The following is a 230,686-nucleotide window of genomic DNA, read 5'->3' as shown; positions in this document are numbered from 1 at the left end:
GCAGCGGGTAGCCTAAGCCTGGGTGATGCAGTCAAACTGGTCAACCTGCGCGGTAAACTGATGCAGACGGCTGTACCTCAGGGTGTCGGTGCAATGGCTGCTATTTTAGGTCTGGATGATGCCAAAGTGATTGAGCTGTGTGCACAGGCAACTGCAGCAGGTGAAGGTTCTGTTGAAGCGGCAAACTACAATGCCCAAGGGCAGGTTGTGGTTGCAGGCAATAAAGATCGCGTTGAAGCAGTGATGGCACTGGCCAAAGAAAATAGCGCTAAGGCGATTGCATTGCCGGTATCGGTTCCATCGCATTGTTCACTGATGAAACCTGCGGCAGAACAGTTTGCGCCTGCATTGGAACAAACCGCCATTGAGCTGCCATGCATTCCTGTATTACAAAATGTAGGCGCTGAAGCTGCGGCTGATGTCCCTGCATTGCGTCAGGCTTTAACAGCGCAACTTTATGAATCAGTACAATGGACCAAAACCCTGCAATTCCTTCAAGATGAAGGCATTCAGTACATCGTTGAATGTGGTCCGGGCAATGTATTGAGTAACTTGGCGAAACGCCTACCGAATATCGAAAAAGCACTTCCACTGGATAGCAAATCTCGTCTGGAAGATGCATTGAACACCGTATTGACGGCAGAAGGGAAAATTGCATGACACAGGAACCGAAAGTTGCCTTGGTAACAGGTGCAAGTCGTGGTATTGGTGCTGCGATCGCACAACAGTTGATTCAGGATGGTTATTTTGTCGTGGGTACTGCGACCTCTGAAGCGGGCGCTGAAAAATTATCTGCACAGTTTGCTGAAAATGGTGCGGGCAAAGTTTTAGATGTACGTGATGGTGCTGCGATTGATGCACTGGTGACGGAGATCGAACAGAACTATGGTCCAGTGCTGGCGTTGGTTAATAATGCCGGTATTACCAAAGACAACTTATTGCTTCGCATGTCTGAAGATGACTGGGATGATATTTTAAATATTCACCTGAAAGCCGTTTACCGTCTGTCTAAACGTGTGCTGAAAGGCATGACCAAGGCACGTTTCGGACGCATCATCAACATCAGCTCTGTGGTGGCACACTTTGCCAACCCGGGGCAGGCCAACTATTCTGCTGCCAAAGCCGGAATTGAAGCCTTCAGTCGTAGTTTGGCCAAAGAAATGGGTAGCCGTCAGATTACGGTTAACTCGGTCGCACCAGGCTTTATTGCAACTGAAATGACGGAACAGTTAAGCGAAGAAATTCGTAAAAAAATGACTGAGCAAGTGGCGTTAAACCGTTTGGGTGACCCACAAGATATCGCCAATGCCGTAAGTTTCCTGGCTTCAGACAAAGCCAGTTACATTACTGGTACAGTTATGCATGTAAATGGGGGCTTATACATGAGCTAAGCTCAAGTATAAACTTTCCAAATTTTTTAGATTCAATTAAACTAACGGCATTAAAAACGCCACAAGCAATGAGGAGAATTCCTGTGAGCGATATCGAACAACGTGTTAAGCAAGCAGTTGCAGAACAACTTGGTATCAAAATCGAAGAGATTAAAAACGAAGCGTCTTTCATGGATGACTTAGGTGCAGATTCTCTAGATCTAGTTGAACTGGTTATGTCTTTCGAAAATGATTTCGACATCACGATTCCTGATGAAGATTCTAACGAAATCACAACTGTTCAATCTGCAATTGACTATGTTTCTAAGAAACTGGGTTAATCGCCGATTTCAGCTTTGCTGAGCATAAAGACCACCCTCTCGGTGGTTTTTTTGTGTCTGCTTTTCACCTAAATGGAAATTTTACAATCGATTACCTTTCTGTCACCAATGACTAACTATGCCTTGGCTATTTTCATTATAAAAATAAGAGTGATATGACATTAACGACAAGAATGGAGCTCCATATGGGTCTTTTTGATTTTGTAAAAGGTATCGGTAAGAAAAATACAGCTGCCGCAGAGCCGCAGGCCGCACCAGCAAATACTACTCCAGCCGCAGCAGCACAGCCCGCAGAGCCTTCTGCCCAAGAAGTCGCAAATAAATTACTTGGTCATGTAAAAGGTCTGGGTCTTCCGATCACTGGTTTATCCATCAGTTATAATTCAACCTCGGATCTGGCCACGGTCAGAGGTCAGGTGCAAAGTCAGGCCGATCGTGAAAAAATTATTCTGGCGGTGGGGAATATTGATCATGTGGCCAAAGTGGATGATCAGCTTACGGTCAGCAGCCCTGAACCGGAAAGCAAATTCTATACGGTAAAATCGGGGGATAGCTTGTCAAAAATCTCGAAAGAATTTTATGGTGATGCCAATCAGTACAATAAGATCTTTGAGGCCAATCGCCCATTGCTCAAAGATGCTGATGATATTTTCCCGGGACAGGTATTGCGTATTCCGGCCTGATTTTTAAGTCGAAAATAAATATCTAAATATCTTGTTCACCATAATGCCCCATTTGGGGCATTATTTTTTTGGAAACAGCTTGAGCGCTGAATGTTGAAAGATAAAAATAATTACCCGCCAAGATCCAGATAGAGACTTTCTTTTACTTCCTCCATGACCACATAACTATGTGAGGAGGCAGAAGCAGGTAATTTTTTTAGCAAATCGCCTAACAGACGCCGATAGGCACTCATCTCTTTGAGACGTGCCTTGACCAGATAATCAAAGTCACCGGAAATCAAATGACACTCCAGTACTTCTGGAATTTCGGTCAGATTACGCGCCACCTGATCAAATACATCACCCGATTTTGCAGAAAGCTTAATCTCCAGAAAGACTAGCAAATTGCGTTCTAGCAGTTCCGGATTTAAGCGCGCGTAATAACCCATGATAATGCCTTCGCGCTCCAGCCGTTTTACCCGTTCTGAACAGGGTGTGGTTGACAGGTTCACACGTGCTGCCAGCTCACTAATGGCAATCCGGCCATCGCGTTGCAAGATATCCAGAATCATGCGATCAATGCGGTCTAATTTACGCATCAATATTTCCCTCTTTTTTTTAATTCTGCCCGAAAAAAATGTTTATTTCACTAAATATATCGTCTCAATATAGTTAAATTCACTATTGATCCAAAAATATACTAGTTAAATCAACTAGAAAAATTTGAGGGTAGTAAGATGCGCGTTTTGGTCTTAGGCAGTGGTGTAATCGGTGTGGCGAGTGCCTATTATCTGGCGCAGCAGGGTGTAGAAGTTACAGTGCTCGACCGTCAAACCGGGCCGGCTGAAGAAACCAGTTTTGGCAATGCCGGACAAATTTCTCCGGGCTATTCGACGCCATGGGCAGCACCGGGCATTCCATTTAAAGCAGTGAAATGGATGTTCCAGCATCATGCACCTTTAGCCATTAATTTAGATGGCAGTATGTGGCAGTTGAACTGGATGGCACAAATGCTGAAAAACTGTAATCCAGCCAGCTATGCGATTAACAAAGAACGTATGACCCGTGTGGCTGAATATAGCCGTGACTGTTTACGTGAATTGCGTAAAGAAACCGGGATCAGTTATGAACACCGTTCTAAAGGTACTTTGCAAGTCTTTCGTAACGAAGCGCAATTAGAGATGGTGCAACGTGATATTGCGGTATTGCGAGAATGCGGCGTACCGCATGAATTGTTGTTGGGCGCTGATCTGGCCAAAGTTGAGCCAGCCCTGGCGCATGCCCAGGATAAACTGGTGGGCGGCTTGCATTTACCCAATGATGAGACAGGCGACTGTTATTTATTTACCAATGCCTTAGCCAATGTTGCCAAAGAATTGGGCGTGCAGTTTAAATTTAACCAAAATGTTGAGCGTTTGGTGATTGAAGGCGATGAAATTAAGGGGGTGGTGGTCAATGGTGAAGTGCTGACGGCTGATAAATATGTATTGGCATTCGGTAGTTATTCGCGTGATTTCTTAAAACCTTTGAATCTGGATTTGCCGGTTTATCCAGTCAAAGGCTATTCACTGACCATTCCAATTATTGATGCCAACTTTGCACCACAATCTACGGTGCTGGATGAAACCTATAAAATTGCCATCACGCGTTTTGACCAGCGGATCCGTGTTGGCGGTATGGCCGAACTAAGTGGATTTAACCACAATTTGAAAGACAATCGCCGTGCCACTCTGGAAATGGTCACTCAGGAATTATTCCCAGGCGGGGATCTGGCAGAAGCGAGTTTCTGGACCGGTTTACGTCCAATGACCCCAGACAGTACCCCGATTATTGGTGTAACGCGTTTTAAAAATCTGTTCCTGAATACTGGACATGGCACCCTGGGTTGGACCATGGCCTGTGGTTCGGGCAAGTTAATCAGTGACATTGTGTTGAATCATAAAACCGAAATCAGCACTGAAGGACTTTCACTCGGACGTTATTCACACGCGGCCTAAATTGCTGTTTCAAGGAAGAAGCTATGCCACGCCCAATTCAAGCTGTAGTGCACTTAGATGCATTGCAGCATAACCTGAAGATCGCCAAAGCCGCAGCGCCAAATGCAGAAGTCTATGCTGTGGTTAAAGCCAATGCCTATGGTCATGGTATTGAGCGAGTCTATTCAGTATTTCAATCAGCCGATGGTTTTGCCTTGCTGGATTTGGCTGAAGCGCAGCGTCTGCGTGCGCTCGGTTGGCAGGGCAAAATTTTACTGCTCGAAGGAATTTTTGCTGTAGACGATTTAGACGTCTGTGCTGCATTAGATTTAAGTTTTAGTCTACATAGCCAGCATCAAATCACCTGGTTAACGCAGTTTCAGCAGATCAATCCAGACGCAAAATTTGATGTGTACTTAAAACTTAACAGCGGTATGAACCGTTTGGGTTTTCAGGCCCACGAATATACGGATATTTTTAAGCAAGTCCAGGCACTGGGCAATGTGCGCTCAATTAGCCATATGACGCATTTTTCCGATGCAGATGGTCAGCGCTTTGGCCAGAACGGCATTGATTATCAATATTCAATGTTCACGCAAATCATTGAACCCTTAGCAGGGAAAACTTCTGTCAGTAATAGTGCAGCCATCCTGCGCCATCATCACCATATTCAATCCGACATTGTGCGTAGTGGCATCATGCTGTATGGCAGTTCGCCTGACTATCCTGACCATACTATTGATGACTGGAATTTGCAGCCCGGCATGAGCCTGCGCAGTGAAATCATTGCGATTCAGTATATTCAGGCTGATGAAAGTGTGGGTTATGGTTCTAACTTCGTTGCGGAGCAGGCGATGCGCATTGGTGTAGTGGCGTGTGGATATGCCGATGGGTATCAGCGCATTTCAGCCACAGGTACACCAGTTCTGGTGGATTCAGTGCGAACTCAAGTTCTTGGTCGGGTCAGTATGGATATGCTTACCGTCGATCTGACCGCTGTCCCTCAGGCGACTGTGGGGAGTGAAGTGGTACTTTGGGGGAAATCTTCGCAAGGTGAAATTTTATCAATTGATGAGGTCGCGGCCGGTTCAGGAACCGTAGGCTATGAATTGATGTGTGCGATTACGGCTCGTGTACCGGTTCGGATTGAAAGCTAAAACTAAATATTGACCAAATAACGGAAGAAATTGAGAGGACATATGATGATGGAACACACCGATATCCAGCGTATTAACAGCAATCAGGTCATGAGTGCTGTCACCATTCACAACCAGACCGTGTATGTATCAGGGCAGGTGCCGGATAGCACCCGTCAGGATATTAGCGGTCAAACGCAGGAAGTGCTGACGAAAATTGATCAGCTGCTCAAGCTGGCAGGAACAGACAAAAGCCGACTGCTGTCGGCACAACTATTTGTGAAAAATCTGGAAGATTTTCAAACCGTGAACCAGATCTGGATTCACTGGTTGCAAGGACAGGGAACTCCGGCACGTGCCACCATTCAGGCAGATCTGGTCAATCCTGACTGGCTGATTGAAATTGCAGTGATTGCAGCACAGGCTTGAGTTGTTTTGATTTTTATATCTCCCAACTCAATTTTGTAAGGACATCAGCTCCGGTCATTTAGCTTTTTAAATGGAACTTCATCTGCATTCAGGATTTCAGGAAGAAATCCGATCAGATGGGCAAGGGTCTGATGCGAAAAAGGAACTAAACATGAATACAACATCCGCTAAAGATGACGCAGCGCCGTCGCAACATGAGCTACAACGCAAGCTATCCAATCGGCATCTGCAGTTAATTGCCATTGGTGGTGCAATTGGTACCGGTTTATTTATGGGATCGGGTAAAACTATCTCTTTGGCCGGCCCTTCAATTTTATTTATTTATATGATTATTGGCTTTATGTTTTTCTTCCTGATGCGCGCATTGGGTGAGATATTGTTGGCTAATTTACATTACAAATCATTTATTGATATGGCACGCGACCTGATTGGTCCGGGCGCGGCCTATTATATTGGCTGGTCTTATTGGCTCGGTTGGGTTCTGGTCGGGATTGCTGATTTAGCAGCGATTATTAATTATCTGAGTTTCTGGTTGCCTGAGGGTGTGGCCTTTACCCCCATCGGGCAGGCACTGATCAGTGTCGGCTGTGTATTGCTGGTTCTAGGTTTGAACTTGCTGACGGTCAAACTGTTTGGTGAAATTGAATTCTGGTTTGCCCTGATTAAGATTTTAGCCATTTTAGGCCTGATCTTTATTGGCGGCTTTATGGTGTTGAACCAGTTTCAGGCACCAGATGGCAGTACTGCAAGCTTTAGCCATGTCTGGTCGGGTGGTATGTTCCCCAAAGGTGCGGATGGCTTTCTGGCAGGCTTCCAGATTGCCTTATTCGCCTTTGTCGGTGTGGAATTGCTCGGTACGATGGCAGCTGAAACCAAAGATCCTGAGAAAAATTTACCCAAAGCCGTCAATGCGATTCCAACGCGTATTATCTTGTTCTATGTGTTGTCATTGTTTGTAGTGATGTCAGTGACTCCATGGGCTAAAATTCCTGCGGATCAAAGTCCTTTTGTCAGCTTATTCATGCATGCCGGTATTGGTGCGGCGGCGATCATCATGAATCTGGTGGTCTTGTCATCCGTCATGTCTTCCATGAATAGTGGTGTATTCTCCACCAGTCGTATGCTTTTCGGATTGGCGCGTGGCCAACAGGCACCTGCCGCTTTGGCGCATCTATCGAAACGTTCTGTACCAGCCAAGGGTTTAATGTTCTCATGTGCCTTTATTATGGCTGGTGCAGCTTTGCAGTACTTTGTGCCCAATACCTTGGAAGCTTTTACTTTAGCGACGTCGCTGTGCGTGATTTTGTTTATTAGTATTTGGAGCTTAATTATGGTGTGTTATCTACGCTACCGTAAATTACGCCCTGAACAGCATGCCAACTCCACCTTTAAAATGCCGGGTGGGGTATGGATGAGCTATATCGTACTAACTTTTCTGGCTTTCGCTCTGGTCATTTTAAGTTTGGAGCCAGATACATTTAATGCATTAAAAATCAGTCCATTATGGTTGATTATTTTGGCAGTGACTTATTATGTACTGTATCGGCCGCGTGTCGCAGCCGCGAGAAAAGCGGCATTAGAAACACAATAAAATAGCTTAAAAAATCCCCGCCTGATCGGGGATTTTTTTATGGTGTGATGAATCATTTGTGAACTTTGTCCTGTGCCCTTAGAATTGAAGAAAAATTTATAATTAAAAATAAGGATCTATATGAGGGGATGGAGTAAAAACAGGCTGTGGTTATGGTCGCTTGGCATTCTTGTGGGAATAGCCATTCTGTTGGTATTCACTGCAAAATGGCTGCGTACAGATCAGCCTTTAACGGATACGGCAAAAAAGTTTATTCAGCCAGATTTAATCTATAGGGCGAATGTTCAGCAACACTCATATTTTTACTTACTGGGAATTACTGCCAAAGATGAGGTTCATCCTCAGGCACTGGGTCGTTATCGTTACCATCGGGAATGGGCAAACTATATTCAAGATCAGAATGCTGCTGAAAATCTGCAGATTGACTCAGGATTAAGCCGAAAGCTGAGCCGAGCTGGTTTTTCTGAACAGGAAAAAGAACTTCTTGAAAATCTGCAAATGCGTTTGGCTAATTCAGCTGAGCAGTTTTCTGCATTGGTGCTAGAACATAAAAAATCGTTACACGCTTTACTGGAGCGTGAGCGTATTCCTTTACAACGGTTTTCAGATTTATTGGAACACCAGGATTATATTTCATTGGTGATTCCGCCGCAGGCAGTCGGGCCTGATTATCGCTATATTCAAAATTTACAGTTGCTGAAACTGGCTCACATCCAGCTTGATTCAGGCTCTAAAGTGCAGGATTATGCACAGCAGTTTCATCAGGTTTTAGATTTTAGCCGGAACCGCTTGTCTTTGGTTGAAAAAATGCTGCTACAGAATTGGCTCAGTCAAATGATTGATCTGATTCGGATCGAGCAAAAAAATGAAAGCAATCCAGTCATGCTTAACAATCTGGATTCAGATCAATTGGGTTTAAAAGCAAGTCTGCAAAATGAATTAATGGGACATTATTTGCTGACGCAATATCTGGCACATGCCTCTGAAATCAGTCCTGTACAGCTAAAATGGCTGTATTTACCCAATACCACCTTTAATGCAATTGCAGCACAATATGAGGTGTACTGGATGCTTTCGGAAACACCGTATGTTGAACTGCAAGAGCGGTTTACGACAAGTGAGCCTTCTTCACTGTCTAAATGGCGACTAAAAAATGCGATTGGACATGTTCTAGCGCAGATCAGTAAGCCCAACTTTGAAAAATATATTGTGATGAATCATGTCTTAAGCAATAAAATTATGACTTTTAATGCAGTCAATTCAGGCAGTATAGAGATAGAGCTATTGAATCAAAATGCAGCAGGGCGACGTTATTTTCAGCAAGATGGAAAGTTATGTATAGCACTGCCATTTTCTCAACAGAAATTGTCTGAACTGAATCTGAAGCAGGATAGCTGTGTAAAAATCTAGAAGGCCAAAATAAAAAATCCCCGACGAATCAGGGATTTTTTATTTTTGCTCTATGCGTTAGAAGGTCGGTTTTACCACGACCAAAATTACCACAGCAAATAAGATCAGGGTTGGCATTTCATTAAAATAACGCCAGAACTTGTGTGACTTGTAATGGGCATTTTCCATCAGTTTTTTGCGGTAATGGCCACATACCAGATGATAAATCACCAATAAACCCACCAGACCCACTTTCAGGTAAAACCATAAAGCTTCATGATAGTGACGTGTTGCATCACCCCAATCGACCAGAAAGTGCGCTGTAATGAGGGTGGCCAGCATGGCAGGCCACATGATGCCACGATACAGCTTGCGTTCCATCACCTGAAAACGCGCGTGGCTTACGGCATCTTCGCTCATGGCATGGTAAACATATAGCCGTGGCAAGTAGAACAACGCAGCAAACCAGCACACCACAGCAATAATATGTAATGCTTTTACCCAAAGGAAAGCATCAGAAGGAGCATCCATCAAGTCACCCTAAAATGGGCGGCTTAGCCTTCCCATTTTTTGAAGATGAGACAAGCATTTACGCCGCCGAAACCGAAACTGTTACTCATCACAGTATTCAATTTTGCGTCACGTTTTTCAAGCACGATATCAAATGGTTTTGCGCCTTCATCCAGCTCGGTCACGTTAATGTTTGGAGCAATAAAGTCATTTTGCATCATCAGGATCGAGTAAATTGCTTCCTGAACGCCAGCAGCACCCAGGCTGTGACCAGTCATAGACTTGGTTGAGCTCAGTGGTGGAACTTTATCTTCACCAAATGCACGTGCCATTGCTTGAAGCTCGGTCACGTCACCAGCAGGTGTAGATGTACCATGAGTATTCACATAATCAATCGATTCAACACCATGTTGTTTGGCTTCTTCAAGTGCCATCAGGATACAGCGTGTAGCCCCTTCGCCACTTGGTGCAACCATATCTGCACCATCCGAGTTGGCCGCATAGCCCACCACTTCAGCCAAGATGTTTGCACCACGTGCTTGTGCATGCTCAAGTGACTCAAGCACCACAAAACCGCCACCACCGGCAATCACGAAGCCGTCACGGTCAGCAGAGTACGGACGAGATGCAGTTTCAGGCGTGTCGTTGTATTTAGAGCAAAGCGCACCCATCGCATCAAACAATAAGCTTTGTGACCAGTGATCCTCTTCACCGCCACCAGCCAGCATCAAATCTTGTTTGCCCAGTTGGATCAGGTTATAAGCATAACCAATGGCATCGGCAGAGGTTGCACATGCACTGGTAATGGTATGTGCTACGCCTTGTAGTTTAAAAGCGACACCGACGTTTGCAGTAATGGTGTTGGTCATATTGCGTGGTACAAAGAAAGGACCAATTTTACGCGCACCTTTGGTATCTAGAAGTTCTTTCATTTCAACCACTGAGGCAGTTGAACCACCACCTGAACCACCGGCAATACCATAGCGTGGATTATTTGCCAGATCTTCTTGTTTTAAACCGGCATGTTCAACTGCAGCAAGTGCCGAATTGTAGGCATACATTGCGCATACGCCCATAAAGCGTTTGAGTTTACGGTCAATACCGTCGAAATCCTGTTCGGCCGCAGCACTCACATGGCTTTTGAAATTGAGTTCAGCATAAGTCGGATTAAAACGTGTTCCTGAAATCCCGTTTTGTAAAGAATGGTTTACATCCTCTAATGTATTACCAATACACGAGTTAATACCCATGCCAGTGATGACAACACGTTTCATCTACAGATCCTTATAGTTTAGCTCTACGTCCAGTGGCAGAAAATGGGCTATATAAAATCGCCAAATCCGGCCTCTAGCCTTATTTCATGATGGAGAACATGATAGCAGAAAGACTTTTGAAATCTTATGGCAAATGTTATGCCGTGTGACAGTCGGTTGGGTTTGTGAGTCGGCATGTAGGGATTTTACTAAATGACACAGAATAAAGTTGAGATAAATGCTGACTACACCTAGTATTTATATCAAATACAAGCACGTGAATGCTGAGGTAAAAAATGGTAAATGCTAATAATAAACAATCTAATGGTCTGATTTCGAATGCCTTTGGAGTGGCGAAAAAGTTCAGTTCAACCGGATTGGATTTATTGAATCATGTTGCACCAGACTCGGTGACGAAAGCACTTAAGCCGTCAAATTCCGGTCAGGTGATTGACGGTTCGGCGAAGACAAAAAGCGTTTTTTCGGCTAAAAAATATGATAATCCACAGCAAATGCTTCGTGAACATCTGCCAAATGTATCTCGCCAACTTCTAGGACACCGTTTTAATACCGTCAATAACGTGGCACATTTTGTTTCTCCTGAACTGACGGAGAAAGTATCAGACTATTTTTATGACCGCCTTAACCAGTTTAGTAACCAGAGCAGTTCGGTCGATGCCATTCTGAATGAAGCGGGAGCAAAAGACTTGGAAGAGTTGACTCAGGATGTCAATCGTTCTAAACGAATTTCACAGGCTTTGGGTGAGCAAAACAAATGGATTGCAACGGTACAGGGTGCAATCAGCGGTGCTTCTGGGGTGCTTGGTACAGCGATTGATATTCCGGCTTCTTTGTTAATGGCGCTACGTACCATTTATCAGGTCGGTCGCTCTTATGGTTTTGACCTGAGCAAAGAAGATGATCAGGAAATCGTACAACATATTTTTAGACAGCTAGACCTTGGCCTGATTGCTGAAAAGCAGACCTTATTATTGGGCTTAAAAGCGCTGAGTAATACGATTAAAACCCACGATATTTCCCAGCTTCAGACCATGCTAGGTTCTGATAATGATATGACTGCCATAAAGCAATGGTTAAACAACCATGAAGGCGAGGCGAAATGGGAATGGGTGAACAATCTGCCAAAAATTTCTATTTTAGAAAAATTAACGAAATTGACACCATTGGCAAGTGCTGGAATCGGAGCAGTTTATAGTCACCGTTTTGTTGATGATGTAAATCAGAAAGCTCAAGAAGCTTTCTCACATGCTCGACAATATCTGATTCAGCATCAAGATTCGCAATTGTCTCCCTATGCGGCCTATGAAAAAGCAGTCAATTTATTGCAACAGGCTGCACCTAAATTATTAGACAGTTCATCTCAGTCGATCGAGGCGCCAAAAGACGAGCCAATTCTGGATCAGGATATTGCAATTGAAGGCAATGATACAATTACTCAGGTCAAACTGGTTAAGAAAGAAAAGAATGATCTCAGTTCTGAAGAAGCTGAAGTGAAAAAAGATGAAAAAGTCAGTGAAGGTCTAGATGCCCTCAGTGATGAATTGGTTGAACCTGTGGCAGATAAACAATCGCAACAGCCTGCTTTAACCAAAACTTCTTTTGATCCTGACGTGGAAGCAGAGATACAAGCAGATAATACTGCTGAAAATGAATCGGAGACCGTGGAAAATGAGGGGCTAGAGGGGCAGGAGGATCCAGATTCTGCATCTGAAACAGCCTCAACAACATCTAAAGCTCAAGATGTTACAAAAAAAACTGCGAAGAATCCGAAAAAGTAAATGAATTCTGAGAGAAAATAGCAGCATAGCGTATAGTTGTTATTATATTTGGTCGACCTGAGCAGGTTGACCAATTTTACATCTTGAATTACAATTGCATGCCCTCAAAAAGCAGTATGTTTTTGGGGCTTTTTATTAACGGGAGAATTGCCAAATGGCAACAACAAATCAGTTGATCCGTAAGGGTCGTACGACTTTAGTTGAAAAATCTAAAGTTCCTGCGTTGAAGGCTTGTCCACAGCGCCGTGGTGTTTGTACACGTGTTTACACAACTACACCTAAAAAACCTAACTCAGCAATGCGTAAAGTTTGCCGTGTTCGCTTAACTTCAGGTTTTGAAGTTTCTAGCTACATCGGTGGTGAAGGCCATAACCTGCAAGAGCACAGTGTTGTTCTTATCCGTGGTGGTCGTGTTAAAGACTTACCAGGTGTACGTTACCATACCGTTCGTGGTTCTTTAGACTGTGCTGGTGTTAAAGATCGTAACCAGTCTCGTTCTAAATACGGTACTAAACGTCCTAAGAAATAATTCGTCGAGAATTAAATTTTAAGAACGTAGAACCGCAATCCTTTATCGTCTCGCTTGTCTGATTTCTGCATTTAATTTTGTGAAATTCAAGCGACGTGTAGTAAGGCCAGCGAATGCACATGACACTTTGTGCTCATGCTGGATAAACCTGAAGTGTCATCTTTATAGGTAGTTTAAAATGCCAAGACGTCGCGTAGTCGCTGCTCGTGAAATCCTTCCGGATCCTAAGTTCAGCAGCCAAACAATCGCTAAATTCATGAACCACGTAATGCAAGATGGTAAAAAATCTATTGCTGAAAGTATCGTTTACGGTGCTTTAGACCGCGTTCAAGAAAAATCTAAAGTAGACCCAGTTGAATTTTTCGAGACTACTCTTGAAAAAGTTCGTCCTATGGTCGAAGTAAAAGCACGCCGTGTTGGTGGTGCTACATACCAAGTACCTATGGAAGTACGCCCATCCCGTCGTACTGCCCTAGCTATGCGTTGGTTAGTAGATGCTGCTGCTAAGCGTTCTGAAAAAACTATGGCTTTACGTCTTGCTGGCGAGTTGCTTGATGCATCTGAAGGCAAAGGCGCTGCGGTTAAGAAACGTGAAGATGTGCACCGTATGGCTGAAGCCAACAAAGCATTCTCTCACTACCGTTTCTAAGCAGATAAAACAGGCCCTATTCAGGAAAGTGCTAAAACCGTCATGGTTTTGTCACCAAAGCGCTTTAAGTTGCTATGCAGCTTAAAGCGTCCTGTTTTAAACAACAAAATTTAGGAATGCTAGAAATCATGGCACGTCAAACCCCAATTTCTCGTTACCGTAACATTGGTATTTCTGCGCACATTGACGCAGGTAAGACAACCACTTCTGAACGTATTTTGTTCTACACAGGTGAGAGCCATAAACTTGGTGAAACTCACGAAGGTTCGGCAACTACGGACTGGATGGAACAAGAGCAAGAACGCGGTATTACCATTACCTCAGCAGCTGTAACATGCTTCTGGAAAGGTATGGCGAACCAGTTCGAACAACACCGTATTAACGTAATTGACACCCCGGGACACGTTGACTTCACGATTGAAGTTGAGCGTTCTATGCGTGTTCTTGACGGTGCGTGCATGGTTTACTGTGCTGTAGGTGGTGTTCAGCCTCAGTCAGAAACGGTATGGCGTCAAGCAAATAAATATAAAGTTCCACGTATTGCGTTCGTTAACAAAATGGACCGTACTGGCGCGAACTTCTTCCGTGCAGTTGAACAAGTTAAAACACGTCTTGGCGGTAATCCAGTGCCAATCGTTGTTCCAATCGGCGCAGAAGAAAACTTCCAGGGTGTTGTTGACCTAATCGAAATGAAAGCAATCATTTGGGATGAAGCATCTCAAGGTATGCAATTCGAATATGGCGACATCCCTGCTGACTTAGTTGCTACTGCTGAAGAATGGCGTACTAACATGGTTGAAGCTGCTGCGGAAGCATCAGAAGAACTCATGGACAAGTACCTAGAAGGCGAAGAGCTGACTAAAGAAGAAATCGTTGCTGGTATCCGTAAGCGTACATTGGCAAACGAAATTCAACCGATGCTTTGTGGTTCGGCATTCAAAAATAAAGGTGTTCAACGTATGTTGGATGCTGTAATTGAATTCTTGCCAGCACCGACTGACGTTGAAGCGATCAAGGGTATCCTTGACGACAAAGACGAATCTGAAGGTTCTCGTGAAGCGTCTGACGAAGCTCCGTTCTCTGCACTTGCATTCAAAATTATGAATGACAAATTCGTAGGTAACTTGACTTTCGTTCGTGTTTACTCAGGTGTTCTTAAAGCGGGTAGCCCGTGTTATAACCCAGTAAAAATGAAGCGTGAGCGTGTTGGCCGTATCGTACAGATGCATGCGAATGACCGTAAAGATATCGAAGAAATTCGTGCGGGCGACATCGCGGCATGTGTAGGTCTTAAAGACACAACGACTGGTGATACATTATGTGATGAAAACCACGTAATTACACTAGAGCGTATGGAATTCCCTGAGCCAGTAATTGCACTTGCAGTTGAGCCTAAAACTAAAGCTGACCAAGAAAAAATGTCAGTTGCTTTAGGTCGTTTGGCGAAAGAAGATCCATCATTCCGCGTACGTACTGATGAAGAATCAGGTCAAACCATTATTGCTGGTATGGGTGAACTTCACCTTGACATCATTGTTGACCGTATGAAGCGTGAATTCGGTGTTGAAGCCAACATTGGTAAACCAATGGTTTCTTACCGTGAAACGATCAAAAAGTCAGTTGAACAAGAAGGTAAATTCGTACGTCAAACTGGTGGTAAAGGTAAGTTCGGTCACGTATACGTACGTCTAGAACCGCTTGCTGAAGACGCTGGTAAAGACTACGAATTCGTTGAAGAAGTTGTAGGTGGTGTAGTACCTAAAGAATTCTTCGGCGCGGTTGACAAGGGTATCCAAGAACGTATGAAGAATGGTGTACTTGCTGGTTATCCAGTAGTGGGCATCAAAGCGACATTGTTCGACGGTTCTTACCATGATGTCGATTCTGACGAATTATCATTCAAAATGGCGGGTTCTTATGCCTTCCGTGATGGTTTCATGAAAGCAGATCCAATCTTGCTTGAACCAATCATGAAAGTTGAAGTAGAAACTCCAGAAGACTACATGGGCGATATCATGGGTGACTTAAACCGTCGTCGTGGTATGGTTCAGGGTATGGACGATTTACCTGGTGGTACTAAAGCCATTCGTGCTGAAGTTCCATTGGCTGAGATGTTTGGTTACGCAACTCATATGCGTTCTATGTCTCAAGGTCGTGCGACTTACTCTATGGAATTTGCTAAATATGCTGAAACTCCACGTAACGTGGCTGAAGGCATCATTTCTAAGTTCCAGTCTGGCGGTAAAAAAGGTGACGACGAGTAATCTTTCGATTACTATAAGCCCAAACTAATTCATAGTTAAACCCAAGTGCTCATGCAGTGATCCTGCATGAGTAGTTTAAAAAGGAAGATCTCATGGCTAAGGCTAAGTTTGAACGTAATAAGCCACACGTTAACGTGGGCACAATTGGTCACGTCGACCATGGTAAAACAACTTTAACAGCTGCGATTGCAACTGTATGTGCGAAGAAATTCGGTGGCGAAGCGCGTGATTACGCTGCAATCGACTCTGCACCAGAAGAAAAAGCACGTGGTATTACAATTAATACTTCACACGTAGAATACGATTCTCCAACTCGTCACTACGCTCACGTAGACTGCCCGGGCCACGCCGATTATGTTAAAAACATGATTACTGGTGCTGCTCAGATGGACGGCGCGATCCTTGTATGTGCTGCGACTGATGGTCCTATGCCACAGACTCGTGAACACATCCTGCTTTCTCGTCAGGTAGGTGTACCTTACATCGTTGTATTCTTGAATAAATGCGACCTTGTAGACGACGAAGAGCTTCTTGAGCTGGTTGAAATGGAAGTTCGTGAACTTCTTTCTACTTATGACTTCCCGGGCGATGACACTCCAGTAATCCGCGGTTCTGCACTTGCTGCACTTAACGGTGAAGCTGGTCAGTATGGCGAAGACGCTGTTGTTGCACTGGTTGAAGCACTTGACTCTTACATTCCAGAGCCAGAACGTGCAATCGACCTTCCATTCCTTATGCCAATTGAAGACGTATTCTCAATCTCTGGTCGTGGTACAGTAGTAACTGGCCGTGTAGAGACTGGTATTGTTAAAGTAGGCGAATCAGTTGAAATCGTTGGTATCCGTGATACTCAAGTAACTACAGTTACTGGCGTTGAAATGTTCCGTAAATTGCTTGACGAAGGTCGTGCAGGCGAGAACTGTGGTGTTCTTCTACGTGGTACTAAGCGTGAAGACGTACAACGTGGTCAAGTATTGACTAAACCAGGTGCGATCAAGCCACATACTAAATTCGATGCGGAAGTATACGTACTTTCTAAAGAAGAAGGTGGTCGTCACACTCCATTCCTTAACGGTTACCGTCCACAGTTCTACTTCCGTACTACGGACGTAACTGGTGCGATCGCGCTTAAAGAAGGTGTGGAAATGGTTATGCCTGGTGACAACGTTGAGATGTCAGTAGAGCTAATCCACCCAATCGCAATGGACCCAGGTCTACGTTTTGCGATCCGTGAAGGCGGTCGTACAGTGGGTGCTGGTGTAGTTGCTAAAGTAACTGCATAATCATAGAATAAGATAAACGGGTTGGGGTTTCGGCTCCAACTTGTTATTTTGCAGGTCAGTAGTTCAATTGGTAGAGCGTCGGTCTCCAAAACCGAATGTTGGGGGTTCGAGTCCCTCCTGGCCTGCCAAGTTTTGAAAAAGACGCTTGATGTCGGCAAAATTGGTCATATAATAAGTCGCGAAACCTACGACGAGTACAAAAATGTCGAATGAAAAATCACGCGACGCATTAGGCGAAGCGGCAATTCCTCAAAGAAATAATCCTGCAGTAGATGTAAGTTCTGGTTCTCCATTAGACATGGTTCTATGGGTTATCGCCTTGATTTTATTGGTTGGTGCAATGATGGTAAACCAATATTTACCAGCATACTGGGCCCCTGCGAATGATATTTGGGTGCGTGTTGGGGTGATTTTGGCTTGTATCGTTGCAGCATTCGGTTTATTATACGCCACCCATCAAGGCAAAGGCTTTATTCGTCTGCTGAAAGATGCACGAATCGAGCTCCGTCGAGTGACCTGGCCTACCAAGCAAGAGACTGTGTCCACATCTTGGCAAGTTCTTGTTGTAGTCGTAATTACCTCCATTGTTTTATGGTGTTTCGATTATATTTTAGGCTGGTTAATCAAGTTTATTATCGGGTAAGAGAGCTATGAAACGTTGGTACATTATTCATGCCTATTCAGGTTATGAAAAACAAGTAATGCGTTCGCTTAATGATCGAATCCAGCGTAGCGCTGTTGCCGATAGCTTTGGTGAAGTCCTGGTTCCTACCGAAGAAGTGGTAGAAATGAAGGATGGCAAGAAACGTAAATCAGAGCGCAAGTTCTTTCCTGGCTATGTTCTAGTCGAAATGGAAATGAACGATGATACTTGGCACATTGTTAAAGAATGTCCGAAAGTTTTAGGCTTTATTGGTGGTACGGCGGAAAAACCGGCGCCAATTACGCAAAAAGAAGCCGATGCGATTCTTGCGCGTGTACGCAATACTGGTGAAGCACCTCGTCCTAAGACGATGTTTGAACCAGGCGAAGAATTACTCGTAGTTGACGGTCCATTCACAGACTTTAAAGGTGTGGTGGAAGAAGTTCAGTACGAAAAGTCACGTTTAACGCTGACCATTAATGTATTTAACCGTCCAACTCAAGTTGAACTGGAATTTCGTCAAGTCGAAAAATCAGTTTAATTGGTTTGGGTTGAAAACGCCTGATTTGCGTGCAAATCAGGCATTGTTGTTGTAACGGTATCGTTACTTGAAATCATTGGGGAGCCTTCACCGGCGTTTGCACCCAGAGGTAATTTGAAATGGCTAAGAAGATTGACGGCTATATCAAGCTGCAAGTTCCAGCTGGTAAAGCGAATCCATCTCCACCGATTGGTCCTGCACTAGGTCAACGTGGTGTGAACATCATGGCATTCTGTAAAGAATTCAATGCTGCGACACAAAAAGTTGAAGCTGGTCTACCAATTCCAGTCGTGATCACTGTGTACAACGACAAGTCGTTCACATTCATCATGAAAACTCCACCTGCTGCTGTTCTTCTTAAGAAAGCTGCTGGTATCCAGAAGGGTTCAGCTGTACCTAACAAAACTAAAGTTGGTAAGTTGACTCGTGCTCAAATCGAAGAAATCGCGACTACTAAAGAACCAGATTTGACTGGTGCTGATTTAGACGCACGTGTACGTACCATTGCTGGTTCTGCGCGTTCTATGGGCTTGGAAGTGGAGCTTTAAGACATGGCTAAATTAACTAAACGTCAAAAAGCGATCGTAGCTGCTGTAGAAGCGCACAAAGTTTACACGCTAGAAGAAGCTGTTGCAGTTTTAGAGAGCCTTCCAGCTCCTAAATTCAAAGAATCTTTGGATATCGCGGTAAACCTAGGTGTTGATCCTCGTAAATCTGACCAAGTTGTTCGTGGCGCGACTACACTTCCTGCAGGTACGGGTAAAACTGTACGTGTAGCTGTATTCGCTCAAGGCGCTGCTGCTGAAGCTGCTAAAGCTGAAGGCGCAGACGTTGTTGGTTTCGATGATCTTGCTGAAAGCATCCAAGCGGGTAACCTTGACTTTGACGTTGTAATTGCTGCTCCAGATGCAATGCGCGTTGTAGGTAAACTTGGTACGATCCTTGGTCCACGTGGCTTAATGCCAAACCCTAAAGTGGGTACGGTAACTCCTGACGTAGCAACTGCAGTTAAAAATGCAAAAGCTGGTCAAGCACGTTATCGCGTAGACAAAGCGGGTATTATCCACGCTGCGATCGGTCAAGTAGGTTTCACTGCTGAAGCTGTTCGTTCAAACGTTGAAGCACTCGTTGCTGACTTGAAACGTTTGAAACCTGCGACTTCTAAAGGCGTATACATTCAAAAGATCACTTTGAGCTCAACTATGGGTCCTGGTTTGATCGTTGATGTAGCAAACGTTTCTAAATAAGTCTCGACTTATACAGAATTTTAAAGCCCTGAGTAAGTTTTAAAGCACTGCTTTAAAACTTACGCAAGAAACGCTCCGTCGTATTTTGCAAACTTAGGCAAACTTTGAATTGATAAATGAAAATTTATCAGCGTCAAAGACCGCGGGCGAGGGGAGTTTTATGCTTCGCTCTTAATCGTCCAGCCTGCGTAGACGCGGTGGTGTGATTTGTTCATCCTCCGCGTGTTAGTCCAGTGATGGATTAACGAATTGGGAGTGTACTTCGCGTAAGTACATAAATCACCGTTAGGAGGTTTTACAATGGCTCTTCTTATCGAAGGCAAAAAACAGATCGTAGCTGAAGTAACTGAAGTTGCTTCTACTGCATTTGCCGCTGTTGTTGCTGACTATCAAGGTTTAACTGTTGAGCAATTAACTGCTCTTCGCGTTGAAGCTCGTAAACTAGGTGTTCACACACGTATCGTGCGTAACACTTTGGCTAAACGCGCTCTTCAAGATACTCAATTCAATATCTTGAACGACAACCTTGTTGGCCCAACAATCTTAGCTTTCTCGACTTCTGAAGACGACATGGGTGCTGCTGCACGTTTGTTCGAAGAATTCGCTAAAACTAATAAAGCATTTGAACTTAAAGCTGCTGCATTTGATGGCAAACTTTATCAAGGCGAAGAAGTTAGCGTTATCGCGAATCTTCCGAACCAAGAAAAAGCGCTTACTATGCTTGCAAACGTTCTTCAAGCTCCTATTTCGAAATTGGGCCGCTTACTTACAGCGCTTCAAGAGAAAAACGAGTCAGAAGCTGCTTAAGCTCAAACTTACACACACATCATTCAATACCCATTTGGAGTTAATCTCATGGCTTTAACAAACGAAGAAATCCTAAACGCAGTTGCTGAAAAAACTGTTCTTGAACTTGTTGAACTTATTTCTGCTTTCGAAGAGAAATTCAACGTTTCTGCTGCTGCTGTAGCTGTTGCTGCTGGTCCTGCTGCTGCTGCTGCTGAAGAGCAATCTGAATTCAATGTTGAATTGACTTCTTTTGGCGCAAACAAAGTTGCTGTAATTAAAGCAGTTCGTGAAGCAACTGGCCTTGGCTTGAAAGAAGCTAAAGACATGGTTGAAAGCGCTCCTACAGTTCTTAAAGAAGGCGTTTCTAAAGAAGAAGGCGAAGAACTTAAGAAGAAACTTGAAGAAGCTGGTGCTACAGTTACTCTTAAGTAATAGCTTAAGGGAGCCGGTTTTTTTATAATCAGCTCCAAAAATTGGCTGATGGCTCTTGGGTCATCAGCCTTTTTGCGTTACAATAATCGGCTCGATTTTTGTTTGCATGATATAAAAATCATACAAATTAAAAATAAACATAATGAACAAACGTTTACCAATATTTTTCAGTAAAAAAATATTGATAAGCGTTTTAATACCACTAAAAATTGCAGCATTTGTAAAGAGTGGTGGCCATATCGGCCAGCGTAATTCCTTCTGAGCCCGTTCTGCAGGCGGGCTTGGTTTACACTTTCCGAGGACTCCAGATGGCATACTCATATACCGAAAAGAAACGGATCCGTAAGAATTTTGGTAAATTGCCTAGCGTTATGGATGCTCCGTACCTGCTCGCGATTCAAGTCGACTCGTACAGAACGTTCTTACAAGATGGCAAATCACCAAAAAACCGCGAAGATATCGGTCTCCAAGCCGCATTTCGTTCAGTTTTTCCTATAGAAAGTTATTCTGGCAATGCTGCTTTAGAATTTGTTGAGTATAGTCTTGGTAAGCCTGAGTTTGATGTACGCGAATGTATTCTTCGTGGCTCAACTTATGCAGCACCAATGCGTGTAAAAATTCGTTTGATCCTGAAAGATCGTGAAACGAAGTCAATTAAAGACGTACGTGAACAAGAAGTCTATATGGGCGAAATGCCATTGATGACGGATAACGGTACCTTTGTAATTAATGGTACCGAGCGTGTAATCGTATCTCAATTACACCGTTCACCAGGCGTATTCTTTGACCACGATAAAGGTAAGACTCACTCAAGTGGTAAAGTCCTTTATTCAGCGCGTATCATTCCTTACCGTGGTTCATGGTTGGATTTTGAATTCGATGCCAAAGACCTGGTCTATGTACGTATTGACCGTCGTCGTAAATTACTTGCGACTGTGGTGCTGCGTGCGCTGGGTTATAGCAACGAAAACATTCTCAACATGTTCTACGAGAAAGTCCCTGTATATCTTGACATGGGTAGCTATCAAATTGACTTGGTGCCGGAACGTCTGCGCGGCGAAATGGCACAATTTGACATCTTGGATAAAGATGGCAAGGCAATCGTTGAACAAGGTAAACGTATTAACGCGCGTCATGTACGTCAGATGGAAGCTTCAGGTCTTGAAAAACTTGCAGTGCCTGATGAGTATTTGTATGAGCGTATCACGGCTGAAGACATCGCATTAAAAGATGGCGACGTGATTGCTGCAAATACCGTATTGAGCCATGAAGTCATGGTGAAAATTGCAGAAGGCGGCGTGAAGCAGTTTAATGTTCTGTTCACCAATGATATCGACCGTGGTTCATTCGTTGCAGATTCTCTACGTGCAGATACTACGACCACTCGTGAAGAAGCATTGGTCGAAATCTACAAAGTCATGCGTCCGGGCGAGCCACCAACCAAAGAAGCAGCTGAGAACCTGTTCAATAACCTGTTCTTCTCTTCTGAGCGTTACGACTTGTCTCCAGTCGGTCGTATGAAGTTCAACCGTCGTTTGGGTCGTCCTTATGAAGTGGGTACAGACCAGAAGTCGCGTGAAGTTGAAGGTATTCTCTCGAACGAAGATATCACTGATGTATTGAAAACATTAGTTGAAATCCGTAACGGTAAAGGTGAAGTCGACGATATCGATCACTTGGGTAACCGTCGTGTTCGTTCTGTGGGCGAAATGACAGAAAACCAATTCCGTGTCGGTCTGGTTCGTGTAGAACGTGCTGTTAAAGAACGTTTATCTCAAGCTGAAACAGACAACCTGTCTCCGCAAGATCTAATCAATGCGAAGCCTGTTGCTGCTGCAATCAAAGAATTCTTTGGTTCAAGCCAGTTGTCTCAGTTCATGGATCAAAACAACCCGTTGTCTGAAATCACGCACAAGCGTCGTGTATCAGCACTTGGTCCCGGTGGTTTGACGCGTGAACGTGCGGGCTTTGAAGTACGTGACGTACATCAAACGCATTACGGTCGTGTATGTCCAATTGAAACGCCGGAAGGTCCAAACATTGGTTTGATCAACTCGCTTTCTGTATATGCTAAAGCGAACAACTTCGGTTTCCTGGAAACACCTTACCGTAAAGTAGTTGATGGCCGTGTAACCATGGACATTGAATACCTGTCTGCGATTGAAGAAGTGGGTACTGTGATTGCACAGGCCGATTCTGCAGTAGATGCTGATGGTAATTTATTAGAAGAAGTTGTATCTGTACGTCACCAAGGTGACTTTGTACGCATGCCGCCGGAAAAAGTAACGCATATGGATGTATCTGCTCAGCAGGTTGTATCTGTGGCTGCGTCACTGATTCCGTTCCTTGAACACGATGATGCCAACCGTGCATTGATGGGTTCAAACATGCAACGTCAGGCTGTTCCTACGTTAATCGCTGACAAACCACTCGTAGGTACGGGTATGGAAGCGAACGTAGCACATGACTCTGGTGTATGTGTGATCGCTCAGCGTGGTGGTCGTATCGAGTTTGTTGATGCATCTCGTGTCGTGATTCGTGTGAACGAAGAAGAGATGATCGCAGGTGAGGCAGGTGTAGATATCTATAACCTGATCAAATACACCCGTTCAAACCAAAACACCTGTATCAACCAGAAAGTTCTGGTGAACCTGGGTGATAAAGTGGGTCGTGGTGACGTATTAGCTGATGGTCCATCGACTGATGGCGGTGAGCTAGCGCTTGGTCAAAACATGCGCGTCGCATTCATGACCTGGAACGGTTACAACTACGAAGACTCGATCTTACTTTCAGAGCGTGTACTTCAAGAAGACCGTTTAACCTCGATTCATATCCAGGAATTGTCATGTGTCGCACGTGATACTAAGCTTGGTGCTGAAGAAATCACGGCCGATATCCCGAATGTGGGTGAAGCAGCGCTTTCTAAACTTGATGAATCAGGTATTGTTTACATCGGTGCTGAAGTAACAGCAGGTGATATTCTTGTTGGTAAAGTGACGCCTAAAGGTGAAACGCAGCTAACGCCGGAAGAAAAATTGCTTCGTGCAATCTTCGGTGAAAAAGCAGCTGACGTTAAAGATTCATCTTTACGCGTTCCATCTGGTACCAAAGGTACTGTGATTGATGTTCAAGTGTTTACACGTGATGGTCTTGAAAAAGACGAACGTGCTCAAGCAATTGAAAAAGCTCAGCTTGATGCTTACCGTAAAGACTTGAAAGAAGAGTTCAAGATCTTTGAAGAAGCAGCACGTGAACGTGTAATTCGTTTGTTGAACGGTCAAGAGTCGAATGGTGGCGGTACCACTAAACGTGGCGACAAACTGTCTGAAGACGTGTTGTCTGGTTTAGAGCTTGTTGATCTTCTTGAAATTCAACCGGTTGATGAAGCAATCGCTGAACGTCTAACGCAAATTCAAGTGTTCTTGAAAGAGAAGAGCTTCGAAATTGACGAGAAATTTGCTGAGAAAAAACGCAAATTGTCTACAGGCGATGAGCTGACCACTGGCGTATTGAAAGTAGTTAAAGTTTATCTTGCGGTAAAACGTCGCATCCAGCCGGGTGATAAGATGGCCGGTCGTCACGGTAACAAGGGTGTTGTATCAAACATCTTGCCGGTAGAAGACATGCCACACGATGCCAATGGTGTACCTGTTGATATCGTACTGAACCCGCTGGGCGTACCATCGCGTATGAACGTGGGTCAGATTCTTGAAACTCACTTAGGTATGGCTGCCAAAGGTCTTGGCGATCAAATCGACAAGATGATGAAAGAACAGCGTACTGTACTTGAGCTTCGTGATTTCCTGGACAAGATTTATAACAAAGTTGGTGGCGAGCAAGAAGATCTTGACAGCTTGACTGATGAAGAAATCTTGAAACTTTCTGGTAACTTGCGTGCTGGTGTGCCTTTGGCAACACCTGTATTCGATGGTGCTGAAGAAGGTCAGATCAAAGAATTGTTACAACTTGCAGGTCTATCAAGTACTGGTCAGACAGTATTATATGATGGTCGTACTGGTGAGCGTTTCGACCGTCCAGTAACTGTAGGTTATATGTACATGCTGAAACTGAACCACTTGGTTGATGACAAGATGCATGCGCGTTCAACTGGTTCTTATTCTCTAGTCACGCAACAGCCGCTGGGTGGTAAAGCACAATTCGGTGGTCAGCGTTTCGGTGAGATGGAAGTCTGGGCACTAGAAGCTTACGGTGCAGCATATACGCTACAAGAAATGCTGACTGTGAAATCGGATGACGTTGAAGGTCGTACCCGTATCTACAAGAATATTGTAGATGGTAACCATTATATGGACCCGGGTATGCCTGAATCGTTCAACGTATTGACCAAAGAGATCCGTTCTTTAGGTATCAACATTGAACTGAAAAATGGTGACTAATTAGTTCCATTGAATCTCCCTTGCGAAGCAGTGCTTCTCACCTCTTTAAAAAAGAGGGGGAAGTCCCCCTTTGTAAAGGGGGATTTAGGGGGATTCTTGGGATTCCCAATTCAGTTAAAAAACAATATTTGTGACCCAGTCGAGAAGTGAAAATCTTCTCGACACACGGAGAAAAAAATTGAAAGACTTGCTCGATATCATGCGCAAAAAGACGGATTCAGACGGTCATGCTCCTGTAGAGTTTGACCGCATCCGTATTGGTCTTGCGTCACCAGAAATGATTAAGTCATGGTCTCACGGTGAAGTTAAAAAGCCAGAAACCATTAACTATCGTACGTTCAAACCGGAACGTGATGGTTTGTTCTGTGCCAAAATCTTTGGTCCAGTAAAAGATTACGAATGCTTGTGTGGTAAATACAAGCGTATGAAATACAAAGGCGTCATTTGTGAAAAATGTGGCGTTGAAGTAACAACTGCGAAAGTTCGTCGTGAACGTATGGGTCACATCGAGCTAGCTTCTCCAGTTGCGCACATCTGGTTCTTGAAATCATTACCGAGCCGTATCGGTCTTCTTTTAGACATGACGCTACGTGATATCGAACGCGTATTGTATTTCGAATCTTATGTGGTTACCGATCCCGGTATGACCCCATTTGAGAAATACCAGCTTCTAAACGATGAAGAATACTTCAATGCGTTGGAAGAGCATGGTGATGAATTCACAGCGAAAATGGGTGCAGAAGCGGTTCAAGACTTGTTGAAAGACATCGATCTTGAAGCTGAAATTGCGCGTCTTCGTGAAGAAATTCCTGTGACAACTTCAGAAACCAAGCTGAAAAAAGCCTCTAAGCGTTTGAAGTTGATGGAAGCATTCAACGATTCGAACAACAAGCCAGAATGGATGGTGTTGACTGTACTTCCAGTTCTGCCACCAGACCTTCGTCCGTTGGTACCACTTGAAGGTGGTCGTTTCGCGACTTCTGACTTGAACGATCTTTACCGTCGTGTGATTAACCGTAACAACCGTTTGAAGCGTCTTCTTGACCTTGCGGCGCCAGACATCATCGTACGTAACGAAAAACGTATGTTGCAAGAGTCTGTCGATGCATTGTTGGACAACGGTCGTCGTGGTCGTGCAATTACCGGTTCAAACAAGCGTCCGCTTAAATCTTTGGCAGATATGATCAAAGGTAAGCAAGGTCGTTTCCGTCAGAACTTATTGGGTAAACGTGTCGATTACTCAGGTCGTTCGGTCATTACCGTTGGTCCAAACCTGCGTTTGCACCAATGTGGTCTTCCGAAGAAAATGGCACTTGAACTGTTCAAGCCATTCATTTTCGCGAAACTACAAGCATCTGGTCAAGCAACCACCATTAAAGCTGCGAAGAAAATGGTTGAGCGCGAGACGCCAGAAGTTTGGGACGTTCTTGCTCACGTGATCCGTCAACATCCAGTGATGTTGAACCGTGCGCCAACACTTCACCGTCTAGGTCTTCAAGCATTTGAACCGATCCTGATTGAAGGTAAGGCGATCCGTCTACACCCACTCGTGTGTGCTGCGTTTAACGCCGACTTCGATGGTGACCAAATGGCGGTACACGTACCATTAACACTTGAAGCGCAGTTAGAAGCGCGTGCGTTAATGATGTCGACCAACAACATCTTGTCTCCAGCGAACGGTGAGCCAATCATCGTGCCGTCTCAGGACGTTGTCTTGGGCTTGTATTACATCACGCGTGATGCAATCAATGCCAAAGGTGAGGGCATGGTGTTCGCGGATACTCACGAAGTAAACCGTGCACTGGCAACAGGTCAGGTTGATCTACACGCTCGCGTTAAAGCACGTGTACACCAGACTGTCATCGATGAAGATGGCAACCGTGAACATCAAACCATTATTGTAGATACCACACCTGGTCGCTGCCTACTTTGGGAAGTTGTGCCTGAAGGTATGGATTTCCAGCAAATTAACGTTGAGATGACCAAGAAAAACATCTCTAAGTTAATTAACTCTTGCTACCGTAAATTGGGTCTGAAAGATACTGTTATCTTCGCTGACCAATTGATGTACCTAGGCTTCCGTCAGGCGACGCGTTCAGGTGTATCTGTCGGTATGGAAGACATGGTTATTCCACCGCAAAAACAAGTCATTATTGGTAAAGCGGAAGCTGAAGTTCGTGAAATCGAACAACAGTTCGAACAAGGTTTCGTAACTGCCGGCGAACGTTATAACAAAGTGGTCGATATTTGGGCGCGTACCAATGACCAGGTTGCTAAAGCGATGATGGACAACTTGTCTTTCACGACTGTTAAAAACAAACAGGGTGAAGACGAGAAGCAAAAATCATTCAACTCGATCTACATGATGTCTGACTCGGGTGCCCGTGGTTCGGCAGCTCAGATTCGTCAGTTGGCGGGTATGCGTGGTTTGATGGCGAAGCCGGATGGCTCGATCATTGAAACGCCTATTAAAGCGAACTTCCGTGAAGGTTTGACTGTACTACAGTACTTCATCTCGACACACGGTGCGCGTAAAGGTTTGGCCGATACAGCACTGAAAACTGCGAACTCTGGTTACTTGACGCGTCGTCTGGTAGACGTTGCGCAAGACTTGGTGATTACCGAGCCAGATTGTGGCACCTTCGACGGTCTAGTAATGACACCATTCATTCAAGGTGGCGATGTCATCGAGAACTTGGGTGCACGAGTATTGGGTCGTGTGGTTGCTGAAGATGTGAAACGTGTCGGTACAGACGAAGTTCTGCTTCCACGTAATACTTTAATTGACGAGAAACTGGCGACGTTTATCGAAAGCCAAGGTGTCGACGAAATTAAAGTACGTTCGGTTGTAAACTGTGCGTCTACTTTCGGTGTATGTGCGAAATGTTACGGCCGTGACTTGGCGCGTGGTCATCAGGTGAACCCGGGTGAGTCTGTTGGTGTCATGGCAGCTCAATCAATTGGTGAACCAGGTACACAGTTAACTATGCGTACCTTCCACGTGGGTGGTGCTGCAAGCCGAACGTCTGCTGCAAACAGCGTACAAGTTCGTAACCAAGGTACAGTGCGTTTCCACAACGTGAAAACAGTACAACATGCCAAAGGTCACTTGGTATCGACTTCACGTTCAGGTGAGATCGGTATTGCGGATGATTTAGGTCGTGAGCGCGAGCGCTATAAACTGCCTTACGGTGCATCTATCTTGCTAAAAGATGGCGAAGTTGTAGAAGCAGGCGGTATCGTGGCGACTTGGGATCCGCATACACATCCATTGGTAACAGAAGTTGCAGGTAAAGTGCGTTTCAGCCAGATCGCTGATGGCGTGACCGTGACTTCGAAAACTGATGATGCAACAGGTATGTCAACCATCGAAATCTTGCCAGTGACTTCACGTCCTGCGTCAGGTAAAGATTTGCGTCCTGCTGTAGTGTTAGACACAGTTGAAGGCACTGAACAGTTCTACTTCTTGCCACAAAACACCATTCTTTCTGTCCGTGATGGCGAAACGATTGGTGTCGGTGACGTTATTGGTCGTGTACCACAAGAATCTTCACGTACCCGTGATATTACCGGTGGTCTACCGCGTGTAGCTGACTTGTTCGAAGCACGTAAGCCGAAAGAGCATGCAATCCTTGCAGAAGTATCGGGTGTTGTAAGCTTTGGTAAAGAGACCAAAGGTAAGAACCGTCTGGTGATTACGCCGGATGATGGCTCTGAGATTTATGAAGAGTTGATTCCGAAATGGCGTACCATTAACGTGTTCGAAGGCGAACATGTGAACCGTGGTGAAACTATTTCTGATGGTCCACAGAACCCGCACGATATCTTACGTTTGAAAGGCGAAGTTGCGCTTACAAACTACATCGTGAACGAAGTTCAGGACGTATACCGTCTGCAAGGTGTAAAAATCAACGACAAGCATATTGAAGTCATCGTACGTCAAATGCTGCGTAAAGTTGATATCACTGATGGCGGCGATACCAGCTTCATCAAAGGCGAACAAGTGGATTACATCCGTGTTGTACAAGAAAACCAAGCAGTTCTTGCACAAAACAAGTTCCCTGCGAAGTTTGAACGTCAATTGATGGGTATTACCAAAGCATCGCTTTCTACTGACTCGTTCATCTCTGCTGCATCGTTCCAGGAAACCACGCGTGTGTTAACTGAAGCGGCTGTAACAGGTAAAGAAGATGATTTACGCGGTTTGAAAGAGAATGTGGTTGTAGGTCGTCTGATCCCAGCGGGTACAGGTTTGGCTTACCACCTGGAGCGTCGTCGTCAAGAAGCAGAAGCTGCAGAATTTGAACTGCACAATGACTTCTCTGATGTAGACCAAGCTCTAAGCCAAGCATTTAACGAAGAATTCTAATTCGAGTTAAAGTTGAGAAAAGAGACGCCTTCGGGCGTCTTTTTTTTTGTCTGAAATTTATAAATAGGACATCTTGAACAGAAGAATAATCCATTGATATTTACAAAACTCAGCAGGAATACCGAGAGAAGTAACACGCTACAGATTTTAGTTTCATAAAATGAAGATAAGCTTAATTAAAGCAAGAACAGGAAGGCCAAGGTCATGAAAAAATTAATGGGTGTTATGGCAGTTGCCACTCTCTCCACCTTTATGCTGGCAGGTTGTGAAAGTATGTCTGCCAATGAGCAGCGTATCGGTGCTGCCGCCTTAGGTGGTGCAGTCGGTGGTGGTGTGGGTAATAGTGTCGGGGGTGGTCTTGGTTCTGCAGTCGGTGGTGGTGCAGGCGCAGCCGTGGGAAGTAAGTCCCAAGGTGGCTCAAACCGTAATGCGACCTATAGTGGTGTCGGCGGTGCTGTAGGCTCAGCTGTAGGTAAAAGCATATTCGGTGGGAATGCTGGTGCTGCGATTGGTGGTGCAATCGGTGGTGGCGCAGGTGCTGCGATCGAACAGGATAACCGCCGTCGTTAAGTCTACACTGACTTTAAATCGATTCAGATCTAAAAGCGCCCATGTGGCGCTTTTACCTTATCCAGTTTTTTGAATTTTTCCTTTGCTTTGTTTGCGCCGGATATAAACCGTTTTTTGTACTTCGGCAATTCGAACGCCAGCCTCATCATAGATATTGAGCTGGTAATGGCGATATACCGGTGCATAGTCAGCAGCCAGGTCAATAATAGTACTGACTTCTTCAGCAGAGATGCGCACATCAGCAAAGACGGTGCCGCGACCCGGTGCTAAAAACTGGATACTCGCGCCCTTATCCCAGACGATATATTTCGGCCCTAAATGATGCATCAGTAAGAGCATATAAAATGGATCGACCATTGAATATAAGCTGCCACCAAAATGGACGCCGACAATATTCTGGTTTTTACGGGTCAGTGGCATTTTGACCCGAATGTGATAATGATTAAAATCAATTTTATCAATTTCGATGCCTGCACCACGATAGGGGGCATAGCGGTTCAGAATAAATTTTGAAACCAAGGGCAGTTTTTGAATTTTCTGGAATAGGCTCATGCTGACATTCTTTTTTCTTGTGTAGTTATGCATACTAGAGCAACAAAAATGCGCTGGCATTGATAAATTATTCCGATTTATAAACTATGCGGTCAATAACAACAACAGGATCAAAACATGGAAATGCAATGGGTCGATACCACGGATCAGCAGCGTCTTTGCGTTAAAACTTACGGACAGCCCACACGGCCGGCATTGGTACTGGTTCATGGCTACCCCGATCATCAAGCAGTTTGGGAGCCAGTCATTGCTTATTTGAGTCAGGATTATTTTGTTGTGAGCTATGATGTGCGCGGCGCAGGTGAGTCCAGTATTCCTCAAAAAATTTCGGATTACCGCCTGGCACGCTTAAGTCAGGATCTGGAAGAGGTAGTGAGCAAGGTATTGCCGAATCGTGGTTTTCATCTGGCAGCGCATGACTGGGGTTCAATTCAGTCTTGGGAATCTGTCACAGATTTAAGATTCAAAGGCCGAATTCTGTCTTATAGCACGCTGTCTGGCCCTTGTCTGGATCATGCTGCTTTCTGGATGCGCGAGCAGTTCAATCAAGACAAAGCAAAATTTTTAAAGCAAATGAGCAAGTCCTGGTATATCGCGGTATTTCAGTTACCTTTACTAGCCCCCTTGGCCTGGAATTTTTTTAATCCGCAGCGCTGGGCCAAGATTGTCCGGCAATTAGAAAGACGGGACGATCTGCCGCTGAACCCGAAGATCGTCAAAGATGGCAAGTATGGGGTAAACCTGTATCGGGCCAATTTTTTACCGCGTTTGGCCCGACCACGGCAGCGCTTTGCCATCTGTCCGGTACAAGCGATTGTACTGAAATATGACCAGTTTGTCGGGCCTGATCTGGTCGATGAGATGGCAAAATGGGTCGATAATTTATCTAAAGTGGAACTGGACGCCAATCACTGGGCAATTCTGAGCCAGCCAGAACAAGTGGCTCAATTAATTGATCACTTTATTCAGCGTCAATCTGCTGAAGTCGTTTAATCAGCCCCAGCACTGAACATGACTGCTGAAAGGAAAAGTGGCGGAATTTTTATCCGAATTTTCTGATAAAATAGCCGCTTTCTCTCTATTCCGATTCATTATGTTCGCAATTCTTGCTGCTATTGGAGTCATGTTCGGACTCTCATTGGCACGTGTACCTGTGGTTTTTGCCCTGGTCATTGGTGCTGTTACAGGTGGTTTACTGGCAGGTCTTGGCCTCCAGGGAACCTTGGACGCGTTTAACAATGGCTTGGGCGGCGGTGCCAAAATTGCCTTGGCTTACGGTATTTTAGGTGCATTTGCTTTGGCGTTGGCACGTTCAGGTTTGCCGGATTTGTTGGCGTATAAAATGATCAACACCTTAAAAGGTGAGGCTGATTTTAAAGCACAAAACCGGGTGAAATATCTGATCTTTTTTACAGTAGCCATTGCTGCGGTATTTTCCCAGAACGTGATTCCGGTACATATCGCCTTTATTCCAGTCCTGATTCCACCATTATTGACTGTATTTAACCATTTAAAGCTCGACCGTCGTTTGATTGCCTGTTTGCTGACCTTTGGTCTGGTAGGCACCTATATGCTGATTCCGGTCGGTTTTGGTGCCATCTTCCTGAATGACATTTTGGGTCATAACATCAATACTTTTGGTAAGCCATATGGATTTGAAATTAGCTATGACCAGATTCCATCTGCGATGGCAATTCCAGTATTCGGTATGTTTGTGGGCTTATTGGTGGCGATCTTTATTAGCTATCGCAAACCACGTCAATATCAAGATATTCATGTCCAGGAACAGCAAAGTATTTCCGCTGAATTGGGTGTGGCTGAGCAGGTTAAACCGCAGATTGCCAAATTTACCATCTGGATGGCCGGCCTTGCAGTTATTGCCACATTGGCGGTACAGCTTTATTCAGACTCGATGATTCTGGCCGGTCTGGTCGGTGTCGCAATCCTGAGTTGTGCCGGGATCTTTAAATGGAAAGAAGCGGATGATGTGATCATTACCGGTATGCGCATGATGGCGCTAGTTGGCTTTATCATGATTGCGGCACAAGGCTTTGCCGCGGTGATTGAAGCGACTAATCAGGTACCAACCTTGGTTGAAGCATCAGTAAACTGGATTGGTAATAGTCAGGCACTGGCCGCATTTCTGATGCTGTTGATTGGTTTGCTGATCACATTGGGCATTGGTTCGTCTTTCTCGACCATTCCCATTCTGGCGATTATTTATGTTCCGCTGTGTATCCAGTTTGGTTTTAGTCCGGCTGCGACCATTGCCATTATCGGGACTGCGGCGGCTTTAGGCGATGCCGGCTCTCCAGCGTCAGATTCAACTCTAGGCCCAACTTCGGGTTTAAATATGGATGGTCAGCATGACCATATGAAGGACAGTGTGGTTCCAACCTTCATTCACTTTAATATTCCGTTGATGATTTTTGGCTGGATTGCAGCCATGGTTTTGTAAGTCAATTTCAATCTGCTCTGATATCTATTGGAGCAGATTTATCTGAATTTAAAATAAATAATAAGATGTATTTAAAATATATGTTTAAATAAAAATTAATATAAACCTGATTATTTTAGTCTGAATAAATTCATGTTTATCTGATTAATATACCTGGTATTTAAAACCAACCAATCTAGTCAATTTAAAATAAATTACTTTTTAAATCAGTATGTTAAATAATAATTAAAAATTAGTTTTATAATCCTTATTGCATATTATTTTTCCTCGTGTTTATTATTAATTAAGATTTATTTTCTTAATAATTATTCTTCCTGTGGGGTATTTTAAAATGTTAAAGCAAGCTGCTCTAATTGCATTAATGGGTCTTTCTGCATCGGCAATGGCTGGCCAATGGCAAGTGAAGATGGGTGCCAGTTCTTTAGCACCATCAAGTGACACTGAAATTGCACCAGGTTTAGTCGTAGAAGCAGATCAAGAATATGGTTTTACGCCTTCGGTCGAATACTTCTTTAATGACAATATCTCGGCAGAATTATTATTGGCTACCCCGTTTAACCATGACATTTCTGCTCAGGGTCTAGGGAAAATTGCCAAGATTAAACATCTCCCACCCACAATTACTGCTAAATATCACTTTAAAAACTCTACACGTTTTACTCCATACGTAGGTTTGGGTGGAACAGCTTTTATTGCTTGGGATGAAGAAGGTGCAGCAAAAGACGTCAAAGAGGAATTTGGTGTTGCTGGACAAGTCGGTTTTAACTATCAACCGGCAGATGCTAAAAACTGGGGGGTATTTGCTGACGTGCGCTATGCAGATTTGAGTCCTGAAGTGACTTTAGATGATGCAACAGCTGCAGCAGTTGGAAAATCTAAATTTAATTTAGATATTGATCCGGTTGTTTATACATTGGGTTATAGCTACAAGTTCTAAATTCTAGTTTTGCTCAACAAAAAAGCCTCATCTTGAATGAGGCTTTTTTTCAAAATAACAACGATTTATAACCTATTGAAATTGAGCAGATTGGCAATGTTCAAATATATTAAAACGAATAAAGTAAATATTAATTGAATACGACTTAATAATTGAATAATAAGGAAGATCAGCATGAGATTTTTAATGAAGAGTATTGTGATCTTCTGCGGCCTGTTGGTCGCACCTGCCTATGCCGCAAGTTTTGATTGTCAGAAAGCTGAAACCGTGACCGAAAAAGCCATTTGTGAACATCGTCTGCTTAATGATGCCGATGTCAAAATGAGTACCAGCTATCATATCTTACGGCGTATGGTTCCCATGGGCACGCGTTCAGTGATACAGCGCGATCAGGTCAAATGGTTGCAGTTTCGCGACCAGTGTCTGGAATCGGTCTCTTGCCTGAACCAAGTCTATAATATGCGTCAACAGCAACTGGACTTGCAGTTTCAGCGCATTTATAAGCTTGGGCCTTATTAAGTCTGACAGTCGGTCTGGCAAAGATTAAAACCCTGCCAGATCAAGTGCTCAAAAATATCTTGTGAAAAAATATACCACTGACTATTGAAAATTGAGGAACTCACTCCATTCATATAGGCAACAGTATTGACCTGTATTTAAAATAAAAGGAGTGATTAATGAGCGAGTCTAACGCACAAAAACATAGTTTCCAGGCTGAAGTGGCTCAGTTACTACATCTCGTGACCCATTCGCTTTATTCAAACCCTGAAATTTTTCTGCGCGAACTGATTTCGAATGCCTCGGATGCTTGTGACAAATTGCGTTTTGAAGGGATCAATCATCCCGAATTTTATGAAAATGATCCGGATTTACGTGTTCGTGTCAGCCTTGATGCAGAGAATAAGACCATTACCATTTCAGATAACGGAATTGGTCTAAGCGAACAGGAAGCTATTGATAATTTAGGCACCATTGCCAAATCGGGCACCAAAGACTTTATGTCTAAACTGACCGGTGACCAGAAGGCCGATGCCCAGCTGATTGGCCAGTTTGGGGTCGGTTTCTATTCCGGTTTTATTGTGGCAGACAAGATCACGGTAGAATCACGTCGTGCCGGTGCAGATGCATCTGAAGGCGTACGCTGGATTAGTGGCGGTACTGGTGAATTTGAAGTTGAACAAATTCAAAAAGCAGGTCGTGGTACCGATATTATTCTGCATCTGCGTGACGATGCGCTGGACTATTTGCAAAGCCATAAAGTCAAACAGATCATCAATAAATACTCAGACCACATCAGCCTGCCAATCCAGATGCAAAAAGAAGTCTGGCAGGAAGAAGAAGCAGCTGAAGGGGAAACACCGAAAGGTGGCCAGTATGTCAAGACTGATGAGTGGGAAGCGATTAACTCGGCCAGCGCACTCTGGACACGGAGCAAGTCTGAAATTACTGAAGAACAATATGTCGAGTTCTACAAAAACTTAAGCCATGATTTCACGGCGCCATTGGCCTGGGCGCATAACCGGGTGGAAGGCAGTACTGAATATACCCAGTTATTGTATATTCCAAGCAAAGCCCCACATGACATTTTCACCCGCGAATCCAAAGCTGGTATCAAGCTGTATGTGAAACGCGTCTTTATTATGGATGATGCGGATAACCTGATTCCGAATTACCTGCGTTTTGTACAAGGCGTGGTAGACAGTGCGGATTTACCACTGAACGTCAGCCGTGAGTTGCTGCAAGAAAGCCGCGATGTAAAAACCATTCGTGACGGGAATGCCCGCCGTATCCTGACGATTCTGGATCATCTGGCCAAATCTGAAGATGAAAAAGATCAGGAAAAATTCAAGACTTTCCATCAGGAATTTGCTTCAGTGTTGAAAGAGGGCCTAGGCGAAGATTTTGCCAACCGTGAACGTATTTTGAAACTGCTGCGTTATGCAACCTCGAACAATGATGAAGTCAGCACGTCATTGGCAGACTATAAAGCAGGCATGAAAGATGGCCAGAAAGCCATCTATTATGTGACTGCAGACAGCCTGAATGCTGCAAAGAATTCACCGCAGCTGGAACTGTTCAAGAAGAAAGGCATTGAAGTTCTGCTCATGACCGAACGCGTAGATGAATGGGCGATGAACTTTGTGAATGAGTTCGATGGCACGCCGTTGCAAAACGTGTCTAAGGGTGCAGTTGATTTGGGCGATCTTCAGGATGCTGAAGAGAAAAAAGCACTTGAAGAAGCCGCAGCCCAGTTTAAACCGGTGGTCGAGAAGCTGACTGATTCACTCAAAGACAAGACCAAAGAAGTGCGCGTGACTACGCGTCTGGTCGATTCACCGGCCTGTCTGGTGACTGGAGAAGGGGAACTATCTCCACAATTAATCCGTATGCTGAAAGATGCAGGTCAGCCTGTACCGGATATGAAGCCGATTCTGGAAATCAACCCGGAACATCCTTTGGTGAAAAAACTGGATGGCTCAGCGCAGTTTGACGATCTGGCCAATGTGATCTTTGATCAGGCGGTGATTGCAGAAGGTGGATTACCAGAAAATCCTGCTGAGTATGTGAAGCGTATCAATAGCTTGTTGCTTGCTTGACACATGATGCTCTAAGCTAAAAAATCCCTCTACGGAGTAATGCCAGTCAGTTAAGGAATTGACTGGCATTTTCTTTTTCAAATTCATGATTATATCTGATAGATAGAAAAGTCATCCGCAACTGTTTGAGGCATGAGGTGTATTGCACCACAAGATTTAAAAATGATTGTTTCTGCGACAAATTTACTAATCGATGGTGGCTGACGAGTTTTGCGGTGAGGAGTGTTGCTCCGCAAGATGCCTTCCTTGCGAAGCTTCGCTTCTCATTTGGGCGAAACCAAAGTAACAAATAATTTACAAGAATTTGATTTATGACATTAATACTCCGCCGTGAATGACTAAAAAATTAAAGAGTCTATTTCTAAACTCTTTAACTGGTCAGCATTACCTCTACGGAGGGATTTTTTAGCTTTGCACAGCGCTTGAGTTTAAAACAATGCCTCTAAACGCACCAAAGCACCAACATAATGATCACGATCTTCGCGATGGTCATTCAGATAGTTGAGGTCGGTCTGGACAAAAAACCATTCACGTAAAAAAGGCTGTCTCCAGGACACATACGGTCCCCAGCGATTGAGGCGTAGATCCTTGTCATTTAGATAACCGCCAGTATAAATACCATAGCTAAAACGGTTGTCCTGAAAAAACTGATGTTGCCTAAAGGTATAATTGTCCCAGGTCAGATCGTCATCTTGATCATCTGCATAGGTCAGACTGAGCTGATTGGAAAAAAATGCCTGATTGGGACGGGCATGGATCAGTTCCAGATTGGTACGCAAATAGTTTTCACTTTGAATCCCGTAGCGATAAATCTGTTCGGCATGAAAAAAGTAGTCATTTTCCAGTGTCCAATCTTTACTGGCTTTGACGCGCAGGTAGATATCATCTCCGGAGCGTAAACCCAGATCCAGATCGGTTTCAAAAGGAATCCGGTCTGACCATTCCGACCAGCGTAAGGCGAATGAGCTGTTATCCTGGCGTGCGCGCTTGGTATCGAGACGCTTATCTCCAGATGTTGCCGGATTTTCATTGGTAATCGCGACATTACTGTCTAATTCATTGTCCAGACTGTCATCACCGAAGACCAGACTCAGCTTTTGTTCTAAGGTGGGAAGTTTGATTCTGCCACGGATACGGGGCTTAATCTCATAACCCTCATATTCATCCCAGCGATTATCCAAAATGACACGCAGTGTGGCGGCAGCCGGCTGATCCGGATCAGTTTCACCGAACCAGTTGTCAATTTTATGCGCAGTACGATCTGCCCATTCTCGGATGCCTTTCTGTTTCTGATCGGCCCATGAATGATTTTCCGTTTCTAGCGTTGGCGGGACGATGGCGGTATTCGACTGCTCTGGAAGAATGGTTGGTGTTGCATCAATCAAACGCGGAATTTGATCCAGCAGTCCTGAACGTACCGGCTCAACATTCTCCGAGCTTTTTTCCTGGTCTGAAGAAGCATCTTTTACTGAATTTGCCCAAGACATGCTACTGCTGATTCCCACGCCAAGAGAGAGCAGGAATATCTGAGTAATTCGATTTATTTGCATGAGATATTTATTACTCTTGTATTCTTTTATTCAGCTGTAGTTTTCTTAAATATAGCGATAAAAAGCAAGTTAAAGCTACAAAATAACAGCAATTATTCAATGATTTGAGTCTGAATTGCCTGATAAAGCTCCATGACCTGAATGGGTTGCGACATCATTAAAATAATCGTGTGAATTTTTTGCCAGTTTAGCTGTTGATCACGTTGCAGCAAGATAGATGGATAGGCCAGTTCATCCTCTGCGAGAGACAGGCGTTTTTCACCATGAATCACGCGTATTCGCTGATGTTCTTGCAATAAGAGTATCGGTGTAGAGAAATCCGCAAGGGCTTCCTCAAATGAGATAAATTTTTGTTTCTGAATCGAATCTGCCGGAATATAAGGATAATAATCGGGTTGTGTCCAGACTATTTCTGCTTGTTGCAAATAGGCTTTTGACAACAGATGCAATTGCGTGAAACCTGTACTTAATTGAGGCCACGACAGCGATTTAATCGCAGCAGCCTGATACTGATGCTGACTCAACCAATGCTCAATACAATAGTGCGCCTGTAATTGACTTGATGCACCCAAAAGCATCAGATATTTAATAAACTGGCCTTGCAGATTCAGCTGCTCCACCAAATAAACTTGGCGTGCCTGCCAGTGATCTTCTGCGGCATAATACAGCACAATATCCAGATAGGCTGGATGCCCGACATCAGGTTCCAATTCTAAAGCACAAAGCCGCTGGAGATTGGTATCTTCCGGAGTCAAAGGCTGAACCTGCGCAATCACGTCTCCCAGTTGAATCTCGGTGGGAAAATCGATCACTTCTGGGACAATAATTTTTTCCTGCACAATCGCAGTTTCAGTGGGTAATGGATGATCTAGATACTCAGACGTGGCCTGTATCTGAATGTGTGGTTCATCTGAATGATTTAAGCTTAATGAGTTGATTTTTGCTTTTTGTCGGCCACGATGATATCGAGTCGTTGCCGCCGCTTTTAAGCTGGCTTCTGCTTCATTCAGGGATAAGGCCGGTACAGTCAATGGAGGAGCCGCTTGCAGACCGGTTGTCAATTGTTGCTGTGACAGCCAGATAGAACATTGTTGTAACTCATTCCATTCACTGTTTAGTGCAGGATGCTTCGGTGCCGGAATTAGCCAGACCTGCCAGCCACGCTCAGGATGATGTAGAATTGCCCAGCCTATATCTGGCTGGGTATACAGTGCCTTTTCCAGAGCTGGAATCTCGGTGAAATAACCACGAAAACTTAGATGATAGGGGGTACTGGCGGAAAATTGATAGGCAGCAAGTTCAGGCTGGGTCTGGGCTTTAAACGCTAAAATCTGATTTTTAAAAATAGGTTCATCACAAAGATTAAAGATATCACGAATTCTTTTTTTGAAACGGGCCACGTCGTACAGAGGTAGAGCCTGACGCTCCAGTTGCTGGATCAATTCATGTAATTCCTTGACTAAGTGTGCTTTTTTTAAAGCGTTCATTTTATATCTCTAGATATGTTTTAGCGCTTTATCCAAAGTTTGGGCCAGCACCATATTCAGCGCCAACTCGATTAATTTGTATTCAGCAGAATGAGGATCTGTATGGCGTTCTGCCATTTCAATCAGAAAATCAATAGAAATGGACTGAGGTGGAATTTTGCCCTGCACCAATGCCTGAAGTCTGTTCATAACAATGCTTTTGTATTATCAGTATTTTTATATTGCTAAAATTATATGCGTAGATCACATGAAATAGTGATTTATTTTAACTGTTTTATATTTATAAACTAGTAAATTTAATGACAAAAAAGCGATCAATATCAATGGAAAATAACAAAATATGAAATGATCGATAATTTTTAAAATACAGATTTTCTTCAGAGAGCAGCTAAATTAAATCGATATAAAAAAACAGGCTGAATCAATCAGCCTGTTTGCATAAAAACTTGTTGGGTATTAAGCAGTTTTTTCAGTTGCCGGCGTTACAGTTTCTGTATTTACAGTTTCAGCAGGTGCTTTGCTTGCCGGAAAGTCTGGCAGATAAACCACTTGTGCCATTTGCGCTGATGCTTGAACAGAAAAAGCCATAACAGTTGCTGCGAAAGCAAATTTAAGAGCATTCATGGGACGACCTTTAATATCAGGGTGCTCAATAACTTGAGCAGAGGGGAGAGTATTTAAACTTGATTTGGGTGAAATCATAACAAATAAGGCTGAATAGAAAATGATAGATTCGGCAAAAGCAGCACCTAAAAAATTAGAAAAATTATTCTACAAAACAATATATTAGTGTATTTGCTCTAGTCTGGGTTTCAGCTGTTTATGGGGCTTTTATGGTTGTTAGTCACAATGGAAATTTGAATACCATGAACTGCCAAAATAAGGTCAACAGATTTTCATCTGCTCAGATGAAAGCTTTGTTCAATCCATGTAAGTTTTTGCTGTCGCTTGTTTACGCGCTGCTGCAATCCTGTGGGAATGAACTAAGATGGATTTTCATTCATGTTTACAATGAGAGTTTCATTATGGCAATTGCAAAAGTGGTGGAAGTTAATTCAAGCAGTACGAAAAGCTTTGAAGATGCGATTCAAACCGGTATTCAAAAAGTCACAGAAACCATCAAAAATGTACAAGGTGCCTGGATCAATGAACAGAAGGTGGTCATCAAAGAAAATAAAATCACGGAATATCGTGTAAATTTAAAAATTAGTTTTCTGGTCGACTAAGTCAATGAGTGTAAATGACAGGCAAAAAACATCCCCATCTGAAATGGGGATGTTTTTATAAATTTTCTGAGTTCGATTGCCTAGGCGTATTGCAACTCTCTGTTGAGTATTATTCAGCCGGATTTTCTGCTGCAGTCTCCAGCGCTTTCTCAAAAACCTGCAAGAACACGTCTTTAGGCTGCGCGCCTGCCAAGGCCACACGTTGATCAAAAACAAAGAAAGGTACACCAGTCACTTTGAGCTGATCCTGTGCCACTTCCTGATCAAATTTGACAAAATCAGAAAATTCATCAGAGTCCAGTAAGTCATCGACCTCGACCGGATTCAGGCCAATACGTGCTGCGACATCTTCCAGTGTTTCACGCTCTCCAATGGCCAAGCCTTGCGTCATATAGCTATAGAAGAAAGCTTCCTGTGCATCAGTACCCAAACCTTTGCTTTGCGCCAGATGAATAATACGATGCGCATTGAAAGTATTGCCTGAGTTGGCACCTTCCCAGTTAAATTCAATGCCTTCAGCTTTGGCCATCTCGGCAATATTACGCTGCATTTCTTCGACTTCAGCTACGCTACGACCATATTTTTGTGCCAGACGCTCAGAATTGGACACTTCCTGGCGCACTGGTGCTTCAGGGTCGAGCTGGTAACTGTGCCAATGCACTTCAAGTTCAATGCCTGCTTCTTGTGCAGCTGCTTCTAAACGTTTTTTACCAATATAGCAGAAGGGGCAAACCACATCTGACCAGATATCTACGCGCATGTCATGTCTCTAATTTACTCTTGTGTTTAAGTATGAGGGTGAAGAATCAGAATTTAAAGTCCTTGAGCATCAGAAGGGGATTTCTACAGCATATTGGCAGCATGAAGATTGGACGAGAATATGAATGATAGCCTGATGATTTTGTCCAGAGAGTCTACTTATGGCTATTCAACAAAGATAAAAATCCCATAAAAAAACGCCCCGTAGGGCGTTTTTCGAATGCAGTCAATTATGCAGTTTTTACTGCAGCTTCAACAGCCAGCATGTGACCATTTTCTTCGAAGTTTGAATGCCAAGACAGCGCTTCACGAAGCAGATGAGGTGTATGGCCGCCTTTTGCAGAAGCACGGTCAAAGTAATCATTCAGGGCATCACGATACATTGGGTGTGCACAGTGATCAATCACTGCACGGGCACGCTCACGTGGCGCTAAACCACGAAGATCTGCCAGACCTTGTTCAGTTACTAGAATGTCTACATCGTGTTCTGCATGGTCGATATGTGAAGCAAACGGTACTACAGAAGAGATGTCGCCACCTTTCGCAATAGATTTGGTCACGAAGATCGCCAGGTGTGCATTACGTGCGAAGTCACCTGAACCACCAATACCGTTCATCATTTTGGTACCGCAGACGTGAGTCGAGTTCACATTACCGTAAATATCAAACTCAAGTGCCGTGTTGATACCGATAATACCTAAACGACGTACCAGTTCAGGATGGTTCGAAATTTCCTGTGGACGTAATACCAGTTTGTCTTTGTATTGTTCCAGGTTGTTAAATACTTTCTCGCCATATTTAGCAGACAGGGTAATCGAAGAACCTGAAGCAAACTTCATTTTGCCTGCATCAATCAATTCAAAGGTACAGTCTTGTAGTACTTCTGAGTACATGATCAAGTCTTCGAAGTTCGAATCTTTCAGACCGGTCAATACTGCGTTGGCAATTGAGCCAATCCCCGCCTGTAATGGACCTAAGTTTTTCGGTAGACGCTCTTCAGCCACTTCTTTTTCAAAGAAAGCGATCAAATGATTGGCGATGCTTTGCGTCTCATCATCTGGTGCAGTCACTGTAGATGGTGAGTCGTGCAAGTCATTGTTGAATACGATACCGACAATTTTTGCTGGATCAATATTGATCGCATGTGTCCCGATACGCTCATCCACTTGAGTCAAAGGAATCGCTTGACGCGTTGGACGGTATGACGGGATATAGATATCGTGTAAGCCTTCAAATGCCGGGCTTAAGTTGGTATTGATTTCTACAATTACTTTTTCAGCAAAGATTGCAAAGCTTGCAGAGTTACCTACAGATGTGGTTGGAATGATGCCGCCATCTTCAGTGATTGCAACCGCTTCAATGATCGCAACATCTGGTTTTTTCAGCTGTTGGTTACGCATTTGTTCAACAGTTTCAGACAAATGCTGGTCGATGAACATCACTTCGCCGTTGTTGATCGCCTTACGTAAAGTGTTGTCGACCTGGAACGGTAAACGACGTGCCAGTACGCCAGCTTCAGTCAGTTGTTTGTCTAGATCGTTTCCTAGTGATGCACCAGTAATTAACGTGATCTTTAATGGATTTGCTTTTGCTTGTTGAACTAAAGCTAAAGGAACCGCCTTCGCTTCACCCGCGCGAGTAAAGCCACTCATACCCACAGTCATGCCATCTTTGATGAATTCAGCCGCTTGTTCTGGACTGATGACTTTGTTGTGTAGGGAGGCTAAACGGATACGATCTAAAGACATTTTAACTCTCATTAATTCTTAAACTATGAGACGGATTGTACCGCTCAAAAAATGTATTGTGCATAGGTGTTAGGCTAAGGTCTAATTTTTTAGCTAAATGTAGGTATAATAAAAAATGATGATTTTTAAGTGATTGAATTAATGAAATATAAAATGAATTGTATAGAAAAACTACAAAATCATTTGCTCACTGACTGATCGTTTCTTAAAAGCGATCAGTCAGTGTTTGGCGGATTTTATCAAGTGTGGTGGCTGGGGGAGGCGTCTCTGGGTTAAGCTGATTCAAGGGGAGTGAGATGATGGCTTCAAGTCCACCTTCAGGGCGATTATGAATGCGTAATTGACCTTGATGAATATCGACAATCCGTTTCACAATAGCCAGTCCCAAGCCACTGCCTTGGACGGTTCGTGCTGAATTTCCCCGTACAAAAGGCTGCATCAGCGCTTCAATCTGATCTTCCGGAATGCCTTCGCCATGATCTGCAACACAAATTAACAGCTGGTTTTCCTCGACATGTGCAGAGATTTCAATCGGTTCTGAACCATAGCGTTTTGAGTTATTGATCAGGTTGCCAATCAGTCTTTTTAGCGACATGCTGCGCGCCTGAATCATCGGTATTTCTTGCGGACTGAAACGGATATCGAGCGGTTTAAACTGCTTGACCAGTTCCTGAAGCAATACATTGACATTGGTGTCCTGTGGTTCTTCATCGGAACCATCACGCATATAGGAAATGAACTGATCCAGAATCGCGTCCATATCTTCCACATCATAAATCAGACCTTCTTTGAGAAAGTCTTCATCGGGCATCATTTCGGCACTGAGACGAATCCGCGTTAAAGGCGTGCGCAAGTCATGTGAAATACCGGCCAGCATGATGCGGCGTTCCCGCTCGGTCTGGTCCAGGGTATAAATCATCTGGTTAAAGGCATGATTGACCTGACGGATTTCCAGTGGGCCATGATTGGTGTCCAGATAAGGTGCTGAACCAATGCGGCTATAACTGTTGGCGGCATTCTGCAAGCGGCGTAAAGGACGGTTGAGCTGACGCACCAGGGTCAGGATAATAATGCCGACAATAATCGGCGTGCCCAGTAACCAGCCCAGAATCAGCTCATTACTATAATTGGCATAGGTTTTTAAAGGCTCTTGCACCCAGTGACCATTCATTTCAGGGGTCTGGATCCAGATGCGCGGGCTTGGTTTAAACTGGAAATAGACCGTGGCCTCTTCAATACGTAGTTCTTTGGCCAGCTTGGTTTCGATCTGCCGGGTAAAAAATTCTGCAATCACTTTTTCCCGAACAGTGGGATACTCTGCCGGATTGGTCACATATTCAATACCAACGCGGTTTTTTAACCAGGTATCAATATCGACTTCCTGCTGTTTATGATACAGGCGTAGATCGGGATTATTGAGAATTTCCAGTTCCATGGCCAGATAGCGCGCATGTTGCTGGATTTCAGGTAAAAATAAGGTACGCCAGAAGAACCACAAAGACATGAACAGGCTGAAACAGACCACAAAGACCACCAGAACTGTGGTACGCATGGCGGCAGAACGCGGTTTGATCTTGTCCAGAAAGCGTTCCCCACGGGTGCGTTTTTTTTCTGAGTAGGTAACAAAATCGGTAAATTTTTGTGGGTCGATGGGGTCGAGTTTCACACTGCGTCCTTTTGCTCAAAAGGGGAGGCTTCCCCCCGTAGTTGGATACACGTTAAGGTCATCCGCAACTGTTTGAGGCAGGACTCAAGATGGTCAATGATGTTTCTGCGAGAGAATTGCTTGAATGACGGAGGTTGTCGAGTTTTGCGGATGACAATGGTTTTGCTTACTTTTGTCGAAACAAAAGTAAGGCGAACCGCAGGTTAAACCCTATAAATGAGCTTAAACCATAAGACTCCGTCATGAATCAAGGTATTAATTTACTCCGCACCATCTGGAACAAACACATAACCCACACCCCAAACGGTCTGGATATAACGCGCACGCGCCGGATTTTCTTCAACCAGACGGCGTAAACGTGACACCTGAACATCAATCGAACGTTCCATGGCACCCCATTCACGACCACGCGCCAGATTCATCAGCTTGTCACGGGTGAGCGGTTCGCGTGGATGCTGAACCAGAGCTTTCAATACCGCAAACTCACCTGTGGTTAAAGTCACGACTTGACCTTCACGGGTCAATGTACGGGTTGATAAATCCAGTGACCAGGGGCCAAATGAGACCACTTCCATTTGCTGGCTCGGTGCGCCCGGTACTTCACGCACTTGACGACGCAATACCGCACGAATACGCGCCAGCAATTCATTCGGATTAAACGGTTTAGGCAGGTAATCGTCCGCACCGGCTTCAAGCCCTGCAATACGGTCAGAATCGCTGCCGCGCGCGGTGAGCATGATGATTGGTGTGTCGATATTGGACTGGCGTAAACGACGACAGATACTTAAACCGTCTTCAACCGGAAGCATAAAGTCGAGCACGATCAGAGAAAACAGTTCCCGCTGTAAAAGTCGATCCATCTGCGTGGCATCGTGTGCAGTTTTCACCACAAAGCCTTTATCTTCGAGGAAACGTTGCAATAGGGTACGCAGACGAACATCATCATCAACAACCAAGATGCGTTCGACTCGGTCTGTTTCGGTATGTACGGCATCGGCTTTTTCAGCAGGTACAACTAAACTCATGAGATGCTCCTTTATTCTTTATTGTCGTCATAAACAAAAAATGAAATATGCTTTGAGTATACGATTCATTGATATTAATTGACTATGCTCTAAAGCACCAAATATTGCAGTTAAAATCAAGACATAGATACCAAATATATACATCTAAATGGACAAAAAATATGATTTGGAGCAACATAAAAAGCAAAGTTCATGCAAACTATATTCAGAAAAGCTGAAAACTGTCGCACTTCATAATATAAAGTTGAGACAAATTAATAAAAACAATGGTGGATTTTATAGGCCCGGTCTTTATAATCATGCCATTTAGTACTTATCCTTGTGGGATCAAACACGATGACTGACTTAGTTCAGCAGTTGGCAAAAGAACTTGCCGTACGTCCAAACCAAGTTGAAGCTGCCATCAAGCTTATTGATGAGGGTGCCAGTGTTCCTTTTATTGCACGTTACCGTAAAGAAGTAACGCAAGGCTTAGACGATACGCAATTACGTCAACTCGATACGCGTCTATCATACTTGCGTGATTTGTATGAGCGCCGTGACAAGGTGATTGAATCACTCAAAGAACAAGATAAATTGTCTGATGATTTATTGGCGCGCGTGAATGCAGCGGAAACCAAAAATGCATTGGAAGAAATTTACGCGCCGTACCGTCCAAAACGTACCAGCAAATCATTCAAGGCCAAAGAAGCCGGTTTAGGCCCGATTGCCGAGAAAATCTTTGCCGAAGCGGTAGATCCAGCAGAAGCGCTGGCCGGTTTCAGCCATGAAGATTATCCAGATACAGAAAGCCAGCTTGATGCGATCCAGCACATCCTGATTGATGACTGGGCACAAAATATCGCGCTGACCACTGAACTGAAAGCCACTTTTGCCAAAACTGCAGTGCTGAAAAGTCTGGTTGCGAGTGAAGAGAAAAAAGAAGTTGGCAAAAAATTTCGTGATTATTTCGATTTCTCTGAAAACCTGAGCAAAGTGCCTTCACATCGTTTACTGGCGATGCTGCGTGGCCGTCAAGAAAACGTCCTGGGCCTGAAAGTGGATGGCGAAGATGCTGCACCATTGGCACGCATTGAGACTGAATACAATTTAGAAACGATTCAGCCGCAAGCACGTCAGGATTTCCTGAAGCAAACTGCAAAACTGTTCTGGCTCGGCAAAGTGCGTCCAAGCATTGAACATTCATTGCTGACTGAAAAACGTCTGGCTGCTGAAACAGAAGCCATGAACGTATTTGCTGAAAACTTGCGTCATTTACTGCTTTCTGCTCCTGCAGGCGCGCGCACCACTCTGGGCGTTGACCCGGGTATCCGTACCGGTGTGAAACTGGCTGTGGTGAATGCATCGGGTGATGTGCTGGCACACAGCACGATTTATCCATTTGCACCCAAAGATGATAAAGCAGGTTCATTGGCTGAACTGGCACGTTTATGCCGCGAGTTCAATGTTGACCTGATTGCAGTGGGTAATGGGACGGCAAGCCGTGAAACTGAAGCTTTAGTGGCTGAAATGATGGCGGCGAACAGCGATCTTAACCTGACCCGTGTATCTGTGTCTGAAGCAGGTGCGTCGGTGTATTCAGCATCAGAACTGGCTTCTCAAGAACTGCCAGAGCTGGATGTGTCGATTCGTGGTGCAGTTTCAATTGCACGCCGTTTGCAGGATCCATTGGCTGAACTGGTGAAAATTGATCCGAAATCGATTGGTGTGGGTCAGTATCAACATGATGTAAACCAGACCGGTTTAGCGAAAACCCTTGAAGCAGTGGTAGAAGATTGTGTGAACTCGGTCGGTGTCGATGTCAACACGGCATCTGCGGCGATTTTGGGTTATATCGCAGGTCTGAATAAATCGATTGCACAGCAAATTGTGGAATTCCGTAAGGAAAATGGCCGTTTTGATAATCGCCAGTCCTTGAAGAAAGTGCCACGTTTAGGCGAGCGTACTTTTGAACAAGCCGCGGGCTTCTTGCGTATTCAAGATGGTTCTGAGCCACTCGATGCTTCTGCAGTGCATCCAGAATCTTATGCACTTGTATCTAAAATTGTTGAAGCGAAAGCGACGACAGTGAAAGATATCATTGGCAATACTGAAATCATTCGTCAGGTCAATGCTGAAGAATTTGCAGATGAGAAGTTCGGTCTGCCAACTATCAAAGATGTTTTAAGCGAACTGGAAAAACCGGGTCGTGACCCGCGTCCAGAATTCCGTACCGCGAAGTTCCGTGATGACATTACTGAAGTTGCGCAATTGTCTGAAGGCATGCAGCTAGAAGGCGTAGTAACCAATGTCACTAACTTCGGTGCATTTGTCGATGTCGGTGTGCATCAAGATGGTTTGGTGCATATTTCTGAACTTGCCAATGAATTTGTCGCGGATCCGCATAAAGTGGTGAAACCGGGTCAAATCGTGCAAGTGCGGGTCTTGAATGTGGATGCTGAACGTAATCGTGTGAACTTATCGATGCGTCCTGAAGGTTCTGAAGCGCCGGCAAAAGCACCACGTCAGCCACGTCGTGAGAATGAACAGCGCGGTGAGCGTAAGCCTCAAGGCAAACGTCCACAACAAGCACGTCCGCAAGGTGAGCGTCCTCAGGGCAAGAAACCGCAAGCGGCTAAACCACAAGAGCAAAAAATTGGTGGTTTGGGTGCGTTGCTACTTCAAGCAGGCATTAAAGGTTCAAAGTAATCTTTAATTGCTAAAAGAAAACCTCCCGATCGGGAGGTTTTTTATATGTGATTTTTATGAATTGATCATCGGTACAATCCAGCTGGTAATAATCAGCAAAATACCCAGATGCCCCATTTTTCGTGTCACATAGACCAGTTTCGACGGTGGCTGTTCCAGTCGTTTGGCATATTCTTCCATGCTAATGCCTGCTTTGGTTTTACTGCTAAATAAAAACACGCCCAAGTCAATACAGATCAGAATCGTACCAATATCAGCGACCAGCTCCATCAGGACAAAATCTTGGTTATACAGCGACATGCTCACGCTATAAGTCAGATAGACGGCAAAGGCCAGACACAGGTATTGCAGGACCACTAAAAACTTCTGCATAAATCTCAACAGTTCACAAAATGAAGGCAATTATACAAATAATCGGGCACTCTCGGTCAATTACAAGCCTTTCATGACCTCAGCAAAATTTTGCTTCTCGACCAGTTCCAGAAATTCATCGCCTAAACGCTGACTTTCAGCAATACAGGCTTTCCATAATTTGATCCGCTCTGCCTGATCTAGGCCCTTCAGGGTAAAATCCTTACGATCCGGTAAGCGGCCTAAAGGCAAACTTTGCAGATAGTCCTGCGATGGAGAAAGCAACAAGGTGCGTGCCTGATTTTCCGGATTTGAGGTACGTTTAAATAACTTGTCAAACCAGCCGGGGGTAATGCTGTCAGTAAAATGTGGATAGAGCACAATGCCTTTGCTCTGAAAGGGCAGGTCAATGTGATAGTCAATCAGACCACCATCGCGGTAATAACCCTGCGGTGCATCTGGAATATTGTTCACCGCTGCCATTACCCCGGGAATCGACGCCGAGGCCATCAGCCAGGACAATACACTCTGCTCGGTCAGGGCATGATAATGTGTAGTAAATCCATCTTCCGCGATTTGAAATTGTTCCCCCATATTCGGCTGGCTAATCACACGTTGCATAAAATGACGGCTGTGTTTACGTGCAACAGCAGTCGTTCCGACAATTCCGGCTACAGAGGCCAGCAAAGGCAGCACTTTGTCACTCTGGAAAATGTGCTGGGCTTTAATTGAAATGACTGCGAGATGATAATCCGGATGATTGACCAGATCATTTTCCTTGCCTTGTACCAGGTCGAGTAGCATGCCGCGGCAAACTTCGCTGACCTCCTGGCGGGTCATTTTTTTATGGAAATAAAGGTTGGTATACAGCTCAGCTAAACGCTCGGTTCCCTGTTGAGCCCCATGTGCAGCCATACTGGCAAAACGCCAGCTACCAATCGAGGAACCAACGAGAGTACGCCGTTGTGGGGCACGTGGGAAAAACTCGCCAAAAATCGCCTGATCCAGACCCTGAATCCCGATTCCTTTTGGGCCACCCGCAGCACCGGGGATAATATCGACCTGTTCAGGTTGTAATCCTTGTTGCAGAATCAGCTCACGTGCCAGATGGCCAGCACGAATCGTCAGCGCAGGCGCCCGTTTTTGTAAAATCTGTACCATGATTCAACCCATACCAGCCAAGTGTGTGCTTATTTTAATCGATGCGTCTTTAGACCCAATGGCAAGATATGTCCTAAGGTGACTTGAGAGTCATGGCATCGGGTTGATGTAAGTGTGCATGAGTTCTTTATTGCGTAAATTTAAAAAAGGTAGATTAAATGAAATAATCAAAAGCGTGGTTATAGGATAGCTTGGCCAGTAAAAAGCATGAATTAGAAACAAACTACCTGCAATACCTATCCATATTTTTAAAGCTAGTATTAGCTGTGTTTGTCGTAGACAGAATAGAAATAACAACGGAAGCAGGTTAAAGCTGACAATGAGCCAGAAATAGTCACTATGAATCAGGCGGTAGAATGTGGTATTGGCAGCAGGGGACCATGCAAGCCAATGGGCTGTTTGGTTGATATAGAAAAAAATATCTATCCATGTTGGGAAGCTGTAAAGTAGTGCAGTGAGAAAGGTTTTTTGTCTATTCTGGCGATACAGTGCGCATAAAAAACTATATTTCATTTGGATATTCTTGTTTTATTTTTTCAATAATTTAAGCATAAAAAAGCCTGACGAATCAGGCTATTTAAAAAATTATTTCGAAATTCGCCAGACTGCCAGAACGCTCACCAGCACAATCAGAAGCACCGACACAAACCATGGTGAAATAATCGCAATCGACAGCAGAATGGCCATGATACTGCCAAACATCCAGCTACGTTTTTGCTGAAGTTCCATTTGCAGGCGCATGCTTTGCAGTTCATTGAGCTGTTTGGCATGCCAGGCTGACTGGTTTTTCAGACCGTTCAGGCTATCAATCATCAAGGTTGGTAGATCCTGTGCCCCTAATAGCAGATCCGGAATTTTTTGTCCCAGTTCTTTCAGGTTCTTTTGCGGATTCATCTGCGCCTTGATCCAGTCCGTCAGGATCGGTTTGGCCAGACTCCAGATATCCAGTTCCGGATACAGGTCGGTTCCCAAGCCTTCGACATGCACTAGTGTTTTGAGTAGCAGCATCAGTTGCGGTGGAATTTCCAGATGGAAACGACGGGCAATGTCCATCACTTCAATCAGAATACCGGCGAAATCCAGTTCATGCATTGGTTTAGAGACCATCGGCCCGACACTGCGGCGCATTTCACGAGCCAAAGCATCCTGATCGGTACCCGGTGGAATCCAGCCAGCTTGATGCACCACCTGAATCAGTTGCATGAAGTCGCTGTTCATGACAGCCAGCAGCATGCGTGCTACGGTCATCTGGTCATGCTTAGACAGCTCGCCCATAATCGCGCAGTCCAGCGCAATAAAACGCGGATTACTCGGATTGATGGTTTCGACAAAAACATTGCCCGGATGCATGTCGGCATGGAAAAAGTTATCGCGAAAGACCTGGGTAAAGAAAATAGTCAGGCCTTTACGTGCCAGATCAGCACGATCCATGCCGAGTCGGTCAAAGGTCGCGATATCTGAAATTGGCACTCCGGTAATGCGCTCGGCCACCAGCACATCTTTGCTGTCCATATACACTTCCGGCACGTACATCATGCTGGAGCCGGTAAAGTGATGGCGCATACGGCGGGTATTGTCCGCTTCCAGGGTCAGGTCCAGTTCATTCAAAATGATCTGACGATAATCCTGAATAATTTCAGACAAATGTAAAGCACGTGCAGCTTCGAGACGTTTTTCCAAAAAGTCCCCCAGCCATTGCAGAATTTCAAAATCCTGCAAAATCTGCTGGCGAATATTCGGACGGGTCACCTTGACCACCACTTCACGACCATCGTGCAGGGCTGCGGTATGCACCTGTGCAATCGAGGCTGCTGCGAGTGGTTGCACATCAAAACGGGCAAACAGGGTATTTACATCGGCTTTCAGCGATTCCTGAATGCGCATCCGCGCCACGTCATTGTCAAAGGGCTTGACCTGATCTTGCAGCAAAACCAGTTGCTGTAACAGTTCAGGTGCAATCAGGTCGCGACGAGTGGAGAGCAGCTGGCCCATTTTGATGGCCAGCGGTCCCATTTCCTCTAGCGCCAGTTTCAGCTTGAGTGGATTCTTACGTTCACGACTGGACCAGGCGGCCGGATGCATACGGATCAAAGACAGAATATGCCGGGCCTTTTCTGGTAATTCTTCCGCAGGAAACAACGTATCGAGTCGATAGTGCGCGGCGATGCGCCAAAGTTCGAGTAAACGTGAAACATGCGGAATCATAAAGCAGCGTACCTAGTCTTGAGTAGAATTGTTTGAGGTATCGATCTGGGCCTGAAGCTGCTGGATTTTCGCTTCAACCCGATCTAGATTTTGATTCAGGATACGGGTGTCCTGATTCAGGTCATCCATTTGCCAGCGTGGGGCAAACAGACCACTGTCTTCTTTTAAGGCATCTTCGGCAAAGAATAGCTGACTTTGCAGGGTACGTTTCAGCTGTTTGGGTAATAGCTGAAATTTACCAATTTCATGTGCCAGTGCCGGGCCAATCCAGGGACTTAAGTGCGCCGCCAGATCCAGCTCTGCCTGTTGCATGATGCGCTGGATTTCCTGCAATAACTTGTAGTCACCTTGCAGTGGAATATTGCCGACTTCATCGGACAGCAGCAGCTTGAGTAATTCCACCACATTGCTGACCTGCAAGGTTGCAGTCGCTTCGGTGACTGTAGATGAGCCAGCATCAAATGGACGCTGTTCAAAGATTGAAGATGCTTCACTATGACCAGTCGCGGTCGGCTCCAGACGAAGCTTGTCTTTATCAAAAAACACATCGACCGAAAGCTGCGGCGAAGCAATCACCACCCGCAGCATTTTACCAGACAAAGCATTTAGCTGGATGCGGGTAATCGCATCCAGATCAATCACATGGTGAATCACGCGTTCAACAGCACCGAGTGCCAGAATTGACCACATAGGGAGTGAACCTTAAAGTTTAAAACCGCGGTGAACTGCAACAATCCCGCCAGTCAGGTTGTGATAGTCACAATTCTGGAAGCCGGCATTTTCCATCATGCCTTTTAAGGTGCGCTGGTCTGGATGCATACGAATCGATTCAGCCAGATATTTATAGCTTTCAGAATCATTGGCAATGATTTTACCCATGATTGGCAAGGCTGTGAATGAGTACAGATCGTAAAGCTTAGAGAATGGCTCAAACACCGGTTTAGAGAATTCCAGCACCAGTAAACGACCACCTGGCTTGAGTACGCGATACATCGATGCAAGTGCGGCATCTTTATCGGTCACGTTACGCAGACCGAAAGAAATCGTCAAAAGATCAAAACTGTTGTCTGCAAATGGTTCTAAGGTTTCAGCATTGGCCAGTACGAAATCGACATTGGTACAGCCGGCATCGATCAGACGGTCACGACCGACATTCAGCATCGATTCGTTAATATCAGACAGCACCACATGACCGGTCGGGCCCACTTCACGGCTAAACACTTTGGCCAGGTCACCGGTACCGCCGGCAATATCCAGCACCTGCTGGCCACGGCGTACACCGGACATATTGATTGCAAAACGTTTCCACAGACGGTGAATCCCGAAAGACATCAGGTCATTCATGATGTCGTATTTGCTGGCCACCGAATGGAACACTTCAGCCACTTTCTGGGCCTTTTCTTCGCTGTTTACGGTTTGATAACCAAAATGTGTGGTTGAACCCACGTTGCCGGTATTGGCACCGCGTGGCAGGTTATATTTCGGCACCGAGCCTGTGACTGGCGTATCAGTCAGGCGTTGTTCGAGGGATTGTTGCTGACCTTGCGGCGTACCTTGTGGAAGAGGTTCAGTTAAGAATGGGCTCACTTTGTCTGTCTGTTGTGCCGACTCAGGGGTAGGGGTAGGCGTTGTATTTTCATTCGACATTGGAGTCACTCCTAACATATCAATCGGGTTAATCTTGCATTGTCTGCATCATGACAGATTCTAAAGGCTTATTCAGCAATCATGATGCAATTGTTATGAATAATATACAGAAAAATGTGCGCTTGGCAGAAATACTGCACTACTATTTATTGAAATGGCAACGCATCGCCAGAATGCACTTTCTCAATAATCTGGCGTTCGGTTGCGGTAAATTCACGGACAAATTTTTCTGCCGATTTGAGCGGCTTCATCGCCAGAAAACCATCCTGCATAAATTCATACATCACCTGAAAGTTATATTTATTCGCCGCGCCCTTACACATTTTAAAAGCGGTATAGACCACAAAGGAACGCATATATTTATCCAGACTCATGCCGAGCTGATCCAGCAGAGCCAACTGTTTCAAGCGTGCTTCACCCTGATCCAGTTTGAGATAGGTCAGGCGCATCATCTCGTCAGTCAGCGGTTCATGTGGATGATAATCCTCTAATAACTGAATCGCGACCTGTTCATCCAGCTGTACCGCCAGAATAGCCAGCTCTACGCCTGAGGTGCCGGTTTTAATGGCATTTTCCGGAATAACTTTTTCTGCTTTATGCGCATATTTCATCAGCCGGGCAATCTGTTCTGCCAGCGCATCAAAGTCAGCGCCGCCGTAGAGACGGTTCAGGAAATACTCGGACATCAGTTGGTTTTGTTTTTCAGCAAAATGGACGCGATGGGTACGCTGCATGCGGACTTTCTGCCAGGCCTGCACATCCTGTAAACGGCTTAAAATGTCAGGCCGGGTATGATAAGCCAGTTGATAATAATGCGCTAACAGATCGTCGAGTACGGCAAGTTTGGACATGAGGCTTCAATTATCATTGGAGGATGCAAGAATCTTAGAGGCTGCCGGACAATCCTGCTATGACAAATTGAACAGAGATCGGGCATTTGTATGTCAATCTGTTGTTTAAATAGCCAATTTAATCGTGTGAAAAACGTTGCCAGAACTATTTTTGCGCTGAAACTCCTCGCTATACTGCAAACAGAATAAAAGATCAGGGTTGAAGATGCGTATGGAACAACCACAATTTCAGTTAATGGATGAAGATCAGCTGTCTGTCGAGCTGATTGATGCTCAATATAATTTAAAAAAGACCCGGGGCCAGAAAAATGCCAAAAGTCTGGTGATTCTGGTGAATGGCATTGAGCTAGCCGGCAAGGGTGAAGCGGTTAAACAGTTACGTGAATGGGTCGATCCGCGCTATTTGCGTGTGAAAGCCGATAAGCCTCAGCTAGCCGGCCCGAAGCAGACCTTGTGGCAACCTTATGCACGTTTTATTCCAGCCGAAGGACAGATCATGGTCTTGTTTGGCAACTGGTACAGCGACCTGCTGAGCAGCGCCATGCAAGCTTCAGATCCGATCACTAATGCACAGTTCAATCATTATCTGCAAGAGATGCAAGCCTTTGAACAGGACCTAAAAAATAATCATGTCGATGTGGTCAAGGTCTGGTTTGACCTGTCCTGGAAAGCCCTGCAAAAACGGCTGGATGCCATGGATCCGAGTGAAGCGCACTGGCATCAGCTGCATGGTCTGGACTGGCGCAACAGAAAACAGTACGACACCTTGCAGCACTTGCGTCAGCATTTTACCGAAGACTGGTTCATTATTGAGGGTGAAGATGAACAGCAGCGTGACCAGCAATTTGCCCAGCATATTCTGGGTGCTCTCAAGCATTGCCCCAATCATCCGGCCAGAGCCAGTGGACGATGGAAACAGGCCAAGACTCCCAAACTGTTAAAACATCCTGCCAAAACTCGAGCCAAGGCAGAGGATTACAAGCCGGAGCTGAAAAAATTAACGGCTAAGGTGGCCAAGGCGATGCGGTCCGATCCGCGGAATGTGGTGATTCTGTTTGAGGGCATGGATGCGGCTGGAAAGGGCGGCGCGATCAAGCGCATTGTGAAAAAACTGGATCCGCGTGAATATGAAATTCATACCATTGCCGCACCAGAGAAATATGAGCTGAGCCGTCCCTATTTATGGCGCTTCTGGACCAAACTGCAAAGCGATGATGATATCTGTATTTTTGACCGTTCCTGGTATGGGCGGGTACTGGTAGAGCGGATAGAAGGTTTTGCCAGTGCCGCAGAATGGCAACGTGCGTATGCGGAAATTAACCGTTTTGAGCAAAGTCTGGTCAAGCATCAAACCGTGGTGATCAAGCTGTGGCTGGCCATTTCCAAAGATGAACAGGCTGCACGTTTCAAGGCACGCGAAGATACACCGCATAAGCGTTTTAAAATTACTGAGGATGACTGGCGTAACCGGGAACGTTGGGATGATTATCTGAAAGCAGCAGCCGACATGTTTGAACGTAGCTCGACCGATTATGCACCTTGGCATATCATTGCGACCGATGATAAAAATACCGCACGGGTCGAGGTGTTAAAGGCCATTTTAAAACAGCTTCAGGCAGAATAATCTGCCTGAAGTAGCACGGGCTCAGCTGTTTAAAATATTGAGCTCAAATGTGCTTAACCTTGAGCGACCTGTTTTTGCTGGATATTTTTAGCCGCACGGTAGCATTCCTCGACATGGGCTTCGGCAATTTTTTTCATGACAAAATAGCCCAGACTGGCGGCAATCAATTGACCACCCAGGGGAATGAATTTTGTCACTTGCTTTGTGATCACTTTCGCTGCAACATTGTTCAAAGATTTTTTGACAGCAGTTCGCGCGACCACCAGACCAGAAAATTCTACGCCGCGTTTACGCAGCTCATTCCAGTGCACCTGACGGGTTTTGGGATCATAGACACTGATCTGATCAGGCGCCAGTCCGAAGCGGGCATTGATCTCGGGAATCAATTGCGACAAGATGCCGATGTCAATGACGACATCCATAAACGGCACTGGAATAATGGCGGCACCCGCAGAATAGTAGGCACGTTTTTTGGTGAGTTCCAGGCACTCGGCACGAATTTTTTCCAAATCTAAGCTTGGATCGATACGTTCAGGAATTTTATCTAATTTCATGGGCACTACCTAAGCTCTATGTTGTTTTTTTCTATGCAAGCATCATTAAGATGCTTTTTTCAAAGAAATTTTTCGACTGAAGTGTGGTTTTAAAGTGTCATACAGCGCTCGAGATGTATAGTAAGTAATCTTTATCATTTTGTAGTAAAACTAGTTCAGCAGTTCAGGGGAAACGATGGCAATCCATGTTATTCAGAGTCAACGCATTGATGTGCTTTTGGATAGTATGCTGCGTATTGTCAATCAAACTGCCCGGCATCCGTTTGAAGTGTTACAGCCCCGGCATTTTATTGTGCCGTCTCCGGCCGTAGAAAGCTGGTTGACTCAAAAAATTGCCGAGAAGAAAGGCATCAGTGCCAATAGCCAGTTCCATCACCGAATTCGTGCGTTTCAGTGGACGTCTTATCAGTGGGTGCTGAATGCGCCTAAAGAAGTCGAACAGGTTCGAGAAGCCAATATTCCGCGTATTATCATCAAATGGCGCGTGTTTCAGGCACTGCGCAAATGTATTCTGCCAGAACAGATTCCCTTAGACGTCGATCATCCGCTGTATTCAATTGTAAAGCGGATTTACGACAGTGCCGACCGGCTGGAACAGGGCACAGAAAAACAGCTGAAAAAACAGAGCATGCTGTACTGGGTGGCCGAACAGGTATCGCGCTTGTTCAGCCATTATATGGATTATCGCGGCTATTGTGCACGTAACTGTCCACCGCAAAGCTGCAGCTGCCCGACCAACTGGCTAGAGGCCTGGGGACAGGATGTTGCGTTGGATACCGAGCAGATGATCTATAGTCCCAAAGATGAAAATGGTCACGAAATGCAGGTGGCCGATTTCGTCAAAATTCAGGCGCGTGAGCTGGAAGCCTGGCAACGCTGGTTGTGGCAGCATGTATTTCAGGAGGATTATGCCAAAATTCTGGAGATTGAGCGCCTGTATTGGGAACGGCTGGAGAATCCGGAAACACGAAGCGAAGCCCTGAAACGCTTGCCGGCACAGATAGTGGTATTTAGCCTGCTGGAACTTCCGCCCAGCCAGCTGGACTTTTTACGCCGGCTGGGGCAATACATAGACATTTATATCTTTCATTTTAACCCCTCGCAGGAATACTGGGCCGACAGTGTCGATCCGGACTGGAAAGCCAAATTTGATCTGCAACGGGAAGAGCGCTTTATTCAGCGCTTTGAAAAAACTCGCCAACGTAAACCGAATGATGCTGAACTGAAAGAATTTCGAATCAAGCAGCTTAACTTTAATGCCGAAGATCGTGAATCGCGGCATCCGCTGTTGACCCGATTTGGCAAGCAGGCGCGGGATCATTTCTCTTTACTCTCCAAACTGTCTTCTGGAGAAGAAGGTCTCTGGGCCGATGTTTTTGTCGATGACTATCAGGACAAGCTGCTGGCAAAAATCCAGTCAGATATTTTATATTTACTCGAACCTGAACAGCATCAATATGCTTTAAGTCCGGCCGATGATTCGGTGCAGATTCATGTCTGTCATTCCTCGTTGCGTCAGCTGGAAGTACTCAAAGAACAGCTCATTCACTGGCTGGCACAAGGCACGGAACAGCAGCCACGGCAACCGAGCGACATTCTGGTGCTGAGTCCGAATCTGAAAGAACTGGAACCGGCGATTCGCAGTGTCTTTGCCCCGCCACCACGTGAGCGTGAGATCGGCAGCCAACGGTTGCAGAAAGATAACCTGTATTTACCGATCCAGATTGCCGGGGTGTCGCGTCTGGATGTTAGCAATGCCTGGCGCGCGGTACTGGGCCGGATCCAGTGGGTACGTCGCCGTTTCAGTATTGAGGACTTTGCCGACTGGCTCAGCCTGAATGCCACCCAGCAACGTTATGCTCTGGACTATAGTCAGGTAGAACGGATGTTGCAGTTGCTGACGGAGGCTGGCTTCAAGCGCGGTCTGGACCAGCAGCATTTACAGCAAAGCCTGAGCGCAGGCGATGATGATTACCGTTTTAGTTTTAAATTCGCGCTAGACCGTCTGGCTTTGGGCCTGGCCATTCCTGAACATACAATGTTTGAGGATACCTTGAGTTATGCCAAGGTTCTGACCAGTGATTTCCCGTTGATTTCAACCCTGATCCAGATTTATCAGGATCTGGTGCAGCGCCGTGACTGGCTGACTTTGCATGAGACCGGACAGCGCACGCCGGTGAAAACCTGGCTGGAATATTTGCGCGCCGATCTGAATGAATTTCGTGATGCCGGGGTGGAATCGCTCAAAACTGTGGCCGAGATTATCGACAAGCAGATGCGGATGCTGACCCTGGCCGATTATCATGAGCAGGATGATTCACATGCCAGTCAGGAGCTGGTGGCACTGAGTTTGCCTTTGCCTTATGTGCTGGAAGAAATTCAGAATACGCTAGAAATGCAGCTGGATCAGGCCGAACCAACCGGACAGATCACTTTTAGCCAGATTGGCCAGATCCGGCCACTCCCTTATCAGCTGGTGGTGATGCTGAATCTGGATAGCGGTAAGTTTCCGAGCCGGAATCAGCAGGTGCCGTTTGATCTGATGCGCAGCCTGAAGCCGCAACTCGGCGATCGTTCGCGTCTGGATGATGAGCAGGGTGCTTTTCTGGATGCCTTACTATTGGCGCAGGATAATTTATGGCTGTTTTATAATGGCTTTGATCTGGACGATGGCGAGGCCCGAGATCCATCCACTGCCTTGCAGGAACTGATTCAGCATATCGCATTCATCTGTCAGTCGGAACAGCCGGATGCCGAAGTCGATCCTGTGGTGGAAATCAATGGTCTGTCAGTCGCCCAACATATCCAGCAGCTTTATCATGTACATCCCTTGCAGCCTTTTGATCCAGCCGGATTTGCAGATGCGCAAACACCGCGTTATCGGGATCAGTGGTTTGCGGTGGCAGAATATATCCGAAGTGCCGAAGGCAAGCGCAGCAGCTGGATCAATGCGCATTATCCGGCAGTTGAACAAAAAGAACTACGGGTGCTGAAAGGGGATGAGTGGATTCGGGACATGATTTTCCCGGCACGTTTATTTCTGAAAAGTGTCGGAATTTCCACAATTCGCTATGCAGATTTGCCGAGTTCCCGTGAGCCCTTGTTATTAAACAAGCTGGAACAATATCAGGTGCGGGATTTTCTATTACAACAAGATCAGCAGATTGAGCCGAGCTTGATGCTAGACTGTTTGCCAGTAGGCAAAACCCAGCAAGCCACCTGGCTCAGCAGTCAGCAGGAACAGCAGTTGTTGCAAGAACGTTTGCTACAGCTCGGCAAAGAACTGACGCCGGTGACCCAGCAATCCTTGCAATTTAGTCCTGAACTGATCATTCATATCAGCGTACCACAAGCCTCGCACAGCAGTTACTGGTTAAGTCTGCAATCTTCTTCGGCCTCGGAAAAACGCCGTGCCCAGATCTGGCTGGAATATCTGTTATGGCTGGCTTATCTGAATGATGATGCACGCTCACCAGAACTGGAACGTATTGTGATTTTCAGTAATAAGACCCTGAAATTTTCCGGCTTGAGTTCAACTAAAGCGCGAGAATATTTACAGTTCTGGTTCAAAGCCTGGGAAATTGGTCAACAGCAGCCGCTGGTGTTGCCAGCGGAATTGTTGATGAAAAAAGAGTGGCAGTGGGCCGAAAATGAACAGGGCAAAATGACCATTGTGGAAATGCCGGAACTGCTAAAAGCCTGGAATAATAGCTATGAAAGTGCCAAGCCTTTGGCTTCGGATGAATCCAGCCTGTTGCATCAGGACTGGCAGTTTATTTTGCAGGATCAGGACCCGGATCTGGCCTTGCAGCGCTGCTGTCATGATTTCGCCCATGCTCTGTATGCGCCGATTCACCAACATCTGGAATGGGTGAAATAGCAATATGACCGTGTTAAAGCAGCAGATGCAAAAAGCCATTTCTACCAATCCGATTCAGGACATGACGTTCCGGGGCTTACACTGGATTGAGGCCTCGGCAGGCACCGGCAAGACCTATACTTTATCCAGTTTGATGGTGCGGATTTTTCTGGATCAGTATTATCCGCATCAGGTGATTGCAACCACCTTCACCCGCAAGGCAACGGCCGAACTGAAAAACCGGGTACGGCTGCGGGTCGAAGAAACTTTGGCCTATATCCAGCGTCATCAGCAGCTCAATTCTGTGGAAATTGCAGCGAAGATTCAGAGCGAAACTGATCCTTTATTTCAGCAGGTATTGAAAGATTATGGCACACGGATGGACTATGCCCGTCGCCGCTTGCGTCTGGTACTGAACCAGCTGGATGAACTGTTTGTCGGGACGCTGGACAGCTTTAGCCAGAAACTGTTACGTGAATTTGCTTTTGAAAGTGGCAAGATTGAACGTGCTGAACTGACCGAAGATCAGGATTTATATATCCAGCAACTGATTCATGATGTGCTGCGTGACTGGATTCAGCAGCAGCCACAATATATGGTCAATCATTTGTATGTGCAGAATCTGCTGAAACCGGTCGAGCATTATACCGGGCTGGTTCGGGATGCTCTGAATTTTAGCAAGCAGCAATTCCAGAAGGTCGAGCCGGCTGAATGTGATCTAGGTAAATTAGAAGCCTGTATTACCCAATTATTGAATATTCATGAGCATGATCTCGAAGTCATGCGGCGCTATTGTCAGGAAAGTCCAAAGTATTTTCACAAGAGTTTTTTGACCAAGTTAACCGACGTTTGTGAAAACTTTATGACCTGGAGCGCAGCCCTGCAAACTCAGGGTGGCATGAGTTTCTTTGATGCAGAATTGCAACCGATTTTACTGAATCTGTGCCATTTACGCCGTAAAAAAACTGATTTCCAGCCGACCACTCAGGTTTTTAACAAGAGCTGTCCGGAAGCGGAGCAGCAGCTGATTTTGCAACACAGCCTGATTGTGGCAATTGATGCACTGTGTGAGGTCAAACAGGATCTGGATGAGCAGTTGAAGCAGCTCACGACCTATCTGGAATTTCATATTATTCAAAGTGTGCAAACTCGTTTGCCGCAAACCCTGCAACAGCAGGGTGAAACGACTTTTTCCCAGCAAATCCGCACACTGGCAGAAGCACTGCAAGGACAACAAGGCCAGCGCTTTGCCCAGTTTGTACAGGCACGTTATCCGCTGATTCTGGTGGATGAATTTCAGGACACCAATCAGGATCAGGATGACCTGCTGGCCAAGATCTGGCGGGGTGCCAGCCGGGTGCAGTCCGGCTGCATGATTATGGTCGGTGATCCGAAACAGGCGATTTATGGTTTCCGTGGCGGCGACATGCTGACCTATAACAAGGCACATGCTGACGTGCGGCAAAAGCAGGGCCGCGAATATACCCTGATGCAGAACCATCGTTCGGTCAAAGCGCTAGTCGAAGTGGTCGATGCTTTATTTCAACGCCAGATGGATTTTGGTGAACAGGTGCAGTACACCCTGATTCAGGCCGGGAGTCGGCCGCATCCGGATCTCATCGATAGCGCTGTCTGCAATCCGCAGCCCTTACGCTGGATTCAGTTGGGTGAGTCGGATGTAGAAGCCGATCAGGTGGCCTGGAAAATCCGTATACTCCTCAATCAGTCTGCTCAACAGCAGTTGTATTTTCAGCAGCAGAACAGTATTCAAAGCCTGAAAGCCGATGATATTGCAGTGCTGGGGTTTGGACATTTTGCCCTGGAACAGGTCAAGCAGCGCCTACAGCGTATGGGTATTCCTTGTTATAAAGAATCCAAACAAAGTGTTTTTGCCAGTGCCATTGCGCAGGATGTCGCGGCCGTCTTGACTGCGATCATGGATCCTTTTAATGAATCCAAGGTCAAACGTGCCTTACTGACCCGCCTGCTGGGTTTCAACCTGAAAAAACTGATTGAGTTACAGGCGCAGAGTGAAGGGCTCAGTCGCTATATTGCCGATCTGGATGCAATTCGGGAAATGTGGTTCGAAAAAGGTTTTCTCACGGCATGGAATTATGCCTTAAACTTATTTCAGGTCTGGACTCATCTGGTGGCCAGTCAAAGTCTGGATAATGAACGGGTGGTGGTGAATTTGCGTCATCTGACCGAAATTCTGAGCCAGCAAAGTGAATATTATCAGGGTGCCCAAAAACTCTATCACTGGTATTTGCGTCAGTTACAGTCCTCTTCAGGCAAAGACAGTGAAAAAGAACGCAAGCTGTCTGGTGATCATGGGGTACAGCTGATGACCATCCATGCCTCTAAAGGGCTGGAATTTAAAGTGGTATTTTTATTGGGCGCAGATGCTGCTTTTGATGTGAATAAAGGCAACTTGAACTTTTCATTAAGTGGCACACTGTCTGAAAGTATTTTAGAACAATCCCGGGTGATTGCGGTCAATCATAAGAATTTGCACGAGCAGGCGATTTTACAGAATGCAGCGCGTAATGCAGCGGAAAATCACCGGCTTTGGTATGTGGCGCTGACCCGTGCCAGTCATCGGGTGTATGCCATGTTGCAAGACCACGCTGCACAATCCGATTCGGGCTTGGCGTTCTGGCGTGGCCAGGGCGATGCCATCTTCGAACATGCTTTATCTCTGGTCGAGCAGCCGCTGTCTCAGGAACCGGCACGTCTGGTCGAGCAGTCACACCATCATAAGATCGACATGCTGGCGCAACCTTTGCCAGAGCGACAGTTCTATCCACGCACCAAAACCAGTTTTACCGCATTGTCGCAACATCAGTCACATGCGCCAGTTTTGCAGGATGATCTGGTCAATGCCCAGGAACACCCGGATAGTGCAGCGGATGAAATCAATCTGGATGCTTTAGCAGATCAGCCGGCTGTCACACCGCTGGACTGGATCAAGCTGAATTTCCCCAAAGGTACGGTGGCCGGAACTTTCTTGCACAGTATTTTTGAACATATCAATTTTCAGGACAGCAGTTACTGGAATCTGGAAATTCGCCGTCGTTTTAAAAATACTGCACCGCAAATCTGGCAGGAGCTAAAAGAAAAATTCGAACAGGCCTTTCAACTGCGTACTGTGCTGGAGCAGACCTTTGCGCCGCATTATCAGGCCGCAGCGGTGAATCTGCGTAGCCTTTTTCAAGCCGCAGCGCAGGCAAATTTCAAAGCAGATGAGTTGCAACAGAGTATGCAACGCGTTTTGTCCAGCCTGAACTATAAATTGCTGAGCGGCATTCGCCTGCATGATCAGAGCGAAGCTTATCGTCAACAATGGCGACAGTTATTTCAATCGGCACAGCAAGACCGATCAGCCTTGGTGGTTTTTTTAAGCCAGTTTGAGCGTTATTTCACCGAGCTGGATGATGACAGCTTTATCCTGTTTTTTGAACAGGAAATGGCCCAGATTGCACACCTTGCAAGTCCTGAACAGCTCAATGTCGAAAGCATCTTCCATACTGCTTTAGATGGATTGCTTGATGAAATTAGGGAAGATATTTTACTCAATCTGATGCATGACTGGGTGCATGACATTCTGGTCACTCCGATTCAGGCAGATTTTGTTTTGGCACAACTGGGTGATCAACAGTATCTGTCAGAATTTCCTTTTTATCTGTCCTTGACCGATGCGCCTTTGCAGATCCGGCAAATCCATCAGCTTTTTCTCGAACATGACATGGTCATGAGCGATTTTAATGAGGCCAAATCGGCACGTTATCTGACCGGTTCCATCGATCTGGTGTATTTTGATGGTCAGCGTTACCATATTGCCGATTATAAAAGTAACTTTCTCGGCCCAGATCAACAGCATTATACCGCTGAGGCGATTCAGCAGAATATGAGCCAGTCCAGTTACTGGTTGCAGGCAGCCTTGTATCTGGTGGCCCTGCATCGTTATCTGAACGCAAATATGCAGGCGTATTCAATGCAGCAGCATCTGGGCGGCGCAAGCTATTTATATTTACGCGGTATGCACGGGCAGATGGAACAAGGTGTATATCACTGGCAACCAGACATCGAATTCGTTGAAAAACTGGATCAGATTTTGGGTTATTTTGAGCAGAAAAAAACAGCATAATTTTGCTGCCTGATAAAATATATAGAGATTAAACAGAAAATTATCCTGTGGATAACTTTGAGGATAACTGTGTGGAAAATGAGCAGAATCACGTGTCGCAACAAAACGCCAGTTTGATGGCCTGGATTGACTATTTATGTCAGCCTCCATTTAGCTCGGCTACATTTGATCCGGCAGCAAAATTACTGATTCAGCAATTGCTTGAGGCGATGCAGGCCGGCGATAGCTGCATTGAAGCGCTCCCTCAACAAATGGCATTATTGCATAATCTGGTGCGTGATCATGCTCAGCAAGGCACGGGTATTGCCCCCTTGGTGTTTGAAGATCAGCATTTATATCTGTACCGCTACTGGCAGCTGGAACAGGCAGTGGCAACGCATATAGCACGAATCAAGACCCAGTCTATTGTAGCCCTGGAGTTAACAGCACGTGACCGCAGTCTGCTCTCAGATCCACAGCAGCAAAAAGCCCTGCAAATGGTGGCAGAGCAAGCCTTCAGTATTATTACTGGCGGGCCGGGAACTGGTAAAACTTATACGCTGGCGCATATTATTGCAGTTTTATATGACGCGCTGCCGAATATCCGGATTGCCATGGCCGCGCCGACCGGAAAGGCTGCACAGCGGATGAAAGAAGCGCTGCAAAAAGCCTTACAGACTGAAGCTTTGCAGCAGTTTGAAATAGCTGCACTACAACAGTTACAACCCGTGACCCTGCATCGTTTATTGGGATTGGGCACGCGCGGACAGCCACGTTTTCATGCCAAACAGCCTTTGCCCTATGACGTAATTGTGGTCGATGAAGCCTCGATGCTGGATTTAAGTCTGTCACAGATGTTGCTGGCCGCTGTGCCATCTCAGGCACGTCTGATTTTACTTGGCGATGCAGACCAGTTGGCTTCTGTGGATGTCGGTACCGTTCTGGCAGATCTGCAACAGGTTGCGACTTTGCAGGATAATCGGGTCAACTTAATTACCACACGACGTTTTAAAGCAGGGGCCAAGATTGGGGCAATGGCTGATTTTATTCAGCGGCATCATGAAGCTGCCAATGTCCTGCAAAAATTTGAGCAGCAGATTGTCACTGCCAGTGAATTACAAGCCATCGCCTTGGATCAGGTTGAGATTGACCAGCTCCAGTTGCAATATTTAGCGCCTGGTGCTGAACAGACGGCCACTACATTGAATCAATATTATGACCAGTTGATGTATGGTTATCAGGCCTATACACAGGCTGTCAAAAATAAGCAAGGCTTAGATAATTTCGAGCAATATGTACAACAGGTGGTGAGATCATTTGATGATTACCGTATTTTAACTGCGATTCGTTCTGGCGATCTGGGCTTATTCAAAATCAATCTACAGATTGAACAACGCTTTTTAGCCGCTCAAGGTCAACTGAAGCAGGGTGACTGGTATGTCGGGCGGCCGGTCATGATGACCTATAACGATTATCAACTGGGTTTGTCCAATGGTGATATTGGCATCTGTTTTTTACGTGAGCAGTCTGGTCAGTGCCAGTTTGAAGTCTATTTTCCGAGTCTGGAAAAATGGGTCTTGGCCACCCGTTTGCCAAAGAGTATAGAAACCGCTTTTGCACTGACCATTCACAAATCTCAAGGTTCAGAATTTGCACATACCGCAGTGGTGCTGGATCAATATGCGCAAAATCTATTAAGTAAAGAGTTGATTTATACTGCAATTACCCGTGCTAAAAAAGTGGTCAGTTTATTGGTAGATTGTGACGCTTTTACACAAGCCTTATGCGTACGAACCACACGTAAAAGTGGTTTAAGTCAAAAAATACTTGAACAATCTACTAGTTTATTGGCAAAAAATAATCAGATCTTGTAGGTAAAAGCTTACACGGATTCAAGAAATTGCCGCATAGAGCTTTTACTCAGTTTTTGAGAAGATTGGCCATACAAAATAACTCAACACGGAAAGTTGAGCATAATCGTATAATTATAAAAAGAATGTCAGTAGACAGCGAACTTACAGTGAGGTAAGTAAAAAGAGGAAACTTACAGCCGCTAAGCCTTGTAGTTTTGGGAGAGACTACAAGGCTTTTTTATATTTAATTAATTTATATTTCAAAATACTAGATATTTACCTTAATTCTAAAGTTGGATATTGTTGTGGAATGGCTGGATTTAAGCGAATTAGGTTAAATAAAGTGGTATTAATGTAATATTATGCAACTTTTAGGCTAGTTATTGTACGAAATAGCTTACAGCAAGATACGCTAAATGCCTCTACTTGTCTTTGTAGAATATGGCAAAATCTACCACACAAGGAAGGTGATTTTTCAACAGGATGTTTGAAAATAATAACAAGCGTAAAACGCTATAAAAAACACAATAAATAATAATGATAAGAGAAAGAACTACAGCGCCAAAAAGCCCGACTAAACTCGGGCTTTTTTTTATCCATTTTTTATTCAGACAGACGACGGTACATTAAAACAATAGGAAAAGCGTTCTAACTGCTTAGGTCGATTTCTCTATTTAAGTGGTCTAGACGATCTCGCTTAAAACAGTACAGATCTTGAATAACTCAGGATCAATGGACGACAGCTTCGCTTTAAATAAATCACCGATTGAAAACATTCAAAAGTGCTGATCTATTTTTGCAATTTGGCGCATTTTCCCTTAAAATATGCAACTTGCTGTAGTGATGCACGGCAGTCAAAGTTTTGAATTCTCATTACATTGATTTTTATCAAAATATATAAGCATCTCGGAGAAATCGAATGGCTTTAACTAACGCAGATCGCGCAGAGATCATTGCTAAATTCGCACGCGCTGAAAACGACACTGGTTCACCAGAAGTTCAAGTAGCTCTTTTGACTGCTCAAATCAATGACTTACAAGGTCACTTCAAAGAGCACAAACACGACCACCATAGCCGTCGCGGTCTAATCCGTATGGTTAACCAACGTCGTAAGCTGCTTGACTACCTAAATGGTAAAGACCACGGTCGTTATGTAGCATTGATCGGTGCTTTAGGTTTACGTCGTTAATTCGATTTAAACTTTATTTTCGGGTTATTGCATGCTTTGTGCTTTATTGCTGAAAACTAAAGTCGGTTTAGCTTTTGGCTAGGCCAGTGGAAGGGGCGAATGTTTCGCTCCTTCTTTGTGTTTAAAAATAGTATTTAATCTGGTGAGGTCGGCTTCTAAGCTTTGTCATTTGTTCGTCTATATGGTCGTGAATGCCAAACCTTAGGGGTCTCCACTAGAATAATTGTTCACAAGAACTAGGAAAAAATAAAACATGTCGATGTTTAATATTATTCGTAAAGAATTCCAATTCGGTCAACACAACGTGATTCTTGAAACAGGTCGCGTTGCACGTCAAGCAAACACTGTTGTGATTACCATGGGCGGCGTACAGGTTCTTGTTGCTGTTGTAGCGCAACCTAAAGCAAAAGCCGGTCAAGACTTCTTCCCATTGACTGTTAACTACCAAGAAAAGCAATATGCTGCAGGCCGTATCCCGGGTGGTTATGGTAAGCGTGAAGGCCGTCAGTCTGAAGCTGAAACTTTAATTTCACGTCTGATCGACCGTCCAATTCGTCCATTGTTCCCAGAAGGTTACTTCAACGAAATTCAAGTGACTGCAACAGTAATTTCATCTGACAAAACCATGGATGCTGACATTGCTGCAATGCTGGGTACTTCTGCTGCATTGTCGATTGCGGGTACGCCTTTCCGTGGTCCAATCGGCGGCGCGCGCGTTGGTTTGATCAACGGTGAATACATCCTGAACCCGAACCACGAACAGTTAAAAGAGTCTGATCTTGATCTGGTTGTTGCAGGTACTGAAGCTGCAGTATTGATGGTTGAATCTGAAGCGAAAGAACTTTCAGAAGACCAAATGCTGGGCGCTGTATTGTTCGGTCATGACGAAATGCAAATCGCGATTCAAGCGATTAAAGAATTTGCTGCAGCAGCTGGCGCAGTTGAGTCAACTTGGGTTGCTCCAAGCAAAAATGAAGCGCTTCTTGGTCAATTAAAAGATGCATTTGAAGCGAAAATCTCTGAAGCCTACACAATTGCTGTGAAACAAGATCGTTATGCAGCACTTGATGCACTTCACGCAGAAGCGGTTGCTCAGTTCGTTCCTGAAGAAGATGAAACAGGTATTGCTGACGAAGTAAACGAACTCTTTGAAGATCTTAAATACCGCACGGTTCGTGACAACATCTTGTCTGGTAAGCCACGTATTGATGGTCGTGATACCAAAACTGTTCGTGCAATCGATGTACAAGTGGGCGTGTTAGGCCGTGCACACGGTTCTGCATTGTTCACACGTGGTGAAACTCAGGCGTTGGTCACAACAACTTTGGGTAACACCCGTGATGCGTTGATGGTTGATACCCTTGCAGGTACGAAAACTGACAACTTCATGCTTCACTATAACTTCCCTGCATACTCTGTAGGTGAAACGGGTCGTGAATCTGGTCCTAAGCGTCGTGAAATCGGTCACGGTCGTCTAGCGCGCCGTGGTGTTCAAGCGGTTCTTCCTGCAGCTGACCGCTTCCCGTACGTGATCCGTATCGTATCTGACATCACAGAATCGAACGGTTCATCTTCAATGGCTTCTGTATGTGGTGCTTCTCTATCACTTATGGATGCAGGTGTTCCATTGAAAGCACCAGTTGCTGGTATCGCGATGGGTCTTGTGAAAGAAGGCGAACGTTTCGCAGTGCTTTCTGACATCCTGGGTGACGAAGATCACCTTGGCGACATGGACTTTAAAGTGGCAGGTTCTGCAAACGGTATTACTGCACTGCAAATGGACATCAAGATCGAAGGCATTACTGAAGAGATCATGGAGTCTGCGTTGAACCAGGCTTATGCTGGTCGTATGCACATCTTGAATGAAATGAACCAAGTGATTTCACGCGCTCGTCCTGAAATTTCTATGCATGCCCCGACTTTCCAGGTGATCAACATCAACCCGGACAAAATCCGTGATGTGATTGGTAAAGGCGGCGCGACAATTCGTGCGATTACTGAAGAAACTAAAGCGGCAATCGATATCGAAGATAACGGTACAGTTCGCGTATTTGGTGAAACTAAAGCGGCCGCTGCTGCTGCGGTTGCAAAAATCCAGGCGCTTACTGCTGAAATCGAGCCAGGTACAATTTACGTAGGTAAAGTCATTCGTATCGTTGAATTCGGTGCATTCGTTAATATCCTTCCGGGTACAGATGGCTTGCTTCATATCTCTCAAATTTCAAACGAACGCATTGCCAACGTGGCAGATGTATTGAAAGAAGGTCAAGAAGTGAAGGTTCAGGTTGCAGATGTTGACAACCGTGGCCGTATCAAATTGACGATGAAAGACATCGAACAAGTTTAATCGTCTGAATTCCCGTGAGTTAACTCGCGGGAATGAGATATAAAAAGCCCTGAGCCTGGTCAAAGTGATTACTTTGCTTGGTTCGGGGCTTTTTTATGCACCAACGAATCTGGGTACAGCTGGCAAAAGTCCCTGAACCGGACTAGCGGCTGCCAATGATTAGATTGACGATTTCAGCGTGTATTATCCGGCGGATATTAGGTCAGGGGATCCGCTTCCGAACTTTTTAACAGACGATAAATTTCATCTTTCAGTTTCAATTTTTTGCGCTTGATCGCTTCAATATCATTGTTGATATGATTGACCGGATCGAGTTCAAGCTGACTAATTTTCCTGTCCAGCTCATTATGTTCCTCAAATAATTTGGCAAAGTATGGATTTTCCTCGCGAAGTTGCACAATCAAGTCGCGGTATTCGGGAAACATGTATTTCATTTTTTTATTACAATCTTTGGTTTTCATAGCGCTTTTTATACTCTAATCATCAAATTAAAAATAAATATGCCCTGATCTGCAGCGAAAGATACAGATAGACAGAGCATCAAAGGACTTACTTAAAATGCAAATGTTTGACCTCGCGGCGTAACTCCTGCACTTCATCGATGAGGTCCAGCATCATCGCGACTGCGGTAAATGACGCATCAAAATCGCGTTGCAGGCGATAGGCGCGTTGTGCACGTGAAATATCCTCACCGAGGAAAGTGCTGGCTGGCGTGATAGGAGAACGATCGGGCAGAATTCCATGTTCAATCAATTGCATGACCCATTCCGGGCTTTGTCCGCATGCTTCTGCGAAGTGGATGAGGTCAAATGAGTGATCGTCCATAATTTCTGACGGGGTATAGTCCTGTGAAAAGCTTTCTTGGTACTGAATTGTAGTCATGGCTCTACTCCTTAAACAGCCAAGTGTGCAAAATTGAGAGAATGAAAAGGTGCTGAAGTAAAACGCTTTCTATTCTTCGGATATGCAGACTCAGAGTGATGACTCAAATGATCACGAGAAAAAAATCGATATGTTCCGGTATTCAATGCCTCAGGAACGCGCGAATAAGAGAAGGTGAAAGTGAACGCTGTTTTTATAGTTTTATGTTTTATTGACCGAGTGTGTTCAAACACTTTCCTGTGTTGAATATACGCTGCCCTATGAGGACGGCAAAGCAGACCTGATGACAGAATTGAACAAGGCTGAAGATTGATCATCATAAATGGATAAAAAATAACCGTCTTCGATCCATTATTATGACTTTAGCCGCGCCAAAACAGTTTTTATTTGTACCTTATTGTTTCAAATCATGACAAAGAAAAAGCCCCTGATACAGAGGCTTTGAAAATCTTTCTGAAATTAATGTTTTATCCAGGTTACACTGCGGCCAATTACTGAGACACCGACATAACCACGCAAGGTTAGACGTTTGCCATTGGCGCTTAGGCGTGCTTTGCCTTTGTAAATTTTGCCACTGATCGGATCAAGCACTTTGCCGTCATGGTATTCACGTGGCTTTTTCGGATCTGCTTTAAAATCCCAGATAAACGGCAGGCCTATAAACGGTTTGTCTTTGAGCTGACCTGGACATTTATGACAGATACCCATTTTCTCTGCGCCAGGCAAGCTACGTGTTGCGACAATTATTCCTTCATAGCTACCATCCGCTTTCTTACGAACTTCTACATCCGCACGAGAATAGCCTGATTGATCATCAATGGTTTTCCATTTACCCACTAACGGATCTTCATAGGCAAAGGCCAAGCTAGAAACCGCAGCCAAACTTATCCCCATCACTAGAGTGTTCAATAATTTTTTCATAACATACCTGTTAAATTTGATACTGTATTCATTTTAGAATTATTACTCTAATTTATTTTAAAAGCATAATTAAATCAATACTATAAAATGTGATTGTATTCTCATAATTTTTTTAAAACGATGATTATTTGGTCTTTGTTAATGTGAATAGTCTTATAATTTAAATGGGATTTTGAGGTGGGGTTTATCTGAGGATCTGATTCAGTGAATAGGCAGGTTTTCTACTGGAGGTAAATATGCTCTGTTGAGCTTCGTCATGTAAATTTTAAAACATAAAAAAGCACTCCTGAGGAATGCTTTTTTAAACTCATGCTTAGCACCGTTTAGCTTAGATGTTCACCACATAGACCTAAGGCCTCTTCGGCTGTAAAGGTATATTGGCTATTACAGAACTGACAATCCATTTTGATCGGATTCTGGAATTCCAGTGTTTCACGTATTGATTCTACGCCAATCTGTTGTAAGGCCACTGCACAGCGCTCTTTAGAGCAGGTACAGCCAAATTTCAAGGCTTCAGTTTCTGGCAAGCGCACTTCTTCTTCATTATATAAACGGTAAAGAATGTCAGTGGCTTGCAGGCCGATTAGTTCTTCAGTTTTCAAGGTTTCAGTGAGCATGGTCAGACGCGGCCATAAATCTTCATCAACACGGCGCTGTTCTTCTTCACTATTCCGTGGCAATAGCTGAATCAGTAAACCACCGGCGCGCTGATGGTCGCTTGCCAGTACAATGCGCGTTGGAATCTGTGCAGACAGGTCATAATACTGCATGAGGCAGCCAGCCAGATTTTCTTTGTCCAGCGGCACAATACCTTGATAACGCTCACCAAATTCTGGTTCGATATTGATAAACAGCACTGGAGAAACCAGTGACTTTAAGATGGTGCTGCTGTCTTCACCCACCAGAAAGTGCGGATCTTCTTCATAGTCCGCCAAAGCGCGAACTTCACCCAGGTGGTTGCATTCAGCCATTGCCCATTTAAATGTGCCTGATGCCTGAATTTGCAGGCTGATACGCCCTTTAATCTTCAAGGTGCTGGCAAGCAGTGCAGTCGCAGTGAGCATTTCACCCAACAGAATCTTGACCGCAGGTGCATAGTCACGTTGCGCTAAAATGGTTTGTAAAGCTTCTTCAAGATGCACCACTTCACCACGAACAGGGCTATCTTCAATAAAAAAGCGTTGGCGTAAATCAGACATAAAATTCTCCATAACCCTGCTTTAATGGTGTCATTATTGTAAAACACAAGTTATGACAGATCATCTCTTAACGCATCAATTCCTGCGCCGTTTGTATCCTGTTGCGGCTGTGTATCTGTTTTTTGAACTTTGTTGCGTTGATCCTGCGCAAACAGATGTTCGAGTTCTGCCAAGCTACTGCGGTGATGTTCATAACTTGCGTGTTGATCCGAATCCAGATGGTGTTGACTGTTGAGTAATTTTTCATCATGTGCGCGGAAGTATTCAATCTGTTGCTGACTTTCTTCCGGAGCAGTATTCAACTGGCTTAACAAAGCCTCACTCATTTCCAGTGCTGAAAAGTAGTTTTCACGCCAGATTTTCTCTACACCTAAATCCTGTAACAGATGCACATGATGACGATCACGTGCGCGTACCCATAAACAAGTTTCAGGATAATTCAGCCGGATATGCCGCACCATCAGCATCGAATTTTCAATATCATCAATGGCAATAATCACTTGCTGGGCCATCGCAATTCCTGCATGTGCCAAAGTTTCTGGCTCTGTCGCATCAGCCTGATAGAAAGGGATCTGATACTGCGCAAGCAGTTCAGTGGCTGGCACATTGCTGTCCATGACACTAAATACATGCTGTTGTTGCAGTAAAATCCGGGCAATAATTTGTCCAAAGCGGCCAAATCCAATCAGCAAAATAGGGGGGCTGGCTTGAGGACTGGAATCGGTTTCGAAGGTGGCTGCCAGATGATTGTTTTGATCCAGACGCGGTAAAACCTGACTGTGTAATAACCAGTAAAATGCCGGGCTAAGTAACAATGAGAAACTCACCATCCAGAGCAAGGGAGACAGCAGATTGGCTGCAATGATCTGGTCGGATACCGCAATCACCAGCGCCAGCAAGGCAAATTCGCCGCCTTGCGCCAGACTAGCTGCTAACAAAGTACTATTGCGCCAGCTATTTTGATGATAACGCGCCAAGGCCAAAGTCATGGCAAATTTGACCAAGATTAAAGCTAGAGTGCCGCCTAAAATGATCCAACGGAAATTCAACAGATCGGGCAGTTGCAGTGACATACCCAGACTGATAAAGGCTAGGCCCATCAATAAGCCCTGAAAAGGCCGAATGGTGCTTTCTACCGCGGGCCGGAAATCTGTATCTGCCAGTAAAATCCCGGCAAATAAAGCGCCAAGAAACAGATTCAGTCCAAGCGTACTCATCAAGAGCAGCAGTGCCAAAGTTACCGCAATCGCCACAATGGCATGCAGTTCGTGACTGCCACTTTTTGCAATCCAGCGATATAGTGGCTGCATCAGATAGCGATTACACAGGAACAAGCCGGTAAAAGTGGTGATCATTGCGGCAAAATAAGCCACTCCGTGTTCGGTCGAACGAATCCCGGCAAATAAAGGAATGGCGGCAATCACAGGAATGGCCAGCAGGGCATGCAGCAGCAGGATTGAATAGGTCTGTTGACCATAGCTGGTGGCAAACTGTTCCTGATTGTGGAGTTGTTGAATCACCAAGGTCATGGCTGACAGACTGCCAGCAAGTCCAATCACAATACTGGCCAGCAGGCTTTGTTGTAGAAAAATCCAGGCCAGCAGGCTAAAAATCAAGGTGCTCATTAGTACCTGCAAAGCAGCCGTCATCCACAGAGATTGACTGATCTGGGCGATGCGTTGTGGTCTGAGTTGCAGCCCGATCCAGAACAGCAGTGCCAGCAGGCTGACGTTCATGAAACTGTTCATCAGGTCTGGAGTCTGAATCAGATGCAAAACACCCGGACTTAAGATCAGTCCTGTTAACAGATAGCCCAGTACGCTTGGTAGTCTGAGCCTTTTACTCAGTGGCACTATTAACAGTGCGACCACCAAAACCAGTGTTATTTGTAACAGTATCGACATTTTCCTGTCCTAAATTTTATGCTTGATCCAGACGTTGATGCGTATGTCCGGGACATGGACTCAGATGCAATTCTCTTAGCTGAGTTCTTGCGGGTCAATGTCCAGTGTCAGCTTCATGCTGGAAGGTTTGTCCTGCAGCATATTCTGCCACCAGCTGCGCACATAGTAATGCAAACGTGGACGATCTGCTGACAAGAGCACCATATGCGACTGATAGCGCCCAGCCTTACGTTCCATCGGCGCAGGAATTGGCCCCCAGATGTCCAGCGCCAGATCAGGATATTGCCTGAGGAATGCCGCATGTTTCTGTAAGAATTCGGTGTTTTGTGCCTGATCCTTGGATTCGCAGCGAATCAGGATGGCATAACGATAAGGCGGCATCTGGGCAATTTGCCGTTCCTTTAAGGTCTGCTGGGCAAACACACGATAATTTTCATTGACCAAGGTATTCAGCAGGGCATGATCCGGTCTGAGCGTCTGCAAATAGACATCGCCTTTGTGTTCACCACGTCCAGCCCGGCCTGCGACCTGAACGATCAGTTGTGCGGTACGTTCGGTGGCACGGAAATCCACACTGAGCAGACCGGAATCAATATCCAGAATCGCCACCAGCGTCACATAAGGAAAATGATGCCCTTTGGCCAGCATCTGGGTGCCGAGCAGAATCGCGGGTTCACTTTTTTGAATCTTGTCATAGATTTTTTGCCAGCTACCCACCCGGCTGGTGGAATCGCGATCGACCCGAATCACTTCATGATCTGGAAAAAGTTCATTCAGATGTTCTTCGACCTTGCCAGTGCCCATACCCAGTGTGACCAGTTCCTGATGCTGACACTGCGGACAGTGCTCCGGCATTCGGTGAATGGTGCCACAGTGATGGCAATGCAGATGCTGATAAGGCTGGCGATGCACAGTAAAATTGGCATCGCAGTGCGGACATTGTGCCTGCCAGCCACAACTGCCACAAAGCAGGACGGGCGCATAGCCACGGCGGTTTAAAAAGATCAGTACCTGTTCTTTTTTCTCCAGACGCTTTTTGATGTCCTGAATCAGTTGCAGACTGATGCCATGCTTTTTCTGTGCCACCTTTAAATCCAGAATATGGATTTTCGGCATTAAGGCTGTGCCGGCACGTTGATTCAGCTCCAGCACCTGCATTTTGCCATGTTCAACCAGCGCATAACTGTCAATGCTTGGCGTCGCTGATCCCAGCAGCACTGGACATTGCTGTAAATGGCCGCGGTACAGGGCGACATCGCGGGCATGATAGCGGAAGCCTTCCTGCTGCTTAAAAGACAAATCATGTTCTTCATCCAGAATGATCAGACCTAAATTCGGTATGGGGGTATAGATGGCGGAACGTGTGCCGAGGATGATTGAAGCTTTGCCAGTTTCTGCTGCCTGCCAGGCTTGCAGACGTTTTGTATCATTTAGGCCTGAATGCAATAGCGCGATATGACACTGAAAACGCGACTGGAAACGGCTAATCGTTTGCGGGGTCAGACCAATTTCCGGCACCAGCACCAAAACCTGCTTGCCCTGTTTCAGCACCTGTTGCATGATTTGTAGATAGACTTCGGTTTTGCCGCTGCCGGTCAGACCATCCAGTAAAAAAGCCTGATATTGATTGCGATACTTTAATACCTGATCAATGGCATGTTTCTGTTCAGGATTAGCGGTCAGCGGCATTTGCGCCAATTGCATTGGCTGTGGACTGAAATCTTGTGGCTCCAGCACACAGGTACAAATCTCTTTTTTCTCCAGTGCTTTTAAGATCGCAGTTTCAATTCCGGCCAAATTCAATACATTTTCAGTGGTGCCAACCGGATGCAGTTTTAAAATCCGGTAGGCTTCCTGCTGCTTTTCCGAACGGCGTATTTTAGCTTCAGCATCAGGGTTCAGAAGTTTCCAGGTGCGGGCCAGCAGGTTATAAGGCTTACCTCGGCGTAACAGCGTTGGCAGGGCACTGTGCACCACTTCACCCATCGGAAACTGATAATACTGTGCCGACCATGTCAACAAACTTAAAACTTTAGGGTCTATGATGGCACGTTCATCCAGCAATTCAGTGACGGGCTTGAGTTTAAAACGTGGGTCGACAGGAGTATCTGCGGAGAGCTTTTCGATAATCACCCCAACCAGATTCTGTCGTCCAAAAGACACCAATACGCGTGCGCCGACCTGGGCCTGCTCAAATTGTTCTGCATTCATACTGTAATCAAAACAATCGAATACATGCACAGGTACAGCAACGCGTACGCGATAAAGTGGACTAGAATCGGTATGAGAATTTTGCATATCTGGCGCTGGATATCCTGAAGAAATTTCGTCGTGCTTAAAGTTCGATTATGGTAGAGTGAGCAGATAATTTATATCAAAGAATATGAATGATTTCGGTGGTCTGACGCAACAGCGTTAAGCAAAATTTTGGAAAATTAGAGCATTACAATGCCTGCATATCAGTTTATTGCGCTTGATGCTTCAGGAAAGCAGCAAAAAGGCGTGCTGGAGGGGGATTCTGCACGTCAGATCCGGCAACAGTTAAGGGATAAAGCACTTATTCCGGTCTCTGTTGATCCTGTCGAGAAAAAAGACAAACATGATCGGCGGAAATGGTTTGAAAAAAGCATTACCGCTTATGATCTGGCCTTAATGACCCGGCAATTATCTGTCCTGGTCGCCGCCGCGATTCCGCTGGAAGAAGCCATCCGCGCCGTCGGCAAGCAAAGCGAAAAAGTACATGTACAAAATCTGCTGATGTCGGTGCGTTCCAAGGTTCTGGAGGGGCATAGTCTGGCGCAGGGTCTGCAACAGTCCGGGCGGTTTCCAGAATTGTATATTGCCACCATTGCGGCCGGTGAACGTTCCGGGCATCTGGATCTGATTCTGGATCAATTGGCTGACTATACCGAAAACCGTTTTGCCATGCAGAAAAAAATTCAAGGCGCGATGGTCTATCCAATTATTCTGATGCTGATGTCTTTTGCCATCGTGATGGGGCTGATGACTTATGTGGTGCCAGATATCGTCAAGACTTTTGATCAAAGCAAAGATGCCTTACCGTGGATTACGGTCGCCTTGATGAAAGCCAGTGATTTTATTCGTATTGCGTGGCCATTTCTCTTGGTTGGCGGTTTCTTGGGCATCTCCCTGCTGATACGATTCTTAAGAACCACAGCCGGGCATTATGCCTTCGACCGTTTAACCCTGAAACTGCCTTTATTTGGAAAATTATCACGCGGGATTAATGCCGCACGTTTTGCCAGTACCTTATCCATTTTGACCCAGTCAGGCGTGCCTCTGGTCGATGCCCTACGGATTGGCGCTGCAGTCAGTAATAACTGGGTGATTCGTGATGCGGTCAATCTGGCAGCGGAAAAAGTCACCGAAGGCGGCAACCTGGCAACCCAGCTGGAGCGCAGTGGTTATTTTCCGCCGATGATGGTACAAATGATCAAAAGTGGCGAAGCCTCGGGCGAACTGGATCGCATGCTGGAGCGTGCATCACAGATGCAGGATCGGGAAGTCACCACGCTGATTTCGACTTTACTGGCCTTATTGGAACCTTTAATGCTGGTGCTAATGGCCAGTATTGTTTTGGTCATTGTGATTGCGGTGATGCTGCCAATCGTCAATATGAATAATATGATTTAAACAGAATCAAGTTAAAATTCCTGTGGTATTAAAATTAAATTGAATGTTGTGAATGATGCAAATGAATGAGAGAGATTGAATGAAAAGGAATCAATTAAATAAACAGACGGGCTTTACCTTAATCGAAGTGATGGTGGTGATTGTGATTCTCGGTGTGCTTGCTGCACTGATTGTACCGAACGTGATGGGACGCGGTGAAAAGGCCAAAGTGGATACCACTGTGATCAAGTTACAGAGTATTGCTGGTTCACTGGACCAATATAAGCTGGACAATGGCAAATATCCAAGCATGCAGGAAGGTGGTCTGGATGCACTGGTGAATCAGCCAGCGACTGCGAAAAACTGGTTGCCGGGCGGCTATGTCAAGGGCGGCTATCCTAAAGACAGTTGGGATAATGATCTGCAATATGTGATGCCGGGCACAAATGGTCGTACTTTTGATCTGTATTCATTCGGTGCAGATGGTCAGTCGGGTGGTGAAGGCACCGATGCTGATATTTATTATCAGCCTTGATTGAGAATCAATATAAACTCTCAATAGATGGAATATATCACTTCACTTAATAGATGTTTTCAATACTAAGTGAAGTGATAATAACTCTTAATTATAAGTTATAATCTAAGTTTTTGATATTTATTGTAATTAATTAATAATTTGTATATGCGAGTTATAATAAGAATTATTCCCATATTTATCTATTACAATTATCATAAAATATGAATAAATATAGACTTTCTATTTACCCAAAAAGGCTCATAATGATCTGAACGGCACTTGATGAGCCAACGGAGAAGAATATGAAAGCATTAATCTTAGGGGATGAAATAAACCAATTTCATTGGTCGATGCTGAAATCTGTTCTTTTGGTTTTAAGCATGTTACCGATTAGTCAGGGCATTCTGCATTTATGGCAGACTACCGAGGGTAGCAGCCAGATTATGGTAGGTTTTTTTGCCATCAGTTTGATGAGTTCATTATTTGCATTGTGTTTCTGGTCGGCATTGAAAGCCTCGGTATTGCAATTAAAACAACGGCAGATGTCTGTATTCGAAAATATGATGGTGCAAACTTACCGCTATCTTCCGATGTTATCCCTCGCCAGTATGATTTCTTATCTAGCAGTTCAGTTCTAAAATTTGAAATATAAAAAACCGAGGCATTGACCTCGGTTTTTTATTGCCTTGAGTGTCCGTCCCTTTCGTAAAGGGAGCTTAGGAGAGATTGATAAGATGTTATATCTAGTAATCCCCCTAAATCCCCTTTTGTAAAAGAGGGACTTGGAGAAATTATCTTCTCGACTTAAAGCTGACATCCACTTTACGGGGACGGAAGCGCCAGCCCACCAGCAAGAGCAGAATCGAGAAGATCATCACCGGCCAATCACTCAGTTTCATATAAGGTGTTTCGCCTTGCATGGCTGGAAGTTCACCCCGCAGTACCGCTTCCTGATCCATCGGGGCTTTTTTCACAATATGGCCATTGTGGTCAATAAAGGCGGTCACGCCGGTATTGGTGGCACGGATAAACCATCGGCCATTTTCCTTGGCGCGCATTTGCACCATTTGTAGATGCTGCAAAGGTCCTGCCGTGCCGGTAAACCAGGCATCGTTCGAGACCGTAACTAAAAAGTCACTTTGACTGGCATTGCGGCGTGTCAGGTTTGGATAAGCAACCTCATAACAAATTGCGGAACCTAAAGGATGGTTTTTCACATTCAATGGTTTTTGATTGTCCGCACCACGGGTAAAGCCGCTCATAGAGGGATCATTCTGTAAACCTGGCAATACCCAGCTTAACCAGCCTGACAGCGGGATATATTCACCAAAGGGCACCAGGCGCTGTTTTTTATACAAACCATCCGACTCATCACCCGTGGCCATAATGCTGTTGTAATATTTCGGATAACCCGCAGCCTGTGATTCTGGTAAGTCCCAATACGGAATGCCGGTCACCCAAGCCGTACCGGATTTTTCAGCCTGTACTTTCATCGCTTCGAGAAAAGCTTCAATATCGGTCTGGAACATCGGAATCGAGGACTCTGGCCAGACAATCAGGTCACGGCCCCATTCGGTCTTGCTCAGATTGGCATAAATCAATAAAGTTTTTACCTGATATTCAGTCAGCCATTTCAGATCTTGCGGAATATTGCCCTGAATCAGAGAAACCGTAAGCGGCTTTTCATTCTTTGGTTGCACAAAACTCAATTGAGCCGCGCCCCAGGCACCGAATAGTAAAATTGCAGCAGGAACCGCCCAGAACAGACGTCGGTTCAGAATTTCGACCAGTGTACAGGCCAGAATAATCACGACAAAAGATACCCCAAACACCCCAAACAGAGGTGCATAGGCATCTAGGTAGCGTTCGGTAAAGGCATAGCCGGCAAACAACCACGGGAAACCGGTAAAGACCCAGGTTTTAGACCATTCAAACAGAACCCAAAGCGGGGCAAAGGTCAAAGGGGTTTCCGGGAAAAAGCGGCGATAGACAAAGGTTTGAACGGCGCTAAACAGGCCCATCACCAGTGCCATGATCAAGATCATTACAACACTGAGAAATGCACTGGTATCGCCGTAGACATGAATTGAGGTATACAGCCAGAATGCGCCCACAAACCATAGGCCAATTCCATAGGCCCAGCCAATTCCAAAGGCCTGTTTGGCACTACGTCCACGCAGGCAGGCATAGAGTAGTGCCGGAGACAGGATGGCCAGCCACCAGTAATGATAGGGAGCCAATGCCAAACTGAAGATAGCACCTGCAAATAAGGCAATTAAAACAGGATAGATCAGCGGTAACGGTTTTTGCTGTTGATCAGAACTCAACAGCTTGTCGAAATACGCTCTCATTGGCGCACGGCTCGAATTAGGTGAATAGAGCGTGAATCTGCTTCAAGAATGGTAAATTGCCAGTTTTCCAGTTCAATGGTCTGACCTTCAAGATCGTTCACCAGACCAATTTCCTGTAATAACAAGCCGCCCATGGTTTCCACTTCATCGTCAGAAAAATTCGCATCCAGCATATTATTGAAATGCTCAATCGGGGTCAGAGCTTGTACTATCCAGGTATTGGCGGTGTTTGGATCGTTATCCGGAACAATGAACTGCGCCTCTTCATCGGCATTGTCATGTTCATCTTCAATTTCACCAACAATTTCTTCCAGAATATCTTCCAGCGTGACCAGACCCGAGGTGGTGCCGTATTCATCAATCACCACGGCAATATGGGTCTGGGTGTTTTTCAGCATCCGCAGCACCTGATCGGAACGGGCGCTCTCTGGCACAAATAAGGGTTGACGCATCAGTGCGCGAATATCGACTTTGGAGGTTGGTTCGGTCAGAAAAGGCAATAAATCCTTGGCCAATAGAATGCCGACCACATTATCGGTTTGATCGGAGGAAAAGACCGGAAAACGCGAATGCGCAGATTCGACCAACACATGCAGGATATCCAGCAGTTGGTCATCTTCCTGTAAGCTGATCATCGACGTGCGAGGCGTCATGACTTCGCGAATTTTGGTTGCCGGAAGGTCAAGTACACCTTCAAGCATGGCAACAGTATCGGGTTCTAAAAATCGACGTGAATCTTGTACTAATTTTAGCAGTTCGTCGCGAGTTTCGGGTGCAGTTCCCAGCCATTTACGTAAGCCGCGCATACCCCACGACGGGCCTGATTCCTCGTGCATGATTTTTCCTGAAGACTCTTAATATCTAAAAAAACGTGGTTTTATCATACCGCAGAAAATACGCTTGTCTATTGTAAATATGATGTGCAGGCATGATCGTATCAGTCAGGGCCGCGTTTAGTCGTGTGTACTTTGGCAAAGCCGCAATGCCCGAGCGGGATTATGCTAAAATATTTTCAGTCTTCCACTCTTGAGTCTATCGATGTCCCCAACTGAAATTATCCCAAGCCTGCAATTAAATACCCGAGGTTTACGCTGTCCTGAGCCAGTCATGATGTTGCATCAGGCCATTCGTAAATCTAAAGCCGGTGATGTAGTTGAGGTGTTTGCTACCGATAATTCAACCTCTTGGGATATTCCAAAATTTTGCATGCACTTGGGACATGAATTGCTGTTGCAGGAAGAGTGTCTGGATGAAAATGGTAATAAAGAATTTCATTATCTGGTGAAAAAGGGCAGCTAAATTGGCCGAAATTTTTTTGAAATTTATGATCTGATAAGAGTTCTTATTCGATCTTAAAAATAATATTATCGTCATTCTCCAGAAAATAAACCCGCTCGAAAGCGGGTTTATTTTGTTCTCATGAGAGCTTAAATATTCGGATATGAGAACTTGCGGAATATATTCCTCATTCGCAAGATTACCCTAACATTACATGTTAGGGTATGAACTCGCGCAAGGACTAGCCGAATTACATATTCGGATACTAATTACATGTTAGGGTAATTAGGACCACCGCCACCTTCTGGTGTTACCCAGGTGATGTTCTGAGACGGATCTTTAATGTCACAGGTCTTGCAGTGCACACAGTTGGCTGCATTGATCTGGAAACGTTTTGAACCGTCATTATTTTCCATGATTTCATAGACACCCGCCGGGCAGTAACGCTGCGCCGGTTCATCCCATTTAGGCAGGTTTACTTCAACCGGAATAGAGGCATCGGTCAGCTTTAAATGCGCAGGCTGGTTTTCTTCATGCACGGTATTCGATACAAATACAGAAGATAAACGGTCAAAAGTCAGCTTGCCATCCGGTTTTGGATAGTTTGGCTTGAAGCTTTCAGCGGCTTGGGTTTTCAGTGCAGCATGGTCTTGCACCAGATCATGCAGGGTAAATGGTACTTTGAACACGTTCTGGTCGATAAAGTTAAATGCACCACCCATCCATTGACCGAACTTGTGCATCGCCGGGCCAAAGTTACGTGAATTGTATAACTCTTCTTTGAGCCAGCTGTTGTTGAACTTGTCGGTATACGCGGTGAGTTCCTTAACAAAGAAATCGTCACCCTCAACCACACGTGCAATCGCCAGATCACCGCCTTTTTCCACACCAGCCGCAATCGCTTCAAATACCGCTTCACCGCAGAGCATGCCGGATTTCATTGCGGTATGTGAGCCTTTGATTTTGGCAAAGTTCAGGAAGCCGGCATCATCACCAATGAGTGAGCCACCCGGGAAAGTGAACTTCGGTAACGAGTTAAAGCCACCTTTGGTCACGGCACGGGCGCCATAAGAAATACGCTTGCCGCCTTCTAAATACTGCTTGATTAAAGGATGGGTTTTCCAGCGCTGCATTTCCATGAATGGATACATATGCGGGTTGGTGTAGGACAGATCCACGATCATGCCCAAAGTCACCTGATTGTTTTCAGCATGATACAGCCACCAGCCGCCTGAAGAACCGGTTTCATTCAATGGCCAGCCGGCGCCGTGCATCACCAGACCCGGTTTGTGCTTGGCAGGATCAATCTCCCAGAGTTCTTTAATGCCGATCCCGTAATGCTGTGGATCTGCATCTTTGGCCAGATTGAACTGTTCAATCAGACGTTTACCGAGGTGACCACGACAGCCTTCAGCAAAAATCGTATATTTGGCATGCAGTTCATAACCCGGAGTAAAGTTATGCGTCGGTTCGCCATCTTTACCAATGCCCATGTCACCGGTCTGGATGCCTTTTACCGTACCATCTGCATGATACAGAATGTCTGAGGCGGCAAAGCCCGGGAAGATTGAAACTTCCAGTTCTTCAGCTTTTTGGCCTAACCAGCGCACCACGTTGCCGAGCGAGATGACGTAGTTGCCATCATTGTGCATGGTTTTTGGCACCATCCAGTGTGGTGCTTCTTGTGATTTTTCATCTGAAAGCAGGAAGAAGGTTTTATCTTCAGTCACCGGCACATTGAGCGGCGCGCCTTGTTCTTTCCAGTCCGGGAACAATTCATTGATGGCACGCGGTTCTAGCACAGCACCAGACAGAATATGTGCGCCAACTTCGGAGCCTTTTTCTACGACACAAACGGACAAATCATTTAAGTTGTTTTCAATTGCAAGTTGACGGATTTTGATCGCAGCAGATAGACCCGCAGGGCCTGCGCCGACGATGACGACGTCAAACTCCATCGATTCACGTTCGATGTGTTCCATGTAGGACTCCTCATATTACTATTCGGTGGCAACCATAATCGGATGATTGGGTGCTGCCATAAGTGTTCTTGGTTCCTAGACACAAAAATACTGGTGTCTTTGATAATCTGGGCTAGTATAGTTTTAAACCGAGTTTTAGCCAATTGGCTGAAACATATTATTTTTCCGTCATTAAGGTCTTCTTTTATGGATAAGCCAGTACCCAGCAAACATCTGACGAAAAAAGTAACTTCTCCTGATGATAAAAATTTAATGGATATCGCGCAATACTTAAAAGATGCACAGGGCGGTCACAAAAGGTCAATTCCTCCTTTGGAGCAATGGCAGCCAAAGCATTGTGGCACAATGGATCTGAAGGTTTTGGCCAATGGAGAATGGTGGCACGAAGGTCAATTGATCAAACGCCAAGCCATGATTGACCTGTTTGCAACCGTCCTTTGGAAAGAGCAGGGAAAATTCTACCTAAAAACACCGGTAGAAATGATTGAAATTGAAGTGGAAGATGAACCTTTATTGGTCAATCAGGTCGATCAGGTCGAGATTAATGGACTGAGTTATTTACAACTGGGCACCACAACCCAAGACCTGATTATTGTGGATGCTGAACATCTGATCTTTATGCGTGAATATAAAGATGAGTTGCGACCTTATGTGCATGTACGTTTTGGAATCAATGCCCTGATCCAGCGTGCCGCATTTTTGCATCTGGTCGAGATGGGAGAGCTTGATGAAAATCCGGCAGGTGAAGCCGTTTTAAGTTTGAAAAGTGGCGATTTAGACTTGCATTTGAGCACCTGAGGTTTAAGCTTGGTCGCTAGAGTTTTTGACACCGCAATTCAGACCGTTATGAGCGCCATTCAACCCATTTCCCCGCTATTAGACCCGATGCCCAACGCAACAGCAGATGCGCCGATTGGTATTTTTGACTCGGGCGTAGGCGGCTTATCGGTGGCTCTGGAAATTGCCCGCCATCTGCCGAATGAACGCTTTGTCTATTATGCCGATACTGCACATGTGCCTTATGGCCCGAGAGATGATCAGGAAATCCGTAGCCTGACTGCTCAGGCGATTGAATGGCTGTATCGTCAGGGCTGTAAAGTGGCAGTCGTGGCTTGTAATACGGCTTCTGCCTTTAGTCTGGATTATTTGCGTGACTATTATGGCGAGAACTTTCCAATTATCGGTTTGGTGCCAGCACTTAAACCTGCAGTCTTGAATACCCGGTCGAAAACAGTTGCGGTCTTGGCAACACCGGCCACTTTTCGCGGGCAGCTGATTAAAGATGTGATCTCCCGTTTTGCCGAACCGGCTCAGGTTAAAGTCCTGCCTGTGACCAGTCTGGAACTGGTACCTTTTGTTGAGGCTGGAGAGCAGATGAGTGAAGCCTGTCTGCAAACATTAATAGAGATTTTACAACCAGTTGTGGATCAAGGCGCTGATTATTTAGTACTGGGATGTACGCATTACCCCTTCCTAAAAGCGTCAATTCAGTATATTTTTGGTCAAAAGCTGACATTAATTGACTCAGGATTCGCAGTTGCGAGACAAACGGCCCGAATTTTAATTAAAAATGAGTTATTATTTGAGCATGAGCGTAAAGAAAGCGTGAAAATTGAATTGGTGGTGAGTGGGCAGAATGCTGAACAGCTCCGGCCGGTTTTGCAGCACCTGATTCCTGCCGGTTTAAAATGGCAGATCAGTAATATGAGTGCAGTTTAAAACTCATTTTTATAATTTTAAAAGAACGATATTTTTTCATTTTGGGGTGGTCATATTGTGTCAAAATGCATGAATTCATGCATTTTTTATGCAAATGTACAGGAGAAGAGGATAGCCCATGCTGGATAAACGATACCAAGTGTTCATCTCAACCTCTGGGGCAGAAATGCAGCCGGAACGTATCATTTTGTCTCAAACATTAGTGGGTATGGGGTTCTTCTCTTGGGGACTGGAACAGCGTACGCCGCTGAATACTGCTTTTTCACGCCGCCAGATTGATGATTGTGACTATGTAGTGATTTTGCTAGGCAGTAAGTATGGGGAACAGTCTGTCTCGGGTGTCGGTTATATGCACCTCGAATACATCTATGCAGTGACCAAGCAAAAACCGATTATTGTGTTTATGCATGACGATCCGGCATCACGTGAAAGCTCATTACATGATACCAAGCCGGAATTACGGGAAAAGTTTAAGGAATTTCGTCAATTACTGCAGCAGGAAGTAGACCAGGTCTTTACTTATCGCAGCTTGCGCGATCTGGAAATGGCAGTACGTTTTAATATGCCGCAAATGCTGGAGCGTTATCCGGTGACCGGATGGGTGCGTCCGCAAAATACCCAGGCGCTGCATGACGAGATTGATCAGCTTAAGGCTAAAGTGAGCCAACTGGAGCGTGATGGTGGAACGGCGGAAATAGATCCGTTCCTGAGCCTGCCTAAAGTATCCATGCATGAAGTTTTTTCTTTTGAATACCGGATGCAGGCTTATCAGGATGGAAACTTTAAGGAAATTAAAGTTCAGAAGAAGCTGACTTGGGCGCAATTATTGGCCCTGCTGGGCTCTACCTTTGTCAATCCGACACCGGAAGAGTTTTTCTCCAAGCGGATGAATGAATATTTAAATGAAAACGGTCTGGAAGATGCACGGGCAGAAATGCCACGTGCACATGCCGTGGCTCGTGCCCAGATGAATATTCGTGCCTTGCATAGCTTGAAAATTCAGATGCGCCAGAATGACTGGATTGTGCCATCAGGTCGGGATGACCGCCAGCGCATGCTCTGGCAGATTACGCCGAAAGCTCAAAAATTACTGGACAGCAGTTTGCTGGATTTAGATCGTACTTTTCAATCTAAGTCAGTGTATTAATCCATATAGAGAATCAATCAAAAACTGTTAAAGTACAGGGGTTGATACCATGACGGATAAACTGAATGTCTTCTCCTGCTAAAGCTAAAGTGACGATTATATTGGCCAACTTGGGTACGCCAGATGCGCCCACGATTCCAGCAGTACGCCGTTTCCTGAAGCAGTTTTTGTCTGATCAGCGGGTGATTGAAATTCCGAAACCCATTTGGCAAATAATCCTGCGTTTATTCATTTTGCCATTTCGGCCTAAGCGGGTTTCACAGGCCTATGCACAGGTCTGGGGAGAGGATTCACCGATGCGTGAAATCCTGTTGCAACAGGTCAATACAGTCAAAACTCATTTGACCCAGCTCTATCCGCAGTTTGAGTTGAATGTGGTGCCAGCAATGACTTATGGCAATCCGAATATTCAGCAGGTTTTGGCCAGAGTGTCTGAACAGCCGCAGGACCATGTGATCTTATTTCCACTATTTCCCCAATATTCTGCTACTTCGACTGCACCTCTCTATGATGCCCTAGCAAAATGGGTAGTGAAGCAACGCAATTTGCCTGGTTTGAGCATCATTCGGGATTATTATCAACATCCTTTATTTATTCAGGCTCTGGCGCAAAGCGTGCGTGACTATCAGGCAGTACATGGTCAGCCGGAAAAACTGTTAATGTCTTTTCATGGTATTCCGCAGCCTTATGCCGACAAAGGCGATCCTTATGCCGATCGTTGTCGTATTACCGGACAACTGGTTGCACAGGCGTTAGGGCTGAGTGCAGAGCAATATGCGATTAGCTTTCAGTCACGTTTTGGCAAACAGGAATGGATTAAGCCCTATACCGATGTTGTGCTGGAAGACTGGGCCAAACAGGGGGTGAAATCCGTGCAGGTGATGAGCCCGGCATTCTCGGCTGACTGTCTGGAAACGCTTGAAGAGCTGGCCATAGAAAATGCCGAAACTTTTAAATCTCTGGGGGGAGGCAGTTATCGTTATATTCCTGCTTTAAATAGCCGTGAAGATCATTTGCGATTGCTGAACAGTTTGCTACAGGCTAATCTGGATGCATTGACACAAACGCTTGCTCATTAATTTTTCCGAGGTTTTTTGCCCTATGTTACAAGTCAAAATTGTTCCGGTTACTGCCTTTCAGCAAAACTGTTCGATCATTTGGGATACGGACACGAAAGAAGCCATTTTGATTGATGCAGGGGGCGAAGCTGAAAAACTCAAAACTGAGGTCGAAGCTCTGGGCTTAACCGTAAAAGCTTTGTGGCTGACCCATGGACATCTGGATCATGCAGGTGCAGTAGGCGCCTTGAAAAAAGCCTGGAATGTACCAGTAATTGGGCCACATAAGGAAGATGCTTTCTGGCTGGACATGATTCAGGAGGTTTCAGCACGTTATGGTTTTCCGATTCCAGAAAAAGTTGAAGTGACACAATGGCTGGAAGGGGGGGAAATACTGAAGCTCGGTGATGAAGAATTTGAAGTGCGTTTCGCGCCAGGGCATACCCCGGGCCATGTGATGTTTTATAATAGCAATCATGCCCTGTTATGGACGGGCGATGTGCTGTTTAAAGGCTCGATTGGCCGTACGGATTTCCCGCGTGGCGATCATCAGCAGCTCTTGGATTCAATTCAGCGTGAATGTTTTAGCCTGCCGGATGAAACCCAGTTTATTTCAGGACATGGACCGATCAGCACCATTGGTTTTGAAAAGCAGCATAATCCCTTTGTTGCAGGCAAAGCGGGTTAAATATCGACGTGAATAAAAGACCAAGTATCCTTGGTCTTTTATTTTGAAAATGGATCACTGCTAAATTGACGGGTTTGCATGTGAATTAGCCAGGCCATAAAAGCAAAAAGCACACCCAGTACAATAAACAAGCTATCTTGTTGGAAAATACCGACTCCCAGAGAGAGAAGTGCCAGTAGACCCACCCCAACTAATATGACTTTTAAAATAATATAGCTCATATTATTGCTCTAAAAATAATGTGAAGATTTAGAGTAGAACAATAATGCTAAGGCACGATGAATGGTGTTAATTCGTGTTGGCTTTTCAGGGTGATTTTATAAACTTTATGTGATTTTTGGCTAATTTTCTACATAGTCTTCAGTTCAGAAATATTTTTTTACTGCACAGAACTTCTAATCCTCAGAAGTGTCCGCCTGCGGTGCATCTTGAGTGGGCAAGCTATATTCTTCATTGGCCCATGCGCCCAGGTCAATCATCTTGCAGCGTTCTGAACAGAAAGGACGGAAATCATTCTCTTCCCAGGTCGTCAGTTTGCCACAGCGCGGACAGTTTAAAGTAGTGGGCATGAGATCAACTCCAAAGAAAAATAAAGCTTCGATTAGGCAAATATAGCCGCACTTGGTAGACTTATGCGGTTTTTATTAGTTTGATCTGATTATGCCGATTCGTCAATTTCAAGCACAGCGTATGCATGCACCCCGTGATTTTCAAAGCATCAGTCCTGAAGCGGTCTGCATCGAAGTCGGGGCGGGTAAAGGCAAACATGCTTTGTTATTTACCAAGACCCACCCCGATACTCAACTGATTGCGATTGAACGTACCCGCGAAAAATTCCTGGCCATGCAAAAACAGCACGGGATTGAAGGTCAGGCCAATTTACAGACCGTTCATGCCGATGCTTTGCCGTGGATCGTGCATGCATTGTATCCAGAGCAGGTAGAACAATTCTTTATTTTGTATCCAAATCCTGAACCGCATAATCCGGCGCAGCGCTGGGTCAATATGCCATTTTTTGAGTTTTTACTTTCCCGTTTAAAGACGGGTGGAACCATTACACTGGCCAGTAATATTCCTGCTTATATCGAAGAAGCAGAACAGCAGGCGGAACAACTGTGGAAATTACCTTTTATTAAAGAAGTCATTGCCCAGGATTCAGCACGCACTCATTTTGAAATTAAATATCTGGAACGTGGGGAATTGTGTCAGCAACTTATTATTACTAAACCTGAAGCTTATGTGACACGGTTTGATGATTTCCAGCCTTTGCAAGGGCAGAATGCTAGCATCGCGGAATAATCAGATGAGCAAACGTATTGCCATTGTTGGCGCTGGCCCTGCCGGGTTAATGGCCGCAGAAGTCCTTAGTCAGTTTGATTATGAGCTGCACGTCTATGAGCAAAAACCGTCTGCTGCACGTAAATTTTTGATGGCAGGCAAAACCGGCCTGAATATCTCTCATGCGGAACCGGTTGAGCAATTTGTGCAGCGTTATGATCAGGTGGACTGGTTGTCGCCATGGGTCAAACAGTGGGATGCTGTCTGGATTCAAAACTGGATGCAGGAACTAGGCATTGAGCCTTATATTGGTTCATCCGGTCGGGTATTTCCCACAGAGATGAAAGCTGCTCCCTTGCTGCGTGCCTGGCTCAAGCGCTTGGCCAGTCATGGCATCCAGTTTCATTACCGGCATAAAGTCAGCCGACTGCATCAGCAACAGCTTGAGCTGCACGATCTAAAAAATAATGAACTTCGCACTGAAAAATTTGATGCAATTATTTTGGCCTGTGGCGCAATATCCTGGTCAGAACTGGGCAGTGACGGCGCATGGCAAGCCTGGTTAAAACCCGATGAGATTGAGGCTTTTCAGGCCAGTAATGCCGGGGTGGAATATCCATGGTCCAAGTTCATGCAGCCAGTCTTTGGTCAGCCTTTAAAACGTGTAGAAGCCTGGGTCGGGCAAGGTGAAAAAACCACGGGTGACATTGTGATCAGTCATTATGGGCTTGAAAGTGGTTTGATTTATAAGCAGGGAAGAGGTTTACGCGAACAGCTAAAACAAGGTCAGCAAATGCAACTGAGTCTGGATTTATTTCCTGACCAAAGTGTGGGGCAATTGGCGAAAAAATTACAGCCGACTAAGAAGCAGTCTTTAAGCAATGTTTGGCGTAAAGCCGGATTGGATGGTGCCAAAGCGGCTTTGGTGCGTGAACTGGTGGCCAAGACTTGGTGGCAAGATGCTGCTGAATTAGCCAAGCAGATAAAACATTTGACCATTCCACTTACAGGCTTTCGTCCGATTGAAGAAGCGATTAGCTGTGCAGGTGGGGTCAAGCGTGAAGTGCTGTCGGAACAGCTCCAACTTAAATCCAATCCGTATGTATTTCTTTGTGGGGAAATGCTGGACTGGGATGCACCGACTGGAGGTTATCTGCTGACAGCCTGTTTTGCTACAGGCCGGGCGGCAGGTCAAGGGGTGCATCAGTTCCTAAAGGCCAGCTAAGTCATTTTATGCTGAGGGAGAAAAAGACTTTATTCTGAAATGCAGACCAAGCCTGGACAGTATCATGCTTATTCAAGGTGCCTGTATGCACCCGTTGAGCTTAGATGTTCGCTGTGTATTTTAGTCAAGCTTGGTGCAAGCAATGAGCTCCATGGAATTAACTGGTTGGGCGGGCAGATGCTGTGTTGGCATTCAGATCCGGATATTGCGAGCGCCAGCGTTCTAGTTGCTCTTGCGCATGCAGATATTTTCCTAAACCTTTGACACTTTCACTGGCCTCATTCACTGTTTTGGTTTGAGTCTTAGGACTATTTACCAATTTGTCCTGATGTTGCCAATATTGATACATCATGCCCTGAATATAACGGCCCTGTTCGGTTTTCAGTTCTAAATCCTTCAGCATATTTAGGGCTGACTGTACATGATCGCGCTGGCGTTGCTGAATAAACTCCGGACTCAAGCTGTCTTCATCACGCATGCTGTTTAATTCTTTTTCCAGCTCCGCACTCATTTCCTGAAAACGTTGCTCATAATCGGTCAGTACTGCAATATCATGTGGATCATCAGTGGTTTTGGGAAAGTCTTTCAGCGGCTCGGTTTTCAGTTCCTGCATCACCTGATCTGAAGCCGTACTGTCTGCAGCCGGTTCGGTACTTTCCGATGTTTTCTGGTCACATGCCATGAGCAGCATGACTGCTGCAAACAGGGCAGTGCGTGTCATTCCTGATATTTTATGCATGATTAACTCCTGTTTTTAATTAGTTTTTTTAAATACGTATATATGGGTAATATAAGGAAAATCAATCATTTCCTCTATACCTTTGGCTGTATAGTCCCAGATAATCTGTTCAAACTGTTGTTTGAGCTGTGCTTGCCGGGATGCCGGCATGGCTGCAATAAAGCTGGTCGAGAGTAGCCGTTTTGATACCACCTGCTCCACACTGCCATGGTGTTGCCGGGTCATGCTGGTTTCTGCATACGGCTGAAACAGGGTTTGTTGTTCAAACACCTTGCGCCACGCTCCGCTATGATAACGCGGGGTATCACCTTCTAAGGGGGCGATACAATCTGCCAGTGCCTGAACCCAGTCTACCCGGGTATCCCGCTGATTCCAGACCAGAACCAGATAAGCATCGGGTTTTAGGACTCGGTTGAGTTCCTGTAAGGTCTCTGCATTCGCAAACCAGTGAAATGACTGTGCACAAAATACCGCATTCAGGCTATGATCAGGCAAGGGGAGTTGATGGCTCAGGCCTTCAACATCCTCAATGTCCGGATGGGCCAGTTTTAATTGTGCCAGCATTTCCGCAACCGGATCGACAGCGATGATGTTTTTACTGAGCGGGCGTAAATAAGGAATAAACTTGCCGGTCCCACTGCCCAAATCCAAAAGACGCGCATCGACAGGCAAAGTCAAAGTATCGGCCAGCCACTGACTGATCTCTGCCGGATAATCGGGACGCACTTGCTGATACAGCTCGGCAGATGCACTAAAACCCCGTTTTGCTGCCGGATGTAATGATTGTGTCATATTTTGCGCTTTTTAATCTTTTTGATCGATATAAAATAGCATATTCACTTTTTTGACAGCATTCATTGATTGAATTGTTGTGGAAGGGTTCGATTTACCAGCACGGGAAAGTTATGGACAAGCAGATTGTTTTTGAAGATGAGCATATACGCGCGATTTTTATGCCGGGGTCATCTTCAGAATTGATTTTTTCATTTGGCGATTTGATTACCCGTGCCAAGGGCCTCAACATCAATGCAGAAAAGTCGCTACAGAAATTTGAATTCAATGTTCTGGGTATTATGCCCAAGCACAAATCCTGGTTCCCGCAAGGTTCCATGTGGAACATGTTAGAGGCAGTGGCTGAACTGATTGCGCCGTTTCAGCAGCGGGTTGCCTATGGCGGCTCGATGGGTGGCTATGCCGCGATCAAGTATTCCCGCGCCTTAGGCGTGCAGCGCGTGGTGGCGATGGTGCCGCAATATTCGATCAATCCGGATGATGTACACGATGCCCGCTACAATATGTTCTATCAACCAGAGCTGAATGCAGGAATGCGGGTTGAAGCCGAAGATATCGATAGCACGTGCGAATATATTATTGTTTATGATCCGTATTGTGCCGAAGACCGTGCGCATTATCTGAAATTACAGGCCCTGATTCCGCAGCATCATGTGCTGCATTTGCCATTTACCGGACATGATGCCATTGCCGTTCTGGCCAGTTCCGAATTGCTGTATGACTTTTTGGTACATGATTACGAACCGAGTTATTTTTACCAGAAAATGCGTCGGGTCAAGAAAAACAGCAAGTTCTATTATCGCAAAGTCATTGAAAATGTTTTGCCACGCCATCGTATGGCCTTGGGGCGTATCCTGAAAAATAATGATCTGCAACTGGATAATCAGTTTTTTGATGCCAGCCAGAAACAGGTGATCTTAAGAGAATTATTGCAAAATAAACAGGTCGATCAGCATGACCTGCTCAAGCTCGGCATTCATGTCAATTTGCCGCAGGAAAATCGTCAGTTGCTTCTGGATCAATATGGACATGGTCTGGTATTTAATGTCATCAGTCATAAAATCGAAAGTTATGCAGAAGGCGCGATTGCCCTGAACCATAAATTCCTGATTCCGATTTATGCCAAAGGCAATGGCCTATTGAGCATCAGCTTGAATGATGAGCGTTATCTGGTGGTGATGAATGACCGGCATGTCATGAAACTGATCAAGGAGCAGGATGAACTCAGTCTGGGCATGCACCCGATTCTCATGAAACGTTATAGCGATTATTATATGTTCAGCTATAAGCACTTGAATTTAAGTACCAATGAGTATGGCGCTGCGGCCTTTATCGATGAAAGTGACAAAAATACGCAGTTTGTGACGCACAATGAGATAAACTAGCTTTATTTTTTAATAAAAAACAATTACTTGACATGTGATTGGCTAGGCATAATATAGAGATAGGCGGTATAAATAATATCCACCCGTACTGCTCCCGATAGTTGAAACGAACCAGGGGATCTCTATATGATGCAATCTGCCCAGATGATACAAGTCTGTTTCATGGTCGGTTTAGCGCTGCCCAATCTGGCACATGCAGAAAGTGTACATCCAGCCGTGATTATGATGAGTGCATCGATTATTTTCATGATCATTCTGGCGGTGTATGTGATCTATAAAATCCGGCGTTCATTGCGCAATCATCTCGATAAACCGCTAGATTAAGATTGGTAGAGCGGAAACTGCTTGAAAAGCCTCAATGACTTGTTTTAAATGACAAAGATCAATGGTTCAACAGGATTGAGGGAACAGCCATGAAAGCCGTTTATTTAGACTATGCTTCTCTAGACCAACAGGATTTGGACTTTCAGGCACTGCATGCAGCCTTTGATCCGCTTGTGTTGTATCCAACGACTTCGGCCGCCGAGATTGCTTCCCGCGTGGCCGAGGTTGAGGTCATTATTAGCAATAAAGTACTGATTGATGCTGCGACCATTCAGCAATCTCCTGAACTGAAACTGATCCTGATTTCTGCGACCGGCAGCAATAATGTCGATCTGGCAGCAGCCAAAGCACACGGCATTGTGGTCTGTAACTGTCAGGCTTATGGTACTTCTGCGGTTGCACAACATACCTTAATGTTAATGCTCAATCTGGCCACTTCATTTCTGTCTTATCAACATGCGCTACAACAAGGCCAGTGGCAAAAATCTTCACAATTCTGTTTGCTGGATGCGCCAATTGTCGAGCTGGCCGGAAAAACACTGGGCATTGTCGGTTATGGTGAACTGGGCCATGCGGTGGCGAAACTGGCTGAAGCTTTTGGCATGAAAGTTCTCATTGCAGCGCTGCCAAACCGTCCAGCAGATGCATCCCGTGTACCATTTACCGAGTTGCTTGCTCAAGTTGATTTTCTCAGTCTGCATTGTCCACTCACTGAAGACACCCGGCATTTGATCAGTCATGCTGAACTCGAAGCCATGAAGCCAAGCGCATTTTTAATTAACTGTGCGCGTGGTGGTATTGTCGATGAAGCAGCCTTGGCGCAGGCGCTGCGTGAGGGTCAGATTGCCGGTGCAGCGACCGATGTTTTAACGGTTGAGCCACCGAAAGAAGGCAATATCTTACTTGATGCAACAATTCCAAACCTGATTGTGACGCCGCATAATGCATGGGGCAGTGTTGATGCACGGCAGCGCATTGTGAATCAAATGGTCGAAAATGTTGAGGCTTTTAAAAATGGCCAGCCGATACGGCAGGTGAATTGATTTTTAACCCTTCTCTTGAAGTGAATATTTTTTGCTGAAAGATAAATAAAAAGCCCATGACGGGCTTTTCTTATAAATCAGTCACTGCATAGCTGGTGGCAGTGCCGGAACCGGATTGAGGCTGCATCTGCGGTGTTGTGGTTTGCTGAGGCGCAGAGGATTCACTCAAAGGCTGTTGCACAATCGGTGCTGCTTGTTGAGGGTTGGCGCGCCACACTTCTTTGGTTTGCTGGATTTTCTGATTGGTTTGTTGGGCTGCTTGCGTAGCTCCCTGATCGACTTTTTGTGCGGTTTCTGAAGCCGCTGCCTTGGTATTTCCCCAAGCACGATCTACACCTGGTTTGACTTTGGCAATGCCTTTTTCAGTCACTTCACCGACTTTTTCTGCGGTATTGATGACGCCTTCCTGAGCTTTATAGGCAAAGACATGCAAAAGATTTGGATTGGTGCCATATGGAGCAATTGGCTTACTGGTTTGTGTTTCTGATTCGGTTGCAGCTTGTGCCAGTGCTGGAATGCAGATTAAAAATGCAGTGCCGAGAATAATAGCTTTTTTCATCATCATAATGTGATCGACCTCGAAGTAGTCAAATAGCGATCTTTTGTTTGATTTTGAGTGTAGCGGATAATTTCACGAAAACAATGAAGATCTGATGGATTCGCTAGCGCTTCCAAGAAGTACAATTTAGCTTTTTTGTAATGAAAGACGGCGCGGTGAGATATGAAACCGGTTTTTATTTATTTTAGATAAAGAATTGCCCCATTTTCTGAATAAAAACAGGGCAGGATGCTTAGTCACATTGAGTTAATGCATCTTTGGCAAAGTGATGGCGGAGTGAAATAAAGTTTTTTTGTACATTTTCGGTATGTAGATCAAACTTTTGTGCAGTGCTGGTGCCGTCGCGCTGGAAAGTTGCTGAACCTGCATCCATCAGGGTAAGGCCTTTAAATGACCATTGTTCAACGACACGGTTATTGCCAAGATCGCCGGTAAATTCAATCACGCATTTGTCGAGGAACTTGGTCAGTTTTGCCTTGTTGTTGGTGGTTTCTGGAGATACTTCGAGGTTTTGTACTTCCTGTAAGACGCCAACTTCAAGCTGCGGGATTTTTGGTGCAGATGTACAAGCTGTAACTGCGATACTCGCAAGACCCGTCAAAATAAGAGCTTTAAATTTCATATGATTCTTTCTTGTTGAGTGTTGTTAGGTTGAGTATAGGCAATTCAGATGAAATTGCCTATGATTTGAAAACTAATTTTAAAGAATACTCTACCCGTATAGATATAAGTATGGATCATCTACTAGACTCTTTAGATCAAATAGAAAATTTAGAAAATCAGCTGCGTAATTATATTAATTGTGGAGTTCTTCATTACCAATTATTAAATGATAAGCACAGATGGTGGATGCTATGCAGTGCTTTAGATGTGTTAGGAGACACATCCTTAGCCTTTAAGGATTATCTGCAAACGGAGTTTCCTAAAGAAACAGGGCTTAAATACATTCATTGCTATGGAATTTTACAATGTTTCATTCTTCAACAAGATAGCTTGAAGCATCTATATGAAGTATTCAAAGTTCAATGGGAAGCAAATAGTGAGTTGAAAAAGATCCGTAAGGTTCGGAATGCTTCGATTGGGCACACAATCCTAAATAATGAAGGAGGAAGAAGCGAAAAAGATAAGGATGAATTTAATAATTTTATTTCTCGTATCACAATTAATAAATCTGGTTTTGACTTGTTGAGATATTCTAAAAAGAAAGAAGATACAGTTTATGAAGAAATTTCTATTTATGAGTTACTCAAGAAGCAATTAGATGAAGCAATTGTTCTCTTGAGAAGACTGAATAAAGAAATAATTATTATGGAAAATGAAGTTAAAAAGAAATTTGAAAATGAAAAATTAGTTGGCTTGTTGCCAATTTCTTATTGGTTTGAAAAAATTCATAGTATTTATGATGAGCAGAATAAACTATTTGCTTATACAGCTTTAGATAATATCCAGAGAGAATATTTAGCGTTAAAACAATCTTTAGAAAATCGATTATTACATGGTGAATATTGGTTTAATGAAATTGAAGATTATCTAGTTGCAATCGAGTTAATGAGAAAAGCAATGCGGAGCAATGATGAACGAGCTGGACGAATATATAATTTTTATCTTAATGAAAAAAATGACTATTTCAAAAGCTTAATGGCTGAAATTGATGAAAAGTATGAAATAAAAAACCCGCTTTAAAGCGGGTTTTTTATTAAATCGGAACTTAGTGCTGTAACACCGAAATATCAGCCACTTTCGTAAACAAATCACGCAGCTGAGCAAGCATACGTAAACGGTTTGCTTTAAGGTCTGCATCATCAGCCATGACCATCACACCGTCAAAGAACGCATCGACTGGTGCACGAAGTGCAGCTAAAGCTGAAAGTGCAGCAGTGTAGTCTTTGGCAGTAAATAACGGCTCAACCACAGGTGTAATTTTTGCAAGTTCAGCGAACAATGCTTTTTCAGCATCTTCAACCAGGTTTGCTTCAACCACTTGACCTTCAGGAGCAGCTTCTTTTGCAAGAATATTGGCAACACGCTTGTTTGCAGCAGCAAGCGCAGCAGCTTCAGGCAAGGCACGGAAGTGATTTACTGCATTGACACGCTTGTCAAAATCAAGTGGAGATTTTGGTGACAAGGCTTGAACAGCTTGAATCACATCAACAGCTACGCCTTGGTCTTCGTATTTCGCACGGTAACGGCCTTCAAGGAATGCAACTGCATCATTTAAAGTCTTGTCGTGATCTTTCAATACATCGCCATAAGCAGCTAAAGCAAGTTTGATCAAATCTTCAATTGATACATCAAGTTCATTTTCAGTGACTAGACGTAAAATACCAATCGCAGAACGACGCAGTGCAAACGGGTCTTTAGAGCCTGTAGGCGCTTGACCAATACCAAAAATACCCGTCAAAGTATCTAAACGATCCGCAAGGGCAATGGTTGTACCTGTTTTGGTTTTCGGTAAAACGTCACCCGCGAATTTAGGTAAATACTGCTCGCCTAAAGACTCAGCAACTTCATCATTTTCGCCTTCAAGACGTGCGTAGTAAGTCCCCGCGATCCCTTGAAGTTCAGGGAACTCACCCACAAGTTCAGAGGTTAAATCACATTTTGCAAGAAGTGCTGCTTTTTCAGCATCGGCAGCATTTGCACCTGTAATTGGCGCTAAAGCCACAGCCAATTTTGCAATACGTTCAGACTTGTTCCAAAGCGTGCCCAATTCTGCTTGGAACACCATGTTCGCCAATTTCTCTTTACGCGATGCAAGCGGTTGCTTTTGATCTTGCAGGAAGAAGAATTCAGCATCCGACAAACGTGGACGAACCACTTTCTCGTTACCTTCAATAATTTGTGTTGGGTCTTTCGACTCAATGTTCGACACCGTAATGAAGTACGGTTGCAGTTTATTGTCAGCATTCACTAAACAGAAGTACTTTTGGTTGTCCTGCATGGTGGTAATTAATGCTTCTTGCGGAACAGCAAGGAAGCGTTCTTCAAAGCTGGCACGAAGCGCAACAGGCCATTCAACCAATGCTGTTACTTCGTCACGAAGGTCACTTGGTACAATTGCAATGGCATTGACTTCATCAGCCAACGCTTTCACTTGTTGGTCGATAATGGCTTGACGTTCTTCAAAAGAAGCCACAACATGCGCTGCTTTTAATTTCGCTAAGTATTCGTCAGCATGCGTTAAAGTGATTGCTTCAGGTGCATGGAAACGATGACCGAAAGTCACGTTAGCTGCTTTGTGATCTTGAATGGTTGCATCAACAATGTCGTTGTCTTTAAGCAATACCACCCATTTCACAGGACGTACAAATTCAGTACGGCTCGCCGCAGAACGCATGCGTTTTGCAATTGGCAGGTTGTCTAATGCATTTTGTAAAATTTGTGGTAAAAGTGCATCAAGGCTTTGGCCTTTGACATCTTTTAGGTAGCACACTTTTTCAACTTTACCGGCTTGGAAAGTCGATACTTGATCAACCGTGATGCCTTGACCACGCATAAAGCCTTCAAGCGCTTTGGTTGGGTTGCCTTCCGCATCAAAGGCTGCTTGCTTTGCAGGGCCGTCGAAACGTTTTTGCGTGTCAGCTTGCGCGCCATCAACATTGGTAATTTTTAATGCTAAACGACGTGGTGCTGCATAGGCTTCGATAGAATCAAAAGCAAGACCAGCATCTTTTAAGCCTTTTACGGTTTCTGCTTGCAATGCATCACGTAATTTTTTAAGGCTTTTCGGTGGAAGTTCTTCACAGCCTAATTCGAACAAAACGGTATGTTTAGACATTATTTGCTCTCCTTAGATTCAACTTTTGCTTCCGCTTCAACTTGTGCTTTTAACTGCGCTAAAACTTCATCACGAAGCTCAGGTTCAGCCATCGGGAAGCCCAATTTCGCACGCGCTGCTACATAGCTATTTGCAATGGCACGTGCCAAAGTACGCACACGTAAAATATAACGTTGACGTTCAGTCACCGAAATCGCGCCACGCGCATCTAATAAGTTAAAGCAGTGTGATGCTTTAATCACTTGCTCATAAGCAGGCAATGGCAGTTCAGCTTCGATTAAACGCGTTGCTTCAGCTTCGTAGAAATCGAACAGCTCAAACATTTTTTCAACGTTTGCATATTCAAAGTTATAAGTTGACTGCTCAACTTCATTTTGATGGAACACATCGCCATAGGTCACAGTACCGAACTGACCTTTGGTCCAAACTAAATCGTAAACCGAGTCTACACCTTGCAAGTACATGGCAAGACGCTCAAGACCGTAGGTGATTTCGCCTGTCACTGGGTAGCATTCAACACCGCCCACTTGCTGGAAATAAGTAAACTGAGTCACTTCCATACCGTTGAGCCAGACTTCCCAGCCTAGACCCCAAGCGCCGAGGGTTGGCGATTCCCAGTTGTCTTCGACAAAACGAATGTCGTGTACCAGTGGGTCGATCCCAATCGCTTTAAGCGAGTCAAGGTAGAGCTGTTGGATGTTGTCCGGGTTTGGCTTCAGTACCACCTGGAATTGGTAATAATGTTGCAGACGGTTGGGGTTTTCGCCATAACGGCCATCTTTCGGACGACGTGACGGCTGAACGTAGGCTGCGTTCCAGGTTTCAGGCCCTAAAGCACGAAGGAAAGTCGCTGTATGGAATGTTCCTGCGCCCATTTCCATGTCGTAAGGCTGTAAAATTACACAGCCTTGCTCCGCCCAGTAAGTTTGTAAGGCAAGAATTAAGCCTTGGAAGGTATCAATATGCGATATGGCGCGACTCATGGTCATCCACTTAAAATTAGAGAAAAATTGTGCTCAATTATAAGGACTTTGCAGGGGAGTGGCAAAGGGTTAATGTGTGGAACCTTTTTTGAAAAAATCCAGAATACCTTTAAACAAGAAGAGTCATCTATGCATCTGTCGTGATTTCAGCTTTACTGGCCGATTGAGGCTAACTTAAAAATCAAGAATAAATCAGATATATGGCATCCGATTAACCGGAGCATTATAAAGCTCAACTGATCTTATACGATTAGCATCCTAAAATTAGTTTAATATTCACACAATATAATAATGCTTAAAAATAAGGAAATTCATGACCACTTATCAAATTCAATGTCATTTAAAATATAAGGTTGTCCAGACCACAGAATTTGTTTTTCTGATTCAGGCGGCACATCATTCCGATCAAACTATTCTTGAACAACAACTGACATTTAATATGCCTGTCGTATGGCGTGAATTCCAGGATTTAAATCATCAAAATCGTTATATACGTCTGCATGTCCAACCTTGTGATGTCTTTGAAGTGCATTATAACGCGACAGTTGAACGTCATCCGGTGATCAATGCAGATGCGCAGCATAATCTGAATGAAGTGCTGATTCCGGATTTGCCTGATGCGGTGCTGCCTTATTTGCTGGCCAGCCGTTACTGTAATTCGGATTTATTTGCAGAAATGGCCAATCGGTCCTTTGGCTGGATGACGCCGGGTTATGCGCGGGTCAAAGCGATTGAACAATGGATTTATAACAATATATTTTATGTTTCTGGCAGCACGGATCAGTTTAGTACTGCAACAGATGTGCTCATCCATCGGGCGGGCGTCTGTCGTGACTTTGCTCATTTAGGTATTGCGCTGTGTCGTGCTTTAGGCATTCCAGCACGCATGGTGGTCGGTTATGTCGAAATCGAAAAGTTTTTACCCGATTTTCACGCCATTTTTGAAGCTTATTTAGAGGGTGGGTGGGTACTGTTTGATCCGACCCGTTTGGCGCCTGTAGAAAATTTAATTCGGATTGGCACTGGCATCGATGCCGGAGATGTGGCATTTTCGACCTTCTATGGTGAGGTCGAGCTGATTAAAATCGAGCCGATTATTCGATCTGAATCAGATGAAAATCCGCTATCAAAGCCCACTGAAATTACTGCAAAATAACATGATTTTAAACAGTTTTATCAGCTTCATTGTAAGTCACGATGTTGTTGGAATATGCATGAAGTATAAAGCCTCAGCCCTTCAAAACCATTTTGATGATGAGCAATCATGCCGACATTTTTTTTCTAAAAAGTAGGCATACCTGCAGCATTAAAAGATATAAAACAAATATACCTTTAAGGCTGCTTGGTTCTATAATGCGGAAAATCGATAAAAAGTAAATCAGGTAGACTGTGTTTCACTCAAATCTAGACTGGCTCAATACCTTAAAACCAAACTTCAAAGTCCTTCCGCTCAAAGACCGTCTGTTATGCGGCATCGGTGCCCTGATCGGCTTGGCCGTATCCTCATTGCTGAGTTTGTGGATTCTGGGTGATTTTAAGGCCTGGTATATTGCACCGATGGGGGCGTCTTCGGTGTTGCTGTTTGCAGTGCCGGCCAGTCCTCTGGCACAGCCCTGGAATATTATGGTGGGGAATACCATTGCGGCTGTGGTCGGCGTAACCTGCGCATTATTCATGGCCAATCCGACTGAAGCTTTTAGTGTCGCCGTCGCTCTGTCGATTATGCTGATGATGACCACAGATTCCTTGCATCCCCCGAGTGGTGCGGTCGCGATTACTGCGGTCTTGGGCGGAAATGCGGTACATGATCTGGGCTATGCCTTTGTGTTTTATCCGGTGCTCTTAAATTCACTGCTGCTGATGATCATCGCCATTGTATTTAACCGCATGATTGGCAAGAGCTATCCGCAGCAGGCGCAACTGAATACCCGTTCTAAAGATCCAACCCCGACCCAGAAAGTTACCATTCAGCCGCAGGATATTCAGGACGTGCTAGACCAGCAAACAGAATTGCTGGATATCAGTGAATATGACCTGCAAAAGATTATTCTGGAAGCACAGGATATTGCCAATGCGCGCGCGGTGCATGAATTTACTTGTCAGGATATTATGACCAAAGATGTGGTCACGCTGCATGAAAATGACAATATTCATCATGCGCTGGACAAGTTTAAACAGATGAACCTGATGAGCCTGCCCGTGGTCAATGCAGAAGAAAAACTGGTCGGTACTTTGGCCATGTATGACGTGGTGGAATGGTTTAAGCGTGCTTCAGATATTCGCAGCAGTTGGGAAGATCAGGTCAGGCATATTATGAGCTTAAAAGTCGTCACGGTGCAGCCGACCCAGCCGATTCAGGATCTGGTGCCTTATTTTGTTGAACGTTCTTTTAATTATATTCCGGTGGTCAGTCAACAACAGCTGGTGGGAATTATCAGTCGTGCCGATATCATTGCTGCACTGAATCAGGAACTCAATCAACTTAAGATCAAAAGCAGAACTGAATAAGATGATTTTAGAGAAATTATCTGAGTTTAATGCATCTGCTTTTGAGCAAGGATTTTGCTTAAAAAGCAGCGATACTTGCCAATAAAAAAGCACGCCAAAACGTGCTTTTTTATTGGACTTGGTTTAGAGGAAGAACCAGTAAATAAACAGTGAAATAATAAAGATACACATAATATTCAGTACAAAACCGACTTTCATCATTTCGCTTTGCTGGATATGACCGGTTCCAAAAACAATCGCATTGGGCGGGGTAGCTACCGGCAGCATAAAGGCACATGAGGCACCAATACCAATGACAATCACCAGAATTTCTTTGGGCATGCCCATCTGATCCGCAATTGCGGCAAATACTGGTACCAGCAGGGCAGCCGAAGCGGTATTACTGGTAAATTCAGTCAGGAAGATAATAAAAGTGGCGACTACAAAAATAATCATCAGCGGGGAGGCATCACCAAAGGCATTGGCCAGAGTTTGCCCCAGTACCAGCGAACTGCCTGAATCCTTCAGAATGGCACTCAAGGTCAGACCACCACCAAATAGGTACAAGACCCCCCAGTCGGTATTTTCTGCAATCTGTTTCCAGCTTGCGGTACCTAGAATTACCACCATACAGGCAGCCGAAATTGCAATCCAGGTATCCGGCTGAGAAATACCAAAAATTTCGGTGAATTTTTTACTGAAAATCCAGGCAATTGCAGTACAGAGAAAGAGGATCATGGTGGCTATACGGGTGCCGGTCCAGGGAATATCTTCGGTCACAAATTGTACTTTGTGATTTAGTTTTGGACGTAGTACCAGATATAAACTGACTAGCATGGCGGGGAGAATAATGAACATCATCGGCAAGCCGATTTTCATCCAGTCGGCAAAATCATAGCCGAGTGCCTTGGCGGCAATGGCATTCGGAGGGGAACCGACCATGGTGCCCAGCCCGCCAATACTGGCCGAATAGGCAATGCCGAGCAGGATAAAGACAAAAGTTTTACGATCCTTGCTGACATCCAGATGTGAAAGCAAGCCTAAGGCCAAAGGCAGCATCATGGCAGCAGTGGCCGTATTGGAAATCCACATGGACAGCAGCGCCGTCACCACAAAAATCGCCAGTACAGAAATACCCAAATGCCCACCAGACATGGAGATAATCCACATGGCAATTTTCCGGTCCAGCTTCTGGATATGCAATGCCGTTGCCAGCGCAAAACCACCAAAAAACAGGAAAATGACAGGATCGGCAAAAGTGGCCAAAGCGGCTTGTGTGGTGATGGGAACCAGTCCCCCGTCAGAGGCCATTGGCATGGCGAGTAACACCGCCATCACTGGAACTAAAAGTGCGGTAATGGTGATATGAATCGCTTCAGTCAGCCAGAGAATACCGATAAAAGCCAGCAGAGCCAGACCCTTATTGGCATTCTGGTCATAGGGCAGATAAAGATAGAGGCTATAGGCCACAATAGCTGCAACAACAATAAGGATCCAGCCTTTGAGCAGCCCTTTAGGCATCGCATTGGTTGGGGTGGCTAGATTGGTCTGAGTCATATGCTCTCCTTGCAAGGTTTTTATTTACGTCATTTTTTTATATCAGCTTTGAATTTGTAATTTTGCTTTGTTTAAAAAATACCCTATTTAAAGATACTATAACCAGATTGTTGCAATAATCCAGCACTTTGCCAGAGGGCATACAGGCCCAAGCCAAAAAGTAAAGCCAGGACAATCCATTTGAAGTGCTGCTGAGATAAACGATGGCGTATTTTGCCTCCAATCCAGACGCCAGCAAGGGCAAATAAGCTTATCCCGATCAGAATATGCTGTTGGGGGACTTCAAATGCAATCAGAAGGGGAAAGAGCCAAACCAGCTGAATCAGTTTACTGGCAATAAAATTGAGATTGCTGATAATGACGATGTCGGTTTTAGACAGCTGGCAGCTCATCAGATACATCATCAGAAAAGGTGCCATAGCATTGGTCGCACCTCCAATAATGCCGGCCAGTAAACCAAAACAGAGCATGCTGGAAATATGCGGACTAACTTGTAAGGGTCGTGCCCGTAACTGGTCCAAGACATAAAATACAATTACCAGACCCAGCAATAATTTTAGAATCCCTTCATTCAACCAGAATAATAACTGAACTCCGAGCATGCTTCCCAGCAGGCTACTCAGGATTAAGGGCCAATAACGTTTGAGATAATAGCCCATACTGCTGAACAGGCCATGCTGTGGATCGGCATTGAGCATAATCAGGTTAAGCAGCAGGCAGGGCAGAATCACAAGCGTCACTGCCATACTCAGCGGATATTCACTGGACAGAACGGCTGTACTCATCATGGGAAAGCCGAATCCGCTTAAACCATGCAGCAGTGCAGCTAAGGCACAGAGCCAGAGCATCATCCATTCTGCCTGAGTCATCTGACATCCATTTCAAACATTGGAATATTGAATTTATCGCTAATTGAGCTAAAAGATAAAGTAAAAAGCTGTCATACAGCATAGAAATAACAAAAATATAGGCAAAAAAAAGCCACGATAATCTAGGGGAATTATCGTGGCATCAAAATCTCACCCCATTAGACTGGGTGAAGGAGGAAGCACTTCAATACATCTTGCTATAAATTAGGATGCAGATTAATAGCGTTTATCCTGATTAACGGTGCGCACAGGATTTTGATAGCCCTGAACTTGCTGAACCTTGTCCTGTTCAATGCTGTACTGCTTTTTTGGCATGATTAACCACAGAACCAGATAGACCAGAATACCCGGAAATGCAGCACTCATGACCGAAATCACCACAAAGATAAGGCGTAATAAATTTGCGTTCCAACCAAAACGTTCAGCAATACCACCCATCACACCTGCAATCATGTTTGAGCGGTTAGAGCGATATAAACCAACATTGGCCATTAAAATCTCCTGATTAAAAATAGGGTTGAATCCTAAAACAGATCCATACTTCAAAAATGGAGTTGGATCAAAATTTTTAAAGTGCTGATTGCAAATAAATTCGTTAAGTAATGTTAATAAAGATTAAATCCAGCTCTAAGAGCCACTAACATAGTGAAAATTCTATTGAACTCTTGTGTAAAGTTCATTGGCTTGCAATGTGCTCTGTACGTGCTGTGTTTCCTAATTTAGGTATGCTTTAAAATGAAATTGGATGTATCAAGTTGTACATTAAGCAGTTTTTTTAAATTCGGCCTAATGTTGGGGGGGATGGGCATACTACAGGCTTGTGATCGCCATCAAGTCAAGCCTGAGCAGGAGCTTCAGGCAGAATCAGGACAGGAGGGGGTGAAAATTTCCGCTGCGAATGCACAGCCTGATGTCGTGCCGGTGAGTGCAAAATCTTTAACTCAGGTAGCAGGGCAAGCTACCCTTCGGGCAGAAACCGAGTCAAATCTGGCCGTCGTACCAGATTATGCCAAAGATTTTATCGGCCGCTATTATACCGAGATCGACTGTGATGGTAACTTTGCGCCCTGCAATGAGGGTAAGGCAGAATTTATTTTGACCTTAATGCCGGATGGTACGGTGCATCGCAGCATTTTGCAGTATGGCAAAGTGTTTATTGATAATGCCAAAAGTAGCACTGCCAGCAATATCACCTATCGCAAAGACCGTTGGTTTATCAATCCGGAGCGTACCGAGGTGGTGGTGAGTCGTAAAGAAGGGGCGAGCTTTTATTATACGATTAAGGATTCGAACCATCTGGTGATGAATCTGGACAAAATCTATAGTGAAAAGGAAAGAATCAATCGTGAATTATTTGATCGCGGCTATCCTGCACCCTCTAAAGCTTATGAGCTGGTAAAAGACACCACATTTGATATTAGAAAATAATGCGATAAGAAACGGCGCTGCTCTTTTTTTAGAATTGGATTAAAGAAAACTATTTAAAAATCAAAACAAGTTTTGAAAACAAATCAGCCTAAAATCCAAGCGTGAACATATAATAGCAGCTGATAGAAAGCAAATGAAAATAGTGTAGGGGATGTTTCAGAAGACATTCTAAGTAAAGAATGGTGGGCCGTCCGCGACTCGAACGCGGGACCAATGGATTAAAAGTCCACTGCTCTACCAACTGAGCTAACGGCCCATTCTGGGTAATCAAAATGACTTTGATTGAGATTTCTAAAACTGATGTTTTAGAATGATGGTGGGCCGTCCGCGACTCGAACGCGGGACCAATGGATTAAAAGTCCACTGCTCTACCAACTGAGCTAACGGCCCATCAAGGGATATCAAAGAAATGGTGGGCCGTCCGCGACTCGAACGCGGGACCAATGGATTAAAAGTCCACTGCTCTACCAACTGAGCTAACGGCCCTGAACCGGCATTCAAACTAGGTTTGAATGTATAGTGCAAGTCAAGCTAAATAGCTTAAAGCACCACTTTGTTTGATGGAGCGTATTGTAGCAAGATCTCATTTCAGCGCAAGCAAAAAATAACAAAGTTGCCCATGTTTGATTATAAATAGAACAATTGTGCTTTATCTAAACAAAAAATAGGCAACTTCAGTACTTAGAAGCGATATTGGTAGGCCTGAATGTTGGCAAAAATCTCTGCTGTGAGCTCAGAATAGGCCGTTGCACCTGGTAATAGAACCAACAGGCGTTCATCGGTTTTATTCGGATCGAATGCTTGCTCTTTCAACCTGTTTTTCTGGTATTTGAAGGTGCCTGTCGTTTCGACTTGCTGCTGGATACGTAAAAACACCGGAACGGCATAAGCAGGCAAGCACTGTTTAAAGGTGCTGACCATCTGTTGCAGGTCTTCTTGATCCAGTTGCATATCTGGTTTTAAGGTCAGCGCTGCCATCCCGGCACGACCATTGGTATTTGGAATTTCAACGCCATAGACCACGGCTTCAACAATTTTGTCATACTCGGTGAGCATATTTTCGACTTCGGTGGTCGAGACATTTTCACCTTTCCAGCGGAAAGTATCACCTAAGCGGTCGACAAACTGGGCATGACGAAAGCCGATATTACGTACCAGATCACCCGTATTGAAATAAGCATCACCTTTGCCAAATACATCCTGCATGATCACAGACTTGTTTTTTTCCGGGTCGGTATAACCATCAAAGGGTGAGCGACGGGTAATTTTACCAATCAGTAAACCAGTTTCACCTTTTTTTACCCGTTTGCAGTGACCCTTGTTATCCCGAACCGGTTCATTTTTATCTTTATCAAAGGCAATAATGGCATAGGGTGTCGGGGAGAAACCGACGGTATTATCAAAATTGAAAATATTGCTAAAACCGACATTGCCTTCACTGGACGCATACAATTCCAGCACTTCCTGAATCCCAAAACGGGATTTGAACTTGTCCCAGATATTCGGGCGCATGCCATTTCCGATCATTCGGGTGACCCGATGGTCTTTTTCCAGTTCAGAGGGAGGGGCATCCATCAGATAGCGGCACAACTCACCGACATAGCCAATTGCAGATGCATCAAATTTCTTTACATCTTTCCAGAAGGAGGAGGTCGAGAATTTACGTCGAATCGCAAGCGTTCCTGCACCTGCAATCACGCCACACCAGCATACCACCATGCCTGTGGCATGATAAAGCGGCAGGGTGCAGTACATCACATCATCTTTCTTCAGGTTTAGCACATGGCCATAGGTGCCATAAGCCAGCGTCCAGCGCCCGTTGGTAAAGATGACTGCCTTAGGCAGGCCGGTGGTGCCCGACGTATAAATGTAGAACAGCCCATCTTTGCCTTGCACCGAATGGGTGGTCGGTGGATTGAATTTCGGGGAGAGATCGATTTTTTCAGCCAGATTGATAAAGCCTGCAGGCGCCTGACCCGGATCGGCTAGAGTATTTTGGTCGGCAAACCAATGCAGGCGATCACTGCTAATATTGAGGTCATCACGAATCTCGTTGACCGCGTTCTGGCACTCTTCACCGACAATCACCGCAATTGGTTTGACCAGGTTGATACTGTGGGTCAGCACCTTACCCACTTGCGAGGTATTGACCAGTGCCGTGGTGACACCAAGTTTGGCCAGACCGAGCACGCTGGCAATGAGTTCAGGGCGGTTCTCGACCATCAGCGCCACGACATCACCTTTCTTGGCACCCAAGGAAAGATAAAAATGTGCAATCTGGTTGGCCCAGGCATTAAGAGCGGTATAACTATAGCTTTGATCTTCAAAACGCAAAGCGATACCTTCAGGATTACGCTGTGAAGCTTTTTCAAAAGCCAGACCCAGACCGGCCGGTGTATTCGGAGTACGTAAATAAGCCTGTCTTAGCCCAGTCAGCAAATTAGGCACTTTGATTAAGAAGGCCGGGATTTTGGCAGCGACATCTGCAATACCAATAAGATCGTGCGGTTTCATTTGGGTCATGAGAATCCTATTTGTTTTTCGTATCCGATAGGTTTAATTTATATACAGTAGACAAGCTATCCATCTTTTAACGTTAAAAAGCTAGTGCAATCTACCTATTTTGACCAAATCTAGCAAAAAAAACCTAGTCATCGAAATGACTAGGTTTTTTTATGTGACTGCAATTGGGCAAATTATGACTCAGTTGCAGTATTGGCTTTTTTCGGTGGACGGCCACGTGGACGACGCGGGCGAGCAGCTTGCTTCTCGGCTTTTTCCGCTTCGCTGGCTTCAGCTTCCTCTACGGTCGCTTCTGCCACATCTTTGCTTTTTGCCACAGGCGCTTCTGTTTCAGCACTTGCTTCAGCTGGAGCCGCTTCTTCGACCTGAACTTCAGCTGGTGCAACTTCAGTGGTCACTTCTACTGGTGCTGCGGTTTCAGTTGCTGGTTCCGTCGGCTGAGTATTTTCCGTCGTTTCAACCACTGCTTCCGATGCTACAGGTGCTTCAGTTACAGCTGCTTCAACAGGTTCAGCTGGTGCTTCTACTGCTACAGGTTCTGGCACAGTTTCAACCGCCGGCGCGGCTTCTACTTTTGCCTGCTGTTTGGCTTGTTGCAAAGCCTGTTCCGCAGCCTGTTTGGCCAAACGGCGACGCTCACGTGGATCGTTGGCAACACGCTTGTCTGAGACCGGTTTTGGTGGGTTCAGGTCCAGGACTGGAGCAGGCTCTGCTTCAACCTTGGCTACCGTTACTTCAACATCACGGGTGACCGGTTTTTTCTCTGCAGCAGCAGCAGGCGCTGCGGCAGCCACCAGACTCGCGTTGTACTCTTTCGTGAACTTTTCTAAAGCACGGTTGAAGGTTGGTAATAAACCAAACTGTTCAATCAGCACTGAGCAGTCTTCACCATAGACATGACGAATCAGGCTACCAATGGTGAACTGGCCCAAAGTTGGCACTTGTGACGGTGTTAACTGCTGAGCTGCAGGTTGTTGCGACTGTGCTGCACGCTGCTGGCGACGACGCTGACGCGGATCGTTGCTGGCCCGTGTTTTTTCAGACGTTGCTTCAGTCGCTACAATTTCTTCCACAGGAGCTGTCAAGGTGGCTTCAACCACATTTTCAGCTGCAGCCGCTTCAACTGGCGCATCTGCCGGTGCAGTGACTTCAACTGCTGGCGTTGCAACTGTAGCATTGTCATTCAATGCCACGATTTCGCTTTTTGCCTGGTCAATATTTACGACCATTGCTGTTGGCATCACATCCGGACGGGGTGCATCGACCAATTCAACACGAAGCTGCTTGTCATTGACGGCCAGCGCTTCAACAACTGCAGGAGCTGCCTGAGGCGCTTGTTCGTTCAGAACACTTGGATCGCGGTGGCGATTTGGGCGTTCCGGACGTTGCTGGTTGCGGCGGTCACGGCGCGGCATTGCCTGTTGTGGCTGTTGTTCATTGTTCTGAACATCATTTTGCTGCGCTGGCTCGTTGTGATGCTGACGGCGAGAATGACGCTTGTTTTCACGTGCTTCATGGCGTTGTTCTTGACGAGACACCTGAACCACTTCTTCATGCACTTGATGTTGCTGAGGTGCAGGAGCTTCAGACTGAACCTGCTCGCGCGGTTCTTTGTGCTTCGGGTTCGGGTTGCGCGGTTTCTTGTTGTGACGTGGTGCTCTTTCTTCACGCTCTGCCGGTTTTTCTGCCGCATCACGTTCCTGTTTTTGTGCAACAGTCGATGGTGCCAGGTAAGCATTATTGTTGCTTGATACAGCAGCAGGTTGTGCTACGTGCTGTGGTGCTGGCTGTGCAACCGGTGCAGCCACCTGACCGAACTGGCCACGACTTACCGCACCGCCATTGATCATTTGTTCAATCGCTGCTGCAGCATTATTGGCAGTACGTGATGGATCAACAGTCGCTGCCTGTTTTTGTACAAACAGGTTTTCTAACCATGCACATGGGCTGCTTGAAGCTACTGGAGCTACTGCCTGTACAGGTGTTTGCTGTGCCACTTGCGGTTGAGCCGGCTGGTTTTGTGGATTGCGGCGTTTATTGTTATTACGGCCGTTGTTTTGTTGCGGCTGTGAAGGCGCTGGTGCTGCGTGTTGCGCATGCTGCTCTTCTTCTAGATGCCATTCAGAAGACTCATAGCCCAATTCTTTTTCACTTGAACGGGTCGCTTCGGTACGTTCATAGCTGGTTGGGGCAAAGCCTTCGGCATTATAGGTAATTTCATAATGCGGTGTTTCTAGATGCGGATGCGGCAATACTGTCACACGTACATTCGAGGTCTGTTCCAGATATACCAAGGTATGACGCTTTTCATTCAACATGAATGCAGCAATTTCGACCGGAACTTCGACCTGAACTTCACCTTGACGTTCACGCAGCGCAATCTCTTCCACTTTACGCATGATTGAAAGTGAAAGTGAACGCAAGTCACGTACCATGCCAGTACCATGACAGCGTGGGCAGACATAGCCAGTCGCTTCTTCAAGAGAAGGACGTAGACGCTGACGGCTCATTTCCATCAGGCCAAAACGTGACAATTGACCGAATTGAATACGGGCACGGTCACTCTGGGTCGCTTCACGAAGTTTCGCTTCCACCATACGCTGGTTGCGATCTTTGGTCATGTCGATAAAGTCGATCACCACCAGGCCGCCGATATCGCGTAAACGGAGTTGACGCGCAATTTCTTCTGCAGCTTCAATATTGGTGTTCAGCGCAGTATCTTCAACATCGCTACCGCGGGTCGATTTTGCTGAGTTGATGTCAATCGACACCAAAGCTTCAGTTTGATCGATGACGATCGAACCGCCAGAAGGGAGTTTTACTTCACGTTCATAGGCAGTCTGAATCTGGCTTTCAATCGCGAAATGAGCAAATAAAGGCTCATTTAAGGTATAGGTTTTCAGTTTGTCGAGTTGACGTGGCATCACTGCTTTTACGAAGTTATAAGCTTCGTTATAGGCTTGCTCAGAGTCAATTAGAATTTCCGCAACATCATCACGCAGGTAGTCACGAATGGCACGTGTCACCACACCCGCTTCCTGATGCACCAACATTGGAGATGGGCCAGAACTTGCTGTTTTCTGGATTTGTGCCCAAAGGTCAAGCAGATGTTGCAGATCAAGTTGCAGCTCTTCTTGTGAACGGCCGATGCCGGCAGTACGCACAATCACGCTCATGCCACGTGGTACGTTAAGCGTCGCCAGCATTTCTTTCAGTTCTTCACGCACAGCACCAGAAATTTGACGGCTGATACCACCACCTTTCGGGTTGTTTGGCATTAAAACCAGGTAACGGCCAGCAAGTGAAATAAACGTAGACAGGGCAGCGCCTTTATTGCCACGCTCTTCTTTTTCCACCTGAACCAAAAGCTCGGTACCTTCCGTAATCAGTTCACGGATATTTGAGGTCTGGCGAGGGTCGGCTTTGTAATATGAGTTTGCAATTTCACGCATCGACAGGAAGCCTTGACGACCTGCACCATATTCGACGAATACAGCTTCTAAAGAAGGCTCAACGCGAGTCACGTGACCTTTATAGATATTGGATTTTTTTTGTTCACGGGTACGATTCTCTAAATCAAAATCGTAAAGACGCTGACCAGTGACAAGTGCAACGCGAATTTCTTCGGCATGTGTTGCATTAATCAACATACGTTTCATGGGTGTAACACCTTATAGTGATACACAGCAAAAAATCGCTATACACGTAGCGAACATCACACATCACGGATCAATGGCTCAAATCTGCAATGAATTTCATTGTGGTCTGAGTCTTTTCTTACCGGCTTCTACTTGTATAGATAGGCTTCGGTTTTGATTCACGTATTGATGATGGCAATACGGCTTCAATCTTTAAACGGATTAAAGTCACCTGAACGCTTCACTGGCGGACGAGCGGTGCATTGGATGTATGTAACTTTCACTGTCACATTGCTCGAAGATCATCCCTTCTTTATAGAAAGTGTCTTGATACGGAATTGTCGTCGTATCTTTACAAACTGTGCAGATCCAATGCATCGACGCTGTAGCCTGAAGTCGTCTTCAGGGTGCGACTAATCTGATGTGTATCAGTTTACGTTTAAAAACCAACGAAAGTTGGCGACATATTTTTTAAGACAAACTGATTTATGTACCTGAGGTACAATTAAACGCAACAGTTTGCTTTGTTTGCCGATATAATAAGCCTTCGGCGTCGGCATAATTCTTTGGGGACCTTCCCGTATCATGTGAGTCTTTAATTGAACAATCAAGTTCAGAAAAATCTGAAATGATTCAACTTTTACCCACAAACGATGGTTTCCGTGCGCTGACTATATCAAACCTTGCATCATCTGCCTATGGGCTAAGCTTATGTTTCTTGTGTAAAGCATAACCTAAGTGATCAGTTTTTAATCAATTTTAGTATTTTTTGGGTCATAGTAACTGTATGAATTCTACGCAACAATGGCAAAACGTCACTTGGTTTGAAGTGGATGAACATCAAGATGGACAACGCATCGATAATTTCCTGTTTAGTCGTTTGAAAGGTGTGCCAAAAAGCCGTATCTATCGCCTGATTCGTGAAGGCCAGGTGCGCGTCAATAAAAAACGCATCAAGGCGGAAACCAAACTGGCGATTGCTGATCAGATTCGTGTTGCACCGATCCGTTATGAGCAAAAAGATGAATCTGCTGCGCCCATTTCTGACAAGGTTGCCAATGGTTTGTTGGCCCGCGTGATCTATGAAGATGAAGGTCTGATGGTGGTGAATAAACCTTCGGGCATCGCGGTACATGGCGGTAGTGGTGTCGCATATGGTCTGATCGAAGGCTTACGTGCAGCGACTGGGAAAAAATATCTGGAACTGATTCATCGTATTGACCGTGACACGTCTGGTCTGGTGATGATCTCGAAAAAACGTAGCGTACTGAAAAGCTTACAGGACATGCTGCGTGAACATAAAATTAAAAAAACCTATGCTGCTGTGGTCAAAGGTAACGTAGCACTTGACCGTCAGTTGATTGATGCGCCTTTACATCGCTATGAGCTGGCCAATGGCGAGCGTCGTGTCTGTGTATCGCCGAAAGAAGGTAAAGAGTCGAAGACGCAGTGGAATGTGCAGGAACGCTTTATGCATGCCACACTGGTCTATGCCTCTCCACTTTCGGGTCGTACCCATCAGATTCGTGTACATGGTCTCAGTATTGGTCATCCGCTGGTGGGCGATGAAAAATATGGTCATGAAACTGGTTATAACGGGCCGAAACCGCGCCGCTTGTGTCTGCATGCCATGCGTCTGGAAATTCCGGGTTATGCCATGATTGAAGCACCTTTGCCGGAAGATATGCAGAGTCTGGTGGCGCAGTTAAGAGCACAGAAAGCGGATAAGCCGACGGCTCAGTAAAGACTTATTTTTTTCTTTTAATAAATTCAATCCACCCTAACCCTCCTTTGAAAAAGGAGGGAATTCCCCCTCCTTTCTTAAAGAGGGGCTAGGGGAGACTTTAGGCATTAAACCTCTCTCTACCCTCTTCTACAAGGAGAGGGCTAGAGAGAGGTGGTAAAGCTACCTAACCTTGAATCAAATTTAGGAAACCTTATGAACACACCTGTAAAACTGGTCATTTTTGATTGGGATGGCACGTTATTTGATTCGGTCAGTCAAATCGTGGCGAGTTTGCAGTTTGCAGCACAACAGTTTCAGCAGCCTTTAAGCGATGAAGACGCGAAAAGCATTATTGGCTTAGGTTTGCCTGAAGTGGCACAGCGTTTATTTCCGAATGTACCTGAATTGCATGCCAATATTTTACAAAGCTATTCAGAACACTATGTGGCAAACTCTTCCGGAGATTCCTGGTTTGAAGGGGTGGCACATATGCTTGCGGATTTGCAGCAACACGGTGTGAAGCTGGCAGTGGCGACGGGTAAAAGCCGTAAAGGTCTGGATCGTGTCTTGAAGCAGACCAACAGTGAGCAGCTGTTTGTGACCACGCGTGCTGCCAGTGAAACCCGTTCCAAACCAGATCCACTCATGTTAGAAGAAATACTGGCAGAAACGGGTGTACAGGCCGAACATGCGCTTATGGTCGGTGACACTTCTTATGATCTGGAAATGGCACAAAATATGGCCATGCCAAGTATCGGTGTCAGCTATGGCGTGCATGAACCTGAGCTTTTGGCGCAATTTAATCCGATCTGTATCGTAGATGATGTGACCGCTTTACATGCGGCATTGTTGGCTAAAGTCCAATGGAAACAAGCGATTTAATCTATTATCTTGGTTACAGTAAAAAATGGTATTTCCCCGGTTTAAAACTGCCGGGGAGCGCCACAGATTTAAGCGTTTGCTCTTATCTTTTAGTCTAAAGTCGCAATTATGTTGATTTTATTCGGTCAGATTAGCGGAGTTTTTCTGCTAAATGATGATGCATTTTAAATACTAAGATTTTGTTTTGTCTTGGTTTTTATGGATTTTCTTTATAGATAATAGCTATAGCAAAAAATAAAATAACTATTGGCATAAAAGCCGTATTTTTCCCATTCTAAAACTGTTTATTCCTATGCTCGCTCTGAGAAAGGTAATCCTGACGGATTATCGGCCTGATCATGTCCATATTTTCTGTCCATCTTAGATCTCAGCATAAGCCTAATTTTTGCAGTTTAAGGAAACATTGATGTCGAATTCTGCTGTTGTTGAATCAGTTGCACAAGCCCTTCGTAGCGCTGAATTATCACAAACTGCGATCGCGCCGATTCGCCCAGAACTGGGTGGTGAAAGTGCTGACGTAGATATTGCCTATGCCGTTCAAGAAGTGAATACCGAGCGCGCTTTGTCTGAAGGTCGCCGTCTGGTCGGCCGTAAAATTGGTTTAACCTCTAAAGTGGTTCAAGCGCAACTCGGCGTAGATCAGCCTGACTTCGGCATGTTGTTTGCTGACATGGCCTATGGCGATGGTGAAGTAATTCCTGCAGGTCTGCTGATTCAACCTAAGGTTGAAGCGGAAATCGCATTGGTAATTAACCAGGATTTGACCAAAGAAAAACATACCTATGCAGACATTATCAGCGCGACTGAGTATGCCCTGCCTGCAGTTGAAGTGGTCGATAGCCGGATCGAAAACTGGAAAATCAGTTTAATTGATACAGTTGCAGATAACGCATCTTCCGCAGCATTCGTTTTAGGTTCTCAACCTGTAAAACTTGAAAACCTTGATCTGGTGAACTGCAAAATGGTCATGACGCGTGGTGACGAAGTTGTGTCTCACGGTGTAGGTAAAGCATGTCTTGCAAACCCACTCAATGCTGCAGTTTGGCTGGCAGATGAAATGGTACGCCGTGGTCGTCCATTACTTGCAGGCGACATTATCTTAACAGGTGCCTTAGGGCCTATGGTTGTGGCTCAACCAGGCGATGAATTCAAAGTTGAAATTGAAGGCTTCGGTTCTGTTACAGCTGCATTTGCTGCTGAATAATCGAGATTCCAAGAGAGTACATTCATGAAAAAGATTAAATGTGCAATGATCGGTCCAGGTAATATCGGTACTGATTTGCTTTACAAGTTACAACGCAGCGAATGGTTAGAGCCAGTGTGGATGGTGGGGATTGACCCAACTTCTGAAGGTCTGGCACGTGCTGCAAAAATGGGTTTAAAAACCACCGCTGAAGGTGTGGATGGTCTTCTTCCTCACGTGATTGCAGATGATATTAAAATTGCATTCGATGCAACGTCTGCTTATGTACATGCTGAAAATAGCCGCAAGCTCAATGAACTTGGCGTACTGATGATTGACTTAACGCCTGCTGCGATCGGTCCATTCTGCGTACCACCGGTCAACCTGGAAGCATTGCTTGTGGGTGGCGAAGTGCCAAACGTAAACATGGTCACCTGTGGCGGTCAGGCAACGATTCCGATGGTTGCTGCAGTTTCTCGCGTTCAACCGGTTGAATATGGTGAGATCATTGCAACGGTATCGACTAAATCAGTAGGTCCAGGTACACGTAAAAACATTGATGAATTTACCCGTACCACTGCCGGTGCCATTGAGAAAGTGGGCGGCGCGAAACAGGGTAAAGCGATTATCATCATCAACCCGGCTGAGCCACCACTGATGATGCGTGACACAGTTCACTGTCTGGTAGAAGGTGAGCCAGATCAAGCTGCGATCACTGAATCTGTACACGCAATGATTAAAGAAGTTCAAAAATATGTACCGGGTTACAAGCTTGTCAATGGTCCAGTTTTTGATGGCAACCGCGTGTCAATTTACTTGGAAGTTGAAGGTCTTGGTGATTTCCTGCCGAAATATGCCGGTAATCTTGACATCATGACTGCTGCTGCTGCACGTACTGCAGAGATGTTTGCAGAACACGTATTCAATAAAGACGCTTAAGGAGCAACCACATGTCTAAGATTATTGTTCATGATATGACGTTACGTGATGGTATGCATCCACAGCGCCATCAAACCACTGTTGAGCAAATGATTGCGATTTCAACAGCACTTGATGATGCAGGCGTACCTTTAATTGAAGTCACGCATGGTGACGGCCTTGGCGGTTCATCCGTCAACTACGGTTTTGCTGCTGCGACTGACGAAGAATATTTAACAGCTGTTGTACCACGTATGAAGAATGCCAAAATTTCTGCACTTCTTCTGCCTGGGATCGGTACGGTTGACCATTTGAAAATGGCGCATGAAATTGGTGTATCTACTATTCGTGTGGCAACACACTGTACAGAAGCAGACTGTTCTGAACAGCACATCACGGCTGCACGCAAACTAGAAATGGACACGGTCGGTTTCTTGATGTTGGCGCACATGGCATCTCCTGAAAAACTGCTTGAAGAAGCAAACAAGATGGTGTCTTACGGTGCAAACTGTATCTATGTCACTGACTCAGCAGGTTATATGCTTCCTCAAGATGTCATCGATCGTGTTGGTCATTTACGTCAACACTTGGACCCAAGCATTGAGCTCGGTTTCCACGGTCACCATAACTTGGGTATGGGTGTATCGAATACGGTTGCTGCGGTACAAGCCGGTGCAGTACGTGTTGACTTGGCATCTGCAGGTTTGGGTGCGGGTGCGGGTAATACACCACTTGAGTTGTTCATTGCGGTTGCAAACCGTATGGGCATGGACACTGGCGTTGACTTGTTCAAAGTACAAGACGTTGCTGAAGATCTGGTCATTCCAATGATGCACAACCCGATCCGCGCGGATCGTGATGCAGCAACTTTGGGTTATGCGGGTGTGTATTCTTCATTCCTGTTGTTTGCTAAACGCGCTGAAGCAAAATATGGCGTTTCTGCACGTGAAATCCTGATGGAGCTTGGTCGTCGTGGTACGGTCGGTGGTCAGGAAGACATGATTGAAGATTTAGCATTAACCATGTCTAAAGCGCGTGAGTTACAAGCTTAACTTTTAATCGCTCAGTATTAAAATAAGTTTGATAAAAAAGCATCCAAATTGGGTGCTTTTTTATTTTAAATGAGATTGATTAATATATTAAAACTCTGGGGTGAGATGTTTTAGTTATAATGTTGTAGAGCGATTATTTTGGCTTTATATTTTCCTTAAACATAAAAACGATAAATAAAAAATGGCTGCTGAAAGATTTTAAAAAATTTACTCTTATTAATAGAAGAAACAAAAGTTTGAATTAAATATCTGGTCAATTTTTTATTTTAATTAATCGTTTTAAAATCTAAGCGATTGGTTGCTTGAGGAGAGGTCTGAAATATCGGCCGATGAAAGCAGAAAATCTTAATACTGTGGTCGGATTTTTTATTTAAATCGACTTGCGCATGATGGCGACATAGATTTTATCTGTTGAATGGGGAACTCATGATGCGTCGTCAAAACTTATGGATAGCAATGTTTGCTGCGATAGCAACTTTAGGAACAACTGCAGCGAATGCAGATTTTATTGACGACAGTAATGTGCAATTAAAATTTAAAAATTTCTATTTAGATCGCCAGTATCAAGATGATGCTTCATCACGTAACTGGGGTTCTTGGTCACAAGGGGTGACTCTGGATGCCAAGTCGGGTTATCACGATATCGGTGCTGGGATAAAGGTCGGTGCTGATGTGCTAGTTCAACATGCAGTTAAACTCAAAGGTCGTGATAAGAATCCGGACTGGGTTTTACCGCATGATGGCAAGCAATCAAAAGACCATTTCGGTAAAGTCGGCGCAACCTTAAAAGCCAAGGTTTCAGAAACCGAATTAAAAGTTGGTGAATTACTCCCAGTGTCGCCAGTTTTAGTGTTTGATCCATCGCGTCAGTTGTTAACAACTTATAGCGGTGCATGGTTAGAGTCGAAAGAGCTTAAAGATACTAAGCTTACACTGGCTTATATTGACAGGATTAACAACCGTTATGACAACCAGTTCCGTGATTTAACCAAATTTAATCCACCACAATTTGATAATGGTGCAGAAGCGGATGGGATGTGGATTGCCGGTATAGATCACCAGCTGACAAAAGAGTTGGGTGCAAGTTATTGGTATGCCGATGTTCAAGACATTTACCAGCAGCATTATCTGGGTGTGAATTACAAAATCGGGTTAGGTGAAAAAACCAAATTAGATAGTCATGTGCGTTATTTCAATAACTCCGAATCTGGCGATAAATTGTATGGTGAGATCGACAACCAGGCATTATCGGTAGCTGCAAAAATCAATCATGGTGCACATACGGTAGGCGTGGGTTATCAGCAAATGTTTGGTGACAGTGCATTCCCGACATTGGGAGGCTGGGTGCCACAGCCTTATTTGGCGAACTGGGGAGTCTCAACTTTCACAGCGCCGGAAGAAAAGTCATGGCATGTGTCTTATGGTTATGACTTTTCTGAAGTCGGCTTGAAGGGACTAAATGCAACAGCGATTTATTTCAAAGGCTATGATCAGCAAGGTACCGGAGTATATCAAAGTCAAAACTTCAATACGGATGAAGTGAATGCAATCGTCAATTACACTGTGCCAGAAGGTAAATTAAAAGGTTTAGGCGTACAGGGCATGTATATTGATGTGAATTTTGCAAATCCAGCAAAACCAGACCTTCAGGAATACCGTGTAGCAACCACTTATACCTATAAATTCTAATTCTGCTGCCTTGATCAAGAGCGCTATCCGGTGTAGCGCTGTTTTTCTATCTGTACATAAACTAAATCCTGAAAATAAATAAGGGTTTTGATATTAAAATAACCATATAAAACATAAACTTAAATTATATTTATTTTGTAGTGTGCAATCGTAATTTTGTATCAGTTGACCCGTCTTGAGCGGTTAAGATAAGGATGTAAAAAAGTCATTTTAATGAGTCAACTTGACGTCGAATTCTTGAAAAGAGAGGGACACGCAAGCGAAAGACTGTAAGAGGAAGTAATATGAGCACTGTTCAAATCCCTGACTATCAAACAGATCCGTTCTTTGGCTTGGAAGACAAATGGATTGAAACTGCTGAAGGTGAGTTGACCCATTACCACGAAATTGGTGAAGGTACGCCTATTCTATTTTTACACGGTTCAGGCACAGGTGTATCTGCTGCGGCAAACTGGTGGTTAAACCTGCCACAAATTGGTGAGCAAGCACGTTGCATCGCGATTGATACCATTGGTTATGGCCAAACTGTGGTTGCGCCAAACACTGAATATGGTATTCGTGCCTGGGTGGACCATGCGATCCGTACGCTAGATGCTTTGGGTATCGAAAAAACCTGGTTAGTGGGTAACTCTTTAGGTGGCTGGTTGGCATTCCAGTTGGCACTGGATTATCCAGAGCGCGTTTTGGGTATCGTGTCTATGGGGACAGGCGGTGCGAAACAAACTGCTGCACTCAAAGCGCATGCAAACCCGGTGTTGACTGAAGAAGGCATCAAGAAAACCTTGTCAATGTTTGTGGTAAATAAAGACTTGATCACGGATGAACTGGTTAAAGTTCGCTTTGCTTCTGCTGCAAATGACTATGCATCAAATCGTTTGATGGATGTAGTTGGCGCACGTGACCGTGACCGTTTCGAATTCCCGCTTGATTTCGAAAAAATGAAAGACATTACTGTGCCAGTGCTATTGATTCATGGTACGCAAGATGTGGTCATTCCAGTATCACGTACTTGGGACATCCTGAATGTGGTTCCAAATGCTGATGCGCATATCTTCAGCCAATGTGGGCACTGGTCTCAAGTTGAGAAAGCAGACGAATTCAATACTGTGATCAAAAACTATCTTGCTGTTCACGGCGTAAAATAATTTTACCGTGTTTTAAAAAGGGATGGCTTCGGTCATCCTTTTTTTGTGGGCAAAATATTGAACAGAATGTATTTAAGTGCATATGATTCTCATTTGTATAGGTTGATGTAAAAATCTAATTATTTTTAGCAAGTTATTAAATTTAAGCCGAGAAAAAACTGACTTAACTTTTATTAGACTTAAGTTGTAAATGAAGGGAGTTTAGGGTGAAAAACAGGCAGTATTAGCCTAGATCAGGCGACCAATTAAGGAGCTACAGATTGATCCTTTATCAAAAAATAGAATTTAAAATAAATTTTTTAGCAAAAAATGATAAAACAAAAAAGCACATGCCACTCAAAAGTTGAATGGCATATGCTTGATCGGAGATGGAGCGGGATTAGTCCTGTTCGTCGCGGTTAATGTCCAGATAAAACACCCGGGTTAATAGCTCAAGGAATTTGGTTACCGCATAGGATTTGTTGTTTTTGTGGTAACTGACATACAGATCCAGATATGGCAGTTCCACGTCCAGAGGGCGAATTACGGTATTGTCCATGGTCAGCGGTACAATATAGCCCGGTAATATGGTGCAGCCCAAGCCGATACCAATCGAGTTGATATTGAACAGGATATTATCCGCTTTCTGTACGATGTTGAGCTCAACGTTATTGGCTTTGGCAAAGTCCAGAATGGCATGATGCAAAGTATGTGACTGCTCTGCTGATGGAATAATAAAATCAATACCATTCAATGCTTTAACTGGAATTCTCTCGTATTTTGCCAGAGGGTGATCTTTAGGTAATATAAAAATCAAAGGCTCACGAATTACAAACTGGCTTTCAATTTCATCACTATTGAAGTTATGACGGGTAAAAGTCAGATCCAGATCACCTTTTTTCAACAGACGCATTTGTTCATTATTGTTCAGGCTGAGCAATTCAATTTTTAAATCCGGATTTTGCACACGCAGATTTGGCAAGATATACGGGAAGATTTTCATCTCGGCCACCGGAACAAAACCAATCCGTAGCATTTGCTGCTTGGCTTGTGACACCTGACGTGCCATGGCAACGGCCTTGTCTGCTTGTGCCAGGGTCAGGCGCGCCTGTTCCAGAAATACGGCACCTTCTTCGGTCAGCTCCACTTTACGTTTGGTTCGGTTGAGTAGCTTGACGCCGACATCTTCTTCCAGGTCTTTGATTTGCTGGCTAAGTGAGGGTTGAGCCGTATAAAGTTTAAGTGCTGCCTTACTAAAGTTCAGTTCTTCAGCAACGGTGATAAAGTAGCGAAGGTGTCGTAATTCCATGTCATCAGCCCGAAGAGTAATCCAAAAAATGTCTTACTATAATTTCATAGAAGTATAATCTATAAACAACTATGTCGTGAAGGTTATTTTGATATTTAGAAAGTAAATACTCTTGAGATATTTATTAATGTTTTAATATCAGAACAAGCACGTGGAATAATTGCTTAAAGCTATTAATTGAAACAAAAAAAATATTTCCCCAAAATCAATCCAAAATCCATTATCCATTCGAATTGAGTCTATTTACTTTGTGCCTTGATGGGTCACAGGAGAGCTTTTCATGAGTGGAAAAATTGATGTGCGTGAAATCGACGCTTTAGTCGATGCACAAAATGGGCGTATCACTCCATCTATCTATACAGATCCAGATATTTACGAATTAGAACTTGAACGCGTTTTTGGCCGTACTTGGTTGTTCCTTTGTCATGAAAGCCAGATTCCAAAGGCGGGTGACTTCTTCAATACCTATATGGGTGAAGATCCGATCATCGTGGCACGTCAAAAAGATGGCTCAATCAAAGCATTCTTAAACCAGTGCCGTCACCGCTCTATGCGTGTGAGTTTCGCAGACTGTGGTAATACCCGTGCATTCACTTGCCCATACCACGGCTGGTCTTATGGCATTGACGGTTCTTTAAAAGACATTCCGCTTGAAGAACGTGCTTACCCACAAGGTGCATGTAAAGAGCAATGGGGCTTGGTCGAAGTGAATCGTGTCAAGTCTTACAAAGGTCTGGTATTCGCTTGTTGGGATGAAACCACACCTGATCTTGAAGAATACATGGGCGATATCGCCTGGTATCTAGATGGTGTACTTGACCGTCGTCCAGGTGGTACAGAAATTATCGGTGGTGTACACAAATGGGAAATCGAGTGTAACTGGAAATTTGCAGCGGAACAGTTTGCATCTGACCAATATCATGCCTTGTTCTCTCATGCATCTGCGATCCAAGTCCTTGGCGCAAAACCAGATGATGAAGCATCGAAAAAACTTGGTGCTGCACAAACGGCTCGTCCAGTCTGGGAAACGGCTAAAGATGCACTTCAGTACGGTTCACGTGGTCACGGTTCAGGCTTCTTCTTTACAGAAAAACCAGATGCAAACGTATGGGTCGACGGTGAAGTAGCCAACTACTTCCGCGAAACTTATGAAGAAGTAAAAGAGCGTTTAGGTGAAGTCCGTGCCCTGCGTCTTGCAGGTCATAACACCATGTTCCCGACCTTGTCTTGGTTGAACGGTACGGCAACGCTTCGTGTATGGCACCCACGTGGTCCAAACAAAACTGAAGTATGGGCATTCTGTATTGCGGATGCTGAAGCATCGCAAGAAGTCAAAGAAGCATTTGAACGTTCTGCAACGCGTGCTTTCGGTCCTGCTGGTTTCCTAGAGCAAGATGACTCTGAAAACTGGATCGAAATCCAAAAAGTTTTACGTGGTTATAAAGCGCGTCAAAACAAACTCATTATGGAAATGGGTAAAGGCAACGAGAAAATCCGTGAAGATGGTATTCCGGGGATCACCAACTATATTTTCTCTGAAACTGCAGCACGTGGCATGTACCGCCGCTGGGCAGATTTATTGATCCATGAAAAATGGGAAGACGTTGAAGCAGCAGCTGACGCATACGAGAAGGAGCTTATGAAATGAGTCAAGTGAGTTTAGAACTTCATCATCAAATCAGTCAGTTCCTGTATCGCGAAGCAAAATTGCTGGACGACTGGAAATTCCGCGATTGGTTGGATACCTTGGCTGAAGATATTTCTTATACGCTACGTACCACACCAAACGCGCAAACCCGTGACCGTCGCCGTTCAGTTGAGCCACCGACGACTTGGGTATTCAACGATACCAAAGACCTTTTAGAGCGTCGTGTCGCACGTCTTGAAACCGGTATGGCTTGGGCTGAAGAGCCTCCATCACGTACCACTCACATGGTGAGCAACGTGATCGTAGAGCCAGCTGAAGTTGAAGGCGAATACGACGTATATGTAACCTATTTGCTATATCGTACGCAAAAAGAGAAAGACATTGTCATTTACTGCGGTAAACGCCATGACAAGATCCGTAAAGTTGAAGGCGGCCTCGGCTTCCAGATCTTCAACCGTAAGATCATGCTGGATCAAGCGACCTATAGCTCACATAACCTGAGTGTATTCTTCTAATGAATAAGATTTTTGTTTGCCAAGTTGACGAATTAGACGAAGGCGAAGCGCTAAAAGTAGATTGCGGCGTGAATGGTATTGATGCATTGGCAGTATTCAATAACGGTGGTGAGTTCTTCGCAATGAACGACCGCTGTTCACACGGCAATGCGTCTATGTCTGAAGGTTATCTTGAAGACGACGGTACAGTGGAATGTCCACTTCATGCTGCACGTTTTTGTTTGAAAACCGGCGAAGCACTTTGCTTGCCGGCAACTGATCCAATTCAAACATTCCCGGTAGTGGTTGAAGACGGCGCATTATATGTAGAGATGGCAGGAGAGTAATCATGGGTTGGCTACAAGGCGAAGTTGCACTTATTACCGGTGGTGGTTCAGGCTTAGGCTGGGCGCTAGTGGAACGTTTCCTGGAAGAGGGTGCACAAGTTGCCGTTCTTCAACGTTCAAAAGCAAAAGTGGAGGCATTAAACGAACACTTTGGCGGTAAAGTTCTTGCGATTGAAGGCGATGTAGCCAGCTATGCAGACAACGTTCGTGCAGTGAATGCCACTGTAGAGCGTTTCGGCAAACTCGACTGTTTCGTCGGCAATGCCGGGATCTGGGATCATTATGCCGATATCGTCAATACCTCTGGTGAGCAGCTGGAAAAAGCCTTTGACGAGATTATGGGGATTAATACCAAGTCACTCATTCTCGGTGCGAAGGCTGCACTGGATGCATTGATCGCTTCTGAAGGTTCTATCATATTTACTTTGTCTAATTCGGCACTGTACTCCGCTGGCGGAGGCCCTGTATATACTGCATCTAAGCATGCAGGAGTGGGTATTATGAAAGAATTGGCCTATGAGCTTGCGCCTAAAGTACGAGTGAATGCGGTTGCACCGTCAGGTATGAATGTGAATATCAAAGGCGCAGCGTCGCTCGGTCAGGAAAATGTTGGCCTGCTCGATGCACGTGATCCTGAGAAAATTGCACGTGGTATGCCATTGAATTTCTTGCCTGAACCGGAAGATATGACAGGTTCATACGTACTCTTGGCATCTCGTCAAAATAACCGTCCTTTGACTGGCGTTCTGATCAATGCAGAATGCGGTCTGGGAATTCGTGGCTTACGTCAGCCCCGTGCCGGTTTCTTTGACGAATAAAAATCTGCTTTTAAAAATCTCCCCTTACCCCTCTTTATAAAAGAGGGGGAAAGAATCTCCCTCCTTTTAAAGGAAGGATGGGGGAGGATTTAAGTCTTCCTTTTTGGAGTCTCTCATGGCCGTTAAACTTATTTGTGCATCGCACAGTCCTTTAATGGAATTTGCTTCACCACAGGAAAAGCGTAAAGAACAAGCCGTTCGTGATGCTTTTGAAAAACTCTCTGCTGAAGTAAAAGCTTACGACCCAACCCTGATTATCACCTTTGGTCCTGACCATTTTAATGGTTTCTTCTATGACCTGATGCCAAGTTTCTGTGTCGGTATTCGTGCCAAAGCTGCGGGTGACTGGGATTATGGTAAAGACAATGATCACATTGATGTACCTGAAGACAAAGCATTAGGTTTGGTTCGACGTGTACTCGATGAAGGTGTCGACGTTGCATATTCTTACCGTATGCAGGCGGATCATGGGGTGACTCAGCCATTGCACTTCCTGTGTGACGGCAAACTCGATCGTTATCCAACGATTCCAATTTTTATTAATGGCGCTGCAGCACCGATGCCAACCACCAAGCGTACCCTTGCTTTGGGCCGTGCTGTAGGTCAGTTTATTAAATCTTTAAACCTTGAAAATGAGCGTGTCCTTGTTTTAGGTACAGGTGGTCTGTCGCATGATCCACCCACACCGCAAATGGGTTCGGTTCCACCACCAGTAGAAGAATTCCTGATAGCAGGTCGTAATCCAACGCCTGAAGCACGTGAAGCGCGTCAGGGCAAAGTCATTGCAGTCGGTCAGAAACTGGCAGCAGGCGATACTTCGGTTGCAGTTCCTTTGAATGCTGAATGGGATCGTGCACTGCTTGAAACCTTCAAGAACGCTGATTTTGCGACCTTAGAAGCCATGACAGAAGATGAAATTCGTCGTGACGGCGGTCGTGGTGGTCAGGAAGTCCGTTCCTGGATGGCGGCATTTGCAGCCTTAAGCGAAATGGGCGAATACGACATGACAACACACTGCTATGAAGATATCAGTGAATGGATTGCGGGCTTCGGCATCGTATCTGCAGAGTTAAAAGGTTAATTGACATGAGCAACATCGAAACCATCGTAATTGTAGGGGCTGGCCAGGCAGGTGCAAGCGCGATTTTAGAACTTCGTGGCAACAAGTACGCAGGTAAAATCATTCTGATTGGTGATGAAACGCATCTTCCTTATGAGCGTCCGCCACTGTCGAAAGATGTGATTCTAAAACCTGAGGACACCAAGATTGAAATTCTGTCAGCAGAAAAACTGGCTGATCTTGGCGTGACCACCATTCGTGGCAATGGCGTGACTCAAATCAACGCGACCGCGAAAACGGTTGAACTTCAAAATGGTGATGTTGTTGCTTATGATAAATTGCTTCTCGCAACAGGCGGTGCCGCGCGCCGTCTGCCAAACTTCGATGCTTTGGGCAAACATGTTTATACGCTTCGTAACCTTGAAGATTCACAAGCCTTGGTTCCTGTATTGCAAGCAGGTCAACGTATTCTGCTGATCGGTGGCGGTGTGATCGGTCTTGAACTGGCATCCTCTGCGCGTTACAAAGACTGTCAGGTGACTGTGCTTGAGCAGGGACCAATGGTAATGGGTCGTTGTTCACCGCGTATTTTAAGTGAATTTCTGCTTGAACAACATCGTCTGGCAGGCGTAGATGTTCGCTTAAATACTCAAGTTGCAGCTTGCCGTTTAGATGGTGAAGAAATTGTGGTGACTTTAGCTGATGGCGAAGAGTTACGTGCTGATGCTGTGGTTTATGGAATCGGAATTGTGCCAAACGCACAGCTTGCCATTGCAGCCGGTTTAGATGCTGATCTTGCGATCAAGGTCAATGAAAATTGCCAGACTTCAAATGCCGATATTTATGCAGCAGGCGATGTCGCGACACAACTTCGTGAAGACGGCGAATTCCGCCGTGTCGAGACTTGGGAAAATGCCAATCTTCAGGCAGGCATTTTTGCGCGTCATGTCATGGGTGTCGAACATCCAAAAGCCAATCCGGCCTGGTTCTGGACCGATCAGCTCAATATCAACTTCCAGTTTGTCGGTGATATGGCAGCGACCCAATGGCTGGTTCGTGGTGACATGGATGCAGCCAAAGGCGCAGACAATTCATTCGTGATGTATGGTGTGACCGATGGTCAAATCGTTGCCGGTATTACCGTGAATGCGGCCAAAGAAATGCGTCATCTGAAAAAAATGATCAGCAAGAATACGGCTTTTGAAGCTGAAAAACATTTGGATCTGACACAAGACTTACGCAAAATTGCTTAAGTTGTATTGAGATATCTTGGAACAGACCTATGTTTTGCATAGGTCTGTTTTTTTATGTTGATCGAATACTCTCTATATGATCACTACCTCAAGTTTCAGTTTTGGTTTGTATTACTTTGCGTAGGTAATGCCTCACTTTTGATAGATGAGCCATACATGGCGCAAGGTGACAAAAATCTTTTTCTAAACTGAGGATATGTCCATATATCCCAGTTTAGCGGCGGCATCCATGCCGCAATCAGTATTGTCGATTGTGGATTTGAACGAGAAGTTAGTTCAACTCTTTCTGATTAACTTTAATTGAGTCTTTTATGAATTCAAATTCATCTCCCATGCTGGTGACGGCAAGTATTTATGCTTTACTGGTGCTGATTTGGGCCGCAACGCCTTTGGCGATTGTCTGGAGCGTGGCCGAGATTCACCCGATGTGGGTACTGATCATTCGCTATTTTGGCGCATCGATTATTGCGCTATTCCTGCTAAAAATCATGCGTGATCCTTTGCCTTTTGACAGCACCTCAATGAAAAGCTATCTGGCCGGCAGTCTGAATTTAATCGGTGCACAGCTGTTTATTTATTTGGCAGCCAATTATCTGACCTCAGGTCTGATGGCCCTGATTTTTGGTTTTTCGCCGCTGATTGCCGGTCTGATCGGGCATGTGATCTTAAAAACTCATCAGTTAGTGTGGCTGCAATGGTCGGGTATGGCTGTTGCCATTGCCGGGCTGAGTTTTGTATTTTTAGATTCGGCAGACAGCAAGGTGAATCCTTGGGGTGTGGTGCTGATGCTGATCAGTATGGTGTCCTATATCAGTTCAATCTTCTGGGTCAAACAGATCAACGCACCTTTAAGCCCAATGTCACAAGCGACAGGTTCACTGCTGCTATCAGCAGCCGGTTCACTGCTCTTGATTCCATTTATCTGGCAGCATATGCCGACCCAGTTGCCTGGCACACAGGCGCTGATCGGGTTTGTATTTACCATGATCATGTCCTCGATTGTGGCGATGCTGTGTTATTTCTGGCTGATTCGGCGTTTAAATGCTTCAACAGTATCTTTGAGTAATGTCATGACGCCAGTCATCGCACTGGTACTTGGTGCGACTCTGAATCATGAAATCATCAGCAGTCATGCCTTTGCAGGAATTGCCGTGGTGATGTTCGGCATCATTATGTACTTTTGGAAAGAGTGGCGTGAGCAATACTTTTCCAAGCGCTAAATCTGTAGCAAATCAAAAGGGCGAAAGCCCTTTTTTATGCTTTAAATTTTTTAGATGAAAGAAGTCTATGGCTATATCCGTTCACAAGAGTTTAAGCAAGTTTATTTAGCAGATTGGCCAAATGTTAAAAATAGTAGATTTCATCGTCCGCACTCTCAATCGTTGCATAACTCAGGCATGCACGATCAAATCAGCACATTATGAGGATAAAATTTTGGCTGAAATCAGCAGAGTAGGGCTTGGTATGATTTTGTATTCTTTAAAAAACTGCATGCATCATGTCTTTCTCGATAGTACCCCTAGTCCGGCCAGCCAGCAGGCTATCAGAGCGCTATTTTTTTGCTAAAATAACAAAAACATACATGATTGTCTGTGATGGATTTCATACTATACTCAAGTGCGCCTGTTTTTAGTTTGTATGCTCATTAAAAGATGCGTCGCCTGACCATTTCAAGCGGTTGCTGTCTTGCATATAGCGAATAATAAATAGTGGATGTTTATGCAAGATCTTCTCAAAACTAAAAAATTTCAGTTAACCACGGAGTCCAGCTGGAAACATCTCTGGTCTAAGCCGGTATTTGAGTATCTGCATTCAGATCATTTCAATGGACAACAGTTTCGTAATCTCGAGCATCCTGCTCGGGCGCACAGTCGTTTTGACTTATATAAATGGCTCATTACCCGAAAATCCAAAACTTGGAATATCAATCTCGATGCAGAACGTGCCGAGTTTTTTGCGCGACCGCGTGCATTGCCACAGCAGCGTCCCGATGCGCCTTTAGATGACTGGCAAATCTGGTTTATTGGTCACGCCACTGTGCTCATTCAAATCGGGCCTTATAATTTCCTGACCGATCCGGTCTGGGCTGAATATGCCAGTCCTTCTGCATCCACTGGCCCGCAGCGGGTCATTCCTGCCGGTATTGCGCTAGATGAACTACCACATATTGATGCTGTGCTGCTCAGCCATAACCACTATGATCATATGGATCTGGCCACGCTAGAATGGTTGCATAGCACATTTGAAATGCCAATTTATACCGGACTGGGCAATGCCTGGTATTTGCCAAAGCACTATACGGTGCATGAGATGGACTGGTGGGAAAATGCATTTTTTGAAGAAATCCGCATTGTCTATACGCCGGCACAGCATGCCTCGGGGCGCGGTATGCGTGATCAGAATTGTGCTTTGTGGGGTGGCTTTTCCTTATTGCATGGTCAGGAACATTGTTTCTTTGCCGGAGATAGTGGTTATGCCTCGCATTTTAAAGAGGTTCGCAAGCGTCTGGGTGCGCCCCGAATTGCCTTGCTGCCCATCGGTGCCTATGAGCCGCGTGCACTGATGCGTGCGATTCATATGAATCCGGAAGATGCATTTCATGCACATCAGGACTTGCAGGCCAAATGCTCACTGGCGATTCATTACCGTACGTTCCAGCTTACTGATGAAGATCGGGATGCGCCAGAGCATGAATTGCATGAAATTATCAAACATTCTTCCAAGCTGATTAATCCGTTTTACTGCGTACATGAAGGCAAACGGATTATTGTCTAATGGCTTCACGCTGTTCTTGCTTGATGAGTTGAATGGCAAGCACAGAAAGCATCAGCCAAACAGCATTTCACCTATGCCAGAAAATCCAACCAAGACTTTGGCCAGTACCCGCTCAAAGCCCAGGTTTTGCCAGATTGTGATTTCAGCAGGGGACTGAAACAGTATTTTTGGAATCAGTCCTTGATAGAATCAGCGCATTGCCAAGCTTAGCTGAATGGTGCGAAGCGCTTGGGTGAAAACGGGCTCAGAATTCACGAATAGCATTTTCCAGAAAATGGTGTTTATTTTCGCTAGATGGAATCAGGCAATAATCAGTTTTACCAAATCGCTGATAGCGCTTTAAAGCAATCCCACGATACAGAAAGTCGCGGATAAAACGCGGCACTAAATAGCCTGTACTCATTAAATTCAACGGAAAACCGAGATGCTGCATGACTTTTAACAGGGCAGTGGATTCGGTATAAAGTGTGCCAGCTTGGATGACGAGCATCATGCTGTAATGTGCAGTGGACATCTGGTAATGCTCGAGCAGGGCAACACCTAAAGGGGATTGGGCAGAGACCAGTTTAAACTGTATCTTGTTATCGTATTGAATCAAAAATCGTGCCCAGCCATTACAGATCACACAAACAGCATCAAATAAAATGATGTCGTGTTGTTGAATGATGTCTTCAATATCTTTGCTCATCGTTATATTTTTTCTAGTGACGTATTATTTGTATACTGCTTGATATCACACTAAAAAACCACCCGAGGGTGGTTTTTTATATATCGCTAAGGCAGCTTAAAGCAAGCTGGCTAAGCCTTTGGCTGGATCGGTTTCACGAGCAGCCTGTGCATCTGCCACTGTCATGCCGAGTGCTTGTGCTACGCCTTCGCCATAGGCCGGATCGCAACTATAACAATTGCGGATGTGACGGTATTTAATGAAATCTAGTGCATCACCCATCGCGCCAGCCGTGTTATTAAACAAGGCCTGCTTTTGTTCATCATTCATCAGGTTGAACAGGGCACGTGGCTGGCTGAAGTAATCGTTATCATCTTCACGGAAATCCCAGAAATCGGCAGCACCGGTGATTTTTAGTGGTGGCTCTCTGAATTCCGGTTGCTCCTGCCATTGGCTGAAACTGTTCGGCTCATAATGTGGCAAGGAACCGTAGTTGCCATCCATACGACCCTGACCATCACGACGGTTAGAATTGACCGGACAGCGTGCAGCATTGACCGGAACCTGTGAGTGATTCACGCCGACACGGTAACGCGCGGCATCGGCATAGTTAAATAAACGTGCTTGTAACATCCGGTCCGGCGAGTAGCTGATGCCCGGTACCAGATTGCTGGGTGCAAAAGCCGCCTGTTCCACATCCTGGAAATAGTTTTCCGGATTGCGGTTCAGTTCGAATTCACCGACTTCAATCAGCGGATAATCACCTTTCGGCCAGACTTTGGTCAGGTCAAATGGATGATAAGGAACGCTTTCAGCTTCCAGTTCCGGCATCACCTGGACATACATTTTCCATTTTGGATAATCACCACGTTCGATGGCATCAAACAGGTCAGTCTGGCTGCTTTCACGGTCTTTAGCGATTAATGCTTCAGCTTCAGCATCGGTGAGGTTCTGGATGCCTTGCTGGGTACGCATATGGAATTTCACCCAGAAGCGTTCATTATTGGCATTGATAAAGCTAAAGGTATGGCTGCCAAAACCATGCATGTGACGATAACCGTCTGGAATACCACGATCCGACATGACAATGGTCACCTGATGCAAGGCTTCAGGCAGCAGCGTCCAGAAATCCCAGTTATTGGTGGCACTGCGCTTGTTGGTTTTCGGGTCGCGTTTAACGGCTTTGTTCAGATCTGGAAACTTGCGCGCATCCCGCAGGAAAAATACCGGGGTGTTATTGCCGACCAGATCCCAGTTGCCTTCTTCAGTATAGAATTTCAGGGCAAAACCACGGATATCACGTTCTGCATCGGCCGCACCACGTTCACCTGCGACGGTCGAGAAACGCGCAAACATGTCGGTTTTCTTGCCCACTTCCGAGAAAATTTTTGCGCGGGTATATTGGGTAATATCGTTGGTCACGGTAAAGGTTCCAAAAGCACCTGAACCTTTGGCGTGCATACGACGCTCTGGAATCACTTCACGGACAAAGTTGGCCAGTTTTTCATTCAGCCATAAATCCTGAGCGAGTAAAGGTCCACGCGCACCTGCCGTCATACTGTTCTGGTTGTCGACCACAGGCGCACCCGCTTCAGTGGTCAGGTGGGTAACAGGGCATTTTTTAAAATCTTGGCTCATTTTTCCTCTCCAAGTTTTGAATATCTTGTAGCGTTTATCCAGTATTTATAAAATATTGAGTTATCTGCGAAGGGCATCAGGTTTTACTCTATTTTCAATATCTTGATATAAATACTGTTAGCGCACAAAGTGGAATTCACAGGATATAATTGAGTGATGTCACTCAAAAAATATTTTTAAAGTTAATAAAGTCTAAAATATTGAAAATTAAATGGTTACTTTTTAAAAGTAGCCGGTTTTCTACTCTTTGACAATATCAAATTCTCTATATTTTAGATAACTCAAATAATGAATCGGATTAAACGAAAATAACAATCTTTAAGTCCCTTATATGTTTTTATCAAAGGATCAAACTAATAGATGAATCGTGCTGTTTCAAATAAATCTTATAACTGATTTATTTTAAATGCTTTTTTTGATCAGGTTTTGTCTGTGTGAAAAACATCATGAAATGCTGAATGTAATCAGCATGTTTTCCGGCCATAGCGCTCATTTTTGTAATACAGAATATCCTGCTTAAATGGTCTTTATTTTTAAAAAAAGCATTGGCAAATATGCTTGAAAATTGTCCAAAATGGCGTATCATTATTTTCCCACTCGCGTGGAAACTCACTAAAATCTAGTTAAAAGGCGAAAGTACAACATGGCCAAGAAGAAAACAGTCGAGCATGTGGTGATCCATAATTTTGTGGCAAAACACATGCATGAAGTCAACAAAAGTCAGGTTTTTGTAGACCGAAAGAAAAATGCAAAACGTGGCTACAACAAGCACAGACAAGGGCGATATTCCATGGAAGATCGCCCTTTTTTAATGGCAGCTTAAGATCTGTAAGGTGGTTGAGGATGACGCGTTGGCTGTTTGGGGTTGGTTCCAAGTGGAGAGAGCGGGGCAACGGGGCGGTTGCTACGATTTTGTGTATTTTGAGTGGAGCGCCGCGATGAATTTGTTGGCTCATCTCGTATAAAATCATTAAATAATTGATTCAGTCTTCCCTGATTTGGCTGTCCATAATGTGCAGGGTGAGGTTCAGTTCTGGCCTGCTGAAAACTGGCAAATTGATCTTTTTGCTGACGATAGAGTTTGGCCGCTATCACAGAGGGATCATTTCGGCCTAAACGCCGTTGCTGGGATGCTGAAATTTCAATGCCCAATAGAGGGGACATTTTAGGCCGATCGGCATAGCCGCTGGCAGGACGTGTATAAGATGAGCCGGAATAATCCGCATTTTTCCGGGCCCGCAAGGCAGGTGCAATAATAACAATATAGAACACCGCAATGAGCATGAACAGGATAACCAGAAATTCCATAACCACCTCTACACTCGTCGAGGGACTGGAAAAGTCCCGGATTAGGCACTCACCATACGCGTGGCTGATTTCACCATATCACCCAAACCATGGGTTCTGAAATAATATTCCAGCCAGCTTTTTACCATCAGTGGATTGTCCATTTTTAACACATGCTGTAGCAATTCCTGTGCATCACTCATCGGCACGTGACAAATGGTTTTACGTACCTTCAGGATATTACTCGAACTCATCGACAGGGTATTAAAGCCCATGGCCATGAGCAAAACCGCAGACAGCGGATCACCTGCCATTTCACCGCAGATACTGACCGGTTTTTCATTACGATGACAGTCCTGCACCAGACGGGTCAGGGCACGCAGTACGGCAGGATGTAAATGTGAATAGACATTGGCAACCCGCGGATTATTGCGATCGACCGCCAAAAGATATTGAGTCAAATCGTTAGAGCCAACCGAGAAGAAATCGACCAGTTCGGAAAACTCATCAATCTGATGCAGCACACTCGGCACTTCTACCATGATGCCAAGTTTTGGCTTGTTCACTTTGACCTGCTCTTCTTCCTGAATCGCCGCATGATCACGTTCCAGTAAATAGAGTGCTTCTTCAACCTCACTGACACTGGTCACCATCGGCAACAGAATATGCAGGTTATTCAGTCCGATACTGGCTTTAAGCATGGCGCGAATTTGTGAAGAAAAAATTTCCGGATGATCCAGGGTAAAACGAATGCCACGCCAGCCCAGTGCCGAATTTTCTTCTTCAATTGAAAAATACGGCAGGTCTTTGTCTGCCCCAATGTCCAGGGTACGCATCACTACCGGTTTATTGGCAAAATGAGTGAGTTGCTGGCGATAAATCGCGCGCTGTTCTTCTTCGCCCGGGAAGCGGTCGCGTAGCATAAATGGAATTTCAGAACGGTATAAACCAACGCCTTTGGCACCACGTTGCACGCCACGGACCACATCGATCATCAGGCCGGTGTTGACGTACAGTTTTACCGCTACCCCATCCGGGGTAATCGCATCTTTGGTTTCGTACTGACGCAGATCTTTGGCGATCTGTTCTTCTTCTTTTTGAATTTCTTTATAGCGACTGCGCAAACGCCGTGGCGGATTGATGAAGACCCGGCCTTGATGCGCATCAACGATCATTTCTACATCATCCAGGGTATTAATTGGCAGTTCAGTCACACCGACCACAGTCGGAATGCCGAGGGCACGTGCCACAATTACCATATGCGAGTTCATGGCACCTTCAGTGGTGACAATCGCAGCAATTTTATCCACTGGCAGTTCAACCAGAGCTGCAGTGGAAATCTCTTCCCCTATCAGAATACTCTCATCGGTCAGCTCACGATGACTGGCATCAGCTTCCTGTAAACGCGCCAGAATACGGCGGCCCAAGTCTTTTAAGTCTGCCACCCGTTCACGTAAATAATCATCCTGCATCTGGGCAAACTGTGCCACATGACTATCAATCACGATGCGCACTGCACCCTGTGCCCAATGGCCTTCGCGAATGAGCGCCTTGATTTCTGCCGGCAGGGCATTTTCATCCAGCATCCGCAAGAATACGCTAAAGAGGGCGCGTTCTTCGGCCATCAGCGCATCCTGCATCTTGTCATCGAGCGACTGGATTTCTTCACGGACGGAGTTGAGGGCGCTGTCTAATAATTGTAGTTCTTCGCTGATGTCATCGGCTTCACGATCGGGAACGGCGGCCAGATCTGCTGGCGGGTAGAGAATCACGGCCCGGCCCAGGGCAATCCCGCCTGAACCGGACACCCCCTGAAAGGTTTTATAGGCAGGCAGGTTACTTGGCTTGCGGAAGACATCAATATTGCCCACCGCATGGGCATGGGCAATTACGCCAGAGAGCTGCGCGCACAGTGTGACCAGAAATGATTCGGCGGCTTCAGAGAAATCCTGAGATTCTTTATTCTGAACCACCAGCACACCCATCACCTTACGGCGGTACATCACCGGGACGCCCAGAAAAGAGTTATACAGCTCTTCACCGGTTTCAGGCAGGAACAGGAAGCGTTCATGTTTGGGTGCATTGTCCAGATTGACAATTTCTTCACGCTGGCCGACCAGACCCACCAAACCTTCGCCAGTCTGTAACGATACGTGACCTACGGACTCAGCCTTCAGGCCCTTGGAAGCCATCAGCAGATAACGCTGGTTACGTTCATCCAGAAGGTAAATAGAGCAGACATCGACATGCATGGCGTCCGCGACATGCTTGACCATGATATCGAGGGATTCATGCAAACTGGCAGATGCATTGATCTCTTGAACAATACGTCTCAACGTGTCCAGTTGCATATTCGACATAAGGTCTGCTCCGTCTATTCAGAATTTCAGTGATACGTTTATTTATAACAATAGCCGACCAAAAAATCTGCATGATTTATGCGATTTTTTAAGGTTTTTGCTGGGGCAGCTGCTGACACAACTCCACCAGGGCTTTGCGATAAACATCACGTTTGAAATTCACGACTTGACCTAATGGATACCAGTAACTGACCCATTGCCATTGATCAAATTCCGGCGGATCAGACAGATTCAACTGAATATGCTGAACGGGGGCCGTAAGTTTGAGTAAAAACCACTTTTGTTTTTGACCGATGCACACCGGATCGGAGTCCGGTCGTATGTATCGATGCGGCAAACGATAGCGCAACCAGCCTTTGGTTTGCGCGATGATCTGGACGTGTTCGGGCAATAAGCCAACTTCTTCTCTCAGCTCACGATAGAGTGCCTGCTCAGGGGTTTCTCCATATTGGATACCTCCTTGTGGAAATTGCCATGCATTATGACCAATGCGTTTTGCCCATAAAACTTGTCCAGCATCGTTTGCCAAAATGATCCCGACATTTGGTCGGAAACCCTCAGAGTCGATCATTTGGCTACCTAAAAATTGTTTAATTTATACCTTTGCCATCGGGGAGCGTTATTTCTTTATCCAACTCGAAAAAAGCAAAGTTTAAAAATGTTAAAATTGCTATGATCTTAACGAATTTCTATCGACTAGCGGAGATAGATTTACAATTTTTTTCTTAAATTTCAGTTTTTACGAGTATTTTCATGAAATTGGCGCTATTTGATCTCGATCACACCTTGTTAAACACGGATTCGGATCATTCTTGGGGAGAGTTTCTGGTCAGCGAGGGTCTGGTCGATCCGGTGCAGCATCGTGCCATGAATGACAAGTTCTATGACGACTATAAAAAAGGTCAGTTAGACCCCTATGCCTATAATGAATTTGTGTTCCAGTTTCTGACTCAACATGAGCATGCTTATTTAACCGAGTTGCACCAGCTGTTTATGCAAAAGGTGATTCGCCCGCAAATGCGTCCAGAAGGTTTTAAGGCCATTCAACGGCATAAAGACGCCGGTCATGCTCTGGTCGGGATTACCGCGACTTCGGATTTTATTACTGCACCAATTTTTCGTGAATTCGGCATTACTGAAATTATTGCCACCAATGCTGAAGTACTCGATGGCAAATATACCGGAAAAGTGATCAATACCGCGTGTTATCAACAAGGCAAGCTGGTGCGTCTGGAACAGTGGCTGCAAGGTCGCGATGTGACCGAGTCTTGGGCCTATTCAGATTCGATTAATGACCGTTTCTTGCTGGAATATGCCGATCATGCCATTGCAGTGAATCCGGATGACCGCCTTGAAGTTTTAGCCAAAGCGCAGGGCTGGAATATACAGGACTGGTCGATTTAACTGATTGCATTTTATCCATCTGATTGATCCAGCACAACTTCGGTTGTGCTTTTTTATCTGCCCGAATTCAATATAAGTGTTAATGTTTTTTCACAGTCCGCTTGCCTCGGACATGTTATGCTCAAAAAACAGGACATGAAAATAATGGAAAAGTTTGAGGTGTAATGCTATGACTCACGTTCGACCGCGTATGACACATCTGTTTCAGCAGCTTGGCTTGGATGCCACTCAGGAAGGCATTGAAAAGTTTATTCACGAACATCAACTGCATAAAGATCTGACTTTGCTCGATGCACCGTACTGGTCAGAAGCACAACGTCAGTTTTTAACCGAAAAAATTGCATCTGATGGTTCATGGGCCATTGTGGTGGATCAACTCAATGAATCCCTGCATGAAAACTCAACCAGTGAAGGATGAAATAAAAGCCAATCGAATGATTGGCTTTTTTAGCTTGAAGGCTTTAGTGAGTGCGTCGCCAGATGCTGACTTGTGACAAGCTATGTTGATATTTTCTGGCGGTTTCACGAATAACAAAAGGCACATCCTGGGGCTGGGTCACCAGCTCAAAATGAGCCTTTAATATTTCCGAGATTCCCTCCAGTGTAGTGACCTCTCTGTCTGCCTGCTTGAAGCCGCCCAGCCATTCATCACGTGCAGTATGTTCTTCCAGCCAGGTATAAGGCGAACTGAGCAGTAGAATTCCACCCATATTTATCCGTTGATGGATCTGCATCAAAAAGTCTTTGGGATGATGCAGCCGGTCGATCAGATTTGCCGCCAGAATAAAATCATAGCCACTAAAATGTGCTTTCAGATTACAGGCATCGGCCTGAAAAAATTCCACTTTAGAGGCAAGCTGATCCAAAGCGAAATCCTCAAGCGAGCAGATTTTCTCTTCGCTTAATTCACCTTCTGTGGGGAGCTGATAACGGATTCGGTGACCTTGGGCCAGAAAGACGGCTTGCTGAATAAAGCGTGCAGAAAAATCCAGACCGGTGACCTGATCAAAATAGTGTGCCAGTTCAAAGCTGGCGCGGCCAGTAGCACAGCCAATATCCAGAGCACTTTTACATGCAGTTTCTCGGAAATACGGCTGCGCCAGCTGCACCAATGTTTTGGCAAAATTGGCGATGCCAAAGTATTCGGCGCCGTACTGAAACTCCAGATATTGAGACACCAACTGGTCGCTTTCATACTGTGAAGGAAACTGTTGCAAGGCTTGATCAGAGGCGACATAGCGGAAGCCAGCGTGTTGAAAGAAATGCCGTCTAAAAGCATAACGTGCGCTGTGCAGGGCTTCATTGCCTGCTGAAATCCAGGAGCCACCTTTAATAATATTATGGCGCCCGTCAAAGGTCGGGGTACTAAAATCATCATAAAGAGGATGCACCTGAAAGCCCTGAAACGGATAGATTGGCGTTTCAGTCCATTGCCAGACATTGCCCTGAATATCATAGAAATCGCCCTGCCGAAAATGATCGACCGGGCAGGAACTGGTGCCATATTTCAATTCGATATTGGCCTGTTCAGGACTGGGTAAATCTGGATCCAGGTCTGAAACCGCATACAGGCGATACCATTCATCCTCAGTCGGTAAACGAATGGTTTTTTCAAGCTGTTGCGATTTCCACTGACAAAAGGCTTTGGCTTCATGATAATTTACGTCTACCGGCCAATCCCAAGGTATGGGGACTTCTTCCAGCATCAGGCGCAGTGACCAGCCCAGTTCAGTCTTGCACCAAAAACACGGATGAGTCGCTTGTGAAAATTGCAGCCAGCCTAAGCCTTCTTCACTCCAGTAGTGTCCGGTCTGGTAGCCATCTGCTTCGACAAAGGCCAGAAACTCCTGATTCGACACCAGATATTTTGCAGCTTCAAAGGCTGCAATTTCGGCTTCATGCTGGCCGTATTCATTGTCCCAGCCATAAAAAGGATGGTTAAAATCTTTCTGTAGATGTATCTGGCCTTCAGGCACAGCAATCAAACTATTTTCCGGGGCAATGCCGGTAATGATATTGGCACGCCACTGCGGATGCTGGTGTACATGTTCTAAAGCATGCTGACGAATCAGCACCGATGACGTTTCCAGATGAATCCGTTCATGCTCGATGCCCATAATCAGCGTCCACCACGGATTGTGCCAGTTTAAGGGCAGATTCAGCGGGGCATGCTCAACAATGTTCAAGATCAGGGCGCGCACTTGATGCCGATAATCCCGGACTGCCTGCACAGTCGGCCAGTCATAATGCACTTCATCCAGATCATCCCAACTCATTTCATCAACCCCGATCGCAAAAATACTTTCAAAATGCGGATTCAGACGTTCAGTAATGAGTTTGCTCAGCAGCAGTTTATTGACAAAAAAAGTCGCGGTATGACCAAAATAAAAAATCAGCGGATGACGCAAATTAATTGGCTTGATAAAAAAAGCATCTTCATGCTTGAGGCATTCAAATAACTGCTCATAGGTATCAAAGGTATTCAGGAAGTAATCACGTAGGCTGTGTCGCGCTGTCTGTTCGTCGGCAAAATCAAGCGCAGGTGTAGGCAACAGCATCGGTTTGGCCGAAAGCCATAGGCTGCTGGCATTTGTTTTATCTTGAGAGAGGGGTTTTAGGGGAGAATCGAGCTGCATCCGTCAGGCTCCATCGAATAATTTTAAGTATTCCTCTGCATCGCAAAAGAATAGATTTATCTTAAAAATACGCGAAAGAAATCCCCAGATGGGTGTATTTAGGTAACAAAATGCTGCACTGTTTTGAATGCAGCATTTTTAGAAATGAATTAAAGAGGCAGGGAACTACTTTGCATAAGTTGAACCAGAGCTTGCGCCGCTTTGGACTGAGTACGACCCGGATGCCAGACCATGCCCAGCCGGCGGTTCATTTCCAGATTGATATCCAGCTGATGCAGATCGTGATTGACCAGAGTTTTTGGCAGCACCGACCAGCCGAGACCAATGGATACCAGCATGCGGATTGATTCCAGCGGATTATTGCTCATGCTGACTTTTGGTTTAATGCCCTGTTTTTCAAACTCGGCCAAAGTAATCTGTGAGGTATAGGTATGTGAAGACGGTAACAGACTCGGGTAATTCAGCAAATTTTCCAGACACAGATTTTTTTGCTGGGCCAGGGGGTGAAAGGGTGCAACTACAAAGACCAGAGGATCATTCCAGATGGTGACATAATTCAGACGTGCATCGCCCCGTGGCGGCAAGGTTAAAAATGCCAGTTCCAGATCGCCGGCAATGACTTGTTCGTGCGCCTGCTCGGAATCGACAAAATGTACATCCAGCCTTACATCCGGATATTCTTGTACATAGCGGCGCAAATGACTTGGAAGATGATGCAGGCCAATATGATGGCTGGTGCCGATTTTCAATTTTCCCTGTACCTGACCCTGTTCATGGCTCAAGGTATAATGAATATCACCGAGTTCATTCAGCCAGTTTTTCACTTTAGGCAATAGCGAATGCGCGGCATGGGTGGCTTGTACACCACGTCCGGCGGATTCAAACAGTTTGACCCCAAAATATTCTTCCAGACTGTGAATACGTTTGGTGACGGCAGGCTGGGTAATAAAAAGCTGATCTGCGGCCAGAGAAATCGAACCAGTTTCCATGACTTTTACGAAGGCTTCAAAAGCTGCGAGATTCATCTTAATCACCTATAAAGAATTTTTATGTGTAATTATATTATTGTTATTTTTTAAGAATAAATCAAAGCATAATTCGCTTGTTTGTATTGCATTGCTGCATTACTAAACATTTTCAAAGCCTTGGGATTTAAATAGCGTCAAAAAAAGACCCTCTTGGATGAGATGGTCTTTGGTCAGGAACATCGACAGAAAAGATCAGGCGGTGATGTCCTCATTCTGCTGTTCGATATTGCGCTCCCAAATTTTTTCGTGGAAGAAGAACGCAACTGCCTGTACTGTGGGTTCCAATAAACTTAAGGCAATTGCCATGGCCAAACTGCCAGTCACCAAATAACCGACAATCATCGCCACCGTGATGTGCATAATGTAATAGCTGAAGGTCTTTTTAAACATACGCTGATTATTGTCTACAAAACGTTGGATATGTGCCATGTCGAAGTTCCTCAAAATATAAATCTCTGTCTATGCAGGAATAATAATAATTCTCATTTAATTTGTAAAAACGAATATTTTTAATAAATTGATCGGAAAAGTAGATTTATGGGAATGCAGCGAAAGCATGATTTTATTCAGCTTTTGAAGGATTCCAAAAAGTTTTTTAACTAATAAAAATGATAAATTAGATTTATGTGACAGCAGCGATATAATCAAAATCAGAGCAAGAATTTACCCAGTCCAGTGGAGTACATCGACATGGCAGGCGCAACCCAAACAGCAAAAACATTATATGATAAATTGTGGGATGACCATTTAGTAACACAACGTGATGATGGTTCTGCCTTACTGTACATCGACCGTCACTTATTACATGAAGTAACGTCGCCACAGGCATTTGAAGGTTTACAACTCGCCGGGCGCAAGCCATGGCGTTTAAGCGCAAACATTGCTACACCAGATCATAACGTACCCACCTCGAAAAAAGAGCGTGAACAGGGTGTTGCCGGCATTGAAGATGAAACTTCGCGCATCCAGGTACAAACCTTGGACGACAACTGCAAGACCTTTAATATTGTTGAATTTGATATTAATGATATCCGTCAGGGGATTGCGCATGTGGTTGGGCCTGAGCAAGGTTTAACCTTGCCGGGCATGACCGTGGTATGTGGTGATTCGCATACAGCAACCCATGGTGCTTTTGGCTGCTTGGCGCATGGTATCGGGACATCCGAAGTTGAACATGTATTGGCGACCCAATGCCTGGTTCAAAAGAAGATGAAAAACATGCTGGTGCGTGTTGATGGCAAATTAGGTCAGGGTGTAACACCAAAAGATGTGGTCTTGGCGATTATTGGCAAGATCGGTACCGCAGGCGGTACTGGTCACGCGATTGAATTTGGCGGTCAGGTCTTCCGTGACATGTCTATCGAAGGTCGTATGACTGTGTGCAACATGGCGATTGAAGCCGGTGCCCGTGTCGGCATGGTGGCTGTCGATGAAAAAACCATTGAGTATGTTAAAGGCCGTCCGTATGCGCCGACTGCAGATCAGTGGGATCAGGCTGTTGCTTACTGGAATACTTTACATTCAGATGATGACGCATACTTTGACACGGTTGTTGTATTGCAAGGTGAAGAAATCGAGCCGCAAGTGTCTTGGGGTACTTCCCCTGAGATGGTGATTCCAGTGTCTCAGGCAGTACCGACTTTAGAACAAGCCAAAGATGATGTACAACGCAATGACTGGAACCGTGCTTATCAATATATGGGCTTAAATGCAGGTCAGGCATTAGCAGACATCCAGTTAGATCGTGTATTTATCGGTTCGTGCACCAACTCGCGTATTGAAGATATCCGCGCTGCAGCTGAAGTAATCAAAGGTCGTAAAGTCGCATCTTCAATCAAACAGGCGATGGTGGTTCCGGGTTCGGGTCTGGTCAAGGCCCAGGCAGAAGCGGAAGGTCTGGACAAGGTATTTGTCGAGGCGGGCTTCGAGTGGCGTGAACCTGGCTGTTCAATGTGTCTGGCGATGAATGCTGACAAGTTACAACCGGGCGAGCATTGTGCCTCGACTTCGAACCGTAACTTTGAAGGTCGTCAGGGCAATGGCGGTCGTACTCATCTGGTGAGTCCAGCCATGGCAGCCGCTGCTGCGATCGCAGGTCACTTTGTTGATGTCCGTTCATTTTAATTGGTACGTAGGAGCACAGACATGAAAGCTTATACCGTTGAACAAGGTATCGTTGCACCTTTAGACCGTGCCAATGTCGATACAGATTTAATTATTCCAAAACAGTTTTTGAAATCGATCAAACGTACCGGTTTTGGTGACAATTTGTTTGATGAATTACGTTATCTGGATGAAGGTTATCCAGGTCAGGACAATTCAGTTCGTCCGATCAATCCGGACTTTGTCTTGAACCAGCCACGTTATCAGGGTGCGTCTATTTTAATTTCACGTGCCAACTTTGGATGTGGTTCTAGCCGTGAACATGCGCCGTGGGCTTTGAGTGAATACGGTTTCCGTACTGTTATTGCACCAAGCTTTGCCGATATTTTCTTTAATAACTGTTTTAAGAACAGTATGTTGCCCGTGATTTTGGCTGAAGATATTGTTGAGCAGTTATTTAAGGAATGTGCGGCAGATGAAGGCTATCAACTGACCATTGACTTGCAGGCACAAGAAGTTCGCACCCCTACAGGTGAAAGCTTTAAGTTCGAAGTCGATCCATTTCGTAAGCATTGCCTGTTAAATGGTCTGGATGATATTGGTTTAACTTTACAAGCTGCGGATGACATTCGTGCTTATGAGGAAAAAACCAAACAATCACGTCCATGGGTATTTGCCGAAATTCAGGGCTAAATCAGCGAAAATTGTCATAGCATGACTGCGATGCCCTTGCTAATATCGGAAGATTATTGGGTTTTTTGATTGGGTAAGACAGACATTATGGCGAATTATTGGAAACAGTGGCTTGCTTTAAGTACGGTGTCGGTGCTGATGACTGCATGTCAAAGCATCGATACCATGAAGCTCAAACATGCCAAAGAAAATGCCGAAAGCAAAAACAATGCGTTGATTTACTGTAAAGGAACATCGGATTGCCAGTTCGAGCGCTTAAACCAGACCATCATTGTCAATAACGACAATGGCCGCCTCAGTAATGAGGCGCGAAAGCAAAAATTGGTACGTTTGCAGGCTAAGAATTTGAATCAGGCCAATCCGATTTACTTGTCAGTACCCGCAGGACAGCATGAATTAGTCGTCCGTTTTTATCCAATCAGTAAGGATAAAGCGGAAATTTTACATGTGTTTCATCGCTTTCAGGCCAACAAAACTTATACCTTGAAAATGTTCCGCGACCGTAGTGCGCGTAGCAGCAGTTTATTAAATGCCTCTGCACCTGATCCGCTTTGCGTGGATTTATTGCAAGAGCAAAAAACCATTCGTCGTTTTTGCAAACCTTATAATGTGGTCAACGGCATTGCAGAGTTTGTAGAAAAGAAAATTTAACCTTTGTCAGGTCTGAATCTGACGCTTTAAACGGAAAATCTCATGTCTAAACAAATTTTGATTTTAGCTGGTGATGGCATCGGTCCTGAAATTGTCAAAGCGGCAGAGCAGGTACTGGATCGTGTAAATGAAAAATTTAATCTCGATTTGACATGGGAACAGGGTTTACTCGGTGGTGCGGCAATTGATGCCCACGGTTCACCATATCCTGAAGTGACCTCAGAACAGGCCAAAAAAGCCGATGCAATTTTATTGGGCGCCGTCGGCGGGCCAAAATGGGATACGATCGAGCGCTCAATCCGTCCGGAACGCGGTTTATTAAAATTACGTAGCGAACTGAACCTGTTTGCCAACTTGCGCCCAGCGATTCTCTATCCACAATTGGCTGATGCTTCAAGCCTGAAACCTGAAATCGTGGCAGGTCTGGATATCCTGATCGTGCGTGAATTGACGGGTGGTATTTATTTCGGTCAGCCACGTGGGATCCGTGAACTGGAAAACGGCGAAAAGCAAGGTTATAACACGGATGTGTATTCAGAATCTGAAATCAAACGCATTGCCAAAGTTGCCTTTGAAATGGCGAAGCTGCGCGGTGCCAAGGTCTGTTCAGTGGATAAAGCCAACGTACTTGAAGTCACTGAGTTGTGGAAACAAACCGTTACTGCGTTGAAAGAAGAACAGTATCCAGAAATTAACTTGTCACATATGTATGTCGACAATGCTGCGATGCAACTGGTGCGCGCACCAAAACAGTTTGATGTGATTGTCACCTCTAACCTGTTCGGTGATATCTTGTCTGACGAAGCAGCGATGCTTACCGGTTCAATCGGCATGTTGCCATCAGCCTCGCTAGATGAAAATGCTAAAGGCATGTATGAGCCTTGTCATGGTTCAGCCCCTGATATTGCGGGTCAAAACCTGGCGAACCCATTGGCCACAATTTTGTCTGTTGCGATGATGCTACGCTACACTTTCCGTGAAGAAGCTGCAGCCAAAGCGATTGAAGATGCCGTAGGCAATGTTTTGGATCAAGGCTTGCGTACAGCAGATATTATGTCTGAAGGCATGCACAAAGTCGGTACAGTTGAAATGGGTCAGGCAGTGGTTGCTGCATTGAACTAAGTCTGTTTTGATTAAAAAAATGATTAAAAAACGCAGCTTTGGGCTGCGTTTTTTTATGTCAGATTTCTCGTATCTAGCTCAGGTTAGCAGGTTCGACCTGTAGTACGAACTGCGGTTGCAATATTATCTTTGAGTAAGAAGGTGATCTTACATTGCAGATTGACGTCATAGCCACCTGAAGGACTCACAGGAACCGGAATAGGTACAGCACCGCCTGCTGCCGGAAACTGTGCTACAGGCAAAGGAATTGCAACAGGGCGCTGTACCACATAGCTTAATTGCTGGGCACTGAGTTCAGGCCCACTGACCTGCTGATAACCTAAACGTTTTAGATCTAGAGTTTGATCGATCAGCTGGCTGCTTTGTCCAATAAACTGCTGCAAATAGGCTTCGCGGTCAGATTGGCCCATATTAAGGGAATGTGCACAGCCCGCTATTAAAATACTGGCCAAAATACCGAGCGATAGTTGGAGATAGGAAAATCGCATCATTTCACTCCTGCACAGGAACGACTCATCAATAGTGTAGGCAGGAAGTGTGATTGGTATTGTTGTAATTTGACACGCGGTACAGATGGGGGCGAGAGCTAGCTCAACATCAATCCATCAAAGAAATTGGACTACAGGATGACAGCTTAACAAGCCCTGCCGTTATAGCGAACGGATTGAACAATTTCATCTTTCAGCTCAAACCGGATTTGGCATTTCATCTCGATGCTATAACCGCCATTTGAGGGCGTAGGCATTGGTGCACCGATCGAGATACTCTGACTAATATTCGGTGTGCCCATCGGAATATTCATATCCCGAAAAATAGTATAGCTGAGAAACTCTGCTGTCTGAATCGGTTGCTGGGCGGTTTTAAATCCCATTGCACTCAGATCAAGCTGGCTGCGAACCTGTGCGGCAGTTTGACCGACATAGTGTTGTAGCGACTGATTTAGGTGATGTTTGCCGCCTGTGGCACAGGCGACGAGGATTAAGCTGCACAGCAGGACCAAGCACTTCATATTCATGGTTTTTAGACATGTTATTTTAATTAAATGAATAGTCGTGAGTTTATAGTTCAGTGTCAAATTATTTTATTGTTCAATAAAAAATTAAAGCAATAAAAAAGCCACTAAAAGTGGCTTTTGCTTGCGCTAAAACTTAGCGTGCACGATAGGTGATACGACCTTTGGTCAAATCATAAGGTGTCATTTCAACCTTCACACTGTCGCCAGTTAAAATACGGATATAGTGTTTACGCATTTTACCAGAGATGTGGGCAATCACTTCGTGACCGTTCTCTAAACGTACACGGAACATAGTATTAGGAAGCGTCTCGGTGACAACGCCTTCGAACTCGATGAGTTCCTCTTTATTGGCCATAGCCTACCTGAATGAATAAATTGGAAAGGCGCAAATTATAGTCAATTTTTTTGCAAAATACAAGGTGAAACGGGCGTTAGACTGATCATCTGTCAGTAAAATAAGCGAACGATCAGGATAAACTTTTTAACTAAAAAAATGTCGGTTTCTGTTGTCAGTTTGGTCAATCGCAGTTAATCTAAAATTAATCTTTTTAAGTATAAATGAAGTACATACAAGGAAGGCTTTTGAGTGAGTCAGCTAACGGATGCATCAGTCGTATTGCGTTTGGGCTATCAGGCGATTCGTCGTGCGGGTTTGCCGACAGAAGAACTTTTGACCAAAGCAGGAGTTGCTTTAAATCAGGTCGAGGCCAATGACCGTACGCCGCTGAGTGCCCAGTATGCCTTTTGGGTGGCAGCTGAAGAAGTCAGTAAGGACCCGGATATTGGTTTGCATCTGGGCGAACATTTACCACTGTATCGTGGTCAGGTGATTGAACACCTGTTTGTTTCATCTGAAAATTTTGGTGAGGGACTGAAACGTGCCTTGGCCTATCAACGACTGATCAGCGATGCCTTTGCTGCCAAGTTGGTGATTGAAGATGGTCGCTGCTATTTAACCAATGGCGAGCAGCCTTTTGCTGAAAGTCTGGTCAATCGTCATTTTACCGAGTGTGCCATGTCGGGTGTACTGCGTTTCTTCAAATTTATTACCGAAGGACGTTTTGAACTGATTTATATCGATTTTAATTTTTCCAAAGGTGCTCCTGACGAGGAATATTTCCGGGTTTATGAGTGTCCGGTCAGCTTAGGTCAAAAAGAAACCCGACTTTATTTCGACCCAAGTATTCTAGAGTTTCCGCTGTGGCAGGCTGAACCAGAGCTTTTACAATTACATGAGCAGCTGGCAATTGAAAAACTGCAGGAACTGGCGCGTTATGATCTGGTCGGTGAAGTTCGTCGAGCGATTGGCTCTACTTTGGAAAGTGGCGAAACCACACTGGAAACTGTAGCTGCACAGCTAAACATCACGCCACGTCGCTTAAGAACACAACTGAGTGAAGCACATACCAGCTTTCAACAGATTCTGTCGGATTATCGTTGTCGTCTGGCCAAGCGTTTGCTGGCGAGTACCACTGAAAGTGTTGAAAGAATTGTCTATCTGACCGGATTCTCGGAACCAAGTACGTTTTATCGTGCCTTTAAACGCTGGACCAATGAAACGCCAGTGGAATATCGGAAACGCAAGCAGCGTTAAAAATCCCTCCTAACCTCCCTTTAAAAAGGGAGGAATTCCCCTCCTTTCAGAAGGAGTTAGGGGAGGTAAATATTCTAAAAAATTTAAAAATTATTCCGGCAGATTCAGCCAATGCGGCCCCAACGGTAATTTAGGCAATTCAAACTGCTCCGGATAGTCGGCATGAATAAAATATAAACCATCGGCAGGCGCAGTCACGCCAGCAGCTTTGCGGTCTTCGGCCGCGAAAATACTATCAATATGATCGGCAGCATACATGCCCTGACCAATTTCCAGTAGGCAGCCCATGATATTACGCACCATATGATGCAGAAAGCCATCGGCCTGAATATCCAGTACCAGATATTGACCATGCTGAATCAGACGGCAGTGGCTGACATGGCGCACCGGTTGATTGGATTGGCAGGCTGCAGCACGGAAGCTTTCAAAATTATGTGTACCTTCAAACTTTTTCGCAGCCAGCATCATCTGTTCAATATCGAGTGGAGCATAGACATGGGTGACCTGTTTATGCAGCAAGGCAGGTCGCACAGGATGATTATAGACCACATAGCGGTAACGGCGTGCCTGAGCCTTAAAGCGGGCATGGAAGCTGTGATCCATCTCTTTGATCCACTGAATCGAGATATCTTTGGGCAACTGGCTATTGCAACCCATCAGCCAGCCACGTTCAGAACGAATGGCATTGCTATCAAAATGTGCCACCATATTGGTCGCATGTACCCCCGCATCGGTACGTCCGGCACCATGTAGGCTAATCGGTTGATCGGCAACCCGGCTCAGTACCTTTTCAATGGTTTCCTGCACACTTGCAACACCCGGCTGTTGAGTCTGCCATCCCCGATAATGCATCCCACAAAACTCAATTCCCACCGCAAAACGTTGCATAATGACCTCAAAACCTTATTGATCGTACCAATGACGATGCCATTGCTCTACAGTGTCGTATTGTAAATACATTTTCAGGGCTTTTGCATACAGATCCGCATGGCCATAACTTTCATTCAGCAGAATTTTGCAGTGATTGACCCATTCTGCAATGGCATAGCGCTGATCTGTCGCGCCAAAAGGCACCTGGGTGGTCAGTACAGAGATACAGCCTTGGTCATAGAGTTGATCAATAAGTGCAATCAGGGCCTCATTGACAGCGAGATTACCCGTGCCAAAACCTTGCAGAAATAAAAAATGCGGTGGTCGGGCTAATAAGCTGTGCAGGTTGTTCAGTTGCTGGGCCAGATCAATCGGTTGTATCATGATACTCATGCAGTTAAATCCAGCCGCTTTCTTAATATCTTCAGCTTCGATTTGATAACATTGTTGACTGGTTTGGATTGCAATATTGGCCTCAAGACCTGAAAAGGCATTTAACTCGGTAGTATGCTGTTTGAGTGCCGTCTGGGCATGCATTAGTTGATGATGAAAAGCCAGATAGACCCCTGCGGTACACATACTGACAGAATCCAGGGCGAATCTCAGATTATCCAGCGCATCACTAAATTCGCGCTGCTCATTGCCTTGAGCATTCAGCAGCGGATATTGACTACCAGTCAGTACCACATGTGCCGAGTTGCCGAGAAAATGTGCCAGGACTGCACTGGCATAACTCAGCGTATCTGTACCGTGAATAATCACAAAATATTGGATCTTTCGAGATTGTAGTTCTTGAATAAACTGCACCAATTGCAGCCAGTCCGCGGCTGTACAGGCACTACTGTCTTTAATGGCTGGTGCGCGGTGGCATTCAACGAAATATTGGTCTGCGAGTATCTGTTCGAGCTTGGGAATAAATAAATCCGCAGACATCGGGGCAAGTGGATCGCCGACACAGCCGAATGTGCCACCCATATAAATTAATGCAATATTTTTCATCATAAAAAAAGCAGCCAACCCTTGACTGCTTTAGTGTAAATCGAAATGCATCAAGATGCGATTTGATTCAGTAATTGCTCTGCGCGTTGCTGTTGCTCGGCCGTATATTCAGCTTCTCGCTCTGCAATGATCTCACGTGCGGCAACATAGGCACCGAGCTGAATATATTGCTGCGCAAGATCCAGATTCAGACTGGCCTCATTGATGTCCAGTAATTCCGGGAAAGATTGTACCAGTGGATCATGCTGGTCTGTGGCTGTTTGAACTGATGTAGCAGGAATGTCGAAAGTAACACCTGTTGCAGCAGGTTTAGTTTCTGCATGATCTAATTTAAAGTCTAGGCCTGATGAAAGGTCTGTCTGTGTCGCAGATTCACTCACAGGTGCAGCAGCAGAAAGACTAGACAGATCAAACTCAATTGCTGGTTCTGAGGTTTTTTCGGCGACAGGCGCTGGAGTTCCTATAGAAAATGAGAAATCCAGAGGCTTGATCTCTTCAGATACAGCAGCCGCTGTTTCTACTGGAGCAGCCTGCTGCAATTCCAGTTTAAAATCTAAAACAGGTGCGGTTTCTGTTGCTGCCGTAGGTGTAGTTTGCACAACAGCAGATGAAGTATCTTGAAATTCAAAATCTACAGCAGGTACCGGAGTTTCTTCAGATTTTGGCGCTATGACCGGCGTAGTTGTCGGTTCAAAATTAAATTCAAGTGGCTGAATATCCGCAACAGGCTCAATTGCTGGAGCTGGCTTGCTTGGTTGAAACTCTTGTTGCAACTGTTCAAATGCCTGCTCATTTGAAGGAGCGGGAGCGACCAGATCAGCAAAGGCATCGGAAGATGCCGAGGTTTCCTGTACAGATGAAGTTTTAAGCTGTGCACTTGGGAAATCAATCGTATCTTGAACAGCAGATAAAGATTGATCAAATTCACGCTGTTTGGCTTCAGCTTGCGCCAGAATCTCATCTAAATTTAAAGAACGGATATGGTTGAGCAGTTGTGAAATCGCAAACTCATCTTTCTGTAAGATATGAATATCTAACAACAGCAGATAGAGCTCATGCTGGGAATTGTCGCGATTCAATGCCTGGTTAATCTGAGCTTCGGCCGCAAAAAAATTACGTTCCTGAATCAGGCCTTCAATTTTTTTACGCGTTTCTGCGGATAATGGCGTTGCTGATTTTTTTGCGACCCCGACTGGCTCAACTACTTTGGTTTTTTGTGGGGCAGTTTTTGAAGCAGAGCCAGGTTTTTTCGCTTTTACAGTTTTAGTTTTTGCTTTATCTGATTCTTGAGCATCTTGTCGTTTTTTGACGACAATTAATACGATGATCAATATCACTAATGGAATCACATAAATCAGCATGTTTTACCCCTTGAGGATAGAGTGTATTCAATGTTCACTCATCCCAATAAATCGTCATGTGTAACTTTTAATTAACTGGCTTCTTATCTGCTTGTTGGGCTTTAAGCTGTTGTTGCAGCTGGGCCAGACGCGCATTTAATAATTGAATTCTGTGATCCTTCTGATTGAGTGCCAATTCTAATTCGGTTACGTTTCTCTGTAATTTAACGGTTTTTTCTCGGGCTGTCATAACTTTTAATGACAATTCCTTCGATGTTTGATTGTGTTCTGTGTTCTGGTTTGCAGAAAGCTGTCCGGAATCGTGCTGGTTCTCAGCAACCAGACTCATTTCAGCCTGATTCAGACGGTATTTAGTTTTGGTAGCAGGCTGAGAAGGTGCCTGTGTCTGCTTGGCGGCGGTGACTTTGATCGGAGCAGTTACAGTACTCATCATAGCTAAATTCAGTGCTGCACCTTTACGTAAACGATTGGCATTTCCTCCGATAAAGGCATGTTCATTGTTTTGCTTGATTTGCTGCATCACTTCATTAACCGGACGTTGCTGTTCTGCTGCAATTCGTGATGCGATTCCCCACAGCGACTCATTGGACTGAACCATATAAGTGGGTTGAGCTTGGGCTGAGGCACTCTTGGCTGGTGTAACTTTTGTTGTAATTGGAGCTGGGGTCTGTACAGGAGGAGTTGAGCCAGCCGATTTTCTGGCCTGTTCCTCGGCAAATTTCTTGACCAATGGATCGCTGGAAGCGCTTTGATGTTCAGAACCAGTCTCAGCCGGTTTTTGCATAGATACTTTATTTTGCTCTGGAGAAACATGATCTGCTGATAACTTGCTCGCTGGCGTATTTGCAGATACAGACTGTGCCGGCGTTGGTTTTACTGTAACAACAGGCGAGGATGGAATCGGCTGCGAAGTATGATGCGTTGAATCTGAAGTGGCCGATGCTGGAGTTTTAACCGTAGTTTGAGTATTGGCAGCAGTTACAGACTCGCTTTTAATTGTAGGAGCGATAGATTGCGCCGGAATCGATGGTGCTGCTGGCGCGAGTGTAGCTTGAGGAATTGAACTGCTAGACAATGTCGGCGGACTAACATGTTGCACAGCCAGCGGCTTTTCTAAAACCGGTTGCTTATTTGAAGTGGCTGGAGAGCTGTTGTAATGGGTAGTCACTGGCAGGTTTAAAGCAATATCTTTTTCACTGACCATGACAACTGGCGCAAGTGGGCGTTCATTCTGTTTTAGACTAGCTTTTAATAAATCGGTTTTCGCTTGCAAAGGCGTGCGGATATGTTGCAAACGTGCAGCATTGCCTTCCTTAATTTTGACAATGATATTCAGTTCCCGATCGGTTATTGGTCGAGACGATGTAATGGTAATGACTCCGGTGCCATTACTACTACGCCGGGTGAAAAAGTTCAGATGACCAGGCGGTTGATGTGATGCACCCATCGAGATTAAATCTTCAGGCGAAGCCAGACTCACCTCAATCGGTAAATTCATATCAGATTGTCGAAAGGTCATTTCAGCATAGAGTAACTCTCCAGGCGCAGACTGGATCTGAACCGGATCTACGTTAATCGCATAAATATTCTGTGAAGCAACAATGGCTAAAATGGCAAGCTTTAATTTGTTATATACAGTCATCTTAATTGTGAGCTCAGTCATTATCGCATAGCGAAAATTATAGATTAACGGGATGTTTCTTTTTTGTAAAATACTTACGCAATAGTTACATAAAAAAGCCGATCAATAAAGATCGGCTTTTTGTTTTATATCCATCTCGGGATATTAAACGTTTTTATAATCAATCAGGATGCGCAGCATACGGCGTAATGGTTCAGCAGCGCCCCAAAGCAATTGGTCACCGACAGTGAATGCACCCAAGTATTCTTTACCCATGTTGAGCTTGCGCAGACGACCCACTGGAACCGATAACGTACCTGTCACTGCAACTGGAGTCAGGTCAGTCATCGAGGCTTCACGGGTATTCGGAACCACTTTAGACCAGTCATTGGCACGTGCAATGATGTCTTCGATTTCATCCAGAGGCACGTCTTTACGCAGTTTTAGCGTCAATGCCTGAGAGTGGCAACGCATGGCACCAATACGCACACAGTGACCATCAATCGGCACGATCTGCTGGTTGCCCAGAATCTTGTTGGTTTCAACCTGGCCTTTCCACTCTTCTTTCGACTGGCCGCTTTCCAGTTGCTTGTCGATATAAGGAATCAGTGAACCGGCCAAAGGCACACCGAAGTTGCTGGATGGGAAGCCTTCACCGCGTTGTAATTCAGCAATTCTCGAATCGATATCCAGAATTGGAGAGCGTGGATCATCGAGTAATTCTTTGGTGTTATTGTATAAATAACCCATACCGCTGATCAGTTCACGCATGTTTTGCGCACCCGCACCAGACGCTGCCTGATAGGTCATAGACGTTGCCCATTCTACCAGATTGTTCTGGAACAGACCACCTAGACCCATCAACATCAAGGAAACCGTACAGTTACCGCCAACAAAAGTTTTGGTGCCTTTTACCAAACCGTCTTTGATCACATGCATATTGACCGGATCAAGTACGATGATGGCTTCATCATCCATACGTAAGGTCGATGCTGCATCAATCCAGTAACCATTCCAGCCTTCAGCTTTCAGTTTCGGGAAAACCTCAGAGGTATAGTCGCCACCTTGACAGGTAATAATGACATCCATCTGCTTCAGACTGTTAATATCTGATGCATCCATAAGTGCTGGGGCAGTCTTACCACCAAATGCTGGCGCTTCACCGCCTGCATTACTGGTAGAGAAATAAAATGGCTCAAAATGAGCAAAATCATTCTCTTCAACCATACGTTGCATTAGGACGGAACCGACCATCCCGCGCCAACCGACCAGACCTACTCTCATGTCACTTTGCCTCGGTGCGTTAAAAATTCTAAAGGGATTCGAGTGTATCAAAAAGGGACTCAACTGCAAGTGCTACACAATCAAAACATCAATATTCTTGAGCGAAATATCTGCTTTATGATACATACAAAATTGATAACGTCATTTTTCTTTCAGAAAAAATAATAACTTAATTAAGAGCACGCTTTATGATATGGGTTATCCAAATTGTGGCAATCATTGTCATTTGGTTAAGTTTCTGGTCACTGATCCCACGCGATGAATGGTGGATTCGAGGTGCGGATTTTCCACGCTTACAAATTCTGGTCTTGGGCTTTATTGCCTTTGTGCTGTTTTTGGTGGTGGAGCATCCCTGGACTGTCTTGAATCAGCTGATTTTTGTGGCCCTGATTGCGGCTTTGGCTTATCAGCTAAAAATGGTATTGCCCTATACCTTTATCTGGAAAAAACAGGTCAAGCAGGTCAAACAGGATCAACTGGATCCGCAGCGGCAAATCTCCCTGATTGTTTCGAACGTACTGACCACCAATACTCAATATCATCGACTGATTGAACAGATCCAGACCCATCAGCCAGACTTGGTGTTAACGCTGGAAACGGATCAAACCTGGCAAAATGAACTGTCGGTGATTGAAGCAGATTATCCTTATCGTGTGCCTGTGCCTTTGGATAACCTGTATGGCATGCACCTGTATAGTAAACTGGAACTTCGCAATACCCAGGTCAAGTTTATTTTAAGCGACGAGATTCCGTCCATTCATACCACAGTGATTTTAGGCTCGGGACAGCCGGTGCAGCTGTACTGCCTGCACCCGAAACCACCGAGCCCAACTGAAGCCAAGGATTCTACTTTACGTGATGCGGAATTGTTAATTGTCGGGGATCAGATCAAAGATTTAGATGAAAGTTGCATCGTCATGGGGGATCTGAATGATGTGGCCTGGTCTCGTACTACGCGGCTGTTTCAGCGCATTAGCGGACTGCTGGATCCACGCGTCGGACGTCATTATGTAAACACCTTTCATGCAGATTATCCTTTTTTTCGCTGGTCGCTCGATCACGTATTTCACAGTACCGATTTTGCTCTGGTCCATATGGAGCGTCTGCCCCATATCGGTTCTGATCATTTTCCGGTCTTTCTGGTTTTACAAACCGGTCGGGTCTTTGAGCATATTCAGGAAGAATTGGAGCAAACCGATGAAGATGAGCAGGAAGCACAAGAGGCCATAGAAGAGGGGATTCAGAAAGCAGAGAAAGAGGAAAAAATAGTGACCGATGAAATTGCCATGGCTTATAAAGATGGCGGCAAAATCTCTTAACTTTTTAAGAGAAAAGTGTAAGAGATTGCTTACATCAGTTTGCGCTTCTTGCGGATGGGCAATCATGAGCAATCCAGGTATTCTAGGTTTATCAGCACAGGGAGTCGAGAAAGGATATTCTCATAAGGAAGACGAAGCTGAATGAAAACATCATGGATATGATGCTGAAAGGGAAATCACAAAAAATAGAACCAATTATAATAGATGAAAGCACAACCTCATTAACCCGGGTTTTACAGGATGTAGAACCCGGGTTAAATTATTTTCAGAGTGAATTTTTTTAAATATTTAATTGATTATTAAAGATAATTTTAGGCTTAAAGCTATATTTTTACAGTGCAGAATGGAAAATGTTATTGCCAGTGATGACTCAGTGAATGGATCAGAAATACTTCAGCTCTATCGTGCCAATCCATGGTCTGGTCACTGCACGTATAAATGGTCAGCTGGTCGGACTGGCGAATGCGATTTCAGATGGCTTTCTGGGGGTGTATTTCCCACACTTATTGATTGATCCGGACTGGCAACGACAAGGCATTGGTCGGCGGATCATGTAAAATATGTGGTAATGTTATTCAGGATTTCATCAGCAGATTTTAGTGGCCGATCAGCAGACAATAGGATTTTATCAGGTCTTAGGCTTCATGCGTGCGGGACTAACGAAAGCTATGTAGATCTATCAAGGTACAGATCATCAACAGGATTTTAAACTATAGGAGCTGTAGCGATTTAAAGTCTAGGATCAAACAGATTTAGTAAATTTCCTTATAACCTTCAGGGCGAGTTTTAAAACGGCGGTGGAACCACATATATTGGGTCGGTGCGATGCGTAGCTGCTGTTCAATTATCAGATTCACGCGAGTAGCATCCTCGACTTCATTCTCACTAGGGAAATTCTCCAGTGCCGGTTCAATCAGTACATGGTAGCGTGGATTTTTGATATCGCCATGACGATAGAAATATAAAGGAATCGCAGCAGCTTTGGTCATTTTCAGTAAACGACGGTGCGCGGTGACGGTTGCCGCCGGTACACCAAAGAAAGGTGCCATCACCCCTTGTTTTAAACCATAATCCTGATCCGGACTGTACCAGATTGCATGGCCTTTTTTCAGATTACGTACCAGACCGCGCATATCATCATGATCAATTTGATGGGCATAAATCGTGGCGCGACAACGGTAAATCAGCATGTCCAAAAGTGGATTATTCTGTGGGCGATACACCACATCCGGTTCAAAATATTGTGCACACAGATATCCACCAGCATCCAGTAAGGTCGAATGCGTGCCTAGTAACAGCATACCCCGGCCTTCGGCTTGAGCATTCTGAATATGTTCCAGTCCTTCAATACTGACGCGATCCTGAAACCATTTCGGACTGTACCAGGCATTTAAGGTTTCAAAAACCCCCAGCATTTGATCGATAAAAACCTGACGCGCATTGTCCTGTATTTGCTCGGCAGACCATTCAGGAAAACAGACTTCCAGATTGCGCAGTGTGGTGTCGCGACGTGAGGGCAGATACTTAAAAGACAGATGGCCCAGCAGATAGGCCAGACGATACTGAATGGCCCATGGTAAAATCGCCAAAATCATCAGGAAAATAATACCCAGCCAATTGCCCCAGTATCGAGGTAACAGGAATGACCATTGAAATTCGCCGGGTTGATATGCAGGCTGGGTACTCATAGAACAATATAGGGCTAAAAGATTAAGTGCAGTCTAACAGAGAAGATTCTTGAAATAAAAAAAAGCATCTGTACGAATACAGATGCTTGAGCAAATACTCGTGGAATATTTAGCCGTTGCTAAGGTTATCCAGCTCTTCCCAACGTTCTAATTTTTCCAGTAACAGTTCATCAATTTCTGATAAACGCTGAGACAGTTGCATGGCTTTATCGGAATCACTGACAAATAAAGAGCCATCAGCCAGTTGTGTATTGATCTCAGCTTGCTCTTTTTCCAGCGCTTCCATTTCAGCCGGAAGTTGCTCGAGCGCGCGTTGATCTTTGTAGCTGAGTTTGACTTTTTTGGCAGCAACGGGTGCGGCTTCAGCTTTGGCCATGGCTTTTTTCACGGCACTTTTTTGATCGACCACGGTTTGATCCGGACGCTGTTCAAGATAATCCTGATAACCACCGACATATTCGTCGATATTGCCTTTACCATCAAAGACCCAAGTGGAGGTCACCACGTTGTCCATAAAGGCACGGTCATGCGAGATCAATAACAAGGTGCCTTTGTAGCCACCGAGCATTTCTTCCAGTAACTCTAGGGTCACCATATCCAGATCGTTGGTTGGTTCATCCATCACAATCAGATTCGATGGTTTCAGCAACAGTTTCGCCAGCAAGATACGGTTGCGTTCACCACCAGACAACGCTTTGACTGGGGTACGTGCACGTTCTGGCGAGAACAGGAAGTCTTGTAAATAGCTATAGATATGACGACGGTTACCATTCACATCCACGTGGTCAGAGCCTTCAGAAACGTTATCTTTGACCGACTTTTCCAGATCCAGTGCATTACGCAGTTGGTCGAAATAGGCTACTTCCAGCTGTGTACCGGTTTTCACCGTGCCGCCATGCTCAAGCTCGCCCAGAATGGCTTTAATCAGTGTGGTTTTACCGACACCGTTATCACCGACCAGACCGATACGGTCACCGCGTAAAACCAGTGCCGAGAAGTTGTTAATGATCGGTGCATTGTCACCGAATTTCACACTCAGGTTCTCAATCTCAAAGACCAGTTTGCCGGAACGGTTGGCATCCTGAGTCGCCATCGCCACTTTACCTTGTTGCGAACGGCGCGCTTTGGATTCTTCACGCAGTGCTTTTAGAGCGCGAACACGACCTTCGTTACGGGTACGGCGTGCTTTGATGCCCTGACGGATCCAGACTTCTTCTTCCGCCAGCTTTTTATCAAACAGCGCATTCTGCTTTTCTTCAGCTTCCATTTGCATGGCTTTGAGTTCTAAGTAACGTGAATAGTTACCTTCATAACTGCGCAATTGACCACGATCCAGTTCCACAATACGGGTGGCGATGCTATCGACAAAGGCACGGTCATGCGAAATGAATAACAGAGTTAAATTGTTTTGATCGAGCAGGAATTTTTCCAGCCACTCGATACTTTCAACATCTAAATGGTTGGTCGGTTCATCGAGTAATAAGACATCTGGCTGAGTCAGCAAGGCACGTGCCAATAGGACACGACGCTTACGACCACCGGACAAATCGGCAAGATCTGCATCTGGGTCCAGCCCCATTTTGCTTAAAATCGAATTGACCTTGGTTTCCAGCGCCCAGCCATCGAGCTGGTCCATTTTGTGTTGCAGATTGCCCATGCGGTCACAAGCGTCCATATCGCCGAGTACACAGGCTTCACTGGCTGCATGGTAGGCACGCAAAACTTCCGACGCTTCACCGGCACCATCGGCCACGATGTCAGCAACTTTGCCGGAATCCATCGGTACATCTTGGGCCAGCATCGAAATCGTGATGCCATTTTGTAATGAAACTTCGCCGCTATCCGGCAGTAAACTTCCTTCAATCAGCTTAAGTAAGGTAGACTTACCCTCACCATTACGGCCAATCAAACACACTCGTTCGCCGCGCTCCAAGTTAAAATTCGCGCCGTTGAGCAGGGCGGGTCCACCAAACGCAAGTTGGACATCCCTAAGGGTAATATAGGCCATAATGTTTCCTGAAATCCCCAATGAGGACTTTAAATGACTAAACAACAAAATCTAAATGATCAGGCGTCATTTTCCGCACCCATTGAAGATTTGCAAGTGCGAATTGCATTTTTAGACGATTTAGTTGAACAGTTGAATGATCAGGTGGCTAAACAGACTCTGGAAATTGCCGATCTGAAAAAGCAAATGAGCCTGTTATATCAACGTGTTGAGTCCTCAGACCGTTCTGAAGGAATTGCGGATTTTGATCCGGTTGCTGATCGTCCGCCACATTATTAATTTGCAAGCAATCATTTAATAAAACCCTTATATGCGATAAGGGTTTTTTTATTACAGCTGCTATTTCACCGATGATTCGATTCATTTAATCAGCTCTCAGCCTGGAATCTAGCGATTTCTGACCTGCTTGCAGCAAGATCAAATATGTAATCTTCCACTCGGTTGGAATCTGGTAAATCCGCTGCAACCCGAATATTCACCATGAAATTATTTGACCTTTCACTCACTTCCTACTCTAATACTGGCTTTCAGGTACATTTCAGAAGCTTGTCCCATGCATCCAAAAGTTGTTCTACTCGACCTCGAAAATAATTTTCCGACGGCCAAGTTACTGCGTGAAATTGTGACGCATTATTCCAGCCTGTATCTGTTAAATTGTGCCGGAACATTTGAATTTTCATTAGAAGATTTAACCGAGCTGGCCGGCTGGATTGCGAGTGGACAGATCATCATTCTGGATACACCTGAATCGCCCCAGAAAGAATATGAATATGCGGTCATTGTCGGTCAGCTGATGGCGTTGTTGGAGCCGGAAACCGAAGTCGAGTTGATCTCGGCGATGGACAGCAGCGAGATGTTGCAGCAGATGCTGCAAGCCTCTGATATTAAATGTAGCCTGATTCAGATTCAGCCCGATGAAGTCTCTATTCCAGCAGAGCATGTTAAAAATTACCTGCCTAGTCTGGAGGCGATCCGCAACAAACCGGCCTTGCAACTGGTGAAAAAGTACTGTGATGCTCTAGGGAAAATGAGTGGTAAGCCAAATACCTTGGAAACCTTAAAAAATTCAGTTGCCAATATTCTGCACGTCATGCCCGTGAAGGCCCAGCATGTGGTCGGCATGCTGATTAACCTGAAAATTGTCAAACGCTATGATGAGCAGATCAGCTTCCGTAAAAAAGTCCTGAAACAGTGGCTACAGCTCAATCTGGATGAACAAGATCCGCTTGAAAATCCAAAACTGGATCAGGTCATGTCCCGGCTCAAAGTTGATGATGCTCCAGTTGAAGCATTGCAAACTCCAATTCAGTCAGCCCAGCAAGACCTGTTTAAAAACTTTAACCGGATTGATCCAGTGCAACTGGAAGTCGCACGTAAACTGCGCGAACTTCAGGGCGACAAACCCAAAGATATTTATGAATTACGTGATTTGCTAGAGCAGCTCTTTCCTCAATCGGATATCCGTCTGCTGCTGAAAGAACTGATTGAGAAGGGTTATATTTACTGGAATGGTCACGAAGTTTTATATAGTCATGAAATGTTCTTGAATTAATTTTATCGTGCAAACTTGCGTTTTATATTGTGCTTATGCAACTCTAATAATAGAACATAAAGGTTGAACTATGGAAAACACTGGAATTTGGGTAGCGGTGATCATCATCATTTTTGTCATGGGGTCAATTTTTGGCTTACGTGTCAGCCCAAGAGAAAAAGCGCTTGGCATCATGCGTGACAAAGCCCGCAAAATGGGTCTGCATCCACGTTTGGTGGTTGCACCCGACTGGACCAAAATTCCAAAGGCCACTGAAAGTCGTGCCAGTATGGTTGCGTACTACAGCGTACTCATGCCAGATGCGCGTTTACCCTTGATGCGTGCCCGTGTTGTCGATAATAAACTCGAAATTGTGCAGGGTGATGAGAAATTTAAAGATTTTCCCATTGCATTAAAAGGCATTTATGCTATTGATATGCAGGCCAACTGTGTCGGATTGTATTGGGATGAACATGCTGATTTAAGAGCAGCCCAACTCGACGATATCAAAGCACTATTACACGCTTTGGCTGAACTTTAATTTAGAAATAAACAGGATTAACGGTTAATTATGGCGAACGCTCCTCGGTCCACATCAAAAAGCAGCACAGCAAAGTCTCCCGACGCTGGAAGTAAGCGTGCCTTAGTGATTGTGGAGTCGCCTGCAAAAGCGAAAACAATCAATAAGTACCTTGGTCCAAACTACATCGTAAAATCATCAGTCGGTCATGTCCGTGACTTGCCAACAGGCGGCTCTGCCAAATCGACAGAGAAAAAGCCGGCGACACGCACCAAACTGACAGATGAACAGAAAGCTGAAAAATCACAGAATGCGTTGATTAACCGCATGGGTGTCGATCCGGAACATGACTGGAAAGCCAAATACGAAGTGCTTCCTGGCAAAGAACATGTGGTTGCCGAACTGAAAAAACTGGCAGCGCAAGTCGATGAAGTCTATCTGGCAACGGATATGGACAGAGAAGGGGAAGCGATTGCCTGGCATTTAAAAGAAGTGATTGGCGGCGATGAGTCACGTTATCAACGTGTGGTCTTCAACGAAATTACCAAAAATGCCATTCAGGAAGCCTTTAAGCATCCTTCACGTCTGGACACCAATAAAGTCAATGCCCAGCAGGCACGCCGTTTCCTGGACCGCGTGGTCGGCTTCATGATTTCACCACTCTTGTGGGAAAAGATTGCCCGTGGCCTGTCAGCCGGTCGTGTACAGTCGGTTGCGGTGAAACTGGTGGTTGAACGCGAACGTGAAATTCGGGCCTTTATTCCTGAAGAATACTGGCAGGTGTTTGCCGATACCAAATCGAAAAAAGATGACATCCGTCTGGAAGCAGTCAAGCAAAATGGCAAGACTTTAAAGCTTCGTAATAAAGACGAAACGGATGCACTGTTAAACCTGATTAAAGATGCGGATTATACCGTTTCTGCCCGTGAAGATAAGCCAACCAAGGTCAATCCAAGCGCGCCCTATATCACATCGACGCTGCAACAGGCGGCCAGTACCCGTCTCGGTTTTTCTGTGAAGAAAACCATGATGCTGGCACAGCGCCTGTATGAAGCCGGTTTCATTACCTATATGCGTACCGACTCGACCTTCCTGAGTGATGATGCGGTAAGCATGGTCCGTGGCCATATCGAATCAGAATTTGGTGAGAAGTACCTGCCGGCCAAACCAAACCGCTATGGCAATAAAGCCGGCGCGCAAGAAGCGCATGAGGCAATCCGTCCATCTACTGTGGGCCTCAAAGGTGACAGTCTGGTCGGTGTGGAGCGTGATGCACAGCGTCTCTATGACTTGATCTGGCGCCAGTTTGTGGCCTGTCAGATGACACCGGCTGAATACCTGTCTTCAACCATTTTAGTCAATGCCAATGGCGTAGAACTAAAAGCCAAAGGCCGGACGCTGGTCTTTGATGGTTTTACCCGGGTGCGTGGTGCCAACAAAGCGGATGACGATATTCTATTACCGGCAGTGAAAGTCGGTGAAGTGCTGAAACTTCAGAAGCTTGATCCATCTCAACATTTCACCAAGCCACCAGCTCGTTTTACTGAAGCCTCACTGGTCAAAGAACTCGAGAAAAAAGGCATTGGCCGTCCATCGACCTATGCTGCAATTATCTCGACCATTCAGGATCGTGGTTATGTGAAGCTCGATAACCGTCGTCTCTTTGCCGAGAAGATGGGTGAGATCGTCACCGACCGTCTGGATGAAAACTTCAATAACCTGATGAACTACGCCTTTACCGCAGATCTTGAAGGTCAGCTGGATAAGGTGGCAGATGGTGAACGTAATTGGAAAGAGCTGTTAGACAGCTTCTACGGCGATTTCAAGCAGCGTTTGACTACGGCACAAGGTGAGAACGGTATGCGCCGTAATCAGCCAGTGGAAGTGGATGCGGTACATTGTAAAGAATGTGAGCGCCCAATGCAGATTCGTACCGGAACCACAGGCGTTTTCCTGGGCTGTTCTGGTTATAACCTGCCACCGAAAGAACGTTGCAAGGGAACCTTGAACCTGACCCCAGTCGAGTCTTTGGCTGCACTGTCTGATGATGATGCGGCCGAAACCGCTGACCTGATGTCGAAGAAACGTTGTCCGGTGTGTGAAACGGCAATGGACAGCTATGTGATTGATGGCGGTCGTAAACTGCATGTTTGTGGCAATAACCCGGACTGTGATGGTTATGAACTCGAAGAAGGAGAGTTCAAGATCAAAGGTTATGATGGCCCAACCATTCCATGCGACAAATGTGATGGCGAAATGCAGCTTAAAACGGGTCGTTTTGGTCCATACTTCGCCTGCAACAGTTGTGACAATACCCGTAAAGTATTAAAGAGTGGTCAGCCGGCACCTCCGCGTGTCGATCCGATCAAGATGGAACATTTGCGCTCGACCAAGCACGATGACTTCTTTGTGCTGCGTGATGGTGCGGCCGGTTTATTTTTGGCTGCCAGCAAGTTCCCGAAAGTGCGTGAAACACGGGCACCGAAAGTTGCCGAGATTCGCTCTGTGGCTGAACAGCTAGATCCGAAATATCAGTTTATCTTGCAAGCGCCTGATGCAGATCCGGAAGGTAACCCGACTTTGGTGAAATTCAGTCGCAAGAACCAATCGCAATATATTGGCTCTGAAAATGCGGAAGGCAAGCAAACCAAATGGTCTCTGATTTACCAGGATGGAAAATGGGTTGAAGCCTAAATAAAGTTTAAACTTGAAAAAATGCTGACGAAAGTCGGCATTTTTTATTTATGATGTGTCGATATTTTAAAAAAAATAAATAAGGTTGCTTGGGGATATGTGGAAAAAGATTCGGATTCTGATTTTATTAAGTATTTTATTGATCGTTGCAGTCAATGCCTATCGTGATCAAAATCAGAACTGGTCAAAGCCGGTCATGGTTCTGTTGCATCCGATTAATGCAGATGGATTACCGACCACACAGCAATACATCCAGCAACTGTCAGTTCAGGATCTAGAAACGGCAAGAGACTTTCTACAAAAATCAGCACAGCAATATCGTAATCAACCCACTTATTTTTATTTTAATTTGGGTCGTGAGCTTAAAGTTTTACCGCCTAAAGTCCCTGAGCAGGCCTCAATTTTCGATACTGTTGTATGGAGTTTAAAGTTTCGATTTTATGCCTGGAAACAGCAACAAAGTTCGGACCCTTCTGCCAGTCTGACCCTGTTTTTAAATTATTATGATCCGGCACAAACCCGGCAATTAAAGCATTCAACTGCCTTGCAAAAAGGCCGGATTGGTTCGGTCAACCTGTTTGCCTCTCAAAAGCAGTCTGAACAAAATAAAATTGTTTTGGTACATGAGTTACTGCATGCCTTTGGTGCCAGTGATAAATATGATCTGGCCACAGGTCAGCCGATTTATCCAATAGGTTATGCATTTCCAGATCAGCAACCTGTGTTCCCACAAGCCAAGGCAGAACTGATGGCAGGACATATCCCGCTGTCCGAAACCACGAGTAAAATGCCGGGATCTCTGGATCAGACCCTGATTAATGAGATCACAGCAATTGAGTTGGGCTGGAAATAAAGACTTGTAGATTCTCTTGGATTTATCCAGAATCTAGACTTTATTGATAGATAAAAATAACCATATGCCGCTTACTTTTGTTCTTGCTCCAGATTCCTTTAAAGAAAGTATGCGTGCTGAACAAGCCTGTCAGGCCATGCAGCGTGGCATTCAAAACGTGTTGCCTGATGCTTTGTGCATTCATGTTCCTATGGCGGATGGAGGGGAAGGCACTGTCGATACGCTGATCTCAAGTTCAAAAGGACAGCGCATTCCCTGTGAAGTGACCGGGCCATTGCCTGATCAGCGCATCCAGACGTATTTTGGCGTAATTGATGCAGGAAAAACCGCAATCATTGAAATGGCCAAAGCCAATGGCATAGATCTGCTGGAAGCTGCAAAGCGTAATCCTCTGCTGACCTCAACCTGTGGCACAGGAGAAATGATCAAGTCTGCGCTCGATTTAGAGGCCAGTAAAATCATCATTGGCTTGGGTGGCAGTGTGACGAACGATGCCGGTGCGGGAATGGCACAGGCTTTAGGCGCTCGGTTTTTAGATGCCCAAGGATTAGAAATACAGGCTTGCGGTGGAAACCTAGATCAAATCATAGCAATTGATTTATCCGAACTGGATTCACGGCTGGCGGATATTGAAATTATCATTGCATCGGATGTGAATAATCCGCTGTGTGGACCCAATGGTGCTTCAGCGATCTTTGGCCCACAAAAAGGTGCGACACCGGAAATGGTCAAGCAACTGGATCAAAACCTCAGTCATTTTGCCGATCTGGTTGCTCGGCACATTGGACGTGATCATCGTCATGTTGCAGGTGCGGGTGCGGCAGGTGGACTCGGTTTTGGCTTAATGGCATTCACAGCTGCTTCTATTCGATCAGGTGTGGAACTCATCATTCAGCAGACAGATTTAGCCAATAAAATAGCTCAAGCCGATTATGTTCTGACCGGTGAAGGCAAGCTTGATCATCAAACTAAGTTAGGAAAAACACCATTTGGCGTGGCACAAGTAGCGCAAAAATTCAATAAACCGGTGCTTGCATTTGCTGGACTGGTGGGCGATGGGATTGAGTCACTATATGAGTCTGGATTTAGTCAGATTATCGGGATTAATCCACCAGATTGTAGCCGGGAAGAAGCCTTAAAAAATGCGGAAGTGAATCTGGAAAAAGCAGTGTCCAAAACAATTAAAAATATTGAGGAACAGCGTATTTAGTTTTCTTTTACAAGATCGTCATTGCTGCACAAGCTTTACGTAATGGCAGATAATAACGCATAAGCAGATCTTGCTTTTCATGGATGAGAAGCACTGCTTCGCAAGGTAACAGAAATCCTTTGCTGGATTGAGGGTATGTTCCTATATCTCAATCCAGCAGACGGCATCTATGCTGTCGACCCTATAGCAAACAAATCAAGAGATAAAATTTGCTGCTGTTTCAGGGCGGATGAAAAGCCATAATTATAAGAGCGATCTGCTAAACTACAGCCATCCACAAAACGATGAGTGAAAATGAGTTTAGCCAACCTGATTGATGAATTAAATCCCCAACAAAAGCAAGCAGCGACCACAGAAACAAAACATAGTCTGGTGCTGGCCGGGGCAGGTTGTGGCAAAACCAAGACCATCGTGGCACGTGCAGCTTACCTGATTGAGCAGGGTGTACCCGCCAACCAGATTCAGATTCTGACCTTTACCCGCCGTGCAGCCAGTGAAATTGTAGCGCGGGTGGAATTAGCCTTGGGGGATCAAGCCAAAGGTTTGCGTGCCTCGACTTTTCATACTTTCTGTATGTATCTGTTGCGCCGTATTCCGAAGGCCTTTGGTCTGGAACAGTTCTCGATTATTGATCGTGATGATCAGTTGATGATGTTCCGTCTGATTCGTGGCCGTGATGACAAGAAAAATCCCAATCATTTGCCCAAGCCACAAGAACTCTGCGATTTATATTCCTTTGCACGTAATACTCGGCAGAAGCTCAGTCTGGCACTGGAAAAGCAGATGCCGGAATATTTGGCGCTGAAAGATCAAATTGCCGAGATTATGAAAGAGTACGAAGCACGTAAGCAGGCACGCAGCTTTCTGGATTATGACGATATTCTGGCGGTGGTGGCGACAGCTTTGGCACAATCAGAAGGCTTGGTCGATTATGTGGCTTCAATCTGTCGACATATGCTGGTCGATGAAATGCAGGATACCAATCCGCTGCAATGGGCTTTGCTGGAGCCGCTGAAAGACCGGATCAGCCTGTTTTGTGTCGGCGATGATGCCCAGTCGATTTATGGTTTCCGTGGCGCAGACTTTGAAAATATTCATCATTTCAAAGAACGGGTACCAGATGCGCAAATTTTTAAACTGGAAAAAAACTACCGCTCGACCCAGGAAATTCTGGATCTGTCCAACTGGCTGCTGGATCAGTCTGAAATCAAATATGACAAACGTCTGGAAGCTTATCGTGGCGAGGGCCTAAAGCCGCGCATGCATATATTTCCGAATGAGTTTGATGAAGCCAAATGGATCGCAATTGATATTAAAGAGCGTCATTATTTACAGGGCAGCAAATGGGGCGAACATATGGTACTGGTGCGTTCCAGTTTTGCCGCGCGGCATATTGAAGCGGCCTGTATCGCGGCCAATGTACCGTATCGATTTATTGGCGGTATGAAGCTGCTGGAAACGGCACATGTCAAAGATTTGCTCAGCATGCTGCGTGTGGTCGCCAATCCGCTGGATGATATCGCCTGGATGCGTTTCTTGACCCTGTGGAATGGTGTCGGTGATGTCGGTGCAAGCAAGCTGGCGCAACACATTTTGCTGGAACCTGAAATCGATAAAATCTCCGATAAACTGGAGAAATTTGGCAAGATACCTCTAAATGCGATTCTGATCATGAAGCAGATGAGCGTGCTGAAAGGCGAAGTGCAGGCTTGTGTCAGTCTTGCGATTCAGGCAATTGAAACACAACTGGCAGAGAACTATAAAAAAGACTGGCCACGTCGTCAGGGTGATTTTGAACTGGTGAAACAACTGGCCTCCAAGCATTCACAACTAAGTGAATTTTTAGAGGAATATGTGCTCGATCCAGTGTCGATTTCGGAAATTGAACGCCAGTCCGATCATGATGTGGTGACCCTGATTACCATTCATTCAGCAAAAGGCACCGAACAGAATGTCTGTTATGTGGCCAATGTCACGCCGGGAAATTATCCGCATGCACGCGCCCAAGGCGACTTTGATGATGTTGAAGAAGAACGTCGTGTGCTGTATGTGGCGCTGACCCGAGCCAAAAATGAATTGATTCTAACCAAACAAAATCTGAATCACTGGGCGCGGGAAACGGTCGATGCGCAGGGACGTAAAGTCGCAAGTTATTTCTTGAATGATCTCACCCGGCATTTATGCACCACGGAAACCCATTACAAAACCCGGCAGCAGACCGTGAAAAGTGCCTTAATTGAACGTCAATCGATTAATTTAGATTTTGGCATTGATCTCGATTAAACTATAGCAAAGTTGTTGCATACAAAAAGTAGAGTAGGCGCGTGCTTTTTGATATTTTTTGCCTATCTTCTTAAGGTTATCAGATGAAAATTTTAGTTCGTAATTTAGAACGTACGGTCACAGAAGCCGAGTTGCTGAAGTTGTTCCAGGAATATGGCACAGTGAATACTTGTACTTTGGTGCTCGATGCGGCAACCGGGAAATCAAAAGGTTTTGCCTTTGTAGAAATGCCGCATGCACGTGAAGCCATCAAAGCCATTAAAGGCCTGAATACTTTGCGCTTGCACGGACATGGAATCCGGGTAAAACAAGCAGAAGATAAGCCCGAGGCTTAAACTGGAAAAGGAGCACTTGATATGCTCCTTTTTTATGGCTGAAATTTAACCTTGTTGTGCTCATGGTTGTACTCGTGCAGGCAGTTAGATTTTCTGGATTTCAGTACTGGATGGATTCAGTTTAAACATGTTTTGATTGCGAAATGAAAGCGAACCTTTTACTTTATAAAAGCCAAAATTTGTTTAAAACCTTAGGAAATATCAATGACCCGTGTTGCTCGCTATCATGCGGACCGTACCAATCAAAAACTGTATTTTGCCCGTCTTGCCTGCCAGCAGGCAGAGCAAACCCAGCATGTGCAACAGGCTCAGGCACAACGTGAGGCGACTGTATTTCATTTACATGGCGCTTTATTGGCATTTTTGCAGGAACTGGTGCGTTACTATCGCCTGAATGATGCCAATCCGACGCTGAAATCGATCGAAGAACTAATGGCAGCCAAAGGCCAGATTTCACCCGAAGTAGCCGTATTACAACACTTATCCAAGAGCGGTTTCATTGCTGAACTGAAACGTGCCTATCATCTGTGCCAGTATGCGCCTGAACCGAGTACACCGGAACCCGAAGACGAAACCTCCTCAAATCTCATCATTAAAGTCACACAGTCTCCACAAGCATGGTTACCTGATCCTGCTATATTAAGAGAATGGCATCGTGACTTAACACAACTCATCGATGGTTTTCGCAATGAGATGATTGAATTTTAATCGGATCGACCGTACTTGAAATTAGAATTTTTAACCCTATATCAATTACTCTAATGATGCAAAGTGCACCCGGCTCTTTGCCACCATGTTGAACATGGAGGATATATGTCTATAGAACAGTTGAAAGACTTATTTGGTAATCAAGACGCGATTTTAGAACTCGTTCAACTTGAAGGTGGTGCCTTGGCTTTACGCAATGCAGGTTCGCATAAACAGCCTTTGGTCATGATTCAGTTTAATGACGAGGTGAAGGCTCTACTCGGAGAGCAGACGCCTGTAATTGCGCAACAGATGATTCAGGCGGCCCTGTATGGCTTGCTGGAACAGCAGGTCAATGAATGGCAGGCAGAAGTCGTAGATGAAGAGCCGAAGTATATGAGTTAAGATTACAATGTATTCAAAAGCACACTATCGGTGTGCTTTTTGATTTTAAAGGGTTGGGGAATAAGTTAGATTTTAAGTACGAGCTCAAGGTGAATTTCAAGAAATGAAAACCCCGTTTCTGTGATTTTACTCCTGATGATTTGAATTCAGCTTATACAAAAAATCTTGTGATTATGCATAAAAAAAGTTGCCACATTGGGCAACTTTTTTTATGCAAAGAGATTAATGAGAAGGGGGATGCTGATGCGCAATCTCGATCTGGTTCAAAATATGATTACTCATATTCTTCGCCATTTCTTCTTTGGCATAATACACCGCGCCGATATTATCACGACGGATCGCTTCAGCTTCTTCCTTGCTTTCGGCACAGACCAATACCTGAATTTTCGGATTCAAGGTCTTGGCAATATCTACAATTTTATGAATATCGATGATATCCATAGGGGAAATGACCAGTAAGCGCGCATGTTGAATATGCGCCTGGATCAAAACACCGGCTTCAGTCGCAGCGCCTGAAACCGCGGCAATGCCTTTTTCACGCAGATTTTCGACAATATCGCGGTTTTCTTCTGCAATAACCACCTTGATATTTTCTTCCATTAATGAGCGGGTAATACGACGCCCCACTTCACCATGACCAATCAGCACCACCTGATCACGCAAGTAATCCTGTGAAACTTCATCGGGTAACATCGCCAAGGGATCACCACTGCGTTCCAGTAAACGTGCCAGGGTCGAGCGTTCCCGAATCCATTTTTGTACCGGTTCAATCGCGGAGAAGATAAAGGAGTTGAGAGTGATCGAGATCAATGCGCCCGCCAGAATCAGGTTTTGACCTTCTAGTGAAAGCAGATTCAGTGACACCCCAAGTGCTGCCAAAATAAATGAAAATTCACCAATCTGTGCCAGCGAAGCGCCAACAGTCAACGCGGTATTGATTGGATAGCGGAAGAACAATACCAGTGCCATTGCCGCCAGAGTTTTACCAATCAGAATAATGCCGACGACTGTCAGCACATGGAGTGGCTGTTCCAGTAAAATACGCGGATCAAACAGCATTCCGACAGAAACAAAGAATAAGATTGAGAAGATTTCACGCAGCGGCAAGGTTTCTTGTTCCGCGCGATGACTGAAATCTGACTCTTTCACCACCATCCCGGCAAAGAAAGCCCCCAGCGCCATAGATACCCCAAAAACCTTATAGGCCCCAAAGGCAATCGAGATGGCCGCAGCGACTACAGTCAGGGTAAACAGCTCACGAGAACCCAGACGTGCCACGACTTGGATGATCATCGGCACCAGACGTTTACCAATAATCAGCATAAAGGCAATAAAGCCTGCGACTTTCAGCAGGGTAATGCCTAAAGTGGCCCAGATATTGTCATCACTCGCACCTTCAAGTGCTTGTCCGCCTAGAAGTAAGGCAGTGGCCGGCAATAACACCAAGGCCAAGACCATGACCAGATCTTCGACCAAAAGCCAACCGACGGCAATCCGGCCATTAATTGAATCGAGCAGACCACGATCACCGAGTGCTTTGAGTAGAACCACCGTACTGGCACAGGACAGGCTTAAACCGAATACGAGCGCAGAGCCAAAGCTCCAGCCCCATAACATCGAGACTCCCACTCCGAGCAGAGTGGCGACTGCAATTTGCAAAATCGCACCGGGCAATGCAATCCGCCGCACCTGCATCAGATCACTTAGCGAGAAATGCATCCCGACCCCGAACATCAGGAACATGACACCTAATTCTGCCAGCTGATTGGCCAGATGAATGTCGCCGACCACACCGGGTGTATTGGGACTAATCAGAATGCCGGCCACCAGATAGCCGATAAGTGGGGGGAGGCGCAGACGTGCAGCGATATAGCCAAAAACCAGGGCTAAGCCAAAACCAACAGCCAATAATATAATGAGTTCTACGTCATGTGGCACTAAATACTCCTTTAGTTAGGTTTGCTGGGAAATAAGCACAAAAAGTGCCAAAACATGTAGAAAGTTTATCAAGTGGGGTAAAAAAAATGCAAAAAAAAACGACCTGAAAGGGTCGTTTTTTTTAAAAAGCCAAAATTATTTGATTTTAGCTTCTTTGAAGATTACGTGTTGACGGATTTTTGGATCAAATTTTTTGATTTCCATTTTTTCCGGCATAGTACGTTTGTTCTTAGTCGTGGTATAGAAATAACCTGTACCAGCTGAAGAAACTAAGCGAATTTTATCACGCATGGTTCAGACTCCTTAGATCTTTTGACCTTGAGCACGTAGGTCAGCAACAACCTTTTCAATGCCCAATTTGTCGATAATACGCATACCTTTAGTGGTTAAACGAAGACGTACAAAACGTTTTTCGCTTTCTAACCAGAAACGGTGGTGGTGCAGGTTCGGCTCGAACCGGCGTTTAGTTTTGTTGTTGGCGTGTGAGACGTTGTTACCAACGACTGGACGCTTGCCGGTAACTTGGCAAACCTTAGACATGGTGTAACTCCATTGATTTAGCCAACAGCAAATCTGTATGGCCAGTCAAAAATAAACGGATTGAAATCATTCAAGGGGCGTTTTATATCAAAAATGCGCTTAAAAGACAAGCGATTTTCGTCAAAACGCAGCACGAGCTATATCGATAGCTCATGCCTTGATCATTTAACGGAGAAGTGTCTTCGAAATCAGCTTGTGAATCGGTTTATTGAACGGCGGCAGAATGTATTTCAAGCTATACAGCTTTGGATTCGACATTACCGAGCGTTCATGCGACAAACTGAAGAAGCCTTCTGGACCGTGATATTTCCCCATACCTGATGCACCGACACCCCCAAATGGTAGATCGTCTTGTGCAACATGGGTTAATACCGTATTTTGCCCGAAATGCCCTGAATGGGTACGCTGTGCGACATAATCAGCACGCGCTTGATCAAAGTCGAAGTAGTATAAAGCAAGTGGGCGTGGACGGCTATTAATAAAGTCGATAACTTCATCAATTTGATCATATTCCATGATTGGCAGCAGTGGACCAAAGATTTCATGCTGCATGATCTGCATGCTTGGTGTGACATTGGTCACAATGGTGGGGGAAATTTTACGCAGATCAGCGGAATTTTCATGGCGCGGATTGATTTCAATAACATGAGCACCCTGTTCACGCGCATCATCCAGATAGCCTTGCAGACGGTTGTACTGTTTGTCATTCACAATCGAGGTGTAATCCTGATTATGAGTGATATCCGGATACATTCTTTCTACGCAGGCTTTAAAATGATCAATAAATTCTGCCGTCTTGCCACGAGGCAGGAACATATAGTCCGGTGCGACACAGGTTTGACCGGCATTCCAGAGTTTGCCCACCGCAATCCGCTGCGCGACATCACGCAGATCAATCGATGGATGCACCAGCACTGGCGATTTACCTCCCAGTTCCAGAATCACCGGAACCAGATTTTCTGCTGCGGCTGCCATCACGGTTTTACCCACAGCAGTCGAGCCGGTAAAAATCATTTTGTCGAAGGCTAGACGACAGAAAGCATCTGAGATCACACCGCCACCATTGACCACTGCGACCAGCTCTTTTGGAAAGGCTTCTGCCAAGGCTTTTTCAAGCACTTCACCAAACGCAGCCGATGCACTAGAAATCTTGATCATGGCGTGGTTGCCGGCAGCCAATGCACAAATGAGCGGGCCAACGGACAGCAACAGCGGATAGTTCCACGGTGCAATAATCCCAATCACGCCCAAAGGCTGATATTGCACCCAAGCTTTGGCCGGTTGATGAATAATGCCGACATGACGCTTGGAGGGTTTCATCCATCGGGTCAAGTTTTTGCTATAATATTTGATATGTTCCAGACAGGTGAGCAGTTCACCGATTTTGGTTTCCCCAATCGAGCGGTTACCATAATCTTGATTAATTGCCTCTGCAAATTGATCTTGATACTTAACTAAGATACGCTTAAGTCGAGCTAAACGATCGATGCGTTCCTTTGCCGTCGGCAAAGGATAGTTTAAGTAAGCATGTTTTTGTTGTGCCAAAAGCTCATTTAAGTATTGGCCATCAAAAAAATGTGGTGTCATTGATATTGTTTTTGTGTGACTGTTCATGCCGCACTACCATTATTCAAAAATCGATTAATTAATTTTTAGAGCAAATACTCTAATTAGTCAAGTGACTTTGTGTGTTAGCCTGCTAATGCACGAACTGAATGGTTATTTTAGGATGTCCCAAACCAAAACCTTAAAAACTAAAGAGCGTATCTTGCAGCTCAGTTTGCAGCTGTTCAATGAGCGTGGCGAACGCTCTGTGACCACCAATCATATTGCGGCTGAACTCGGGATGAGCCCTGGTAACCTGTATTATCATTTCCGTAATAAGAATGAAATTATTAAAGAACTGATGGAGGAGTACCAGCAGCAAACTCTGGAAATGCTGGCGCTGCCGGATGATCGTGCTCTGGATGCCAATGACAAGATTCATTATTTTCAGGTACTGAGCAGTCAGCTGTGGGCTTATCGTTTCCTGCATCGCGATGTCTATCATCTGGTCGAAAATAACGAAGATTTCCGCAAGATGTATCCACGCTTTGCCGGCGAGGTGATGCAGCAAGGTCAGAAAATCTATAAGGCTTTTGTGAATGCTGGCTTGATGGACATGACCGATTCAGAAATTGAAGCACTGATCATTAACCTGTGGATTGTACTGACCAACTGGACCAACTTCCTATATATGTCAGGTCATCTGACCGATTCCAATACGCTGGAAGAAAAATGGGTCTGGCAGGCACTCCGTCAAATGGTGTTCCTGGAAGGGGCCTATTTACGCGGTGAAAGCCGTCAAACTTATGAAGGTTTGCTAAATAGCCTGGGTTCTTCGGAACTTTTTGCCAGCCTGTCATCTGCAAAAAACACAGAAGTCGAGTCGACTATTCAGAATATCTCGGAAACGCGCTAGAATACTCGGCTTATTTTAAATTTAACTGATTAGTGACTTAAACCAACATGAATATGACGACTGCTAACACCGCACGTTTATTGATTACTTGTGAAGACAAGCCGGGCATCGTGCAGGCTGTTTCGAGCTTCTTGTATCATCAAGGTGCCAATATTACTGCGCTTGACCAATATGCGACAGCAGCGCAGGGCGGCCGTTACTTCATGCGCGTTGAATTTGAACTGGATCATCTGCAAAGCCGTAAAGAAAGCATTACCCAGACTTTTGCGGTAAATGTCGCAGAGCGTTATGGCATGCAATGGCGTCTGGCTCTGGTCAGCGATGTGAAGAAAGTCGGTATTTTGGTGTCTAAGGTCGATCATGCCTTGCTTGAGCTGTTATGGCGTCATGCCCGTGGTGGTTTGCCATGTGAAATTACCAAGGTGGTATCGAATCACGAGACTTTACGCGAAGCGGTTGAAAACTTTGGCATTCCATTTGAAGTGGTGCCGGTGACCAAAGACAACAAGCCTGAAGCCTATGCAGAAATTGACCAGTTAATGCAGGGCAATGACCTGTTGGTATTGGCGCGCTATATGCAGATTCTAGATGAAGAATTTGTAAGCAAGTGGGAAATGAAAGTGATCAATATTCACCATTCATTCCTGCCCGCATTTGTCGGTGCAAATCCGTATAAACAGGCGCATGAAAAAGGTGTCAAGCTGATCGGTGCGACTGCACACTATGTCACTGCCGATCTGGATCAGGGCCCGATCATCGAGCAGGACGTAGAACGTGTCAATCATGACTTTACCGTTGAACAGTTACGTGAACTCGGTCAGGACGTAGAACGTAATGTACTGGCACGTGCAGTGAAATGGCATCTGGAAGACCGTATTATTGTCGATGGCAATAAAACTGTGGTGTTCCAATAAAACTTGCATCCCTATTTAAAAAGGCATACTTTTAGTGTGCCTTTTTTGTTTTGATGCAAAAAAAGTCAGTGAAAGGCATGATTAGTAGTTGCAAATGAAAACACTTCTCATTTATTATTGGCGTACTTTAATTGTGCTAACCGATGAGCTTGATTGTTTGTTTCACATCATCTCCTCAAGGTAATAGATTTAATGAGTCAAGTTGCTGCTCCCATGCCACCTACACCGCCCAACAAGATGAAAAAGAAAGTCATCTCGATTCTGGCGGCCGTGTTCGTCGGACATGTGGGCCTATTGTGGGCAGTGAGCCAGATGGACGCACCGGAGCTCAAGCCTGTAGAGAAAGAGCCGCTTAAAGTGCGCTTTGTAAAATTGCAGGAAGCACCCAAACCTTTACCGCCAAAGCCGAAGGCCGAGCCACAAAAAGAGCCGCCTAAGCCCAAAGAAGTCAAAATTGTAGATAAACCGCTGCCACCACCGAAAAAAGTTGAAAAAATAGAACAGGTGAAGAAGGCAGAAGCACCTAAAGTCGTGAAAGCACCACCCGTTGAAGCTAAACCAACCCCAAGTCCGGTGGTGTCGACAGTGGTCACCGAAACCAAAGTGCAACCGGCACCAGCTCCAGTCGCGCCACCTGCGCCTGTAGCACCGCCAGCACCTGCTGCGCCGCCATCACCAAAAAGTGTCTCGATTGGGGGGGGAGTGAGCTGGCAGCGCGCACCGAAAGTTTCCTTGTCTTCAGGTGAGTTAAGAGCGACTTGTTCGATGGTGGTCGATGTGGCGGCAAATGAGCAGGGTAAAGTGGTTTCTGCGACTGCACGTAATTCGGATTGTAGCTCGGCAGTGAACCGTAAAGTTGAAGCAGCGGTACGCCGCGCGCAACTAACCAAATATGTGGAAAATGGTGTGGCTTATCCAACCCGGGTTGAGCAGCCTTTCGATTTTCAAATTACCAAATAACGGCTAACCCATTAGGAGTTCGAAGATGAACTTTTCAGTTTATTGGCAACACGCTGATGCAGTCAGTAAAACGCTGTACTTCGTGTTATTGGCAATGTCGATTGCGACATGGACCATTTTTGTGCTGCGTTTAATGGGCACTCGCCAGCTTAAACAAGTTGCTTATACCCAGCTGTCTCAAGCATTGGAGCAACTGAAAACCAAATTGGCTCCTTTGGGCTTTGAACAGCGTAAGGCAGTGGCAGAACAGGCGTTATTACGTCAGATTTCAGCCGAAAAAGCCAATGCTGAGAAAGGGGTATCCGTCCTCGGTACGATTGCTTCGATTTCACCATTTGTCGGTTTGTTTGGTACCGTGTGGGGTATTTTCCATGCGCTGGTTGCAGTGGGTAAAAGCGGTCAGGCTGGTCTGGCACAAGTGGCAACCCCAGTCGGTGAAGCCTTGATCATGACGGGTCTAGGCTTGGCCGTCGCGATTCCTGCGGTACTGGCTTATAACATCTGTGTGCGTTTCAATCGTGGTTTGGCGCATGAGTTACAAGATCAGGCACATGGCTTGTTGATTGACACCATGTTGCAACAGGAATCTGCTACAAAAAAGTCTGATGAAAAAGTAACACAACAGAGTTTAGTGGGAGGTCAAGCTTAATGGCTTTTCAACTGGGTGAAGACAACGATGTAGGTATGAATGAGATGAACCTCATTCCCCTCATCGACATTATGTTGGTATTGATGATCATCTTCTTGGTGACAGCGACCGTTGCGAACCCATCAATTCCATTAACCTTGCCACAAACCACTGCGGAGATTATTGATCTGCCGCCTGAAAATGTCACAATCAGCATCAATGCGGAAGGTGACATTGCCTGGAATGGCAATGTCCTGACCCTAGACGAATTGCAGACCCGTTTTAATGAAGCAGGTCAGACTGAACGTCAGCCGACGATTGTGCTGAAAGCAGATAAAGAATCCCGTTATGACATGGTAGCTCAAGTCATGTCGCGTGCGAGTGGAGCCGGACTCAGCGATATTGCCTTTGCAACCGATAACTAAGATTCAGCTAACGAAAAAAAGCGACTGATTTCAGTCGCTTTTTTTATCCCCATTTTTTATGCAAATTAATGGGTTTTTAACAAAGTCATAAATTTACTGCGTAATTTATTCAGTTTTGGCGGAATGGCAAAATTGCAGTAACCTTGGTTTGGATTTTTCGCAAAGAAATTTTGGTGATATTCCTCAGCAGGATAGAAGGTCGGCATCGGGCTGAGTTCAGTCACAATAGTCAGGCCTTCATTTTTTAAAGCATCCATGGCTGCTTCTGCCTGAGTTTTTTGTTCAGCATTCAGATAATAAATCACGGAACGATATTGGGTGCCGACGTCATTGCCCTGACGGTTCAAAGTGGTTGGATCATGCGTCGCAAAAAACACCTCAAGGAGCTGGGCATAGCTGATCTGGTTTTCGTCGAAATCAACCAGAATAACTTCAGCATGGCCGGTTTCACCGCCGCACACGGCCTCATAATTTGGCTCAGGGGTATGACCGCCGGCATAGCCACTCAGGACTTGCTGAACGCCCTGAATTTGTAAAAATACCGCTTCGGTACACCAAAAGCATCCACCACCAAAAAGTGCTTGTTGCATGGCTGATTCCTCATTCGATTGAACTGGGCTGATGGTTAAATCCTGGCCCATCAGTATGAAAGATAAAAAAAGCCCGCCAATACAGGCTTTTTGTAGGGAAGTCTTAACGTGGCTGAACTGCACTTTCCAGCTGAATTAACACATTACCATGACGATCCAATAGTTTTAGGGTTTTACCAAATACCTGATAATGCGTCACCTTGGCTAAAGCTTCATTAAATTTTTGATCAAGCTGATCATTATGCATACAGGCCATGCGTGTTGTTGCCATCTGGCTTAAATTCAAAGTATCTTTGCCCGCCGTATAGCTGCCCATGATCCGGTTACAACCATCTGAACCGGAAACACGCTGGGTGCTGGTATCAAATTGCAGACTTGGAAGATGAGATGCAGTAGCTGCGGTTTTGATTTCAGTATTGCCAATCTGTGTGGCAATCCAGGTACGATTTTGCAAAAGTTGTAAATGATTCGTGGTTTGTGTGGTGGCGGTATTCGGCACGGTCTCGCAGCCCATTACAGCCAATACCGAGCCTAATAGGGCAATTGCAGTTAATTTTTTTAGCATGAAAGATACTCTGATTATTGACTAGCTATTTGTATATAAACAAAAAAATGACTCAGGTTCCAGTTGATTTTGTATCTTTATTTACAGTGATAAAAACGCCAGTTAATGTGTCTGAGGTGCAGGCAGGCCTTGACGAAGTCGCTGCGAATATTCCTGGCTGGACAGATCGGCGCTCTGTTTGACTCGTGGATTCACATGCGCCCGTTGGTACCAGGTGTGCATATCCCAGGATTGATCCAGCACTTTCAGATCATAGAGATAATTCGGTAAATAGCCGGACGCTAACAGTCGATAATCTGAAGGCAATTGTTGTTGCGATACTGCCTGAACCATATCAAAGACCAGAGTGGTGCAATTACTGGTCAGGGTGTTATACCACTTGGGTTCTCTGGCCAATTCATCGGCCTGGCGCAGATATTCCTTGAATAGCGCTTTGGCCTGAGCTTGCGGCATTTTGACTGGGAAAAAGTAGACCTGTTCACCACGGACATTACTGCGGGTATAGAGAATATCCTTTTCGTCCGATGCGACCAGACTCAGTTCATATTTTCGGAAAAAGCCACCAATTGCTGAAAATTCTTCATTCTTTTCCTTGCGGATTTCGATTGAGAAGGTGAGTGGTTTTTGATTGGCAAAATCGAAGCTGACCAGAGTATGGGCAATTTTAGGCCCCATCCAGTAGGAAGTAATGATGTTCACGCCAGTAATCTGATTCAGATCAAAACTGCGGCTTTCCCAGCGTTCGATATAGCGCCCATCGGCCTGCCAGTCAAAGTTGCGGATATTGTGTAAGGTAACCTGATCGCCTTGCTGCTCATAATGCAGAAGCTGGGAAACCTCAGGATTCCACTCTCGATCCTGATGCGCTTCCAGACTGAAATATCCCAGCAGACAGAATAAAAAGGCCAGAAGATAAAGAACGCTATCCACTTGGCGGGAGATCAGATGCCGGGTGAAATAAATCCCGAGAACGACCAGCGCAAAGGTCAGCCAGAGTCCAATCAGCATCAAGCTGCCGATTTTTCCGAGGGGTTGATGAACCCAGAGCATCAGGCTGAACCACAGGCTCGACAGAAGGACGAATAAAGTAAACAGGCTGCCCAGTAGCCACAGACTCCAATGTCTGGAGATGTATTCGCGTCCCTGCATCATCATTTTTTCATGAGAAATAGGTTTTATTTTCTGTAGGTTGCGAACTCAAAAGCAATGCCGGTTTTGTCGTCGATATGTTGCTCGGCAGCGACTTTTTTAAATTCTGCTGGAATCGCTGGATAATAGGCATCGCCCTGTACATCCAGTTCGACATGCGTCAGTTCTAGACGGTCTGTGATCTCCATGGTCTGTTTAAAGATTTCACCGCCACCAATGATGAAAATGGTATCAGGCTTTTCTGAAGCTTTCACATCTGCCACGGCTTGGCTCAGTGCATCTTCAATGCTATAAGCGACTTTGGTACCTGCAAATGCCCAGTTTGGATCACGAGTAATGACCCAGTTCACCCGTTTAGGTAGAGTACGTCCCATCGACTCTAGTGTCTTGCGACCCATCACCACCACACCGCCTTGGGTGATTTCCTTGAAATGCTTCAGATCGGCAGAGATATGCCAAGGTAGGTCATTGCCCTTGCCGATACAGCGCTGCTGATCCATGGCGACAACGTGGACAACTTCTAAATCTTGAAATGACATGTATTGAATCCTTCTGGTCAAGCCCAAAGTCTTTTGTGTAATTTTTCACTGCTACGAAGGAGAGCTTAACAATCTATGCTAATTTCCTTGTGCTTTAAGGCCGGGAATATATTTTGAAAGGAGTTGGCGATTCACGTGTGGTAAAAGACCTCTCCCTAGCCCTCTCCTAGGAGGAGAGGGAACTTTATAATAAAGAAAATTAAACAGCGACAGGGGCTTTAATTCCTGGATGAGATTCATAACCGACAATTTCGATATCTTCAAATTTGAAATCGAACAGATCTTTAATCTCGGGATTTAGTTTTAATTGACAGAGGTCGAGTGGCTCACGGCTGAGCTGTAATTGTGCCTGTTCAAAATGGTTGCTATACAGATGTGTATCGCCACCTGTCCAGACAAAATCACCCACCTCCAGATCACAAACCTGCGCGATCATATGCGTTAACAGGGCATAGCTGGCAATATTAAACGGCACACCCAGAAAAACATCGGCGCTACGCTGATACAGCTGACAAGACAATTTGCCATTGTGGACAAAGAACTGGAACAGGGTATGGCAAGGCGGTAATGCCACTTGGCCCGCTTCATTCGGATTCCAGCCAGATACAATCAGACGGCGCGAATTCGGATTGGTTTTAATTTCATTAATCAACCATTTGATCTGGTCAAAACCGTCCTGATTATAGCTATTATCTGCATTTTTGCTGGCACCAAAATTACGCCACTGGTGACCGTAAACTGGCCCCAGTTCACCTTCAGGGCGGCCAAAACGCGCGGTCTGTTCGGCGGTTGCCCACTCATCCCAAATCGAAACTTTATGCTCTTTTAAATATTGAACGTTGGTGTCGCCTTTTAAAAACCATAATAATTCAATCACGATAGAACGGAAATGAACTTTTTTGGTGGTAAGTAAAGGGAAACCTTGGGAAAGATCGAAGCGCAGCTGATGACCAAATACCGAACGTGTCCCTGTACCGGTACGGTCGCCTTTATCACCGCCGTTGTCGAGAATGTGTTGTAAAAGGTCAAGATATTGGCGCATAGGTCTCTCTATTTAAATCTGTTGAAAATCGCCGTTTTAACAGCAGTATAGATTATTTCCAAAATAATTTGCTGTCGAAAGGGAGAATTTAAATTGCGCATATCATAACATTTTTTGATGAGCTTTCATCGCTCAAACCAGAATAAAAAAGACCTCCTGATAGAGGTCTTTTTACAGTAAATTAAGCCGTTTTATGGCCAGTATGCACGGTGTGAATCAGATCGGACAGATCATAACCTAAGGATTCTGCATAGCTTAAATATTCACGTTGAGTGGCTTCATCTAAAGTCGTCCCGCGATGTAGCAGCCATAAGTATTCTTTACCTGGCTCGCCTACAAGGGCCGTCTGATAATCCGGATCGATTTTTAATACCCAGTAATCGCCCTTGGTAAACGGGATCCAACGCAGACCTTCGGGTAAAAAGCTGACTTCAAGCTTGGCATGTTCTGCATCAACGATGCTGGCTTCAGCAATGGCTTCATCGAGCTTGCCATCGCCATCCAGACAGCGGTTCTGCACCCGAACTTTACCATTTTCATTCAAGCTATATACTGCAGAAATATCGGTGCTGTCGTCGGGCTGGTGTTTCATTGGCAAACGTGCAATTTCATACCAGGTACCTAAATATTGTTCTAAATTAAAATTTGAAACAGTGGCTAAATCCTGAGTCATTTTTTCTTCTCCGTTAATCTCAATCCAATATTAAAACTACCGAATTAGTTTAATACGAGATTTGCAGCTAAAAATGATGTCGTCCTGTAGTGAAATGTTATCTTGGAATAGCGCTTTGCAATGCATTAAATATGCATACCAGATTGCCGAAAAAATAGATGAAGAGGATGCTTATACAGATATGTTCAGACTTTATTCGTTGTTTGAGTCTTATTTGCTTTACAATTTTTTTATAAAGATGATTATTTTTGTAATTACAATAGAAAGAAAGGCTTAATTTAAATGCTGTAAAAATAGACAAATTTGTTTACATTTTTTATGTGAAAAATAACATTTATCCGGCTAGTATCCTTCGCTTGTTAACAATATGAAAGCCTAAGTTGCAGGCGAGGAGCGGTTGGTAAGGCATGATCTATGATCATCAGGTGAACATGAGCGAAGTTTATGCTCCTGTGCAAGCGAATATCATGGTGCGTTCCCAATCGGAGCAAAGACCTAAAAAGCCAACGCAAAAAGCCACTGTCCGTAATGCTTCAGGCGCAGGCAATGGTCAGCGTATTAATATCGAGAAATTTACCAGTTATCTGCAAGGCATTACCCGAAATACCAGTACACAGAAATGTGCGCGCAGTATTCGTGTCGGTCTGCAATCTTCGGGTGCGAAAATTGTCAATCATCCCGTGGCAGCAGCGGATTGGGGAAATACCCTGATGCAACTGGGTTATAAGAAAATTAATGCTTCTTTTGACCGGCCGAAAAAAGGTGACATCTATATTATTGACCGTACCTCAAATCATAAATATGGACACATTGCGGCATATTCAGGCAGTGCCTGGGTGTCAGATTTCAAGCAGAATAGTCATGCAATCTATCGCACCAAAAACCTGACCTATAGTTACTATCGACTGGAAACATACTTCTAAGAAAATGCTGCGAAGTGATCAGTCCTCAAAGCGCTTCGCACGGTTTTCATAGACCGATACGATAAACAATCCAATCGCGGCAAAGCCAAGACATTGCAGACCCAAGGCAAGTTTCGCCCATGGCTGATGTTGCTCGGGTAAATAACCAAACAGGGTAATCAGTGCAATGATAGGAATGACCCGGCTTAAGGCGCTAAAACCATTGGCATAGGGATTGGACTTGGAGATTTTCAAGCGGAAATGATGCAGTAAATGCACGACAATTCCAATGCCCAGACTGACTGCGACCAACGCCGGACCTAACTGGGCCACAGTTGATGCTGCGTAAATGACAATACAGGTCGCAATAATCACCATCAGTTTGATTTGACGGTGACAGCGTTCGGAATACCAAAATTCAAGCATGTGGCGGCTCTGGATCGTGAGAGTTCTGATTGAGCAGCGATAGCGGTGAAAACAGACAAATTGCCAGTGCCATAAAAGCAATGCCTTGTGCACCCGGAATCAGGATTTCACCCTGCTGCATGTTCATAAAAACTAAAGCAATCAATAAGGCAATTGGAATCCAGGTCAGTAGTCTATACAGTAAACCGGTCGGCTTTTTGCTGGCAAAGTGGATTTTGCAGTAACGACAAATCAGAAAAATCACACCCGTACCGACAAACATCAGAATTGCATCCAAGGGCAGCGGTTCCATCCAGTACAACACTGCAGCTGTCACGGCAATCACAATAAAGATCAACAGTTTTTTTAGAACAGACACCTGTGGATTGAACCAGAACTCAAGCATAGTGATGAAGAAATCGAAAAGATAATCGGCACTTTAGCATATTTTGGCTATAAAAAAGCGAGGCCTGTGCCTCGCTCAATTAAGCTGGTTTTAACTGTTTTTCTGTGGACCCCAGTCATAGATTTTCTTTTGGTAGGCATACCACATCATCCACAAGCCAATCAGGATCATTGGCAGGCTCAGGAATTGGCCCTTGCTCATCCAGCCAATAAACAGCTGACCATTGTCCGGCTCACGGAAGAACTCGACCACGAAGCGTGCCAGACCATAACCGATCAGGAACAGTGCAGAGACCGCCATACGTGGACGCGGCTTGGAACTGAACCACCACAATACAATAAACAGAATCAGGCCTTCACACAGCGCCTGATACAATTGTGATGGATGACGCACCAGCTGCAAAGGATCGGTCGGGAAAATCATGCCCCAGGCAAAGTTGGGATCGGTCACCTGACGGCCATACAATTCACCGCCAATAAAATTACCAATCCGGCCAAACATCAGCCCCGTTGGTACGCAGGGTGCGATAAAATCCAGGGTCTGGAACCAGGTCATCTTGTATTTCCGGCACCACCACAGCATGGCCAGAATGACACCGAGGAAACCACCGTGGAAGCTCATACCACCGGTCCAGATCTGGAATAACCATAAAGGATCTGCGAGGAACTGAGAAAAACCATAGAACAAGACATAACCGACACGGCCACCGATGATGACACCAAGCGCACCGAAGAAAATCAGGTCAGAGACCATATCTGGCGTCCAGCCGCGTTGTTTGGCTCGAAACGTTGCCAAGCCCCAGGCAAATAAAAATGCCAGTAAGTACATCAGTCCATACCAGTGGACTTGCAGGGGCCCGAGCGAAATCGCGACGGGATCAATATTGGGATAGGTGAGCATTCCTGTTCCTTGTGATTCTGTTTTGCACAGATTTTAGCTGAAAGCAAAGAAAAATGTTGTACATTCAATGTGTAAAGATCGAGAGCGTAAATTATGTGTATCGTGGCACTGGCTTGGCGGGTTGTAGATGAGACCCCATTATGTCTGATTTCAAATCGAAATGAATTCTATCAGCGGCCTACACAGGCATTACATGAATGGGAAGATAGTCCGATTATTGCCGGGCAGGATTTGCAGTCGGGCGGCACCTGGATGGGTATCACGGCCTCAGGTCGCTGGGCGGTGATTACCAATTTTCGTGATGGACAGGACAAAGGACATTATCCAACTTCACGTGGACATATCATCCAGAACTTTTTAGATTCTGACTTAACGCCGATTCGTTTCGCACAAGATTTGGAACAGCATCAGTGTGACTACGCCGGCTTTAATCTTTTTATTGGAAATCAAGATCAGGCCGTATATATGAGCAATCGCGGTGAAGCACCACAAGTACTGGCGCATGGCGTCTATGTGGTTTCGAATGGCCTGATGAGCGAAGACTGGTACAAGACCCGACATTTACGTAAACGCTTTACCCAGGAATTTTTACCGATGCTGCAACAACTGGAGATCGCAGAAGCAGATTTGTGTCATGCAGTCTGGGATATTCTGGAAGATGAACGCAAGGTGATTCCTGAACTTCTGCCAGACACCGGCATCTCGGTTGAAATGGAACAGCTGCTGTCTTCGACTTTTATCCAGAGTCCGGCCTATGGCACCCGATGCTCCAATTTTTTGAGAATGCAGCAGGGACAATGGCACTGGATTGAGAAGTCACAACAAGGTGTGACTGCAGGGCAATTGATCGAGAAAATCATGATGCTACAACAATAATCCCAGATAAAAAATGCCGACATCTGCCGGCATTTTAATGAAACTTATTTTTTTATGCTGTCGCTTGTTCCAAGGCTTCACCGGCAATCGCACCGCCATCCTTACGGGTAATGACCACAGTCGCAGAGCGAGGCACTTTGCCTAAACGGCTATAACGCTCGCTTTGATTGGCTGGCCATGCACCGCCTGGATGCTGCACATTGACGAAAATTGCTTTGTAGTCCGGCGTAATCGTCACACCGGTAATTTCACAGCCCGATGGCCCTGTGAGGAAGCGGCGAACCCGATCATTATTCAGTTTGGCACCGACAAAGGTTTCCTGTCCTTCAGCCTTGGTGCTGGCTGCCAATGCTTTTCTGCCATCACCGACTGTACCTGGCAGGGCTGCCAGCATCATACAGTTGGTTTCATCGGTGTACTGGCCATCATCCGTCTGGATCCACAAAATACCACGCGGATCGAACCACATCCCGTCCGGGCTAGAGAAGTCATTTAAATCATCCAGACCTGACAGGTTGATGTTAGAGGCAGCACGTGCTTCTGCACCGAACAGGAAGATATCCCAGGCAAATGTCGTGGCTTTGACATTATTCTCATTTTCACTAAAACGGATAATGTGACCATTCATATTGCCTGAATTACTGGCATTTGAATCTTTGAAGTCGATATAGCTACGTGGGTTTGCTGCATCGGTCGGATAGGCGCGTCCGCGGTTACCGTTATTGGTGAGAGTGACATAGACTTCACCATTTTCCGGATTGATGGCAACCCATTCCGGACGATCCATTTTGGTCGCACCGACATGATCGGCAGCAAGACGGAGATTAATGACGATATCGTCTTGGCCTGCAAATGGATAAATTTCGTTGGCAGCAGTTAAACCATTTTTACCATAGCTAAGTTCTAACCATTCACCAGTACCATCATCATTGAATTTAGCGACATATAATGTGCCTTTATCCATGTATTTATCACCAGCGGTATAACCCCCATTGACATCTTTCGGATCCCAGACTGCATCAGAAACAAATTTATAGATATATTCGCCTGTTGCATCATCCCCCATATAGAAGGCTAATGGCTGACCCGGAATCGGATTACTACAGCGGCAGTCTTCATGGGCAAAGCGGCCCAATGCAGTACGTTTAACCGGACGTGTGTTCGCGCTAAATGGATCAATCTCGACAATGAATCCGCAGGTATTCATGACATTACGATAATCAGCTAAAGCACTGGCGCCTTTTACTGAAATATCCCAACGATCATACAGTCCTTTATCACCGGTTAATTCAGCAACCGGAGTATTCCAGCGGTATTGAGATGAACGGGCCTCACTACCGCCACGACCATAACGTGACAAGGCAATTTCTTCTTTTGCAATCGCGCGGGTGTCATTGGCTTGACGGGCAAAATAACCACTCCAGTTTTCTTCCGCGGTTAAGTAAGTGCCCCAAGGTGTATACCCATTACCACAGTTGGCAAAGGTGCCGCGCGTCAACGTTCCATCGGGTGAGAAAATCGTTTTCACCAAGTCAGAGCCGCGAGCGGGTCCATGAATTTCCATCTCGGTTGCTGCCGTGATACGACGGTTAAACTTAGAATTTAAGTTAATTTTAACCTCTTGTGTATTGGCATCTTTGCTAATCTCAATTACCGAAACCCCATGCGCATTCACTTCACGAAGGACCTGATCTTCTGGACGTACACCGTCGATCGTAATCGGGCCTTCTGGCGTATGGAGTTGAGCTTGTTGCAGGTATTCGTGATTTAAAACCAGTAAACCTTGGGTGGACTCTTTGGCCGCATAGTTTTTGTTGCTTGGATGCATACCGAAAAAGCTCATGCCGTCATGGTTATCGCCTGCACGGAACTGATAAGAAGCACCTGAAGCTAATGTTACATCTGTCTTTTCTGAATATGCAGGGTTAATTGGATCACCGACCGCATATAGCACTTTCAGTTCATAGCCTTCAGGCACGCTAAAGAAGTTTTGCGTATTTTTGCGAACCGGCTCAAAGGTCAATTTATTCGGGCGCGCTTTCAGGTCACTCCATGCATGTTGATCTGGGTTTGTGGTGTCTGGTGGTGTGGTGGGGTTAGTGTCAGGCGTGCCAGAATCATTATCATCATCTGAACAACCACTTACTGTTGCTGCAAAGGCTAAGGCCATTGCCCCACTGGTGGTTTTTGCAATAAAACTACGGCGACTGGTGTATTGATCCAGAATTGTTTGAAAGTGGCTATTGTTTGAATTATTACTGTCTTCAACCAGATCCTGGCAAGGTATCATGTCTTCGTTTTTCATTTTAAAGTCTCAAGTAAAAATAAGTGCTTGGTGGTGTAGAAGTTTTCAATACCTTAAGCTTGGGATATGACACTAATCTTAAGGAAATGTGACATTAAGATTAAATAAATCAGTATTTTAATAATATTTTGAAAATAAAAAGACAGCCGGAGCTGCCTGAGTTAAAGCATGATTTTTGTTTTGGCTGATTGTTCTTATTGCGCTTTTAAACGCCGTTTTTCGATCAGTTTTCCGGCCAGCAAACCCAGTTCAAACAGCAACCACATCGGTAAAGCCAACATGATCATCGACAGTGCATCTGGTGGTGTCACGAACATCGCGACAAAGAAACAGCCGACAATAATAAAGCGCCGTTTCTCCACCAGGGTTTGTGTTGAAACTGCCCCAATCAGGATTAAAACCAAGGTAATAATCGGGATTTCAAAGGTAAAACCAAAGACCAGAAACAGCTTTAAACAGAAGCTAAGATAACTGTTAATGTCGGTCATCGGTGCCACAGTTTCCGGCGAGACACTGATAAAAAAATGCAGGATCGAAGGCAAGGCCACAAAGTAGGCAAAGCTGATCCCGGTATAAAACAGCACAATACTGCCGATCAAAAGCGGCAGCGCCAGACTCTTTTCTTTGGCATATAACGCCGGTTTAACAAATGTCCAGAGCTGATACAGAATAAACGGCATTGTGATCATCAGCGCCACAAAGAAATTCAGCTTGAACGGTGCCATGAATGTTGCCGTCACATCCGTAGCAATCATGGTCGAGCTGGCAGGCAATTGTGCCCGTAAAGGTTCAGATAGCCATTGATAGGTCTGATTGGCAAAGGGCAGCAAACAGAAAAACAGGCCAATCAGGACAGCAACCACTTTAAACAGATGTTTTCTTAACACCACCAAATGCTGGGTAATCGGCATCTGTTCAAGATTCAGCGCTGCAGCATCATTTGAGGCTGGTGTGGTCGGCAAGGATGTCATACGGCCACCTTCATTTCTGTATAGCGTTGTTGGGAAATCACTGCTTGAGTTTGTGCAGGCTGAGGTAAATACACCACTGATACGGGCTGTACTACAGGCTGATAGCGAAGCACGGGCTGGGCAGCCTGAGGCTTTATTTTTAATTCATCAGTTGCAATGGGCTGCTGCAAATCTGCCATTTGTGCCTGCATCTTGGCTTCGAGTTGCTGGATCCGCTGCATTTCGACCTGCATCTGTTCTCGCAGTTCGGACAAGCGTAATTCACGATCCAGATCGTTCTGAACATTGCTGACCATGCGCTTGATCTTGCCATACCATGTTCCGACAAAACGGACTGCCTCAGGTAACTTGTCTGGCCCAAGCACCAGAAGTGCAATAATCCCGAAAATCAGCAGCTCGGTCATTCCGATATTGAGCATAGCGGACTCTTAACTCTTGATCGAGGTTTCAGGGGTTTTGACTTGTGCATCAATCGTTCGCGGTTCTTGCAGCTTGGCCATTTCTGCTTCTTCATCTTTGACTGATTTTTTAAAGTCTTTAATTGCACCGCCGACATCTTTACCCAGGTTTTTCAGCTTCGATGTACCAAACAATAAAATCACCACAATTGCAAAAATCAGCACATGCCAAATTGATAATCCTGCCATTATTTTATCCTCTATATTTCATGCCCCTATCTCAGCAGGCTTGTATGACAATGCAGTGACGCTTTAATGACAGTTTGCCGACACGGCAGCAGGGTAATGAGTAATTCATATGAAAAATCTATCATTAGATGAAAAGGATGCTGTGCTAGCATATAACCTGATATGGAAATCTCAGCAGCACTGTCATGGCCTTGATTCTTCCCCTGCTGTCTTTTTTGATTGGTTATTGGGGCGTGCAATATTTAAAGCCAATTCGACCTGTCTTGGCGGCTTTATTGGCACGTGTCCTGATTCCTGTGCTGATTATTTACAATATGGTGTTTTATAAAGCGGGCAGTCTGTGGCTGATGGGCTTTAGTATTTTTAGTTCAATTGTGCTGTTTAGCCTGTTTTATTATTTTGCCAAAGATAAATTGCGTGCGCTGTGTTTTAGCTATTTGAATGGCGTATGGCTCGGTCTGCCGTTTGCCTTAGCAGTGTTTGGCACTGACGCAATGTCGACCATGATTGCACTTTATATTGGTGGCTCATTATTTGGGAATGTCAGTGCTGTCATTGCCGTGAGCCAAACTCGCCAAGATTGGACATTTATTCTGAAAAATGTCCTGCAATCACCACCGGTGATCGCACTCAGTATTGCAGGGGTTTTATCATTTTGGGACTTTAGTCATTATGAGTTTCATCCCATCCTTCAATGGGCATATGCAGCCAATAAATTTTTAGTCACTTTTGCAGGAATGTGCATTTTGGGCATGTGGCTTCGTCATGTCCGTATTCAGCTGAGGGATTTAAAGCGCAGTCTGGTGCTGATCAGCGGGCGCTTTATTTTTGCATTAGGCTTGGCTGGTATTGCCTATATATTCTTGCCGATTCCACATCAGCTCCTGACTTATAGTGTAATGATGATGTATTTCTTATTGCCACCGGCAGCGAACATCGTGGCTTTAGAAACCCATTATCAGGGCACAGGGCATTCCGCTAAATATATTGCTTCGGGGACGATTGCGAGTGCAATTTTGATTGGGATCTATGGGCTGGTGTTGCATGCGGTGATGCCTACGCTATAAAGTTTCCTTTTTTGGAGAGAAGGCTAGAAAGAGTTATAAAGTCCCCCCCTTTGAAAAATGGGGATTTAGGGGGATTCTTGATAAGAGGTAAATTTGAATCCCTCCCGACCTCCCTTTGGAAAAGGGAGGGGTAAAACAAATTATTTCGCCAAACTGGCTTTAAACAGCTGCATGGCCTGACCACGATGACTGATTTTATTCTTTTCTTCTTTGCTCATTTCTGCACTGGAAATACCGAGTTCCGGCAACCAGAACAGCGGGTCATAACCGAAGCCATTTTCACCGCGTGCTGCTTCTAAAATTTCACCCGTCCAGATGCCCTGGAAAATTTGTGGCAGTGGATCTTCAGCATGTTGAACCAGTGCCAGTACACAGACAAACATGCCTTCAATCGCTTCGCTATCTTTACGCAATGGTTTAAGGTCTGCCAGCAGTTTCTCATTATTGGCAGCATCATTGCCATGTTCACCGGCATAACGTGCTGAGTAGATCCCAGGAGCTCCGCCAAGAACTGGCACACAAATGCCTGAGTCATCGGCAATCGCAGGTTTACCTGAGATTTTAGAGGCATGACGTGCCTTGATAATGGCATTTTCAACAAAGCTTAAGCCATCTTCGATGGCATCTTCGATATTCAGTTGACCTTGAGGAATCACATCTACCGGCAGTTGCAGTTCCGCAAACATTTTCTCAAACTCGGCAATTTTACCTTTGTTATTACTTGCCAATACCAGTGTGCCTTGGGATAACCAATCTGTAGAAGCCATGTGTCACTCATTCTCTAAATATCAATCGTGCTATTTTAACTGCCATTGCGGGTTTGTAGGCAATAAAAAAGCACCCGAAGGTGCTATTTATACCATTCAGCTTTATTGTGCCTGAATCCATCTGTCGGCACGGTCACGCGCCTGACGGATCTGTTCCTGGGTCAAGTTTGCCGCCAATGCTGTTTTCTTGCCTTCAGAAAGGGTAATCACTTTATTGTCGAGCATGCCATCACGGGTAGACAGTTCATACCACTGATAAGCACCCATGTAGTTTTTCTTTTTCTCTTCCATCATGGCCAGGTTAAAGCTGGCACGGTTATCACCACGGCTGGCTGCTTTTTCAAAATACTGACGTGCCAGCGCTTCATCTTTTCGGGTGCCCATGCCATCTGCCAGCATACGGCCGACATTTAACTGCGCCACAGCTAAACCTTGATCGGCAGCAGCTTTGTACCAGGCAAAGGCCTGTCGTTCATCTTTTTGAATGTCTTTGCCATACTGGTATTTGGTGGCCAGATAAAACTGTGCACCGGCCTGACCTGCTTTAGCTGCTTTGATCAGACTGTTGATATCCATTACTGAATACTGAGCCGCTTGACTGGCAACAGAAGGACTTGGAGCAACATAGTCGGCATGGGCTTGCATGCCAAAAAGTCCAGCCAGTAGCGTCGTACCTAATAATAATTTTTTCATAGCGCGCTCACTCGATAAATTGCGACTTCACCAAATAGATTAGGGAGATGTTTGCTCAGCAAACTATCTTCTTGATTCCCGTTCACAGCGAGTCGATTAATAATTTTGATGTTATTTTCCGCACAGAGTGCTTCAAAGTCACGGAATGTACATAAGTGGATATTCGGGGTGTTATACCACATATAAGGCAAGGCTTCAGAAACCGGCATTTTTCCTTTGATCGCCAAGAAAGAACGGGTCTTCCAGTGGGCAAAGTTTGGAAACGTAATAATGGCCTGTTTCCCTACACGCACCATATCACGCAATAATACGTCAGGTGCATCTACAGCCTGCAAAGCTTGTGCCATGACCACATTGTCAAAAGACTGGTCGGCAAAGCGGCTTAAACCGAGGTTTAAGTCTTGTTGGATGATATTTAACCCGCGACTGACCGCAATTGCAATCTTTTCCTGATCAATTTCCAATCCGTATGCACGAATATCGTGTTTTTTACTCATTTGTGCCAGCAGTTCACCATCGCCACAACCCAGGTCGAGCACGCTAGAACCGGGCTTAATCCACTTTTCAGCGAGTTGTTGATCGATACGCATTATACGGCCTCCTTCGGTGTGGCTTTCAGGTGTTCTTCACCACCCAGGAATGCACGCAAAGATTTTACATACAGGGGAATCGGGAACAGGAAGGAATCATGACCCTGTTCGGCATCAATATCTAAATAGCTCACCGGTTTATGGTTGCTAATTAATGCATCCACAATTTCCTGCGAGCGGGCAGGGGTAAAACGCCAGTCAGTCGTGAAGGACACCACCAAAAATTTGCACTGGGTATGGGCCATGGCTTTTTTCAGTGACTGCTCATATTCACGTGACGGATCAAAATAATCCAGTGCTTTGGTCATGATCAGATAGGTATTGGCATCAAAGTTACGGCTGAACTGTTCACCCTGATAACGCAAATAACTTTCGACCTGGAATTCGACATCAAAACCATACATAAATTTGCCAGATTTCAGATCACGGCCAAATTTCTGCTTCATGGCTTCTTCGGACAGGTAGGTAATATGACCGACCATACGCGCCAGGATCAGGCCACGTTTGGGATAGCTGTCATTTTCCAGATAACGGCCGTTGTGGAAGTCAGGATCAGACAAAATTGACTGACGTGCTACTTCATTAAAGGCAATATTCTGTGCTGAAAGTTTTGGCGCACTGGCAATAATCACACATTTTCTTAAACGGTTCGGGTAATCCACTGACCATTGCAGTGCCTGCATGCCACCGAGTGAACCACCAATGATGGCATCCCAAGTCTGAATGCCTAAACGATCGGACAATAAAGCCTGAGTTTTAACCCAGTCGCGGACCGTGACCAGCGGAAAATCTGGACCATAAGGACGGTTTTCATTTTCAGGATTTGGTGAGGTTGGACCGGTAGAGCCACTACAGCCCCCAATATTATTCAGTGAAACCACAAAGAATTTTGCAGTATCAATGGCTTTGCCGGGACCAATACAGGCGTCCCACCAGCCGGCCTTTTTATCATCTTCATGATGATAACCTGCGGCATGATGATGACCAGAAAGGGCATGACAAATCAGAATGGCATTCGACTTGTCAGCATTTAAGGTACCGTAAGTTTCAACCATCAGTTCAAAACGGGGGAGGATGCGACCGCATTCAAGCTCTAACGGCTCTTCAAATTGGAACTTTTGTGGGACAACAATGCCCACTGAGTCAGCTGGAAAAGACACGGGGAGGATTCGCCTTAAAATCTTGAGTATGAATAATAAAAGGATACCACTAGCGGATATCCTTCTAAAGTCATTTTAGTGCTATGAATTATCGCTAATTCTAATACAGCCGGTTAGACCGCAGCAGCGATTACCTGATCAGTGCTTAATACACCTTGATCAATCAGACGGTTGGTCGAGGCAAGAATTGCTTCAATCGAAGAGGTCACGATGTTGTCATGTACACCCGCACCAAAGGCAGACTTGCCAGTGCCTTTGACTTGCAGTTCAATCAAGGCCAAGGCTTTGGCATGCGCACCTGAACTGATGCTGCGCTCTTCATAGTTCACCACATCAATCGGTAACTGAAGTGCATCCAAGATTGCAGAAATTGGACCATTGCCTTCACCGCGAACACGGCGGGACTGACCCTCAACTTCAAGATCCAGCTCAATCACCTGATTGCCATTGTCATCCGATAACTTGTAGTTTTTAGTCGAGTAATGTACATGTTTAACATCGACATAAGTCTCTTTAAACAACTTCCAGATCTCGGTTGCAGAAATTTCAGTGCCTTGTTCATCGGTACGTTTTTGTACAATTTGCGAGAACTCGATTTGTAAACGACGTGGTAAAGTCACGTTGTAATTCGATTCTAACAAGTAGGCGATACCGCCTTTACCTGACTGTGAGTTAACGCGAATCACCGCATCATAGTCACGACCCAAGTCTTTTGGATCGATTGGTAAATATGGCATATCCCACATTTCTTGGTCTTTCTGGAATTCGAAACCTTTTTTGATCGCATCCTGATGTGAACCGGAGAATGCAGTAAAGACCAAATCACCTGCGTATGGATGACGTGGATGCACAGGTAAACCAGTACATTCTTCTATAGTCGCGATAATTTCATTGATATTGGAGAAATCCAGGTTTGGCGCAACACCTTGGGTATACATGTTCAATGCGATTGCTGCCACATCGACGTTACCGGTACGCTCACCGTTCCCAAACACACAACCTTCAACACGATCGGCACCAGCCATCATCGCCAATTCAGATGCCGCGATGCCGCAACCACGGTCATTATGACAGTGCACTGAAATAATCACGCCGTCACGACGCTGAATGTTGCGGTGCATCCATTCGATTTGATCGGCATAGATGTGTGGACCTGAGACTTCTACCGTTGCTGGCAAATTCAAGATCACTTTATTGGTCGGTGATGCTTCCCAGATTTCAGTCACAGCATCACAGACATCTTTTGCGACTTCTAATTCAGTCGCAGTGAAACATTCCGGACTGTACTGGAAGACAAATTCAGTTTCAGGCTGTTTTGCGGCATATTCTTTGACTTTTTGTGCTGCATTGACGGCTAATTGTTTTGCGCCCGCTACATCTACATTCAAGACTTTCTCGCGGAAAGTCGGTGAATTGGAGTTGTAGATATGCACAATGGCACGTTTTGCACCCTGTAAAGATTCAAAGGTACGAGCAATTAAATGATCACGGGCTTGAACCAAAACTTCGATATAAACATCTTCAGGAATATGATCTTCTTCAATCAATTTACGGGTGAAATCAAAGTCAATTTGCGATGCTGAAGGGAAGCCAATTTCAATATGCTTGAAACCGATTTTCACCAACATCTGGAACATCTTGAATTTTTGCTCCATGTTCATTGGCTCGAAGATCGCCTGGTTACCATCACGCAGGTCAGTACTCATCCAGATTGGCGCTTTGTTGATTTCATTGTTCGGCCATTGACGGTCTGGTAAGTCCACACGCTGATACATACGACGGTATTTTTTACTTGGATCAGCCAACATCATGAGAGAGCTCCTTGTGTAACCTGATACAGCCTGTGTTTGGTTGAAGCACTGGCAAAGGTTGCGGAATAGATTTTGTCTATAATCATTTTCATGCAGGTTGGAACCAGGATTAAAACTAAAAAACTTCCGAAATATGTGAAATTTAGTTTTAACCACAAAACCTGCATGTATCACTTATACAATTTAGTTTAATCCAGTTAAATCGAAAAGTTTTTGCTTTTTTTATGGATTTTAGTCGTATCTCAATAAAGATTTTCTTATAAAGTTTAAGTCATGGAAAATATTTTCACTAATTTTAAATATTTTATTTTATATTTTCTTAATTTAAACTTAATGCATGATTTTTTACACTTAAATGCCCGGTGATGCAGTATTTTTTTACAAAAAATAAATCTGCTTATGTTCACAGATCACTAAATTCATGCTGGCTTTCAAAGCTCGGCCCATTTACGCATTAAATTATGATACAGATTGGTCAGTTTCATGACTTCGGCATGCTGATCACCTAGCTCAATTCTCAGATTTTGAATACTCTGATCCAGATTAAACAGCATATGCCGTTCTGCATCATCCCGAATCATACTTTGTACCCAGAAAAAAGAGGCTATTCGGCAACCAGAAGTAATCGGAGTGACTTCATGCAGGCTGGTCGACGGATACAGAATCATATCGCCGGCAGGCAGTTTCACTTCGTGATAACCGTAAGTGTCTTCGACCACCAGTTCACCACCGACATATTCTTCCGGCTCACTCAGGAAAACCGTACAGGATAAATCCGTTCTAAGGCGTTCATTGCTGCCGCGAATACGACGAATCGAATTGTCGACATGAAAGCCAAAAGCTTCGTTATTTTCATAACGGTTGAACAGTGGGGGAATGATATCGAGTGGAATCGCAGCCGATAGAAATAGCGGATGTTGACCCAATGATTCAAGAATAATATTACTTAAATGATGGGTCAGGGGATGATCTTCAGGCAATTGCTGATTCTGTTTCACCGTTGCAGAGAGCGTACCAGCCGTAACCTTGCCATTCACCCACTCGATTTTATTCATCTCCTCCCGGAAATATTGCACTTGTTCTTTGCTCAGTACGTTTGGAATATGATGCAGCACGAAGACTTTTCCTGAATATTTTATATTGAAAATAGCATAGCCCCCATAAGGAGGCTATGCGCTTACATTGAATTAATATTTAAAGTTGATTGCCAATACTGCGCTACGACCTTCTGCTTCAGTGGCATAGTGAGAGGCGTAAGCTTTTGTGAAGTAACGTTCATCAGACAGGTTGTTGAGGTTTAATTGCAAATCAACGTTTTCATTCACGTTATAACGTGCCATGGCATCATAGCGAACATAGCCTGGAACATATTTGGTATTGGCTGCATCACCATAAACTTTATCCATCGCCACTGCACCAGCACCTAGGGTTAAAGCAGGAGTTATCGCATAGGTTGTCCAAAGAGTTGCAGAGTTTTTCGCAACGTTCTGAACTTGATTATCATTATTAGGACTAGTTTCATATACTGGTGGTTGACCTGAAGGAGCAGTATTCACAAAACCAGCGTCTACAATTTCACTATCTAAATAGGTATAACCCGCAGATACAGCCCATTTATCCGTGATATTACCGTTTACACCTAGCTCAAAACCGTCTACACGTGTTTCACCAATATTTCGTGTAAAACCATCAAAGTCAGTAGAGCGCGTATTCGTTTTCTCTGTGCGGAAAATAGCAGCGGTTAGATTTAATTTGTCATTAAATAAATCCCACTTTGTGCCAATTTCATATGTTTTAACTTCTTCTGGTTTTAGATTGTTGATCGCTTTGGCTTGTTCTTCAGTTGTATTTCTGCCAGGAACGGACAGTGATTCTGAACCATCAGCAGCGTCTACCCCAACTGGATTGGCGGAAGTTGCATAGCTTGCATAAATAGAACCGTTTTCCAGTGGTTTATATGTCACGCCCGCCTGGTAGTTAAAGAAATCACTGTCATTTGTATATTTAGTATCTGAAGCATGAATGTTTTGTTCAGTTTCAAATTTGTCCCAACGAAGACCTAGATCTAGTAACCACTGTGAATTTAATTCAATATTATCTAACAAGTAGATTCCGGTGCTTTCTGTTTCGGTTGTACTTGCTTTTTGCGCAGCTGTTATTGAGCCCAACCAAGAGTCTTTTGAGTTCGGGTTATATGCATTAGTACACCAGTTATTGGAGGTAGCATTCGTAAATGTGTTACATGCTTTACTTCCGCTAAGATTAGCTGGAAGAGTAGAAGTTGCCGCCTGACCTAAATCTGTAAGTAAATAATTTCCTTTATCAGATTCTTGTTTTGAATATTCAGTGCCTACATTAAAGCTATGTTTTAGCGTGCCGGTATTGAATTTACCTGTTAATGAAAGTTGATCACTAAAGGTATCTGTGTCCGTAATACGTGTATTTGCACGACGAACTACTTGTCCATTAGCAATATTTAATTTTGAATCATCTGGCTGAGTCCAGACATAATCATTTTTAGATTTTCCATACATAACCGTATTACTGATGGTTAGATTATCTGTTAAATCGTGCTCTAGTTTTAATGTGCCAACCTGATTTTCCTGTTTCTGGAAATCACGATCTAGCCAACCATAGTAAATACCTTGTTTAGCATTTAACGGTTTACCAGTAGCAGTATTATCTGCAGAATTCCAATATGGAACACCTGAATCAGGCGTGTCATCGGTTTTTAAGTAGTAATAACTTAGAGTCCCACGGGTAGGGGTGTCTAGACCAAAGCTAATACTCGGTGCAATACCGGCACGTTTATATTCTGCACCGTCTTTCTGGCCTGCTTTTTCATTTTGATGCCCCATGACTGCAACACGTGCCGCAATACCATTACCAAAGTCTTTGTTACCATCTAAAGTAATACGTTGATAATTATCTGTGCCGCCAGCGACCGAACCTTCTAGAAAATCGCCTGCTTTAGCGACTTTAGAAATCATGTTAATGCTACCACCAGTTGTTCCTGCGCCGCCCATCGCAGACGCAGAACCTTTAGTCACTTCGACCTGTTCGACAGCAAACATTTCACGGTTTTGTGAAGTGGCATTACGAACGCCGTCTACATACATCGAGCTTTCAGAGTTATAACCGCGAATGAATGGGCGGTCACCATTCGGATTACCACCTTCACCTGCACCCAAGGTAATCCCCGGAACTGTACGCAGTGCATCAGCTAAAGTCGTCACTTGTGTATCGGCAATCAGCTGTTTTGAAATCACTGAAACTGATTTGGGTGTGTCGAGTAAAGGCGCAACAAATTTGCTATTCGCAGATTGATCTACTTTTAAGCTGGGTGCTTGTTCAGCTTTGACTTCTTGATGAATAGTTTCTAACTGGATCACCTGTTCTTCTGCCATCGCAGATCCAGCTACTATTGATAAAGATGAAACAATTGCAGAGGAAACGATTTTTTTACGTGTTTTAATGAAGGTCATGTTAAACCTAAAAAATGAATTTGAAAATGTATGCGAATAATAATGATTCTTGTTTTTATTTTTATCTTTTTATCATGGGAATTCATGATCTTTAAGAAAATGTTAAATGAGTTTCTAAATGTAATATTATAACAATCAATATATAAACATATGATTTTAGTAAATATTGAAAAATTAATCTAATTGTTAAATTTTTATTGAGAATAATGATGTTTATAGAACAGCATAAATTAGCAATGTTTTGGAAAGTATTGATCGCACGATAAGAAAAAAACCCTGCCAGGGCAGGGTTTTTTTAAGAGATGTATTTCTTAGAATTTAAAAGTTGTACTTAACTGAACGCGACGACCTTCTTGGGTATTGCTATATAAGTTATAGGCAGTACCATCAACGATTTCATACTTATTAAAGTCTTTATCGAAAATGTTGTAGAGTGCAACACCAATATCCCAGTTATCATTCACGGCATAATTTGTGCCTAAGTGCATTAAACCATATGCCTCATAGTCACCCAACGTATTATAAACAGTAAGATCATCTCCAGTTAAGTTTGTGGTTTTGAAGCGAGAGCGTTCGGTACGGTATTCACCACGTAACCAAAGATCAGCATTGTCAGCGACATTCCATTTTACAGTTGCATTAAACATATGCTCAGGGGTGTCTTGTAACTTTTTCCCTTTATCTTTACCTTTGGTAACCTCAGTTTCAGTCCAAGTGTAGTTAAAGTTTAATTTCCAATCTTCAGCAAAGCCCCAATTAATACCTAGCTCTGTACCATAAATTTCAACTTCATCAACGTTGTCAGGTCGAGTGATCATAAAAGCACGATCACTGGATTGATTAAGCCACTGCCATGGAGTGCCGAGACCAGTTAAATAGTCTGCACAAGTTTGGTTTACTAAACATTCACCTGGATTGCCACCTGTATTTACCGAAGTATCTGTGATTGCACCTGAAACAATTTTATCTTCAACGGTACTGATAAAACCTGTCAAGTTAATATTTAAGTCATTATTAGGTGTGAAATAAATGCCAAGCTCATAGTTATCGCTAGTTTCAGGTTTTAAATTTTGATTACCAAAAATAGGTTGAGCACCTTGACGTCCAACGTTTACTACACCATTTGTCAACTGTTCTAAACGAGGAGCTTTATAGCCTTCTGAATAACCGCCTTTTAGTGTCCAAGTATCGTTAACATTCCAAACAGCATAAGCACGAGGAGTAATGAAATCACCAAAAGTATCGTGATCATCATAACGCAGACCTAATGTTAAGGCGAAGTTTGGTAAGATATTCCATGTATCTTCTGCAAACAAACCAACTTGAGTAAAGTTAACCTCAGGTTTAGATGAACGTAGGCCATCTGAAATGCTGGCATCCCACCATTGGCCACCTAAGATCAAGTTATGATTTGCTATTGAATTTACAGACAGTTTAGTATCAAAAATAGTATCTTCACTTTCAATTAGTCGCGGGGTTTTAGTAACTAAATCGCCACCTTGCATACGTGATGGAATAAGACGACCAACAGTTTCACTTTCATTACGGGTAATGCTGCTGTCTAAAGTACCAATGTCATTACGCCATTGATGAGCTAGCACATATTTATCACGATTAAATTCCATCTCATTATCATAGCCACCTGCTGGGCCTACAGTACCTAATTGGAAACCGCTGGTATTTTTCGGATTTTCATATGATTGGCGCTGAGACTCTGCATCAATAGATATGTCATGCTTGTCTGTGGGTGTTAATGTTAAACGTGCACCTAGGGTATCAATTTTACCTTCAGATGGATTATTACCTGTACCTAATGTTGTTTGGTCAATATCTCTAGTTACATTCGATTCGTCACGTTCCCAATGTTTTGCGCGAATTTGTAAGCCCAAAAGGTTTTGTACTAAGGGACCAGTTGCATACAAATCGATACTACGTTGGTTACCAAAATCAGAGCTTTTCGGCAAGATTGATCCTTCTAAACCAATCGAACCGGTCCATTCGCTGCTTACTTTTTTAGTAATAATATTTACGACACCTCCCATTGCATCCGAACCATATAAGGTAGATGCCGGGCCACGAATAATTTCGATGCGTTCAATTGCAGACAATGGAGGAATAAAATTATTTTTTGTTTCACCAAAACCATTCGGTGTAATATCGCCGGTACTGTTTTGACGGCGACCATCAATGAGTACAAGTGTGTACTCAGATGGTAAGCCACGAATGCTAATATCTAGACCGCCTGTTTTACCAGCCGTAGGACTAATATCAATACCTTCTACATCGCTTAAAGCATCTGCTAAAGAAGTAATACGTTTTGTTTTAAAATCTTCTTCGGTGAGTACAGTAATTGAAGCGGGTGCGTCCTTAATCTTTTGTTCATAACCCGCCGCTGACACCACAATCGTGGAAAGTTGAGTTGTCGGAACAGATGTTGTGCTTGTTGTTTCAGCATGTGCAGCAGCTGTTGTAACCCCAAGAATAGCCACAGCTAAAGGTCGAAGATTAAAATCACGCATAACCAAAATTCCAATATGGAGAGAGTTCAGAGTTTTGTATCAAATTTGAAAGTGAATACTAGTGATAATATTTATCATTTGCAATAAAAATATACAATTCCTTCATTTCAATTTAATCGCTTGAATATTTGAAAAGATGCCAATTCAAGTAAAAAAAGGGTTTAAAAACTGGAACTCGCGCGTATTTTTTGTATATCCTTAAATGTTGTCATATAATGTGGCACATTTTTATAAACCTGTTATAACCTAATATATAGAGGAAGCCATGCAAGTAACTTCTGAAGCGGTTTCGGGCGTTGCCCGTCGTTTAAATGTTTCTGTACCGACGAGCCGTATTAATGAGCAATTTGAAGCTCGTTTAAAACGCACTGCTAAAACTGCGAAGATCAACGGCTTCCGTCCAGGTAAAGTGCCTGTAAACGTAGTTCGTCGTGAATACGGCGCGGGTATCTACCAAGAAGTGGTAAACGATATTATTCGTGACACAGTTTTCGAAGCAATCCAGCAAGAGAAAATCAATGCTGTGGGCATGCCAAACATCGAAAAAACTGAAATGAAAGACGACGCGCTGGTATATACAGCGACTGTTGAAGTTTATCCAGAAGTTGAAGTGAAATTCGAAGGTCTGGAAGTTGAACGTAAAGCAACTGAAGTCAACGATAAAGACGTTGAGAAGATGATCGAAAATCTTCAAAAACAACGTGCTGCTTGGGCTGAAACCAAAGGCATGGCTAAAAAAGACATGCAAGTGACTTTCGATTTTGAAGGTACGGTTGATGGTGAGAAATTTGAAGGCGGCGCTGCTGAAGACTTCAAACTTGTACTCGGTTCTGGCCGTATGATTCCTGGCTTCGAAGACGGCATCGTTGGTATGAAGAAAGGCGAAGAGAAAGTGATTGATGTAACTTTCCCTGAAGATTACCAAGCTGAAAACCTTGCTGGTAAACAAGCTCAATTCAAAATCACTGTGAAGCTTGTTGAAAAACAAAAGCTTCCAGAAATTGATGCTGAATTCCTGGAAATCTTCGGTGTGTCTGAAGAAGAAGGCGTTGAGAAGTTGAAAGCTGACGTTCGTAAAAACATGGAACGTGAAGTGAAAAACGGCCTGCGTAACCAGGTAAAAGGTGCGACTTTTGATGCGCTTGTTGCTGCAAACGAAGTTGAACTTCCAGCGGCTATGCTTGCTCAAGAAATTGACCGTCAACGTCAACAAATGATTCAGCAGTTCACTCAACAGTTCGGTGCTCAAGGTGCGCAAGCATTTGATTCAAGCATGCTTCCAGATGAATTGTTCAAAGAACAAGCTGAAAAATCTGTAAAACTTGGTGTATTGGTTAGCCGTGTTTTAGCTGATGCGAAAATCGAAGTAGATGCTGCACGTGTTGAAGCGTATATCCAAGACATGGCGTCTTCTTATGAAGATCCAAACGAAGTGATCGAATACTTCAAAAACGATGCGCAACAACGTCAACAAATCGAAGCTGTTGTACTAGAAGACCAAGTTGTTGATTACATTTTGGCTTCTGCTAAAGTAACTGATGCGACTGTAAGCTATGAAGACTTATTGAAAGAGCAGCAAGCTCGTCAACAAGCTTAATTTTAGCTTTCCATAAAAAAGGCGCTTGATGCGCCTTTTTTTCATATTGATGCCTGAAAAAAGCATTTCTGATTTTCACAAAACTAATGCAAAAAATATGATGGATTTATTGGCGAATTTTTTGCAATTTCAGTGATTATCCCTCATATTGTGATTATGGGTTAGGTCACAAAAAATTTAGGAATAAATAAACGTATGTATGTTCCAACGATTGAAAACGCTTTAGTGCCAATGGTGGTAGAACAATCCTCTCGTGGTGAGCGTTCTTTTGATATTTATTCACGCCTTTTGCGTGAACGTGTAATTTTTATGACGGGCGAAGTTGAAGACAATATGGCGAACCTTATCGTTGCGCAAATGTTGTTTTTAGAGGCTGAAAATCCAGATAAAGATATTCATTTATATATCAACTCGCCAGGTGGTTCAGTGACTGCAGGTATGGCAATTTATGACACCATGCAGTTTATCAAACCTGACGTGGTGACCTATTGTATGGGGCAGGCAGCATCTATGGGTGCCTTCCTGCTCAATGCCGGAACTAAAGGTAAGCGTTACTGCTTAGAAAATGCCCGTGTTATGATTCATCAGCCACTCGGTGGTTTCCGTGGTCAGGCTTCGGATATTGAAATTCATGCCCGTGAAATTCTATTTATTAAAGAACGTTTAAATCGTTTAATGGCTGAACACAGCGGTCAGGAATACGAGAAAGTAGCACGCGATACAGACCGTGATAACTTTATGACTGCTCAGCAAGCGAAAGAATACGGTCTTGTGGACGAAGTTTTAACTAAACGTCCATAAGTTTTAAAGATTCAGATAGTGGAGTAAATATGTCCGAACATCCTCAAGGACAAAAGCATTGTTCATTTTGCGGTAAAACGCAGTCTGAAGTCGGGAAGCTGATTGCAGGCGAGGACGCATACATTTGTAACGAATGTGTGGACGTATGCTTAGATTTGGTTCAAACCAGTCAACAGGTGGAAACCAATGACTGGGCCAATCGTCCTTTGCCGAAACCACAGGAAATCCGTGCGGCCTTGGATCAATATGTCATTGGTCAGGATATCGCAAAAAAGACCTTGTCGGTTGCAGTGTATAACCATTACAAGCGCCTGAAAGTGCAGAATAATGGCAAAAAAGCTGACGATTCAGTTGAACTTTCAAAAAGTAATATCATGCTGGTCGGCCCGACGGGCTCAGGCAAAACCTTGTTGGCACAAACGCTGGCGCGCCTTCTTGATGTACCCTTTGCCATGGCAGATGCAACCACACTGACAGAAGCAGGTTATGTGGGTGAAGATGTAGAAAACATTGTACAGAAGCTTTTGCAAAAAGCCGATTACGATGTCGAGAAAGCACAGAAGGGCATTATCTATATCGACGAGATCGACAAGATTACCCGCAAGTCTGAAAATCCATCGATTACGCGTGATGTATCGGGTGAAGGCGTACAGCAGGCTTTACTGAAAATGATCGAAGGTACGGTTGCATCGATTCCGCCCCAAGGTGGCCGTAAGCACCCGCAGCAAGAATTCATTCAGATTGATACATCCAACATTCTGTTTATCTGTGGTGGTGCATTCTCTGGACTTGAGAAAATTGTGCAGCAGCGTCAGGAAAAAGGTGGCATCGGATTTACCGCAGAAGTGCGTAAAAAAGATGAAACCAAGAAGCTGTCTGATCTGTTCCGTCAAGTTGAAGCAACTGACCTGGTAAAATTTGGTTTGATTCCAGAATTTATTGGTCGTTTGCCGGTGATTGCTACTTTGGATGAGTTAGATGAAGAAGCATTGATGCAGATTCTGACTGAACCGAAGAATGCATTAACCCGTCAGTATCAACATTTGTTTGATATGGAAGACGTGGATCTGGTCTTTGAAGAATCCGCATTACGTGCCGTGGCGAAAAAAGCGGTTGAGCGTAATACTGGCGCGCGTGGTCTACGTTCGATCCTGGAAAATTCATTACTCGAAACCATGTATGACCTGCCAAGCCGTAGCGATGTCGGCACGGTGGTCGTCAATGAAGCGGTGATTAAAGGTGAAGCAGAGCCAGAATATCGTGCCGAGCGTCAACCGCATGAGCAGCAAGAGACAGCGACAAAAATAGATTTAAAAGTGGTGAATAGCAAATCTGCTTAACTGCTATTCATCCGAAACCTGCGAAAACTCCGTGTTTTCGCAGGTTTTTTATTTCCAAAAATAAAGCTGGGTGTTAATCTGATTGACTAGGTGTGGATGCCTAAAACTTATAAAAAATAAATCGCAAAGCACTTGCATATAAAAGAATAAAGACGCAGTGAGGGATAAGCATGCGTGGAGTCGCAATTGTACTCATCAGCAGTTTGGCATTGCTGGGGTGTCATGGTAAGAAAGCCGTAGTTGAGCCTACACAGTCACTCAGCACTCTAAAAAATATTGATCTTGAAAAAAAACCGGGCTTTGTTGAACAGCATCGTATTGGTATGTTTACTATTGGTGGCTGGGTCAATCAAAAGCAGGGCAATCAGTTTCAAACGGTGAAACCACAACATGATCAAGCCGCCATCGTGTATTTATACCGTCCTGATTCCAGATGGAACCGTCAGGAAATTGTCGCTGCCAGCCTGTTTATCAATCAAGAACATATTCCAAGTCTTTTGCATAATCATTATTACTGGATTGAAGTTCCTACAGGAACATATCGTTTAAGTACCAGTCGACCGTTGGGTGCTTTGCATTTTCAGAAGCCTAAATATCTGGATTTTAGTGTGGAAGCAGGACAATCCTATTTTATTAAATATGATGAAGAAAATATCAGCACGCGGCGTAGTGTCTCGGGGCCCTTCATGCTCATGCCGGAAAAGGTCGGTCTGAGTGAAATTGCTTTTACTCAGCTTAAATCTCACAGTTTTAATTTTGTAGCGCAAGATCAGGAAACTGGCCAGATTCGCAAAAAAGCCCAGAAAATTGAACCAACTGTTTATGATCCATCATTAGATGTACAGTTGAAGGCACCTTTTAAACTTTGGGATCCGCGTACTTGGTAATGGAACATTTCCCAGAATAAATATAATAAAAAAGCACCCATAGAGGGTGCTTTTTTATTGCAGTCCAAAATTAGCCTGCAGCAGCGTCCACGACTGGAATCTTGCCAATTTTAGCTTGCCAGATTTTCGGTGCAGTCGCGTGAATAGAAGTACCATTCACATCAACCGCGACAGAAACCGGCATATCTTTCACGACAAACTTGTAAATTGCTTCCATACCCAAGTCAGCAAACGCCACCACTTCAGCTTCACGGATCGCTTTCGATACCAAGTAAGCAGCACCACCGACAGCCATCAGGTAAGTTGCCTGGTTGTCTTTAATGGCTTCAACGGCAGCAGGACCACGGTCTGCTTTACCGATCATGCCGAACATGCCAGTTGCTTCAAGGACTTGACGTGTGAATTTATCCATACGCGTAGCCGTTGTTGGACCAGCAGGGCCTACAACTTCATCACCGACTGGATCGACCGGACCAACGTAGTAGATGAATTTGCCTTTCAGATCAACAGGCAGTTCTTCACCGTTATTCAGCATATCTACCATACGTTTGTGCGCAGCGTCACGACCTGTATAGATAGTACCGTTCAGAAGCAATGTATCACCTGGTTTCCAGGCATTCATTTCTTCTTGTGTGATGTTGTCTAGGTCAACACGCTTAGATGTTGAAGAATCCCAGGTTACTTCAGGATAGTCTTCAAGTTTTGGTGCGATGATGTTGGCAACACCCGTACCATCAAGTGTGAAGTGTGCATGACGAGTCGCAGCACAGTTCGGGATCATACCGACTGGCTTACCCGCAGCATGACATGGATAATCTTTGATTTTAATATCAAGAACAGTGGTTAAACCGCCAAGACCTTGTGCGCCAATACCCAAAGCATTCACTTTTTCGAAGATTTCGATACGAAGTTCTTCAAGTTTAGATTGTGGACCACGACGAAGTAATTCGTCCATGTTGATCTCTTCCATCAATGTTTCTTTGGCAAGCATCATGGCTTTTTCAGCAGTACCACCGATCCCAATCCCTAGCATACCTGGTGGACACCAGCCTGCACCCATCGTTGGAACAGTTTTCAGTACCCAATCTACGATTGAATCAGATGGGTTCAACATTGCGAGTTTAGATTTATTTTCTGAACCGCCACCTTTGGCTGCTACAGTGATATCTACTTTATTACCAGGCACAAGCTTGTGGTAAATCACGGCAGGAGTGTTGTCTTTGGTATTCTTACGACCAAAAGCAGGATCGGCCAGAACTGATGCACGAAGCACGTTGGAGTTTTCTAAATAACCCTGACGTACGCCTTCATTGATTGCATCATCCAGGCCCATGGTTAAATCGAATTTAACATCCATGCCCACTTCAACAAATACGTTGACGATACCGGTATCTTGACAGATTGGGCGGTGGCCTTCTGCACACATGCGTGAGTTAATTAAGATTTGCGCGATCGCATCTTTAGCAGCTTTGTTCTCTTCACGATCATACGCACGGCTCATCGCTTGGATAAAGTCTTGTGGGTGATAGTAAGAAATGAACTGAAGCGCATCTTTAACCGATGTGATCAAGTCATCTTGCTTGATAATAGTTGTCATACAAATATCTCTTGAGCGGGCTGATAGCTAGCGGGCTAAATTATAAGACAAAAGAATCGGGTTGTGGGCATTTTGGGCGAGCATTGGCCGAAAGTTTATAGTTTAAGCAATCTGAAGGACGACTTGAGCAGCTCAGCGGGTCAAATATGACAGTAATCGGTCATATTTAGTGTCATATTTCAGATAAAAAATACGCATAATTTTGCTTATTCCGTATTAAGCGATTGAATTTTATTAATTATTTTAAATTTAATAAAAAACCAGATTGTCATATAACTGTCATAAAACTTTTACATAATGCAGCTATTGAAACGGGAGATCTTAACAATGGTTACAGGTATTTTAATGGCAAGTGGTTTTTGTGTATATATCGCTGCAACTTGGATGTACGGTCAGAAAGAAGATCAAGCCTAAGCTTTATCTTCTTTTTTATTTTAAGACATAAAAAATTAACCTTTCTTCACATCTTCACATCTTCACATCTTCACATCTTCAAATCTTCAAATCCAGTTATAAAAATATTTGAAAACTCAAATTTAAAAAGCATCTCTCCTATAGCTTACTCAAGCCATGTTGACCATTTACATTTTTAACCCAGAAAAACTCAAAGCCTGAAAACCCTTACACATGTGGCATTTTTTATTGCTTAGACTGTTTCTCTCAACTTCTAGAAACAGGCAAGTAGAATGAACAATTTTAATGCAAGTGATATTAAAGAACATGCTTCAGTCATTGCTTCATGTGGTACTCAAGTCGGGAAGGTAGACCATTTAGAAGGTCAGGATTCAATTAAATTAACAAGAAGTGATGATGAAAATAATGAGCATCATCTGATTCCCTTGAGTTGGGTAAGCGAAATCAAAGACGATAGCGTGGTGCTCAATAAAACAGCAGAAGATGTGCGTAAAGAGTGGACCACCTTATAAAAAATTAAAGTCAGTGGACTGAAAAGCAGGGCTGTCTCAGCTTAATTTTTTATGTCACAGACTTTATTAGTAATCGTTGAAAATGCCAGTTCGAAAGACTGGCATTTATTATGCGTAGTTGATTCTTTTTTATTTGGTTTTGCATTCTGCCAGAAATGGATTTTGAGCCTGTATAATGATTTTATCTGAAAATTTCCCTTCATATTCAAAACCATTTTGTATGATTTTTAGCGTTTGAAAACCATATTTTTCCTAGGCACGACTTCCACCTAAATTATGTCCAAAGACTATCAAGCCTAAACTTTTGAGTTGTAATGGCTTAAAGAAAAACTCTTTGACCAACTTGAGCGCTTCACTGCCATAGCCTTGAGCTGTCCAAGTGATTGTTGAGATTGCAATACAAAATTCAGCATGTTGAGCACAAGATTGATTTCTAGAATTCAAAGTTTACCGATCATTTCATCAGGATGGTTTAAACAAATTGTAAAGTCATAACGGGTTGGATCAGCCAAACAGCGCTGAATATGTGCCTGCATATCTTCAAGTGTAAAATGCCATTTCAAGCCGGTCATATAACGCATTTCATCGATTTGCGTGAGCGCTAAAAATGTGAGCAGATTTTCAACTTTCAGTAAGTGTAAGTAGATGCGATTCCATTTAAGATCAGTGCTGATTTGATGCTCTTTGAGAGCATTTTTTATTTTTAGAAACGTAATCGACAGATTATAGAATGTCCGACTTTAGAACAAAAATGATTAAAAAAACCACCCCATCTTGCGAGAGGGTGGTGAGTGCGGAGCTATTAAATTTATTGAGCCTGCTGTTCTGCCTGAATCGCGGTTAAGGCGATGGTAAATACAATATCATCGACCAAAGCACCACGAGACAGGTCATTCACCGGTTTGTTCAAGCCTTGCAGCATTGGCCCAACACTGACTACATTGGCAGCACGTTGCACAGCTTTATAAGTCGTATTACCCGTATTTAAATCCGGGAAAATAAAGACATTGGCACGTCCGGCCACTTGTGAATCTGGTGCTTTTTGACGGCCAACACTTTCAACCGAGGCAGCATCATATTGTAATGGCCCATCAATTAGCAGGTCAGGACGACGTTCTTTGGCAATTCGTGTTGCTTCAGCCACTTTCTCGACATCGGCACCCATACCTGAAGTTCCGGTAGAGTAAGAAATCATGGCAATCCGCGGGTCAATGCCAAAGGCTTTGGCAGAATCTGCCGATTGAATCGCAATCTCGGCCAGCTGCTCTGCATCTGGATCAGGATTAATCGCACAGTCGCCATAAACATAGACTTCATCTGGCAGCAGCATAAAGAACACAGAAGAAACCAATGAATAATCCGGTGCAGTCTTGATCAGCTGAAAGGCAGGACGTACGGTATTGGCCGTGGTATGTACCGCGCCAGAGACCAGACCATCAACCTGATCCAGCGCCAGCATCATGGTGCCGAGCACCACAGTGTCTTGCAACTGTTCACGCGCTTGCAGTTCGTTGAGTTTGCCTTTACGTAGCTCGACCATCTTGTCGATATAGTTGTCACGAATCAGATCCGGATCCAGAATTTCCAGATCTTCAGGCAATTCGATACCACGAGCTTTTGCCACTTCTAAAACAGATTCGGGATTGGCCAATAAAATACATTGTGCAATGCCACGCGACTGACAGATTGCTGCAGCTTGTATCGTACGTGGTTCATCACCTTCAGGTAATACAATACGTTTTTTCGCCGCAATCGATTTTTGTACCAGTTCATGCCGGAAGGCTGAAGGCGAGAGACGTGGCTTATAAGAACCATTCAACATCTGACCGAGCCATTCCGGATTGATGTGACTCGAAACAAAACGCGTGACCTGATCTGCACGTTCCGTATCATCTACTGGAATTTCATTGCTGAGATTTACCAGTTTTTGTGCGGTTTCAAAGGTACTAAGCGGTGTATGTAAAATTGGTAAACCTTGTTTGATGGCGGTCTGGCAAAATTCCAGTACGTGATCATTTGGTTGATGATGTTCAGTTAGCACCAAGCCAGCCAAAGGAATACCATTGCTGCTGGCCAGACTGCTGGCCAATAACACATCAATCCGGTCAGATGCACTGATGATCAATTCACCCGCTACAAATTTATGCAATTCATGTTCAATATTGGCCGAAATCAGGCTGCTGTGCTGGACACGGCGCTGTTTCGCTTCGCCTTCATTAATCCAGTAGGCCTGAATATGTGCCGCCAGATCAGATATACGCGGCACACTTAAAGTTTTACTGAAAGGCACCAGTCCAATTACAGGTAACTTTTCTGAACCAATATGTGGATGGGTTTGCTGGATGGCACGAATAAATTGTGTGGTTTCTTCTGCAAGACGTAAATCCGGATCAAGCGTTACAGGAATCTGTGCAGATTCTTCAGGCAGACCTTTGGTTCGCATCAACAGGATGCCAGACAGGCGGGTTGAACTGGCGCCACCAAAGTTGCGAATCTGGTTTTCAACTTTATCGGCAGTCTGACCTGGCTGCTGGATATTGGCATTGCTGACCACAATCACTTTGGCATCCAAAGCCTGCGCCAGCGAGGCATTCAGATCATCGGCAAAACTGTCCTGAGCATTTGGCAATAGACCTTCGACAATAATCAGGTCATGCTGTCTGGCAATTTGACGATGCAGACGTACCGCTTCTTCCAGCAGTTCATCCTGTTCACCCAGATTAATCTGCTGCAAGACTTTGCTATAACGGATGGGTTCAACAGTTTCACTTTGAGAAATATGACGATACAAAGCCGTAGTACGGTCTTCGACTTCATTCAATTCCTGAGCAAAAGGTTTGAGAAAGCCAGCTTTAACCCCTTGGCATTCCAGTGCATAAATCAGGCCTAAACATGCAGAAGTTAAGCCTACGCCTTCCCCAGTGGGAACCAATAGAATCGTTTTCATAAGTTACGTCAGTCACACAATAATAAAAATCAGTTAAAAAGTGGCCCTGCTTGCTTATGCAAGCGCTACCTCAGCTTCAGACTTTTTTGCGTTTTTTTGCTCCACTTCAAGTTCTACAACGCTATGTACTTCTTGAGCGATACGACCTTCTTCGTCTGTTGGCACTACCCAGATTTGTGGACCTGTACCTGAATCGATACGGCCTTCAGTGCCACGTTTCAGGTCATTATTGGCACTTTTATCCAGGTTGAAGCCGAAGTGGGGCAGATAAGTCATGGTTTTTTCACGGATATAGGCAGAATTTTCGCCAATACCGCCAGTGAAGAACAAGCCATCAATACGTGGCAGACCACAGCTCAGTGCTGCCAGAGATTTGGCTAGACGGTAGCAGAATACTTCAATCGCTAATGCAGCATCTTCATTGCCTTGTTCCGATGCTTCAATCAGGGTACGCATGTCATTCGACAAATCAGACAGACCCAACAGACCGCTCTGGCTATTCAGCATCTTGTCAATTTTATAGATATCCCAACCCAGGTTCTTTGCCAGGAAGCTGTGCAGGCTTGGGTCGACATCGCCACTGCGGGTGCCCATGACAATACCTTCAAGCGGGGTTAAGCCCATTGACGTATCTACACTTTCCCCATTCCACACGGCACAGGTCGAGCTGCCATTACCGAGATGTGCTGTTAACCAGCCGCCTTGTTTCAGGCTACCTGCCAGTTCAGAACCACGGTCTGAAACATAAGCATGGCTGGTGCCGTGGAAACCATAACGACGCACACCATGGGCTGTATATAAGAATTTTGGCAGGGCATAGCGATATGCATGTGCTGGCATGCTTTGATGGAATGCGGTATCAAATACTGCTATTTGCGGTAAGTCTGGGAACAAGCGTTTGGTGGCTTCAATGCCAATCAGATGTGCCGGATTGTGTAAGGGCGCAAGTGGCGTTGCTTCACGAATCTTTTCAATAATTTCATCATTGATCAATTCTGCTTTGGTCAGGCTGCCACCATGTACCACACGGTGACCAATCGCATCTGGGCGATAGTTAGCCAGACGCTCCAAACCAACTTCAAGGGCTTTTTTATGGTCGGCAAAAGGAATATGGATATCAACCGGTTCGTTACCGACAGTCACGCCTTTGATACGAGCATTCTCTGTGCCTAAATTCTCAGCTAAACCATGAATACGGAAGTTCTGTTCCTCAAGAAGTAATGCAAACTTGATTGAAGAAGAGCCACAATTAATAACTAATACTGATTTAGACACGATTGATTACCCGATTTTTAATTAAAATTCTCGTCCATTGACTTGATCCAGTGATCAGCAAAAAGGCACTAAGCTGAATCAATATTGATGTTTTAACATTTGTTTTTTTTCTGTCCTAGATAGACTTTAGCAGATTAGACTTAAGCATTATCGACCAGGCTGACAATAATAACTAAAATTTATCAGTTCATAGTTTTCATTTATAAATAAAATGATGCTGAAAATATAATCAATAAAGCTGCCAAATTCTATTTTCAATGTCGTACTGGAACAGATTGCTTTCAGTTTAGTGCCTAAAACAGCAAATATGACTTATACATACAATTCTATACAGAGATTCATCAATAAAATGACCCAAAGGTTCTGATCCATTTCGGTTTTAATTTTTATATCCATAAAAAATCAGCCTTGCGAACAAAGCTGATTTTTAACGTGATCATCTGAAATAGTTATTGGCGAATCTGACCATCACCAAATACGATCCATTTTTGTGAGGTCAGGCCTTCAAGACCAACCGGACCACGGGCATGAATTTTATCGGTTGAAATTCCGATTTCCGCGCCTAAGCCATATTCAAAACCATCAGCAAAGCGGGTCGAGGCATTGATCATCACCGAACTCGAATCGACACCGGCCAAAAACTCGCGTGCCAGACTGTAATTTTCAGTAATGATCGAATCGGTATGATGTGAGCCATACTGATTAATATGTTCAATCGCTTCTTCTATGCCAGAAACCACTTTGATGGCCAGAATTGGGCCCAGATATTCGGTATACCAGTCTTCTTCAGTGGCCGCAATCACTGCATCAGCAAGAATACGCTGGGTTTCTTTGCAACCACGGAGCTCTACTTTTTTCTCCTGATAAAGTTCTGCGATGCGGGGCAAGAACTCTTCAGCGACTTTTTCATCGACTAGCAAAGTTTCCATGGCATTACACACGCCATAACGATGGGTTTTAGCATTTAAAGCAATGGGTAAGGCTTTTAACAGATCCGCCTGTGCTTCCACATAGATATGGCAATTACCATCCAAATGTTTGATCACCGGGACACGAGCTTCTTCAGTAATGCGCTCGATCAGGCTCTTGCCGCCACGAGGCACAATCACATCGACATATTCGGTCATGGTAATGAGCTGGCCGACTGCAGCACGATCAACGGTATTGATCACTTGTACTGCTGATTCTGGCAGGCCGGAAATTTTCAGCGCATGTTGAATTGCCGCGGCAATCGCCTGATTGGATTCCAGTGCTTCTGAACCGCCACGTAAAATAATCGCATTGCCTGATTTCAGCGCCAGTGAAGCCGCTTCCAGGGTCACGTTGGGACGTGATTCATAAATCATGCCGACCACACCTAAAGGTACACGCATCTTGCCCAGTTGAATGCCAGATGGGCGATAAGCCATATCGCTAATTTCACCAATCGGATCTTTCAGGCCAATCACATCTTTCAGGCCTTCTAACATACCTTTAAAGCGTGCGGGGTTGAGTTCTAAGCGATCAAGCAGGGCACTGTCCAGATTGTTATTATGCGCTTTGGTCATATCTTTCTGGTTGGCAGCCAAAATAGCTGGCTGGCTATTTTCCAAAGCCGTATAAATAGCCGATAGTGCGTTGTTTTTGGTTTGGGTGGACGCACGAGCCAAAATGCGAGAAGCCTGGCGTGCCTGCTGTCCTACCGTTTGCATATATTGTTCAATAGACTCTTGCATAGCGCTTTGATCACTTAGAAATTTCACTTCGATATTAACAGTCTGCTGCCGGACAATGAAGCCCATCTGTTAAAAATCATCCGTTTTCGCGGACTTCTAAACATTTTGAAATTGTTTTCTGTTTAAAAGCAGATAAGTGGTCGCTGAAGCGGTTGCTTGTGAAAAGCCGCTCTGTATAGAATGAAATAAGCGACATTGAAGTCATATATAATTATTAAAGAGCAGGATGCGTGTTCAGGCTCATCGGAATGTGTCTGAAGCATAAGATCTGTTAATCATGACTTGCACAATAAAAATAAGGCAAGGACGGAGGAAAAGGAAAATGAATTCCATTATCCACATGGATGCCCATGTATTGGATTCGCAAAGCCATTATGGTTTTTTTGATCTTTATGATAAGCACAGTTTTAAGCAGCCAGCACGAAGCACCTGGATGGATGGCTGGAAAATCGAATATATGGCGATTGCCCGTCCGGATACCTTGCATCTCAGGCCGATGGTGATCATTGGGGGCGCCTTCCAGAATTTTAATTCCTATAAATATTGTGTCGAACAGCTCTTCGCTGCCGGCCCGATCATTCTGATTGACTTGCCTTCGATGGGAGCCAACCAGCAGATCAGCAATGTGGATACTGGCCTGTCGGCTGGAACTCTGGAGCTTGAAGACCTTGCTGCCATGCTGGGGCAATGGCTGGAGCAGATGCAACTTCCTCAAGTTTCAATTTTAGGCATGTCCTTAGGCTCAGTGGTCGCCTCCTGTCTGGCAGACCAGCGCCCTGAACTGGTGGACCGGATGATCCTGATGGGCGTAATGCAGAAAACCCGCAAAAGCTGGCGCATGCTATTGGAAGAATCCTTGCATCTGATGAAAGAACAGCGTATGGATGAATTTGGTCAGGCGGTCATTTTATATCTGGTCAATCATGCCCGTCTCAAAGAAACCCGCATGTCACCAACAGCAAAGCGCTTATTCTTCAAGCAGATGTCAGAATTCACGGTGACCGAACAAGAGCGTTATGATATTAACTGCAACCGTCTATTGCGTCTGACCCACGTGCCGATTCCACAGTGCAAGGTTCTGGTGGCCTGTGGTCAATATGACAGTTTTACCTTGCCACATGAGAATGCCAATTTTGCCCTGCAATGTCCAAATATGCAGTATGTACAAATTGCCGGTGCTGACCATGTGCCTCAGTTGCAGCGCAGGAAAGAAACTATGCATCTGTTTGCCACCTTCTTGCGTGATGAAGCAGTCGAGCAGTTGCCGGGAATTATTCCGTTTAGCCGTGAACAGATGCAGCAGATTGAACGGCGCGGTGAAGAGCGGATTTGTGTGCAACAGCCACAACGTTATTTGAGTCATCGTCATTCGGATCTGCTGTTGAATGTAGAAATTATCGACATGAATTTCTTTGGAGTATTGCTGGAGTTAGACGCAGGACAGACAGAGTGTGCCGCAGCTTATCCGCGTGATCTGGCCTTGCATCTGGAAGATGAAAACGGCGAGTTCAAGATCGAATGTCTGATCTTTGAACAGGATGAGACTCAAGTGCGGGCCCTGTTTAAACATGGCAGTTTTGAAGTGGCAGAACGTTTATTGGCTTTTGTGCAACAACAGAAAATCCTTCAGCAAGAAGACGCTTTCGATGCAGTGATTTAATCGGGGCTTAATAAAAAAACAGCATCATTTAACGCTGTTTTTTTTCACTGCATGAATCATCCAGACCAGATCACCGAGATGTTCATCCTGCTCCGGTGTCAGATTTTGCTGACGAGGCTCGGCAAAATAACGTTGCGGTTGTTGTACCTCAACCTGATCGAAACCGGCATCTTGAAAAAAGTGCTGTAATTCTTGGGGGGTTTTAAAATGAAAGGTAAAAGCACTGCGTGACATGAATTTAAGCAGACGGCTACAGCTCCAAATAAAATTTGTCAATTTATTTTTGACGGGTTCCGGGTAAATGTCGCTAAGGTAATGCAAGGCTGGAAAATGTCGTGCATTCTCTGCAATACCTTGCAACAGAATACGCAACATGCGTTGATCAAAGTAATTAATCAGCCCCTCATTAATTACCACCAAAGGTTGGTCGGGATCAAACATCTGAAAGATACAGTCCAACTCTTCACTAAAAATATCTGCAGTGAGCACTTCGGGAGCCTGCTGATCAATCTGCTGCAAGGCTTGGGTCTTGATTCTGGCCATGTCGGGAAGATCCAGTTCACGATAATTAATCTCGGGAAATTTTTGTCTGAAATTCCAGCTACGTGGAGACAAACCGCAGGCAATTTCAAGAATATGAAGTTGTGGATGCTGCTCGATCAACTGACACAGATGTTCATCAATCATCTGATGGCGCTGCTTGAGTGTGGTACGCATGCTGCCACCTACAGAGCGTTCTGCCCATACTTCAAGTGGATGTAGCAGTGTGGCCAGAAATTTGCCTTTAGTCGTGGCAAAGACCGGATGTGAGATCCCCATTTGATACCAGATATAGCCGGTATAATGTGCTGTAAAAGAAATATGACGATGCTGCGAAAGTGATTTTGGCATAGGGTTCTGACCTTATTGTTATTTTAGTTGGGTGCTACAGAAGTAACGCCTTTTAACATCATAATAAAAAAGGAACACCTTGTCGTGTCCCTTTTTCATATTGATTGGATTTAAAAAGTTTTAGCTGGATTGCTGTTTAAATGCCAGTATTTCATCACGGATCTCGCGCCATTCTTCACCCAGATCCAGTTCATCACCAATCTGGATGTTCGGGATGTTGCCGCGCATACGTTCTAAACGTTCCTGATTTGGCAACGGCAGGTCGGCAATGCCTTCCAGTGCAATACATTGTGCTGCACGATCATTACAGACCAGCCCCATATCACACCCGGCTTTCAGTGCGGCCTGAATTCGGGCATCGGCACCGCCTGCCACACAGGCGGCCTGCATGCTTAAATCATCCGAGAACAGAACGCCGTCAAAACCGAGTTGCTGACGCAAAACTTTCTGAATCCAGAATTCCGAGAATCCGGCCGGATTGGGATCTACCTGACTATAAATCACATGCGCTGGCATTAAAGCATCGAGTTGCGGCTGTAACTGGATAAAGGTCTGCATGTCTTTTTGCTGAATGTCTTCATAGCTGCGCATATCAATGGCTGCGGCAACATGTGAATCCGCTTTGACTGAACCATGACCCGGGAAATGTTTCCCAGTTGACGCCATTCCTGCACGTTTCATCCCTTTTAAAAATGCGCTGGCCAGTGGAATAATATCTGAAATATTTCTGGCAAAGCTTCGGTCACCAATCACATCACTGATGTCGTTTAAATCCAGCACCGGCGCAAAACTGAAATCAATCCCGACAGCCAGTACTTCAATCGCCATCAGCCAGCCGCATTTTTCGGCCAAATCTAAAGCACGCTGCGAATCATGAGCATACAGTTCGCCAAATTTCCCCATCGCAGGGAGCAGGGTAAAGCCCTGTCTTAAGCGCTGCACACGTCCACCTTCCTGATCGACTGCAATCAAAATATCAGGACGAATCTGGCGCATGTGATCGGTTAAGGCACGGACTTGAGCCGCAGATTCGATGTTACGTCCAAATAAAATGACTCCACCGACTTGCGGCGCACCGAATAGTTCAATATCTTCTTGAGTCAGGGTTGTGCCTGCGATGTCGAGCATCAATGCGCCAATCATATGCGGAATCCGTTTTAGAATTTTTCCGGGAAACAATACCTGATTTCTGCAATGATTTGCTACACTTTGTCAGCACAGAATATGATAAAACTACACGACATAAACATATTAAGTTGTTTAAGATGCTGAATACTTTAAATTCTGGTCGAAAAGCAACACGGTCACATTGGTCTCTAGGCCAAGGAAGTACGAATTATTTATGAAATTTCAAACGATAGCTTGCGCCGTTGCGATTGCGACAGGTGGCTTCTTTTTTACCCATGTCGTGAATGATGCGATTGCAGCCAATAGTGCAGAAGTGGTCAGCAAAGCCATTCAGCCATCTCAGGAACAGGCATTGGTATCACGTCAACTGGCGACGCTGGTGGATCGTCAGCACTATTTGAATATGCGTCTGGATGCCCAGACTTCGCAGCGTATTTTCGATTTCTATATCGATAGTCTGGATCCGGAACATAGCTTATTTCTGGCACCAGAAGTTGAAAATTACAAGAAACGTTATGGGGCCAATTTTGGTGCTCACCTGAAAGCTGGCAATTTGTCGGGTCCTTATGAAATCCATGCGCAATATCGTCAGCGCCTGACCCAGTTTTACACCTATATGTTGAATGAGCTGAAGAAACCACAGAATCTGAATCAGCCAAATGTCTATATCGAAACTGATCGTGAAAAAGCGCCATTCTTTAAAACTGAGGCTGAACAGCGCGCGCACTGGTCAAAAATGCTGGTGTCCCAGCTGATCAATCTGACCATCAGTAAAGAAGAAGAACAGGCCAAACAGAAAGCACTGAAGGCCAATCCAGAACTGGCCAATGGACAAGACCTTACCGGACCTGAAGATCTGACGCCTGCACAAACCTTGACCAAGCGTTATACCCGTCAGCTGGAACGTGTCAGCCGGATCAAGAGTGATGATGTGCTCGACAAGACCTTGAATGCGATGATGCTGACCTATGATCCGCATAGTAATTATTTCCCGCCTGTAGATGCGATGGAGCTGAATCGTCAGACCACTTTGCAGCTCGAAGGGGTCGGGGTCTCGATTCGTCCTGAACGTGGCAATGAAGATTACACCAAGATTGAAACCATTGTCGAAGGTGGTCCTGCGAGTAAATCCGGTCAGGTGAAATCGGGTGATCGCATCATTGGTGTAGCCCAGGATGGCGAACAGATGGTCGATGTGATTGGCTGGCCAAGCAATGAAATTGTCGGTCTGATTCGCGGCAAGCGTGGCACTAAAGTCACTCTACGTTTACTCGGTGCAGGCGCGACCATGGGGCAGGCACGTAACGTGACCATTACCCGTGATGTGATTCAGGAAGAAGATGCCGGTGTGCGTACGCGTGTTGTCGACATTCAGCGCGATGGCAAGAAATATCAATATGGTGTGATTGAAATCCCGTCGTTCTACCTGAACTATCGTGCACGTCGTGCCGGTACAGATTATCGTTCAGTCTCTGAAGATACCAATAAGGCTTTAAAAGAACTGGCGGCCAAAAATGTTGCCGGGATTATTGTCGATTTGCGTAATAACCCGGGTGGCTCACTAGAAGAAGTGGCACGTATGTTGGGGCAGGTGATTAAATCTGGCCCAGTGGTGCAGATTCGTGATGGTAATGGCAATGTTAGCGTCTTTGAAGATGATGATGGCGGTGCACAAACCTATGCGGGTCCTTTGGCGGTAATGATCAATCTGGCTTCTGCATCGGCCAGTGAAATTTACTCTGCCGCGATTCAGGATTATGAGCGCGGGATTGTGATTGGCAGTACCACCACCGGGAAAGGTACAGCGCAAGTGCAACTGGATAGCTTGGCGCATGGTCAGGCAACCCTGACACAGCGTAAATTCTACCGGGTGACCGGTGGCAGTACCCAGAACAAGGGTGTGGTTCCAGACATTAAACTGGTTGATATTTATAACGAAGAGTTTGGTGAGCGTAAGGCTAAAAATGCCTTGCAATGGGATACCATTCCAACCGCGCCATTTAAACGCGAAGGCGCAGTACAAAAATATGTACCAGAGTTGGCTAAACTTTCTCAGCAACGGGTCGCACTGGATTCTCAGTTCAAGTATCTGGAGCAGCGTAAGGCAGTAATGAAAAAAGCTGAAGATGAAAAGCGTCAGGTACTGGATTTACAGCAGCGTAAAGCAGAGCTGATTGCCATGGAGCAAAAAACTCTGGAAGCAGAAAATGCGCGTCGTATTGCTACAGGTCTCAAGCCTTATCCAAACTGGGAAACCTATCAGGCGTCCATGGATGCACTGATTGAAACCCGTGCCAAAATGAAAGCCAAGGAACGTCCGGCTCTGCCTGAAGAAGAAGCTTTTGTAATTGAAGCAGCACATGTGTTATTGGACTATGCCAAATTACAGGCCAAACAGTAACTTTTAAGCATGTCCATTTAAGTATCTAAGGATCTAAAAAAATAGCCTGTTTCGACAGGCTATTTTTTTATGATATCCGGCTATTTAAAAATCAGAATAAATTTTTCATATGAATTGCTAGCTGTCTAAATAAAAAGAAAAAAATTGTGACGGTGGTCGAATAAATAAACTGGAAAAATAGATTTAAACATTTGCTAAAATTTTCAAGACTCATAAGATAGAAGTCATATTTTATGCTGATGCTCATCATGATTTCAGAATCTGTTCTCGACCCTGAATTAAAGAAATATAAATTCTAATTTTATTTAAAACCAGAGGCTTTGCACAGCGACACATGTGCATTGCTTGTCAACTTTACGATTCTGACGGCTTTAAACTTGACCAGGTGGAAATAGAAATACACGTGAGGGGAATAATAACAATGATGACCAATACGGAACATTTTATATGATTCCTATTCAGCATGATATCAGTCTGGTCATCGGATCAACTCTCTTTGCTTTCGTCGCTGGCTATTTTTTGATGCCGATTCAAAAAATATGGTGGCGTGAGTCGCGAAGAAAATTTGCAACACTCATGCTATTTGCAACGGCCGCATTACTGGGGCTGTTGATCTGGTCGATCCATTTCATTGGGATGACAGCAATTCATTTAAGTCATGCCTATCATTTTGATTTCAGCTGGATGTTGCTCTCTTATTTGAGTGTCTTTACGGCTTCTATTTTTACCCTCTGCTTAATGATCCAAAGCATCTGGTCATTTTCCAGAGTGGCTCTCGTGATCGTGGTGATGAGTCTCGGGGTCTCAGCCATGCACTATACAAGTAGTCTTAGGGCCAACTTTGAGAGAACAGAGATTACGCCAATCACAGAATCTTCACATGCGACTTATGATCTGTTGTTCGCGGTTGTGTTAATCAGTGCTCTGTTACTGATTGCCATGATTCGTCTGGTTCTCTCGGAATTGCGCCTGGCATCTCGGAATCGCCAACTGCGATGGGCCAATAAAGAGCTCGAAAATCAAAATATCCAGGATAATCTCACCAAATTACCCAACCGTTTATACCTGGCTGAATACGCAGATATCTTGTTTTCCAAGCAACAACATCAGCAGGAAATTGCCTTTTTATATATTGATCTGGATCGTTTTAAGGCGGTGAATGATGTGTTTGGTCATCAGGTCGGAGACCAGTTGCTGATTCAACTGACTGCGCGTATTCATCAGTTATGGGGTGACCGTTCCAAGCTGCTCAGAATTGGCGGCGATGAGTTCCTGGTGGTGCTGGAAAATACGTCCGTCAGCAAAGCTTCAGAAATGTCAGAGCAGATTCTAAATCTGATTCAGGACAGCTTCCTGATTGATGGCAAAACCATTAATATTTCGGGCAGTATCGGAATCGCGATGTATCCGGAGCATGGCAAGAATCTGCAAGATTTACTGGTGAATGCCGATGCTGCAATGCTCAGTTCTAAATATCAGGGCCGCAATACCTATTCAGTCTTTAATTTTTCTTCTGATCAGCATGAATCCAAGAGCCAGAGCAAGCTGATTAATGATCTGTATAAAGCAGTTGAAGATCAGCAATTTGTACTGTTTTATCAGCCTAAATTTACCAGTGAACGAAAAATTTGTGGGGTAGAAGCCCTGATTCGCTGGCAGCATCCATTACATGGGTTACTGGGTCCCAATATGTTTATTCATGGCGCTGAGAAAACCGGGCTTATTATTCAGATGGGCTATTGGGCACTGGAGCAGGCTTGCAAACAGATCCAACTCTGGGAAAAAAATAATACTGACTTTTTCCCGATTGCCGTGAATTTGTCTGCGGTGCAGTTTGAGCATAAGCATCTATTAGCTAATCTGCAAAACCTGTTTAAACGCTATAAGATCAATCCGCAGCACTTGATGATCGAGATTACTGAATCGACCGCCATGCATTATATCGATGCCAGTATTCGTACCCTTGAACAATTACGTAATATCGGCATCCAGCTGGCGATTGATGATTTTGGAACCGGACATTCCAGCTTCTTATATCTAAAAAATCTGCCCGTGGATGAACTGAAAATTGATAAAGAGTTTATTCAGGATCTTAGCGTCGGCTCTAAAGAAGAAATGATTCTGGAAAGTATTATTCGGCTGGCGATTAAACTGGGTTTAAAAGTGACCGCTGAAGGCGTAGAAACCACGCTGCAAGCAGATATTTTGACTCGACTCGGTTGTCAGCAATTACAAGGTTATTTGCTGGCAAAGCCGATGCCAGTCGAGTCATTGGAAACACAGGATTTCCTGTCTTAATTTGAATTTTTATACGCTACTAATACGGTACTAAAGAGTACGGTGAACCTATATTTAGCATTATTCAGCAGGCCAGTTGAATGACACAAACTCCCATATTTAAGCTTCATAACCGTATTGTTTCCGACTCAATCTGGGCTGAAAAATCCAGCAGTCAGCAAGTGTAGATCTTATAAATACTGTCATTTCCTTCAGCCGTGGGCATACTTATTGGCTTTAGAAATCTGCTACAATATCGCCAATTTTCATATTGATCGTTTTTGATCTTGAGCACTGCGGTTCTGCAGTAGGTATTTTCCATGAGTTTTAAAGATGAGTTAGCGGCGCAGGTCGCTCAGCGACGTACATTCGCCATTATTTCCCACCCCGATGCCGGTAAAACCACCATGACAGAAAAGCTACTGTTATGGGGGCAGGCGATTCAGGTTGCAGGTATGGTGAAAAGCCGTAAGTCTGACCGGGCCGCTACATCGGACTGGATGGAAATGGAAAAAGAACGTGGCATCTCGATCACGACCTCGGTGATGCAGTTCCCGTTCAAAGACAAGATGATCAACCTGCTCGATACTCCGGGACATGAAGATTTCTCGGAAGATACCTATCGTACCTTAACCGCCGTTGACTCGGCATTAATGGTGATTGATGGTGCAAAAGGGGTGGAAGACCGGACCATTAAATTGATGGACGTGTGTCGTATGCGCGATACACCGATCATTTCTTTTGTTAATAAAATGGACCGTGAAATCCGTGAGCCACTGGAGCTTCTGGATGAAATCGAAAACGTTCTGAAAATTAAATGTGTTCCGATCACCTGGCCATTGGGTACGGGGCGTGATTTTGCCGGTGTATTTAATTTAATCGAAGAAAAATTCTACATTTACAAAACCGGTTTTGGTTCAACCATTCCTACAATCGAAATACGTGATGGTTATGACTATCCGGATCTTCGTGAGAAAGTTGGTGAGCTGGCGTGGGCTGCATTTGAAGAATCACTTGAACTGGTGCAAATGGCCAATGAGCCATTGGATCGTGAAGAATTTCTGGCAGGCCGTCAAACGCCGGTCTTGTTCGGTACAGCCTTGGGTAACTTTGGGGTTGACCATGTGCTGGATGCCTTCAGTCAATATGCACCGCCGCCGAAGGCCCATCCTACTCAGGCTCGTGTTGTCGAAGCTGATGAAGAAGGTTTTAGCGGTTTTGTCTTTAAAATTCAGGCCAATATGGACCCGAAACATCGTGACCGTATTGCATTCATGCGAATTTGTTCAGGTAAATATGAAAAAGGCCTGAAAATGAAGCATGTACGTCTGGATAAAGATGTGCGGATTAGTGATGCCTTAACCTTCCTGGCCGGTGACCGCCAGCATCTGGAAGAAGCGTGGCCGGGCGATATTATCGGACTGCATAACCACGGCACCATTCAGATTGGTGATACCTTTACCTCGGGTGAAAAACTACAGTTCACAGGTATTCCGCACTTTGCACCAGAAATGTTCCGCCGTGTACGCTTAAAAGATCCTTTGAAATCGAAACAGTTGCAAAAGGGCCTGAAAGAGTTGTCTGAAGAAGGTGCAACACAGGTATTTATGCCACAGCATAATAATGACCTGATCGTGGGTGCAGTGGGCGTACTTCAGTTTGAAGTGGTGGCGTATCGTTTGAAAGAAGAATATAAAGTTGACTGTGTTTACGAACCCGTGAACATCAATACTGTTCGTTGGGTGTCTTGTGATGACGAGAAAAAATTTAACGAATTTAAGAAAAAAGCCCACGACCAGTTGTCAGTCGATGGCGGTGGTCACTTGACTTATCTTGCGCCAAGCCGAGTGAATTTACAGCTCATGCAAGAACGTTATCCGGACATCGTGTTCCATAATACGCGCGAACACTAAACTTTCAGGTATTCAAATATCGTCTAAAAATATCAAACAGCTTCTCCGGAAGCTGTTTTGTTTTATGTTACATTTAAACTATTCATAACCTGATAGATTGTTTAAAAATGAAGTTCAGCAAGGAAGCCGCCCTCGGTGCTGTCATTGGTTTAAGTCTTGTCCTGAGTGGCTGTGATAAAAGCGAAAAAGAACCGGAACTTGACCAGCCGGATGGAAAAACAACCCCAGTTAAGCAAAGTGCCAGTATTTTGCCTTACCTGAATATTCAAGAACAACCGGCCAAGATCGCCTTGCCATTTTGTGAAACCAAAAACTGTATTAATGTCGATATCCAGACTTTATATACGGCTGATCCATGGATGAATCACTGGATCGAAAAACAGCAGGCCAAGGTAATTCAGGATCAAATTGGCTTAAAACAGGATATGAGTTTACAACAGGCGATGAATGCCTATGTGAAAAAATCGGATGCCTGGCAGGCTCAACTCCAGCTCAATCAGGCTTATGAATTATCGCTGTATACCCGCATTCCCTATCAGCGTAATCAATATGTCTTGCTGCAAATTGGTATTGATAGTAGACAGGAAAATATCAGTGTGCATGAGCGCTATTATTTTTTTGTAGCCGATCGTCAACAACAAAAAATGCTGACCCCACTGGATATTATCGATCCCAAACAACAGTTGTTAATGGACAAGATCATTCAAACCGCTTATGAAAAATGGTTAAAGGACAATAATCACGAGGTTCAGCAGCAAGCACCGAAAAAACTGTATTGGGGGCAGGCTGAGTGGTTCTTCGATCAGGAAGGGATTGGTCTGCATTATCGCAGTCATGACATTAGCAAAGATGCCAAACAACTGGATATCTATTTAACAAAAGAACAAACACAACAGGTCTTGAAAGCCGAAGTCTATCGGAATATGTTCTAAAGGTTGTAATCCTCTCAGGATTAATTACACGTTTTGAAAAGGGTAATGAATGCCAAAATATAAGAATATTTTTTGTCTATCGATACTGGCATCCGCAGTTTTACTGAGTGCATGTCAGCCGAAGAGCAATGAGCCGAAAGAGCCGACTTCTCCTGAAGTGGTACAAACCGAGCCAGAAGTCCTGAAACTTAGTGGTGATACCGAAAAACTCAAGCTGGTGATTCCAGAGTGTGAGGGTAAAAACTGTCCGGAAATTTCGATTGAACGCCTGAACAGTAATCAGCGCTTTATTGATGAATGGATCGATCAGCAGATTTTGCAACAGTTAAAAAATATCCTGTCTGTCGATGCGATTGAGCCGGCAAAAGCCACTGCTGCCAGTGAAGCCGAAGTGGCTGCTTCTGAACCAAAAACAGCCTTGTCGACGGTCACTACACCAAAACAGCAGCTTGAGCAGCAAATTCAGCCTTCTATGCAGACCTTCTTGAATCTGGACAAGGAGCTCAAAGCACTGAGTGCCAGTCATAGCATTAGCCTGATGATTAAGCCCAAGATTCTGAATTCGGGTGATCCATTGGCGACTGTGGTGCTAAACAGTAGCCATTATCTGGGAGGTGCGCACGGAGCATCTGCACAGCGCTATTATAATTTTGATCTTGAACAGCAAACACTGGTCAAGCTGGATGACATTATTGCAGAGAAGCAAAAAGCCAAACTTGAAGCACAGGCATATGAGGCTTTTAAAGTCTGGGTCATGGAGTCCAAGCTGGCAAAAGATGTCGCTGAATATGAACAGGCCTGGAAGTTCACACTGACCGATAATTTTTATCTGGCCAAAGAAGGGTTGATCTTACAATATGCCGAATATGAAATCGGACCTTATGTGGTGGGTTTGCCGCGCTTAATGATCCCTTATGCGCAGCTACAAGGCGTGCTAAAACCACAATATCTGCCGCAAGCTGAAACAGCAGCCTCCGAGGCACAGCCAGCCTTAGCATCTAAAGCCGAATGAAGTTAAAACTGTTCGATACGCATACCCATTTTGATGTTCCCGATTTTGATCATGATCGGGAGCAACTGGCGTATGCGGCCAAAGCGGTAGGTGTGGAGCATCTGGTTTTAATTGGCTTTTTGCAAAACCGCTTTCAGGATTTGTTAAAAACCCATCGTTTTATCAATGGCTTGAAAGATGCACCACATAGCCATTTGGCACCCGGCTTGCATCCATTTTATATTGAACAGCATCAGGCTGAACATTTACATGATTTAGAGCAGCTGCTTAGAGTTGAACAATGCATTGCCATTGGTGAAATCGGTCTCGACACATTTTTAAAGCAGCATAAACAACCTGAAATTTTTCAAAAGCAGCAAGATTTTTTCGCTGCACAAATTGAACTGGCACAACAATTCGATAAGCCGATTTTGCTGCATATCCGTAAATCACATGCAGAAGTTTTACAAATTTTAAAACAGCATCAGTTTAAACAGGGTGGAATCGCACATGCCTTTGGCGGAGGTGTCGAGGAAGCCAAGGCTTTTGTCAAGTTGGGGTTTAAGCTTGGTGTTACTGGTCAGATTACCAATCCGAATGCCAGGAAACTGCATCAGGTGGTACAGGCAGTCGGTGCAGAACATCTGGTGCTGGAAACCGATTGTCCGGATATGACGCCGTTATGCTGTCAACAGTCAGGTGAGCAACGTACCCGCAATACACCTGCCAACTTGCCTTATGTACTGGAAGGTTTGGCACAAAGCTTAGGGCAAGATCAAGCCAAATTGGCACAGCAGCTCTGGCAGAATACCCATCAGGT

203 protein-coding genes, 4 tRNA genes and 1 pseudogene (2 of these 208 cut by a window edge) are annotated in these 230,686 nt (G+C 44.8%); 110 read left to right on the top strand and 98 right to left on the bottom strand.

Translation table 11 applies throughout. The annotated features are described in order from the left end of the window. From fabD to lysM, 4 genes are all read left to right on the top strand, one after another. Positions 1-660: the 3' portion of an ACP S-malonyltransferase gene (gene fabD, locus CWI32_RS04250; protein ID WP_005095987.1), read on the top strand. The gene continues 327 nt to the left of window position 1, outside the view; only the last 660 of its 987 coding nucleotides appear in the window; the start codon falls outside the window, past its left edge; the stop codon is at positions 658-660. Next, a complete protein-coding gene (gene fabG, locus CWI32_RS04245; RefSeq protein ID WP_005172385.1) occupies positions 657-1,391 on the top strand; it encodes a 3-oxoacyl-ACP reductase FabG in 735 nt (244 codons plus the stop codon). The genes fabD and fabG overlap by 4 nt, the downstream gene beginning before the upstream one ends. 83 nt (positions 1,392-1,474) lie before the next feature. Further along, entirely contained in the window at positions 1,475-1,711 is a 237-nt protein-coding gene (gene acpP, locus CWI32_RS04240) for an acyl carrier protein (protein WP_004646101.1), read from the top strand. Positions 1,712-1,896: 185 nt separating this feature from the next. Then, entirely contained in the window at positions 1,897-2,394 is a 498-nt protein-coding gene (gene lysM / locus CWI32_RS04235; RefSeq protein ID WP_005095992.1) for a peptidoglycan-binding protein LysM, read from the top strand. Between the two features lie 110 nt (positions 2,395-2,504). Here lysM and CWI32_RS04230 read toward each other — a convergent pair whose 3' ends face one another. Beyond that, the gene (locus CWI32_RS04230) at positions 2,505-2,972 is read right to left on the bottom strand and encodes an Lrp/AsnC ligand binding domain-containing protein (protein ID WP_005095994.1); all 468 of its coding nucleotides are present in this window, start codon (positions 2,970-2,972) and stop codon (positions 2,505-2,507) included. 138 nt (positions 2,973-3,110) lie between these two features. Between CWI32_RS04230 and CWI32_RS04225 the strand changes: the two genes are divergently transcribed. The 5 genes from CWI32_RS04225 to CWI32_RS04205 all read left to right on the top strand — a co-directional run bounded on the left by CWI32_RS04225 (position 3,111) and on the right by CWI32_RS04205 (position 8,915). Next, positions 3,111-4,370, top strand: a complete 1,260-nt coding sequence (locus CWI32_RS04225; protein WP_100534697.1) for a D-amino acid dehydrogenase — start codon at positions 3,111-3,113, stop codon at positions 4,368-4,370. 23 nt (positions 4,371-4,393) lie between these two features. Then, complete coding sequence (gene alr, locus CWI32_RS04220; RefSeq protein ID WP_100534696.1) at positions 4,394-5,506, top strand: alanine racemase; 1,113 nt, start codon at positions 4,394-4,396, stop codon at positions 5,504-5,506. 45 nt (positions 5,507-5,551) lie between these two features. Next, complete coding sequence (locus CWI32_RS04215) at positions 5,552-5,914, top strand: RidA family protein (protein WP_005172374.1); 363 nt, start codon at positions 5,552-5,554, stop codon at positions 5,912-5,914. A gap of 151 nt (positions 5,915-6,065) precedes the next feature. Continuing rightward, positions 6,066-7,505, top strand: a complete 1,440-nt coding sequence (locus tag CWI32_RS04210) for an amino acid permease (protein WP_074384173.1) — start codon at positions 6,066-6,068, stop codon at positions 7,503-7,505. 171 nt (positions 7,506-7,676) lie between these two features. Further along, positions 7,677-8,915, top strand: coding sequence for a hypothetical protein (locus CWI32_RS04205; RefSeq protein ID WP_252146088.1), 1,239 nt, complete (start codon positions 7,677-7,679; stop codon positions 8,913-8,915). A gap of 57 nt (positions 8,916-8,972) precedes the next feature. On the opposite strand, the gene hemJ is transcribed toward CWI32_RS04205, so the two are convergent. Both hemJ and CWI32_RS04195 read right to left on the bottom strand, forming a co-directional pair. Beyond that, on the bottom strand, positions 8,973-9,425 hold the full coding sequence (gene hemJ / locus CWI32_RS04200; RefSeq protein WP_100328923.1) for a protoporphyrinogen oxidase HemJ: 453 nt from the start codon (positions 9,423-9,425) through the stop codon (positions 8,973-8,975). Between the two features lie 23 nt (positions 9,426-9,448). After that, positions 9,449-10,678: a beta-ketoacyl synthase N-terminal-like domain-containing protein gene (locus tag CWI32_RS04195; RefSeq protein ID WP_005096011.1), complete on the bottom strand. Its 1,230-nt coding sequence runs from the start codon at positions 10,676-10,678 to the stop codon at positions 9,449-9,451. Positions 10,679-10,953: 275 nt separating this feature from the next. Here CWI32_RS04195 and CWI32_RS04190 point away from each other — a divergent pair, with 275 nt between their 5' ends. The 12 genes from CWI32_RS04190 (at position 10,954) to rplL (ending at position 20,833) form a co-directional block, all read left to right on the top strand. Then, positions 10,954-12,456, top strand: a complete 1,503-nt coding sequence (locus tag CWI32_RS04190; protein ID WP_100534694.1) for an EcsC family protein — start codon at positions 10,954-10,956, stop codon at positions 12,454-12,456. Between the two features lie 154 nt (positions 12,457-12,610). After that, positions 12,611-12,985, top strand: coding sequence for a 30S ribosomal protein S12 (gene rpsL / locus CWI32_RS04185; RefSeq protein WP_002050319.1), 375 nt, complete (start codon positions 12,611-12,613; stop codon positions 12,983-12,985). A 178-nt stretch (positions 12,986-13,163) separates the two neighbouring features. After that, positions 13,164-13,634 carry a 30S ribosomal protein S7 gene (gene rpsG, locus CWI32_RS04180; protein WP_004279240.1) on the top strand — a complete coding sequence of 157 codons (471 nt, stop codon included), beginning with the start codon at positions 13,164-13,166 and terminating at the stop codon, positions 13,632-13,634. A gap of 128 nt (positions 13,635-13,762) precedes the next feature. Then, positions 13,763-15,898: an elongation factor G gene (gene fusA / locus CWI32_RS04175; protein ID WP_005096016.1), complete on the top strand. Its 2,136-nt coding sequence runs from the start codon at positions 13,763-13,765 to the stop codon at positions 15,896-15,898. A gap of 92 nt (positions 15,899-15,990) precedes the next feature. Beyond that, a complete protein-coding gene (gene tuf / locus CWI32_RS04170) occupies positions 15,991-17,181 on the top strand; it encodes an elongation factor Tu (RefSeq protein ID WP_005095265.1) in 1,191 nt (396 codons plus the stop codon). A 52-nt stretch (positions 17,182-17,233) separates the two neighbouring features. Continuing rightward, a tRNA-Trp gene (locus CWI32_RS04165) sits at positions 17,234-17,309 on the top strand. 74 nt (positions 17,310-17,383) lie between these two features. Further along, positions 17,384-17,824, top strand: a complete 441-nt coding sequence (secE, locus tag CWI32_RS04160; RefSeq protein ID WP_005095267.1) for a preprotein translocase subunit SecE — start codon at positions 17,384-17,386, stop codon at positions 17,822-17,824. A gap of 7 nt (positions 17,825-17,831) precedes the next feature. Then, positions 17,832-18,365, top strand: a complete 534-nt coding sequence (nusG, locus tag CWI32_RS04155; protein ID WP_004278615.1) for a transcription termination/antitermination protein NusG — start codon at positions 17,832-17,834, stop codon at positions 18,363-18,365. Positions 18,366-18,484: 119 nt separating this feature from the next. Then, positions 18,485-18,913, top strand: coding sequence for a 50S ribosomal protein L11 (gene rplK / locus CWI32_RS04150; RefSeq protein WP_004278614.1), 429 nt, complete (start codon positions 18,485-18,487; stop codon positions 18,911-18,913). Positions 18,914-18,916: 3 nt separating this feature from the next. Continuing rightward, positions 18,917-19,612 carry a 50S ribosomal protein L1 gene (gene rplA, locus CWI32_RS04145; protein WP_005095271.1) on the top strand — a complete coding sequence of 232 codons (696 nt, stop codon included), beginning with the start codon at positions 18,917-18,919 and terminating at the stop codon, positions 19,610-19,612. A gap of 300 nt (positions 19,613-19,912) precedes the next feature. After that, positions 19,913-20,419, top strand: coding sequence for a 50S ribosomal protein L10 (gene rplJ / locus CWI32_RS04140; protein WP_005095272.1), 507 nt, complete (start codon positions 19,913-19,915; stop codon positions 20,417-20,419). Between the two features lie 48 nt (positions 20,420-20,467). Further along, positions 20,468-20,833: a 50S ribosomal protein L7/L12 gene (gene rplL, locus CWI32_RS04135; protein ID WP_005095274.1), complete on the top strand. Its 366-nt coding sequence runs from the start codon at positions 20,468-20,470 to the stop codon at positions 20,831-20,833. A gap of 63 nt (positions 20,834-20,896) precedes the next feature. Here the strand turns inward: rplL and CWI32_RS04130 are convergent, their stop codons facing one another. Further along, a complete protein-coding gene (locus CWI32_RS04130; protein WP_034608820.1) occupies positions 20,897-21,148 on the bottom strand; it encodes a hypothetical protein in 252 nt (83 codons plus the stop codon). Here CWI32_RS04130 and rpoB point away from each other — a divergent pair. The 3 genes from rpoB to CWI32_RS04115 all read left to right on the top strand — a co-directional run bounded on the left by rpoB (position 21,142) and on the right by CWI32_RS04115 (position 30,169). Continuing rightward, entirely contained in the window at positions 21,142-25,230 is a 4,089-nt protein-coding gene (gene rpoB, locus CWI32_RS04125; RefSeq protein WP_005095277.1) for a DNA-directed RNA polymerase subunit beta, read from the top strand. The two genes, CWI32_RS04130 and rpoB, sit on opposite strands and share 7 nt — an antisense overlap. A 178-nt stretch (positions 25,231-25,408) precedes the next feature. Continuing rightward, positions 25,409-29,599, top strand: a complete 4,191-nt coding sequence (gene rpoC, locus CWI32_RS04120) for a DNA-directed RNA polymerase subunit beta' (RefSeq protein ID WP_100534693.1) — start codon at positions 25,409-25,411, stop codon at positions 29,597-29,599. A 204-nt stretch (positions 29,600-29,803) separates the two neighbouring features. Next, positions 29,804-30,169 carry a glycine zipper domain-containing protein gene (locus CWI32_RS04115; protein WP_005095281.1) on the top strand — a complete coding sequence of 122 codons (366 nt, stop codon included), beginning with the start codon at positions 29,804-29,806 and terminating at the stop codon, positions 30,167-30,169. 57 nt (positions 30,170-30,226) lie between these two features. On the opposite strand, the gene CWI32_RS04110 is transcribed toward CWI32_RS04115, so the two are convergent. Continuing rightward, on the bottom strand, positions 30,227-30,721 hold the full coding sequence (locus CWI32_RS04110) for a DUF4442 domain-containing protein (RefSeq protein WP_205668332.1): 495 nt from the start codon (positions 30,719-30,721) through the stop codon (positions 30,227-30,229). A gap of 117 nt (positions 30,722-30,838) precedes the next feature. Here CWI32_RS04110 and CWI32_RS04105 point away from each other — a divergent pair, with 117 nt between their 5' ends. The 5 genes from CWI32_RS04105 (at position 30,839) to htpG (ending at position 36,713) form a co-directional block, all read left to right on the top strand. After that, a complete protein-coding gene (locus CWI32_RS04105) occupies positions 30,839-31,714 on the top strand; it encodes an alpha/beta fold hydrolase (protein ID WP_100329327.1) in 876 nt (291 codons plus the stop codon). Positions 31,715-31,814: 100 nt separating this feature from the next. Continuing rightward, on the top strand, positions 31,815-33,179 hold the full coding sequence (locus CWI32_RS04100; RefSeq protein ID WP_005173021.1) for a Na+/H+ antiporter family protein: 1,365 nt from the start codon (positions 31,815-31,817) through the stop codon (positions 33,177-33,179). Positions 33,180-33,510: 331 nt separating this feature from the next. Next, on the top strand, positions 33,511-34,116 hold the full coding sequence (locus tag CWI32_RS04095; protein ID WP_100534692.1) for an OmpW/AlkL family protein: 606 nt from the start codon (positions 33,511-33,513) through the stop codon (positions 34,114-34,116). A 174-nt stretch (positions 34,117-34,290) separates the two neighbouring features. After that, positions 34,291-34,635: a lysozyme inhibitor LprI family protein gene (locus CWI32_RS04090; protein ID WP_005095291.1), complete on the top strand. Its 345-nt coding sequence runs from the start codon at positions 34,291-34,293 to the stop codon at positions 34,633-34,635. 158 nt (positions 34,636-34,793) lie between these two features. Further along, positions 34,794-36,713 carry a molecular chaperone HtpG gene (htpG, locus tag CWI32_RS04085; RefSeq protein WP_074383935.1) on the top strand — a complete coding sequence of 640 codons (1,920 nt, stop codon included), beginning with the start codon at positions 34,794-34,796 and terminating at the stop codon, positions 36,711-36,713. A 428-nt stretch (positions 36,714-37,141) separates the two neighbouring features. On the opposite strand, the gene CWI32_RS04080 is transcribed toward htpG, so the two are convergent. The 4 genes from CWI32_RS04080 to CWI32_RS15140 all read right to left on the bottom strand — a co-directional run bounded on the left by CWI32_RS04080 (position 37,142) and on the right by CWI32_RS15140 (position 40,374). After that, positions 37,142-38,263 carry a hypothetical protein gene (locus CWI32_RS04080; protein WP_100534691.1) on the bottom strand — a complete coding sequence of 374 codons (1,122 nt, stop codon included), beginning with the start codon at positions 38,261-38,263 and terminating at the stop codon, positions 37,142-37,144. A gap of 92 nt (positions 38,264-38,355) precedes the next feature. Further along, a complete protein-coding gene (locus CWI32_RS04075; RefSeq protein ID WP_100534690.1) occupies positions 38,356-39,750 on the bottom strand; it encodes a hypothetical protein in 1,395 nt (464 codons plus the stop codon). A 9-nt stretch (positions 39,751-39,759) separates the two neighbouring features. Next, on the bottom strand, positions 39,760-39,939 hold the full coding sequence (locus CWI32_RS04070) for a hypothetical protein (protein ID WP_100534689.1): 180 nt from the start codon (positions 39,937-39,939) through the stop codon (positions 39,760-39,762). 267 nt (positions 39,940-40,206) lie between these two features. After that, entirely contained in the window at positions 40,207-40,374 is a 168-nt protein-coding gene (locus CWI32_RS15140) for a hypothetical protein (protein WP_167381255.1), read from the bottom strand. A 401-nt stretch (positions 40,375-40,775) separates the two neighbouring features. Here CWI32_RS15140 and CWI32_RS04060 point away from each other — a divergent pair, with 401 nt between their 5' ends. Beyond that, the gene (locus tag CWI32_RS04060; protein ID WP_005095303.1) at positions 40,776-40,976 is read left to right on the top strand and encodes a dodecin family protein; all 201 of its coding nucleotides are present in this window, start codon (positions 40,776-40,778) and stop codon (positions 40,974-40,976) included. 109 nt (positions 40,977-41,085) lie between these two features. Here CWI32_RS04060 and CWI32_RS04055 read toward each other — a convergent pair whose 3' ends face one another. The 4 genes from CWI32_RS04055 to ompR all read right to left on the bottom strand — a co-directional run bounded on the left by CWI32_RS04055 (position 41,086) and on the right by ompR (position 46,174). Next, on the bottom strand, positions 41,086-41,736 hold the full coding sequence (locus CWI32_RS04055; RefSeq protein WP_005095305.1) for a DsbA family oxidoreductase: 651 nt from the start codon (positions 41,734-41,736) through the stop codon (positions 41,086-41,088). Between the two features lie 229 nt (positions 41,737-41,965). Continuing rightward, a complete protein-coding gene (scpC, locus tag CWI32_RS04050) occupies positions 41,966-43,483 on the bottom strand; it encodes a succinyl-CoA:acetate CoA-transferase ScpC (protein ID WP_005095307.1) in 1,518 nt (505 codons plus the stop codon). Positions 43,484-43,688: 205 nt separating this feature from the next. Further along, a complete protein-coding gene (locus CWI32_RS04045; RefSeq protein WP_005172991.1) occupies positions 43,689-45,149 on the bottom strand; it encodes an ATP-binding protein in 1,461 nt (486 codons plus the stop codon). A gap of 260 nt (positions 45,150-45,409) precedes the next feature. Then, positions 45,410-46,174 carry an osmolarity response regulator transcription factor OmpR gene (gene ompR, locus CWI32_RS04040; RefSeq protein ID WP_004278590.1) on the bottom strand — a complete coding sequence of 255 codons (765 nt, stop codon included), beginning with the start codon at positions 46,172-46,174 and terminating at the stop codon, positions 45,410-45,412. A 336-nt stretch (positions 46,175-46,510) separates the two neighbouring features. Between ompR and CWI32_RS04035 the strand changes: the two genes are divergently transcribed. Next, positions 46,511-48,862, top strand: coding sequence for a Tex family protein (locus CWI32_RS04035; protein ID WP_100534687.1), 2,352 nt, complete (start codon positions 46,511-46,513; stop codon positions 48,860-48,862). A gap of 54 nt (positions 48,863-48,916) precedes the next feature. On the opposite strand, the gene CWI32_RS04030 is transcribed toward CWI32_RS04035, so the two are convergent. The 7 genes from CWI32_RS04030 to CWI32_RS04000 form a co-directional block, all read right to left on the bottom strand. Next, on the bottom strand, positions 48,917-49,234 hold the full coding sequence (locus CWI32_RS04030; protein ID WP_074383938.1) for a hypothetical protein: 318 nt from the start codon (positions 49,232-49,234) through the stop codon (positions 48,917-48,919). A 60-nt stretch (positions 49,235-49,294) separates the two neighbouring features. After that, on the bottom strand, positions 49,295-50,374 hold the full coding sequence (locus CWI32_RS04025; protein WP_100534686.1) for a patatin-like phospholipase family protein: 1,080 nt from the start codon (positions 50,372-50,374) through the stop codon (positions 49,295-49,297). Between the two features lie 90 nt (positions 50,375-50,464). Next, the gene (locus CWI32_RS04020; RefSeq protein ID WP_100534685.1) at positions 50,465-50,887 is read right to left on the bottom strand and encodes a hypothetical protein; all 423 of its coding nucleotides are present in this window, start codon (positions 50,885-50,887) and stop codon (positions 50,465-50,467) included. A gap of 72 nt (positions 50,888-50,959) precedes the next feature. Next, entirely contained in the window at positions 50,960-52,579 is a 1,620-nt protein-coding gene (locus tag CWI32_RS04015; RefSeq protein ID WP_100534684.1) for an ABC1 kinase family protein, read from the bottom strand. 12 nt (positions 52,580-52,591) lie between these two features. Then, on the bottom strand, positions 52,592-53,269 hold the full coding sequence (locus CWI32_RS04010) for a ubiquinone biosynthesis accessory factor UbiJ (RefSeq protein ID WP_005095321.1): 678 nt from the start codon (positions 53,267-53,269) through the stop codon (positions 52,592-52,594). Between the two features lie 12 nt (positions 53,270-53,281). Further along, the gene (gene ubiE / locus CWI32_RS04005) at positions 53,282-54,226 is read right to left on the bottom strand and encodes a bifunctional demethylmenaquinone methyltransferase/2-methoxy-6-polyprenyl-1,4-benzoquinol methylase UbiE (RefSeq protein WP_005095322.1); all 945 of its coding nucleotides are present in this window, start codon (positions 54,224-54,226) and stop codon (positions 53,282-53,284) included. Between the two features lie 146 nt (positions 54,227-54,372). Then, positions 54,373-55,077, bottom strand: coding sequence for a DUF8198 family protein (locus tag CWI32_RS04000; RefSeq protein WP_100534683.1), 705 nt, complete (start codon positions 55,075-55,077; stop codon positions 54,373-54,375). Between the two features lie 205 nt (positions 55,078-55,282). On the opposite strand from CWI32_RS04000, the gene pap reads away from it, so the two are divergent. Then, on the top strand, positions 55,283-56,701 hold the full coding sequence (pap, locus tag CWI32_RS03995; RefSeq protein WP_100534682.1) for a polyphosphate:AMP phosphotransferase: 1,419 nt from the start codon (positions 55,283-55,285) through the stop codon (positions 56,699-56,701). Between the two features lie 53 nt (positions 56,702-56,754). Here the strand turns inward: pap and CWI32_RS03990 are convergent, their stop codons facing one another. Continuing rightward, a complete protein-coding gene (locus CWI32_RS03990; RefSeq protein WP_100534681.1) occupies positions 56,755-57,255 on the bottom strand; it encodes a hypothetical protein in 501 nt (166 codons plus the stop codon). A 175-nt stretch (positions 57,256-57,430) separates the two neighbouring features. Between CWI32_RS03990 and CWI32_RS03985 the strand changes: the two genes are divergently transcribed. From CWI32_RS03985 to pnp, 5 genes are all read left to right on the top strand, one after another. Next, entirely contained in the window at positions 57,431-61,135 is a 3,705-nt protein-coding gene (locus CWI32_RS03985; protein WP_100534680.1) for an exodeoxyribonuclease V subunit gamma, read from the top strand. A gap of 4 nt (positions 61,136-61,139) precedes the next feature. After that, positions 61,140-65,261: a UvrD-helicase domain-containing protein gene (locus tag CWI32_RS03980; protein WP_100534679.1), complete on the top strand. Its 4,122-nt coding sequence runs from the start codon at positions 61,140-61,142 to the stop codon at positions 65,259-65,261. Between the two features lie 71 nt (positions 65,262-65,332). Beyond that, the gene (recD, locus tag CWI32_RS03975; RefSeq protein ID WP_100534678.1) at positions 65,333-67,114 is read left to right on the top strand and encodes an exodeoxyribonuclease V subunit alpha; all 1,782 of its coding nucleotides are present in this window, start codon (positions 65,333-65,335) and stop codon (positions 67,112-67,114) included. An 898-nt stretch (positions 67,115-68,012) separates the two neighbouring features. Beyond that, entirely contained in the window at positions 68,013-68,282 is a 270-nt protein-coding gene (gene rpsO / locus CWI32_RS03970; protein ID WP_004637724.1) for a 30S ribosomal protein S15, read from the top strand. Positions 68,283-68,541: 259 nt separating this feature from the next. Continuing rightward, entirely contained in the window at positions 68,542-70,629 is a 2,088-nt protein-coding gene (pnp, locus tag CWI32_RS03965) for a polyribonucleotide nucleotidyltransferase (RefSeq protein ID WP_171063368.1), read from the top strand. Between the two features lie 197 nt (positions 70,630-70,826). Here pnp and CWI32_RS03960 read toward each other — a convergent pair whose 3' ends face one another. The 6 genes from CWI32_RS03960 to CWI32_RS03935 all read right to left on the bottom strand — a co-directional run bounded on the left by CWI32_RS03960 (position 70,827) and on the right by CWI32_RS03935 (position 77,833). Then, a complete protein-coding gene (locus CWI32_RS03960; RefSeq protein WP_005095339.1) occupies positions 70,827-71,090 on the bottom strand; it encodes an HP1242/YdcH family protein in 264 nt (87 codons plus the stop codon). Between the two features lie 88 nt (positions 71,091-71,178). Next, complete coding sequence (locus tag CWI32_RS03955; RefSeq protein WP_074383946.1) at positions 71,179-71,511, bottom strand: chaperone modulator CbpM; 333 nt, start codon at positions 71,509-71,511, stop codon at positions 71,179-71,181. A gap of 459 nt (positions 71,512-71,970) precedes the next feature. Continuing rightward, the gene (locus CWI32_RS03950; RefSeq protein ID WP_005095344.1) at positions 71,971-72,432 is read right to left on the bottom strand and encodes a DUF2147 domain-containing protein; all 462 of its coding nucleotides are present in this window, start codon (positions 72,430-72,432) and stop codon (positions 71,971-71,973) included. Between the two features lie 323 nt (positions 72,433-72,755). Next, a complete protein-coding gene (hslO, locus tag CWI32_RS03945) occupies positions 72,756-73,631 on the bottom strand; it encodes an Hsp33 family molecular chaperone HslO (RefSeq protein WP_005095347.1) in 876 nt (291 codons plus the stop codon). A 50-nt stretch (positions 73,632-73,681) separates the two neighbouring features. After that, entirely contained in the window at positions 73,682-75,535 is a 1,854-nt protein-coding gene (locus CWI32_RS03940) for a cation:proton antiporter domain-containing protein (RefSeq protein WP_100534677.1), read from the bottom strand. A 75-nt stretch (positions 75,536-75,610) separates the two neighbouring features. Beyond that, a complete protein-coding gene (locus CWI32_RS03935; protein ID WP_100534676.1) occupies positions 75,611-77,833 on the bottom strand; it encodes a primosomal protein N' in 2,223 nt (740 codons plus the stop codon). Positions 77,834-77,983: 150 nt separating this feature from the next. Here CWI32_RS03935 and gspF point away from each other — a divergent pair, with 150 nt between their 5' ends. The 3 genes from gspF to CWI32_RS03920 all read left to right on the top strand — a co-directional run bounded on the left by gspF (position 77,984) and on the right by CWI32_RS03920 (position 80,323). Next, positions 77,984-79,189 (top strand): type II secretion system inner membrane protein GspF, encoded by a 1,206-nt coding sequence (gene gspF / locus CWI32_RS03930; protein WP_074383949.1) that lies wholly within the window; start codon positions 77,984-77,986, stop codon positions 79,187-79,189. Positions 79,190-79,268: 79 nt separating this feature from the next. After that, complete coding sequence (gspG, locus tag CWI32_RS03925; RefSeq protein WP_005095357.1) at positions 79,269-79,703, top strand: type II secretion system major pseudopilin GspG; 435 nt, start codon at positions 79,269-79,271, stop codon at positions 79,701-79,703. A gap of 284 nt (positions 79,704-79,987) precedes the next feature. Further along, entirely contained in the window at positions 79,988-80,323 is a 336-nt protein-coding gene (locus CWI32_RS03920; protein ID WP_005095358.1) for a hypothetical protein, read from the top strand. A gap of 153 nt (positions 80,324-80,476) precedes the next feature. On the opposite strand, the gene lnt is transcribed toward CWI32_RS03920, so the two are convergent. Continuing rightward, complete coding sequence (gene lnt, locus CWI32_RS03915) at positions 80,477-82,036, bottom strand: apolipoprotein N-acyltransferase (protein WP_100534675.1); 1,560 nt, start codon at positions 82,034-82,036, stop codon at positions 80,477-80,479. Then, positions 82,033-82,872 carry a CorC family transporter gene (locus tag CWI32_RS03910; RefSeq protein WP_005095361.1) on the bottom strand — a complete coding sequence of 280 codons (840 nt, stop codon included), beginning with the start codon at positions 82,870-82,872 and terminating at the stop codon, positions 82,033-82,035. The genes lnt and CWI32_RS03910 overlap by 4 nt, the downstream gene beginning before the upstream one ends. A gap of 202 nt (positions 82,873-83,074) precedes the next feature. On the opposite strand from CWI32_RS03910, the gene tusA reads away from it, so the two are divergent. Next, positions 83,075-83,335, top strand: coding sequence for a sulfurtransferase TusA (gene tusA / locus CWI32_RS03905; protein WP_005095362.1), 261 nt, complete (start codon positions 83,075-83,077; stop codon positions 83,333-83,335). A gap of 248 nt (positions 83,336-83,583) precedes the next feature. Here the strand turns inward: tusA and CWI32_RS03900 are convergent, their stop codons facing one another. Beyond that, positions 83,584-85,296, bottom strand: a complete 1,713-nt coding sequence (locus CWI32_RS03900; RefSeq protein ID WP_005095364.1) for an electron transfer flavoprotein-ubiquinone oxidoreductase — start codon at positions 85,294-85,296, stop codon at positions 83,584-83,586. Between the two features lie 186 nt (positions 85,297-85,482). On the opposite strand from CWI32_RS03900, the gene CWI32_RS03895 reads away from it, so the two are divergent. The 5 genes from CWI32_RS03895 to CWI32_RS03875 all read left to right on the top strand — a co-directional run bounded on the left by CWI32_RS03895 (position 85,483) and on the right by CWI32_RS03875 (position 89,908). Further along, positions 85,483-86,094 carry a DUF1285 domain-containing protein gene (locus CWI32_RS03895; protein WP_100534674.1) on the top strand — a complete coding sequence of 204 codons (612 nt, stop codon included), beginning with the start codon at positions 85,483-85,485 and terminating at the stop codon, positions 86,092-86,094. Positions 86,095-86,142: 48 nt separating this feature from the next. Further along, positions 86,143-87,015 (top strand): glutamate racemase, encoded by an 873-nt coding sequence (gene murI, locus CWI32_RS03890; protein ID WP_100355488.1) that lies wholly within the window; start codon positions 86,143-86,145, stop codon positions 87,013-87,015. 118 nt (positions 87,016-87,133) lie between these two features. Next, positions 87,134-88,162 carry a DUF4062 domain-containing protein gene (locus CWI32_RS03885; RefSeq protein WP_100534673.1) on the top strand — a complete coding sequence of 343 codons (1,029 nt, stop codon included), beginning with the start codon at positions 87,134-87,136 and terminating at the stop codon, positions 88,160-88,162. Between the two features lie 65 nt (positions 88,163-88,227). Then, entirely contained in the window at positions 88,228-89,241 is a 1,014-nt protein-coding gene (hemH, locus tag CWI32_RS03880) for a ferrochelatase (RefSeq protein WP_100534672.1), read from the top strand. Positions 89,242-89,263: 22 nt separating this feature from the next. Next, entirely contained in the window at positions 89,264-89,908 is a 645-nt protein-coding gene (locus tag CWI32_RS03875) for an MBL fold metallo-hydrolase (protein WP_100534671.1), read from the top strand. Between the two features lie 38 nt (positions 89,909-89,946). On the opposite strand, the gene CWI32_RS03870 is transcribed toward CWI32_RS03875, so the two are convergent. Beyond that, a complete protein-coding gene (locus CWI32_RS03870) occupies positions 89,947-90,129 on the bottom strand; it encodes a hypothetical protein (protein ID WP_005095373.1) in 183 nt (60 codons plus the stop codon). 174 nt (positions 90,130-90,303) lie between these two features. Next, positions 90,304-90,477 carry a DNA gyrase inhibitor YacG gene (locus CWI32_RS03865; protein ID WP_005095374.1) on the bottom strand — a complete coding sequence of 58 codons (174 nt, stop codon included), beginning with the start codon at positions 90,475-90,477 and terminating at the stop codon, positions 90,304-90,306. An 85-nt stretch (positions 90,478-90,562) separates the two neighbouring features. Here CWI32_RS03865 and CWI32_RS03860 point away from each other — a divergent pair, with 85 nt between their 5' ends. After that, positions 90,563-91,207 carry a class I SAM-dependent methyltransferase gene (locus CWI32_RS03860; protein ID WP_171063366.1) on the top strand — a complete coding sequence of 215 codons (645 nt, stop codon included), beginning with the start codon at positions 90,563-90,565 and terminating at the stop codon, positions 91,205-91,207. A gap of 4 nt (positions 91,208-91,211) precedes the next feature. Next, complete coding sequence (locus CWI32_RS03855; protein ID WP_100534763.1) at positions 91,212-92,411, top strand: TIGR03862 family flavoprotein; 1,200 nt, start codon at positions 91,212-91,214, stop codon at positions 92,409-92,411. Between the two features lie 157 nt (positions 92,412-92,568). On the opposite strand, the gene CWI32_RS03850 is transcribed toward CWI32_RS03855, so the two are convergent. Both CWI32_RS03850 and CWI32_RS03845 read right to left on the bottom strand, forming a co-directional pair. Then, positions 92,569-93,150, bottom strand: coding sequence for a hypothetical protein (locus CWI32_RS03850; protein WP_100534670.1), 582 nt, complete (start codon positions 93,148-93,150; stop codon positions 92,569-92,571). Positions 93,151-93,165: 15 nt separating this feature from the next. Beyond that, a complete protein-coding gene (locus CWI32_RS03845) occupies positions 93,166-93,942 on the bottom strand; it encodes a class I SAM-dependent methyltransferase (protein WP_100534669.1) in 777 nt (258 codons plus the stop codon). A 113-nt stretch (positions 93,943-94,055) separates the two neighbouring features. On the opposite strand from CWI32_RS03845, the gene CWI32_RS03840 reads away from it, so the two are divergent. From CWI32_RS03840 to CWI32_RS03830, 3 genes are all read left to right on the top strand, one after another. Continuing rightward, positions 94,056-95,327, top strand: a complete 1,272-nt coding sequence (locus CWI32_RS03840; protein ID WP_100534668.1) for a hypothetical protein — start codon at positions 94,056-94,058, stop codon at positions 95,325-95,327. Positions 95,328-95,453: 126 nt separating this feature from the next. After that, positions 95,454-95,651, top strand: coding sequence for a hypothetical protein (locus CWI32_RS03835; protein WP_005172920.1), 198 nt, complete (start codon positions 95,454-95,456; stop codon positions 95,649-95,651). An 89-nt stretch (positions 95,652-95,740) separates the two neighbouring features. Beyond that, positions 95,741-96,694: a 2-hydroxyacid dehydrogenase gene (locus tag CWI32_RS03830; RefSeq protein WP_100534667.1), complete on the top strand. Its 954-nt coding sequence runs from the start codon at positions 95,741-95,743 to the stop codon at positions 96,692-96,694. Positions 96,695-96,764: 70 nt separating this feature from the next. Here CWI32_RS03830 and CWI32_RS03825 read toward each other — a convergent pair whose 3' ends face one another. Together CWI32_RS03825 and CWI32_RS03820 are read right to left on the bottom strand one after the other, a co-directional pair. Next, entirely contained in the window at positions 96,765-97,259 is a 495-nt protein-coding gene (locus tag CWI32_RS03825) for a hypothetical protein (RefSeq protein ID WP_100355482.1), read from the bottom strand. A 226-nt stretch (positions 97,260-97,485) separates the two neighbouring features. Continuing rightward, positions 97,486-97,875: a hypothetical protein gene (locus CWI32_RS03820; protein WP_100534666.1), complete on the bottom strand. Its 390-nt coding sequence runs from the start codon at positions 97,873-97,875 to the stop codon at positions 97,486-97,488. A gap of 11 nt (positions 97,876-97,886) precedes the next feature. Between CWI32_RS03820 and CWI32_RS03815 the strand changes: the two genes are divergently transcribed. After that, entirely contained in the window at positions 97,887-98,936 is a 1,050-nt protein-coding gene (locus CWI32_RS03815) for a hypothetical protein (RefSeq protein WP_141667087.1), read from the top strand. A gap of 25 nt (positions 98,937-98,961) precedes the next feature. Here CWI32_RS03815 and glyS read toward each other — a convergent pair whose 3' ends face one another. Both glyS and glyQ read right to left on the bottom strand, forming a co-directional pair. Next, entirely contained in the window at positions 98,962-101,031 is a 2,070-nt protein-coding gene (glyS, locus tag CWI32_RS03810) for a glycine--tRNA ligase subunit beta (protein ID WP_100534665.1), read from the bottom strand. Further along, a complete protein-coding gene (glyQ, locus tag CWI32_RS03805; RefSeq protein ID WP_005095400.1) occupies positions 101,031-102,014 on the bottom strand; it encodes a glycine--tRNA ligase subunit alpha in 984 nt (327 codons plus the stop codon). The genes glyS and glyQ overlap by 1 nt, the downstream gene beginning before the upstream one ends. Before the next feature lie 313 nt (positions 102,015-102,327). Here glyQ and CWI32_RS03800 point away from each other — a divergent pair, with 313 nt between their 5' ends. Beyond that, positions 102,328-103,170, top strand: a complete 843-nt coding sequence (locus CWI32_RS03800) for a transglutaminase-like domain-containing protein (RefSeq protein ID WP_005172908.1) — start codon at positions 102,328-102,330, stop codon at positions 103,168-103,170. Between the two features lie 233 nt (positions 103,171-103,403). Beyond that, positions 103,404-104,522: an HPP family protein gene (locus CWI32_RS03795; RefSeq protein ID WP_005095404.1), complete on the top strand. Its 1,119-nt coding sequence runs from the start codon at positions 103,404-103,406 to the stop codon at positions 104,520-104,522. A 123-nt stretch (positions 104,523-104,645) separates the two neighbouring features. Here CWI32_RS03795 and CWI32_RS03790 read toward each other — a convergent pair whose 3' ends face one another. The 3 genes from CWI32_RS03790 to CWI32_RS03780 all read right to left on the bottom strand — a co-directional run bounded on the left by CWI32_RS03790 (position 104,646) and on the right by CWI32_RS03780 (position 107,419). Further along, positions 104,646-106,058, bottom strand: coding sequence for an SLC13 family permease (locus tag CWI32_RS03790; RefSeq protein ID WP_005172903.1), 1,413 nt, complete (start codon positions 106,056-106,058; stop codon positions 104,646-104,648). 83 nt (positions 106,059-106,141) lie between these two features. Continuing rightward, on the bottom strand, positions 106,142-106,927 hold the full coding sequence (locus CWI32_RS03785; RefSeq protein ID WP_100534664.1) for a sulfite exporter TauE/SafE family protein: 786 nt from the start codon (positions 106,925-106,927) through the stop codon (positions 106,142-106,144). 216 nt (positions 106,928-107,143) lie between these two features. Beyond that, positions 107,144-107,419 (bottom strand): PspC domain-containing protein, encoded by a 276-nt coding sequence (locus tag CWI32_RS03780; RefSeq protein ID WP_005095409.1) that lies wholly within the window; start codon positions 107,417-107,419, stop codon positions 107,144-107,146. Between the two features lie 243 nt (positions 107,420-107,662). Between CWI32_RS03780 and CWI32_RS03775 the strand changes: the two genes are divergently transcribed. Beyond that, complete coding sequence (locus CWI32_RS03775) at positions 107,663-108,355, top strand: hypothetical protein (protein ID WP_005172899.1); 693 nt, start codon at positions 107,663-107,665, stop codon at positions 108,353-108,355. A 180-nt stretch (positions 108,356-108,535) separates the two neighbouring features. On the opposite strand, the gene CWI32_RS03770 is transcribed toward CWI32_RS03775, so the two are convergent. From CWI32_RS03770 to CWI32_RS03750, 5 genes are all read right to left on the bottom strand, one after another. Further along, a tRNA-Lys gene (locus tag CWI32_RS03770) sits at positions 108,536-108,611 on the bottom strand. A gap of 58 nt (positions 108,612-108,669) precedes the next feature. Then, positions 108,670-108,745: transfer RNA gene (locus tag CWI32_RS03765), tRNA-Lys, on the bottom strand. 20 nt (positions 108,746-108,765) lie between these two features. After that, positions 108,766-108,841, bottom strand: a tRNA-Lys gene (locus CWI32_RS03760). A 195-nt stretch (positions 108,842-109,036) separates the two neighbouring features. After that, on the bottom strand, positions 109,037-110,878 hold the full coding sequence (locus CWI32_RS03755; protein WP_100534663.1) for a long-chain-acyl-CoA synthetase: 1,842 nt from the start codon (positions 110,876-110,878) through the stop codon (positions 109,037-109,039). Between the two features lie 173 nt (positions 110,879-111,051). After that, positions 111,052-114,537 carry an Rne/Rng family ribonuclease gene (locus CWI32_RS03750; protein ID WP_100534662.1) on the bottom strand — a complete coding sequence of 1,162 codons (3,486 nt, stop codon included), beginning with the start codon at positions 114,535-114,537 and terminating at the stop codon, positions 111,052-111,054. A 766-nt stretch (positions 114,538-115,303) separates the two neighbouring features. Between CWI32_RS03750 and CWI32_RS03745 the strand changes: the two genes are divergently transcribed. The 7 genes from CWI32_RS03745 (at position 115,304) to CWI32_RS03715 (ending at position 123,111) form a co-directional block, all read left to right on the top strand. After that, entirely contained in the window at positions 115,304-116,260 is a 957-nt protein-coding gene (locus tag CWI32_RS03745; RefSeq protein ID WP_005095416.1) for an RluA family pseudouridine synthase, read from the top strand. Positions 116,261-116,455: 195 nt separating this feature from the next. Next, positions 116,456-117,124 (top strand): HAD-IA family hydrolase, encoded by a 669-nt coding sequence (locus CWI32_RS03740; protein ID WP_100534661.1) that lies wholly within the window; start codon positions 116,456-116,458, stop codon positions 117,122-117,124. 406 nt (positions 117,125-117,530) lie between these two features. After that, on the top strand, positions 117,531-118,328 hold the full coding sequence (locus tag CWI32_RS03735) for a 2-keto-4-pentenoate hydratase (protein ID WP_100534660.1): 798 nt from the start codon (positions 117,531-117,533) through the stop codon (positions 118,326-118,328). Positions 118,329-118,352: 24 nt separating this feature from the next. Beyond that, positions 118,353-119,246, top strand: coding sequence for an acetaldehyde dehydrogenase (acetylating) (locus CWI32_RS03730; RefSeq protein WP_074383969.1), 894 nt, complete (start codon positions 118,353-118,355; stop codon positions 119,244-119,246). Positions 119,247-119,257: 11 nt separating this feature from the next. Continuing rightward, a complete protein-coding gene (gene dmpG, locus CWI32_RS03725) occupies positions 119,258-120,277 on the top strand; it encodes a 4-hydroxy-2-oxovalerate aldolase (protein WP_100534659.1) in 1,020 nt (339 codons plus the stop codon). 429 nt (positions 120,278-120,706) lie between these two features. After that, positions 120,707-121,966 (top strand): OprD family outer membrane porin, encoded by a 1,260-nt coding sequence (locus CWI32_RS03720; protein WP_100357594.1) that lies wholly within the window; start codon positions 120,707-120,709, stop codon positions 121,964-121,966. 284 nt (positions 121,967-122,250) lie between these two features. Beyond that, positions 122,251-123,111, top strand: a complete 861-nt coding sequence (locus CWI32_RS03715; RefSeq protein WP_005095425.1) for an alpha/beta fold hydrolase — start codon at positions 122,251-122,253, stop codon at positions 123,109-123,111. A 379-nt stretch (positions 123,112-123,490) separates the two neighbouring features. On the opposite strand, the gene hcaR is transcribed toward CWI32_RS03715, so the two are convergent. After that, positions 123,491-124,399: a DNA-binding transcriptional regulator HcaR gene (gene hcaR, locus CWI32_RS03710; RefSeq protein ID WP_005172878.1), complete on the bottom strand. Its 909-nt coding sequence runs from the start codon at positions 124,397-124,399 to the stop codon at positions 123,491-123,493. A gap of 280 nt (positions 124,400-124,679) precedes the next feature. On the opposite strand from hcaR, the gene hcaE reads away from it, so the two are divergent. From hcaE to CWI32_RS03670, 8 genes are all read left to right on the top strand, one after another. Further along, positions 124,680-126,047: a 3-phenylpropionate/cinnamic acid dioxygenase subunit alpha gene (hcaE, locus tag CWI32_RS03705; protein WP_005095430.1), complete on the top strand. Its 1,368-nt coding sequence runs from the start codon at positions 124,680-124,682 to the stop codon at positions 126,045-126,047. Continuing rightward, positions 126,044-126,562 carry a 3-phenylpropionate/cinnamic acid dioxygenase subunit beta gene (gene hcaF / locus CWI32_RS03700; protein WP_005095432.1) on the top strand — a complete coding sequence of 173 codons (519 nt, stop codon included), beginning with the start codon at positions 126,044-126,046 and terminating at the stop codon, positions 126,560-126,562. Before hcaE ends, hcaF begins: the two co-directional genes overlap by 4 nt. After that, positions 126,562-126,888, top strand: coding sequence for a 3-phenylpropionate/cinnamic acid dioxygenase ferredoxin subunit (gene hcaC, locus CWI32_RS03695; RefSeq protein ID WP_005095433.1), 327 nt, complete (start codon positions 126,562-126,564; stop codon positions 126,886-126,888). The genes hcaF and hcaC overlap by 1 nt, the downstream gene beginning before the upstream one ends. A 2-nt stretch (positions 126,889-126,890) precedes the next feature. Beyond that, the gene (hcaB, locus tag CWI32_RS03690; protein ID WP_005095434.1) at positions 126,891-127,706 is read left to right on the top strand and encodes a 3-phenylpropionate-dihydrodiol/cinnamic acid-dihydrodiol dehydrogenase; all 816 of its coding nucleotides are present in this window, start codon (positions 126,891-126,893) and stop codon (positions 127,704-127,706) included. Positions 127,707-127,821: 115 nt separating this feature from the next. After that, a complete protein-coding gene (locus tag CWI32_RS03685; RefSeq protein ID WP_100534658.1) occupies positions 127,822-128,787 on the top strand; it encodes a 3-carboxyethylcatechol 2,3-dioxygenase in 966 nt (321 codons plus the stop codon). Positions 128,788-128,792: 5 nt separating this feature from the next. After that, positions 128,793-130,019, top strand: coding sequence for a 3-phenylpropionate/cinnamic acid dioxygenase ferredoxin--NAD(+) reductase subunit (gene hcaD / locus CWI32_RS03680; protein WP_100534657.1), 1,227 nt, complete (start codon positions 128,793-128,795; stop codon positions 130,017-130,019). Between the two features lie 311 nt (positions 130,020-130,330). Next, the gene (locus CWI32_RS03675) at positions 130,331-131,239 is read left to right on the top strand and encodes a DMT family transporter (protein ID WP_100534656.1); all 909 of its coding nucleotides are present in this window, start codon (positions 130,331-130,333) and stop codon (positions 131,237-131,239) included. A gap of 499 nt (positions 131,240-131,738) precedes the next feature. Further along, entirely contained in the window at positions 131,739-132,794 is a 1,056-nt protein-coding gene (locus CWI32_RS03670) for an MBL fold metallo-hydrolase (protein WP_005095443.1), read from the top strand. A gap of 54 nt (positions 132,795-132,848) precedes the next feature. On the opposite strand, the pseudogene CWI32_RS15490 reads toward CWI32_RS03670, so the two are convergent. The 3 genes and pseudogenes from CWI32_RS15490 to CWI32_RS03655 all read right to left on the bottom strand — a co-directional run. Continuing rightward, a pseudogene (locus CWI32_RS15490) lies at positions 132,849-133,049 on the bottom strand (DoxX-like family protein); the annotation flags it as partial. Next, entirely contained in the window at positions 133,039-133,482 is a 444-nt protein-coding gene (locus CWI32_RS03660) for a thiol-disulfide oxidoreductase DCC family protein (RefSeq protein ID WP_100534655.1), read from the bottom strand. The gene CWI32_RS03660 and the pseudogene CWI32_RS15490, both read right to left, overlap by 11 nt. 96 nt (positions 133,483-133,578) lie before the next feature. Next, complete coding sequence (locus CWI32_RS03655) at positions 133,579-135,099, bottom strand: catalase (RefSeq protein ID WP_100534654.1); 1,521 nt, start codon at positions 135,097-135,099, stop codon at positions 133,579-133,581. Positions 135,100-135,742: 643 nt separating this feature from the next. Here CWI32_RS03655 and CWI32_RS03645 point away from each other — a divergent pair. Beyond that, positions 135,743-135,922 carry a DUF7230 family protein gene (locus CWI32_RS03645; protein ID WP_005095450.1) on the top strand — a complete coding sequence of 60 codons (180 nt, stop codon included), beginning with the start codon at positions 135,743-135,745 and terminating at the stop codon, positions 135,920-135,922. On the opposite strand, the gene CWI32_RS03640 is transcribed toward CWI32_RS03645, so the two are convergent. From CWI32_RS03640 to CWI32_RS03630, 3 genes are all read right to left on the bottom strand, one after another. Next, on the bottom strand, positions 135,919-136,407 hold the full coding sequence (locus CWI32_RS03640; protein ID WP_100534653.1) for a hypothetical protein: 489 nt from the start codon (positions 136,405-136,407) through the stop codon (positions 135,919-135,921). The genes CWI32_RS03645 and CWI32_RS03640 overlap by 4 nt on opposite strands. 41 nt (positions 136,408-136,448) lie before the next feature. Next, positions 136,449-138,746 (bottom strand): phosphoenolpyruvate--protein phosphotransferase, encoded by a 2,298-nt coding sequence (gene ptsP, locus CWI32_RS03635; protein ID WP_074383977.1) that lies wholly within the window; start codon positions 138,744-138,746, stop codon positions 136,449-136,451. Between the two features lie 88 nt (positions 138,747-138,834). Then, positions 138,835-139,317: an RNA pyrophosphohydrolase gene (locus CWI32_RS03630; protein WP_005095455.1), complete on the bottom strand. Its 483-nt coding sequence runs from the start codon at positions 139,315-139,317 to the stop codon at positions 138,835-138,837. A gap of 182 nt (positions 139,318-139,499) precedes the next feature. Between CWI32_RS03630 and CWI32_RS03625 the strand changes: the two genes are divergently transcribed. Both CWI32_RS03625 and CWI32_RS03620 read left to right on the top strand, forming a co-directional pair. Next, on the top strand, positions 139,500-140,150 hold the full coding sequence (locus tag CWI32_RS03625) for an HAD family hydrolase (RefSeq protein WP_005095456.1): 651 nt from the start codon (positions 139,500-139,502) through the stop codon (positions 140,148-140,150). A 169-nt stretch (positions 140,151-140,319) separates the two neighbouring features. Further along, entirely contained in the window at positions 140,320-140,568 is a 249-nt protein-coding gene (locus CWI32_RS03620; protein ID WP_005095458.1) for a DUF2789 family protein, read from the top strand. A gap of 43 nt (positions 140,569-140,611) precedes the next feature. Here the strand turns inward: CWI32_RS03620 and ovoA are convergent, their stop codons facing one another. The 3 genes from ovoA to CWI32_RS03605 form a co-directional block, all read right to left on the bottom strand. Further along, a complete protein-coding gene (gene ovoA / locus CWI32_RS03615; protein ID WP_100534652.1) occupies positions 140,612-142,786 on the bottom strand; it encodes a 5-histidylcysteine sulfoxide synthase in 2,175 nt (724 codons plus the stop codon). A 149-nt stretch (positions 142,787-142,935) separates the two neighbouring features. Beyond that, positions 142,936-143,811 (bottom strand): LysR family transcriptional regulator, encoded by an 876-nt coding sequence (locus CWI32_RS03610; RefSeq protein ID WP_100534651.1) that lies wholly within the window; start codon positions 143,809-143,811, stop codon positions 142,936-142,938. 195 nt (positions 143,812-144,006) lie between these two features. Next, the gene (locus CWI32_RS03605; protein ID WP_005172852.1) at positions 144,007-144,243 is read right to left on the bottom strand and encodes a DUF2061 domain-containing protein; all 237 of its coding nucleotides are present in this window, start codon (positions 144,241-144,243) and stop codon (positions 144,007-144,009) included. A gap of 261 nt (positions 144,244-144,504) precedes the next feature. On the opposite strand from CWI32_RS03605, the gene leuC reads away from it, so the two are divergent. From leuC to leuB, 4 genes are all read left to right on the top strand, one after another. Further along, the gene (leuC, locus tag CWI32_RS03600; protein WP_100534650.1) at positions 144,505-145,938 is read left to right on the top strand and encodes a 3-isopropylmalate dehydratase large subunit; all 1,434 of its coding nucleotides are present in this window, start codon (positions 144,505-144,507) and stop codon (positions 145,936-145,938) included. Positions 145,939-145,959: 21 nt separating this feature from the next. Continuing rightward, the gene (gene leuD, locus CWI32_RS03595; protein WP_100534649.1) at positions 145,960-146,610 is read left to right on the top strand and encodes a 3-isopropylmalate dehydratase small subunit; all 651 of its coding nucleotides are present in this window, start codon (positions 145,960-145,962) and stop codon (positions 146,608-146,610) included. A gap of 87 nt (positions 146,611-146,697) precedes the next feature. Beyond that, entirely contained in the window at positions 146,698-147,261 is a 564-nt protein-coding gene (locus CWI32_RS03590; RefSeq protein ID WP_005095471.1) for a hypothetical protein, read from the top strand. A 42-nt stretch (positions 147,262-147,303) separates the two neighbouring features. Then, positions 147,304-148,383 carry a 3-isopropylmalate dehydrogenase gene (gene leuB / locus CWI32_RS03585; RefSeq protein WP_100329280.1) on the top strand — a complete coding sequence of 360 codons (1,080 nt, stop codon included), beginning with the start codon at positions 147,304-147,306 and terminating at the stop codon, positions 148,381-148,383. Between the two features lie 83 nt (positions 148,384-148,466). Here the strand turns inward: leuB and CWI32_RS03580 are convergent, their stop codons facing one another. The 3 genes from CWI32_RS03580 to infA all read right to left on the bottom strand — a co-directional run bounded on the left by CWI32_RS03580 (position 148,467) and on the right by infA (position 149,753). Continuing rightward, a complete protein-coding gene (locus tag CWI32_RS03580) occupies positions 148,467-148,871 on the bottom strand; it encodes a hypothetical protein (protein WP_100534762.1) in 405 nt (134 codons plus the stop codon). A gap of 146 nt (positions 148,872-149,017) precedes the next feature. Then, a complete protein-coding gene (locus CWI32_RS03575) occupies positions 149,018-149,398 on the bottom strand; it encodes a hypothetical protein (protein ID WP_100534648.1) in 381 nt (126 codons plus the stop codon). Between the two features lie 133 nt (positions 149,399-149,531). Then, complete coding sequence (gene infA, locus CWI32_RS03570) at positions 149,532-149,753, bottom strand: translation initiation factor IF-1 (protein ID WP_001284370.1); 222 nt, start codon at positions 149,751-149,753, stop codon at positions 149,532-149,534. Positions 149,754-149,984: 231 nt separating this feature from the next. On the opposite strand from infA, the gene CWI32_RS03565 reads away from it, so the two are divergent. Continuing rightward, entirely contained in the window at positions 149,985-150,992 is a 1,008-nt protein-coding gene (locus CWI32_RS03565) for an AraC family transcriptional regulator (protein ID WP_100534647.1), read from the top strand. 90 nt (positions 150,993-151,082) lie between these two features. Here the strand turns inward: CWI32_RS03565 and truA are convergent, their stop codons facing one another. The 5 genes from truA to asd all read right to left on the bottom strand — a co-directional run bounded on the left by truA (position 151,083) and on the right by asd (position 157,127). Beyond that, positions 151,083-151,880: a tRNA pseudouridine(38-40) synthase TruA gene (gene truA, locus CWI32_RS03560; RefSeq protein ID WP_005172838.1), complete on the bottom strand. Its 798-nt coding sequence runs from the start codon at positions 151,878-151,880 to the stop codon at positions 151,083-151,085. Positions 151,881-151,895: 15 nt separating this feature from the next. Continuing rightward, positions 151,896-152,864, bottom strand: coding sequence for an asparaginase (locus CWI32_RS03555; protein WP_100534761.1), 969 nt, complete (start codon positions 152,862-152,864; stop codon positions 151,896-151,898). A gap of 47 nt (positions 152,865-152,911) precedes the next feature. Further along, complete coding sequence (gene fimV / locus CWI32_RS03550) at positions 152,912-154,222, bottom strand: T4P machinery localization factor FimV (protein ID WP_005095483.1); 1,311 nt, start codon at positions 154,220-154,222, stop codon at positions 152,912-152,914. A gap of 67 nt (positions 154,223-154,289) precedes the next feature. After that, on the bottom strand, positions 154,290-155,885 hold the full coding sequence (locus CWI32_RS03545) for a FimV/HubP-related protein (protein WP_100534646.1): 1,596 nt from the start codon (positions 155,883-155,885) through the stop codon (positions 154,290-154,292). Between the two features lie 123 nt (positions 155,886-156,008). Then, positions 156,009-157,127, bottom strand: coding sequence for an aspartate-semialdehyde dehydrogenase (gene asd / locus CWI32_RS03540; protein ID WP_100329275.1), 1,119 nt, complete (start codon positions 157,125-157,127; stop codon positions 156,009-156,011). A gap of 188 nt (positions 157,128-157,315) precedes the next feature. On the opposite strand from asd, the gene CWI32_RS03535 reads away from it, so the two are divergent. Next, entirely contained in the window at positions 157,316-158,446 is a 1,131-nt protein-coding gene (locus CWI32_RS03535; protein WP_100357555.1) for an endonuclease/exonuclease/phosphatase family protein, read from the top strand. Positions 158,447-158,823: 377 nt separating this feature from the next. Next, a complete protein-coding gene (locus tag CWI32_RS15300) occupies positions 158,824-159,003 on the top strand; it encodes a GNAT family N-acetyltransferase (protein WP_252146087.1) in 180 nt (59 codons plus the stop codon). A gap of 195 nt (positions 159,004-159,198) precedes the next feature. Here CWI32_RS15300 and CWI32_RS03525 read toward each other — a convergent pair whose 3' ends face one another. After that, a complete protein-coding gene (locus tag CWI32_RS03525) occupies positions 159,199-160,134 on the bottom strand; it encodes an LpxL/LpxP family acyltransferase (RefSeq protein WP_005095497.1) in 936 nt (311 codons plus the stop codon). Positions 160,135-160,243: 109 nt separating this feature from the next. Continuing rightward, on the bottom strand, positions 160,244-162,142 hold the full coding sequence (locus CWI32_RS03520) for an ATP-binding cassette domain-containing protein (RefSeq protein WP_100534645.1): 1,899 nt from the start codon (positions 162,140-162,142) through the stop codon (positions 160,244-160,246). 33 nt (positions 162,143-162,175) lie between these two features. Here CWI32_RS03520 and CWI32_RS03515 point away from each other — a divergent pair, with 33 nt between their 5' ends. The 10 genes from CWI32_RS03515 (at position 162,176) to CWI32_RS03470 (ending at position 172,660) form a co-directional block, all read left to right on the top strand. Beyond that, complete coding sequence (locus CWI32_RS03515; RefSeq protein ID WP_005095502.1) at positions 162,176-162,421, top strand: SlyX family protein; 246 nt, start codon at positions 162,176-162,178, stop codon at positions 162,419-162,421. Between the two features lie 274 nt (positions 162,422-162,695). Then, the gene (locus CWI32_RS03510) at positions 162,696-163,694 is read left to right on the top strand and encodes a hypothetical protein (protein ID WP_100534644.1); all 999 of its coding nucleotides are present in this window, start codon (positions 162,696-162,698) and stop codon (positions 163,692-163,694) included. A gap of 70 nt (positions 163,695-163,764) precedes the next feature. Continuing rightward, on the top strand, positions 163,765-164,214 hold the full coding sequence (locus CWI32_RS03505) for an ammonium transporter (RefSeq protein ID WP_005095506.1): 450 nt from the start codon (positions 163,765-163,767) through the stop codon (positions 164,212-164,214). Positions 164,215-164,244: 30 nt separating this feature from the next. Continuing rightward, positions 164,245-166,887 (top strand): type I DNA topoisomerase, encoded by a 2,643-nt coding sequence (topA, locus tag CWI32_RS03500; RefSeq protein ID WP_100534643.1) that lies wholly within the window; start codon positions 164,245-164,247, stop codon positions 166,885-166,887. Between the two features lie 97 nt (positions 166,888-166,984). Next, on the top strand, positions 166,985-167,740 hold the full coding sequence (locus CWI32_RS03495) for a hypothetical protein (RefSeq protein ID WP_005172813.1): 756 nt from the start codon (positions 166,985-166,987) through the stop codon (positions 167,738-167,740). Positions 167,741-167,804: 64 nt separating this feature from the next. Next, positions 167,805-168,950, top strand: a complete 1,146-nt coding sequence (locus CWI32_RS03490; protein ID WP_100534642.1) for a glycerate kinase — start codon at positions 167,805-167,807, stop codon at positions 168,948-168,950. Between the two features lie 294 nt (positions 168,951-169,244). Next, positions 169,245-171,233 carry an ATP-dependent helicase gene (locus CWI32_RS03485; RefSeq protein WP_005172809.1) on the top strand — a complete coding sequence of 663 codons (1,989 nt, stop codon included), beginning with the start codon at positions 169,245-169,247 and terminating at the stop codon, positions 171,231-171,233. A gap of 83 nt (positions 171,234-171,316) precedes the next feature. Next, on the top strand, positions 171,317-171,568 hold the full coding sequence (locus tag CWI32_RS03480; protein WP_005095517.1) for an RNA recognition motif domain-containing protein: 252 nt from the start codon (positions 171,317-171,319) through the stop codon (positions 171,566-171,568). 204 nt (positions 171,569-171,772) lie between these two features. Next, on the top strand, positions 171,773-172,276 hold the full coding sequence (locus tag CWI32_RS03475) for a DUF6586 family protein (RefSeq protein ID WP_100534641.1): 504 nt from the start codon (positions 171,773-171,775) through the stop codon (positions 172,274-172,276). 105 nt (positions 172,277-172,381) lie between these two features. Beyond that, positions 172,382-172,660, top strand: coding sequence for a hypothetical protein (locus CWI32_RS03470; RefSeq protein ID WP_004278462.1), 279 nt, complete (start codon positions 172,382-172,384; stop codon positions 172,658-172,660). Positions 172,661-172,882: 222 nt separating this feature from the next. On the opposite strand, the gene CWI32_RS03465 is transcribed toward CWI32_RS03470, so the two are convergent. The 4 genes from CWI32_RS03465 to CWI32_RS03450 form a co-directional block, all read right to left on the bottom strand. Further along, positions 172,883-174,598, bottom strand: coding sequence for a cation:proton antiporter (locus CWI32_RS03465; protein ID WP_100357550.1), 1,716 nt, complete (start codon positions 174,596-174,598; stop codon positions 172,883-172,885). A 135-nt stretch (positions 174,599-174,733) separates the two neighbouring features. Next, positions 174,734-174,889: a 50S ribosomal protein L33 gene (gene rpmG / locus CWI32_RS03460; RefSeq protein WP_001205031.1), complete on the bottom strand. Its 156-nt coding sequence runs from the start codon at positions 174,887-174,889 to the stop codon at positions 174,734-174,736. A 12-nt stretch (positions 174,890-174,901) separates the two neighbouring features. Continuing rightward, a complete protein-coding gene (rpmB, locus tag CWI32_RS03455; RefSeq protein ID WP_000048256.1) occupies positions 174,902-175,138 on the bottom strand; it encodes a 50S ribosomal protein L28 in 237 nt (78 codons plus the stop codon). A 165-nt stretch (positions 175,139-175,303) separates the two neighbouring features. After that, complete coding sequence (locus CWI32_RS03450) at positions 175,304-176,752, bottom strand: coniferyl aldehyde dehydrogenase (RefSeq protein ID WP_100534640.1); 1,449 nt, start codon at positions 176,750-176,752, stop codon at positions 175,304-175,306. 115 nt (positions 176,753-176,867) lie between these two features. Here CWI32_RS03450 and CWI32_RS03445 point away from each other — a divergent pair, with 115 nt between their 5' ends. From CWI32_RS03445 to CWI32_RS03425, 5 genes are all read left to right on the top strand, one after another. Next, on the top strand, positions 176,868-177,599 hold the full coding sequence (locus CWI32_RS03445; RefSeq protein ID WP_205668320.1) for a TetR/AcrR family transcriptional regulator: 732 nt from the start codon (positions 176,868-176,870) through the stop codon (positions 177,597-177,599). Between the two features lie 47 nt (positions 177,600-177,646). Next, positions 177,647-178,513, top strand: coding sequence for a formyltetrahydrofolate deformylase (purU, locus tag CWI32_RS03440; RefSeq protein WP_005095527.1), 867 nt, complete (start codon positions 177,647-177,649; stop codon positions 178,511-178,513). A 192-nt stretch (positions 178,514-178,705) separates the two neighbouring features. Next, a complete protein-coding gene (locus tag CWI32_RS03435) occupies positions 178,706-179,473 on the top strand; it encodes an energy transducer TonB (RefSeq protein WP_100534639.1) in 768 nt (255 codons plus the stop codon). A gap of 25 nt (positions 179,474-179,498) precedes the next feature. Further along, a complete protein-coding gene (locus CWI32_RS03430) occupies positions 179,499-180,122 on the top strand; it encodes a MotA/TolQ/ExbB proton channel family protein (protein WP_100534638.1) in 624 nt (207 codons plus the stop codon). Beyond that, a complete protein-coding gene (locus tag CWI32_RS03425; protein ID WP_005095532.1) occupies positions 180,122-180,526 on the top strand; it encodes an ExbD/TolR family protein in 405 nt (134 codons plus the stop codon). The genes CWI32_RS03430 and CWI32_RS03425 overlap by 1 nt, the downstream gene beginning before the upstream one ends. 65 nt (positions 180,527-180,591) lie before the next feature. Here CWI32_RS03425 and msrA read toward each other — a convergent pair whose 3' ends face one another. The 6 genes from msrA to CWI32_RS03395 form a co-directional block, all read right to left on the bottom strand. Beyond that, positions 180,592-181,116 (bottom strand): peptide-methionine (S)-S-oxide reductase MsrA, encoded by a 525-nt coding sequence (gene msrA, locus CWI32_RS03420; protein ID WP_100534760.1) that lies wholly within the window; start codon positions 181,114-181,116, stop codon positions 180,592-180,594. A 103-nt stretch (positions 181,117-181,219) separates the two neighbouring features. After that, a complete protein-coding gene (locus CWI32_RS03415) occupies positions 181,220-181,681 on the bottom strand; it encodes an META domain-containing protein (protein WP_100534637.1) in 462 nt (153 codons plus the stop codon). Between the two features lie 102 nt (positions 181,682-181,783). After that, positions 181,784-182,833 (bottom strand): DUF4105 domain-containing protein, encoded by a 1,050-nt coding sequence (locus CWI32_RS03410; protein WP_100534759.1) that lies wholly within the window; start codon positions 182,831-182,833, stop codon positions 181,784-181,786. A 23-nt stretch (positions 182,834-182,856) separates the two neighbouring features. Further along, positions 182,857-183,369 (bottom strand): dihydrofolate reductase, encoded by a 513-nt coding sequence (locus CWI32_RS03405; RefSeq protein ID WP_071852252.1) that lies wholly within the window; start codon positions 183,367-183,369, stop codon positions 182,857-182,859. Positions 183,370-183,568: 199 nt separating this feature from the next. Next, positions 183,569-184,411: a thymidylate synthase gene (gene thyA, locus CWI32_RS03400; RefSeq protein ID WP_100534636.1), complete on the bottom strand. Its 843-nt coding sequence runs from the start codon at positions 184,409-184,411 to the stop codon at positions 183,569-183,571. A 181-nt stretch (positions 184,412-184,592) separates the two neighbouring features. Beyond that, on the bottom strand, positions 184,593-185,084 hold the full coding sequence (locus tag CWI32_RS03395; protein WP_100534635.1) for a lipocalin family protein: 492 nt from the start codon (positions 185,082-185,084) through the stop codon (positions 184,593-184,595). Between the two features lie 407 nt (positions 185,085-185,491). On the opposite strand from CWI32_RS03395, the gene CWI32_RS03385 reads away from it, so the two are divergent. Further along, positions 185,492-186,007 carry a hypothetical protein gene (locus CWI32_RS03385; protein WP_005095543.1) on the top strand — a complete coding sequence of 172 codons (516 nt, stop codon included), beginning with the start codon at positions 185,492-185,494 and terminating at the stop codon, positions 186,005-186,007. Between the two features lie 18 nt (positions 186,008-186,025). Here CWI32_RS03385 and CWI32_RS03380 read toward each other — a convergent pair whose 3' ends face one another. The 3 genes from CWI32_RS03380 to lgt form a co-directional block, all read right to left on the bottom strand. Further along, positions 186,026-186,412 carry a hypothetical protein gene (locus CWI32_RS03380; RefSeq protein WP_100534633.1) on the bottom strand — a complete coding sequence of 129 codons (387 nt, stop codon included), beginning with the start codon at positions 186,410-186,412 and terminating at the stop codon, positions 186,026-186,028. Then, positions 186,405-186,797, bottom strand: coding sequence for a hypothetical protein (locus CWI32_RS03375; protein WP_100534632.1), 393 nt, complete (start codon positions 186,795-186,797; stop codon positions 186,405-186,407). The genes CWI32_RS03380 and CWI32_RS03375 overlap by 8 nt, the downstream gene beginning before the upstream one ends. Positions 186,798-186,887: 90 nt before the next feature. After that, positions 186,888-187,697 carry a prolipoprotein diacylglyceryl transferase gene (gene lgt, locus CWI32_RS03370; RefSeq protein WP_005095548.1) on the bottom strand — a complete coding sequence of 270 codons (810 nt, stop codon included), beginning with the start codon at positions 187,695-187,697 and terminating at the stop codon, positions 186,888-186,890. 93 nt (positions 187,698-187,790) lie between these two features. Between lgt and CWI32_RS03365 the strand changes: the two genes are divergently transcribed. Continuing rightward, complete coding sequence (locus tag CWI32_RS03365; protein ID WP_100534631.1) at positions 187,791-188,573, top strand: NRDE family protein; 783 nt, start codon at positions 187,791-187,793, stop codon at positions 188,571-188,573. A gap of 52 nt (positions 188,574-188,625) precedes the next feature. Here CWI32_RS03365 and CWI32_RS03360 read toward each other — a convergent pair whose 3' ends face one another. The 4 genes from CWI32_RS03360 to tatA form a co-directional block, all read right to left on the bottom strand. After that, positions 188,626-190,878, bottom strand: coding sequence for a PhoX family protein (locus tag CWI32_RS03360; protein WP_100534630.1), 2,253 nt, complete (start codon positions 190,876-190,878; stop codon positions 188,626-188,628). 194 nt (positions 190,879-191,072) lie between these two features. After that, positions 191,073-191,849, bottom strand: coding sequence for a twin-arginine translocase subunit TatC (tatC, locus tag CWI32_RS03355; RefSeq protein WP_100534629.1), 777 nt, complete (start codon positions 191,847-191,849; stop codon positions 191,073-191,075). After that, positions 191,846-192,268, bottom strand: coding sequence for a Sec-independent protein translocase protein TatB (gene tatB, locus CWI32_RS03350; RefSeq protein WP_100534628.1), 423 nt, complete (start codon positions 192,266-192,268; stop codon positions 191,846-191,848). The genes tatC and tatB overlap by 4 nt, the downstream gene beginning before the upstream one ends. 9 nt (positions 192,269-192,277) lie before the next feature. Further along, positions 192,278-192,496 (bottom strand): Sec-independent protein translocase subunit TatA, encoded by a 219-nt coding sequence (tatA, locus tag CWI32_RS03345; protein ID WP_100355649.1) that lies wholly within the window; start codon positions 192,494-192,496, stop codon positions 192,278-192,280. Positions 192,497-192,681: 185 nt separating this feature from the next. On the opposite strand from tatA, the gene CWI32_RS03340 reads away from it, so the two are divergent. Beyond that, positions 192,682-193,563, top strand: a complete 882-nt coding sequence (locus CWI32_RS03340; protein WP_100534627.1) for an AEC family transporter — start codon at positions 192,682-192,684, stop codon at positions 193,561-193,563. Positions 193,564-193,703: 140 nt separating this feature from the next. On the opposite strand, the gene rdgB is transcribed toward CWI32_RS03340, so the two are convergent. The 8 genes from rdgB to CWI32_RS03300 form a co-directional block, all read right to left on the bottom strand. Beyond that, positions 193,704-194,330 carry an RdgB/HAM1 family non-canonical purine NTP pyrophosphatase gene (gene rdgB / locus CWI32_RS03335; RefSeq protein ID WP_100534626.1) on the bottom strand — a complete coding sequence of 209 codons (627 nt, stop codon included), beginning with the start codon at positions 194,328-194,330 and terminating at the stop codon, positions 193,704-193,706. 102 nt (positions 194,331-194,432) lie between these two features. Further along, positions 194,433-195,023 (bottom strand): tetratricopeptide repeat protein, encoded by a 591-nt coding sequence (locus tag CWI32_RS03330; protein WP_100534625.1) that lies wholly within the window; start codon positions 195,021-195,023, stop codon positions 194,433-194,435. After that, positions 195,020-195,613: a methionine biosynthesis protein MetW gene (gene metW / locus CWI32_RS03325; protein WP_005095565.1), complete on the bottom strand. Its 594-nt coding sequence runs from the start codon at positions 195,611-195,613 to the stop codon at positions 195,020-195,022. The genes CWI32_RS03330 and metW overlap by 4 nt, the downstream gene beginning before the upstream one ends. Beyond that, a complete protein-coding gene (gene metX, locus CWI32_RS03320) occupies positions 195,613-196,773 on the bottom strand; it encodes a homoserine O-succinyltransferase MetX (RefSeq protein ID WP_005095567.1) in 1,161 nt (386 codons plus the stop codon). Before metX ends, metW begins: the two co-directional genes overlap by 1 nt. Positions 196,774-196,886: 113 nt before the next feature. Further along, positions 196,887-198,584, bottom strand: a complete 1,698-nt coding sequence (gene leuA / locus CWI32_RS03315) for a 2-isopropylmalate synthase (protein WP_100534624.1) — start codon at positions 198,582-198,584, stop codon at positions 196,887-196,889. A 431-nt stretch (positions 198,585-199,015) separates the two neighbouring features. Next, positions 199,016-199,699 (bottom strand): Fe2+-dependent dioxygenase, encoded by a 684-nt coding sequence (locus tag CWI32_RS03310; RefSeq protein ID WP_100534623.1) that lies wholly within the window; start codon positions 199,697-199,699, stop codon positions 199,016-199,018. 72 nt (positions 199,700-199,771) lie between these two features. Beyond that, positions 199,772-202,069 carry a TonB-dependent receptor gene (locus tag CWI32_RS03305; RefSeq protein WP_100534622.1) on the bottom strand — a complete coding sequence of 766 codons (2,298 nt, stop codon included), beginning with the start codon at positions 202,067-202,069 and terminating at the stop codon, positions 199,772-199,774. 311 nt (positions 202,070-202,380) lie between these two features. After that, entirely contained in the window at positions 202,381-204,588 is a 2,208-nt protein-coding gene (locus CWI32_RS03300; RefSeq protein WP_100534621.1) for a TonB-dependent receptor domain-containing protein, read from the bottom strand. A gap of 265 nt (positions 204,589-204,853) precedes the next feature. On the opposite strand from CWI32_RS03300, the gene tig reads away from it, so the two are divergent. The 4 genes from tig to CWI32_RS03280 all read left to right on the top strand — a co-directional run bounded on the left by tig (position 204,854) and on the right by CWI32_RS03280 (position 209,213). Then, positions 204,854-206,185 (top strand): trigger factor, encoded by a 1,332-nt coding sequence (tig, locus tag CWI32_RS03295; RefSeq protein ID WP_005095580.1) that lies wholly within the window; start codon positions 204,854-204,856, stop codon positions 206,183-206,185. Positions 206,186-206,380: 195 nt separating this feature from the next. Beyond that, positions 206,381-206,986 (top strand): ATP-dependent Clp endopeptidase proteolytic subunit ClpP, encoded by a 606-nt coding sequence (clpP, locus tag CWI32_RS03290; RefSeq protein WP_005095582.1) that lies wholly within the window; start codon positions 206,381-206,383, stop codon positions 206,984-206,986. A 29-nt stretch (positions 206,987-207,015) separates the two neighbouring features. Next, positions 207,016-208,326 (top strand): ATP-dependent protease ATP-binding subunit ClpX, encoded by a 1,311-nt coding sequence (gene clpX, locus CWI32_RS03285; protein WP_005095585.1) that lies wholly within the window; start codon positions 207,016-207,018, stop codon positions 208,324-208,326. A 170-nt stretch (positions 208,327-208,496) separates the two neighbouring features. Further along, a complete protein-coding gene (locus tag CWI32_RS03280) occupies positions 208,497-209,213 on the top strand; it encodes a DUF2846 domain-containing protein (RefSeq protein WP_074384006.1) in 717 nt (238 codons plus the stop codon). Between the two features lie 70 nt (positions 209,214-209,283). On the opposite strand, the gene CWI32_RS03275 is transcribed toward CWI32_RS03280, so the two are convergent. Then, a complete protein-coding gene (locus CWI32_RS03275; protein ID WP_100534620.1) occupies positions 209,284-210,810 on the bottom strand; it encodes a fumarate hydratase in 1,527 nt (508 codons plus the stop codon). A gap of 686 nt (positions 210,811-211,496) precedes the next feature. On the opposite strand from CWI32_RS03275, the gene CWI32_RS03270 reads away from it, so the two are divergent. Continuing rightward, on the top strand, positions 211,497-211,736 hold the full coding sequence (locus CWI32_RS03270) for a DUF2171 domain-containing protein (protein ID WP_005095591.1): 240 nt from the start codon (positions 211,497-211,499) through the stop codon (positions 211,734-211,736). A 440-nt stretch (positions 211,737-212,176) separates the two neighbouring features. On the opposite strand, the gene CWI32_RS15065 is transcribed toward CWI32_RS03270, so the two are convergent. The 4 genes from CWI32_RS15065 to CWI32_RS03255 form a co-directional block, all read right to left on the bottom strand. Continuing rightward, positions 212,177-212,317, bottom strand: coding sequence for a hypothetical protein (locus tag CWI32_RS15065; protein WP_157799533.1), 141 nt, complete (start codon positions 212,315-212,317; stop codon positions 212,177-212,179). Positions 212,318-212,544: 227 nt separating this feature from the next. Next, complete coding sequence (gene pta, locus CWI32_RS03265; RefSeq protein WP_100329250.1) at positions 212,545-214,683, bottom strand: phosphate acetyltransferase; 2,139 nt, start codon at positions 214,681-214,683, stop codon at positions 212,545-212,547. 54 nt (positions 214,684-214,737) lie between these two features. Next, positions 214,738-215,958 (bottom strand): acetate/propionate family kinase, encoded by a 1,221-nt coding sequence (locus CWI32_RS03260; protein ID WP_100534619.1) that lies wholly within the window; start codon positions 215,956-215,958, stop codon positions 214,738-214,740. A gap of 449 nt (positions 215,959-216,407) precedes the next feature. Then, the gene (locus tag CWI32_RS03255) at positions 216,408-217,673 is read right to left on the bottom strand and encodes a glutamate-5-semialdehyde dehydrogenase (protein ID WP_034609142.1); all 1,266 of its coding nucleotides are present in this window, start codon (positions 217,671-217,673) and stop codon (positions 216,408-216,410) included. A 322-nt stretch (positions 217,674-217,995) separates the two neighbouring features. On the opposite strand from CWI32_RS03255, the gene CWI32_RS03250 reads away from it, so the two are divergent. After that, entirely contained in the window at positions 217,996-219,333 is a 1,338-nt protein-coding gene (locus tag CWI32_RS03250) for an alpha/beta fold hydrolase (protein WP_005172747.1), read from the top strand. A 24-nt stretch (positions 219,334-219,357) separates the two neighbouring features. Here CWI32_RS03250 and CWI32_RS03245 read toward each other — a convergent pair whose 3' ends face one another. Together CWI32_RS03245 and nagZ are read right to left on the bottom strand one after the other, a co-directional pair. Beyond that, positions 219,358-220,224 (bottom strand): class I SAM-dependent methyltransferase, encoded by an 867-nt coding sequence (locus CWI32_RS03245; RefSeq protein ID WP_100534618.1) that lies wholly within the window; start codon positions 220,222-220,224, stop codon positions 219,358-219,360. Positions 220,225-220,344: 120 nt separating this feature from the next. Next, positions 220,345-221,367 (bottom strand): beta-N-acetylhexosaminidase, encoded by a 1,023-nt coding sequence (gene nagZ, locus CWI32_RS03240; RefSeq protein WP_100534617.1) that lies wholly within the window; start codon positions 221,365-221,367, stop codon positions 220,345-220,347. A gap of 199 nt (positions 221,368-221,566) precedes the next feature. On the opposite strand from nagZ, the gene CWI32_RS03235 reads away from it, so the two are divergent. The 6 genes from CWI32_RS03235 to CWI32_RS03210 all read left to right on the top strand — a co-directional run. Next, on the top strand, positions 221,567-223,753 hold the full coding sequence (locus CWI32_RS03235) for a carboxy terminal-processing peptidase (RefSeq protein ID WP_100534616.1): 2,187 nt from the start codon (positions 221,567-221,569) through the stop codon (positions 223,751-223,753). Positions 223,754-224,200: 447 nt separating this feature from the next. Next, on the top strand, positions 224,201-226,051 hold the full coding sequence (locus CWI32_RS03230; protein ID WP_100534615.1) for a putative bifunctional diguanylate cyclase/phosphodiesterase: 1,851 nt from the start codon (positions 224,201-224,203) through the stop codon (positions 226,049-226,051). A 299-nt stretch (positions 226,052-226,350) separates the two neighbouring features. Further along, the gene (locus CWI32_RS03225; RefSeq protein ID WP_005095608.1) at positions 226,351-227,943 is read left to right on the top strand and encodes a peptide chain release factor 3; all 1,593 of its coding nucleotides are present in this window, start codon (positions 226,351-226,353) and stop codon (positions 227,941-227,943) included. Positions 227,944-228,050: 107 nt separating this feature from the next. Next, on the top strand, positions 228,051-228,875 hold the full coding sequence (locus CWI32_RS03220) for a hypothetical protein (protein ID WP_100534614.1): 825 nt from the start codon (positions 228,051-228,053) through the stop codon (positions 228,873-228,875). Between the two features lie 49 nt (positions 228,876-228,924). Then, positions 228,925-229,887, top strand: coding sequence for an RsiV family protein (locus CWI32_RS03215; protein WP_100357525.1), 963 nt, complete (start codon positions 228,925-228,927; stop codon positions 229,885-229,887). Further along, positions 229,884-230,686 carry the 5' portion of a TatD family hydrolase gene (locus CWI32_RS03210; protein ID WP_100357524.1) on the top strand. It continues 22 nt past the right edge of the window, so 803 of the gene's 825 nt are visible here — the first part of the coding sequence; it begins with the start codon at positions 229,884-229,886; its stop codon lies beyond the right edge, outside the window. The genes CWI32_RS03215 and CWI32_RS03210 overlap by 4 nt, the downstream gene beginning before the upstream one ends.

It is taken from the genome of Acinetobacter pseudolwoffii (assembly GCF_002803605.1).
Classification (GTDB): Bacteria; Pseudomonadota; Gammaproteobacteria; order Pseudomonadales; family Moraxellaceae; genus Acinetobacter; species Acinetobacter pseudolwoffii.
The sequence above is the reverse complement of the archived record's forward strand: the minus strand, read 5'-3'. Positions and strand labels throughout refer to the sequence as shown.

Excerpts from the sequence above, each read along its gene's own strand:
- hcaC (WP_005095433.1), top strand. The coding sequence starts at position 126,562 with ATGAATAAGATTTTTGTTTGCCAAGTTGACGAATTAGACGAAGGCGAA.
- CWI32_RS04000 (WP_100534683.1), bottom strand. The coding sequence starts at position 55,077 with ATGTCCAAACTTGCCGTACTCGACGATCTGTTAGCGCATTATTATCAA.
- CWI32_RS03850 (WP_100534670.1), bottom strand. The coding sequence starts at position 93,150 with ATGCATAAAATATCAGGAATGACACGCACTGCCCTGTTTGCAGCAGTC.
- scpC (WP_005095307.1), bottom strand. The coding sequence starts at position 43,483 with ATGTCTTTAGATCGTATCCGTTTAGCCTCCCTACACAACAAAGTCATC.
- CWI32_RS03340 (WP_100534627.1), top strand. The coding sequence starts at position 192,682 with ATGGCCTTGATTCTTCCCCTGCTGTCTTTTTTGATTGGTTATTGGGGC.
- nagZ (WP_100534617.1), bottom strand. The coding sequence starts at position 221,367 with ATGATTGGCGCATTGATGCTCGACATCGCAGGCACAACCCTGACTCAA.
- dmpG (WP_100534659.1), top strand. The coding sequence starts at position 119,258 with ATGTCTAAGATTATTGTTCATGATATGACGTTACGTGATGGTATGCAT.
- CWI32_RS03885 (WP_100534673.1), top strand. The coding sequence starts at position 87,134 with ATGCTGGATAAACGATACCAAGTGTTCATCTCAACCTCTGGGGCAGAA.
- hcaD (WP_100534657.1), top strand. The coding sequence starts at position 128,793 with ATGAGCAACATCGAAACCATCGTAATTGTAGGGGCTGGCCAGGCAGGT.
- hcaE (WP_005095430.1), top strand. The coding sequence starts at position 124,680 with ATGAGTGGAAAAATTGATGTGCGTGAAATCGACGCTTTAGTCGATGCA.
- CWI32_RS03520 (WP_100534645.1), bottom strand. The coding sequence starts at position 162,142 with ATGGCCTATATTACCCTTAGGGATGTCCAACTTGCGTTTGGTGGACCC.
- CWI32_RS03855 (WP_100534763.1), top strand. The coding sequence starts at position 91,212 with ATGAGCAAACGTATTGCCATTGTTGGCGCTGGCCCTGCCGGGTTAATG.
- CWI32_RS15140 (WP_167381255.1), bottom strand. The coding sequence starts at position 40,374 with ATGAATGCTCTTAAATTTGCTTTCGCAGCAACTGTTATGGCTTTTTCT.
- CWI32_RS03740 (WP_100534661.1), top strand. The coding sequence starts at position 116,456 with ATGAACACACCTGTAAAACTGGTCATTTTTGATTGGGATGGCACGTTA.
- CWI32_RS04210 (WP_074384173.1), top strand. The coding sequence starts at position 6,066 with ATGAATACAACATCCGCTAAAGATGACGCAGCGCCGTCGCAACATGAG.
- CWI32_RS04055 (WP_005095305.1), bottom strand. The coding sequence starts at position 41,736 with ATGCGCGTAGATATCTGGTCAGATGTGGTTTGCCCCTTCTGCTATATT.
- CWI32_RS03250 (WP_005172747.1), top strand. The coding sequence starts at position 217,996 with ATGAATTCCATTATCCACATGGATGCCCATGTATTGGATTCGCAAAGC.
- CWI32_RS04090 (WP_005095291.1), top strand. The coding sequence starts at position 34,291 with ATGAGATTTTTAATGAAGAGTATTGTGATCTTCTGCGGCCTGTTGGTC.
- gspG (WP_005095357.1), top strand. The coding sequence starts at position 79,269 with ATGAAAAGGAATCAATTAAATAAACAGACGGGCTTTACCTTAATCGAA.
- rpmG (WP_001205031.1), bottom strand. The coding sequence starts at position 174,889 with ATGCGTGATAAAATTCGCTTAGTTTCTTCAGCTGGTACAGGTTATTTC.
- CWI32_RS03785 (WP_100534664.1), bottom strand. The coding sequence starts at position 106,927 with ATGACTCAGGCAGAATGGATGATGCTCTGGCTCTGTGCCTTAGCTGCA.
- CWI32_RS03395 (WP_100534635.1), bottom strand. The coding sequence starts at position 185,084 with ATGACTCAGGATTTAGCCACTGTTTCAAATTTTAATTTAGAACAATAT.
- CWI32_RS03575 (WP_100534648.1), bottom strand. The coding sequence starts at position 149,398 with ATGAATATGAAGTGCTTGGTCCTGCTGTGCAGCTTAATCCTCGTCGCC.
- CWI32_RS04115 (WP_005095281.1), top strand. The coding sequence starts at position 29,804 with ATGAAAAAATTAATGGGTGTTATGGCAGTTGCCACTCTCTCCACCTTT.
- ubiE (WP_005095322.1), bottom strand. The coding sequence starts at position 54,226 with ATGTCGAATGAAAATACAACGCCTACCCCTACCCCTGAGTCGGCACAA.
- leuC (WP_100534650.1), top strand. The coding sequence starts at position 144,505 with ATGGCAGGCGCAACCCAAACAGCAAAAACATTATATGATAAATTGTGG.
- rplJ (WP_005095272.1), top strand. The coding sequence starts at position 19,913 with ATGGCTCTTCTTATCGAAGGCAAAAAACAGATCGTAGCTGAAGTAACT.
- CWI32_RS03490 (WP_100534642.1), top strand. The coding sequence starts at position 167,805 with ATGCCGCTTACTTTTGTTCTTGCTCCAGATTCCTTTAAAGAAAGTATG.
- rplL (WP_005095274.1), top strand. The coding sequence starts at position 20,468 with ATGGCTTTAACAAACGAAGAAATCCTAAACGCAGTTGCTGAAAAAACT.
- CWI32_RS03535 (WP_100357555.1), top strand. The coding sequence starts at position 157,316 with ATGATATGGGTTATCCAAATTGTGGCAATCATTGTCATTTGGTTAAGT.
- hcaF (WP_005095432.1), top strand. The coding sequence starts at position 126,044 with ATGAGTCAAGTGAGTTTAGAACTTCATCATCAAATCAGTCAGTTCCTG.
- pnp (WP_171063368.1), top strand. The coding sequence starts at position 68,542 with ATGTTTAATATTATTCGTAAAGAATTCCAATTCGGTCAACACAACGTG.
- hcaR (WP_005172878.1), bottom strand. The coding sequence starts at position 124,399 with ATGGAATTACGACACCTTCGCTACTTTATCACCGTTGCTGAAGAACTG.
- CWI32_RS03505 (WP_005095506.1), top strand. The coding sequence starts at position 163,765 with ATGGAAAACACTGGAATTTGGGTAGCGGTGATCATCATCATTTTTGTC.
- CWI32_RS03755 (WP_100534663.1), bottom strand. The coding sequence starts at position 110,878 with ATGACCCAAATGAAACCGCACGATCTTATTGGTATTGCAGATGTCGCT.
- CWI32_RS03940 (WP_100534677.1), bottom strand. The coding sequence starts at position 75,535 with ATGTCGATACTGTTACAAATAACACTGGTTTTGGTGGTCGCACTGTTA.
- lnt (WP_100534675.1), bottom strand. The coding sequence starts at position 82,036 with ATGAGAGCGTATTTCGACAAGCTGTTGAGTTCTGATCAACAGCAAAAA.
- CWI32_RS03255 (WP_034609142.1), bottom strand. The coding sequence starts at position 217,673 with ATGCAAGAGTCTATTGAACAATATATGCAAACGGTAGGACAGCAGGCA.
- CWI32_RS03515 (WP_005095502.1), top strand. The coding sequence starts at position 162,176 with ATGACTAAACAACAAAATCTAAATGATCAGGCGTCATTTTCCGCACCC.
- CWI32_RS03640 (WP_100534653.1), bottom strand. The coding sequence starts at position 136,407 with ATGGAATTTCTGGTTATCCTGTTCATGCTCATTGCGGTGTTCTATATT.
- CWI32_RS03840 (WP_100534668.1), top strand. The coding sequence starts at position 94,056 with ATGGACAAGCAGATTGTTTTTGAAGATGAGCATATACGCGCGATTTTT.
- pap (WP_100534682.1), top strand. The coding sequence starts at position 55,283 with ATGCGTATGGAACAACCACAATTTCAGTTAATGGATGAAGATCAGCTG.
- CWI32_RS04105 (WP_100329327.1), top strand. The coding sequence starts at position 30,839 with ATGGAAATGCAATGGGTCGATACCACGGATCAGCAGCGTCTTTGCGTT.
- hemJ (WP_100328923.1), bottom strand. The coding sequence starts at position 9,425 with ATGGATGCTCCTTCTGATGCTTTCCTTTGGGTAAAAGCATTACATATT.
- hcaB (WP_005095434.1), top strand. The coding sequence starts at position 126,891 with ATGGGTTGGCTACAAGGCGAAGTTGCACTTATTACCGGTGGTGGTTCA.
- asd (WP_100329275.1), bottom strand. The coding sequence starts at position 157,127 with ATGAGAGTAGGTCTGGTCGGTTGGCGCGGGATGGTCGGTTCCGTCCTA.
- CWI32_RS03360 (WP_100534630.1), bottom strand. The coding sequence starts at position 190,878 with ATGAAAAACGAAGACATGATACCTTGCCAGGATCTGGTTGAAGACAGT.
- ovoA (WP_100534652.1), bottom strand. The coding sequence starts at position 142,786 with ATGCAGCTCGATTCTCCCCTAAAACCCCTCTCTCAAGATAAAACAAAT.
- leuA (WP_100534624.1), bottom strand. The coding sequence starts at position 198,584 with ATGATGTTGGCTGATCCAAGTAAAAAATACCGTCGTATGTATCAGCGT.
- CWI32_RS03895 (WP_100534674.1), top strand. The coding sequence starts at position 85,483 with ATGGATAAGCCAGTACCCAGCAAACATCTGACGAAAAAAGTAACTTCT.
- CWI32_RS03735 (WP_100534660.1), top strand. The coding sequence starts at position 117,531 with ATGTCGAATTCTGCTGTTGTTGAATCAGTTGCACAAGCCCTTCGTAGC.
- leuB (WP_100329280.1), top strand. The coding sequence starts at position 147,304 with ATGTCTAAACAAATTTTGATTTTAGCTGGTGATGGCATCGGTCCTGAA.
- CWI32_RS03730 (WP_074383969.1), top strand. The coding sequence starts at position 118,353 with ATGAAAAAGATTAAATGTGCAATGATCGGTCCAGGTAATATCGGTACT.
- CWI32_RS03645 (WP_005095450.1), top strand. The coding sequence starts at position 135,743 with ATGGCCAAGAAGAAAACAGTCGAGCATGTGGTGATCCATAATTTTGTG.
- CWI32_RS04010 (WP_005095321.1), bottom strand. The coding sequence starts at position 53,269 with ATGTGGTCAATTCTGGCACTCGGTGCTGTTGAACGCGTGATTCACCAT.
- CWI32_RS03280 (WP_074384006.1), top strand. The coding sequence starts at position 208,497 with ATGCGTGGAGTCGCAATTGTACTCATCAGCAGTTTGGCATTGCTGGGG.
- truA (WP_005172838.1), bottom strand. The coding sequence starts at position 151,880 with ATGCAACGTTTTGCGGTGGGAATTGAGTTTTGTGGGATGCATTATCGG.
- CWI32_RS03405 (WP_071852252.1), bottom strand. The coding sequence starts at position 183,369 with ATGTCATTTCAAGATTTAGAAGTTGTCCACGTTGTCGCCATGGATCAG.
- fusA (WP_005096016.1), top strand. The coding sequence starts at position 13,763 with ATGGCACGTCAAACCCCAATTTCTCGTTACCGTAACATTGGTATTTCT.
- topA (WP_100534643.1), top strand. The coding sequence starts at position 164,245 with ATGGCGAACGCTCCTCGGTCCACATCAAAAAGCAGCACAGCAAAGTCT.
- CWI32_RS03980 (WP_100534679.1), top strand. The coding sequence starts at position 61,140 with ATGACCGTGTTAAAGCAGCAGATGCAAAAAGCCATTTCTACCAATCCG.
- CWI32_RS03820 (WP_100534666.1), bottom strand. The coding sequence starts at position 97,875 with ATGAAATTTAAAGCTCTTATTTTGACGGGTCTTGCGAGTATCGCAGTT.
- CWI32_RS03330 (WP_100534625.1), bottom strand. The coding sequence starts at position 195,023 with ATGAAAAAATTATTATTAGGTACGACGCTACTGGCTGGACTTTTTGGC.
- CWI32_RS04075 (WP_100534690.1), bottom strand. The coding sequence starts at position 39,750 with ATGAACGCTTTAAAAAAAGCACACTTAGTCAAGGAATTACATGAATTG.
- CWI32_RS03445 (WP_205668320.1), top strand. The coding sequence starts at position 176,868 with ATGTCCCAAACCAAAACCTTAAAAACTAAAGAGCGTATCTTGCAGCTC.
- CWI32_RS03385 (WP_005095543.1), top strand. The coding sequence starts at position 185,492 with ATGATCTATGATCATCAGGTGAACATGAGCGAAGTTTATGCTCCTGTG.
- CWI32_RS03450 (WP_100534640.1), bottom strand. The coding sequence starts at position 176,752 with ATGAACAGTCACACAAAAACAATATCAATGACACCACATTTTTTTGAT.
- ompR (WP_004278590.1), bottom strand. The coding sequence starts at position 46,174 with ATGAGTTTAGTTGTACCTGCTGAAAAAGCCGATGCCGTACATACCGAA.
- CWI32_RS15065 (WP_157799533.1), bottom strand. The coding sequence starts at position 212,317 with ATGCGTTATATGACCGGCTTGAAATGGCATTTTACACTTGAAGATATG.
- CWI32_RS03415 (WP_100534637.1), bottom strand. The coding sequence starts at position 181,681 with ATGCTAAAAAAATTAACTGCAATTGCCCTATTAGGCTCGGTATTGGCT.
- CWI32_RS03900 (WP_005095364.1), bottom strand. The coding sequence starts at position 85,296 with ATGGAACACATCGAACGTGAATCGATGGAGTTTGACGTCGTCATCGTC.
- CWI32_RS03495 (WP_005172813.1), top strand. The coding sequence starts at position 166,985 with ATGTGGAAAAAGATTCGGATTCTGATTTTATTAAGTATTTTATTGATC.
- tig (WP_005095580.1), top strand. The coding sequence starts at position 204,854 with ATGCAAGTAACTTCTGAAGCGGTTTCGGGCGTTGCCCGTCGTTTAAAT.
- clpX (WP_005095585.1), top strand. The coding sequence starts at position 207,016 with ATGTCCGAACATCCTCAAGGACAAAAGCATTGTTCATTTTGCGGTAAA.
- CWI32_RS04195 (WP_005096011.1), bottom strand. The coding sequence starts at position 10,678 with ATGAAACGTGTTGTCATCACTGGCATGGGTATTAACTCGTGTATTGGT.
- rdgB (WP_100534626.1), bottom strand. The coding sequence starts at position 194,330 with ATGGCTTCTACAGATTGGTTATCCCAAGGCACACTGGTATTGGCAAGT.
- murI (WP_100355488.1), top strand. The coding sequence starts at position 86,143 with ATGAGCGCCATTCAACCCATTTCCCCGCTATTAGACCCGATGCCCAAC.
- CWI32_RS03675 (WP_100534656.1), top strand. The coding sequence starts at position 130,331 with ATGAATTCAAATTCATCTCCCATGCTGGTGACGGCAAGTATTTATGCT.
- CWI32_RS04110 (WP_205668332.1), bottom strand. The coding sequence starts at position 30,721 with ATGAGCCTATTCCAGAAAATTCAAAAACTGCCCTTGGTTTCAAAATTT.
- CWI32_RS04035 (WP_100534687.1), top strand. The coding sequence starts at position 46,511 with ATGACTGACTTAGTTCAGCAGTTGGCAAAAGAACTTGCCGTACGTCCA.
- CWI32_RS03525 (WP_005095497.1), bottom strand. The coding sequence starts at position 160,134 with ATGAGTACCCAGCCTGCATATCAACCCGGCGAATTTCAATGGTCATTC.
- CWI32_RS03660 (WP_100534655.1), bottom strand. The coding sequence starts at position 133,482 with ATGAGCAAAGATATTGAAGACATCATTCAACAACACGACATCATTTTA.
- CWI32_RS03610 (WP_100534651.1), bottom strand. The coding sequence starts at position 143,811 with ATGAATCTCGCAGCTTTTGAAGCCTTCGTAAAAGTCATGGAAACTGGT.
- CWI32_RS03780 (WP_005095409.1), bottom strand. The coding sequence starts at position 107,419 with ATGGCCAATGTTGGTTTATATCGCTCTAACCGCTCAAACATGATTGCA.
- rpsG (WP_004279240.1), top strand. The coding sequence starts at position 13,164 with ATGCCAAGACGTCGCGTAGTCGCTGCTCGTGAAATCCTTCCGGATCCT.
- CWI32_RS03835 (WP_005172920.1), top strand. The coding sequence starts at position 95,454 with ATGATGCAATCTGCCCAGATGATACAAGTCTGTTTCATGGTCGGTTTA.
- CWI32_RS04095 (WP_100534692.1), top strand. The coding sequence starts at position 33,511 with ATGTTAAAGCAAGCTGCTCTAATTGCATTAATGGGTCTTTCTGCATCG.
- CWI32_RS03365 (WP_100534631.1), top strand. The coding sequence starts at position 187,791 with ATGTGTATCGTGGCACTGGCTTGGCGGGTTGTAGATGAGACCCCATTA.
- CWI32_RS04020 (WP_100534685.1), bottom strand. The coding sequence starts at position 50,887 with ATGAAATATAGTTTTTTATGCGCACTGTATCGCCAGAATAGACAAAAA.
- CWI32_RS04225 (WP_100534697.1), top strand. The coding sequence starts at position 3,111 with ATGCGCGTTTTGGTCTTAGGCAGTGGTGTAATCGGTGTGGCGAGTGCC.
- clpP (WP_005095582.1), top strand. The coding sequence starts at position 206,381 with ATGTATGTTCCAACGATTGAAAACGCTTTAGTGCCAATGGTGGTAGAA.
- CWI32_RS03230 (WP_100534615.1), top strand. The coding sequence starts at position 224,201 with ATGATTCCTATTCAGCATGATATCAGTCTGGTCATCGGATCAACTCTC.
- CWI32_RS04100 (WP_005173021.1), top strand. The coding sequence starts at position 31,815 with ATGTTCGCAATTCTTGCTGCTATTGGAGTCATGTTCGGACTCTCATTG.
- CWI32_RS03720 (WP_100357594.1), top strand. The coding sequence starts at position 120,707 with ATGCGTCGTCAAAACTTATGGATAGCAATGTTTGCTGCGATAGCAACT.
- gspF (WP_074383949.1), top strand. The coding sequence starts at position 77,984 with ATGCCTGCATATCAGTTTATTGCGCTTGATGCTTCAGGAAAGCAGCAA.
- hslO (WP_005095347.1), bottom strand. The coding sequence starts at position 73,631 with ATGTCTGATTTACGCCAACGCTTTTTTATTGAAGATAGCCCTGTTCGT.
- CWI32_RS03800 (WP_005172908.1), top strand. The coding sequence starts at position 102,328 with ATGACCACTTATCAAATTCAATGTCATTTAAAATATAAGGTTGTCCAG.
- CWI32_RS04230 (WP_005095994.1), bottom strand. The coding sequence starts at position 2,972 with ATGCGTAAATTAGACCGCATTGATCGCATGATTCTGGATATCTTGCAA.
- CWI32_RS03845 (WP_100534669.1), bottom strand. The coding sequence starts at position 93,942 with ATGACACAATCATTACATCCGGCAGCAAAACGGGGTTTTAGTGCATCT.
- CWI32_RS03670 (WP_005095443.1), top strand. The coding sequence starts at position 131,739 with ATGCAAGATCTTCTCAAAACTAAAAAATTTCAGTTAACCACGGAGTCC.
- fabG (WP_005172385.1), top strand. The coding sequence starts at position 657 with ATGACACAGGAACCGAAAGTTGCCTTGGTAACAGGTGCAAGTCGTGGT.
- rplK (WP_004278614.1), top strand. The coding sequence starts at position 18,485 with ATGGCTAAGAAGATTGACGGCTATATCAAGCTGCAAGTTCCAGCTGGT.
- CWI32_RS03920 (WP_005095358.1), top strand. The coding sequence starts at position 79,988 with ATGAAAGCATTAATCTTAGGGGATGAAATAAACCAATTTCATTGGTCG.
- nusG (WP_004278615.1), top strand. The coding sequence starts at position 17,832 with ATGAAACGTTGGTACATTATTCATGCCTATTCAGGTTATGAAAAACAA.
- secE (WP_005095267.1), top strand. The coding sequence starts at position 17,384 with ATGTCGAATGAAAAATCACGCGACGCATTAGGCGAAGCGGCAATTCCT.
- metW (WP_005095565.1), bottom strand. The coding sequence starts at position 195,613 with ATGCGTATCGATCAACAACTCGCTGAAAAGTGGATTAAGCCCGGTTCT.
- CWI32_RS15300 (WP_252146087.1), top strand. The coding sequence starts at position 158,824 with ATGGATCAGAAATACTTCAGCTCTATCGTGCCAATCCATGGTCTGGTC.
- CWI32_RS03830 (WP_100534667.1), top strand. The coding sequence starts at position 95,741 with ATGAAAGCCGTTTATTTAGACTATGCTTCTCTAGACCAACAGGATTTG.
- CWI32_RS04130 (WP_034608820.1), bottom strand. The coding sequence starts at position 21,148 with ATGCCATCTGGAGTCCTCGGAAAGTGTAAACCAAGCCCGCCTGCAGAA.
- CWI32_RS03870 (WP_005095373.1), bottom strand. The coding sequence starts at position 90,129 with ATGAGCTATATTATTTTAAAAGTCATATTAGTTGGGGTGGGTCTACTG.
- CWI32_RS03775 (WP_005172899.1), top strand. The coding sequence starts at position 107,663 with ATGAAATTGGATGTATCAAGTTGTACATTAAGCAGTTTTTTTAAATTC.
- tatB (WP_100534628.1), bottom strand. The coding sequence starts at position 192,268 with ATGCTCAATATCGGAATGACCGAGCTGCTGATTTTCGGGATTATTGCA.
- CWI32_RS03480 (WP_005095517.1), top strand. The coding sequence starts at position 171,317 with ATGAAAATTTTAGTTCGTAATTTAGAACGTACGGTCACAGAAGCCGAG.
- CWI32_RS03225 (WP_005095608.1), top strand. The coding sequence starts at position 226,351 with ATGAGTTTTAAAGATGAGTTAGCGGCGCAGGTCGCTCAGCGACGTACA.
- CWI32_RS03910 (WP_005095361.1), bottom strand. The coding sequence starts at position 82,872 with ATGCACGAGGAATCAGGCCCGTCGTGGGGTATGCGCGGCTTACGTAAA.
- CWI32_RS03685 (WP_100534658.1), top strand. The coding sequence starts at position 127,822 with ATGGCCGTTAAACTTATTTGTGCATCGCACAGTCCTTTAATGGAATTT.
- CWI32_RS04025 (WP_100534686.1), bottom strand. The coding sequence starts at position 50,374 with ATGGTACAGATTTTACAAAAACGGGCGCCTGCGCTGACGATTCGTGCT.
- CWI32_RS03425 (WP_005095532.1), top strand. The coding sequence starts at position 180,122 with ATGGCTTTTCAACTGGGTGAAGACAACGATGTAGGTATGAATGAGATG.
- CWI32_RS04190 (WP_100534694.1), top strand. The coding sequence starts at position 10,954 with ATGGTAAATGCTAATAATAAACAATCTAATGGTCTGATTTCGAATGCC.
- CWI32_RS03625 (WP_005095456.1), top strand. The coding sequence starts at position 139,500 with ATGAAATTGGCGCTATTTGATCTCGATCACACCTTGTTAAACACGGAT.
- rpmB (WP_000048256.1), bottom strand. The coding sequence starts at position 175,138 with ATGTCTAAGGTTTGCCAAGTTACCGGCAAGCGTCCAGTCGTTGGTAAC.
- CWI32_RS03555 (WP_100534761.1), bottom strand. The coding sequence starts at position 152,864 with ATGATGAAAAATATTGCATTAATTTATATGGGTGGCACATTCGGCTGT.
- CWI32_RS04060 (WP_005095303.1), top strand. The coding sequence starts at position 40,776 with ATGGCAATTGCAAAAGTGGTGGAAGTTAATTCAAGCAGTACGAAAAGC.
- tusA (WP_005095362.1), top strand. The coding sequence starts at position 83,075 with ATGTCCCCAACTGAAATTATCCCAAGCCTGCAATTAAATACCCGAGGT.
- tatA (WP_100355649.1), bottom strand. The coding sequence starts at position 192,496 with ATGGCAGGATTATCAATTTGGCATGTGCTGATTTTTGCAATTGTGGTG.
- infA (WP_001284370.1), bottom strand. The coding sequence starts at position 149,753 with ATGGCCAATAAAGAGGAACTCATCGAGTTCGAAGGCGTTGTCACCGAG.
- rpsL (WP_002050319.1), top strand. The coding sequence starts at position 12,611 with ATGGCAACAACAAATCAGTTGATCCGTAAGGGTCGTACGACTTTAGTT.
- CWI32_RS03380 (WP_100534633.1), bottom strand. The coding sequence starts at position 186,412 with ATGCTTGAATTTTGGTATTCCGAACGCTGTCACCGTCAAATCAAACTG.
- CWI32_RS03475 (WP_100534641.1), top strand. The coding sequence starts at position 171,773 with ATGACCCGTGTTGCTCGCTATCATGCGGACCGTACCAATCAAAAACTG.
- CWI32_RS04030 (WP_074383938.1), bottom strand. The coding sequence starts at position 49,234 with ATGCAGAAGTTTTTAGTGGTCCTGCAATACCTGTGTCTGGCCTTTGCC.
- CWI32_RS03235 (WP_100534616.1), top strand. The coding sequence starts at position 221,567 with ATGAAATTTCAAACGATAGCTTGCGCCGTTGCGATTGCGACAGGTGGC.
- CWI32_RS03950 (WP_005095344.1), bottom strand. The coding sequence starts at position 72,432 with ATGAAAAAATTATTGAACACTCTAGTGATGGGGATAAGTTTGGCTGCG.
- alr (WP_100534696.1), top strand. The coding sequence starts at position 4,394 with ATGCCACGCCCAATTCAAGCTGTAGTGCACTTAGATGCATTGCAGCAT.
- CWI32_RS03935 (WP_100534676.1), bottom strand. The coding sequence starts at position 77,833 with ATGCAAAATTCTCATACCGATTCTAGTCCACTTTATCGCGTACGCGTT.
- CWI32_RS03790 (WP_005172903.1), bottom strand. The coding sequence starts at position 106,058 with ATGACTCAGACCAATCTAGCCACCCCAACCAATGCGATGCCTAAAGGG.
- leuD (WP_100534649.1), top strand. The coding sequence starts at position 145,960 with ATGAAAGCTTATACCGTTGAACAAGGTATCGTTGCACCTTTAGACCGT.
- CWI32_RS03605 (WP_005172852.1), bottom strand. The coding sequence starts at position 144,243 with ATGGCACATATCCAACGTTTTGTAGACAATAATCAGCGTATGTTTAAA.
- fimV (WP_005095483.1), bottom strand. The coding sequence starts at position 154,222 with ATGCTGATTTATGTGATTCCATTAGTGATATTGATCATCGTATTAATT.
- CWI32_RS03745 (WP_005095416.1), top strand. The coding sequence starts at position 115,304 with ATGAATTCTACGCAACAATGGCAAAACGTCACTTGGTTTGAAGTGGAT.
- CWI32_RS03960 (WP_005095339.1), bottom strand. The coding sequence starts at position 71,090 with ATGAAAACCAAAGATTGTAATAAAAAAATGAAATACATGTTTCCCGAA.
- CWI32_RS03215 (WP_100357525.1), top strand. The coding sequence starts at position 228,925 with ATGCCAAAATATAAGAATATTTTTTGTCTATCGATACTGGCATCCGCA.
- CWI32_RS03825 (WP_100355482.1), bottom strand. The coding sequence starts at position 97,259 with ATGATGATGAAAAAAGCTATTATTCTCGGCACTGCATTTTTAATCTGC.
- CWI32_RS04080 (WP_100534691.1), bottom strand. The coding sequence starts at position 38,263 with ATGCAAATAAATCGAATTACTCAGATATTCCTGCTCTCTCTTGGCGTG.
- purU (WP_005095527.1), top strand. The coding sequence starts at position 177,647 with ATGAATATGACGACTGCTAACACCGCACGTTTATTGATTACTTGTGAA.
- CWI32_RS03300 (WP_100534621.1), bottom strand. The coding sequence starts at position 204,588 with ATGCGTGATTTTAATCTTCGACCTTTAGCTGTGGCTATTCTTGGGGTT.
- CWI32_RS03630 (WP_005095455.1), bottom strand. The coding sequence starts at position 139,317 with ATGATCGACTCTGAGGGTTTCCGACCAAATGTCGGGATCATTTTGGCA.
- CWI32_RS03510 (WP_100534644.1), top strand. The coding sequence starts at position 162,696 with ATGCATCCAAAAGTTGTTCTACTCGACCTCGAAAATAATTTTCCGACG.
- CWI32_RS03715 (WP_005095425.1), top strand. The coding sequence starts at position 122,251 with ATGAGCACTGTTCAAATCCCTGACTATCAAACAGATCCGTTCTTTGGC.
- CWI32_RS03875 (WP_100534671.1), top strand. The coding sequence starts at position 89,264 with ATGTTACAAGTCAAAATTGTTCCGGTTACTGCCTTTCAGCAAAACTGT.
- lysM (WP_005095992.1), top strand. The coding sequence starts at position 1,897 with ATGGGTCTTTTTGATTTTGTAAAAGGTATCGGTAAGAAAAATACAGCT.
- CWI32_RS03545 (WP_100534646.1), bottom strand. The coding sequence starts at position 155,885 with ATGACTGAGCTCACAATTAAGATGACTGTATATAACAAATTAAAGCTT.
- CWI32_RS03275 (WP_100534620.1), bottom strand. The coding sequence starts at position 210,810 with ATGACAACTATTATCAAGCAAGATGACTTGATCACATCGGTTAAAGAT.
- lgt (WP_005095548.1), bottom strand. The coding sequence starts at position 187,697 with ATGCTCACCTATCCCAATATTGATCCCGTCGCGATTTCGCTCGGGCCC.
- ptsP (WP_074383977.1), bottom strand. The coding sequence starts at position 138,746 with ATGTCGAATATGCAACTGGACACGTTGAGACGTATTGTTCAAGAGATC.
- CWI32_RS03750 (WP_100534662.1), bottom strand. The coding sequence starts at position 114,537 with ATGAAACGTATGTTGATTAATGCAACACATGCCGAAGAAATTCGCGTT.
- htpG (WP_074383935.1), top strand. The coding sequence starts at position 34,794 with ATGAGCGAGTCTAACGCACAAAAACATAGTTTCCAGGCTGAAGTGGCT.
- CWI32_RS03270 (WP_005095591.1), top strand. The coding sequence starts at position 211,497 with ATGAACAATTTTAATGCAAGTGATATTAAAGAACATGCTTCAGTCATT.
- CWI32_RS03245 (WP_100534618.1), bottom strand. The coding sequence starts at position 220,224 with ATGCCAAAATCACTTTCGCAGCATCGTCATATTTCTTTTACAGCACAT.
- CWI32_RS03305 (WP_100534622.1), bottom strand. The coding sequence starts at position 202,069 with ATGACCTTCATTAAAACACGTAAAAAAATCGTTTCCTCTGCAATTGTT.
- glyS (WP_100534665.1), bottom strand. The coding sequence starts at position 101,031 with ATGTCTAAACATACCGTTTTGTTCGAATTAGGCTGTGAAGAACTTCCA.
- tuf (WP_005095265.1), top strand. The coding sequence starts at position 15,991 with ATGGCTAAGGCTAAGTTTGAACGTAATAAGCCACACGTTAACGTGGGC.
- msrA (WP_100534760.1), bottom strand. The coding sequence starts at position 181,116 with ATGCAACAAGCACTTTTTGGTGGTGGATGCTTTTGGTGTACCGAAGCG.
- CWI32_RS03655 (WP_100534654.1), bottom strand. The coding sequence starts at position 135,099 with ATGAGCCAAGATTTTAAAAAATGCCCTGTTACCCACCTGACCACTGAA.
- glyQ (WP_005095400.1), bottom strand. The coding sequence starts at position 102,014 with ATGAGTCGCGCCATATCGCATATTGATACCTTCCAAGGCTTAATTCTT.
- CWI32_RS03430 (WP_100534638.1), top strand. The coding sequence starts at position 179,499 with ATGAACTTTTCAGTTTATTGGCAACACGCTGATGCAGTCAGTAAAACG.
- pta (WP_100329250.1), bottom strand. The coding sequence starts at position 214,683 with ATGAAAACGATTCTATTGGTTCCCACTGGGGAAGGCGTAGGCTTAACT.
- CWI32_RS03985 (WP_100534680.1), top strand. The coding sequence starts at position 57,431 with ATGGCAATCCATGTTATTCAGAGTCAACGCATTGATGTGCTTTTGGAT.
- CWI32_RS04215 (WP_005172374.1), top strand. The coding sequence starts at position 5,552 with ATGATGGAACACACCGATATCCAGCGTATTAACAGCAATCAGGTCATG.
- CWI32_RS03435 (WP_100534639.1), top strand. The coding sequence starts at position 178,706 with ATGAGTCAAGTTGCTGCTCCCATGCCACCTACACCGCCCAACAAGATG.
- CWI32_RS04070 (WP_100534689.1), bottom strand. The coding sequence starts at position 39,939 with ATGAACAGACTTCAGGCATTGGTGCAGGGCAAAATTCCACCTCAGTCC.
- rpsO (WP_004637724.1), top strand. The coding sequence starts at position 68,013 with ATGGCTTTAACTAACGCAGATCGCGCAGAGATCATTGCTAAATTCGCA.
- CWI32_RS03955 (WP_074383946.1), bottom strand. The coding sequence starts at position 71,511 with ATGACTACAATTCAGTACCAAGAAAGCTTTTCACAGGACTATACCCCG.
- tatC (WP_100534629.1), bottom strand. The coding sequence starts at position 191,849 with ATGACATCCTTGCCGACCACACCAGCCTCAAATGATGCTGCAGCGCTG.
- CWI32_RS03485 (WP_005172809.1), top strand. The coding sequence starts at position 169,245 with ATGAGTTTAGCCAACCTGATTGATGAATTAAATCCCCAACAAAAGCAA.
- CWI32_RS04015 (WP_100534684.1), bottom strand. The coding sequence starts at position 52,579 with ATGATTCCGCATGTTTCACGTTTACTCGAACTTTGGCGCATCGCCGCG.
- CWI32_RS03990 (WP_100534681.1), bottom strand. The coding sequence starts at position 57,255 with ATGAAATTAGATAAAATTCCTGAACGTATCGATCCAAGCTTAGATTTG.
- CWI32_RS03865 (WP_005095374.1), bottom strand. The coding sequence starts at position 90,477 with ATGCCCACTACTTTAAACTGTCCGCGCTGTGGCAAACTGACGACCTGG.
- CWI32_RS03580 (WP_100534762.1), bottom strand. The coding sequence starts at position 148,871 with ATGCGATTTTCCTATCTCCAACTATCGCTCGGTATTTTGGCCAGTATT.
- CWI32_RS03410 (WP_100534759.1), bottom strand. The coding sequence starts at position 182,833 with ATGATGCAGGGACGCGAATACATCTCCAGACATTGGAGTCTGTGGCTA.
- rplA (WP_005095271.1), top strand. The coding sequence starts at position 18,917 with ATGGCTAAATTAACTAAACGTCAAAAAGCGATCGTAGCTGCTGTAGAA.
- rpoB (WP_005095277.1), top strand. The coding sequence starts at position 21,142 with ATGGCATACTCATATACCGAAAAGAAACGGATCCGTAAGAATTTTGGT.
- CWI32_RS03375 (WP_100534632.1), bottom strand. The coding sequence starts at position 186,797 with ATGCTTGAGTTCTGGTTCAATCCACAGGTGTCTGTTCTAAAAAAACTG.
- hemH (WP_100534672.1), top strand. The coding sequence starts at position 88,228 with ATGTCTTCTCCTGCTAAAGCTAAAGTGACGATTATATTGGCCAACTTG.
- thyA (WP_100534636.1), bottom strand. The coding sequence starts at position 184,411 with ATGCGCCAATATCTTGACCTTTTACAACACATTCTCGACAACGGCGGT.
- CWI32_RS03590 (WP_005095471.1), top strand. The coding sequence starts at position 146,698 with ATGGCGAATTATTGGAAACAGTGGCTTGCTTTAAGTACGGTGTCGGTG.
- CWI32_RS03470 (WP_004278462.1), top strand. The coding sequence starts at position 172,382 with ATGTCTATAGAACAGTTGAAAGACTTATTTGGTAATCAAGACGCGATT.
- CWI32_RS03220 (WP_100534614.1), top strand. The coding sequence starts at position 228,051 with ATGAAGTTCAGCAAGGAAGCCGCCCTCGGTGCTGTCATTGGTTTAAGT.
- CWI32_RS03620 (WP_005095458.1), top strand. The coding sequence starts at position 140,320 with ATGACTCACGTTCGACCGCGTATGACACATCTGTTTCAGCAGCTTGGC.